The sequence below is a fragment of the Brachybacterium avium genome, assembly GCF_002216795.1.
Classification (GTDB): domain Bacteria; phylum Actinomycetota; class Actinomycetes; order Actinomycetales; family Dermabacteraceae; genus Brachybacterium; species Brachybacterium avium.
In genome coordinates, this window is sequence record NZ_CP022316.1 from 1994608 (window position 1) to 2223504 (window position 228897).

The following is a 228897-nucleotide window of genomic DNA, read 5'->3' on the forward strand; positions in this document are numbered from 1 at the left end:
CGCTCGTCAAGGACCTGCTCGCCGACGGGGTGCCGGTCCACGGCTTCTCGACCCAGGGGCACTTGTCGATCCGCTACGGATTCCCCGGGGATATCCCCGAGAACCTCCAGCGCTTCGCCGATCTGGGTCTGCAGACGGCCATCACCGAGCTCGACGTGCGCATGGATCTGCCCGAGGGCGACGAACCGACGCCGGAGCAGCTCGAGCAGCAGGCGGATTACTACCGTCGCGTGACCGAGGCGGCGCTGTCCGTCGAGGGTTGCGAGTCACTGACCCTGTGGGGCGTGCTCGACAAGTACTCGTGGGTGCCGGGCACCTTCCCCGGCGAAGGCGCGGCGACCGTGCTGTGGGACGACTTCTCCCGCAAGCCAGCCTACGATGCGATCCAGGATGCGCTCGCCGAGGCGAGCGGCCGGGCAGGGCACCCGGCGCTGCGGAGCTGACGGGCGCTCCGAAAGACTCAGCAGGGCGGGGCGGCGCCGCGGCACCGTCCCCGCCCTGCTCTGTCCCCGGTCAGAAGATCGGGCGTCCCGTCTCGTCGGGGATCCCGGAGGCGCGGAAGAAGTAGGTGCGCAGCTGATCTCGCCATTCCTCGGCGGAGCGCTCCTGCTCCCGCAGCAGTGCTGTGACCCGTGCGTGCAGGGTCGCAGGAAGCTTCTCCTCCAGCTCCTGCCAGCGTGGACGAAGTGAGAGCACACGGTCATAGCCGTCTGCCCGCGAGTCGTAGATGTGCTGGATGACGGTCTTCCCGCTGTGCAGGCGGTGCGTGTACGGCACGTGGTGGAAGAACAGCAGCAGCTCGTCGGGGCAGGTCTGCACCGACTCGTAGAGCGAGGCCCACGGTTCCGGATACAGCCCCGCGAAGCCTGTCCCGGTCGCGACGGTGCGATCCACGCCGATGCCGTCCCGGTCCGCGAAGTGATAGGTGCCCCAGGGGGTGTACTCGTAGCCATCGACGTCGGGCCCGTAGTGGTGGCCGGGCCGCACCATGAAACCCGCCCTAGCGGTGCGGTGTAGCTCTCGTACAGCAGCCACGATTCGTCCAGCAGCTCGTGCAGGACCTCGTTGACCAGTGGATCGCTCCCGAAAGTGGCCCTGATCCACTCATCCAGGATCTGGTCCGGGGAGAGGTCCGCGTCCCAGGCCAGCCGGCCCAGGGCGAACAGGTTCGCCTGCGCGAGCGGATGGCCGGTCCAGAACTCGTCGGAGCCGACGTTGGAGACCGCGACGACCCCTCCCGGTCGCGCGGCCGTTCCCGCGACGAGCTGTGCGACCGTCGGTGCGGTCGCGGGATCGTCGGAGTCGGGATCACCGAAGCGGAAGCGCAGGTTCTCGCTCCACCAGGGCGCGAGATAGCACAGGTGCTTCTGCTGCCCGGTGTACTCCTGAGTGACCTGCAGTTCGACAGCGAGGCGGGTGCGGGGCATTACCCCGATCACGGGGAGACGGCCTCGCGGACCTGGAAGTCCATCGGTCCGTGCTTGACCTGCACGATCACGTTCTCGTCGAAGCTGCCGTCAAGCGGCGCGAAGTGGTCGTGGGCGGCGCGGGCGCGGTCGGTCCGGCGGTCGCGCCAGTCCTGACGGTGGTCGTAGACGAACGCTCGCCAGAACACCTCCCCGCCGTGCGGGGACAGGGCACGGGCCAGCAGGTTCGCTCCGTCGGCATGATCTCTGCCGTAGGCGAATGGTCCGGGCTGGCCCTCGGAGTCCGCCTTGACGACGAAGCCGCCGAAGTCGGGGATCCGCGCGTAGATCGTCTCGGCCGTGGCGCGCCACCAATCCTGCACCGAGGCGTCCCACGGATCAGAGGTCTCCAGGTCTCCCAGCAGGATCGGCGAGGCGAAGGAGACGGCGAGGAGCACGGAGATGCCCTGGGCGCGAAAGATCTCCGCGAGGCGAGCCACCTGGTCCAGGCGCGTAGTCAGCAGCGTCGCCTCGCGCCTGTGGACGTTGACGTTGTTGATCGCGACCCGGTTGATGCCGATGGAGGCCAGCAGTCTCGCGTAGTGCTCCACCCGGGTCAGATCCGCACGCAGCTCTCCGTCCTCGTAGAACAGCGATCCGCCGGCATAGCCGCGCTCGACCTGCCCCATCACGGGATGGACGGTCAGGTTGTCCCAGTGGTCCACCATCCGTATGGCCTGCGCAGGGGCGCGCAAGGCCCAGACTCCGTGAGCCGTCGGAGCCTGCCCCAGGACGACCGCATAGAACCCGTGCAACAGGCCACGGCCCGCTCCGATGACGGTGAGGCGGTCGCCGTCGGCCCGCAGTGCATACGCCTCCTCGCCGGCGGCGACGAGCTCCTCGAGCAGCGGCGAGGGCGGACCGTCCATCGCTGCGGTCTCCTGCGCCGCAGCACCCGGATCCCACAGGCGCAACGAGCCCTCGGCACCGGCAGCCAGTGCGCGCAGCCGGGCGATCTCTCCGTCGACCGTGGTCGCGAGAGGACCACCCGCACGGAGCTGGATCTCGCGCGGCAGGCGAGCTGCGGCGTGCTCGCCGAGCCAGGCCAGATCGGTGAGGGCGGCGGCGGTGCCATGATCAGCGGGGGCAGCGCTCACATGTGCTCACGCAGCCACTCGAGCTGGCGACGCTGCTGGGTGGGGCCGCCGCCCTCGTGGTTGTTGTACGGGTAGATGACGATCTCCCGCTCCGGGTCAGTGCCGGTCGCGCCGCCGTAGAGGTTGTACGCCGCGAACACTGTCGACGGTGGGCAGATCATGTCCCTCAAGGCCACCGAGAACATCGCTGGAGCGGTCGCACGCCGCCCCAGGTGCAGGGCGTCGACATAGGCCAACGTGGCGAAGGTCTGCTCTTCGCGGTCCCGGTGCACCGAGAGGTAGCGCACGATCTCCTGGTACGGGTCGGCATCGGTGATGTCGATGGCGCGGCGCATGTGGGTGAGGAACGGGACGTTCGTGAGCAGGGCGTCGACGTCGGGCACCAGGCCCGCGGCACTGAGCGCGAGCCCACCGCCCTGGCTGTTGCCGGTGACCGCCACACGGCCATCGGACCCGGGGAGAGCTCGGGCGGCGTCCACGGCCCGTACCGCATCGGTGAGCAGGCGCGTGAGGTAAGAGGTGTGGGGCGACTCGATGCCCCGGGTCATCACGCCCGGCACCGCCGGACCGGAGCCGACGGGATCGACGGTGTGGCCGCCCGCTCCCCAGGCCGAGCCCTGGCCGCGCGAGTCCATCAGCAGGTGCCCGTAGCCGGCGGCCGCCCAGGCCAGGCGTTCGAGCGGCTCCCCGCGGCCACCGCCGTACCCCAGGTACTCGACGATCACCGGGAGGTCAGGCTTGGCGCCGGCAGGCCGGTTGTACCAAGCGCGCACGGGGGCGCCGTCGTGGCCTGCGAAGCTCACGTCCCAGGTGTCGACCAGCATCAAGCCGTTGTCCACTTGCTCGAGCGAGAGGATCGGGGTGGAGACGGCCCGGGAGCGACCAAGAGTCTCGGCCCAGAACGACGTGAGGTCGTCGGGCTCCGTGAGCTGCGGGCGGTACTCCCGCAGCGCTTCGAGGGACATGTCGAACAGCGCCATGCAGGAGCCTCCACGGTGAGTGCCGGGGCAGAGGATCTGAGAGCCCGGTGTGCGAAAATGACATAAAACACAACTGAAAGTTGCGCTATGATTTAGGTTAGAGGCGGCAGAGGTGCCGGTCAAGGCCTGCTCGAGCCGGGTAGTGTCCGTGGTGGAGACTCCGGGGGCGGGCCTCGGAGGCAGGGAGGGGTGAGGTCATGGCGCACAGCGATGCGCGCAGCGAGCGCGTCACGCTGAAGGCGGTGGCGGAGAAGGCGGGGGTCTCCCTGGCGACCGCCTCGAAGGTGATGAACGGACGTGCCGACGTGCGACAGTCGACGCGCGAGACCGTCGCTCAGGCCGCCCGCGATCTCGGTTATCAGCCCAAACGACGGGAGGCCGCTCGCCGGCGCTCGGCGTTGATCCATTTCGATACCCTCACCAGCCCCTACTCCCTGCAGGTGCTTGAGGGTGCGGAGCAGGCCGCGCACCGAGCGGACGTGGATCTGATCGTGGTCAGTGGGGACCAGACCCCCGCCGGCCTCTCGCGGGCCTGGATGGTCGAGGTCGCCTCCCGGGGGGTTGAGGGCGTCATCCTGGTGACCACGCCGATCGGAGCCCGGCATGCCCGCTGGAGCAGGGATCTCTCGCTTCCGCTGATCGCTATCGATCCGGTGTCCATCGATCCTGACGTCGAGGGGGTTGTCACCATCTCGGCCACCAACTGGGAGGGCGGCGGTACCGCCGTCCAACACCTGCTGGACCTCGGGCATCGCCGGATCGGCGTGCTGGCGGGTCCGGAGGACTCGGTCCCGGCGCGCCAGCGGCTCCAGGGCTACCACTCCGCGCTCGGTTCGGTCGGCGTCCAGTGGGAGCGGGACCTGATCGAGCACGGCAGCTTCTCCTACGAGGACGGTCAGCGCGGCGCCGAGCGGCTGCTGCAGCTGCCCGAGCCGCCGACGGCGATCTTCGCCATCGCCGACACCTTGGCGGTGGGGGCCCTGCGCGCGGCTCGCCAGCTCGGAGTCGAGGTGCCCGACGAGCTCAGCGTGGTCAGCTTCGACGACACGATGATCGCCCAGTGGACCCACCCGCAGCTCACCGCCGTGCGGCAGCCGCTGTTCTCGATGGGGCAGGTCGCGATCGAACGGCTGCTCGCGCTGTCCTCCGACCCCGGACTCTTCTCCCACCCCTTCAAGCTGGAGACCCAGCTCATCGAGCGGGAATCGACAGCCCCCGCCCGATCCATGCCCCCGGATCGTTGAACACCGACTGCAGCGCCGCCCGCGCCGCACCGCGCAGGGCCGGGTCGGTGAGGCCGTCGGACCTCTCGATGAGCACGGGCCCGGCCTCGATCGCCAAGGCGTGACGCTCGACGGTCTCGCGGACCACGGGCTCCAGCTCCTCCGCGATCGGGGCCAGGTATCCGGACAGGACCACGGTGGTCAGGTCCAGGATGTTCAGGGCGTTGGCGATCGCGAGCCCGAGCGAGCGTCCGATCAGGCCGATCACCTCGGAGCGGTCCCGGGTCAGGGCGAGCGCGTCGACCAGGTCCTCGATGAGGGTGTCGTCGCCGAGTCCGGCGCGCTCGCGCAGTGCGTGGTAGGAGACGTAGGCCTCGAGGCAGCCGCGACGGCCGCAGCGGCACAGGGCGCCTCCGGGCTCGATGACGGTGTGCCCGAACTCCCCGGCCCAGCCGTGGGCGCCGGTCATCAGCGCCCCGTCGATCACGACCGCGCCACCGATGCCGGTCGAACCGCGCAGATAGATGAAGGACTCGCCCGGCCGCTGGTCGATCTCGGTGAGGACCGACAGGCGGTTGTCGTTCTGGGCCCGCACCGTCAGCCCCGTGAGCTCCGGGTGGTCGAGCAGTCGGCCGACCAGCGGCACCTCGGTCCAGTCCAGGTTCGGGCCGAGAGCACCCGGCCGTCGTCCGGGGCGATGCGGCCGGGGACCGCGACGACCACCTCGACCACCGGCGGGTCGCCCGCCTCGGCGCGCACCTCGCCGACCAGCTCGGCGGCGAGGTCGATCGCTTCCTCGGCGGAGGCCGCGGTGACTTTCAGGTACTCGATGCGGTGACCGAGCACCCGGCCCGCCAGGTCGATCCCGAGGCAGGCGACATGGTCGGCCGCGATCTCCAGGCCGATCGCGAGCAGGGTTCCGCGAGCAGGGCTCAGCGGCACCATCGGCCGACCGGCGCCGGTGGACAGGGGGGAGCCCTCCTCGACGAGGTCGGCGTCCACCAGTTCCTCGATCAGCTTGGAGACCGTGGGTTTGGTGAGCCGGGTGAGCTTGGCGAGCCTGGCGCGAGAGGTGGGGGTGGAGGTCGCGGAGGCCGCGGCCAGGGCGACGAGGATCGCGGACAGGTTGTGCTCGCGCAGATGTGTGGACTGCATCCGGACCTCTTCCTCGGCTTCCTTGCGCTCGGGCGGGCGGTGCTGACGCTCAGACCCCCGCCCCGCGAGAAGCTTGGCATACCGCCGTTAGTTACGGTACCTTACTAACAGCGGCAGATGCCGATCGACGATGAAGGAGCACTCCGATGACCGCCCCCACTCCCACCCGTGACGACAAGTTCTCCTTCGGCCTGTGGACCACGGGCTGGCAGGCCCAGGACCAGTTCGGCGCCGCGACCCGCCCGCCGCTCGAGCTGAGCACCCACATCCGCAAGCTCTCCGAGCTCGGCGCCTGGGGCTTCACCTTCCACGACAACGACGTGATCCCCTTCGACGCGACCCCCGCGGAGCGCCAGAAGATCATCGACCAGCTGAAGTCCGTCACCGACGAGACCGGGCTCGTGATCGAGATGGTCACCACCGACACCTTCGCCCATCCCGTCTTCAAGGACGGCGCGTTCACCTCCAACGACCGCGATGTGCGCCGCTTCGGACTGCGCAAGGTGCTCGCGAACGTGGACCTCGCCGCCGAGCTCGGCGCGAGCACCTTCGTGATGTGGGGCGGCCGTGAGGGCTCCGAGTACGACGGCTCCAAGGACCTCTTCGCCGCGCTGGAGCGCTACCGCGAAGGCCTGGACACCGTGGCCGGGTACATCAAGGACAAGGGCTACGACCTGCGCATCGGCCTCGAGCCGAAGCCGAACGAGCCCCGCGGCAACATCTTCCTGCCCACCGTGGGCCATGCGCTGGCCTTCATCGAGCAGCTCGAGCACGGCGACATCGTGGGCATCAACCCCGAGACCGGCCACGAGCAGATGGCGACGCTGAACTACACCCACGGCCTCGCCCAGGCGCTGTGGAGCGAGAAGCTCTTCCACATCGACCTCAACGGCCAGCACGGCCCGATGTACGACCAGGACCTGGTGTTCGGTCACGGCGATCTGATCAGCGCCTTCTTCACCGTCGACCTGCTCGAGAATGGCTTCCCCTCGAAGCCCGGCGCCTACGAGGGTGCCCGTCACTTCGACTTCAAGCCCTCGCGCACCGAGCATGAGAAGGGCCAGTACGACTCCGCCGCGGCGAACATGGAGATGTACCTGATGCTCAAGGAGCGCGCCCTGGCGTTCCGTCAGGACGCCGAGGTCCAGGAGGCGCTGAAGTACTCCGGCATCGAGGAGCTCGCTGAGCCGACCCTCGCCGAGGGCGAGTCGCTCGAGGACCTGCTCGCGGACCGCTCCACCTTCGAGGACTTCGACGCGGACAAGGCCGGCGAGCGCAACTTCGGCTTCGTGCGCCTGCAGCAGCTGGCCATGCAGCACCTGCTCGGCTTCCGCGCCTGAGCCACGGGGCGGCGCGGGCCCTGACCGCGCCGACCCGACCGCGCCGCCTGATTCCCGTGGTGGCGGATTGCATCCACTGGCGCTGAGTCAGCATGCGTCCCGTCTAGGCGGGTCGTGTGCTGGCAGGGCGCCAGTGGATGCGGCAGAGTGGTTCACTCGGCGCCAGCGGATGCGGCAGAGCGGCTCACTCGACGCCACTGCATACGGTGACTGGATACGGTGACCTGCTCGACCCTCCGACCTGCAAAGGACCCCCTGATGACCACCACGGTGCTCGGTATCGACTCCTCCACCCAGGCCACCAAGGCCCTCCTCGTCGATGCGGCCTCCGGTGAGGTCCTCCAGGAGCGCCGCGCCGCCCACCCCGACGGCACCGAGGTCGATCCCCGGGCCTGGCTCGCCGCGGTCGACGAGGCGGCCGGCCCGCTGCTGGAGCGGGCCGAGGCCGTGGCCGTCGGCGGCCAGCAGCACGGCATGGTGCTGCTGGATGCGCAGGGTGAGGTGGTGCGCGACGCCCTGCTGTGGAACGACACCCGCTCCGCCCCGCAGGCCGAGACGCTGATCGAGGAGATGGGCGGGCCCGAGGCGAGCGTCGCCGAGATCGGCAGCCTGATGGTCGCCTCCTTCACCGCCTCCAAGCTGCGCTGGGTGCGGGACCACGAGCCCGAGAACGCGCAGCGGGCCGCGCGCGTGCTGCTGCCCCACGACTTTGTCTCCCTCCACCTGGCCGAGCAGGGCACCACTGCCTTCACCGATCGCGGCGACGCCTCCGGCACCGCCTACTACTCCACGGCGAGCGAGGAGTGGAAGCCCGAACTGGTCGAGCTCGCGCTGGGCCGCTCGCTCGAGCTGCCCCGCCTGCCCGGCAGCCCGCAGGAGGTCATGGCTCGCACCTCGAGCGGCGCCGCGATCGCGGCCGGCACCGGTGACAACATGGGTGCCGCGCTCGGCCTGTCCCTGAGCGAGGGCGACGTCTCCGTCTCGATCGGCACCTCCGGGGTGTGCGCGATGGTCAGTCCCACCCGCCCGAACGACTCCACCGGCGCGGTCACCGGCTTCGCCGACGCGACCGGGCGCTTCCTGCCGATGACCACGACGATCAACGCCGCCCGGATCCTGGAGGTCGGCCGGGCCCTGCTCGGGGTCTCCCACGAGGAGATGGCGCAGCTGGCGCTCGCGAGCGTGCCCGGCGCGCACGGGGTGACCCTGCTGCCCTACTTCGACGGCGAGCGCACCCCGAACCGCCCGGACGCCCGCGCCACCCTCACCGGGATGAGCACCTCCACCACCCGGGAGGACGTTGCCCGCGCCTATGTCGAGGGCCTGCTGTGCTCCCTGGCCGACGGCATCGCCGCACTCGAGGACCGCACCGGTACCGCCGCGGCCCGCATCACCCTGATCGGCGGCGCCGCGCGCAGCCAGGCCGTCCAGCAGCTGGCACCCGCGATCTTCGGCCGTGAGGTGACCATCGCCCCAGAGGGGAGTACGTGGCGCTCGGCGCCGCCCGTCAGGCCGCCTGGGCGCTCGCCGGGACACCGGAGCCGCCGGCCTGGAGCATCAGCGGCTCCCGCACCGTCGACGCTGAGCCGACGCCCGAGGTCCTGGGGGCCTACCGCGCGCTGAGGGACCGCACCGCGGACTGGAGCTGAGCCCGGACGCCTGCCCGGACATCGCGGCGGCCCGGCTCCGGACCAGGCACCGCCGGCGTCACCGAGTGATCCACTACGGCGTCGGCGCCGTCCAGGCCGCGTAGCCGCCGCCGAGGTGCCGCACCCGGCCCTCGCGCCCCGCCCATGCTGGTCGCAGGCGTTCCAGTGCGGTCGCGGAGCGTGAGCCGGCCTGGCAGTACAGCACGATCTCGCCGCCGCCTCGTCCCGTGGGAAGTGCGTGCTCGCCGTGCTCGAGGAGCTGAGTCAGCGGGAGGTGGATCGCGCCCTCGATCGCCCCGGCGGCATGCTCCCAGTCCTCGCGCACATCGATGAGCGTGACGTCGGCCCCCGAATCGAGCAGCGACCGCAGGGCGGGCACGTCGAGCGTCTCGCTCGGCTCGGGCGCACCGAGCCGGCATGAGGGGTCGGCGGCGGCCGGCACCTCCACCCGGGTGGCCCTCGTGCGGTGCGGGTCCGGGACGAGCCGCAGCGTTCGGGAGGTGCTGGTGGCCTCGTCCCACAGCAGCAGCCGGCCGACCAGCGGCTCACCAGTGCCGGTGACCAGCTGGATCACCTGCGTCCCCATGATCATCCCGAGCAGGCCCGGCAGTGTGCCGAGTACGCCGCCTTCCGCGCAGGAGGGCACCTCGCCCGGGGCCGGGGGCTCGGGGAAGACGTCGCGGTAGTGTGCGCCGCGCCCCGGCCAGAACACGCTGACCTGCCCTTGTCCTCGCAGCACGGCAGCCCAGACCACCGGCACCCCGGTGATCTCGCTGGCGTCGGCGACGGCATAGCGGGTGGCGAAGTTGTCGCTGCCGTCGAGCACCAGGTCATAGTCCTCGACGAGGCCGGTGACCGATTCGGGGGTGAGCCTCTCGGGATGTGTGCGCACCTGGACCTCGGGATTGAGGGCGCGGACGGCTGCGGCCGCGGACATTGTCTTGGGCGTACCGATGGCCGGCGTGGTGTGGATGACCTGGCGGTGCAGGTTGGAGGTGTCGACGAGGTCGTCGTCGACGATCCCGAGAGTACCGATACCGGCCCCGGCGAGGTACTGCAGCGCGGGGGAGCCGAGCCCTCCCGCGCCGACCACCAGGACCGAGGCCGCGCGCAGGCGTCGCTGCCCGAGGGTGCCGATCTGCGGCAGCGTGATCTGGCGCCGGTAGCGGTCGAGCTGCTCCGGCGTCAGCTCCGGGCCCGGGGGACCAGCGGCGGCAGGGACTGCGGGGCGGGGGAGGTCTCGCTCATGCGAAGTCCCCGCGGGGTGAGCGGTCGTGATGCGACCGTCGTGGCTCGAGGAGGCCAGCGCCAGGCTCCGGCGCGGGATCCGGCCGGCACCCGCCGCGAGATGGCCCGCCCGGACGGCGTGGGCCATCGCGCGGGCCATGGCCTCGGGGTCGCGTGCGCGGGTGATGGCGCTCGCGGCCAGCACCGCGTCGCAGCCGAGCTCCATCGCCAGCGCGGCATCGGAGGCGGTGCCGATCCCGGCATCGAGCACGACCGGCACCGTGGCGCGGGAGGTGATCATCTCGATGTTGTGGGGATTCAGCACGCCGAGGCCGGTGCCGATCGGAGCTCCCAGCGGCATCACCGCGGCCGCGCCGACGTCCTGGAGGCGCTGCGCGAGGACCGGATCGTCCGTGGTGTACGGAAGCACGGTGAATCCGCGCTCGACGAGCATGGCGGTGGCCTCGACGAGCTCGACGCCATCGGGGAGCAGGGTGTCCTCATCGGCGATGACTTCGAGCTTCACCCAGTCCGTCTCGAGGGCCTGACGGCCCAGCTCCGCCGTCAGCACGGCGTCGCGGGCGCTGAAGCAGCCGGCGGTGTTGGGCAGGGCACGGATCCCCAGGCGGCGGATCATCGTGAACACGGAGTCCCGCGTCGTCGGGGAGAAGCGGCGCAGGGCGACCGTGGTCATCGCGGTGCCGGAGGCGAGCAGGGCTCGTTCCAGGGCCGCCAGGTCCGTGATGCCTCCGGTGCCCATGATCAGGCGGGAGCTCAGGGTCTCTCCGGCGATGACGAGTTCTGTCTCGGGGGTATCGGTCATGATTCATCCTCCTTGGACGGCGGTGACGAGCTCGTACCGGGCATCGGAGGTCAGCGGGGTGTGGGCCCAGCTGCTGCGCGGCAGGACCGCATCGTCGACCGCGATGGCCACGCCGAGCGGGGTGCCGTCGCACGCGCGCCCGTCGTCGCCGACCTCGCGGCCGAGGCGGTCGGCCACCAGGTCGCGGACCGTGACGGCGTCGGACAGGTCAAGATCCTCGCCGTTGACGTGGACGACGATGCTCATGAGACCTCCTGGAGGTGGGATGTGGTGGTGAAACGGGCGGGATCGACGGCGGCGAGCTCCTCGGCCATGTCCCCGGGCGGCGGTGCCCCGGGATCGGCCTCGAGCAGATCGGCGGTGCGCGCCGCGGCCCAGGCGGAGAGCAGGATCCCGTGGCGGTGGTAACCGGTGGACACGATCACTCGCGGGTCTGTCGGCACCGGTCCCAGCAGCGGGAGGTCATCCGGGGTGCCGGGGCGGGCGCGAGCGATCACTTCACGCAGTTCGGTGTCGCGGACGGAGGGGAGGACCTCGGCCGCGTCCTGCAGCAGGGTCAGCACCGCGCCGGCCGACGCGCCGACCATGTCGTCCTCCCGGCTGGTGGCCCCGAGCACGAGGCCGCCGCCGCGCGGCACCAGGTAGAGGGGACGCCCGCGGACCAGGGCTCGGACCGTGTGGTCCAGCAGGTTGTCCTCCTCGGGCAGCAGGGCGGAGGCGGGGACGTGCAGGCGCAGGATGTCACCGTGGACCGGGCGCAGCGACAGGTCGAGCACCCGGTGCGGTCCGTCGATCTCGGTGGTGCCGAGGCCGGCCGCGAGAATGATCCGGTCGGCGTCGATCTCCTCGGTGGAGGCGACGCGGCTGCCGATGGTGAGGGAGACGGGCGGCCCGTCGCCGGGACGCCCCGGGCCGGCCAATGCGTCGACGACGGCGGCGACCAGGGTGCGGGGGTCCACCTGGTGGTCGCGGGCGACGAGCATCGCCCCGGCCACGTGCCGGGCCAGCGTCGGAGCGCGACCGCGCAGCTGCGCGGACGTGAGCTCCTCGACCTCGGCACCCTCCGCGCACTGCTCCTGTGCGAGAAGACGCAGGGCCTCGAGGTCGGACCGGTCGCGGCCGACGACGAGGGTGGGGGTGTCGCGGTAGCCCAGCGGCTCCTCGGTGCGCAGGGCGAGCTCGGCGGCCAGCGCGCGGTGGTGGCTCGCGGCCTTCCTCATCAAGGGCCTCAGCGAGTGCTGGCCGAACTGGACCTCACTGGTGGGAGCCAGCATCCCGGCCGCTGCGTGGGTGGCCTGTTCGGCCACGCCGGTGGAACGGATCTCGACCCGGTGACCGCGGCGTCTCAGCTCCAAGGCGGTGAGCAGTCCGATGATCCCGGCGCCGACGACGGCGACGTGCTGCATGAGCGGTCCTCCTGACGGCGGCATTATCCGCATCCAGTGCTGGTGGTCGGCACGAGGCCCTCTCAGCCCGACGAACGGGCTCCCACGGAACCAGGCCACCCTACCCGCAGCGGCGGGCGGGCGGCGGCGAGGGTCCATCCCGGCGGATCGGCCGACGGTCTTCCGTCCCGGGTCGGCCCGGCCCAGCAGCGCACCGTCCACTGGGACGGGTGCCCTCCTTCCGCACGGTCGCCGCAGCTCCCGCACGGGACGAACCGCCGCACGGGCGGGGCCATGGGTATAGTCGACGACCGACACGGGGTGCCCGACAGGGCTGAGAACACACCCGGTGAACCTGATCGAGTTCGTACTCGCGGAGGAATGTCGTCGATGAGCTGCTGTGCACTGGTCTCACCTGCAGTGGCGCCGTATGCGGCGCCGGCTGCCGTGACACCCCGGCCAGCAGCGCACGATGTACGGGCATCGCAGGCAGTGATGACACCGTCCGGCCCGGGCCTGAAGGGCCTGCGCCTGCCGTCCGCGAGAACGGGATCAGAGCCGACCCCCGTCGTCCCGCTCCTCCACCTGTGGAGCGTTCTCCCGCCCCTGCCCGGATGCCGGTCCTTCCGCCATCCCGGGGGCTCGCATCCCGTCTTCGAAAGGACGAACCACTCATGACCTCCTCTTCCGCTGCGCCCGCGCAGTCCCGGAGCATCCCCGCCCTCGCCGACCAGGTGGTCCTGGTCACCGGAGGCGCCCGCGGCCTCGGCCGCGCGATCACCGAAGCCCTGCTGAGTGAGGGGGCCCGCGTCGTCATCAACCACCTCACCAGCGGCGACGCCGCACGGGAGCTCGCGGCCCGCCATCCCGGCCGAGCGGTCGCGGTGCGCGCCGACGTCAGGGACCGCGGCGAGGTGGAGGCACTGTTCGAGGCGGCGCAGGCCGAGTTCGGCGCGCCCGTCAGCACCGTTGTGAACAATGCGCTCAGCGGCTTCTCGTTCAACGGGGACGCGAGGGCGAAGGCGGACGCGATCGACTACGACGCCTTCTCGGCCCAGTTCGCAAGCGCCGTGCAGGGGGCGCTGAACACGATCCAGGCAGCGCTGCCGGGCTTCGACCGGGCGGGTTCGGGCCGCGTCATCAACGTCGGGACCAACCTCTTCCAGCATCCGGTGGTGCCCTACCACGACTACACCGCGGCCAAGGCGGCGCTGCTGTCGCTGACCCGCACCTTCTCCGCCGATCTCGGCCCGCGCGGCATCACGGTGAACATGGTCAGCGGCGGCCTGCTGCGCACCACCGACGCGAGCTCCGCGACGCCCGAGGCCGTCTTCGACGCGATCGCCGAGAGCACCCCGCTGCAGTCGGTGACCACACCCGCCGAGTTCGCCGATGCCGTGCTGTTCTTCGCCTCGCCGTGGTCGCGGGCGATCACCGGCCAGAACCTGGTCGTCGACGGCGGGCTGGTGAAGGACTGATGGCCGCGACTGCTACCCGCCACGTGCGGCTGAACCTGTTCGCGCACGCGGTCGGCCACCACGGCGCCGCCTGGCGCGCGCCCGGCTCCGCAGTGTCCCGCCTGGGCGACATCACCTACTGGGAAGAGCTCGCCCAGATCGCCGAGCGCGGCCGGCTCGACGCGATCTTCCTCGCAGACGGCCAGTCGATCGCGCCCACCGGCGCCGAGCGCGGGCCCAGCTGGTTCCTGGAACCGATCACGGTGCTCACGGCGATGGCCCGCGCCACCGAACGGATCGGCCTGGTCACCACGGTCTCAAGCACCTTCTGGGATCCGTTCCATGCGGCTCGGCTGCTCGCGAGCCTGGATCACATCTCCCACGGCCGGGCCGGGATCAACGTGGTCACCTCGATGACCGATGCGGAGGCCCGCAACCACAGCATGGCCGCGCTGCCCGCCCACGAGGAGCGGTACGGCACGGCGGAGGAGTTCATCCAGGTCCTCCATGGCCTGTGGGACTCGTGGCCGCGCGAGAGCATCCTTGCCGACCCGAGGGTGTGTACGCCGACTCCTCCCTGCTCCGTCCGCTGGATCACCTTGGTGACTCCTTCGCAGTCGACGGCCCGCTGAATGTGCCGACGCCGCCGCAGGGACGCCCGGTGCTGTTCCAGGCCGGAGCCTCGGAGCCGGGACGCGACCTCGCCGCCCGCTGGGCCGAGGGGATCTACGCGGTGGCCTGGGACCGCGAATCCGCGCACGCCTACCGCACGGACCTCCGTGCCCGCGCCACGGCGCTGGGCCGTGATCCGGACCTGCTCGCGGTGGTGCCGGGACTGGTCACCTACGTCGGCTCGACCGAGGAGGAGGTCCGGCGCATGCAGGCGGACCTCCACTCCCGCCTCCCCGTCGAGGACTCCCTGCGCCAGCTCGCCTTCTTCGTCGGCCAGGACACCTCGGGCTGGGAGCTGGACGCTCCCGTCCCGCCGCTGCCACCGCTGGAGGAGTTCACCGGCCCGAAGGGGCGCTACGCGACGGTGCTGCGGATCATCCGCACCACACGCCCGACGGTGCGTGAGCTGCTGGGCTTCCTCGCCGCCGGCGGTGGCCATGCCACGTTCATCGGCACTCCGGAGTCGGTGGCCGACGAGATCGAGCGCTGGGTCGATGCGGGTGCGGCCGACGGCTTCAACCTCATGCCGCCCACCCTCCCGGGAGGGATCGAGGACTTCGTCGACCAGGTCGTGCCCGTGCTGCAGGAGCGCGGCAGGTTCCGGCGCGAGTACTCCGGGTCCACCCTGCGCGAGCACCTGGGCCTGCCGCAGCCGTAGGCGGGGGCCCGCCGGGGTCGTGAGGTGGTGCGGCTGCGGGAGGGGTGCCCGGCCGGCTCACGCCCCCGGCCCCACCCCGCTGAGCCGGTACGCCTCCTTCAGGATCTCCAGCGAGGCCATCGCCTCGCCGGGCCCGATCCAGAAGGGCTCCGGCTCGTCCAGGCGCTCATAGAAGTCGCGGATCAGCAGCTCGTGGGAGACGCCCCAGTAGGAGCGGCCCCCGGAGGTCACCGAGCGTTCGGCGAGGGTCTCCACCCGGCCGTCGGCCCAGCGGCTCGTGAGCCCGCCGTCGGTGCCGCCGCGCAGCGTCAGATAGGCCCTCTCGCAGTCCAGCTCGAGCTCGACCGGGCGGTGCTGCGGGGCGGTGAGGGTGGCATAGAACGAAGTGGTGATGCCGCCGGGATGGTGCAGCAGCAGTTCGGCGGTGTCCTCGACCTCTATGACGTCTCCGTACTTGCGGGTCGCCACGTGCCCATCGGTGCGCTCCACCCCGCCCAGCAGCCACTGCACCAGGTCCAGGGTGTGGATGGCCTGGTTGATCAGCAGCCCGCCGCCGGAGCCGGCCCAGGTGCCGCGCCAGGGCTTGGCGCGGAAGTAGTCGGCGCTGCGGGTCCAGACCACGGAGGCCCAGGCTCCGCGCACCGCGCCGAGTTCGCCCGTGCCCAGCATCTCGGCCAAGTGCCGGCTGGCCAGGTTGTAGCGGTTCTGGAAGCAGATCCCGACCTTCGGGGCGCCGGGCGAGGTGCTCGCGCTCGCCAGGGCGTCGACCAGGCGGCGGCCCTCCTCGAGGGTGTGCGCGAGCGGCTTCTCCTGCAGCACGTGCACCCCCGCCTCGAGGGCTGTCAGCGAGGGACCGATGTGCTGGTCGTGCGGCGTGGTGACGTGCACGGCGTCCGGGCCGAGGGCGTCGATCAGCTCCCGGGTGCCCGCGAAGCCGGGCACCCCGGTCGCCGCGGCGGCGCGGGATCGCGCCTGTGGGTCGGTGTCTGCCACACCGACGAGCTCCAGGCCCTCGATGTCCCGGATCGCCTCGAAGTGGACGACGGAGACATCCCCGCAGCCGATCAGCCCGATCCGCCTGGTCATCCGTGTCCTCCTGGTTCCCGGCCGCTGCGATACGGCTCTCTCGACGAGCGTCACTGTACGTGGGGCGCGAGCGCAGGTGCCATGCGTTGCCACGTGATGCAACGAGATGGCGGGGCGGGGGAGGAGGTCACCCGGGGGTGCGGGCAGTGGCGCGATTGGGCGACGAGAGCGAGCCGGAGGAGCGAGCGAAGAGACCTGGTCGAGCTGCGACACTCGGAGTGGTGCATGTTCATGCAGGTGTGGCGCAGGTCTACTCGGATTAGGTTTGTCTGACAATCGATTTGCGCGCTCTGACCTGCAATGGTTACCGGGGCGTTACCCGATAGGTGGCTATGTGGCGGGCAGTGTGCGAGTATCTATGCGGCTCCAAGTGCGACAGAGCCGCGGACCGTCCCACGAGGACGAGGAGCCGCGGCCGCAGTCCCGTCCCCGGAGCAGGTGCCAGGCGCCGCCCGGGTCGACGAAGACCGGACTGCATGCCGGGAGCTATTTGCCGGTCGGCCCGCTGCAGGGCCCCGCCCCGAGCTCAGCATGCGCTGTGCGACTCGCGGAGGACCGGACGCTTGTGATCGGTTTGTCCGCGACGAAAGGAAGTAACAGTGCCGCCCGCGCCTTCAGGGGAGATCGTCCAGCTCGGAATCATCGGAGTCGTCCTGCTCCTGCTCCTGTTCTACGGGGGCACGATGTGGATGTCGGTCTCGATCTCCCGCAAGAAGGAGAACGCCGACGACTACATGACCGCCGGCAACAAGATCGGCTTCGGCGTCTCCGCCGCCTCGATGACGGCGACCTGGATCTGGGCGTCCTCGATGTACGCCTCGGTGACCGCCGGGTACACCTACGGCGTCTCCGGCCCCATCCACTACGGGCTCTGGGGTGCGCTGATGATCCTGTTCATCTACCCCTTCGGCAAGCGGATCCGCTCCGTCGCCCCCCGCGCCCACACCCTGGCCGAGGTGATGTACGCCCGCCACGGCCGCTCCTCGCAGCTGATGCTCGCCGGCTCCAACGTGCTCGGCTCGGTCATCTCCCTGACCTCGAACTTCATCGCGGGCGGCGCGATCATCGCGATGCTCTCCCCGCTCAACTTCGGCGCCGGCATCCTGATCATCGCCGGTGGCGTGCTGCTGTACACCCTGTGGTCCGGCTTCCGCGCCTCCGTCCTCACCGACTTCGCGCAGGTCCTGGCGATGCTGGGCGCGGCCGTGATCATCATCCCCGCGGTGTTCTTCCTCGCCGGCGGGCCCTCGATGTTCGCCGAGGGCGTCGCCACCGGCAACGTCACCCCGCAGCAGGAGAGCTTCTTCTCCTCCGACGCGTTCTTCAACCAGGGCGCCCCGTACATCGCCGCGGTGCTCGCCTACGCGATCGGCAACCAGACCATCGCCCAGCGCCTGTTCGCGGTGCGCGAGGACCTCATCAAGCCCACCTTCATCACCGCCACCGTCGGCTACGGCGCGACCGTGATCGGTGTGGGCATGCTCGGCGTGATGGCGCTGTACCTGGGCATCGAGCCCGCCGGCGGCGACATCAACAACCTGATGCCGCAGATGGTGGGCAGCTACCTGCCCGTGGCCCTGGTGGCGCTCGCGTTCATCATGATCATCGGCTCGCTGTCCTCGACGGCGGACTCCGACCTCTCCGCGCTGAGCTCGATCGTCATGACCGACATCTACGGCCAGTCCGTGGGGCGCAAGAACGTCAACCCCAAGCTGATGGTGCTGATCGGCCGGATCACGATGATCGTGGCCACCGGGCTCGCCCTGTACTTCGCCACCGCGAAGTTCAACATCTTGGACCTGCTGGTGTTCGTCGGCGCGCTGTGGGGCTGCCTGGTGTTCCCGGTCATCGCCTCCTTCTACTGGAAGAAGGTCACGAACCTGGCGTTCTCCCTCTCCGTGGTCGCCGCCCTGGTCGTCTTCCTGCCGGTGCGCTTCCAGCTGATCCCGCTGACCGGCGTCTGGGCACTGGTGGTCGAGCTGCTCGCCATCATCGGCGTCGGCGTGGTGCTCGGCATCATGGCCTTCGGCTTCTTCGGGCTGCGTCCGGCCGTGATCGTCGGCATCGTCGCGACCGTCGCCGTGCTGCCCTTCGGCTTCGGCTTCCTGCGTGACTACGAGACCCTCTCCGGCTCGCTGGTCGCCTACGCGGTCTCGTTCCTGGTCTGCTACCTGCTGAGCTTCCGCTCGAAGCAGGACTTCGACTTCTCGGTGATCCGCAAGGTCACCGGTGACTTCGATGAGGAGACCCCCACGGCCGAGGAGACCGGCGCTGTGGAGGCGAGCGGTGAGGATGACGACCGCGCCTCTGTCGCCCCCGGCTCCGACCACTGATCCACTGACCTCCTGAGAGGAGACGCTCCATGACCGCTCTGCTGACCGCCTACGTGCTGATGTGGCCCGTGATCGTGTTCGGGGTGCTGTTCACGATCGTCCGAGGCTTCGCCAAGGACATCAAGAAGTCCCGCGACGAGGGCCTCCCGATCATCTGATCCGGCCCGCCCGCCGGCCTCCCCGCCGGTCGGAAGCTCCGAACGGACCCTCCCCGGGTCCCGACGCCATGCGTCGGGCCCCGGGGAGCTCTGCATCCCGCCGCCGGGAAAGCTCCGCATCGATGCGGCGCGGGCCCGCCCGGCCCGCTGTGCGGGACGCCCGGCCGGGCCCGAGGGCTCAGGGCACGATCCACCCGGCGGCCCGGAACAGCTCGTACCACTCCGCGCGCGTCAGCGGCACCTCGGAGCCGGCCGCGGAGTCGCTGACCCGCTGCGGGGTGGTGGTGCCGAGGACCACCTGCAGCTGGGCGGGATGGCGGGTGATCCACGCGGTCGCGATCCCCTCCGGCGTGACGTCGTACTTCGCGGCCAGGCGGTCGATCACCGCGTTCAGCTCGGTGAACTCGGGATGGCCCAGGAACACGCCGTCGAAGAACCTCGCCTGGAACGGGGACCAGGCCTGGACGGTGATGTCGTGCAGCCGGCAGAAGTCGAGGATCCCGCCGCCGTCGCGGACGATCGCCTGATCGGTGCCCTGCATATTGGCGCTCACGCCCTGGGCGATGAACGTCGAGTGCGTGATCGACAGCTGCAGCTGGTTCGCCACGATCGGCTGATCCGGATGCTTCTGCAGCAGCTCGATCTGGCGCGGGGTGTGGTTGGAGACCCCGAAGTGCTTCACCTTCCCGGCCGCCTGCAGCTCGTCGAAGGCGCGCGCCACCTCCGCGGGCTCCACCAGGGCATCGGGGCGATGCAGCAGCAGGATGTCGAGGTAGTCGGTGCCCAGCGCACGCAGTGACCCCTCCACCGAGCGGATCAGGTGCTCGTAGGAGTAGTCGTAGTACGGCCCGTCGGTGACGATCCCCGCCTTGGACTGGATGGTGACCTGCTCCCGCTCGGAGGAGGTCAGCTGCATCGCCTCGGCGAAGCGCTCCTCGCAGCGGTGGGTGGTGCCGCCGTAGATGTCGGCGTGGTCGAAGAAATCGATGCCCGCGTCGCGTGCGGCGCGGACCAGGGTGCGGATCTCCTCGTCGGACTTCTCCTCGATGCGCATCAGCCCGAGCACCACGTTCGGCGCGGTGATCTGCGTGTGCGGCATGGTGAACTGCTTCATGATGACCTCGGATCTCTCGGAGGGGCGGGTCCCGGGCCGAGGGGCACGGACCGCGGTCGCCGCACCGAGGGGTGCGACGCTCACCGACGAGCCTATGCCGAGGCAGGACGGCGCGTGACGAGGGCATGGCGCCTGCCTACAGTGGACCAGGTGACCTCCTGCCCGCCCAGCTCCCCGCCCGCGACACCCTCGGAGCGCCCGCGACGGGCCGGTCCGCGCCTCACCCTGACGATCGCCTCCCTGGCGATGATCGGGCCGTTCTCGATCGACTCGATCTTCCCGGCCTTCACCCGCATCGGGGCCGAGTTCGGGGCCGACGAGGCGGCTCTGCAGCAGCTGGTCTCCAGCTATCTCGCGGCCTTCGCCGTGATGTCGATCTTCCACGGACCGCTCTCGGACGCCCTGGGTCGCAAGCGGGTGATGGTCGGCGGCCTGGTCATCTACCTGCTCGGCATGTTCGGCAGCATCCTCGCGCCGAGCCTGGGCTCACTGGTGCTGCTGCGGGTGCTGCAGGGGATGAGCGCGGGGGCCGCCACCATCATCTCGCGGGTGGTGATCCGCGACCTGTTCGACGGGCCCGAGGCGCAGCGGCTGATGGCGCGGGTGATGATGATCTTCGCCGTCGCCCCGGCGATCGCCCCGATCATCGGCGGCTGGCTGCTGCTGTTGGGGGACTGGCGCTGGGCGTTCGCGGGGGTGGGCATCTACGGCACGGTGGTGCTGGCGCTGACCCTGACGTTGCCGGAGACCCTGCCTGCCGCGGACCGCACCCCGCTGCGGGTCCGCTCGCTGCTGGGGTCCCTGGTGCAGGTGGGGCGGTCCCCGGTGATGCTGCGGATCGCCTCGGCCACCGCCTTCGGCTTCGCCGCCCAGTTCCTGTTCATCGCCGGCGCCTCGCTCTTCGTGGTGCAGCTGCTGGGGCTGGGGGAGCAGGACTTCTGGGTGCTGTTCGTGCCGCTGATCGCCGGGCTGATGAGCGGGTCCTGGGTGGTGGGCCGGGTCGCGGAGAAGATGCTGCGCAGCCGGTTGATCACCATCGGATTCATCGGCATCGTCGTCTCGACGGCGGTGAACCTGCTGCTGGTCTCGTTCCTGGCGGGCCCGCCCGGGGAGCTGTCCCTCGCCCTGCTCCCGGCGATGATCGGGCCGGCACTCATCGCCTTCACGGTCGCACTGGTGTTCGCCCCCATCCAGCTCGAGGTGCTGGATCTGTTCCCGCATCAGCGCGGAGCCGCGGCCTCGTTGGGCACCTTCTTCTCCCTGGTGCTGAACGCTCTGCTGGCCGGGCTGATCGCACCGCTGGTCAGCAGCTCGCTGGTGAGCTTCGCGCTCACCGCGCTGTGCTTCGGCCTGGCGGGACTGGGGTTCTGGATGTGGCACCTGCGCAGCCGGGCCCGGGTCCTCCGCGAGGCCGCCGCCTAGCGATACCGGCAGCCATCGAGCGCGGATCACGCCGGACGGACGAACGCGGATCAACCTTTCGAAGGATCACACGGGCCGAGCGATTTTCTACCGTTGAAGACATGAAACGACTGCTCAACACCGCCCTCGCCTACATGATCCTCGGCCTCATCTCGGGCCTGTTCTACCGTGAGTACGCCAAGGCCACCGACACCGTCGGCGTCGACTCCCAGCTCAGCACCTTGCACACGCACTTCCTTGCGCTGGGGATGCTGGTGTTCCTCATCGTCCTCGCCCTGGATGCGGTCTTCTCCCTCAGCGGGCGCCGCTCCTTCAGCGTCTTCTATTGGACGTACAACATCGGGCTGCTGGTCACCGTGGTGATGCAGGCCGTGCGCGGCTTCCTCACCCTGGACGGGCAGGACCCCACCAGCACCTCGGCCGCGATCCCCGGCATCGCGGGACTGGGGCACATCATCCTCACCGTCGGCCTGGTCGCCCTGTTCGTCGCGCTGCGCGCAGCGGTCGCCGAGCGCAGCCGCGGAGACAGCGAGCGGAGCTCGGTGACCGCCTGACCCCGTGGATCCGCAGTCCCGCCCTTCATCCTCCGCGGCGGGGCGAGGTCGGGGCCGGGTACAGTCCGAGGTGTACGTCAGGCAACGATCGGCCTGTCGATTCGGCAGGTCCCGGTCCGCGACTCCATCCATGTCCACGCACCGAGGGAGCCCCTATGACCACCCCTGCCAACACCGCCCCCGACCGCAACCTCGCTCTCGAGCTGGTCCGCGTCACCGAGGCCGCCGCCATCGCCGGCGGCCGCTGGGTGGGCGCCGGAGACAAGAACCGGGCCGACGGCGCCGCGGTCGACGCGATGCGCTCCTTCATGGACACGGTCCGCATGGACGGCACCGTCGTGATCGGCGAGGGCGAGAAGGACGAGGCCCCGATGCTGTTCAACGGCGAGTCCGTGGGCGACGGCACCGGCCCCGACGTCGATGTCGCGGTGGACCCGATCGACGGCACCCGCCTCACCGCGCTGGGATACAACAATGCGCTGGCCGTCTTCGCGGTCGCGGAGAAGGGGAGCATGTACGACCCCTCCGCCGTGTTCTACATGGAGAAGATGGTGGTGGGCCCCGAGGCGGCTGAGTACGTCGACCTGCGCCTCCCGGTGGAGCAGAACATCAAGCTGGTGGCCAAGGCACTGGGCAAGCCGGTCAACCAGGTCACGGTGTGCGTGCTCGAGCGGCCGCGCCACGAGCCCTTGGTCCAGGAGATCCGGGCGGCCGGGGCCCGGGTGAAGTTCATCATGGACGGTGATGTGGCCGGAGCGATCGCCGCGGCGCGCGGCGCCGGCGTCGACATGCTGCTGGGCACCGGCGGCACCCCGGAGGGCATCATCGCCGCCTGCGCGGTCAAGGCCACCGGCGGCATGATCCAGGGCCGGCTCGCCCCGACCGACGACGCGGAGAAGCAGAAGGCCCTGGACGCCGGGCACGACCTGGATCGCGTGCTGCGCACCGACGACCTCGTGACCTCCGACAACTGCTACTTCGCCGCCACCGGCATCACCGACGGGGACCTGCTGAAGGGGGTGCGCTACCAGCATCACCGCATCTTCACAGAGTCCATCGTCATGCGCTCGACCTCCGGGACCGTGCGCATCGTCGAGGCCGAGCACCGCCCCGAGAAGTGGGGCCGCTGGCTCGAGGACTGAGCGACGTGCTGCGAGCTTGCGAGCGGTAGGAGCTCGGTGGGTCGGGCGGAGCCTGAGCGACGTGCTGCGAGCTTGCGAGCGGTAGGAGCTCGGTGGGTCGGGCGGAGCCTGAGCGACGTGCTGCGAGCTTGCGAGCGGTAGGAGCTCGGTGGGTCGGGCGGAGCCTGAGCGAGGGAGGGTTTCCTGTGAGTCGCCTTGCAGATGGAGTCACGATGACGAGAACTGTGCCTACTCTGGACACATGGCCACCTCCTCATCAGAGATCCACGTCGCTGTCGACCTCACCGTCCTGACCCTCCGGGACGGTGCGCTGAACGTGCTGCTGATCCAGCGCGAGGATGAGCCTCACCGCGGTGCCTGGGCCCTGCCCGGCGGTTTCGTCCAGCTCGGTGAGGATCTCGACGGGGCCGCCTATCGGGTGCTCTCCGACGAGGCCTCGCTGGGCAGCGGCGCCGTCCACCTCGAGCAGGTGCGCACCTTCGGCACCCCCGGCCGTGACCCGCGCGGCCATGTGGTCTCGGTGGCGTTCATGGCGCTCGGTGCTGATCTGCCCGACCCGCGCCGCGGCGAGGACGTGGCCGATGCCCGCTGGTGGTCGCTCGAGGAGCTCGCCGAGGTGAAGCTCGCCTTCGATCACGCCACCGTGCTGGAATGCGCCGTCGAACGGGCCCGCAGCAAGCTCGAGTACACCACCCTCGCCGCGACCTTCCTGCCCGAGACGTTCACCATCTCGCAGCTGCGCGGGGTCTACGAGAGCGTGTGGGGCGCCACCCTGGACGCGGGCAACTTCCATCGCAAGGCCACGCGCACCGAAGGGTTCCTGCAGGAGCTGGACCAGTATGCCGCCCCCACCGGTGGTCGCCCCGCGCGGCTGTACCGGGCCGCCGGCGGCACCTCGCTGATGCCTCCGCTGCTGCGCGCCGGCGACTGAACGGACCCGCGCCCGCCGCCGCGCACTCGCGGCTGGGCAGGGGCGGGAGCAGCGCCGTCGGGCACCGTGGCAGGATCATGCCGTGACCGATGATGCCGCCCTCCTCGCCGCCTACGCCGTCCACCGCGAGGCGGTGCATGCCCTGGCCCGCGCGATCCACGCCGACCCCGAGACCGCCTTCCAGGAGCACCGCGCCCACGATCGCTGCGCCGACCTGCTGGAGAGCGCCGGCTTCGCGCTCGAGCGCGGCATCGCCGAACTGCCCACCGCCTTCCGCGCCACCCTCGGCACCGGCTCCCTGGTCGCCTCGCTGTGCGTCGAGTACGACGCCCTGCCCGGCATCGGCCACGGCTGCGGGCACAACCTGATCGCCGGCGCCTCGCTCGGCGCGGCCCTCGCGCTCGCCGAGCAGCTCGCCGACCTCGACGTGACGCTGCAGGTCATCGGCACCCCCGGGGAGGAGCACGGCGCCGGCAAGCAGCTGTTGCTGGACCGCGGCGTCTTCGACGGCGTGCACCTGTCGCTGATGAGCCACCCCTCCCCGCACACCGATACCTACGACGTGCTCGGCTCCACCAGCCAGGCCGTCGGCCGCTGGCGCGCCACCTTCACCGGCCGCGGCGCCCACGCCGCCGCGAATCCGGCCGACGGGATCAACGCCAACGATGCCGCCGTGATCGCCCAGGTGGCCGCCGGGCTGCTGCGCCAGCGGCTCCGGGACGGCCAGCGCCTCGCGCTGGTGCCCCAGCAGTCCGGGGTCACCAACATCGTCCCCGAGACGGCGGTGATCGACTTCGAGTGCCGCGCCCTGACCATGGCGGAGTTCGACGAGCTGCGCCGGCAGCTGATCGCCTGCTTCGAGGGCGCGGCGCTCGCCACCGGAACCGCCCTCGAGATCACCAGCAGCGAGCCCGTCTACGAGCCGCTGCTCCAGGACGAGGTGCTCGGCGCCGCCTGGAATGCGGCGATGCGGCGGCGCGGCCGGCCGCTGAACGGCTCGCTCGGCATCACCTCGGCCTCGACCGATATGGGCAACGTGTCCCAGCGGGTGCCCTCGCTGCACCCCTTCGTCGGCATCACCGGTGCTGGCGGCGCCCTGCATACCCGGGAGTTCGCCGCGCACGCCGACTCCGCGGAGGGCTACCGCCTGATGGACGACGCCGCGATCGCAATGGCCGGCGTGATCCGGGACGTCGCCTCCGCGGGGGACACCCGGGCCGCGCTCATCGCCCGGGCGCAGCAGCTGGCCCGCTGACCAGTCCTCGGCGCGGCCGAGCCCGGTAGCGCCGCGCAGGTGCAGCCGGGATCGCTGTCACCGGCCCCAGCAGCGGGCCCGTCATGCGCTGGAGGCTCGTCCAGCGACGGTTCGCTCCGGGCCTGCGCCGGCGCTCATGCCTGTGCCCGCTCGCCCTGCGCCTCGTCGGCGATCTGGCGCAGCGCCTGACGGAACGCCTCCGTCGGCAGCGCGCCGGGCGCCGTGTACGTGTCGTTGAACAGGAAGAACGGCACGCCTCGCGCCCCCAGGGAGGTGGCATCGCGCACCTCGGCCTCGACCTTCTCGTCGTGTGTCTGCCCCGCGTGGGCGGACCGAGCGACCTGCTCGTCCAGGCCGGCCTCGATCGCACGGGCGACCACTGCCTCGACCTCGAAGGGGTTCGCGGTGCCGGTGAAGTAGCCACGCTGGAGCTCCATGAAGAAGGCGGTGGCGACGTCGATCCCGCGGGCTTCGCCGAGCGCCTGCATCACCCGATGCAGGGCACGAGTGTTCGCCACCGGGCGTTCGGTGACGTACTCGCGGCCCGTCTCCCGCACCGTTTCCTGGATCTTCGCCTCCATCTCCCGCACCTCAGCCTCGGGCATCCCCTGGGCCTCGACCATATGCGCGACGTTGTCCTTGTCGGAGTGGAGCGGGGAGGTGGGAGCGAGCTCGAAGGAGTGGGCGCGGAGGCGGACCTGGCCGCCGAGGCCCTCCGCCTCGATCGCGTCGTGCAGCCGGGACTCGCCGATGTAGCACCAGGGGCACACCACGTCCGTCCACACGTCGACGGTGATCAACGGCGTCGTCGAGTCGGCCTGGGGATCGGGGGTCTGGTTCATCGTGCTCCTCCGTGCTGGACCGCTACCGGCGGCACTGCTGTGGGTTCCTTGAAGACTGTACTGCGCCTGGATCTCGGTGGGACAGACCGTCTGGCCCACGGCGCAGTGGCTCCGGCACCGGATCGGATCAGGCCGGCACGGCCTCGTCTCCCAGCGGTCCGGCGGCCATGGCCCGGCGATGCGCGGACAGGGCGCCGGCCAGGCCGAGCGCGAGACCGAGCACGAGCCAGCCGAGCAGCCAGGTCAGGTCGCCGGAGGGGTCGATCCAACCGCCGCCGATCGCGCCGCGGAAGGCGTCCACGGCGTGGGTCATCGGCAGGTACGGATGGATCACCTGGAAGAACCGCGGCAGGGTCGAGACCGGGTAGGTGCCGCCGGCACCGGAGATCTGCAGGGCGATCAGCACCAGCGCGACGAACTTCCCCACCGGCCCGAACAGGGCTCCGAAGCCGTGGTTCAGGGCCACGAACACCATCGAGGTCAGGGCGGCGAGCCCCATCATCAGCGGCAGGTCGTCCATCGTCACGCCCACCAGCCAGTGCAGAGCGCCCACCGCGATGACCGTCTGGACCAGGCCCAGCAGCAGGGCGGGCGCCAGACCGCCGGCCAGCAGGCCGACGGGTCCCGCGCCGGCCGCGGCGGCCCGGGAGGAGAACGGCGGCATCATCAGGAAGATCGCCATGCCGCCCACCCACAGGCTGATGGCGAGGAACAGCGGGGCCAGGCCCTCCCCGAAGCGGCCCAGATCGTGGGCGCGCTCGAAGCTCATCTGCACCGGCTCCGCGGCGGTCTCCGAGAGCGCATCGCTCTCGTCATCGCTGTAGGCCGGCACATCGTCCTGCGACTCCGCGAGCCCGTCATGCAGCTCCTGGGAGCCGTCGGCGAGCTCGCCCGCCCCGTCATCGAGCGCGACCGCACCCTCGGCCAGCTGGTTCGCGCCGTCGTCGACCCGCCGCGCGCCGTCCTCCAGCTGCGTGGCGCCGTCCTCGAGCTGTCCGGCCCCGTCGGCGAGCCGGCGCGCACCGGCATCGGCCTCCGCGGTCCCCTCGGCCAGCTGCTGGGAGCCGTCGACGAGCTGACCGGTGCCGTTGGACAGTTCCTCGGCGCCGTCCCGGGCGGTGCCCACCCCGTCCGTATAGCGGGTGACGCCGTCGGAGAGGGTCTGCGCCCCCTCGCTCGCGGTGCCGCTCGCATCGGCGAGCTCGGAGGCGCCCGAGGACACCCGCTGGGCACCGGAGTTCAGGCGATGGATGTCCTGCGCGCCCTGCTCGAGGGTCGAGTAGGCCTCGGGGAGGGCCTCCGCCGCGGTGCGGGCCTGCTCGGCCAGGTCCGCGGCGAGATCTGAGGCGCTGGTGCCCGGCTCGGGGGAGGGAGCATCCGTGACGGCGTCGTCGCGCAGGGTGGTGAGGTCCTGCTCGAGGGTCGAGGCGCTCTCGGCGAGGTCACCGGTGCTCTCGGCGAGCGAGGAGGTCCGCTCGGCGAGGCCCGAGGTGGTCTCGGAGAGCCCCTCGAGGTAGGGGACCATCGACTCGGCGGACTCGGTCATGCCCGCGGCGGTATCGGCGATGTCGGTGGATTGCTCGGCCGCGGTGCCCGTGGCCTCCTGGGTCGCGTCCGCATCGGTGGAGGCCTGCTCGGCGTCGCCGCGCACCTGGGAGGAGGTGCTCGAGGTGGTCGCGAGCTCCTCGCAGAAGGAGGCTTCGGCGCCGGAGTCCTCGCAGCGCGCAGCGAGGTCATCGACCTGCTCGGTGTATCCGCGCACCCCTTCCTCGCTGGTGGTGGCGCTCCCGGAGGCGGTGGTGGCGGCCTGGTCCGCGGTCTGGACGTCCTCGTCCAGCTCGGTGGCGTCCTCGCCGATCGTGGAGGCGCCGTCCCGCAGGCGGCGCGCGTCCTCGGTGCGGTCGGTGGTGTCCTGGGCGAGATCCTGTGCGGCCTCGTCCACCCCGCTGACGGTCTCGTCGAGGGTCGTGGTGGTCTCGGAGACGGTGCCGGCGACGGCCACCGGGTCGGCGAGCTGACCCGGCAGGTCCGCGGCGACGCCCTCGAGCGTGTCGATCGCGGTGATCAGGTCCTCGCTGACGCGCTGGACGCCCTCGGAGCTCACCCCGAGGTCGTCGGCGCGCTGCTGCGCGGCGGTGACCGTCTCGTCGAGCTGCTGGGTGCCCTCGGCGACCTGCCCGGCACCGTCGGCCAGGGTGCCCGCCCCGGTGGCGAGCTCCGAGGTGCCGCTGGCGAGCCGGTCGGCACCGCTGCGCAGCGGGCGCCCGTTCTCGTCGAGGGTCACCAGACCCGTGCTGAGCTCCTGGGCGCCGGCATCGAGCCTCGCCGTGCCGTCCCGCAGGGTGACCGCCCCGCTGCTGAGCTGGTCCAGGCCCACCACCAGGTCGAGGCTGCCGGAGTGCAGGGTGGACGCGCCCTCGGCCAGCTCCGCGCTGCCCTTCGTCAGCTGGCCCGTGCCGTCGGTCAGCTCGGCGCTGCCGTCGACCAGATCGCCGGTGCCGTCGTGCAGCGTGGTGGCGCCGTCCGAGAGCTCGCCGGCGCCGTCGACGGCGTCGCCGATGCCGTCGTGGATGGTCGTGAAGCCCACGTAGATCTGGTCCAGGTACTGCTCCAGCACGCTCGCGCGCAGCGAATCCGTCAGCGCCGTCCCCACGGACTTGGTGAAGTTGCCGCCCACGTAGTTGACCGAGTCGTTGGTGGTCACGGTGAGCAGGGCGGGTGCGACCTCCTCGACGTCCCCGCCGAGGGAGGCGACGTTCCCGGAGAAGTCCGACGGGATCTCGACGGTCGCGCCATAGGTGCCGTCGGCGAGTCCGCGCTCGGCCTCGCCCGGGGAGACCTCCACGAAGTGGTAGGCCGAGTCCTTGTCCAGGTCCAGCAGCGTGTCGGTGAACTCGGCGCCGACGTCCAGGGTGGTCTCCTCGCCGTCCGGGGAGGTGGCGATGGCGCCCTCGTCCTCATTCACCACGGCGGCGGTGACCTGGTCGAGGTTGTTGCTCGGGTCGAGGAACGACCAGGTCATGTTGCCGGAGTAGATCAGCGGGACTAGGGCGAGGCCGGTCACGAACAGTGCCGCGATCGGCTTCTTCCACTCCCCGGGCAGCAGCGCGAGCGAACCGCGGCCGACGGCGGAGAGCCCGCGGCCCGTTGCTCCGAGGGCGCGGGAGAGCGCGCCGGCTACGGCACGGGCGGCCGACGCGGCCGCATCGCGAGCCGTCCCGAGCAGGGTGGTGAGGGCGGTGAGGAGTGCACGAAGTGAGGACATCACGCGGGACACGATACATCCGTGTATCGAGACTTGTTACTGAATGGTAATAAGTGTGGTGCGGCAGACGTGCAAGGCAGCGGTGCGCCGCGTCCGGTCCGTCCCCGGAGGCCTCAGTCCGGGAGGTCGACCGTCCACGGATGTCGCGGCAGATCTGCTGGGTCCCAGCGCTCGAGCACGTCGCTAGCGCTGCGGCAGCCGGTGAGCCCCAGCGAGCTCCCGATCCTCTCGAGGACCGCTGCCGCGCTCTCCCCGCGCTCGAGCCGGTCCCGCAGCGTCACCGCACCATCGCGCTTGGCCAGACGGGTGCCCGCAGGGTTCACCGCGAGCGGCACGTGCGCGTACCCGGGCTCGGGCAGGCCCAGCAGATGCGCCAGGTGGGCCTGCCGGGGCGCGGAGCTGAGCAGGTCGTCGGCCCGCACCACCTGATCCACCCCGGCGGCCGCATCGTCGACGACCACGGCGAGGTTGTAGGCGACCACCCCGTCCCCGCGCCGCAGCACCAGGTCATCGACGGTGCCGCTCACCTTTCCGGCCCAGCGGTCGTGGACCTGCCAGCTCGGGACCTCGGCGCGCAGCCGGAGCGCGGGCTCGCGTCCCAGCTCCCGCATCCGCTGCCGTCCCTGTTCCCGGGCGGCGGGGGAGAGGTCACGGCAGGTGCCGGGGTAGGCGCCGGGCGGGGCATGAGGGGCGCTGGGCGCGTCGAGGATCTCCCGCCGCGTGCAGCAGCACTCGTACACCCTGCCCTGTGCGCTCAGCGCCCGGATCGCGGCGGTGTAGGCGTCCCCCGCGCGGACTGGCGGACCACCTCGCCGTCCCAGTCCAGCCCCAGTGCGGTGAGATCCTCGAGCTGACGCTGCTCGGCGCCCTCGCGCACCCGGTCCAGGTCCTCGATCCGCAGGTGGAAGGCGCGTCCGCTGCGCCGGGCCAGCACCCAGGCGAGGATCGCGGTGCGCAGGTTCCCCAGGTGCAGGTCGCCGCTGGGAGAGGGGGCGTAGCGGCCGGCACCGCTGAAGGCAGTCGCAGCAGGCATGCGGCTCAGTCTAGGAACCCGCCAGCACCAGCAGCACATCGCCGCCGCGACCGCCGGGCACCGGGCGCTCCGGCGGCGCCGGGACGAAACCGAGGCGCAAGGCCAGTGCAAGCGAGGCCCGGTTGGCCAGGGCGGTCACCGCGATGATCTCGGCTCCGCCGTCACCGTCACCGTCGCCGTCGCGCCCGCCGAGCTGCGGATGCGCGAGCACCGCGCGCATCGCCTCGGTCGCCACCCCGCGCCCCGTCGCGGCGGGGGAGAGCCGCCAATAGGCGCTGAGCGCCGGGCGATCCGCGGTGGTCAGCGGGGTGAGGCCGACGACGCCGAGCAGTCCCTGCGGCAACGGTGCGGACCCGGGCGGAGGGCCATCTCCCGCAATCTCGTGAGCTGGCCGGTGCGCGCGGATCGACAGGTAGCCCAGCCCGTGCTCGGCCCAGCTCTCGCGCCACCTCCCGAGCACCCAGCGCATCTGGGCACGATCGGACAGCGGCTCGGTGAGGTCCTCGGCGAAGGCGCCCGGATCCGCATGCAGGGCCAGCAGCTCTTCGAGCTCGTGCCCGCGACCGGGGTCAGGCGCAACCGGGCGGTGGTGAGCACGGGCTGATCGGGCCTGGGCATGACGACGGCGCGGTGATCCTCGCCCGAAGGCGGGGTCACCGCGCCGTCATGCACGGAATTATCCGGCGAGCGCCGAGGCGGACGCTCAGGCGTCGCCGCGGTGGCTGCCGCGCTTGTCGTCCTCGGACGCCTCGGGATCCGAGTCGACCTTGACCTCCTTGGGCTCCACGTCGGAGGCGCGGTCCTCACCCTTCAGGGCCGAGGCCACGTCACCCGCGTCGGCCGAGCCGACGGTGTCCGAGACGGTCGAGGAGTCGGACTCGTCGGCGGCGGAGGCCGGGTAGTGAGCGCGCGCGAAGTCCGCGGGCGGGGCCCACGGATCCTCCACCGGGCGGGTCTTCTGCCAGGCGATGTAGCCGGCAGCGGCACCCGCGGCGGCCAGGCCCAGCACGAGCAGCACCTTGCCGGCGCGGCCCTTCTTCTTCGGCTTCGTCGGCTCGAGGACCGCGGAGCGGATGTCGTCCTGGCCCTTGTCGAGCTCCTGGCGAGCCGCGTCGACGGCGGCCTTCAGCACGGTGCCGGAGGTCTCCACCGTCTTGCGGGCGCGCGGGAGGTAGTCCTCCTGCACGTCATGGCGGAGCTTGTCGGCGCGGGGGCCGAGGTTGGCCGAGAGCTTGTCGGACTGCTCGCGCAGACGCTGCTGCGCCTCGGGAGCGTACTGGCCGTACAGCTCGGTCGCGCGGGTGCGGGCCTCGCGAGCGCCTTCGGAGACCACGGGGCCGACCGTGGCGGCGAGCTTCTGCAGCTCCTCGACGGCCTTCTCGGCCCTCAGCGCGGTCGCGCCGGCGGCGTCGACGGTCTTCTCGGCCTGCTTCTTGGCCTTCTTGGTCTCCCGCTTGGTGGTCAGCGCCATGGGAATCCCCTTTCGATCGAGTCCGTCGGGTCGGGCCGACGGTGGTCCCTGGGCCGTGGCAGGTGGACACTGCCATGGACCCGTGTGGCACAACTCTAACGCGAGCGGGTTCGAGGGCTCACAGCCGATGAGAAGGAACCCACGCCCGTCCGGTCGGTCAGGCCGCTCATATGCGAGGATGACGCCATGTTCGCAACTCTTCACACCAACCATGGGGACATCCGCCTCGAGCTGTTCCCGAACCACGCGCCCAAGACCGTCGAGAACTTCGTGGGTCTCGCCGAGGGCACCCGCGAGTTCTCCGATCCGGAGACCGGCGAGAAGGTCACCCGTCCGTTCTACGACGGCGTCATCTTCCACCGCATCATCGCCGGCTTCATGCTCCAGGGCGGCGACCCGCTGGGCACCGGCACCGGCGGCCCGGGCTACAACTTCGACGACGAGATCTCCGAGAAGAACTTCAACGAGCCCTACGTGCTCGCGATGGCCAACGCCGGCAAGCGCCGCAACGCGCTGACCGGCAAGCCCTCCGGCACCAACGGTTCGCAGTTCTTCATCACCGTCGGCCCCACCCCGCACCTGCAGGGCAAGCACACCGTGTTCGGCGAGGTCGCCGACGAGGACTCCAAGAAGGTCGTCGACGCGATCGAGGCCGTCAAGACCGATATGCGCGATCGCCCCCTCGAGGACGTCGTCATCACCTCGGTGACCATCGAGAAGTGACCCTCGAGCGCTCGTGAGCGCTCATCGACCTGGAGCGCCGTCGGCGCCCCTGCAGTACCGGCCTCGGCCGGCTGCGGAGGCACCGGCGGCGCTCCTGCGTCTGCCCGGGGTGCCCGTGCGTGCGGCGGCAGCTGCGTCGACGCTCGTGGCCGCAGTGCGGGCGCCTGCGGCAGCGCCCGTACCCGAGCCGGCTCAGGCGAAGGTCAGCGTGGCGGTGACCGGCTCCTCGACCTGCTCGAAGTCCCGATCCAGTACCTGGCCGAAGCGCGGCATGATCTTCACGGTCGCGGTGTCCAGATCCGCGGGGATGGTGAAGGTGGCGATGGGCTGCCTGTGCGAGCTGCCGAACATCGTCGACTGGTCCTGGGCGGGCCGCAGCTCGGTGCCGTCGGGCAGCTCCAGCATCACTTCGGTGTGCTCCTTGACGTTCGCGGAGAAGTCGCGGTCCCAGACCAGTGGGATCACCAGGTGGATCTCGTCCTCGCGGGCCCAGCCCAGGTTGCCTCCGTACCCCAGGCTCGTCTTCACGAACGGCGAGAGGTACGCCTCCTCGACCGTGCCGTGCAGGGACATGTAGTCACTGCCGAAGCCGTCCGGGACCTTCGTGTCGATGCTGCCGGCCTCGGAGACCTGCACCTCGAGGCCGCCGGAGTACATCCGCGGCGCGGGGGTGGCGACGATCGTGCCGTCGACCAGGGAGATCTCCTGCACCCCGTCACCGATCTCGGCACGGAGGGTCACGGCATCCGCGGCGGGGGAGGCGTCGACGATCGCGAGCACGGTCCCGCGGCGCTCCGCGTCCCCCTCGTCGGCGCTGTCCAGGCGGATGTCGTTGTTCCTCAGATGGGTGATGTGCATTTCGGTGAGGACGTGTCGTGGTGCTGGAGTCCAGTCCGGGTCGGTCGATTCCCAGGAGGTGAGCAGGAACTTCTTCAGCTCGCCGGGCAGCAGGGTGGTGGCGGCCGGCACCTCGTCGAAGCGGTCGGCGCCGTCGGGAAGAGGGGCCTCCTCGCCGGTCAGGGCGGTGAACTGCTCCGCGGTGAGGCTGTCGAGCAGGGTCGTGGCCGTCACGGTGACCTGGGCGTAGGGCTGGATCAGCGTCTCGGAGCCCTCCATGCGCTGCATCAGTCCACCGGCGACGACCTCGTCGGTCACCTCGACGGTGGTCAGATCGAGGGTGGCGGAGGTCGCCGGATCAGCGGCAGGCTTCTCGGAGCCGTCCTTCACGTCGTCGGAGCCGCTCTCCGCGTCACCGGCGCCGGTGTCCTGTGAGCTCTCGTCCGCGCTGCCGGTCGGGAGCAGACCGCAGCCGGCCAGCAGCAGGGCGGGCCCGGCGAGCAGCACGCCGCGGCGGGCGAGGTCGGGGGGCGGGGCGAGGGGCAGGCGTCGGGGCGTCATGGAGTGCTCTCTTCGAGGGAGGGGACGCAGGCCAGGCTAGCTTTTCGACCCCTGTCGGCAAAATTCGATCGGGCGCAGTGGCGGAGAGATCACTCCGCCACTGCGCCCGATCACCCTCGGGGCGAGCGTCTCAGCGCTGCACCGGATGGGACGGCCACCACATGCGGTCCCCGATCAGTGCGAACAGCGCCGGCACCAGCACCGTGCGCACCAGCAGGGTGTCCAGCAGCACGCCCAGGCCCACGATCAGGCCGAGCTGGCCGAGCACCACCAGGGGCAGCACCCCCAGCGCCGCGAACACCGCGGCGAGCACCACGCCCGCACTGGTGATGACCACCCCGGTGGAGCCGACGGCCCGCACCATGCCCTTGGTGGTGCCGTGGGTCGCCGCCTCGTGGCGGGCGCGGTGGACCAGGAAGATCGTGTAATCCACGCCGAGGGCGACCAGGAACAGGAAGGCCAGCAGCGGCACCGTCACGTCCAGCGCCGGGATGTCGAGCAGCAGCCGGCCGGCCCACAGCCCCAGCCCGATCGCGGCGACCGAGCTGGCGACGTTCACGGTCAGCAGCACCAGCGGGGCGACGACCGCCCGCAGCAGCACCATCAGCACGATCAGCACCACGCCGAGGATCATCGGCGCCACCACCAGCAGGTCACGGGTGGAATCGGCGCGCACATCCAGGGCGCTCGCCGTCGTGCCGCCCACCAGGGCGTCGGCCCCGGCCAGGGAGTGCAGGGCCGTACGCAGCCCCTCGGCCTCCTCGAATGCCACCGGGGACTCCGGCTCGGCGGTGCCGACGGCGGAGAGCACGGCCCAGCCGTCCGGCGTGGTGCCGGAGACGGAGGCGCGGTCGATGCCGGGCACCGATTCGGCGGTCTCGACAGCGGCGTCCGCAGCCGCCTCGCGCACCACGATCTGGTGCGGGGCGCTCTCGCCTGCGCCGTAGTGCTCGGCCATCGCGGCGAAACCGGTGGAGGATTCGTTGGCCGAGGCGAACTGCTCATCCTGCGAGAGCCCGACCCGGGTGCCGAGCAGACCGGTGGCCAGCACCGCCATCAGCAGCACCGAGACCACAGCGGCCACGAGGGGACGGCGGGTGACGGTGCGGGCGACGGCCGCGAAGGGCCCGTGCTCGGCGTCGTCGCGACGAGAGGCAGCGTTCGCAGCGGTCGCAGGCTTCGGCACGAAGGGCCAGAACACCCGGCGGCCGACCACGGCGAGCAGCGCGGTCAGGGGGAACAGCACGGCGAGCAGGGCCACCAGCAGGCCGGCTGCCGCGGCGATGCCGAGCCCGCGGGTGGCGGGCATGACCGCGGCCAGCAGTGTCATCAGCGCCAGCACCACGGTGACATTCGAGGCGATGATCGCCGGCGCCGTGCGGACCCAGGCGGTGGCCAATGCGGCGCGATGGTCTGTGCTGCGGTGCAGCTCCTCGCGGTAGCGGGAGATCAGCAGCAGGGCATAGTTCGTGCCCGCACCGAACACCAGCACGCTGATCACGCCCGCATCGAAGGCGAGGGAGAACTGTTCGCCGAGCATGGAGGTGAGCGCGCCGGCGGCGCCGTCCGCGAGGGCGACGATCGACAGCGGCACCAGCCACAGGATCGGGGAGCGGTAGGTCAGCAGCAGCAGCACGGCCACCACGGCGATGGTCACCGCGAGCAGCGTGAAGTTCGCGCCGGAGAAGGCGCCCCGGATGTCGGAGCCGACGGCGGGGCCGCCGGTGACGGACACGGTGAGGTTCTCGGGGCGGAGTCGTCGGCCGCGGCGCGCAGGTCCGTGATCATCGCGTCGATCGTGTCGTTGTCGGCCTCGGAGTCGACTGTGGTCATGACCAGGTCGGCCTCGCCGTCCTCGGCGGGCATGGGCCCGATCGCCTCGCGCCCGGAGACCTCTGCGAGATCGGAGCGCAGGGTCTCGATCGCGGCGGTGTCCTCATCGGTCAGGGCCCCGCCGTCCTCGCGCGTGATCACGGCGAACACCGGCTGGTAGCGGTTGCCCTCCATGGTGTCGGCGATGGCCGCGGCGCGGGAGGACTCGGAGGTCTCCGGCAGCGCATCCATCCCGGCGGCGGGACCGGCGCCCCGCAGGCCACCGGCCATCGCCAGGAGCAGGCCGACGCACACCGCGAGCATCACCCAGGCGGAGCGACGACCGGTGAGGGTGGCGGCGATCCGCTCGGCGACGCGGCCGACGACCCCGGTGGGGACGGCGGAGTCGGCCGGCGGCTCAGCACCGGCGGGGTCGCCGGGCCGAGGGCGGCGGGTGACGGGCGTGGGTGCAGACACTGTGGTTCCTTCGCGAGATGACCGCTGGTGGCGGGCGGATGACGGTCCCTTTGTGGGGGTGCTTCCACGCTATGGAGACCGCCGTGCGAAGGGATCAACCGTTCGATGGATCTCCGGCTCGTCCCGGTGGCGGCCAGTACGCTCTGCCCATGACTCAGCGACACCTCGCCGGCGCCCGGATCCTCGCCCAGGGCCTGGTCGGGGAGCCCCGCTTCCCCGATCCCGCCGCGGCGGCGCGGGCGTTCGGTGCACACCAGGGCCAGGATGTGGCGGGGGTGATGGCCTCCCTCGCCCTGCGCACCGGGGGCGACCTGGACGCGGTGCTCGCCGCCTTCGACCGCGGGGAGGTGGTGCGCGGCTATCCGATGCGCGGCACCGTCTTCGCGGTCGCCGCCGATTCGCTCGCCTGGCTCACCGAGCTCTGCGCCGTCGCTCCGCTGCGGGCCGCGATCTCCCGGCGCGGGCATCTCGAGCTGGAGGGCCATCACGTGCAGCGGGCCCAGGAGGTGCTCGAGGAGATCGCCGCGGAGCAGTCGGTGCCGGGGAAGGGCCGCGGAGTGCTGCGCACGGAGCTCATCGCGGCGTGGGAGACGGCAGGGATCCGCACCGACCGGGGCCGCGGCTACCACCTGCTGTCGGAGCTGATCTCCGGTGGCATCGCCGCCTACGGCCCGTGGCGCGACGGGGAGACCGCGGTGGTGCTCGCTCGGGCCTGGCTGCCCGCCGACACCGACCTCGCGGGCGCCTTCAACGGTGAACGGGCAGCGGCCGCCGCCGAGCTCGCCCGGCGGTACCTCACCAGCCACGGCCCGGCGGGGGAGCGCGACCTCGCCTGGTGGTCCAAACTGCCGCTGGGGACGATCCGGGCGGCGCTGCCGCTGATCGAGTCCCAGCTGGAGAGCGGATACGCGGACCGGGCCGGCCGGCTCCACGCCACCGCCGTGGCGGCCCGCGGAGGGGATGGCGAGCGGCTGTGGTGGCGGCCGGGACTGGCCGAGGACTATGCCGCCGCGGAGAAGGAGACGATGCGCGAGCTGCTGCTGCCCGGCTTCGACGAGCTGGTGCTCGGCTACCGCGACCGGCTCTACCTGATGGACCCCGAGCGGCACTGCGCGCTGGTGCCCGGCAACAACGGGGTGTTCAAGCGGGCGGCGCTGCGCCGCGGCGAGGTGGTGGGGCTCTGGAGCCGGAAGGGCACGGCTGGGAAGCGGAGGCTCGTGCTTCAGGAGCTGTGCACTGTGAGCCCGACGCAGCACCGCCGCTTCGAGACGCTCTTCGCGGCGTTCCCGTACACCGCCGCCTGAGGTCGCCGCTCGGGAGCGGCCCAGGCCCCCGTGATGGAATGAGGGCATGGAACGACCGAGCTACGGCTACAGCGCCGAGGACAATCCGGACCCGCAGGCCCCACCGGTGTGCCCGCGGCACCCCGACCGGGTGAGCTACGTGCGCTGCAAGCGCTGCGAGCGCCCGGCCTGTCCGGACTGCCAGCGCCCCACCTCGGTGGGGGTGCTGTGCGTGGACTGCGAGCGGGAGATCTCCCGGCAGCAGGCCTCGACCCGGCCGCGGAACGCGATGGGCGCCCGCATGGGCCAGCGCACCCCGTATGTCACCTACACCCTGATCGGCCTGTGCGTGCTGGCGTACCTCGGGCAGACGATCGCCCCGCAGCTCGTGGTGCAGCTGGGGCTGTTCGTCCCCTTCCGTGCCGTGGCGATGCCGTGGACCTTCTTCACCGCCGGTTTCCTGCACGGCGGGCTCCTGCACCTGGGGCTGAACATGTATGCGCTGTGGATCGTGGGGAGGTATCTCGAGCAGGTGCTCGGCCGCGTCCGGTTCTCCGCGGTCTACCTGGTCTCGATGCTCGGCGGGCACACCGCCGTGTACCTGATCGCGAACTCGCTGGAGCAGTCCTGGTACACCGGCACCCTCGGGGCCAGCGGCGGTGTGTTCGGCCTGTTCGCCGCCATGTTCATCGTCAACCGGCACCTGGGCGGGCAGACCATGCAGATCCTCGTCCTGATCGGCCTGAACCTCGTCATCACCTTCACCGTCCCGGGGATCTCCTGGCAGGGGCACCTGGGCGGCCTGCTGCTCGGCGCCGCCGTGACCGCGGGGATGTTCGCCCTCCGTCCCAAGGCGGTTGCCGGGGCGGACCGGCAGGCGCTGGCGCGCCGCTCCGCCCTCGTGCACTCCGCGGTGGTCGCGGCAGCGGTGGTGCTGTGCGTGGTGCTGATCGTGGTCAAGACCCTGCTGGTGATCGGGCAGTGAGCACCGCGCCCGGTGACGGGCGCGGAGGGAGCACCGGGACGGGCCGGGGCGGCGAACGGGCCGCCCCGGCCCGTCCGTCGTCGGCCCTCTATTAGCACGGATCGTCGCCGCCCCATGACGTGTTCGGGGAACTACATGGATGTGGTTTTCCCCAGCTGTGGACAGAATTGGGGATAACTCTGCGGAGGGCTGGGGATTACACGATCTTGCTGTGGATAACAGGGGATCGACTGTGGACAGACGGTGGGGACGGCGCCGGCAGGCCTCCTCGTCGTGCGCATGCTCACCGCTCCTGCGCTCGCCGTGCGGCCGGCAGGAGCGCTGCTCAGCGCGAGGGGGAGCGGCCGGCAGCCGCCACCATAAAGCTCGGTGACCTGCGACGACGCGAAGCGAGGGCGGATGGTGCCGAAGCGCTGCGGGGCAGTTGCAGGACCGTGCCCGGTCCGGAGGGCGCGGGTCGCGACACGCCCGGGTTCTCCGCTGTACCTGCGGAACTACATGTCTGTCATTCGTCCACGGCTGTGGAAAACCCTGTGGATAACTTCTCGGAAGAGGCGCACAGGAGGAGCTTCCCGGCCACTGGGTGCCCCGCTGGACCCGTTGTGCACACGCGATGGCGCCGGATCATCCCTCACCGGCCGCACCTGTGGACACTCAGTGCTCGGCGCCGCCCGCGAGCGCGGCATCGACCTCGGTGCGCAGCGCCACCTCGGCCATCCGGGTGAGGGCGCGGGCCGTGGTGGCGGTGTCGAGGACGTCGGCCGAGGGGACGTGGACGAAGCCGCCGCGGATCCCGGCGAGCTCCTCGTCCGTCGCCAGGAGATGCTGGAGCGCGTAGAAGACGTCATTGCACACGTAGGTGCCGGCCGTCTGGGACACCGAGGCAGGGATCCCGTCGGCCGTGAGCGCGGCGACCATCGCCTTGATCGGCAGGGTGCTGAAGCAGCCGACCGGGCCGTCGGCCTCGATCGGCTCGTCCACCGGGCTCGCGCCGGCGCTGTCGGGGATCCGCGCATCGCGCACGTTGATCGCGACCCGCTCCGGGGTGATCCCCGTGCGTCCCGCGGCGAGGCCGACGGCGATCACCAGCGTCGGCCGATGCTCGCGCACCGCCGCGGCGAGCAGCTGCCCGGCCCGGCCGAACTCGACCGGCAGCTCGAGGGTCCGGACCGCGAGGCCCTGGGCCCGAAGCTGCGGTGCCGCACAGCGCACCGCCTCCCAGGACTCGTTCACCGCCGCCCCGTCGAAGGGCTCGAATCCGGTCAGCAGCAGGTCGGTCGTCATGGGGACAGCCTAAGGACCCATGCGAAAGGGACGAGGCGGAGTATTCGGAGGCCCGTGGCCTCGTGAACCTCTACCCTGTGCCGATGACCGATCTCCCCGACCTCGCGACTCTCCACCCGCCCTTCGGCCTGGTGCTGCGCGCCGGTGACCTCACCCTGCGCCCCCTCGCCGATGCGGACCTGCCCGAGTACGCCGCGCTGCTGCAGCGCCCGATCTTCGCGGACCCCGAGTCGCCGTCCGTGTTCGGGTGGTACCGGGCAGAGCCCGAGGTGCGCGTGCGCAATGCACTGAGCTTCCAGTGGCACCTGCGCAGCGCGGTGTCCCCGGACGACTGGACCCTGCCGCTGGGCATCTGGGCCGGCGGCCGCCTGATCGGCTGCCAGGACATCGCAGCCGTGCGCTTCGCCGAACGACGCACCGTCACCTCCGGCTCCTGGCTCACCCTCGACGCCCACGGCCAGGGATTCGGGACGCTGATGCGCCAGGCGATGCTGGTGCTCGCCTTCGACCACCTGGGGGCGCAGCGGGCGGAGTCCGCGGCGGCCTTCGGCAACGAGGCGTCCTTCGGCGTCTCCCGTGCCTGCGGGTATGTCGAGGACGGCACCCAGATGTCCACCCTGCTCGGGCCGACGAGGCACGAGCAGCGCTTCCTGGTCACGCCCGAGACGTTCCGCCGACCGGACGTGCCGGTGCAGGTCGACGGCCTCACCCCGGAGCTGCGGGCCCTGCTCGGCGCCTGAGGACCGGGCTATCGGGGCTGTCAGGGCGGGCGAGGGCACGTGTGGCCGGGACGTCGTGCATCGACTGGCGCTGCGCCAGCATGCGCCTCCGTATACGCGGCCGCATGCTGGCTCAACGCCAGTGGATGACTTCTGCTCCCACGCGGCCGCTCGTGCTGCTGGCCGTGCCGTGCCCGTGCCGCTGCTCGCGGGACTGTCCGCAGGCGGGCCCTTTGCCGCTCCCGGGGCGTCGTGAGGCCGGGCTCGCCCTCACGCGCGGATCCGCATCACGACCCGGCCCTCGATGCCGCCCGCATCGAGCCTCTCGTGCAGGGAGCGCGCCGCGTCCAGGCCCACGGTGTCGGTGATGCGGGGCCGCCAGGGAGTCTCCTGCAGCAGGCGCACCGTCCCCCGGGCCGCGTCGGCCAGCTCCTCGACGGTGGCGCGCGAGATGACGAAGCCGTGCAGGGAGACGTCGCGGGTGTAGAGCCGGGCCAGCGGGATGCGCGGCGGGTTCGGCGGTGCGGCGATGACCACGATGCGGCCGCGCACGGCCATCAGATCTGCGAGCAGCTCCGGGTCCAGCCGTCCCGAGGTGTCCACGACGAGGTCGGCGCGGCCTCCCAGCAGCTCCCGCAGCTGGTCAGCCGCTCCGGGGTCGGTGTGGTCCACCGTGGTGACCGTTCCGGCCGCACCGAGCGCGCGGACCCGCGCGGCGTCGCGGCGGCGGGCGGTGGCCACGACGCGGGCTCCGCACCGGGCGGCCTCCGCGACCAGGGCGCTGCCCACGTTGCCCGCCCCGCCGCCCACCAGCACGGTCTCGCCCGCCACCAGGTGTCCGTGGCGGTGCAGGGCCAGGTGCGCGGTCGAGGCCGGGTGCAGGGCCGCGGCGAGGACCGCGTCCTCCACCTCCGCGGGAACGGGGTACAGGCGCTCCCGGGGCACGACGGCCGCGGGAGCCCAGGCGCCCTGGCGCCCGTCGTGGCCGAGGGAGGAGGTGGCCATCCGTCGGCCCAGCAGATCCTCGGCCCCGGCGCCGGCATCGATCACGGTGCCCACCGCGTCGCGGCCCAGCACGAAGGGGAAGGGGGTCTGCGTGGGGAAGGCGCCGCTGCGGACCAGGGCGTCGACCGGATCGAGGCTGCTGGCCCGTACGGCCAGGAGCACCTGACCGGGCCTCGGACGCGGGACGGGCAGCTCACTCACCTCGATCTGCTCCGGCCCTCCCAGCGCACGGAGGAAGGCCGCCCGCATGTGGGGCGTCGGATCTGGCGAGGAGAGGGTCACCGGATGCTCACATCGAGTCCTGCCACGCCTGGTACAGCGCGGCGAAGCGACCGCCGGCGGCGACCAGCCCGGTGGGGGAGCCGTCCTCGACGACCTCGCCGCCGTGCACCACCAGCACCCGATCCGCGATCATCACGGTGGTCAGGCGGTGGGCGATGATCAGTGAGGTGCGGTGCCCGAGCAGCTTGGTGAGCCCCTCCTGCACCATCCGCTCGCTGGGGATGTCCAGCGAGCTGGTGGCCTCGTCCAGGATCAGCACCCGCGGATCGGCGAGGAAGGCGCGGGCGAAGGAGATCAGCTGCCGCTGCCCGGCGCTGACCCGCCCGCCGCGCTTGCTCACGTCGGTGTCGTAGCCGTAGGGGAGCTTCTCGATGAACTCGTCGGCCCCGATGGCGCGGGCGGCCTCCTCGATCTCCTCGCGGCTCGCGCCCGGCTTGCCGAGGGCGATGTTGTCCGCGACGGTGCCGGAGAAGAGGTACGCCTCCTGGGTGACCATCACGATGTTGCGGGTGAGGTCCTGCATCGAGATGTCCCGCAGGTCCACGCCGTCCAGCATCACCCGTCCCTCGGTGGTGTCGTAGAAGCGTGCGATGAGCTTGGCGACCGTGGACTTCCCGGCGCCGGTCTGGCCCACCAGGGCGATCGTCTGCCCGGCGGGGATGTGCAGGTCCATCGGCTGCAGCACCAGCGGGCCGTCCTCGGTGTAGCGGAAGGCGACCTGCTCGAAGTCCACCTGGCCGTTCGAGGTGGGCAGCGCGGTCGGGCTCACCGATTCCTGGACATGCGGCTGCACCGCGAGGAGGTTCGCGATCTTCTCCAGCGCCGCGACGGCGGACTGGAAGGCGTTGTAGAAGTTCGCGATCTCGTCGACCGGCTGGAAGAACCGACGCGAGTACAGCACCAGCGCCACCAGCACCCCGACCTGCAGATCGCCGGCCAGCACCCGGAACCCGCCCACCACCAGCACGGCGGCGATGGTGATGTTGGCGAGCACGCGCAGCGCCGGCTGGTAGATGCCGAAGACGTTGATCGAGCGCATCGAGGCGTCGCGGTAGTCCTGGGCGAGACCGTCGAACTCCGCCTGGTTGCGGTCCTCCTTGCGGAAGGCCTTCACCGCGCGGATGCCCGCCATAGCCTCGACGAAGTGGACGATCAGCCGCGCCGAATGGGTGCGGATCGCTCGGTACTCGATGCTGGAGCGCTTCTGGAACCACACCGTCAGCATCACGCAGGGGATCAGCATCGCCAGCATCACCAGACCGGTCACCGGGTCCATGGCCACGATCAGCACGATCGTGAACACCATCGACAGCGAGGCGCCCACCATGACGTTCACGCCCGAGTCGAGCAGCTCTCGCAGCGCCTCCATATCGGAGGTCTGGCGGGAGACGATCCGGCCCGAGGTGTAGGATTCGTGGAACTCGAGGTCCTGCTTCTGGGTGAAGCGGAAGACCTTCCGGCGCAGCGCGAGCAGCATCCGCTGGCCCACCACCACCGACTGGCGCACGTACCCGTAGGTCAGCACGCCGCCGACGACCGCCGCGGCGGCCGCCAGCGCGGCGGCCTGGAACGCCGGGACGGAGTTCCCCTCCTGGAGGGAGGGCAGGCCGTGGTCGATGCCCCAGGCGATGATCGCCGGGCCGGCCACGACGGCCAGCTGCGCGATGATGACCATGATCGCCATCACCGCGAACTGACCCTTGACCGGGGAGATCAGCTCGCGCAGCAGGGCGAAGGAGCGCTGCCGGGAGAGCTTGTTCTCGGCTGCGTCGTGGGGCTGCTGCTCCGGATCGTTCTGGTCCGGCTGCGGGTTCTTCACCGTCGGGGCGCTCATCGGCCCTCCTCCTGGATCGCGCGGAGCTCGAGCTCGCCGGTGAGGGTCTCGATGTCCTGGTCGCGGCGCCTCTCCTCCTCCTGGTGGGCGATCACCCAGCGGTAGCGGGCGGAGCTGGCCAGCAGCTCGGTGTGGGTGCCGACGTCGACCACGCGCCCGCCGTCCAGCAGCGCGACCCGATCGGCCAGCGCCACGGTCGAGGTGCGGTGGGCGACGATCAGGGTGGTGGTGCCCTCGAGCACCTCCCGCAGACGCCCGGTGACGGTCTCCTCCGTCTTGGTGTCCAGGGCCGAGAGCGGGTCGTCCAGCAGCAGCACGGCGGGCTTGGCGGCGATGGAGCGGGCCAGGGCCAGGCGCTGACGCTGCCCACCGGACAGGCTCATGCCCTCCTCACCGATACGGGTGTCGACCCCCTCGGGCAGCTCGTAGGCGAAGGTGGCGTCGGCGGTGTGCAGTGCGACGTGCATCAGCTCCTCGGCCGCCTCCTCGGACAGGGAGCGGTCCGCGCCCAGCAGCACGTTCTCCCGCACGGAGTCGGAGAACAAGGTGGCGTCCTCGAAGGCGACTGCGGTGAGGGTGCGCAGGTCGGTGAGGTCCATGTCGCGGATGTCGACCCCGTCGATGGTGACGGTGCCGGAGGTGACGTCGTACAGCCGCGGCACCAGCTGCAGCAGCGTGGATTTGCCGCTCCCGGTCACCCCCACCAGCGCCATGGTCTCGCCGGGGCGGATCTCGAGGTTCGCCCCGTCGATCACGTCCGAGACATGATCGGGAGCATCCTCGTAGCGGAAGTGCACGTTCTCCAGCCGCACCGCGCCGGTCGCGGCCGACGGGTCGAGGCGCGCCGGTGACTCGGGTGTGGTGATGGAGTTCTCGGAGTCCATCACCTCGAAGTGACGGTCCAGCGCGGTGGTGGCGTTCACGGCCTGTCCCAGCAGCATGCCGAGCATCCGCACCGGCCCCACCACCAAGGTGGCGGTCGCGAAGTAGGAGGCGAGCTGGCCGGTGGAGATGTCGCCCGAGGCGGTCAGGTGCAGGCCCGCGAGCAGTGCGATGCCGAGCGCGAGCTCGGGCAGCATGAACATGAACATGTCGAAGCGGGCGATCGCGGTGGCCTTGCGCACCTCGGTGCGGCGCAGCTCCTCGGCCTGTTCGGTGAAGCCCTCCAGGGCCGACGGGCCGCGGCCGAAGGCCTTCAGCACCCGGATGCCCTGGACCGACTGCTCGATCGTGGTGGCCAGGTCACCGTTCTGATCCTGGGAGCGGCGGGAGAGCACCGAGAACCCGCGGTGGAAGCGGTAGGCGATGATCACCACCGGCACCGCGGCGAGGAAGAAGATCAGCGCCAGGGTCGCGGAGGAGCGGACCAGCAGCGCCATGCCCACGGTGATGGTGACGACGTTGGTGACGGCCATGATCATGCCGAAGGCGATCCAGCGGCGGATCTGGCTGATGTCGCTCATCATGCGCGAGAGCAGCTGGCCGGAGCCCCAGCCGTCGTGGAAGGTGACCGGCATGTTCTGGACCTTCGCGTAGAAGCTCACGCGGATCTGCTTCTCGACGGTGGTCGAGGGTGCGACGGCGAAGGTGCGGCGCAACCAGATCAATGAGGCCTCGACGATGCCGAGGCCCAGCACGATCGCGCCGCCGGTCCAGATGGTGGCGGCGGTCGCATCGGTGTCGAGGCGGTTGACGATGAACTCCAGGACCTGCGGAATCATCAGGGCCACGATCGACGCGGTCATGGCGCTGAGGAGACCCAGGTAGAGGCGGAAACGGATAGGGCGAACAGTCGTCCAGAGGCGGCGCATGGTGCCGAGCATGGGGAGAGAGAACCTCAGTGGGTGCGGGAGGCCCCGACGGTCGGGGTCGATGGCTTAGCGTAGTCAACTATTTCGCGCACCGATACCCGTTAAACGCATTCCCGTGACGGCCGGCGCCGATGAGCTCGCGCCCGAGCCCTGCTCCGCGCGTCTCGAGTCTGCTCCGTGCGTCTCGAGTCTGCTTCGCGCGTCTCGAGTCTGCGTGAGCTGTCGTCATGCGGACGCTGTGACGACAGCTGGGGCACGCTGGATGGTCAGGCACCGATCGAGCCTGCGTGAACTGTCGTCACGCAGGTGCTAATGCGACAGCTGGGACAGACTCAGTGCTCTGGCGACAGCTGGGTGCCCAGTCAGCGATCGAGACTGCGTGAGCTGTCGTTGCGCGGGTTCGCTGGCGACAGCTGGGGCAGGCTCGGGTGCTCGGGCGCCTGGGCGTTGCTCAGGCGTCGTCGTCGGCGGGGATCCACTCGCCGTAGGCGGCGTCGGAGAGCACGGCGGCGGCCCCGGCGGCCGCGGCGGTCACGGTGAGCACCGCGGGCCACGCGCCGATCTTCTTCGCCAGCGGGTGGGAGAGGCCGAAGCCGACCACGTAGGTCGCGCCGAGCACGGCGGTGGTGGCGGGGCCGCGACGGGCCAGCCAGGTGCGGCCCGCGTAGAGCCCGGCGGCGGCGAGCACCACGCCGCCGAGGGGGCGGATGCCGGTCTCGCGGGCGGTCAGCCAGCCGCCGACCAGCCCGAGGGCGACGACGGGGGCGGTGCTGACGGAGGTGGCGGGCTTGATCGCGGTGCTCATGCTCCGAGCCTACGTGGCCGGGGATGAGTGCGCGCTGGGGTCGATGGCGTGTGCTGTGCGTGACGTGCGGGACTCTCCCCCCCAACATTTGCGTGTCGGGAGACGGAAGTACTGGTGAGCGCTATACGGAGGTGCTCTCAGGTCGTCTCACATTTGCGCCGACTCATAGCGGCATTTGCGTCAGCGGTGGCACCCGTCGGAGCTCTCACCGGACCACAGCGATCTTCAGCGCACCACGGCGATCCCGTGCGCGGGCACTTCGCCCGGGGCGGCGGGGCCGACGCCGTCGAGCATGTCGGCGCCGCTGACCGTCTCGAGCACCTCGCCGGGGGCGGGCCGGGCCTCGTCGCCGAGGTTCAGCACCAGGGTGAGGGGAGTCGGCGCTACTCCCTCGGCGCGGAGCCCGTCGCCCGCACCGCCCGGGGTGAGCACGATCTGCGCCCAGGTGTTCTCCAGCGTGTCCTCGTCCACGCGCACCGTTGCGGTCGCGAGCCATGGCTCCCGGCGGCGCAGCGAGAACAGGCGGCGGTGCACCTCGAGGATCCGCTCGGCGGACTCGGGCTTGAGCAGGGTGAGGTGGTCGGGGCCGCCCGGGGCGCTGTCGGCGGAGGCGGCGGCGTCGACCACTTCGTCCGGGCTGCCGGGGAACCAGGGGCGGATCGCGTCATCGCCGCCGGACCGCTGCTCCTTGACCCCGGTCGCGCCGAACTCGTCCCCGGCGTAGATCGTAGTGATGCCGGGCAGCAGGGCGAGCAGGGCGATGGCAGCGGCGAGGTCGCGGCCGTCGGCGAGCTGGGAGGCGATGCGCGTGGTGTCGTGGTTGCCCACGAAGGTCTGGGGGTGCGCGCCGCCCGCGGCGTCCAGGAACTGCTGGTGGCGGCCCAGCGCGTGGGCGAGCTCGAAGAGGTTGTGCTCGGTCAGGCCCGACCAGATCGCCTTCCACAGTTCGTACTGGGTGATCGAGTCCGCGCCGGAGGCCTCCGCGAAGCCCGGGTAGTCGCCGTGGATGACCTCGCCGAGGATCCAGGCCTCGGGATGCGCGGCCCGCACGCGCTCGAGGATCGGGGCCCAGGCCTCGGCCCCGGCGGCGTACATCGCATCCAGCCGCCAGCCGTCGGCCCCGCGCTCGAGCCAGCGCCCCATGATCTCCACGACGCGGTCCTGGATGACGGTGTCGGCCAGATCGATCTCGAGGAGGTCTGCGTTGCCCTCGAAGCCGTAGGGGCTGGAGCCGGACCAGCGGATCCGGTCGCCGTCCTCGGTGCCGGGGCCCGCGGCGATGGCCTGGCGGGCGACCGGGTGGAGGTGCGAGACGTGGTTGAACACCCCGTCGAGCACGATCCGGATCCCGCGCTCGTGGCAGGCGGCGACCAGCTCATCGAAGTCCGTCTCGTCGCCGAGGCGCGGGTCCAGGCGCCGGTGGTCGAGCGTGTCGTAGCCGTGGGAGACGGAGGCGAAGACCGGGTTCAGCAGCAGCACGTTCGCGCCGAGGCTCACCAGGTGGTCGAGCCAGCCCAGCAGGCGCGGCAGGCGATGGACCACGTTCTCCCCGTCGGCCCCGCCGTAGCCCTCGCCGCCGAGGTCCTCGCGCACGCGTGGCGCGCCGCAGAAGCCCAGCGGGTAGACCTGCCAGCAGATCGCGTCGCGGATCCAGGACGGGGCGGGCGCGGAGATGCTCATGCGGTCATCGTAGGCGGGGAGTGTTCAATGGGCACGAGGCCTCGCCGCACGCCGACCCCGACCAAGACCCCAGGAGCGATCACCGATGATCCGCATGCGCACCGACTTCTTCGCCGAGTCCCTCGGCATGGGCACCTCGATGGTGGTGCTGATGCCGCAGGCCGCGGCCGGGATCGGGATGGGAGGGGTCGCCGGCGGGAGCGACCACGAGCGCGAGGAGGGTGGAGTACCGGTGCTCTACCTGCTGCACGGGCTCAGCGATGACTGCACCATCTGGGAACGGCGCACCTCGATCGAGCGGTACGCGACCGAGAAGGGCATCGCCGTGGTGATGCCCGAGGTGCGCCGCTCCTTCTACGCCGACGAGGTGGTGGGGGAGGCGTACTGGACCTTCGTCGCCGAGGAGCTGCCGCAGCTGATCGCCCGCACCTTCCGCGTCTCCACTGCTCGGGAGGACACCTTCGTCGCCGGTCTGTCGATGGGCGGCTTCGGCGCGTTCAAGCTGGCGCTGCACCATCCGGAGCGCTTCGCCGCCGCCGCGAGCCTCTCCGGGGCGCTGGATCCCTCGTCGCTGAGCCTGGAGCTGAACACCGGCCATCTCGCCGAGCGGATCTGGGCGGGACGCGATCTCACCGGTACCGAGGACGACCTGCTCGGCCTGCTGGCCGCCGCCGACCCCGCAGCGCTGCCGGCCCTGTTCCTGGACTGCGGCACCGAGGACCAGCTGCTGGGCATGAACCGGGGGTTCCTCGACGCCGCCCGGCAGCACGAGGTGGAGCTCACCTCCCGCCTGCGCGCCGGCGCGCACACCTGGGACTTCTGGGACCAGGGCATCCAGGACGTGCTGGACTGGCTACCGCTGCGCGGCTGAGCGCAGGACCGCCGCGGCGCGCCGCCGGCACCGACGATCCGCCGGCTCAGCCCGCGACCAGCGCGATCACCAGCAGTCCGAGGTAGAGGGCTACTTCGATCCCGAGGTTCAGCAGGCCGGGGGCTGTGAGGTGTGCGGCCTCCCGTCTCGTCGGCTCGGTGGGAGGGGTCCGCACCAGCAGGCGCCGGCACGCGACCACGACGCCCGCGCTCAGCGCGAGGGTGAGCAGCCACGGCAGCCACCACAGCGCAGCCGGGACGATCCCGATCACCCCGAGGATCGCGAGGATGCTCGCGCCGCCGAGGGCGCGCTGGAGGATCCGCCACGGATGCTGATGGCGTCGGAAGAGGGTCACGACGGCGCTCAGCAGCACGATCGAGAGCACCAGTGCGGACAGCAGCGGCAGCAGACCCAGCACGGTCGTCACAGGGCCACCTCCCCGGTGAGGATGTCCACCGCGAGCGCATCGACGCTGCGGGCGGTGTCGGTGAGGATCACGATCCCTCTGCCGGTCTCCGGCGTGAAGCCCACGAAGGCGGCGAAGCCGCCGGTCATCCCGTTGTGGAAGGTGTGCCAGGTGCCGTCGCCGAAGTCCTCCTGGAACCAGTTCATGCCGTGGCGCCGGGTCGCGCTGGATTCGACCAGGATCTCGGAGGCGGCGGCCGCGCCCGGGGCCGAGCCGTCGAGGGTCCCGGTCAGGTAGGTGGCGAGATCCGCGGCGGTGGAGCGGATGCCGCCCGCCGGGGCGCTGCCGTTCATGGTCCACGGGGCCTGCGGCAGGCCGCTTCTGCCCCGGCCGCGGGTGGCGGACTCCCGGAGGTTCCCGGAGGTGACCGGGGCGTAGGTTCCCTCCAGCCCTAGGGGCTCGAGGACCCGCTGGGCGAGCAGCTCGGCGTACTCGGTCCCGGCCGCACGGGCCAGCAGCTGACCCTGGAGCGCGACGCCGAGGTTCGAGTACGCGAAGCTGCCCCGCTGGGAGAGGGTGCTGTCCAGGGCGTCGCTGATCACCTGCGAGGCGTCGCGGCCCGCGTAGGGGTCCTTGCGCAAGAAGGCGGCGAGCACGGTCCCGGCGAGGCCGCTGCTGGCCAGGCGGGGGAGCCCGGAGGTGTGGGTGGCGAGTTCGGCGAGGGTGACGTCCGCGATCTCGCTGCCCTGCGCCTCCTCGCCGAGCACCTCGGCGACGGTGGTTCCCGTCGTGACCTCGCCGCGGGTGATGGCCTCGGCCAGCAGCGCGCCGGCGAAGGTCTTGGAGACCGAGCCGATCTCGAACTCGTCGGTCGGCCCGGCTCCGAAGCCGGCGAAGCGCGCCTCGCCGGTGCCGTCGAGGTGGGCGATGGCCACTCGACGGTGCCCGTCCAGATGTGGGGCGAGAGCTTCGGTCAGCTGCTGATCTCCCCGGGGGTCTCCGAGACTCGCGGGGCGGGGATTGGTCAGCGCGGACAGTCCGAGGATCCCGACGACAGCGGGGATGCCGACGGTCAGGACGGTGCGCCGACTGGTCGGTCGTGAGCCCGGTGTGCCGCTCGCAGCGGAGTTCTCGGGCGTGTCAGAGGGGGACGAGGTGCCGGTGCCCTCAGCGGGTCGTTCAGGGGGCATGGTCACCCTTTCTCCAGGGCGGTGATGATGGCGAGCAGGGGCACCACGCGCGGCGTGGCCAGGGCCCAGCTGCCGCGGCGCGGCGTGGTCACCCAGCCCCCGCCCTGCAGCGCGGAGAGGTGGTGGTAGGCGACACCCGTCGAGGCCAGCTCCAGTTCGTCCACGAGCTGGGCGACGGTGTGCTCGCCGTCCAGCAGGCGGCGCAGCATCGCCAGGCGCAGGGGGTGGCCGAGCGCCGCGACCGTCTCCGCGTGCTCGGCCCAGTCCGTCGCCAGCAGGTGCTCGGTGGGTCGGCCCCACTGGTACTCGAGGTGCCCGGCACCCACGTCCACCGCCCCGGCGAAGACCACCGCGCCGGGGGCGGGGCAGTGCTCTTTCAGGGAGGTCAGCGCCCAGAACGGATCCTCGACGGGCTCCGCGGAGGACTGCTCGGGGGCGGTCGCGGCCGCGCTCGCCGCAGCACCCGGACGCGGAGGGGACGAGGGGGTGTAGTGGCCGCTCTCGGGGTGCTGCTCCGTGGAGTCGGCCGTGGTGTCGGCGGATTCCAGCGCCGCCACCCGCGCCTCGAGCGCTGCCAATCGGGCGGGGAGGTCCGGAGGGGACGAGTCGGGGTGCGGCGCCATGACGCCAATATATCCGTAAATCCGGAATAACAGAAGACCTGCTCGAGAACTGTCTGGCCGTGCTCGGCAGCGCGTGCCGCCGCGCCCTTCCCCGGAATGCCCGACGGGAGGCGCCCTGCATGCGGCACGATGGACCTCTCAGCACCGGCCGACACCACCTCGTCGGCCTCCGACCATCTCCGGGAGAGACCGTGGCCATCTTCGCCGTCCAGTACACCTACACCGACGATGCGCAGCGCGTCGCCACCTTCCGGCCCGAGCATCGCGAGCACCTCTCCGAGCTGCGCCGGGAGGGGACCCTGCTGCTCGCCGGCGCGCTGGACGGCGATCCGGGCGCACTGCTGATCGTCGTCGCGGACTCCGCAGAGGACGCGCTCGCGAAGCTCGACGGCGACCCCTTCAAGCGCGAGCGCGTCATCGTCGACCGCGACGCGCGCGAGTGGAGCGTGGCGATCGGGGAGCTGCCGGGCGCCTGAGCGGGCACCCCGGGCTCAGGCTTCGCGCCGCTCGGCCTCCTGCAGCTCCATCAGCTCGGCCGCGGTGGCGCGGGGCCGGACCGCCTCGCCGACCAGCACCAGCGGCAGGACCTCGGCGCCGCCGTGCTCGGCCAGCAGCTGCTGGGCCTGCGCGTCGCGATGCACGTTCACCCACACCACGTCCTCGCGCGGCGAACGGAACGCGACCTGGAGCCGCGAGGAGCGCGGATCGCCCGGCGCCCACAGCACGATCGCGGTGCCCACCTCGCGCTGCGCCAAGGCGGTGGCCAGGGGCGTGTGCTCCCCGGCCCGCAGCGGACTGGTCCAGTACGCCATGAACAGCGAGAACAGGGCGACCGCCACGGCGCCTATCCACTGCTCGGCCAGGATCAGCACGACGGCCAGCAGCAGGCCGCCCACCAGCAGCAGGGCGGGTCGGAGCCAGGCTCGAGCCGGGACCCGTGCGGGTCGCGAACTCTGGCCGCCCGTGCTCGGCTCGTCGGCGCTCAGATCATCACCGCCGTGGCCAGGCGCTCGGTGGTCTCGGCCACCAGCGCATCGCGCAGGGCGCCCACGGCCGGGATGGCCAGTGCGCCGCGCCGGTTCAGCAGGCCGATCATCCGGTTGTCCAGGTCCGGGATCGCCCGCACCACCACATCGGCCGACGGCGCCGCCTCCAGGGCGGTCTCCGGCATCAGCGCCACCCCGCCGCCGTGCATGATCAGCTGCTGGACCACGATCGTGTCATCGGTGGAGTGGCGCACCTGCGGGGAGAAGCCCGCCCGACGCGCGCTGGAGAGCAGGTTCGCGCGGCAGCGCTCGCAGCCCGCGATCCAGGGATCCTTCGCGAGGTCGCCGAGGGTGAGGTCGGGGTCCTCGGCCAAGGGGTGGTCGCGCGGCAGCACCGCCATCACCCGGTCCTCCATCAGCGCGGTCCACTCCAGGGTGCCCTCGTCCCCGATGTCGGAGCAGGGGTAGCGGAACACCAGAGCGAGATCGAGTTCGCCCTCGCGCAGCGCGATCACCGCGTCCGGCGGCTCGAGCTCGGAGAAGGTGACGTCCAGCTCCGGCGCCGTCTCGGTCAGCCGGTTCAGCACGGGTGGCAGCAGCATCGCCGCGGCCGACGGGAAGGTCCCGAACTTCACCGTGCCGCGGCGCAGGGCGGTGATGTCGGCGAGCTCCTCCTCGGCGGCGTGCAGCTGCGCCGCGATCGCCTCGGCATGGGCGGCGAGCCGGCTGCCGGCCTCCGTCGGCGTGATCCCGGCGGAGGAGCGCAGCAGCAGCTGCGTGCCCACCTCCTTCTCCAGCGCCGCGAGGTGCTGGGAGACCGCAGGCTGGGTCCAGCCCAGCTCGCGGGCGCCGGCGCCGATCGAGCCGTTGCGCACCACGGTGCGGAAGATGAGCAGGCGACGAGGATCCATGCCCCCATGGTAGGCGCAGGTGGCAAGCCAGGCTTATGGGTTCGGGCACACCGCTCCGGTGCCGGGATCAGGGTGTGGTGGCGGCAGGCTCCCCCGGATAGGTGCCGATGCTCCACAGGTTCCCCTCCGGGGAGGCGATCGTGACGTCCCGGCCTCCGTGCTCCGGTGCGCGCAGCGGCTGCACGATCCGGGCCCCGGCGCCCTTCGCGCGCTCGACGAGGGCGTCGAGCTCGGCGTCATCGATCACCAGGTAGGCGCCGAGCGTGCCGGGCTCACGCCGGTACTCGCCGTCGGGCTTGTGGGTGCCGAGCATGACCGCGCCGCCGCCGGGCCAGTCCAGCTGGGCGTGCGCGATGGCCTCGCCCTCTCCAGGGACCACCAGGGTCTCGACGAATCCGAGCACCTCGCACAGGAAGCGGATCTCGCCGCGGGCGTCGAGGGCCTGGAAGGCGGGGAAGACGCCGACGTGGGGCTCGGGGCTGTTGGTGGTGTGCGGGCTGCCGGTGGTGTCCATGGCTCAATCCTGCGCCGTGCCGTGGCCGCCGGCTTGAAGGTTTCGGCGCTCCTCGCAGATCCACCGGCTCGGAGTCGTGCCCGTGAAGCGGCCGAACTCCCGGGTCAGGTGGGCGTGGTCCGCGTAACCGCACTCCGCGGCGATACCCGACAGGTCCGGGGAGCGCCCGGCGTGGACGGCGCCGGCGATCCTCCCCAGTGCGGCCTCGAACCGGGCGAGCCGGGCCGCGCTCTTGGGCCCGATCCCGAACTCGCGGGTGAACTCGGTGCGCAGCTGCCGCGGGGAGAGCAGCACCCGGCGGGCGAGGGCCTCCACCGCGATCCGGCCGCGGGAGGTGAGCAGCAGGCGCCACGCCTCGGCGAGCTCCGGGCGGAGCTGCCCGGCTCCGGCCGGCGCGGCATCGCACCGGGCGCGGAAGTCGCCGGCGATCCGCTCCAGGCGCTCCGGCCCTGCGGCCATCCCGCCGATCTGCTCCCACAGGTCCCGCCCGGCGCGGCCCAGCACCGCAGCGCCGTCGAAGCCGCCGACGAGATCGGCGGCCCGCACCCCGCACAGCAACCGAGCAGCGCACGGATCGAGCTGCAGCTGGATGCCCTCCTGGTGCGTGGGCTGCTCGATGAGCACCGGCGCGGTGTGCAGACCGGCCAGGACCAGTTCCGCCCGCGGTCCGAGGATCGCCCCGTCCTCAGGACGGATCCCGGGGGCCGCCCCGGCGGCGGCGATCTCCTGCAAGCCCACCACCGGGCCGTCCAGGCTGAAGATCGTGGTGAGAGTGGTGCTCGGCAGGCCGCGGTGCACCCCCGGCTCCAGGCCACTGGCCCGGTAGATCGAGCCGCTGCGCACGCCGGGCACCGCACCGTGCGCCACGCTGGTGAACTCGAGCGTGGCGGGCGGCGCGGCCGGGGTACTCACCCTGACAGCCTGGCCGCGATCACCGCGCCGGGCAAGAGGGGGCTCGTCGGCTCATCGCTGGCCGCTGCTCCCGCGCGGCGGGCAGACGCGTGCTGGAACCGGTGCGAGGCCCCATCATCGGTCCCCAGCGTGCACTTGTCGGCCTCGAGACCGAGCAGAGCGGCTGCTCGTCACCCCACCGGCAGCCCCAGGTTCTCCCGCAGCGTCGAGCCGGCGTACTCGGCCGGATACACGCCGCGCTCCTGCAGGCGAGGGACCAGCTCGTCCACGATGTCGTCGAGACCGGAGGGGATCAGCCAGGGGGTGATGTTCAGCCCGTCGATCGCTCCCAGCCGGGCGAACTCCACCAGACGGTCGGCGACCGTGTCGTAGCTGCCGGTGAAGGTGCCGCGGCGGGCCCCGGCCCGCGCCCGCGCGAACTCGAGGATCGACTGGCCCTTCTCCGCGGCCTCCTCGCGCCAGGTACGGGTGAGCTGCTCGGCGTCGGCGAACTGGAAGCCGGCCCCGCGGGTCACCCCCGATTCGACCACCTCCGGCGGCACATCCGGCAGCGGACCATCGGGATCGAACGCCGACAGGTCCCGGCCCCAGTACTGCTCGAGCAGCGCCAGCGCCTGCTCCGGGCCGATCTGCTGGTCCCGCACCCAGCGCACCTTCTCCGCGGCCTCCGCCTCGGTGGCGGCCAGGATGATCTCGGCCCCGGGCAGGATCTTCACGCTCCCGGGATCACGACCCGCGGCGAGGGTCCGTTCGACGATGCCGCGACGGAAATCGACCGCGGCCTCGAGCGTGCCGTGCGGGGAGAAGACGACGTCCGCGGTGCGGGCGGCGAAGTCCTGTCCCGCCGGGGAGGCCCCGGCCTGGAACAGCACCGGACGCCCCTGCGCCGAGGCAGGCAGATCGCCGTGGGCGCGCACCGCGTAGTGGGCACCGTCGTGCGCGATCTGCTCCCCGCGCCAGAACTGCTCGGCGACCCGCACGAACGCCTCGGCATGCACATACCGGTCAGCATGGTCGAGGTAGCCGCCGCGGCGGAAGTTCTCCCCGGTCCAGGCGTTGTCGGTGGTGACGACGTTCCAGCCGGCCCGGCCCCCGGAGAGCAGGTCGAGGGTCTGCAGGCGTCGGGCGAGGTCGACCGGATCGTTGAAGGTGGTGTTCTGGGTGGCGACCAGCCCGATGCGCTCCGTGACGCCGGCCAGCGCCGCGAGCAGGGTCTGCGCATCGGGACGACCGGCCACGTCCAGCTCGAAGGGGACCCCGCGGTGCTCCCGCAGCCGCAGCCCCTCCCCGAGGAAGAACGCCGCGAACCGCCCGCGCTCGGCGGTGCGCGCCAGTGCCTCGAACGATTCCCATGCCACCTGGTCCCCGCTGGCAGGCAGGCGCCAGATGGTCGAGGAGTTCACGCCCTGGAAGAACACGCCGAAGGCGAGCTGCCCGGTGGGGGCGTGGGCGGGGTGGAGCGGATGCGCGGCCGGGCCGGTGGCCAGGGCGGCGGCCTCCGGGGAGAGCGGTGCCTGCGTGTGGGCGGTGGTCATGCGGACTCCTCGCGGATCTGGCGGGCGCGGTCGCTGCGCCGCGCAGGGTCGGGGCGGAACGGCGCGGCGGGCAGGCCGAGCCGGGTGCGGAGCGTGCGCCGCGGAACAGGGGCCGGGGCCACGAGTGCCCGGGATCGCAGCGCGGCGGCGAGCTGCGCGACGGTGCCCAGTGGGTCGGCCTCCAGATCCAGACCCACCAGGCGCACCAGCCGCACCGGGCCGGCGGATTCGATCCGGGCGGCGAGCTGTCGGGTGCGGGCCCCGCCGGAGACGTCGAGGTCCAGCGCCCGCCCGTCGGCCAGCTCCGCGGCCGTGCGCTCGCCGACGGCCGCCCGGTCCGTATCCGCGACCAGCACCGGGAGCAGCCCCTGCGGGGAGCGGGGCGTGATCGCCGGACCGCGCAGCGAGAAGGTCTCGGCCTCGATGTCGGCGTACTGAAGGCGAGCGGCGTCGACGTACACGCCGCGCTCCGTGTCGCGCACCACGGCATCCGGCGCCCAGCTGTCCCACACCGCGCGCACGGCCGTGAGCACGTCGGCCGCCTCGCGTGCGGTCGCCTCCAGGCCGAGCACCTCTCGGCCGACGGCCGCGGGGACGGCCGGGTCGGTCTCCGCCTGCAGCAGCCACCCGGCCCGGCCATGGCTGAGGTGGTCCAGGCTCATCAGCTGCGTGGCCAGATGGAACGGCTCCACGTAGATCGCATCGGTGCGGGGCAGCAGGCCGAGCTCGCTGGTCAGCGGTGCCAGGTGGGCGGCGACGTGGATCGGGTGCAGGCCGCCGTCGCTGAGGGTGAGGGCGCCGGCGCCGGCCTCCTCGAGCCCTCGGGCGAGGCCGGCCAGGCCTGACAGCAGGGACGGGTCGGTGACCAGGTCCACGGCGAGGACGGGCAAGGGCTGGGTGGGACCGGCGCTGCGGGTCCCGGCCGACGGGGCAGGGCGGGCGACGGTGGTGCTCACGGGTTCTCCTTCGTGTGGGGGCGGGATTCGGTGAGGGCCTCTTCGCTCAGCTGCCAGCGCTCGAGGACCTGGGCGTAGGTGCCGTCGGCCATCAGGGCGTTCAGCGCTGCGGCGTAGGGGGCGGCGAGGCCGCTTCCGCCGGCGAAGGTTCCCGCGACCAGGGTCTCGTCGGGCCAGCCGGCGTTGATCCGGCCCTGCAGCTCGAAGTCGTCGCGGTGGGCGGCGATGAAGCTCAGGGAGGCGAAGGGGGAGATAAACCCGTCCACCCTCCCGGAGCCGAGGGCGAGCAGGGTGTCGGCGTTGGTGGAGTAGTTCTTCAGCTCGGCCGGTGCCTTGCCCGCGGCCTCCAGCTCGGCGTTCCAATCGGTGAGGATCCGCTCCTGGTTGGTGGCGGCGCCGACGGCGATGACGCGGCCGCTGAGGGAGTCGGCATCCTCCAGCCAGAAATCCGCTCCCTTCCGGACCAGGAACGACATGAAGGCCGCGCGGTAGGAGGCGAAGTCGAACTTCTCCAGCCGCTCGGCGTTGACGCCGATGTTCGCGTGGACCACGTCGAACTCCCCGGCCTCGAGCTTCAGCGGCCAGTTGTCCCAGGTGGTCAGCTTCAGCTCGAACTCGAGGCCGAGCTTGTCGGCCACGATCCGGGCGATGTCGATCTCCGAGCCGATGTAGGTCTGGTTGTCATCGGCCAGGAAGGACAGCGGCGCGCTGGAGGTGCCGTTGATGCCCACCCGCAGCACGCCGGATTCGGCGATCTCCGACGGCAGCAGCGCGGCGACCTCCTCGTCGGCGGTGGCACGGATCAGCTCCTGCGTGCCGGAGGTGTCGATGCCGCCCGCGCTCGCGCCGCCGCCGTCGGACGCCGTGGAGCCGTCGGCCCCGCCGGATCCGACGGAGGCTGCGGGCGCGGGGTCCGAGCAGGCGGCCAGCAGTGAGGCGGGCAGCAGCAGTCCGGAGGCCGCGAGGGCGCGGCGGGAGAGCAGATGACGGGTCATGTTTGGTCCTCGAGATGGTGGTGGGGCGGCAGGTGGGCGGGCGCGGGCCGGGCGGGGCCTCGACAGCCGGCCGCGGCGAGTGGATGGGTCGGGTGCTGGCGTGTGCGCGACCTGTACGGGGACACCGGCATGCTCATCGCTCAGCCGCCGGTACCTGACCCTCGGCCGACGAGGACTGCTCGCCGGTGCGGACCGTGGCCAGGAACGATCGGGTGCGCTCGTGGCGCGGCGCGTCCAGGACCTCCGCCGGAGGGCCCTGCTCGATGATCCGGCCGTGGTCCATGAAGACCACGGTGTCGGCGACGTCGCGGGCGAAGGGGATCTCGTGGGTGACGATGACGAGGGTGGTGCCCGCCCGGGCGAGGGAACGGATCACCGCCAGCACCTCCTCCACCAGCTCGGGATCCAGGGCGCTGGTGGGCTCGTCGAACAGCAGCACCTTCGGCTCCAGGGCGAGGGCGCGGGCGATCGCGACCCGTTGCTGCTGGCCGCCGGAGAGCTGGCGCGGATAGACCTGCTCCTTGTCGGAGAGGCCCACCAGGTCCAGCAGCTCCCGGGCCCGGGCCTCGGCCTCCCGCCGGGGTACGCCGAGGGCGCGTCGCGGCGCCTCGGTGATGTTGCCCAGCGCCGTCATGTGGGCGAAGAGGTTGAAGCCCTGGAACACCATGCCGATCGCGGTGCGCTGGCGCAGCACCTCCCGCTCGTGCAGCTCGTGCAGCAGGTCCCCGTCCCGGCGGTAGCCGATCACGTCGCCGTCCACGCTGATCAGCCCCCGGGTGACGGGCTCCAGGTGATTGATCGTGCGCAGCAGCGTGGACTTCCCCGAGCCCGAGGGGCCCAGGATCACGGTCACGGAGCCGGGCGTGATCCTCAGGTCGATGCCGCGCAGCACCTCGAGCTCCCCGAAGGATTTGTGGACGCCGCGGATCTCGACCAACCCGCCGTGCGGGGCCGCGGCCAGGGTGTCGACGGCAGATTCGGCGGGGACGGAACGCTCCCCGGGCGGGGTGGGGTGATCGGGACGGTGCGGGCTGGTCAGCGTGCTCATGCGGCGGCTCCTCTCGGAGCGGGGCGGAGGCGGTCCAGACGGGCGCGCAGCGCCTGCAGCGGGGTGGGCGGCAGGGTGCGCACCGCCCCCTTGGAGTAGTGGCGCTCGATGTAGTACTGGCCGATGGACAGCGCCGAGGTGATCACCACGTACCAGAGCGTCGCCACCAGCAGCATCGGCAGCACCTGCTGGGTGCGTCCGTAGATCAGCTGGATGGTGAAGAACAGCTCCGCATGGGCGAGCACGTAGACGATCGAGGTGCCCTTGACCAGGCCGATGATCTCGTTGAAGGCGGGCGGGAGGATCGCCCGCATCGCCTGGGGCAGCACGATCCGCAGGGAGCGGTCCCGGGCGGGGATGCCGAGGGCGCTGGCGGCCTCGAGCTGGCCCTGGTCGACCGAGAGGATGCCGCCGCGGATCATCTCCGCCGCGTACGCCGCCTGGTGCAGGCCGAGCCCGAGCACGGCCGCGAGCAGCGGGGTCATCAGATCGCTGGTGCGGGCCTCGAAGAGGGCCTGCCCGGTGAAGGGGATCCCCAGCCGCACCTGCTCGTAGAGGTAGCCGAGGTTGTACCACAGCAGCAGCTGCACCAGCAGCGGGGTGGAGCGGAAGATCCAGGAGAACGTCCAGCTCACCGATGAGATCAGAGCGGACTTCGACAGTCGCATGAGGGCCAGGGTGAGCCCCAGGCCGAAGCCGACGGTGCCCGCCAGGACGGTGAGCTTCAGGGTCTCGACCAGCCCGCGGAGGATCGACTCCGCGAAGAACCACTGGGCGACCACGCCCCACTCCCAGCGCGGGTTGGTGACGAAGGAGTACAGCACCGCGGTGACGACCAGGGCCACCCCGATCGCGAGCACCACCCGGCCCGGATGTCGGGCAGGCACCACCCGCAGGTGCGAGAGGTCCTCCGGCGGGGCCTGCCGCGGCGGGCACGGCATCTCCCGGTCTCCCGTCGCCGGGGCATGGCCGGCGGCCGGCGTGGCCTCGGGCATGCGGCGGGTGGTCTCGGGAGAGACGACGGAGGAGGTCATGAGGTGCCTTCCGTGACGGGGGATGAACCGAGGATCGGTCCACGCTTGCAGTCACCGAGGTTATAAGTGAATCTAATGGGGATGCAAGGCGAGCGCTATGACTCGTCATGGTTCGACACAGAAGCACCCAGAAGGGATCCCGACGGATGAACTCCTCGATCACGGCAGTGAGCACCCGCCTCGTCCTCGTCGGCGGCGGTCCGCGGGCGATCGGCGTGCTCGAGCGGCTCAGCGCGAATGCCCGCTCGTCCGCGCAGGCCGACGCCCTGCGGCAGCTGCCCCTGCATGTGGACATCGTGGATCCGCATCTGCCTGGAGCCGGGCGCATCTGGCGGGCCGACGAGAGCCCCCTGCTGCTGATGAACTCCCGCGCCGCCGACGTCTCGATCTTCCCCGACGAGACCGTCCGCTGCGAGGGTCCGATCACGGCTGGTCCCTCCCTCGCCGAGTGGGCCGACGGGATCCGCCGCGGCCGGATCACCGCCCCCACCGCCGGCACCGCGCGCCTGGCCGAGATCGAAGCACTGCAGGCCACGGACTTCGCGAGCCGCCGGGTGCAGGCGCTCTACCTCGAATGGTTCTTCGGGCAAGTGCTCGCCGCGCTGCCGGAGGCCGTCAGCGTCACCATCCACCGCACCACGGCGACCGCTGTGCACCCCGCCGCGCGCGCTGCTGTGCACCCCGCTGCGGATCCGGCCGTCGGCGACCGCAGTCCCCAGGGCTGGGTCGTCGAGCTCGAGGACCGCGCACCGCTGAGCGCGGATCTGCTGCTGCTGGCGGCCGGGCACACGGATTCCCGTCCCGCGGCGAGCAGCCACGAGCTGGCCGCCTTCGCCCGCCGCCACAGCGGCACCTATCTCCCGCCCGCGCAGGCCGGCGATACTGCGCTGGAGCTCCTGGCCCCCGGCGAGGACGTGATCGTGCGCGGCATGGGACTGGCCTTCATCGACCTGATGGCGCTGCTCACCGAAGGGCGCGGCGGCCGCTTCGTGTCGGCTCCGCTGCCGGGGGAGCCCGGGCGGCTCCGCTACCACCGGTCCGGGCGTGAACCCCGGCTGTGGGTGGGCTCGCGCCGCGGCGTGCCCTACCACTCGAAGGTCCGCGACGAGGGGGAGCCGGCCGGCCCGGGCGACCTCGTGCACGTCACCGCCGCGGCCCTCGCCGCCCGGGAGGACGCCGAGGGCCGGCTCGACTTCCGCACCGACGTGGTCCCGCTGATCGCCGCCGAGATCCGCCGCTGGGGAGTGGACGCCCCCGCCGCCGCGCCGGGCGATGCCCCCCTGGCCTGGCTCGACGACCCGCTGTCAGAGCTCCACGGCGACGCGCACCCGCAGGTCACCCGCGACGCGGTGGTGCACCACATCGAGCAGGACCTGCGCGCCCGCACCCAGGGGGACACCTCCTCGGCCCGCGCCCTGTTCCAGCTGCTGCTGCGCCTGCACGGCGTGCTGGTGGACCAGCTGCCCGCCTCCCGGCTGCGGGGCGGCGCGGAGGGCGGCTACCCGCGCTGGTGGCACTCGCTGTTCAGCTTCGTCGACTCCGGACCGCCCCCGCACCGCCTGCACCAGCTGCTCGCCCTGGAACGGGCCGGGGTGGTGCGCTTCCTCGGCCCGCGCATCGCGGTGACCGCCGACGAGTCCAGCGGCCGCTTCACCGCCCGCGGCGCCGCCGGAGCGCAGGTGAGGGCCGATGCCCTGGTCGATGCGTTCCTGCCGACGGCGACGCTGAGGCACTCCACGAACCCGCTGCTGCGCGACCTGGTCGAGGGGAGCAGCGCGGTGGGTCGGGAGGCGGCGGCCTTCCCGGGCACCCTCGAGGTGGACCAGCGGCACCGCGTCCTCGGCCCCGACGGCAGCGCTCAGGAGAACCTCTGGGCCCTGGGGCCCTGGACCTCCGAGCTGCCGCTGGGCGCGTTCGCCCGCCCCGGCACCGACGCGGCCTGCCACCGGCGCAACGACGCCCTGGCCCGAGAGCTGCTCGGCGCCGCGCAGCGCCGCGCGATCACCCCGCCCACCCACCTCGCCGTATCCGTCGCCGATGCCGCGTCCCGCGCCCGGGTGCCCGGTCCGAGCAGGGCCCTTCTCCCGCGCCGCCCTCGACTGGGGGTGCTGGGGCCGGGGAAGATCGGCAGCGCCCTGGCCCGCACCGCCCTGCGCAGCGGCCTCGAGGTGCAGGTGGCGGGCCGTTCGTCGGCGCCGGCGCTCGCCGCGAGACTGCCCGGCGCTCGGCCCGTCGGCCTCACCGATCTGGCGGCGAGCAGTGATGTCGTGGCGCTCACGGTGCCGCTGCACGTGGCGCTCGGCCTCGACCCGGGCGCGTTGCAGGACGTGATCGTCATCGACGCGACCAACCCCTGGGGAGAGACCGATGCGGCGGCCGTCGCCTCCGCCCGGGCCGCGCTCGGCGACCTGGATGCCACCCTCTCCACCAGCGAGCTGCTCGCGGCCCGGCTGCCCCAGTCGCAGGTGGTCAAGACCCTGAACCACATCGGCTACCACGACCTCGAGGACCACGGCCGCCAGGACGGCCACCCGCGCCGTCGGGCGCTCGCGGTGGCGGCCGACGACCCCCGCGCCGCCGACGAGGTCTCCGGGCTGCTGCAGCGCCTGGGCTACGACTCGGTGATCGTGGGGACCCTCGCCGACGGCCGCGACCTCGAGCCCGGCGCAGCGCTGTTCGGCACCTGGAGCACCGCGGAGGAGCTGAGCCGGCGCCGCCTTGAACTGCTCTCGGCGCTCTGAGGAGACTGCTCCGCGGCGTCGGCGCCCCGCCGCCGCGGACTCAGCGGGGTGCGCTCGCCTCCGGGGCCGGCCCCACCCCCGGTGGGGCCGGAGCCGCTGTCGGCGGGCCGACGGGCCGCGCCGCCCGCTCCCGCTCCACGTGCGAGCGGGCGTGTTCCAGCGCGCTGTCGAAGTCGACGAAGAGGTGCTTGTGGTGACGCAGCGCGGCCAGCACCCCGACCCGGTGGAACAGGCCGCTGTGGCTGTCCTGCACCCCCTTGATCAGCACTGTGATGCCGCGCCGCTCGAGAGCGCGCACGATCTGGGCGAGCACCTGGGCGCCGGTGGCATCGACCCGCTCCAGCCGGGATAGCCGCAGGATCACCACGTTCACCGAGCCCACCCCCATCACCGTCTCCAGCACCCGCTCGGCGGAGACGAAGAACAGCGGGCCCTGGAAACGGACCGCGACGACCGACTCGTCCAGCGGGCTGGGGTCCTCGACCCGGATCGGCTCGAGGCTCACCCCGGTGGTGCGGGCCGCGCCGCGCAGGGCGACGACCGCCGCCAGCGCCACCCCGATCAGCACCGCCACGATCAGGTCGAAGGACACCGTCACCAAAGCGGTGATCGCGAAGATCCAGGCGTCCGAGCGGGTCGAGGTCATGATCGAGCGCACGGTCGTGATTCGCACCATCCGGATCGCGGTCATGAACAGCACCCCGGCCAGCGCCGCCAGCGGGATCATCCCCACCGGACCGGCCGCGACATAGACCACCGCCAGCAGCACCAGGGCGTGGACGATCGACGCCGCGCGGGTGCGGGCCCCTGCCCGCAGCGAGACGGAGGTCCGGGCGATCGCGCCGGTGGCGGGCATACCGCCGAACAGGGAGGCGCCGATAGAGGCGATGCCCTGGCCCACCAGCTCGCGGTCCGGGTCGAAGGCGCCGGTATCCGACATCGAGCCGGCCACCCGCGCCGAGAGCAGCGACTCGATCGCGGCCAGCGCCGCGACGGTCGCGGCCGCAGGCAGCAGCACCCCTAGCAGCGCCGGATCTATCGTCGGCATCGACGGTGCGGGGAGCGAGGCGGGGATCGCCCCGATCGTGGCCAGCGGCGTGGGCAGCAGGGCGGCGAGCACCGCGACCACGGCGATCCCGATCAGCGAGCCCGGGACCGAGGGGTGGATCCGCGGGGCGAGCAGCATGCAGGCCGCGACGATCGCGACCGCGCCCAGTGCCCAGGCCAGGTGTGCGAGATCCGCCATCGCCAGCGACTGCCCGGCGGCGACGACCGCGTTCGAGCTCAGCTCGCCCGGCGCGGCCGGATCAGCGGAGGTGATCAGCGGGACCTGCTGCATGAAGATGATGCAGGCGATGCCGAGGGTGAACCCCTCGATCACCGGCCAGGGGATGATCGAGACCACCTTCCCCAGCCGCAGCAGACCGGTCGCCATCACCATCAGCCCGGCCAGCAGGGTCACGGCGGCGATCGCGCCCACGCCGTAGCTGGCGACGATGGGGACCAGCACCACCACCATAGCGCCCGTCGGCCCGGAGACCTGGATGTTCGATCCGCCGAACACGGCGGCGAGGAGCCCGGCGACGATCGCCGTGATCAGTCCCTGCTCCGCGGTCAGGCCCGAGCTGACGCCGAAGCCGAGCGCGAGCGGGAGCGCGACGATGCCCACCGTCACGCCGGCCAGGAGATCCTTCCGCCAGGTCTTCGGCAGCAGACGGTAGTCCTCGCGCGCCGGCCACAGATCGCGTGAGCGCCCGGCGGCGGCGCGTAGGCGCTGGGAGACGGTGAAGGCGGCCAACGGGGAGGCGCGGGGCGCAGAGGGAGTGGTCACAGGCTCTCCGCCGTGATCGCGGGGAGGTTCTGCGCCGCATCGAGGCGGTCACGGTCCTCGCTGAGGATGTTCAGCAGCAGGGCGCGGGCGACGGCCAGCAGCTCGCGGATGCGCGGATCCGCCAGGCGGTAGTAGACGTGGCTCGCCCGACGCTCGGAGGCCACCAGGTGATGGCGGCGCAGCACGGACAGGTGCTGGGAGAGGTGAGAGGCCTCCAGCTCCGTCTCAGCCTGGAGGGAGGCGACGGAGACCTCCTCGGCATCGGCGAGCAGTTCGAGGATCCGGATCCGATAGGGGTGGGCGAGGCCCTTGAAGAGATTGGCCTTGACCTCGTAGAGGGGACGCTGACTGCGGGATAGTGGCATGATGAAAACATCATATCGCGAGTTACGATCGCGCGCACGGGATGGTGAGCACGGCGATGGCACCATGTCCACATGAGCGCTGCCCTCGTCGATCGACTTCTGCCCGCGCTCGGCGAGAACGGGGTGCTGGGACTGGGAGAGCCCACCCATGGCAGCGCGAACGCCTTCGCCTGGAAGCTCGAGCTGATCCACGAGCTCGCCCGCCGCGGTCTGCTTGCGGCGATCGCGGTCGAGGAGTCCTTCGCCGTCGGCCTCGAGGTCGATGCGGCACTGCGAGACGGGGGAGATCTCGATGCCGCTTGGGACCAGGGCAGCTCGATCTGGGACACCGGCACGATCCGCGAGGGTCTGCGCGCACTGCAGGAGACCATCGCAACGCTGCCGGCCCCGCGCCGGCCCCGATTCCTCGGCGTCGACATATCCAAGCCCTATCGCACCGCCCGTGCCCTGCAGGAACGGAGCGTCCAGGCACCGGTGCTGCGAGCAGTGGCCAGACGCGATCCTCTCAACAGCGCGGAGGTCGCCGAGCTCGTGACGCTGTGCCGCACCGTCGAGGCCGAGCGGGAGCCTACGGTCGCGGCGCTGGCGCGGAACCTGCGCCGTCACGCCGACGTCCACCTCGCGGCCCCGGACCTCTCCCGGTTGCATCGCCGAGACACCCACATGGCGAACACCCTGCTCGAAGGGCTGCCCGCACAGGGGATCACTGTGCTCTGGGCCCACAACGAGCACCTGGCCCGGAACCCCGAGGGATGGGGCGGCCCGACGATGGGGCACGTGCTGGACGGGATGCTCGGGCAGCGCTACTACCCGGTCGGGGTGCTGTGCGGTGCGGGGGAGTGCCGGGCGGTGGATCCTTCGAGCGGCAGCGACGAGTACGCGGCAGTCCCGCTGCCGCCGATGCACGGCGACACCACCGACGAGGCACTGCGCCTGCTCGGCCGTACCTTCGTGACCAGCGAGGAGTTCGTCCACCCCGGCCCGCGCCGCTTCATCGGCTGGCAGGTGGATACGTCCCTGTTCGCCGACGCGCAGGCCGTGCGCGACACCTTCGAAGTACGCCGCCCCTCGACCGACTTCGCGGCCCTCGCCCACCTCCCGCGCAGCATCGCCGACGGCACCTCGGCCACCGGACGCAGCGGCTCCCCGACCGGCTGACGGGATGCTCCCGTCCGCCGCGGGCGCTCAGGCGGGCAGGTCGTCCCAGAGGAGCGGGGTCGTCCGCCCGGTCTCCCAGTCGCGCCGGAGGATGCCGTAGGCCACCGAGGCGAGCGGGGCGCCGCCGTCCACCGGCCAGGCCTCCCGGTAGTGCGCTTCCTTGAGCCAGCCGCAGCGGACGAAGGTCCGGCGCATGGCGAGGTTGTCCTCGCGGGTCTGGCCCTCGAAGCGCTGGACGTCCGCCAGGGTGCGGAACACGTGGTCGGTGGCCGCCTTCAGCACGTCGGCCCCGAGGCCGCGGCCCCTGAACGGGGCGTCGAGACGGAGGTCGAACAGCGGCGCGTCGTCGCTCAGGTCCTCCAGGCGGAGGAAGCCGATGCGTCCGAGCTCGCGGTGATCGATCCAGAACGAGTCGTTGTCCTCGTCGCGATAGGCGCCGTCGCGGATCGCAGTCTCGACATCCGCGGCGCGGGGGTGCGGGCGTCCATGGAACGGGAACTCATTGCGGGTCATGAACTCGACGAGGGCGTCGTGGTCCTCGCCGACGGGGTCCAGGCGCGTGAAGGAGACGGTCATGGGGAGAAGTCTATGAAGGGCGTCGACCGCATTTCTCCCGCGCCGCCCCGATGCCCTGGCCCCGGTGCGCCTTCAGCACGCCGACGTTGCAGACCTCCGGGACCTCGCCGTGGAGGAGCTGCGCCACCCCGACGGGGGCGGCACCGCGCAGGGCGACCAGCACCGTGCTGCGGCCGGTGCGCATGGACTCGAGCCAGGCCGGGACGGCGGCGGCCCATCCCGGCGCCGCCTCGGCGAGCAGGCCGGTCATCCCCTGCTCGAGAGGACGGATCCTCACCTCGTCGGCCGCTGTGCTGTTCATGCGCCGACCGCCCGGGCGACCACGTCGGCCAGGACCAGGTCGTTGAGCCCCGAGCCGAGGTTCTGCACCACCAGCAACCCCTCGGGACGGCCGCCGCGCACCTGGTCATCGTCGAGATGGATCATCCGGCGACGGTATCGCGCAGGCGGGGCGGCCAGCGCCCATGGCCACGGCGCTCCTCGGCGGCGGTGCGCCTATCATGGCCTTATGAGGGATCGATGGGGGAGCGATGATCACGGGCCGGGCGGGGACCCGTCCTGGCTGGGCGGTGCGGACCGCGGCGGCGCGGAGCAGCACGGGGCCGATGGCTCCGGCGGTTGGTCCTCCGACTTCGCCGCCGACGCCCAGGGGGCCGACTCCGACTTCGGCGGCAGCAGCGATCCGCTGGCGGCGGAGCGGATGGCGCCCCGCTTCGGCGAGGTCACCGGGGACGCGGCGCGCAGCCCGGGCGGTGAGCCGGAGTCGCCCTGGCTGACGGGATTCGCCGGCCTGGACACCGAAGACGCGGAGAACATCCAGTCGAGCCTCCGCAGAGCGGTCCGGGGGATCGTCCCGGTCCTCTTGGTGGTGGTGTTCGGGGTCATCGTCATGAAACTGTTCGATTTCGGATTCATCGGGATGTGGCTCTTCGTGTTCCTCATCCCGTTCCTCGGCCGGATCTTCCGCACGATCCGCAAGCGGCTCGGCGACTGACCCCGGTCAGCTGGCGGCCAGGCGGTAGGCCGCGCCGTCCGCAGACCGCGTCAGCGCCCCGGCATCCACGGCGTCGCGCCGGACCAGCGCGACATCCTGGGCGAACATCGCGATCGCGACGTTCAGCTCGGCCTCGGAGAGCGTGCGCTCCGCCCCCACCCGCGCGAACACGATCCGTGCGATCCGAGCGCTGACCTGACGCGACTCCTCGGTCTTCACCGGGATGCTGTCGAGCCTGTCCACCTCGAGGATCGCCGCGTCGGAGCGCATCAGGGCGAGCGCCTCGGCGATCTCGCGCAGCCCGGCGACGTCGACCTCGCCGTCGCTGCCCAGCCAGTCCAGCTGCGACAGCGGACCGCGCACTTCCGGGGCCTCGGGAGCCCCTTCGCCGGCGAGAATCCGACCGATCCCCGCCCTCAGCTTTGGCGCGGACAGCATCGAAAACAGCATCCGGGCACGACCCAGCGGGGTCGCGAGGTCACGGGTGGAGGGCATGGTGCTGCCTGCTTTCATCGTCGGGAGCGGCAACCAGGATGGCACGGCCGAGGTGCGGGATCGACCGAGGGGCAGCCGCGCACGCCGCCCCGCCCGCGCACCTCAGCCGCCCAGCTCGAGCACCCGGATCGCCAGCTGTACCCGATTGGTGACCTGCAGCTTGTGATAGAGCCTGCCCAGGTGGGTCTTCACCGTTGCGACCGACATGAACAGCGTCTCGCCGATCTCCTGGTTGGGGAGCCCGCGAGCCACCAGACGGGCCACCTCCCACTCGCGTTCGGTGATGCCTGCGGGCGTGGGGGCGTCCGCCGGAGCCGGCTCGGGCGTCACCCCGTCGGCCCGCCCGTCGGCCGCCCCGCTGACCGCGCCACCGTCGGAGCCGCCGCCGGAGTCGGCGGAGGCCAGTCGCACCAGCCGCGAGAGCACCTCGGGGGAGAAGCGGGGTCGCTCGGCGGCGGCATCGAGCACCGCCTGCACCACCTCCTCGGGAGGGGAATCCTTCAGCAGGAAGGACACCGCGCCGGCCCGCAGCGCCTCCAGCAGGAAGTCATCGGTGTCGAAGGCGGTCAGCATGACCACCCTCGTCTCGTCGCCCTCCTCCTGCAGCGCCCGCAGGGCCTCGAGGCCGGTCATGCGGGGCATGCGGATGTCCATCAGCACCACGTCGGGCGCCAGGGAGCGGACCTGCTCGAGCGCCGCGGCGCCGTCGGCCGCCTCACCGACCACTGCGATGCCGTGCGCGCCGTCGATCATCAGGCGGAGACCGGTGCGCATCAGCGCCTCGTCGTCCACCAGGAGCACCCGCACGGCGGGGCTCCCGGCACTGTTCTCGCCGGCTGCGCTGTTCACCATGGCATCCATGCTTCCACCTCGAAGGCCCCGTCGACCTCACCGTGGCGCGCGTCCCCGCCCAGCAGCCTCGCCCGCTCCTGCACCCCGAGCAGGCCATGTCCCGCCGAGAGGGTGGACACCGGCTCCGACGGCAGCGGGTTCCGGGCCCGCAGTCGCACCTGCTCACCCTGCCGGGAAAGAGTCACCTGCAGCGGCAGGCCCGGGGCATGCTTGGCGGCGTTCACGGTCACCTCGGAGAGGACCCGGGCCAGGGCCACCACAGTGCCGCGACCACGGGAGGTGAGATCCTCGGCGGCCAGGCCCTCCCAGGCCAGCTCCACCTCCTGTCCCTCTTCCCGGCAGCGCTCGACGATGCCTGCCAGGGTCGGGGCGGTGGCCAGCGGTGCATCGCCGTCAGCGGTGCGCAGCCCCGACAGCACCGTGCGCAGTTCCCGGTTCGCCTGCTGTGCGGCATCCCGCACCGTGTCCGCGGTGCGGCGCAGCTCCGCCGGCGAGAGATCCTCGCGGTAAGCCATGGCGCCGGCGTGCATCGCGATCGCGGCCAGGTGGTGGGAGATGCTGTCGTGCATGTCCCGGGCCAGCGCCGCGCGCTCCTCGGCGCGCACCCGAGCGGTCTCCGCCTCGCGCTCGCGCACCAGGGCAGCCGCCTCCCGCTCCGCGGCGGCGCGCTCCCGCTGGGCGGTCTCCCGCTCGCGCTCTGCGGAGGCCGCCCGCTCCCGCAGCGAGGCGAGCAGCTCGTGACGGGTGCCCACCACATGGCCGAGCAGCAGCGGGATCAGCGCGAACACCACCATGACCCCCATCGCGACGAGCACCAGGGCCTCCGGGGTCTCCCCCCGGATTCGGGCATCGACGCTCAACGACGCCATCGAGGTGCCTGCGACCAGCAGGATCACCGCGACGTCGAGCAGCGCTCGCCGCCGCACCCCGATCCGGTACAGCGCGAGCGCCGCCGCCGACAGCGACCACGAGCTGAGCCCGACGGACGCCGCCAGCAGCAGATGCGCCGCGGTGTGCAGCCGACCCGGCGGCAGGAACCGCAGCGGACCGATGACCAGGGTCGCGACCGCACCCACCAGCGCGTCCAGGGCGAACAATCCCACCAGACCCTCGGGCGGATGGTCGGAGAACTCTGTCAGCAGCACGCCGAAGCCGATGAGGAACACCAGCAGGCCCAGCGCCGTGCCCACGAGGCTCTGAGCGATCGCGATCGCCCACTGGCGCGGGCTGCGCACGGAGGGCGGCGCCGGTGAGCGGGGCGAGATGAGGGTCATGTGACCAGGGTAGGGAGCAGGGAGCGGCCGACGGATCAGCCGCTCGGCCGATTCCCCGAACTGCGGGGTCAGCCGATCGGAGGTGGGGAAGAGGAGACGAAGAGCGGACGCCGCAGCGCCCGGGCGACCGGCAGGATCGGAGCATGATCGAACACGACCTGCGCCCTCCTCCGCAGCCGCCGGTGACGAGCAGCCCCGGCAGTATCGGCGCGGCGCTGCCTGCGACTCTCCCGGAGCCCCAGGCCTACCATCGCGCCGCTCGCGTCCTCTGGCACCGTCGCTACTGGTGGCGGCCGCTGGTCACGCTGGTGGTCACCGCCGCCGTGTTCGTGGTGATGAACTTCCAGGTCATGGTGCCGCTGCTGATCGCCGGCGAGATCTGGCCGGCCGCGGCGACCAGTTCCTCCCTGACCGATCCGCTGAATCCGGCTGATCAGTTCCTGGGCCTGGGGATGCTGGCGCTGCTGGTTCCCGCGGTGCTGGTGGGGACGCTGGCCGGCTACGGCCGCGCTGGTATCGCCCTGTCGGTGCTGGGCCGGTTCCGCTGGGGTCTGCTGGGCCGTGCGGCGCTCGTGGTCGTCCCGGTGTTCGTGCTGCTGAACCTGGTGCTGAACCTGATCCTGGAGCGCGAGGCGATCGTGGTGCCGCAGCTGAGCGCCGGCGTGGTCCTCGCCTGGCTGCTGGCGCTGGTGCTCTCGCCGCTGCAGTGCGCGGGTGAGGAGTTCGCGTTCCGGGCGCTGCCGATGCAGATGCTGGGCACCTGGCTGCGCCGGCCGGTGCTGGGGATCCTGCTCCCGGTGCCGCTGTTCGTGCTGGGCCACGGCTACAGCTGGATGGGCCAGATCGACATCGCGCTCTTCGCGATCGTGATGGGCCTGCTGGCATGGAAGACCGGCGGCCTGGAGATCCCGATCCTGGTGCACACCGCCAACAACTGGACCCTGTTCGCGATCGCCCCGCTGATCCCCGGCTTCACCGAGCAGGGCGAGGTGGAGCTGCTGGGACTGCTGCTCGCGCTGATTCCGATGCTGCTGCTCTCGGCCGGGATCTGGTGGTGGTACTCGCGGCGTGCGGGCCTGGGCCTGTGGGAGCCGCAGCGGGGGAGGGGCGTCCCGCTCGCTGATCGGTGAGCAGACTCGCTCGTCGGCTCGTCGGCTCGTCGGCTCGTCGGCTCGTCGGCTCGTCGGCCCGTCGGCGGCGGGCGCGGAGCCGCGGATATCGTCCGCCCGCGCCCACCGCCGATCCGGAGCTCAGGCCCCGGAGACGTTCACCTGCCACAGCACGCCGAAGCGGTCGGTGACCTGGCCGTAGTGGTCACCCCAGGGGGCCTGCTCGAAGGGCATCCCGAGGGTGCCGCCGTCGGTGGTGAGCCGCTCGATCAGCGCTTTCGCCTCCTCGACCGTGCCGGGCATGACCAGCAGCGAGTAGGCGGAGCCGCTCAGCGGCCGCGAGTCCTCGCCGAGGTCGTCACCGCCGGCGAGGGTGACCAGGCCGCCATGCAGCTGAGCATGGGCGACGGCCCCGGGCGGCGGGGTGAAGCCCATGTCCGGCATGCCCTCGTAGGTCATCAGATCGAGGGTGCCGCCGAACACCTCCCGGTAGTACTCCAGGACGTCACGCGCATTACCGGGAAATGCGATGTAGGGCGTGGAGCTGAACATGTGACCTCCAGGGGTAGGGGCCTGGTGAGAGACCCGCGGGAGGCCATCCTGGCACCACCGGCCGACGGAGGGAACAGCCGGTGGCCGGGAGCAGGGCCCCCTCGCCGTCGTCGCTGGTCGCACCCACCGTGCTCCCGGTCGAGCGTCCTACAGTGGGGGCGACATGACTCCAGACCACTCCCTCCCCGCCACCCCGTTCCACCGCATGGCAACGCTGCGCCCCGCCTGGGCGGGCTGGCTCAGGCCGCTGCTGACCCTCGCCGCCGCCTTCATCGCCTACGTGGTGCTGATCTCGGTGGTGCTGGTCCTGACGATCCTGGTGCTCGCCCTCGCCCCGGGCGTGAACGTGGCCCTCGGCGTCACCAGCGGCGACCCCACCAGTGCGCTGGATGTCGCGCTCGCCCTGGCGATCGGCGTAATGTGGCTGCCCGCCGGGATCATCGGCGTGCGCTTCGGAGGCTGGCGGCCGCTGGGCACCGCCTGCTCGGTCGCCGCCCGGCCGCGCCGCGACCTGCTGCGATCGCTCGGCCCGTGGGGGATCGCGATGGGCGTGGTGGTCGTCGCCGCCGCCGGGATCGCCGGTGCGGTCGCCACCGCGATCACCGGGGGCAATGATGGTGGAGCCGGGGCCACCGCAGGTGCGGCCGGTGCCACCGGCTCCGTGCCGCAGCTGCTGCTGGTCACCCTGATCGTGCTGGTCCTCGCCCCGTTGCAGGCCGCGGGCCTGGAGCTGACGCTGCGAGGGATCGTGATGCAGGCGCTCGGCACCTGGCTGCGTGGCCCGCTGCTGCCGCTGCTCGCTGCCAGCGCCGTGATGCTCATCGGCCGCGAGCTCAGCGCCGCGGTGCTCCTGCCCGCCCTGGCCCTGGGGCTGGCCTCGGCGACGCTGGCCTGGAAGAGCGGCGGGCTGGAGCTGTCGATCCTGCTCGTCGCGACGGTCACCGCCGCCTCCCAGCTGGTCTCCGCCGTGGGTGCGGGCACCGGTGTCGGGGCGGGAGCAGCGGCGGTGAACGCCGCTGCCGCCGCACCGGGCAGCTCCTCGGCCGCACTCGCCACGACCGCATCCGACTCCGCCGCCCTGGCCGGCGGCATCACCGCGGCGGCAGCGCTGCTGCTGCTCACCGCAGTGTCGGTGGCCCGGATCAGTGCCCGCGAGGGAGTGCGCCTGCTGGAGCCGGTCAGCCGCCCCGCCGGTGAGCCCGCCCCTGCACCGGTGCCCTACTGAGCCACCCGCCACCCGCCACCCGCTACCCGCCACCCGCCACCCGCTACCCGCCACCTGCCGCATGCCGCGTGGCGCCTGGCGCTTGCCGCCGGCTGATCTCGGCCACCACTTTCCTGACATATATGAGGGTTGAACGTCTGTAGGGCGTTCAACCGTCATATAGCCCAGAAATCTGGTGACGCTGCCCGCTGCCCGCTGCCCGCTGCCCGCTGCCGGCTGCCCGCTGCCGGCTGCCGGCTGCCCGCTGCCGGCTGCCCGGGCCCGGTGGTGGTTGCAGCTGCCTGCACTCAGCTCCGGATCGCGTCGATCACCTTGATCCGGGTGGCGATCAGGGCGGGCAGCGCCCCCGCGAGGACGCCCACCGCGGTCGCGGCGCCGAGGCCCACCAGCACTGCCTCGACCGGGAAGGGTGGCAGCTCCACCAGGCCGGCGTCCCGGAAGAGGTCGCTGACGAACGGCGCCTTCACCAGGGCTACGGCAGCGGTCACCCCCACCGCTCCGGCCAGCACCGTGGCGACCACGGATTCCATCAGCACGCCCACGAAGATCCGGCCCCGGTGGCTCCGTAGGAGCGGCGGATCCCGATCTCCCGCACCCGGTACCGCACGGTGACCAGGGAGATGTTGACCAGTCCCAGCGCGCCGAGCAGCAGGATCACCAGGGCCACGCCGATCACCGCGTAGGCGAGCACGTCGAAGCCGAGGTCGTCGGGGGACATCGAGCTGCGGCTCACGTCGAACGTCCCCGCCGGGGTGTCCCGCAGCGAGGTGGACAGCCGCTCCCAGATCTCATCGCCCTGTTCGGATGGCACCCAGAGGATGTACTCGGAGGTCGCCGGGGCCCCGGCCCGGCCGGGCAGCGCGGCCATGCCACCGGCGGCGATGAATGCCGAGGGACCCCAGTCGGTGTTCGGGCGCTCGGGCAGCACCCCCACCACGATCGCCTGATCGACGTCGGAGGCGCCCGTGGCGCCGTAGACCGTCACCGGCTCGGTGCCGAGATCCGGCCGCCCGAGCATCTCGTACAGCGGTGCGTTGACCACCAGCGCGGGGGCGAGCCGGTGGGCGTCGGAATCCGCGATCCAGCGGCCGTGCTCGACGGTGGTGCGGAAGATATCGGCGAACGCCGGATCCACACCGATCAGCTCGGAGGTGCGCACCCCCTGCGGGGTCTGCACCCGCAGCGAGTCGTAGACGCGGCGGCTGCGCTGGTCGATGCCGAGCCGGTCCACCTGCTCGAGCACGGCGGCGTCCTGCTCGGCCGGGGTGGCCTGCGCGGACCCGCCCATCGACTGGATCGTCAGGGTCATGCTGCGGCCTGACCAGGTCTCGGTGGACTGGGTCAGGGCGCTGGTGAGCATGCCCCCGCCGCCCATCACCGCGGTCAGCGCGAAGACGGAGAACGCCACCCCGATGAGGGACAGCAGGATGCGTCCCTTGTTCACGCGCAGCTCCCCGTAGGCCTCGACGATCGAGGCGAGCAGCCCGGTCATGACACCGCCTCCCGTCCGGCACGCAGTCCCGCGGTCGCCGTCAGCGCGTCCCGGGCGCCGTCGGTGTCGATGTCGTGCAGCGTGCCCTCGTCCAGCAGGAACGCGCGGCGGGACAATGCCGCGACCTGCAGGTCATGGGTGATGGTGACCAGGGCGGCGTCGGAGTCGCGGGCGATCTCGTCCAGCAGCGCCATCACCGCCTCCCCGGTGGAGACGTCGAGGGCTCCGGTCGGTTCGTCGGCCAGGATCAGCCGGGGCCGACGCACCAGGGCGCGGGCGACCGCCACCCGCTGCTGCTCACCGCCGGAGAGACGGGAGGGCTGCTGCTGGGCGCGGTCCGCCAACCCCACCCGGTCGAGCATCTCCAGGGCGAGCCTCTCGCGCCGCCAGAACTGACCGGCGCTGCCGTACATCAGCGGCATCATCACGTTCTCCAGCGCGGTGCGACCGTCCAGCAGGTTGAACTGCTGGAACACGAAGCCGATGGAAGCGCCGCGCAGACGGGCCCGACGGCGCTCCCCGAGCCGGGAGACGTCGACCCCGTCGAACAGCAGCTCCCCACCGCTCTGGTGGTCGATCAGCCCCAGCAGGTTCAGCAGGGTGGTCTTGCCCGATCCGGAACGGCCGACGACGGCGACATGATCGCCACCGTGCACCGTCAGGTCGATGCCGCGCAGGATGTGCAGCTGCTCCCGGCTGGGCAGGCGCACACTGCGACGCAGATCGCGCAGCTCGAGCAGGGGAGCGCTCACCACATCCCGCCCTCGACCGTCATGTCCTCCGCGTCGACGCCGGGTGCGAACTCGAGGATCTCCTGGCCCTCCTCGAGGCCCTCGGTGACCTCCACCGCGCCGTCCCCGCGCATGCCCAGGGTGACGTCGACGGGGATGGTCTCGCCGGTGGCCTCGTCCAGGGTGAAGACGGTGCCGGCGGTGCCCTCGCCCACCACGGCGGTGGTGGGGACGGTCAGCACTCCGGTGCGGGTGCCGAGGTCCACGGTCACCTCCACGCCCAGTCCCGGCACCACACGGGCCTCGGCGGGGACCGGGCACACCAGCTGCGCCGCGGAGACGCCCCCGCTGTCGGGGGTGAGCATCTCTCCGGAGTAGGGGTCGACCTCCGGGGCCTGTGGGGCGGCCGGTTCCTCGATCTCGGCATCCTCGGTGATGGCGGGGGTCGTGCAGGCCACCGGGTCTGCGGTGGTGGGCAGCTCGGTGGTCGCGTCCAGCTCCACGTCCAGCAGCGACAGCTGCTGTTCGGGGGTGAGATCGGCGATGATCGAGTATGTGTCCGGCGAGATGGTCGCGACACCGTCGCCCTCGGCGAGATCGCCCCATTCGACGACCTCCATGCCGCTGATCGTGCCGGCTGCGGTGGCGATCAGGTTCACGTAGCGGTACTCGGTCGCAGCAGGCTGCGGGGCGGGCACCGGCGCGGCGTCCTCCGGGCTCTCCTCCCCGTCGGGGACGGCGGGCATCTCGACCGGCTCGGGCTCGACCGGATACCGCACCTGCAGGATCCGCTGCCCGAGGTCGACCTGGTCACCGTTGCCCAGCCAGATCTTCGTGATCTCGCCGGTGGTGGTGGCCTTCAGCGCCGTGCCGGCATCGGGCTGGACCATCGCCGGGAGCACGAGCTCGGAGGACAGGTCCGTGGGCTCGACGGTGACCAGGGCGTGCTGGTCGAAGTCGGCGCCGGGGGTGAGCGGGTCCTCGCCCGCCGTCTCGTCTCCGGCGGGGAAGAACGCCATCTTCACCAGCGCCAGAGCGATCAGGCCGAGGATCAGCATCCAGATCACGGGGAAGACATAGCGTCGCAGGGTGTCCACGGGCGCCTTTCGGTCAGGTCGACGGCAGTGCCGACGGGGAAGGGCTGGGGTGTCGCGAGCGTCCTGAGGAGATACGGCACCGGCAGTGCCCTCATTCTTCCCTGGGCAGGGCCCGCCGACCACCGACTTCGGTCGGCAACCGCCGATCTTCACCACTCCGCCCCAGCTTCCGCCCGCCCCGCCGCATGCCGCCCCCTCCCTGGCTCCCAGGCCGTCCTGTATGCCGGGCTCTCACGGCGTTTCGGCTGATCTCGGCCACCAGTTCCCTGACGTATGCGTGAGTTGAACGGCTCCTGCGCGTTCAACCCACATATGCGTCAGATCCCCGGTGGCCGCAGCTGCAGGTCCCCGGTGGCCGGAACTTCAGATCCTCGGTGGCCGCAGCTGCAGATCCTCGGTGGCCGGAACTTCAGATCCCCGGTGGCCGGAACTGCAGGTCCCCGGTGGCCGGAGGGACGGGGCGCGATACGGTCTCGCCATGCACCCCGCCGACCCCACCAGCATCGATCCCGCCCAGACCGCGATCCCCGACCAGCTCCTGCTTCTTCCCCTGCGCCAGCGGATCCTCGAGCAGCGCCTCGGCGTGCGGGCGGTGCACCTGCATCGCGCCGGCCGCACCGAGCTCAGCTGCCGCTTCGCCGAGGACACCGCAGAGAACATCTACTCCGTCTCCAAGACGGTGACCGCGCTCGCCGTGGGCATCGCGGCCGACGAGGGGCTGCTGGATCCGCAGGACCTGCTGAGCGATCACCTGGCCGCACCGAGCGGCGGGTACGGCGCCGGGGTCGAACAGGTGCGACTGCGTCACCTGCTCACGATGACCTCCGGCTCGCCGGTGCTGGGCTTCCTCGATGAGCAGCGCGACCACCCGGACCTCACCTCCCTGCTGCTGGGCACCGACCTGCTCGCCGAGCCCGGGCAGCTCTGGGAGTACTCCAACGGCTCGATCTTCCTGCTCTCCCGGGTGATCGGTGAGCGCACCGGGCAGAGCCTGCGGGACTGGCTGATGCCGCGCCTGTTCGAGCCGCTGGGGATCCTCAACCCGCAATGGCACACCACCCGTGACGGGCACAGCTGGGGTGCGACGGGGCTGCATCTGAGGAGCGGTCAGCTGGCGCGGATCGGCCGCCTGCTGCTGCAGCGCGGAGAGCACGAAGGTGCGCAGCTCGTGCCCGCCACCTGGATCGACGCGCTGCACGCCGAGGATGCGTGGGTACCCACCGGTGATCCCGAGCCCGAGAGCGCCCATTACGGCCTCGGCGTCTGGCGGTGCACGCCCGAGGGTGCGTGGCGGGCCGACGGCGCACTGGGACAGCTGCTGGTCGTGCTGCCTGCGCAGGATGCCGTCATCACCGTCACCGCGCGTCTGGAAGGCCGGGGCGCGGCGGAGATCCTGCGCGCCGTGTGGGAGGAGCTGCTGCCGCTGCTGTGAGCGGCGGGCCGGAAAACCGCCAGCGCGTCCCCAGGTCGCCGTCATCGTGGCGGGTAGCGTTGCCTCATGGACCTCTCCGTTCTCCTGAACATCGCCCTGGTGCTCCTCTTCGTGCTCATCGGCGGCGTGTTCGCAGGTACCGAGATGGCGATCGTCAATCTCCGCGAGACGCAGATCAAGCAGCTCGAGGAGAGCGGCCCCCGCGGCGAGCGCACCGCGACGCTGGTGCGGGACCCCAACCAGTTCCTCTCCGCCGTGCAGATCGGCGTGACCGTCGCCGGCTTCTTCTCCTCCGCCTACGGCGCCTCCACCATCGCCCCCTCCCTGGTGCCGCTGTTCACCGATCTCGGGCTCTCGCAGACGACCGCCGGAACGGTGGCGCTGATCGGGATGACCCTGGTCATCGCCTATCTCTCGCTGGTGCTCGGCGAGCTCGCCCCCAAACGGCTGGCCATGCAGAACGCGATGGCGATGACCAAGATCGTCGGCACTCCGCTGAGCATCTTCGGGCAGCTGATGCGACCGGTGATCTGGCTGCTGTCCACCTCCACCAACATCGTCGTGCGCCTGCTGGGAGGGGACCCGGATGCCGACCGCGAGGCCGTCTCCGCCGAGGAGATCAAGTCGATGGTGCGCAGCTCCGATGCCCTGGACCAGGCCGAGTCGCGCGTGCTCGCCGATGTCTTCGACGCCTCCGAGCGCACCGTCGTCGAGGTGATGCAGCCCCGCCACCAGGTGCACTTCCTCGACGGCGACCAGACCGTCGCCCAGGTCAGGATGGAGATCCGCAACACCGGCTTCTCCCGCTATCCGGTGATCGGGGAGGACGTCGACGATGTGCTCGGCTTCGTGCATGTGCGGGACATGCTGCTGGTCGATGATCCGGCCACCACCCGCATGTCCGAGCTGGTGCGCCCCATCGAGCACATCCCGGGCACCGTCCAGGTGCTGATGGCGCTGAACCGGATGCGCGCGCACGCCGATCAGATCGCCGTCGTGGTCGATGAGTACGGCGGCACCGACGGCATCGTCACCCTCGAGGACCTGCTCGAGGAGCTGGTGGGGGAGATCTATGACGAGTTCGACCGTGAGTCGTGGCCTGCACCCGGCGGGCTCGACAGCATCCTCGAGGCCGACGGCACCTTCGAGGGCGGGCTGATCCTCCAGGAGTTCGAGGCCGCCACCGACATCGGCCTGCCTGACACGGGCGGGTACGAGACCGTCGGCGGGTTCCTCATGGCCCAGCTGGGCCGGATCCCCGTGGCCGGGGACAGCGTCGCGGTCGAGGGCGGGCTGCTGGAGGTGGTCGAGGTCGACGAGCGCCGGGTGCAGACGGTGCGCTTCACGCCCGTCGAGCCCGAGCCCTCTGCCGACGAGGACGAGGATCCCGAGCAGACCTGAGGCCCCGACGGGGTGCTGCGCCCGCACGGCCTGCCGAGCGGTCGGCCCCCTGCCCGGCAGCAGGGCCGGTGCACGACTAGGGTGAGGGCAACGGGCACCGCGCCTGGGGCCGGTGCCCATCTCGACGCACTCACCCCCGGAGGCACCATCATGGCCCGCAGCACCTTCGCCCAGCTCCTCGTCACCCAGCTCCGCGACCTCGGCGTCCAGCGGATCTACGGGGTGGTCGGCGACTCGCTGAACCCCGTGGTCGATGCCGTGCGCACCACTGAGGGCATCGAGTGGGTCCATGTGCGCAACGAGGAGGCGGGAGCCTTCGCCGCGGGCGCCGAGGCCCGGCTGACCGGGAAGCTCGCCGTCTGCGCCGGTTCCTGCGGACCGGGCAACACCCACCTGATCCAAGGCCTGTTCGACGCCCACCGCGACGGCGCCCCGGTGCTCGCGATCGCCTCCCACATCCCCTCCGGCAAGATCGGCACCGGCTTCTTCCAGGAGACGCACCCCGAGACCCTCTTCCGCGAGTGCTCCCACTTCTGCGAGATGGTCAACTCCGGCACGCACGGCACGACCATGCTCCACATCGCCGTGCAGACGGCGATCGCGAAGCAGGGCGTCTCGGTGCTGGTGCTGCCCGGTGATGTGGCCGATGAGGAGGTCGACGGGCCGCTGACCCGCGATCTCGCCACGGACCTCGGCCGCATCCAGCCCGCCGCGGCGCCCGTCGGCCGCCTCGCGGAGCTGATCGACGAGGCCGACACCGTCACCCTGTTCACCGGTGCCGGGGTGCGGGATGCGCGCGAGGAGGTGCTCGAGCTCGCCGAACGGGTCAAGTCCCCGATCGGTCACGCCTTCGGCGGCAAGGAGTTCATGCAGTACGACAACCCGTTCGACGTGGGGATGAGCGGTCTGCTGGGCTACGGCGCCTGCTACGAGGCGATGCACGAGGCGGATCTGGTGATCCTGCTGGGCACCGATTTCCCGTACAGCGAGTTCCTGCCGGGGCCGGAGGGGAAGAACCCTCCGCGGGTCGTGCAGATCGATGCTGAGGCCGCCCGACTGGGCCGCCGGGCGCCGCTGGACCTCGCGATCCACGGCGACGTGGGCCTGACCCTGCAGGCCCTGATGCCGCTGCTGACCCGCGAGAAGAGCGCCCGCTTCCTGCACCGCCAGCTGAAGGCCCACCACAAGGCGCTGTCCGGCGCGGTCGCCGCCTACACGAAGAACGTCGAGAAGATGACGCCGATCCATCCGGAGTTCGTCGCCGCGACCCTCGACGCCCTCGCCGACGAGGACGCCGTGTTCACCGTGGACACCGGCATGTGCAACGTCTGGGGTGCCCGCTACATCACCCCCAACGGGAAGCGTCGGCTGTTCGGCTCCTGGCACCACGGCAGCATGGCCAACGCCCTCCCGCAGGCGATCGGTGCCTCGAAGGCGTTCCCGGAGCGGCAGGTGATCTCGATGAGCGGCGACGGAGGCCTGGGCATGCTGATGGGGGAGCTGCTCACCGTGAAGCTGCATGACCTGAACACCAAGATCGTGGTCTTCAACAATTCCAGCCTCGGCATGGTCAAGCTCGAGATGCTGGTGGAGGGCCTGCCCGACTACGGCACCGACCACGAGGACGTGAACTATGCGGCGATCGCGCAGGGGGTGGGCATCGGCGCGGTGCGCATCACCGATCCGAAGAAGCTGAAGAAGCAGTTGGCCGAGGCGCTCGCCACCCCAGGTCCGATGCTGATCGACGTGGTCACGGATCCTGATGCCCTGTCGATGCCGCCGAAGATCTCCGCCCAGCAGATCCGTGGATTCGCGACCGCCTCGACCAAGATCGTGCTCGGCGGCGGGGTAGGGAAGATGCTCGACATGGCGTCGACGAACCTGCGCAACATGCCCCGCTGACCCGGGGCCCGCGCCCCCGATCTGCCCGTCACCGGGGCTTCCGTGTGGAATGCTGGGCATTCCGGAGTCGATGCATGTCCAAGGAGGGGTACCGTCCATGGCCCTGATCCATCCGCGCAGCCTCGAACGCTGGCAGGAGTGGCGGGGGTCCCGCCGTCGGGCCCGCGGCATCCATCGTGCCCGCCCCTCGGAGAGCGCCCCCGGCTACGTGCTCCATCTGCGGGAGGGGGAGGGCTCCGCCCGCATCCTGCTCGGCATCGACACCGCCGACGGCGCCGCTCATGGCGGTCTGCCCGCGGTGCTGCCCTACGTGCACGGCAGCGCCGTCGTGGTCACCCCCGCAGGGCTGGCCCTGGACGAGCTGGAGGGCCCCGAATGGCAGCACCGGCGCATCGCCCGTCCGTCGGACGCCCTTGATGAGCTGGGCATCACCTCGGTGCTCACCCTCGGCTGGCATCTGGAGGTGGGGCGCAGCCTCCACGAATGGGCGCGGGAGAGGGATGTTCCCGGCGCCGTCGTCCAGCACGACGTGCTCACCCCCTTCGCCCCGCCGCTGCCGCCGGACACCACCGTGCTGTCCTGGACCGCCGAGGACGGCGAGTTCCACCGCGCCGGCCGTGATGACATCGCGGTGCGGGTGGTCGGCTCGCAGCGGCTGTGGCAGGCACGGCACGAGGCCGCGGGGGAAGCGCCGGTGCTCGAGGAGCAGCCGGTGTTCCTGGGCCAGTTCTCCTCGATCGAGCTGCCGCGCCGGGTGAGCCTGCGGGCGGCGGAGTCGTACTGCCGCTTCGCCGGTGCGCTCTACCAGCCCGGCCCGGCGGAGACCGAGCGCCTTGCCCGTGCCGCGCACCTGCTGCTGCGACGTCGCGGCATCGGATTCCAGGACCCCTCGATCACCGTGGCCGAGCAGGCCCGCCCCCTCGCCTCGGTGTTCTCCGCCGACATCCTCGAGGCCGCCATGCGCGGCATCCCCGCCTGGGTGCATGCGCCCGGTGCGCCCTCTTGGGTCGGCGAGCACTGGGAGCGCTACGGCATGCGGCGGGTCGGCGCGGAGCCGACGCCGCCGCCGGGACTCGGCACCGACGAGCCGGCACGCCTGATCGCCCAGATCCTCGAGGGCGGTGCGTGAGCCTGTTCGAGCTCGCCAGCCATCTCCAGCACTACGCCTGGGGCTCGACCACCGCGATCCCGGAGTTCCTGGGATGCGAACCCGACGGCAGGCCCTGGGCCGAGGCCTGGTTCGGGGCGCATCCGCTGGCCCCGGCGACGGTGCCGGGCGGCACCGGGCTGGACGCGGTGATCGCGAAGGAGCGGGACCGGATGCTGGGTCCCGATGTCGCCCGAGCCTTCGGCGGGCAGCTGCCGTTCCTGCTCAAGGTGATCGCGGCGGAGAGCCCGCTGTCGCTGCAGGTCCATCCCAGTCGGGAGCATGCCGCGGAGTCCTTCGCCGCCGAGAGCGCCGCCGGCATCGCCCTGGACTCGCCGCGGCGGATCTACCGCGATGCGAACCACAAGCCGGAGATGCTGATCGCCCTGACCCGCTTCACTGCGCTGTGCGGCTTCCGCACCCCCCGCCGGGCGGCGGTGATCCTCGACGGGCTCGGCACCGCCCTCACCGACCGGCTGCACCGCCTGCTGGTCGACAACCCCACCGCGCACGGCATGCGGGCCGCGTTCCGCACGCTGGTCTCCGCCTCGCTGCGGCCTGCGCCGGAGGCGGTCGATGCGGTGGTCGAGGCCTGTCGGGCCCGTGCCGCCGCCGGCATCTCCCCCTCGCCGCGCATCGACCGCTTCGTCTCCCTGCTGGCGGACCACCACCCCGGCGACCCGGGCGTGGTCGCGGCGCTGCTGCTGAACCCGGTCACCCTGCAGAGTGGCGAGGCGATGTACGTGCCCGCCGGCGCGCTGCACGCCTACCTCCACGGCACCGGCCTGGAGATCATGGCGACCAGCGACAATGTGCTGCGGGCCGGACTGACCGCGAAGCGGGTCGATGCCGACGAGGTGCTCCAGTGCGTCAGCGTCACTGCCGCGCCGCCGCTGAGGGTCGCCCCGGAACGGCAGAACCCCACCTCGATCGCCTACTACGCCCCGGTCGATGACTTCGAGCTCGCCGTCACCGAGCTCAGCGACCCGGACGATCCGATGGCCGGGACGCACCCGATCCCGGGCTCCGGGCCCCGGATCGTGCTCGGCCTGGAGGGCTCGGCCACCCTGGAGACCACCACCGGCAGCCATGCGCTGCGGGCCGGGCAGGCGGTCTTCGTCCCGGCGGCCGACGGTCCGCTGCGGGCCCGGGGCCACGGCAGCTTCGCGCAGGCCAGCGTGCCCTGAACCGGCCTCAGAGACGACCCGGGCCCGAGGTCACGGCGCGGACGAGCGAGACTGGTCCTGGTCCTGGTCCTGGTCCTGGTCCTGGTCCTGCACGCTGCGCAGCTGGGTGCGGATCTCCTCGACGAACTCGATCACCGTCGAGCCGCCGTCCACCGGACCACCGGCGAGCAGGCCGTCGGCCCCGAGCAGCACGGCCGAGGGCGCCGTCCGCCCGCCGAGCGTGGAGCGGGCGGTGAACTGCAGATCGTGCATCGCCAGCGTCCCCACCCGCTGCGTGGTGCGCTCTCGCAGCTGATCCACGGGACGCGAGAACACGAACCGGACCTGGAGGAAGGGCGAGAGCGACTCGATCCACTCCGGGGCCCGGTCCAGCACCCGCTCGCAGGGCCCGCATCCCTCGGAGGTGAAGATCAGCAGGGCGGCCTGCTGTGCGGTGAGCTGGGTCAGGGTGATCAGTCGGCCGTCCGGCTGCTGCAGCACCGCTGCGGGAGTCGCCGCGCGCTCGTAGTCCAGCAGCTCCGCCTCGGCGCTCTCATCGTCCGCTGCGCCCCCGGTGCGCGGCGCAGCGGGCGCCGGCGCGACAGCAGGGTCCGTGGCGCCGACGGTGAGGAGGGTCAGCGCGATCGTCAGCAGCACGGTGATCCCGAGACCGATCAGCGACAGCGGGGCCTGTACCAGCACGATCGTCATCGAGCCGCCCGCGGCCGCCACCACGGTCAGCAGGCCGAGACCGAGAAGCAGGAGGTTCCGCCCCAGTGTGAGCCGCGAGACGGTGGGCGAGGCGAGGGTGCCGAAGCACGAGCACTGAACCGGCTCGTCGAAGCTCAGCGCCCGGGCGATGATCACCAGGTAGGCGCACATCAGCAGCGCGATCGCCACGGAGACCGCCGTCTGCAGCGGCACCGAGGGGATCCACAGCACCAGGGCGAGCACGATCTCCGTCACCGGCAGGAGGGACGCGGCCGTGCGGTGCAGGCCTCGCAGCGGCAGTCGCAGCGAGGTCATCGCCTCCTCGGTGCCCTGGCGCGCCCCGAGCTTCGCGAGCCCGGAGACCAGCAGCGTGAGCGTCACCAGCAGCGGTGCGGCCATCAGCACGGTCATCGCGCGACCTCTCCTCCCCGGCCCCGGATCGGGCTCCTCGACCCCCATTCTCCGCGATCCGAGCGGCTGGGTGGGCGGTGTCCATCCCCGTGCGGCGCCCATCCTTCGAGAACGGGACCTACCCTGGCTCCATGTCGACAGATGCTCACCAGATCAGCAGCTCCACCGGACCGTCGGCCGACGAAGGCGCGGAACGGACCCGGATCCGCGCCGACGTCGACGCGCTGCGTGCCTCCTTCGACGCCGGCACCACCCAGCCCCTCGCCGCCCGCCTCGCCCAGCTCGAGGCGCTGCGCCGCGGCCTGCGCCGTGAGGAGCCGAGGCTGGCCCGGGCGCTCGCCGAGGACCTCGGCAAGTCCCGCACCGAGAGCGCCCTGACCGAGATCGGGGTGGTCGCCCAGGAGATCACCCACACCATGAAGCATCTGCGCTCCTGGCTGCGGCCCGAGCGGCTCTCGCTGGGCCCGCTGCTGGCCCCGGCCTCCGGGGAGCTGCAGCGGCAGCCTCTGGGCACCACGCTGATCATCTCCCCGTGGAACTATCCGGTGAACCTCACCCTTGCGCCGCTGGTCGCCGCGATCGCCGGCGGCAACACCGCGGTCGTGAAGCCCAGCGAGGTGGCGCCGGCGACCTCCGCCGCCCTCACCCACCTGCTGCGCACCCATCTCGATCCCGCCTGGGTGCGGGTGGTCGAGGGCGCGGTGGAGGAGACCACGATCCTGCTCGAGCAGCGCTTCGATCTGATCTTCTACACGGGCAACGGCGCCGTCGGCCGGATCGTGGCGCGCGCCGCCGCCGAGCACCTCACCCCCACCGTGCTCGAACTGGGCGGGAAGTCCCCGGTGTTCGTCGACGAGGGCACGGACCTGGCCGTCACCGCCCGACGGATCATCTGGGGCAAGTTCACCAATGCGGGGCAGACCTGCATCGCCCCCGACTACCTGATGGCCACCCCGCGCACCCTCGAGCGCCTGCGACCCCACCTGCGCAAGGCGGTGCGCCAGCTGTACAGCGCCCGTCCCGAGCGCAGCCTGGACTTCGGCCGGATGGTCAGCGACAAGCACTTCGAGCGGGTGCTCGCGCTCATCGACGACGAGCAGGCGATCCTCGGCGGCACCGCCGAGGCGGATACCGCCACCCGCTACCTGCCGCCCACGATCATGATGGGTGTGGAGTGGGACGACGCGGTGATGGGGGAGGAGATCTTCGGCCCCGTCCTGCCGCTGCTCGCGGTCTCCGGCCCCGACGAGGCGATCGCCCGGATCCGGAAGGGCGAGAAACCGCTGACCGCTTATGTGTTCTCCCCCGCCGCGAGGTCGAGGAGCGGTTCGCGACCGAGACCTCCTCCGGCTCCCTCGCCCTGGGCCTGACCCTCGCCCATGTGGGCAGCACCGGGATGCCCTTCGGCGGGGTGGGGGCCTCCGGCATGGGCGCCTACCACGGCCGTGCCGGGATCGAGGTGTTCACCCATGCCAAGCCGGTGGTGAAGAAGCCGCTCACGCCCGACACCCTGAAGCTGGTCTACCCGCCGTACCGCGGCCTGAAGCGCCGGGTGCTGCGCCGCCTGATGCGCTGAGCCGCTCCCGCCGTCCTGTATCCCGGGCTGGCGCAGGACGCTTCTGCCCGCTCCAGCGGCCCGACCCCTGCAGGTGGGTGTCCACAGCGTGGCGTCCCCGTGCCTCGCAGCGCTCCGTCGGGGTTATCGTCGGCCGTGAGGCCGAGCGAATCGTCGGTCGAAAGGAGCACTGACGATGACCCAGCAACCCCCCGGTCCGCCACCCATGCCCGCCGCTGGCTTCGGCGGCTCCGCGCCCGACGGCCCAGCGCCCCACGGCCCCGCGCCCGGCGGGAGCATGCGCCCCGGGGACCCGAACCTGATCAACGGTGCCACCTCGCACGGCGTCCTCGGCCCGAAGAGGATCCGCCATCCCTGGGAGCTGCCGCTGCTCGGGGTGGGCATCGCCCTGACGCTGCTGAGCTATATCGCGTGGTGGACCCTCATCGTCTCGACCCTGGTGCTGCAGGTGACCGAGGGCGAGGCGAGCGTCGCCAACCTCTGGCAGTACGTCGGGATCCTGCCGTTCCTGCTCCAGCTCGTCGCCGTCCTGCCGCTGGCGCCGGTACTGATCTGGTGGGCCCGCGCGATCATGTACGCACGGATGCGCACCCGGTCCGTGCGCATGAGCCCCACCCAGTTCCCCGAGGGCTACCGGATGGTGGCGGAGGCCGCCCAGCAGTTCGGGATGCGGCGCGTCCCGGATGCCTATGTGCAGCTGGGCAACGGCGTGATCAACGCCTTCGCCTCCGGTCACGGGTTCCGTCGCTTCGTCGTCGTCCACTCCGACCTGTTCGAGGTGGGCGGGCGCACCCGCGACCCGGAGGCGCTGCGCTTCGTGATCGGGCACGAGGTGGGCCATCTCGCTGCGGGCCACGTCTCCTACTTCCGCCTCGTCTTCACCACCGTGATCCGGATGATCCCGATCCTGGGCCCGGCGCTGTCGCGCGCCCAGGAGTACACCGCCGACAACTTCGGGTACGCCCACTGCCCCGCCGGTGCCCCCGGCGTGATGGGGGTGCTCTCGGGCGGGAAGTATCTGGGGGCCGAGGTCAACGTCAACGAGCTCGCCGACCGTGCCGCGACCGACCCGAGCCTCTTCGTGCACTGGGTCAACTGGGGCTCCTCCCACCCGGTGACCACGTGGCGGGCCCACGCTCTGCGCGACCGCTCCGTGCCGGGCTCGCTGTGGATCCGCCCCGGCGGGTCGCTGTTCACCTCTCCGCTGCCGCCGGGGCACGTGTGGTCCTCCCGCTATCCGACCCCGGCAGACGCGCTGGCGATGCTCGCCGCGGCCGATGTGCGCCGGCCCGCCGGCGCCGACGGCCAGTTCGGGCGCTTCTCCGGCATCGACTACTCGGATCGGCCCGCGATGCGCACGATCCAGACCGCCGCTCCGCTGCTCTCGGGTCGCACTGCATACACGATCCCGCCCGGCCCCTATCGTGACGATGCCCGGGGCCCGCTCGTCGACACCGCGCAGAACCCCTTCGGGCCGCCGCCGGAGGGGCGGGGACCGCAGATGCCGTCCTGACCGCACGCGTCCGTGCTGTCCTACCGGTCACCACACCCTCCTCAAACGTGCATGGAGTGCATAAGGTGAGCCGGTGATCCCCGACCCCAGCGCGCTGACCCCGGCGGTGCGCCGCAAGCCGTTGCTCGCCGTCCTCCTCGCCCCGCTGTTCATGGCCCTGATCGCCGTGAGCGTCATCAACGTGGGGCTCACCGCGATCGCTGAGGGCCTCGAGGCGGATACCGGCGAGCTGCAGTGGGTGATCTCCGGCTATGCGCTGGCCTTCGGCATGCTGCTGGTCCCGGCGGGGCGAGCGGGCGATGCGACCGGGCGCCGGCGCATGTTCATCATCGGGGTCGGGGTCTTCACCGCCGGCTCCCTGCTGTCCGGCTTCGCACCGAGCGCCGACATGCTCAACCTCGCTCGCATCCTGCAGGGCCTGGGCTCGGGGCTGCTGAACCCGCAGACCGTCGCGTTGATCCAGCAGCACTTCCGCGGCCATGACCGGGCGCGGGCGTTCGCACTGCTGGCCACCACGGCCGCCGTCGCCACCGCCGCTGGTCCCGTCTTCGGCGGGCTGCTGATCCAGATCCTCGGGCCCGAGTGGGGCTGGCGCTGGATGTTCCTGATGAACGCCCCGATCGGGGTGATCGCGATCCTCGGGGCCCTGAAGTACATCCCCGACGACAGGGCGCGGGGGAAGGGTCGGCCGGATCTCGATCCGGTCGGCGCGGTCCTGCTGTGCCTGGCGATCCTGTGCATCATGCTGCCCTTCCTCGAGCGCGGCGTGAGTGTGCTGGTGTGGTTGTCCTTCCCCGTCGGGCTGCTGATCCTCGGTGTGTGGTGGGTGTGGGAGCGGCGCTACAAGCGCCGCGGCCGCAGCCCGATGGTCGACACCGCGATCTTCGCCAACCAGGCTTTCCGCAACGGCATCCTCATCGTCGCGGTCTACTTCCTGGGTGCCACCAGCGTGTGGATCATCGTGCCGCTGTACCTGCAGATGCATCTGGGGCACACCGCCTTCGAGGCCTCCCTGATGGGTGTGCCCTCCTCGTTCGCCGCCGCGATCAGCTCCCAGGCCCTGGGCAAACGGGTGCTCACCTACGGGCGGCGCATGGTGATCGTCGGCTTCGGCGTCGCCTTCGTGGGACTGGCCGCCACCGCAGTGATGACCGGGTTCGTGGAGAACGGCGCAGTCGCCTTCTGGTGGCTGGCGGTGCCGCTGACCCTGATGGGCCTCAGCCAGGGCATGACCATCTCCCCGAACCAGACCCTCACCCTGAACTCCGTGGATCCGCGCTTCGGCGGTGTCGCCGGCGGCATCCTGCAGCTGGGCCAGCGCACCGGCGCCGCGATCGGGACCGCGATGATCCCCGGCATCATCTTCTCCCTCACCGAGGGGGCACCGCCTGGCTCGAGGCGTTCATCATCGCGCTGACCATCATCATGGCGCTCACCCTGGCAGCGATGGGTGTCAGCTTCGCCGACCGCGCCCGGGAGAAGGCGGGCAAGGGCGCACTCTGAGCCGTGCCGTGCCGTGCCGTGCCCTGCCGTGCGGGGCGAGGTCGGTCGTCCGGAGCTCGACCCCCGAGAACCGCTGGACAGTAGCCTGGACTACTGCGAGAGGACCGACCAGCGGACGCCGCGCACGGCGACCGGGGAGAGGAACGCATGGGGGAGCGAGGCCGCGACCGCAGCCGGGGGAGGCCCCTGCCGCTGGGCTGGGACGAGGAGGCCGTGCCCGCCGATCTGGGCGCCTCCACCTCGCGACCCGTTCCCGGACCCGGCGGCGACGGGGAGGCGGCCTCCGCGCCCGCCTCGCACGGCTGGTCGCGCCTGTCCCGCAGGAGCCGACGGCTGATCGCCCTGGGTGCGGTGCTGGTGCTGGTGGGGGGATTGCTCATCGCCCTCCCGCGTCTGCTCGGCGCCGCCACCGGCCCCGAGCAGGTCACCCGTGAGTTCCTGCAGGCCGTGGTCGACGGCGACCTCGAGACGGTGCGCGCCCACACCCAGGATGCCCGCGGCGTCAGCACCGCCGCGCTGACCGCGGAGGTCCTCACCGGGGCGGAGGACCGGCTGGACTCCTTCGAGATCCGGCACGTCGCGGTCGAGGCGGGCACCGCGACGGTCACCGCCGCACTGCGCACCGGGACCGAGAGCCGCGAGGGCACCTTCACCCTGACCTCGAGCGAGGTCGGTGCCTTCTCGCCGACGGTGTGGGAGCTGGCACCGGTGGCGCTGCCGGAGCTCCAGATCGACCTGACTCCGGGCGTGCAGGAGATCGAGATCGAGGGCGTCACCCTCCCCGTCGAGGACCTCCTGATGAACAGGGAGGAACACGCGCCGCGGATCGCGGTGCAGCTGCTCCCCGGCACCTACGACATCAGCGTGCCTCAGGTGACGCCTTGGACCGAGGTGCCGCAGCGCGCCCTGGAGGTGCCGGCCGCCTTCGAGAAGTCGGAGATCTCCGTCCACGACCTGCAGCTCGTCCTCGCCGACGACGCACGGGCCGAGGTGCAGCGCCAGGCCGATGCGATGCTGGAGGACTGCGCGGCCAGCACCTCGAGCATCCCCGAGGGATGCCCTTTCGCGGCGTGGGGCACGCAGGAGGACACGCCGGGCACGTGGACGCTCACCAGCTCACCCCGCATCGAATCGTTGCCGATCGCCGCCTTCCTCTGGACGCTGCAGGGCGCGGGGACCGCGGAGTTCACCCCGGCCGGCGATGCGGAACCGATCGAGGTGCCCTTCACGGTCAGCGGGACCGCGGCCATCAGCGGCCAGGGCGCACTGCAGGTGAGCGTGCCCGCCGAGGACAGCGAGCACTACGGCTACTGCACCGATGCGGAGAACGGGTACATCACCGGGGTGGTCGTCCTCGAGGAGCCCGGGCAGGACTTCAGCTCCGAGTGCGCCTGAGCGTCACGGCTATCGCGCACGCGCAACGGGCGCAGTATCCTCGACACAGGCGAAGACGCTGACCTGGGAGCGCTGTGGTCCGTGGACAGGAGCAGAGCACCGGCCGGACCATCCGCACGGGATGGACCGAGACCGACGACCCCCGCACGGCCCTGACGACGCCCGACGCCCCCGCCCGTCACCGCGGCCCGGGTGCGCGCCGCATCGCAGGCGCGTTGACGGTGCTCGCCCTGGTCGCGGTCGCGATGCCATGGCTGCTGCTGCGCGGGCAGGACCCCGAGGAGGTCGCGCGCGCCTATCTCGACGCCCTGATCGCCGGTGACCTCTCGACCGTGCGCGAGCATCTCGTCCCGATCGAGAGCGCAGTGGATGAGGCGCTGACCGAGCCGCTGCGCGAGGCCACCCCCGGCCGGATCGCCGGATACACCATCGAGGAGGTCGTGGTGCGCGGGGTCGTCGCGACCGTCCGCGTCACGCTGCGCAACGCTCGGGAGGAGCACGCCGCGGTGCTCACGCTGAGCGCCGTCCCCGACGGTCCGCTGCGCGCGCTGCGCTGGGAGCTGGAGCCGGTCCCGCTGCCGCTGCTGACCCTGGGGCCGCGGGCCAGCACCGGCGTGGTGCTCCTGAACGGCCAGCGGATCGAGATCCCGGCGGTGCACTGGACCGGCCGACGCACCGACCGGCCCAGCGTGGCGCTGCACGTGCTGCCGGGCCGGTACACGGTGGAGCTGCCGGCCACCGGCCCGCACCTGGTGCCCCGGACCGCGGAGGTCTATGTGCCCCCGGTGCTCGGGCACTGGCAGACCGGGCTGATCACCGTGGACTACCGGCCCAGCCGGGACGGGCTGAGCCGGGCACGGACGGTGATCCTCGAGGAGCTCGCGCAGTGTCTGCTCAGCGGCGTGGCCAGGCCCCCGGGTTGCCCCCTGGGCGCGGATCTCCCGGCGGACACCCCCGGCAGCTGGCTGCTGCTGGAGCTGCCGGAGATCAGCTACGGCGAGATGGTGGGCGACTCCTTCGACTACCGCGGTGAGGGTCTGGTCGCCGAGTTCATCACCGCGCAGGGCGGTGACGCACACGGCGGTGCACAGAGCGGCGAGCTCCCCGCGCCGGGACCCCGCGTGCACCGGATGAGCGTCGACTTCGGAGTGACCCTGCGCCAGGACGGGACCGGCCTCGAGGTCCAGCACTGGGCCTTCACCACGCTGCGCCCCTGGCCGCGGTGAGCAGCGCCGCCCGGCTCCCGCCCTCGCCGTCGGGCCGACGGACGGCGAGGCGGTCCTCCGGCCTGTCAGGAGGACCGGCGCACCCGCTGCCGCGGGAGGCGCAGCCGCTCCAGCGGCAGGAACGCCGCCCAGCACAGCGCGGTGGGCAGGAAGTGGATGCCCAGCAGCACCAGGGTGGAGACATGGAAGCCGAGGTACAGCGCGACCGCCGCGTACAGGGCCTTCCCGCGCAGGAACAGCACCACGGGGGAGAGGGTCTCCAGCGCGATCCCCGCCCACTGCGCAGGAATGAACACCCAGGGCGTGTACTCCACCAACCAGTGCGCGAGGCCGGTGCCGCGGCGTATCGAGGCCCAGGTGAGGATCGCGCTGTTGCCCCAGTTCGCGAGCGATCCCGAGTACAGGATCTTGGGGACGATGGAGAAGAAGTAGGTGGCCACCACCGCGATCTGGATCGCGCGCAGCGCCCAGCCGGCGGCCTCGCTGCGGGCGGGACCGCTGGTCATGGACCGGTCGTGCACGGCGACTGTGCCGTCGGGTCCGGGACCCGGCGCGCCTGCCACCGTGGGCAGCACGGCGACCGCCACCATCAGCGCCATGTGATCGTGGGCGATATAGCCGTAGGAGTTGCTGTAGAGCATCCACAGCCAGAACGCGATCGCGACCACCGTCCCGGTCAGCCGCGGCCGCCACCCCGCGATCCCCGCCGCGCAGCCGGCCAGGATCAGGACCAGCAGGGTGTACGCGATCGGTGCGGTCGCCGGCGGCAGGTGCAGCAGGCGGGCCAGCGCGACCGGCGTGAAGAACCCGGCGTTCCCGGCGTGGGCGAGCACGTCCCGCGAGAAGGTCAGCACGTCGATCGCCACGAAAGCGAAGATCAGCACCCGCAGCACCCGTACGCGGGCCAGCGGCAGCGCCGGGAACAGCACCGATCGGAGCCGGCCCGCAGGGCTCGTGCTGCTCACGGCGCCTCCCACCGGGTGACCTCGACCAGCTCGTCCTCGCCGTGTGCGGTGCCGTCCTGCAGCTGCGTGATCCGCTGGCACAGCACCAGCGCGTTCAGCGGCTCCCGATCGGCGTGACGCCGGTCGTACTCCGCCGCCAGCGGCGCCAGCAGCTGCGGGTCCGCTTCGATCGCGGCGAGGTTGTTCTCGACGTCGGCCCGCTCGATGCCCACGCTGCGCTGCCCGAACTGGATGTCGAAGGGTTCCTCGCCCTCCCGGATCCCCAGCAGGCAGGTGTTGACCACCTCGCCGTCGGGATCGGTGCCGCGGGAGAACTGGTCCAGCACCCCGAAGGGGAACAGGTCGTTGGACCGGGTCAGCCCACCCACGGCCAGCACCCCCACGCACGCCAGCACCACCAGCACCCGCCAGGTCATCGAGACCGCGGAGAGGCGAGAGGGGGAGGAGGGCACGGAAGGAGCGTATCGGGATCCCGTCGGTACCGGGGCCTGCGCTCGCCAGCCCGGCGCCCCATCCGTCGGGGCCTGGCGCCCCACCCGGCAGGCCCGGCACCCCATCCGTCGGGGCGCGGATGAAGGGGCCCGAGGGGCCGATGGCGCCGCCGACGGGGCAGGATCGCGGAGGCGCCGCTTGTACTCAATAATTCCGTCACTGTCATTCTTCTTTGTGGCAAATAGAGTAAAAGTTCCCCCAAGGATTGGCGCGGACTTGGCATCGGGAGTATTGAATGCCCTGGTGGGACGGGCATCGTGGGGTTGTGGGCCGACGTCTCGACGTCGGCCGTCCTCCACAGTTCTCTCCCGCATGTTTCCCCCGCGCCCCCTCCCAGGAGTTCCCGATGTCCGCACCCGCACGAGTCCCCACCCATCGCGCCGACGGCTCCGCGGTCTACTTCCGCGGCGCACGTGTCGCCCCGAAGATGGCCGCGGCCACCGGCGGCGCCGTGATCGCTGCGGGCCTGGGTGTCACCGGGGCCGGGGTCGCCTCGGCGGACACCGCCGTCTGGGATCGGGTCGCCCAGTGCGAGTCCACCGGCAACTGGTCGATCAACAACGGCAACGGCTACTACGGCGGCCTGCAGTTCTATCAGCCCACCTGGAAGTCCTTCGGCGGCCAGGAGTTCGCCACCTACGCGCATCAGGCCACCAAGTCCGAGCAGATCGCCGTCGCCCAGCGGGTGCTGGATCGCCAGGGCCCCGGCGCCTGGCCCGTCTGCGGCAAGCGCGCGGGCCTGACCCGCGCCAATGGTGGTGCGGACGCGAATGCACAGCCCGGCGAGCGCGGATCCGCCCCCTCCCGTGACAACGATCGTGTCTCTCCCGGTGCCCTCGCGGTCGACGGCAAGTTCGGCCCGGCCACCACCCGGGCCCTGCAGGGCTGGGTGGGCGTGAGCCAGGACGGCTCGCTCTCGCGAGGAGACATCAAGGCGCTGCAGGGCAAGGTCGGTGCCGTCCAGGACGGCAAGATCGGCTCGGAGACCACCCGCAAGCTGCGCGCCCAGATGGGTCTGGGCAGCAACGGGGTGTGGGACTTCCGCTCCAACTACTCCACCGTGAAGGCGCTGCAGGTCTTCCTCAACGACGGTGCTGTGTCGAGCGCGCCGTCGGCACCCTCCGCGCCGTCGGCCCCGAGCTCTGCCGACCTGGTCGTGGACGGGAAGTTCGGCCCGGCCACCACCCGGGCCCTGCAGGGCTGGGTGGGTGTGAGCCAGGACGGTTCGCTCTCCAGCAGCGACATCAAGGCGCTGCAGGGCAAGGTCGGCGCCGCCCAGGACGGCAAGATCGGCTCGGAGACCACCCGCAAGCTGCGCGCCGCGATCGGTCACGGCAACAACGGCGTCTGGGACTTCCGCACCAACTACTCCACCGTGAAGGCGCTGCAGCAGTACCTCAACGCCCACTGATCCACGGCGGGCAGCGCCCGCAGGAAGCATCACCGACGACGCGTCGGCCCCGTTCGGGGTCGGCGCGTCGTCGTCGTTGTGCGCCAGGTCTCCCCTTTGCGGTCCGGGAGAGGTATAGTCACATTCCAGGCAATAGGGACAAGTAAGGCAAAACGGACATCACGCCACGATCGACCGCGGCGAAGCGGGCGGGCCGGGCTCGATCCGATCGCCCGTCCCCTCCCTCGGCACTGAGAGGCACACGTGGCATTACCGCAGGCAGTGAACGCAGCTGGACCATCGATCCCGCTCTTCGGCGACCGGCATCCGCTGCGGGTCCCCGTCCGTCCGGCGAAGTCCCGCCGCACGGATCGCCGCGATGACCGTCTGCTGGTCTCGGCGATCGTCGCGGCAGATCTGCTGGCCCTCGCCCTGGCCTGCGTGGTCGCCCTCGTGATCCGCCAGAATCTTGCGTTCCTGGACTCCGCCCCGAACCTGCCCGAGTCCGTGCTGCGCAGCGCGGCAGTGATCGCGCTCGCCTGGATGTTCGCGCTGCGGTTCTCGGGGGCGACCAACCCCCGCCTGGTCTCGGCCGGGCCCGAGATCTACCGCAACGTGCTGATGGGGAGCCTCGGCGCCGTGGGCATCATCGGGGCCGTCCTCTTCCTGACCGACTACCCGCTCTCGCGCCCCTTCTTCGTCACCCTGTTCCTGGCGGGCCCGCTCTTCCTGCTGCTGGTGCGGGTCATCACCCGGCGCTGTGTGAATCTCGCCCGGACCCGCGGGCACCTGCGCTCGCAGGTGCTGGTGGTCGGCTCCACGGGGCATGTGCGCGGCATCGTGCGCACCCTGACCCGCGAGGTCTGGCTGGGCTACGACGTGGTCGGGGCGATCGCCCCGATCAGCGACGAGCGGCGCGAGGAGGATGCCGGGGTGCCGATCCTCGGCGACGAATCGCAGCTGCTGGATCTGGTGCGTGCCGAATCGCCCGACATCGTGCTGTTCACCGCAGGATCCTCCGCGAGCGCCGAGGAGTTCCGGCGTGTGGCCTGGGAGCTCGAGGGCCTCGAGGTCGGGGTGATCGTGGTGCCGGCCGTCAGTGAGATCTCCGGGGATCGGATCCGGATGCGGCCCGTGGCCGGACTGCCGCTGGTGCACATGGACCTTCCCCGTTCCCGCAAGGCCCTGAAGAAGGGCAAGCGCCTCTTCGACATCGCGGCCAGCGCCCTGCTGCTGCTGATGCTGTCCCCGATCCTCGCGGTCGTGGCGCTCTGCGTGCACCTCGGGGACGGGGGAGGTGTCGTGTTCCGCCAGCAGCGCGTGGGGCGCACCGGGCAGCCCTTCGAGTTCCTGAAGTTCCGCTCGATGGTGATGGACGCGGAGGCCCGCCGGGCGGAGCTCGAGCAGCTCGCCCGCGACCGCGGGAACGACGTGCTGTTCAAGATGTCCGACGATCCCCGCATCACCCGGGTCGGGAAGTTCCTGCGACGCTACTCGCTCGATGAGCTGCCACAGCTGTGGAACGTGCTGCGCGGGGATATGAGCCTGGTCGGGCCGCGGCCCGCCCTGCCCCAGGAGGTCAGCGGCTATGACGGCGACGCCCACCGGCGCCTGGCCGTGCGGCCCGGCATCACTGGCCTGTGGCAGGTCTCCGGGCGCAGCGACCTCTCCTGGGACGACACCGTGCGACTGGACCTGTTCTATGTCGACAACTGGTCCTTCATGCAGGACCTCCTGATCCTGGTGCGCACCGCGCGCGCCGTGCTGGCCTCCCGGGGCGCGTACTGAGCGACGCTTCCCCCGGGGCGGGGTGACACCTCCGCAGGAGAGACGTGCTGAGCTCTCCGGCGGGGGTGTTCCGCTGTCCGGGGTCAAGGGGTGGGTCGACGTCCCGGGCTCGACCTCCGGGGCCACGGCTGAGACGCCGCGCGCGCAGCGTGGAGCCGGCGCGCGCCGCTCGCGAAGGACCCCGGAGAGGATCTGCTCCTCTCCGGGGTCCGTTCATCCTGCGAAGTGCGGGCGCGGCCCGCTCAGCGCGCCGTCCGCGTGCTCCGGCTGGTCAATGCACTCCGGACGACTGGAGGCTCGCCGGTGCGGTCGCCTCCGAGGTCGCGGTGATCGCGGCGAGCGCTCGCCGCAGGGCGGTGCTGGAGGTGTGCATGGTGTAGGGGAGGTAGGTGATCTCGACCCCCACCTCGGCGAACTGCTCCTCGAGCAGAAGACCCTTGGGGGTGCCGCGCCAGTCGTCGCCCTTGAAGAAATGGGTGAAGCGGACCTCGCGCCAGGCGTCGAGCTTCGAGGGGCTGGTCTCGATGTGGACCTGATCGACGAAGCGCAGGCTCCTCACGATCGCGGCGCGCTCCTCGGTGGGGATGACGGGCTCGATGCCCTTGACCTCGCGGAGCATCTCGTCGCTCACCACCCCGGCGATCAGGACGTCGCACTGCTGCCTGGCCCGGCGCAGGAGGTTCAGATGGCCGACGTGGAAGAGGTCGAACGCCCCTGCTGCGTAACCGATCCGCATGGTCTGCTCCTGCTCATCGCGCCGACAGTGCTGACCTGCCGAACTCACCCCAGAAGACTACCTGGCAATTGCCGCAAAAGGTAGAAAACGGACATTCCTATCTTCTGGCGAGTCCGCTGGCGGGGTCGTGGCGGCGCCGACCTGCCGTGAATGGCCGATGCTAGGGATGACGGCGCATGACCTCCCGCGACCCTGTGCGAACGGCGCCGTCCCCCAGGTTCATACGGCCACACGATTCTTTTCGCCCGCCGGTCCGGGCCCGTAGTTTTCCGGCCATGACCGCCACCACCACGCTGCCCGAGCTCGAGCGCACCGCCCCTGTGCGCCACCGCCCCGCGCTCAGCTACGAGCTGTTCCCTGCGCGGTCCGACCACTCCTTCGAGCGGCTGCGCGAGACCGTCGTCCAGCTCGAGGCGACCGCCCCCGACTACGTCTCGGTCACCAGCCGCGCCGGGCACGGCAACCTCGGCCGCGTCCTCGAGCTCACCGAGCACGTGCTCGCCGAGACCAACCTGCGCCCCCTGGTGCACCTGACCTCGATCGGTTCGACCCGCGACCAGCTGGCTACGATCATCCATGCCCTGCTGGACCGGGGAGTGCGAGGGATCCTCGCCCTGCGCGGCGATCAGCCCGCCGGGCACCGCCTCGAGGACGACGAGATCCCCTTCGCCCGCCCGCTGATCGAGCTGATCCGTGAGAGCGAGCGCGAGCGCACCGCCGGGCTCGCCGGCGGGCGCGTCAGCATCGGCGTGGCCGCCTACCCGCACCGTCACCCGGAGTCACCTACCACCAGCCACGACACCGAGGTGCTGGTCGCCAAGGAGCGGGCCGGTGCTGACTTCGCCATCACCCAGGTGTTCTTCGACGCCGCCACCTACTGCGGTCTGCTCGAGCGCTCCCGCGCCGCCGGGATCCGGATGCCGCTGGTGCCCGGCTTCGTGCCCGCCACGAACCCCCGGCGCCTCGAACGGCTGGCCGTCCTGAGCGGCGTCGAGCCCCCACGCGATCTGCTCCACCAGCTGGAGCTCGCCGCCTCCGACGCCGAACGCCGCCGGATCGGAGTGCGCTTCACCGTCGACCTCGCTACCCGGGTGCTCGATGCCGGCGCCCCCGGACTGCACCTGTTCACCTTCAACCAGCACACCGACGCCCTCGACGTGCTCGACCACCTCGACCTGGACCGCTGGTCCGCCCCCTCGCTAGGAGATACCCGATGACCCTCGATCACACCCCACTGCCCGCCGCCACCCCGGTCGGCTACCCCCGCATCGGCCCCGACCGTGAGCTGAAGAGAGCCGAGGAGGCCTACTGGGCCGGCCGCATCGACCGCACCGAGTTCGCCCGCCGCACCCGCGAGCTGCGCCGCGCCACACGAGCCCGCCTCGCAGCGCTCGGCCTGGATGCCGCCGCCGCCGCCCCGGAGTCCTTCTCCCTCTACGACCAGGTGCTGGACGCCGCGCTCACCGTCGGCATCATCCCGGACCGCCTCGCCCCCGTGGTGGGGGCGGACGGCACGATCGACGACGACGGGCTCTTCGCCCTCGCCCGCGGCACCGCCGAGCAGCAGCCGCTGGAGATGACCAAGTGGTTCGACACCAACTACCACTACCTGGTCCCCGAGATCGGGCCCGGCACCGACCTCCACCTCGCCTCGACCCGCGTGGTGGACCTGTTCACCGAGTCCCTCGAGGACGGTGCTGGCACCCGTCCGGTCCTGGTCGGCCCCCTGACCCTGCTGCTGCTGGCCAAGCCGCAGGACGGCGCCCCCGCTGGCTTCGACCCCCTGGACCGCCTCGATGAGGTCGTGGAGATTTACGCGGAGCTCCTCGCGGCGCTGCGCGCGGCCGGTACCCCCTGGGTGCAGCTGGATGAACCCGCACTGGCCGCGGACCAGCGCGTCGATGCAGCCGAGCTCGCCGAACTCCTGCAGCGCTCGACCGGCCGCCTCGCCGCGCACCCGGACCGCCCCCAGCTGCTGGTGACCACACCGTACGGCGGCATCGGTGACCTGCTGCCGGCGCTGCTGGCCACCGGCGCGGAGGCCGTGCACCTGGATCTCACCCGAGGCGAGCTGCCCACTACCGCGCAGCTGGCCGGCGTGGACACGGTGCAGCTGGTCGCCGGGCTCGTCGAGGGCCGCTCCGTGTGGCGCACCGATCTGCCGACGGCCGCCGCGCGCCTGGCCGAACTCCGCGCCCGGGTCACCGCAGCCGGGGGAGAGGCCGACGCAGTCGTCGTCTCCACCTCCGTCTCCCTGCAGCACGTCCCCCACACCCTGGAGGCGGAGACGTCGCTGCCCGCAGAGCTGAGGGCCACCCTCGCCTTCGCGGACGAGAAGCTCACGGAGCTGGTCACCCTGGCCACCGGTGGCGTCGAGGAGGGGTCCGTCGACGGCCCTCGCTCCGTGCCCCGCACCTTCGAGGGAGTCCGCGTGGACGCCGTCCGTGAGCGCGCCGCGGCGGTGGCGCCCGCCGACACCGAGCGTGCCGCGTACGCCGAGCGGGCCGAGGAGCAGCGCCGGGCCCTGGGCCTGCCCGACCTGCCCACCACCACCATCGGCTCGTTCCCGCAGGTCGCCGAGGTGCGGGCGGCCCGCGCCGCCCACCGACGCGGCACGCTCGACGCCGCGGGGTACGAGCAGGCGATGAAGGACGAGATCGCCCGGGTGATCACCCTGCAGGAGGAGCTCGGGCTGGATGTCCTGGTCCATGGTGAGCCCGAGCGCAACGACATGGTCCAGTACTTCGCCGAGCACTTCGAGGGCTTCGCGACCACCGAGCACGGCTGGGTGCAGTCCTACGGCTCCCGCTGCACCCGCCCCTCGATCCTGTTCGGCGATGTGCACCGCCCCGCCCCGATCACCGTGGACTGGTCGACCTACGCCCAGTCGCTGACCCCGCATCCCGTCAAGGGCATGCTCACCGGGCCGGTCACCATCCTCGCCTGGTCCTTCGTGCGCGACGACCAGCCGCTTGGGGACACCGCCGCCCAGGTGGGCCTGGCACTGCGCGACGAGGTCACCGACCTCGAGGCCGCCGGGATCCGCATCGTGCAGGTCGACGAGCCGGCCCTGCGGGAGCTGCTGCCCCTGCGTGAGGCCGAGCAGGCGGACTACCTGGACTGGTCTGTGCGCTCCTTCCGCCTGGCCACCTCCGGAGCGGCCGCGGCCACGCAGATCCATACCCACCTCTGCTACAGCGAGTTCAATGTGGTCCTCGGCGCGATCGACGCCCTGGACGCGGATGTCACCTCGATCGAGTCCGCCCGCTCCCGCGGCGAGATCCTCGAGGCCCTCGAGCCCGGCGCGTTCCTCCGCGGCATCGGCCCTGGCGTGTGGGACATCCACTCCCCGCGCGTGCCCGGCCCGACGGAGATCGCCGAGCAGCTGCGCCGCGCCCGCGCGGTGGTCGACCCCGGCCGGCTGTGGGTGAACCCCGACTGCGGTCTGAAGACCCGCGGCTACGTCGAGACCGAGGCGAGCCTGCGCCATCTCGTGCAGGCGGCCCGCGAGGTGCGTGCCGAGGCGACGGCGACGGCGAGCGTCTGAGGCGCGGCGGCCCGGGCACGGTTCGGGCCGCCCCTCCCTTTCATTTTCCGGGCAAATCGGACATACTGGTCCCATGAGAGGGATCATTCTTGCCGGTGGCACGGGGTCACGACTGCACCCGTTGACGATCGGCGTTTCCAAACAGCTGATGCCGGTGCACGACAAGCCGATGATCTACTACCCGCTGAGCACCTTGCTGCTCGCAGGGATCCGGGAAGTCCTGATCATCACGACACCGGAGGATCAGGCGGCCTTCCGTCGGGTGCTGGGTGACGGCGAGCGCTTCGGCATCGATCTGCAGTACGCGGTGCAGCCGTCACCGGACGGGCTGGCACAGGCGTTCACCATCGGCGAGGAGTTCCTCGATGGGGGCTCGGCCGCGCTGGTCCTCGGCGACAACCTGTTCTACGGGCAGGGGATGGGGGCGCAGCTGCGCCGCCATCAGGAGCTGGAGGGTGCGGCCGTGTTCGGCTACTGGGTCAACGATCCCCGGGCCTATGGCGTGGTGGAGATGGGTCAGGACGGCCGGGCCCTCTCCCTGGAGGAGAAGCCGACCCATCCCCGCTCGAACCTGGCGGTGCCGGGACTGTACTTCTATGACGAGACGGTGGTGGAGCGGGCCAGGGCCCTGACCCCGTCGGCACGAGGGGAGCTGGAGATCACCGATCTGAACCGCACGTATCTCGAGGACGGGTCCCTGCAGGTCGAGGTGCTCACCCGGGGAACGGCGTGGCTGGACACCGGGACCTTCGAGGACCTCGCTGCGGCGGGGGAGTTCATCCGCACCGTCCAGCAGCGGCAGGGGCTGTCCATCGGCGCACCCGAGGAGGTGGCCTGGAGGATGGGCTACCTCAGCGATGAAGAGCTGCGCGAGCGGGCGCTGCCGCTGGTGAAATCCGGCTACGGCCGCTACCTGCTCGACGCCCTCGAGCGCGAGCTCGCCGACCGTCCCCTCCAGCTCAGCCCGTCGGCGGCGGCACTGCGAGCGTCGGCATGAGCGCCCGTCATCTCCTGGTCACCGGTGGTGCGGGGTTCATCGGCTCCGCTTTCGTCCATCACGTCATCGAGCGCACCGAGGACACGGTCACGGTGCTGGACAAGCTCACCTATGCCGGTCATCGCGCCTCGCTCGAGGATCTGCCGGCGTCCCGAGTCCGCCTGGTGGTGGGCGATGTGGCCGACGCCGCCGTGGTGGACCCGCTGGTCGCGAGCGCCGATGCGGTGGTGCACTTCGCGGCGGAGTCCCATAACGACAACTCGCTGCACGATCCGGGCCCGTTCCTGCAGTCCAACCTCATCGGCACCTTCACGCTGCTGGAGGCGGTGCGGCGGCACGGGACGAGGTTCCACCACATCTCGACCGACGAGGTCTACGGCGATCTCGCGCTCGATACGCCGGAGCGGTTCACCGAGTTCACCCCGTACAACCCCTCCAGTCCCTACTCGGCCACGAAGGCAGGCAGTGATCTGCTGGTGCGGGCGTGGGTGCGGTCCTTCGGGGTGGCGGCGACGATCTCGAACTGCTCGAACAACTACGGTCCGCGCCAGCATGTGGAGAAGTTCATCCCGCGGCAGATCACGAACCTGATCGACGGGATCCGTCCCCGGCTGTACGGGGCGGGGTTGAACGTGCGCGACTGGATCCATGCCGAGGACCACTCCAGCGCCGTGCTGCGGATCCTGGAGGCCGGGGAGATCGGGCGGACGTATCTGATCGGGGCCGACGGGGAGAAGAACAACAAGCAGGTCGTGGAGCTGATCCTGACCATGATGGGCCGCGACAGCGACGACTACGACCACGTCGCCGACCGGCCCGGGCACGATCTGCGCTACGCGATCGACGCCGCGCCCCTGCGCGATGAGCTGCAGTGGTCCCCGCGGTTCCGGGACTTCGAGGCCGGTCTGGCTGCGACGATCCTGTGGTATCGGGAGAATGAGGACTGGTGGCGTCCGCAGAAGGCCGCCACCGAGGCGAAGTACCAGGCCGTCGGGCAGTGACCGCGCAGGCGGTCCGCTGCCGCCGCGCGATCGAGAGGACCCTATGACCGAGCTCGCCGTCCATCCCACGCCGATCCCGGGCCTGCTGGTGATCGATCTGCCCGTGCACGGTGATGCGCGCGGCTGGTTCAAGGAGAACTGGCAGCGGGAGAAGATGGTCGCTGCAGGGCTGCCGGACTTCGGCCCGGTGCAGAACAACATCTCCTTCAACCACGCCGTGGGCGTGACCCGCGGGATCCATGCCGAGCCCTGGGACAAGTTCATCTCCGTCGCCACCGGGCGCGTGTTCGGTGCCTGGGTGGATCTGCGTGAGGGGCCCAGCTTCGGCGCGGCCTACTGGCACGAGATCGGCCCGGACGTGGCGATCTTCGTCCCCCGCGGCGTGGGCAACGCCTTCCAGACCCTCGAGGCGCCGGCCGCCTACACCTACCTCGTCACCGATCACTGGTCCGAGGCGGCGCAGGCGCAGTACACCTTCCTGCACCTGGCCGATGAATCCGCCGCGATCCCCTGGCCGATCCCGCTGACGGACGCGGAGCTCTCGGTCAAGGACCAGAACCATCCACGCCTGGCGGACGTCGTGCCCGTCCCGCCGCAGCGCACCCTGGTGATCGGTGGGAACGGCCAGCTCGGCCGTGCCTTATCGGCGCTCTGGAAGGACCGCACCGACGTCGACGTCGTCGGCCGTGACCGGCTGGACCTCGCCGATCCCGCGAGCCTGGACGCCTTCGACTTCTCGCCCTACGCCGTGATCGTCAACGCCGCCGCCTTCACCGCGGTCGACGCGGCGGAGACCACCGACGGACGGCGAGAGGCATGGGCCGTGAACGTCACCGGCCTCGGCCGCCTGGTCGAGGCCGCCCGCTCCCACCATGCCGCCCTCGTGCACGTCTCCAGCGACTACGTCTTCGATGGCTCGCAGGACGTGCACGGTGAGGACGAACCGCCCAGCCCCCTCGGCGTCTACGGGCAGACCAAGGCCGCCGGCGATCAGCTCGTGGCCACCCTGCCGGAGCACTACATCGTCCGCACCAGCTGGGTCATCGGCGAGGGCGGGAACTTCGTCGCCACCATGGCGGGCCTCGCCCAGCGCGGCATCGACCCGGCCGTGGTCGATGACCAGATCGGCCGCCTCGCCTTCACCGACGATCTCGCCGCTGCGATCGATCACCTGCTCACGCATCGCCCCGCGGCCGGGGTCTTCAACGTCACCTGCGACGGTGAGCCGGCCAGCTGGGCACGCCTCGCCTCCGAAGTGTTCGCTCTGACCGGCCATGACCCGGCTCGCGTGAGCCCCGTCAGCACTGCGGAGTATTACGCCGACAAGGACGGCATCGCCCCCCGCCCGGCCCACTCGACCCTGGACCTGTCCAAGATCCGCGCCACCGGCTTCACCCCGCGCGAGCAGCTCGCCGCGCTGCGCGAGCATCTGCGAACGGGTGCGCCGTCCTGACCCTGCGCTCGCGCACCAGGGCGAACAGCGGGCACGGGCCGCCCACCCTCTGTGCCACCCTGAGCCCATGACCCTCCCCGCCGACAGTCACGTGCACAGCGAGTTCTCCTGGGACACCGGGGGCCCCGACAGCGCCGCCCGCGGCACCATGGAGGCCACCTGCGCCCGCGCCGTGCGCATCGGGCTGCCGGCGCTGTTCTTCACCGAGCACCTCGACCTCGAGACCGCCTGGTTCACCGATCCCGAGGACTTCGGCGACCACGAACGGCACCTGGTGGGGGAGGACGGGATCGTCGCCGTGCCCCGCTTCGACGTCGAGGGCTACTTCGAGAGCATCGAGCGCTGCCGGGCCGCGTTCCCGCTCCTGCGGATCGGCACCGGGCTCGAGGTGGGCCAGCCCCATCTCCGTCTCGAAGCCGCCGCGACCGATCTGGACCTGACCCGCTTCGACCGGATCCTCGGCTCGCTGCACACCCTCGAGTTCGAAGGCCGACGGGTCGAGCCCAACACCCTGTACCGCCGGCTACCCGCAGAAGAAGTGGTGCGCCGCTACCTCGCCGAGATCCCCGACCTGGTGGCCGGGGACGAGCCCTTCGAGATCGTCACCCACCTGGACTATGCGCTGCGCTACTGGCCCGAGGACGAAGAGGGACCGTTCGACCCGCGCAGCGTCGAACAGGAGCTGCGCGGTGCGATGGCCGTGATCGCCCACAGCGGCCGCGCTCTCGAGATGAACACCCGCCGACTCTGGCCCTGGATGCCGCAGTGGTGGGCCGAGGAGGGCGGTCGCGCGATCAGCCTGGGCAGCGATGCCCACACCCCCGCGGCGCTCGCCCACGGCTTCCCCGAGGCGGCGGCGATGGTCGAGGCGGTCGGCTTCAAGCCCGGTCGCGATCCGCGCGAGCTCTGGCAGCGCTGACCGGGCGCTGACCTGGGAGCGCTCCTCCACCCGCTGCTTCGGGCCGCGCCGAACCCGGGACGTGCCCGCGGTGCACTCCGACCCGTATCCTCGTCGGGGCGGTACCCACCCGGAAACCGCCGCCCCGCGACGGCACGATGCCCACCCCCGCATCGTGCATCAGCAGCGGGAGCACAGCGCTCCGGTGAGGAGCACGGACGAGGAGGTCTGATGCGCGCACTGCGCAAGGTCGCGCCCGGAGCCGGGCTGGAATGGACAGACGTCGAAGAGCCCGGCTGCGGTCCCTGGGACGTGAAGGTGCGGGTGCTGCGTGCCGGGATCTGCGGCACCGACCTGCACATCCTCGACTGGGACGCCTCCGCCGAAGCGATGTGTGACGCGGTGCCCTTCACCCCGGGCCACGAGTTCTACGGCGAGGTGGTCGAGGTCGGTGAGGAGGTCGCCGACGTGCGCATCGGCGACCGCATCTCCGGCGAGGGCCACGTGGTGTGCGGGGTGTGCCGCAACTGTCGCGCCGGCCGCCGCCAGATGTGCATCCGCACCCGTTCCATCGGCGTGCAGCGCGACGGTGCCTTCGCCGAATACGTGACCCTCCCGCACCAGAACGTGTGGGTGCACGAGCACGACGGCGGCGAGGAGCTGATCAGCCCCGAGCTCGGTGCTGTCTTCGACCCGCTCGGCAACGCCGTCCACACCGCGCTGAAGTTCCCGGTGGTGGGGGAGGACGTGCTGATCACCGGCGCCGGCCCGATCGGACAGATGGCCGCCGCCGTCGCCCGCCACGCCGGGGCCCGCTACATCACCATCACCGACATCTCCCCGCAGCGCCTGGTCATGGCCGAGGACTGCGGCGCCGACGTGGTGCTCGACGTCGCCGACTCCCGTGTGCGTGATGCCCAGCGGCGCCTGGGGATGCGGGAAGGCTTCGACGTGGGATTGGAGATCTCCGGGCAGGCCCGAGCCCTGCAGGAGATGATCGAGAACATGAACCACGGCGGTCGGATCGCGCTGCTGGGCCTGCCCTCGAAGCAGTTCGAGATCGACTGGACCATGGTCGTCACGCGGATGATCACCCTGCAGGGCATCTACGGCCGCGAGATGTTCGAGACCTGGAACGCGATGTCCGCGATGCTCAGCACCTCGGAGACGCTCCGCGCCGCCATCACCCGCACCATCACCGACGTGCTGCCCGCCAGCCAGTGGGAGCGCGGCTTCGAGGTCGCCAAGGCCGGCACCGCAGGGAAGGTCGTGCTGGACTGGAGCACACTGGACGACTGACCCGCCGCCCCTCACCCCGTCCGCACCCCGCGCCGCCCGCCTTTCACCCCGGGCGTCCCTCATCCCGACCACCCCGCACCCCGCGACGCACACCGCCCCGCACGCCGCGCACCCCGACCGCTGCGCACCCCGACCGCATCGCGAAAGGTTCCACCCGGACGGTACTTTTCCCGACGTCGCGTCTCCCGACCGGACCCGCGTCGTGAAAAGTTCCGCCTCAGCGGTACTTCTCTCGCCGCTGCTGTAGATCGCTCATCGCCACCGACCCCGCCCCACCCCTGGAAGGACTCCCATGTACACCGCCCTCAAGGACCAGCTGACCGCCGAGCTCGCCGAGATCGAGCAGGCCGGAACCTTCAAGCACGAGCGCGTCATCTCCACCGCGCAGGGGAACCGGATCACCGCGGGCCCGATCGGCCGTGACGGCGCGGAGGTGCTGAACTTCTGCGCCAACAACTACCTCGGCCTGGCGGATGACCCCCGACTGCTCGAGGCCGCGAAGAAGGCCCTGGACGAGCGCGGCTTCGGCATGGCCTCGGTGCGGTTCATCTGCGGCACCCAGGACCTCCACCTGCAGCTCGAGCGCGCCGTCTCCGACTTCCTGGGCACCGAGGACACGATCCTGTTCTCCTCCTGCTTCGACGCCAACGGGGCTGTGTTCGAGCCGCTGTTCGGCACGGAGGACGCGATCATCTCCGATGCGCTGAATCACGCCTCCCTGATCGACGGCATCCGCCTGTCCAAGGCCGCCCGCTTCCGCTACCGCAATGCGGACCTCGACGACCTGCGCACTCAGCTCGAGGCGGCCGCGGCCCTGCGCGACGGGCAGGGCGCCCGCCGCACCATCATCGTCACCGACGGCGTCTTCTCCATGGATGGCTACCTCGCCCCGTTGCCGGGCATCTGCGACCTCGCCGAGGAGTTCGGTGCGCTGGTGATGGTCGATGACTCCCACGCCACGGGCTTCATGGGCGCCACCGGCGCCGGCACCCCCGAGCACTTCGGGGTCTCGGATCGCATCGACCTCTTCACCGGCACCTTCGGCAAGGCGCTCGGCGGTGCCAGCGGAGGCTACGTCTCCGGTCGCGGCGAGATCGTGGCGATGCTGCGCCAGAAGGGGCGCCCCTATCTCTTCTCCAACTCGCTGGCCCCGTCGATCGTGGCCGCCACCCTCACCGCGCTCGAGCTGGTCGAGGGCAGCGGCGAGCTGCGCGAGACCCTGTTCCGCAACGCCGAGCTGTTCCGTCGGCGGATGAGCGAGGAGGGCTTCGAGCTGCTGCCCGGCGAGCACGCGATCGTCCCGGTCATGTTCGGGGATGCGTCCCTCGCGGCGAAGGTCGCCGACGCGATGCTCGAGAACGGCGTGTTCGTCACCGCCTTCTCCTACCCGGTGGTCCCGCAGGGCAAGGCCCGGATCCGGGTGCAGCTCTCCGCCGCACACACCGAGGCCGATATCGAGACCGCGGTCCAGGCCTTCGTCGCCTCCCGCGCCGCGGTCCAGGGGGAGTGACCCCCGGCGGGCCCGATCTCGCCGCACCCCGGCCGTGTGCCGGCCCGGCCTGGTCCGACTCGCTCCGGTCGGCTGCATCCAGTGGCGCTCACCCAGCATGCGCGCCCCGTCTGCGCGGTGGTGTGCTGGCAGAGCGCCGGTGGATGCATCGGAGCGGTAGGGCTGACTACCGCTGCTCGTGCTGACCGCCTCTGCCCGCCCCGCCTCTGCCCGCCCCGGCTCTGCCCGCCCCGGCTCCGCCCGCCCCGGCTCAGCCGCCCAGCCGCATCCAGTCGTCGGTGCGGACCCGCAGGCCGAGGCTGATCGCCCGCAGCACCATGAACAGGAAGTTGCAGGCCAGCCAGAGCATCGCCAGGCCCAGCGGCCCCTCCGGCGACCACCACGCCACCGCGATGGCGCCCGGCATGATGGCGACTGCGATCAGAGCCCCGACCTTCGCGAGGTACGGAGCGTCGCCCGCCCCCATCAGCACGCCGTCCAGCACGAATACGTATCCGGCCACCGGCTGGGCGAGCACCAGCACCCAGAGCGCGGCACGCAGGTTCTCCTGCACCGCGAGGTCGGGGGTGAACCAGCCGGGGACCACGTAGCTGGCTCCCAGCAGGATCACCGACACTGCCGCGCCGCCGCCCACCCCCCAGCTCATCAGGCGCCGGGTCACCGCATGCACGGTGGCCGGGTCCGAGGCGCCCAGGTAGCGACCGGTCAGGGCCTGGCCCGCGATCGCCAGGGAGTCCAGCGCGAGGGAGAGCGCCGTGAACACGGTCGTGGCGAGCTGGTGGGCGGCGAGCTGCACATCACCCAGGCGGGTGGCGACCACGGTCGCGGCGATCACGACCACGCGGAGCCCGAGCGTGCGCACGAACATCGGCACCGCATCTCGGCCCACGGCCACCAGGTTCCCCAGGTGCGGGGTCAGCGAGATGGCTTCCCGGCGGGCGCGGTGGACGATCACCCCCAGCAGCACGGCCACCATGCCCCACTGGCACACGACGGTGCCGAGCGCGGAGCCGGCGATCCCCAGGTCCAGGCCGAAGATCAGCACGGCGTTCAGCGGGATGTTCACCAGCGCCCCGCCGACGGCCACCACCAGCGGCAGCTTCGCATCCTGCAGGCCGCGCACCAGACCGGTCGCGGCTTGGACGGCGAGCATCGCCGGCAGCCCGAACGCGCTGATGCGCAGATAGATCAGCGCCTCGGTGAGGACGTCGGGGGAGGGCCCGAAGGCGGCCAGCAACGGCTCCCCGGCCACCACCAGCAATGCGGTGGCCAGCGCGCCGACCACCAGCGCGAGCCAGCAGGCGTCGATCCCGCGGGAGATCGCCTCTCGGGTGCGGCCGGCGCCGAAGGAGCGGGCCACCGCCGCGGTCGTGGAGTAGGCCAGGAAGATCGCCAGGCCCACGATCGTGGTGAGCACGGTCGAGGCCAGGCCCAGGCCGGCCAGCGAGGTGGTCGAGACCCGCGCGATGAAAGCCGAGTCGGTGAGGAGGAACAGTGGCTCCGCCACCAATGCACCGAGGCTCGGGATCGCCAGCAGCAGGATTTCCCGGTCCACCGTCCGCCGAGCGCGCTCCTCACGGGGGGAGTGATCGGGGAAGAAGAGGCAGACACTCCTCTATTGTGCGGCCCGGTCACCGACGATCGTCGGATCCGAATTCGCAGACAGTCGTGAGAGAGTTCCCGCGGAGGACTCGACGCCGCCCTGAGGGTATGGCGACGGGCCGGACCGCCACCCGTCGCGCACGATCCCAGAGGAGCAGGATGAATCGCCTCGCCACGCTGAGCCTGAACAACAGGTCCTTCATCGCCCTGGTGTGCATCGCCGTGTCGATCATCGGCATGCTGATCATGACCACGATGCGCCAGGAGCTCATCCCCTCGGTCTCGCTGCCGCAGATCCAGGTGATGACCACCGCTCCCGGCTCCTCCTCCGAGCAGGTGCAGGATCGGATCACCGGTCCTGTCGAGCAGTCCGTCAGCGGGCTGGAGAACGTCGAGGGCACCTCGTCGAGCTCACAGGCGGGCATGTCGATGGTCACCGTCGAGCTCACCTACGGCTCCGACGTGGCTCGTGCCTCCAACCAGGTCGACGCCGCGCTGAGCCGCATCGAGGACCAGCTGCCGGAGTCCGCGGACCCGCAGGTGATCGCCGGCGGCACCAGTGATCTGCCGGCCGTGGTGCTGTCCGTCTCCTCGGATCTGGACCCCTCCGACCTCGCCTCCCGGCTGGATGCCTCGGTCACCTCCGAGCTCGAACGCGTCGACGGCGTCTCCTCGGTGGCCGTGATCGGTGCCCCTGAACAGATCGTGCGCATCACCCCGGACGAGGATGCCCTCGCGGAGAACGGCCTCACCGAGGACGACATCTCCACCGCTCTGGACGCCAGCGGGCTCTCCCTGCCCGGCGGGTCCGTCGTGGACGGGGACCGCACGCTGGACGTGGTGCTCGGCCAGGGCGTCGGCAGCATCGAGAGCCTCGAGCAGATCGTGCTGATGCCAGCAGACAGCGGCGGCCAGGACACGGAGGGCCCGGACGCGGCGCAGGGGCAGCAGCCCGCGCAGCCGGTCACCCTCGACGAGGTCGCCTCCGTCGAGCGCACCATCCAGGACCCCACCTCGATCTCCCGCACCAACGGCCGTGAATCGCTCGTGGTGATGGTGACCGCGACGGTCGACGGCAATGTCGTGGACGTCTCCGAGGGCGTCGAAGGGGTGCTCGCAGACACGCTGCCGGGCGTCGGCGGCAACGCGAAGGCGGACGTCGTCTTCGACCAGGCCCCCTTCATCCAGGAGTCGATCCTCGCGCTCGCCGAGGAGGGCCTGCTGGGCCTGCTCTTCGCCGTCGGCGTGATCCTGCTGTTCCTGCGTCGGGTGCGGCCGACGGTCGTCACCGCGATCTCGATCCCCACCTCGCTGCTGATCGCCTTCATCGGCATGTACGTCACCGGGTACACGCTGAACATGCTGACCCTGGCGGCGCTGACCATCTCCATCGGCCGGGTGGTCGACGACTCGATCGTGGTGATCGAGAACATCATGCGCCACCTCGCCTACGGCAAGACCAAACGCAGAGCGATCCTCGACGCGGTCGGGGAGGTCGCCGGCGCCATCACCGCCTCGACCCTCGCCACCGTGGTGGTGTTCCTGCCGATCGCGGTGGTCGCCGGGATGGCCGGGGAGCTGTTCCGGCCCTTCGCGCTGACCGTCGGCATCGCGATGCTCTCCTCGCTGCTGGTGGCGCTGACCATCGTCCCCGTGCTCGCCTACTGGTTCCTCAAGGCGCCCAGGGGCCAGGAGTCCGTCGATCCCGACGACGCCGCCCAGGTCGCACGGATCCGCGAGCAGGCGGAGGAGAAGGAGGAGAGCAGCTGGCTGCACCGGATGTACGCACCGCTGCTGCACCTGGTCACGGATTCGCTGCCCCGCCGCCTGCTCACCGTCGGCGCATCGATCCTGGTGCTGGTGGGCACGGTGTTCCTGATCCCGCTGGTGAACATCAGCTTCCTCGGCGACACCGGCCAGAACATCGCCTCCCTCACCCAGACCCTCCCCGCCGGCAGCAGCCTCGAGCAGTCCTCCGACAAGGCCGCTGAGAGCGAGGAGGCGCTGTTGGATCTCGACGGTGTCCAGACCGTCCAGACCACCATCGGCGGCGGCGGCTTCGGCTTCGGCGGTGCCAGCTCGAACGAGGTCAGCTTCTCGATCACCACTGATCCCGATGCCGACCAGGAAACTCTGCTCGACACGATGGTGACGACCCTCGAGGCCCTGCCCGAGCCCGGCACCATCGAGGCAGCGGACATCGCCTCACCCACCGGCTCCAGCTCCGTGGACATCCTCATCACCGGGCCCACCACCGAAGCCCGCCAGGAGGCGAACGATGCGATCCTCGCCGAGCTCGATCCGCTGCCCAGCGGCGTCTCCGAGGTCAGCAGCGATCTCCAGGCGGACCAGCCCACCGCGGTGGTCACCGTGGACCGGGAGGCCGCCGCCCAGCGCGGACTCACCGAGGAGGCCGTGATCGGGATGGTCGCCCAGCAGATGTACCCCGGCGCGATCGGGACCATCACCCTGGACGACAACGAGCTGGACATCTACGTCGCAGGCGGCGAGAACATCGACACCTTCACTCAGCTGAAGGACCTGACGCTGATGGGCTCGATCCCGCTGCAGGACGTCGCGACGGTCGAGGAGGAGCTCTCGCGCCCCTCGATCTCCACCCAGGACTCCCTGGAGACCGTCACCGTCTCCCTCACCCCGGCGAGCGAGGACGTCGGAGTGGCGACCGATGCGGCGAACGACGCGATCGAGGAGGCGGAGCTGCCCGAGGGCGTCGAGGCCACGCTCGGCGGCACCGCCGCGGACATCGACGAGACCTTCGGCCAGCTCGGCATCGCCATGCTCGCCGCGATCCTGCTGGTGTACGTGCTGCTGGTGTGGATCTTCAAGTCCCTGATCCAGCCGCTGATCCTGCTGGTCTCGATCCCCTTCGCCGCCACCGGTGCGCTGGGGCTGCTGGCCCTCACCGGCGTGCCGCTGGGGCTGCCCTCGATGATCGGCCTGCTGATGCTGGTCGGCATCGTGGTCACCAACGCGATCGTGCTGATCGACCTGGTCAACCAGTACAGACGTCACGGGATGACCCTTGACGAGGCTCTCCATGTGGGTGCCGCCAAGCGTCTGCGGCCGATCCTGATGACCGCCGCCGCGACCATCTTCGCGCTGGTCCCGATGGCGCTGGGCATCACCGGCAACGGCGGCTTCATCGCCCAGCCGCTGGCCGTGGTGGTCATCGGCGGCCTGGTCTCCTCGACCCTGCTGACCCTGGTCATCGTGCCGGTGCTCTACCGCATCGCCGAGGGCCCGGGGGAGCGCAAGCGGGTGAAGGAGGAGGCGCAGCTCGCCCAGCTGCGGGAGACCCGCGAGCGGGCCGAGGCGGAGAAGCGCCGGTCACGGGAACATGCCGCGACGGTGCCCGACGAGGGCTCAGCGGGCAGGGGCCACGTGGACACCGCAGACGACGAGCAGGGCAAGGGCCGTCGCGGCTCCCTCAAGGAACGTGGTGGGCTGCTGCGGATCCTGCGCGAGCGCCGCCGCCGCTGACCCCTCTGCGGATCGTTCCACAGCTCGTGCCGACCCCGCTGGCTTCACCACGGTCAACGGGGCCGCGCACGCCGAGGGAAGCACGTTGCTGCCGTCACCGGCGCATCGTAGTCTTCACAGACATGAGCCCACCGGGCGGAGGCGCCCTCGGACCTCTCGTCCGTCCGGGCCGGCGAAAGGGGCGATGATGCGGTCACCGATGGATGTCGTGGTGGGGATGGCGACCTTCCGTCGGCCCGAACTGCTGGCCGCACTGCTGCCGAAGGTCCTCGAACAGATCGAGGACTGCGCCTCGACCCCGGCGATGCCCTCCCGGTACCGGGTCGTCGTCGTCGACAACGATCCCGAGGAGAGCGCGCGGGAGGCCGTGGAGTCGGTGGGCGACCAGCGGATCAGCTATTGCCCTGAACCGCGCCCGGGGATCAGCGCCGCGCGCAACCGCATCCTGGACGAGGCCCATGACGCCGACGTGCTCGTCCTCCTTGACGACGATGAGACTCCCCACGCCGGATGGCTCGCGAGGATGCTGACCACGTACCTCGAGCACGACGCCGATGCGGTGAGCGGCCCGGTGCACGCGGTGTTCGAGGGCGAGGAGGATCCGTGGGTGGCCGCCGGCGGGTACTACCTCGGCCAGCGTCGCGAGGGAGTACGGACAGGCACGGTGCTGCAGCGGGCCGCGACGAACAATCTGCTGCTCGACATGGGTCAGGTGCGCCTGCTCGGCCTGCGGTTCGATGAGCGCTTCGGGCTGACCGGGGGAGAGGACTCCCTGTTCACCGGGCAGCTGACCGCAGCGGGAGGACGGATCATCTTCTGCGCCGAGGCGGTCGTGGACGATCTGGTACCCCGGGCGCGCAACACCCGTGCTTTCAACCTGGCCAGGCGCCGGGCCCAGGCGGCTACCCATGTGCGGGTCGAGCAGAACCTCGCCGTCTCACGGCGGGCCAGGGCGGCCAATGGTGCGCGCTGGTTCGTGATCGGATCCGGGCAGCTCGTCAAGGGTTCGGCCCTTGCGGTCATCGGCCGAATCACCGGCGATCTGCATCGGCAGGCGCAGGGAGAGGGGCGGGTTTCGAGCGGGATCGGTGTGCTGGGAGGGTGCGTGGGGATCGTGTCCGCGCCCTATGCGCGGCAGCGGAACGATCGGCGGCGGTGACGACGGGCTCCGCAGGCCCGGGGCCGCACGAAGTCGGGCGGCGTCAGGGTCGTGCGTATTCTTCGTAGAGGTGACCTCGAGCGCCGGCGAGCATCCCGCGCCCGCGATGGAACGTGCGCATACCGCGGGCATCGTGCCCCAGATGTCGCCGCGCCCGACCGTAGTGATGCCGTGCCAGGCCGGCGGTGACCCGAGCGGTCCCGCCGAGGAGGTATCGGCCCCGCAGGGCCAGACGATGCGTCGAGGTAGGGGCCAGGCGGAGATTGACGTTCACCAGGCCGTTGCCGGCGCTGAACGCGCGCTGCGTGGCCCATTCGCGGGTGAGGCGGCTGGGGACGACGGTGTCCTCGACCTCCGACTCGTTGCACCACAGGAGGGTGCCACCGCGCTGCACGAGCTGTTTCGTGAACATCGTGTCCTCGCCACCGCTGAGCCCGAGCGACCCCTCGAAGCGGAGCCCCAGATCCTGAACCTGGGCCAGGTCCAGCAGCAGGTTCGCAGTGGAGGCGGCCGGGAGCGAAGTACCGGTGGGGCGCTGACGTCGATAGAAGGTCCCCGAAGCGATCATCCAGGGATCCGTGCCTTCCTCGAAGACGGAGACGAGACGGCCGGCCACCGCGGCGGCGCGACGGTGACGCCAGACGTCCACCAGCGAGGAAAGCCACCCGGTCCGGGGGATCTCGTCGTCATCGAGGAAGGCGAGGAGATCACTCGTGCGGCTCTCGTCCAGCGCCCGGTTCCGCGCTGCGGAGATGCCGGGCGTGGTCTCGTGGACGTATCGCGGCTCCAGCGGCGAACTCGTGACGGTGTCACGAGCGGAACCGGCGGGGTCGTTGTCGATGACGAGCACATCGACGACGACGTCCGGGGTCTCCGCGATTCGTTCTGGCAGAGCTGCGAGCAGGGCGGCGAGTCGTGCTGGTCGCCGGTACGACGGGATCGCGACGGTGATCCTGAGGGGTCTCACCTCCTCAGGTCCCGAGGCCCGCGCCCCGTGCATCGGCGCTGTCCCCCGCGGGGTGGTGGCCGGTGGGCGGCGGAGCAGCTGGGCGGTCCCCGCGAGCAGCCCGCGGGCCGCAGCCAGGAGCCCCTTCGGCTCGGTGAGAGCTTGTTTCCGACCCCCTCGCATCCAGATCCTGGCGGACTGACGCGGAGACGCCGCCACCCAGCTCGCCCACTGCCTGCCCCGAAGATGCCGACGTCCGAACAGCATCCGATTGCGAATGTTGTAGAAGTAGTAGGTCGGCGACTTGGTCCGAGAGCTCCCGGCCTCCTGAGTGCCGCCCTCGTCATGGATGACGAGCAGATCGGGACGAATCTCGAGGCGCATCCCCTGCTCCGCAGCGCGCCGGGAAATGTCGACGTCCTCCCAGTAGAGGAAGTAGTCCTCATCGAAGCCCCCAGCAGGTCGAATGCTCGGGCGCTGAAAGCCAGGCAGGCTCCGCTGAGCCAGTTCGCCCACTCGGGGTCCTCGTCGAGCTCGGACCAGCCGGAGCGCATCTGGCCTGTGCGACGGTGCATCCTCGCACCTCGGAAGTGCGGCTCGCCGTTCCCGGTATCCATGAAGGGCGAGACGAGGGCCAGCGGGTCGGCGGTGACGTGTCGGGCGAGCTCGCGCAGCACAGCCATCGAGGCGATCGCATCGGGATTCAATGTGATGAATGCGTGGAGTCCCCGCCGGCGGGCCGCGGCGACCCCGAGGTTGACACCGGCTCCGAAACCATCGTTCGCGGCGGCGATGAAGAGCCAGCCGCGCTCTGCGGACAGGGCTGCGGCGCTTGCGCGGGCTTCCTGGCTGTGGAAGTTGTCGACCAGTACGACGAGGGCGCGGTCATCCGCATCGACCTCGGGTCCGATGTTCCCCGCGACCAATGTGGGATCTCCGTAGTTCACGATGATCACCGCGTAACCGTTGGTGCGCTGTGCGGCCACGTTGCTCCTCAGCTCCGGTGTCGACGGCAACGACGACACAACTGTTCCTCAGGCCTTCAATTATGATTCATTTGCCCGATTTACACCAGATGTCCGTCATGGCAGGATGGGGAGAGCTGTACCCCATGGCGGGCTACCCCGCCGTGCTGCTTCATGCCGGGGAGGCATCGTGATCGCTCTAACGCACCACCAGTCCGCCCGCATCGGTCGTGACCGTGCCGATCGCGGGCGGACGGGTGTGCTCGAGGTGGAGAAGTGAGTTCCGAGCTGCTTCTGGTGGTCTGCGCCGCGAACATCTGTCGCTCGCCGTTGGCGGAGTTTCTCCTGCGTCGCGGGCTCGCGGGACTTCCCGACCTCTGGGTGGCGAGTGCCGGCACTCTGGCGCAGAGCGATCGCGAGATCTGCTTGCGGGTGGCGACGTGGTGCGACGACGAGAGTTGGATGGCAGAAGCGAGCGCGCATCGCTCACGGCGCATCGATCCCGATCTGCTGGAAGCGGCCGCCCTGATCCTGGTCTCCTCTCGCGACGTCCGGGCGGACGTGGTCCTCGCCGCACCCGAGGTGCGTGGGCGCACCTACACCCTCCGCGAGGCGGCGCACCTGGGAGACGGATTCGATGCGGCTGCGCAGACCAGGCACCTCGGTGAGGTCGCTCGGTATGCCACGCACCTGGACCGGGCGCGCGTGGTGCGCGGGACGATCCAGGGCAGGCGTCCGCGCTGGGGCCTCACGCGGCGCGCGGACGGGCCGGACATCGCGGACGGCCATGGGCGGAACAGGTGGGTGCATCGAGCCGCTCTGGAGGAGGTCTCCGAGGCTACGGCGGCCGTTGTGCGGCAGCTCGGCGGCCGTCGCGCATGACAGCGGGCGAGAGGAGCAAAGTTGCGAATGTCCGAATTGCCGGTTGCGCGTAGTATGTGGTGAGTTTACGATGGCGGGGAGACGCAACCTCGCGGATCTGCCGCAATGACGCGGTATGGAGTCGCGGGAGTCAGGAGCGCGGGATGAAAAGTCCGTCCGAAGCACGCAGTGCGGGATCGCGAATGCGCTCGAAGGCTTCCGCCCTCGCCGCTGCAACCGGACTGTTGCTCTGCCTCGGGCTCGCAGGATGCGCGCCCGAGCCGCCCGAACAGGGAGCCCCGACCGTCTCCACCGAGGAGCAGTCGCCGGCGCCGGGCACCGCAGCCCCCTCGGCTCCAGAGGATGACGAACCGACCACTGATGACGGCACGGCGCCCGGAACTCCCGAGGAGGAGGGCGTGCCCGCGGGGGACGACGTCGGAGACGGCGCCGGGAGCGGGGACGACGGCGAGACCGACCCGGATGCGGACTCTGATATCAATGCCACGGACGACTGGCGGGAGCCCGAGGACCCGACCGCCGAAGGGCCGACTGCGGCGCCGGTGCTGCCGGAGGTGGAGGGACGGATCGGCGATGGCGTGGCTCTCCCGACCGAGGTCGTCGTCTCGATCACCTCGGTCACCACGACCACCCTCACCGCCGAGACCCCCGGCGAGTACACGGGGCCCGCGATCATCGTCGGGGTGCAGATCGCGAACGAGTCGGACGTGCCGCAGCCGGTGGGGTCAGCCGTCGTCGCGCTCACCGGGGAGGGCGGCGAGGTCGGCGTCCCCACCTGGGCCTCTCCGAATGATCCGCTGCACGGTGAGGTGCAGGCGGGCGGCACCGTCGATGGCACGTACGTATTCATGATGGATCCGGCGGGCGAACGCTCCGTGACGGTGCGCGTGAACTATTCAGCGGGCGAACCGGTGGCGACGTTCACCGGTACGACCCCGTGATCTTCCACCAGGCTTGCTCCTCAAGAATCGCTGACAGGAACTGATGATGACGACTTCACCTCGACGTGACGCACTGGCATTGCGGCAGGTCTTCGGGCTCCTGGTGGCGATGGTGCTGCTCGTCGGAGGAATGGCGGCGGTGTTCTCCCTGTCCTTCGGCGCCACGGCGGATGCGGCGGAGCCCTCACCGCCGCCGCTCCTGCAGCGCAACGATGATGTCGTCACCGCGGATCCGTTGCCGACGGTCCAGATCGACAACGGGTACGTGTGGGCGCAGACGACCATCGGCACCACCGTGTATGCGGTCGGCGATTTCGACAACGCGAGGGCGCCGTTGGCGGCTCCCGGTACTCAGCTCACCCCGCGTTCGAACATCCTCGCGTACGACATCACCACCGGCGACCTGCTTCCCTTCGCGCCGCAGGTCAACGGGGTCATCAAGGCCGTTGCCGCGTCACCGGACGGCAGCCGGATCTACATCGGCGGGTCGTTCAACTCAGTCAATGGGCAGACCCGTTACAGCATCGCCGCCCTGGACGCGGCAACCGGACAGCTGGTCTCCGGCTTCACCCCGTCCGTCGGAGGCACGGGTGTCTTCGCGCTCGTCGCGCACGGTTCCATGGTCTACGCCGGAGGCCTCTTCACACAGGCGAACGGGACCTCTCGACAGAACACCGCTGCGTTCTCCGCGAGCAATGGCGCACTCATGCCGTGGGCGCCCCAGACGGACCGGCAGGTCGACGCCATGGTCGCGGATCCGGGCGGCGAGAAGATCATCCTCGGCGGACGCTTCTCCGAGGTGAACGGCAACACCACCATGCGTGGACTTGCTGCCATCGATGACCAGTCGGGTGCAGTCGATGCGGCGTGGGCACTTCCTCAGACCGTCAAGAACGGGAAGGGGACCGGAAGCACCCGCGGAAAGGCGGGCATCTTCGCGCTCGCCACGGACGACGACGCCGTCTATGGGACCGGGTGGGTCTTCGCCGACCTCGCCACAGGAAACCTCGAGGGCACCTTCGCGGCGGAAGCCGACACCGGCGAGGTGCGCTGGATCTCCGACTGCCTCGGGGATCACTACGGTGTCTATTCCACCGGGACGACGGTCTACACGACGAGCCACACCCACGCCTGCTCGACCATGGGGCTCCATCCTGAGCAGAGCCCCCGGACCTATCGATACGTCGAGGCGTATACGACTGATGCCCGGGGACTTCTCGGCCGTAATCCCCATGCGGGGAGGACGTACCAGGACTGGGCGGGAACTCCCGGACCGTCCGCATATGCGTGGTATCCCGACTTCTACACCGGTACGACCTCCGGGCTGGGCCAAGCGGGGCTCTCGATCACCGGCGTCGGGGACATCATCTCGGTCGCCGGCGAGTTCCCCGGAGTGAACAATCAGCGTTTCGAGGGGATCGTCAGGTTCTCGACGAACCCACCGCAGGGGGCGAAGGACGGGCCACGCCTCTCCGGCTCGGACTGGCAGCCCGCGGCGAACTCTCTCATCCCCGGCCGCGTGCGGGTCTCGGTGCCGGGCAACTGGGACCGTGACGACCTGGACCTCACCTACGAACTGCGACGTGCCGGTACGGGTGCGCCCGTCGACACCGTGACCGTGCCCTCGACCTGGTGGGAGCAGCCGAGCATCGTTCTCGAGGACACGACGGCGACTCCCGGATCGTCGGTGTCGTACACCGTCGTGGTCCGCGATGGCGACGGGAACTCCGTGACGAGCCAACCGGTGACGACGACCGTGGCTACAGGAGTAGCCTCCGACTACGTCTCCGCAGTCCTGGACGACGGACCCCAGCTCTACTACCCGCTCGGCGACACGATGCAGGACTGGGCAGGGGGCAACTCACCTGTCGCCGGCAGCGGCGTCACCCCGGGTGCGCCTGGCATCGAGAACTCGTCGACCGGGTACTCGGACTTCAACGGATCGAATTCCGGGCGCGTCGTGAGCAGCTCGACCATGGCGGCATCCGCAGAGTTCTCCACCGAGCTCTGGTTCCGCACCACCAGCTCGCAGGGCGGGAAGCTGATCGGGTACGGCAACTCGCCGTCCGGAGACTCCAGCAGTTACGACCGTCATGTGTACATGTCGAATTCCGGGCAGCTCGTCTTCGGTGTTTACCCGGGCTCGGCCCAGACCATCCAGAGCGCTGCCGGCTACAACGATGGGGAATGGCATCACGTCGTCGCCTCACAGGGCGCTGGCGGTACAGCGCTCTATCTCGACGGGGCCCTCGTGGCGGCGAACAGCGCGGTGACGACTGCACAGAGCTATACGGGATATTGGCGGATCGGGGGAGACAACCTCAGCGGATGGCCGAACGGCCCCGGCTCAAACTACTTCGATGGTGACATCGACGAAGTCGCCGTGTATGCCCGGGCCCTCGAGCCGGGCCAGGTGGCGACGCACTACGGCATCGGCAAGGGCTTCGGGGCCCCGACGTCGTCGTTCACCGCGACCACCGAGGACCTCGATGTCACGGTCGATGCCTCCGCTTCCTCCGCGAAAGGCGGAGCCACGCTCGAGCAGTACCGATGGGACTTTGGCGACGGCAGCCCTGAGGCGACCGGGGAGACAACGGCGCACACCTACGCAGGGACTGGCACCTTCACCGTCACCCTCACCGTGGTCGACAGCAACAGGCTCACCGCGACGAGCGACCAGACGGTGACCGTGACCGGGCCGAATATTGCGCCGAACGCAGAGATGGGGACCAGCGTCGCGGGCCTCACCGTGACGGCAGACGGTGCGGGATCCACGGACCCTGATGGACAGATCGTCTCCTACGACTGGGATTGGGGAGACGGTGATTCCTCGACCGGCCAGGTCGCTTCCCACTCCTATGGCGCGGCCGGCTTCTACACGGTGACCCTGACGGTCACTGACGACCAAGGCGGAACAGCGCAGACGACTGAGCAGGTCACGGTCACGCATGCTGATCCGACAGCGCAGTTCTCCGCATCGGTCTCCGGCCTGAGCGCGAACGTGGACGCCGAGGGCTCGGCCGCCTCCGACGGTGCGACGCTCACATACTCCTGGAACTGGGGTGACGGCACGCCCGACTCCCAGGGGAGGACTGCCTCGCACTCCTACGCCGCCGGCGGAGACTATGAGATCACCCTGACCGTCACCGATAGCCTCGGCTCCTCCGCTGCGAGCGCGCAGTCGGTGTCGGTGACCGCTGAGGTGTTCGCGGCGTCGGATTCGTTCGAGCGGACTGTGGCCAGTGGTTGGGGTTCGGCGGATGTTGGTGGTGCGTGGGCGTCGACGGGCTGGGACTCGGCGGCGATGTCGGTCGGTGATGGGGTCGGGTCGATGGTGCTGGCTCCGGGTGCCGGGCGAGACATGCTGCTGACCGAGACATCGTTGACGGATTCCGGTGCGGCGATGAGCTACACGTTGGAGGGCGGACCGTCCACTGGTTCCCTATATGTCGGGATGAAGACGCGTTATGGCGCGGACGGGCATGCGTATCGTTCTCTGGTCTGGCATCGCGATAACGGGACGATGTGGTTGGTGATCCAGCGTGATGGCACGGTGCTGGATACGCAGCGGCTGTCGGGTCAGCAGTGGGCGGCCGGGGATACGTTCCAGGTGCGGACCGAGGTGGTCGGTGATGATGCTGCGACGATTCGGATGAAGATGTGGGCCGATGGTGCGATGGAGCCGGCTGGTTGGCAGTTGGAGACCACGGATTCCGGTGCTGCGGCGCTGACGGGTCCCGGGTCATCGTCGGTGTATCTGTATCGTTCGGGCAGTTCATCTGGTGACGCGCCGGTTCATTTCGACGACTACCGGCTCTCGAACCTCGGCGACGGCGCCGGGGAGCCTGTCGAGAATGTGGCACCGGTGGCGGTGTTCACGTCGTCGGCCTCCGGGCTGGTGCTCGGAGTGGATGGTTCGTCGTCCACCGATGAGGACGGATCGATCGCGTCATATGCCTGGGACTTCGGTGACGGTGCTGCGGAGACCGGATCGACGGCTTCGCATGAATATGCCGAGGCCGGGACCTATGACGTCAGCTTGACGGTGACCGACGATGAGGGCGCGACACACACCGTCACGCAGTCGGTGTCGGTGACCGCTGAGGTGTTCGCGGCGTCGGATTCGTTCGAGCGGACTGTGGCCAGTGGTTGGGGTTCGGCGGATGTTGGTGGTGCGTGGGCGTCGACGGGCTGGGACTCGGCGGCGATGTCGGTCGGTGATGGGGTCGGGTCGATGGTGCTGGCTCCGGGTGCCGGGCGAGACATGCTGCTGACCGAGACATCGTTGACGGATTCCGGTGCGGCGATGAGCTACACGTTGGAGGGCGGACCGTCCACTGGTTCCCTATATGTCGGGATGAAGACGCGTTATGGCGCGGACGGGCATGCGTATCGTTCTCTGGTCTGGCATCGCGATAACGGGACGATGTGGTTGGTGATCCAGCGTGATGGCACGGTGCTGGATACGCAGCGGCTGTCGGGTCAGCAGTGGGCGGCCGGGGATACGTTCCAGGTGCGGACCGAGGTGGTCGGTGATGATGCTGCGACGATTCGGATGAAGATGTGGGCCGATGGTGCGATGGAGCCGGCTGGTTGGCAGTTGGAGACCACGGATTCCGGTGCTGCGGCGCTGACGGGTCCCGGGTCATCGTCGGTGTATCTGTATCGTTCGGGCAGTTCATCTGGTGACGCGCCGGTTCATTTCGACGACTACCGGCTCAAGAGCCTTGACGACGGAGCGCCGAAGGCGCAGCGAGCAGCCGTAGTCCCGGATGAGGGTGCGGCCCTCACGGAGGAGAAGCATTCTCCTGCGGAGCCTGAGGAGGCCGACGCGCACGAGGCCCCCGCCCCGGACGGGGACGTGGACGTTCCTGCTGAGGCAGAGGATGAGGGTGCTGAAGCCGAGGCTGCGGCTCCTGAGGACGTGGACGTTCCTGCTGAGGCAGAGGATGAGGGTGCTGAAGCCGAGGCTGCGGCTCCTGAGGACGTGGACGTTCCTGCTGAGGCAGAGGATGAGGGTGCTGAAGCCGAGGCTGCGGCTCCTGAGGACGTGGACGTTCCTGCTGAGGCAGAGGATGAGGGTGCCGAACCCGCAGCTGCGGATCCCGTGCCCGCGGACGAGCCCGACCCGGACTCACCACAGGCCCCGGAAGGGGCGACGGCCGACGACTCGCAGGAGTCCGAGGAGGAGGCGCCGGTCGAGGACGAGGCACCCACGGTGGAATCCCGCGTCGAGGACCGCTTCGACCGGACCATCGAATCGGGATGGGGAGAGGCGGACCACGGAGGCGCGTGGGTTCTGGCCGGCGACTCCGACGGGGTGCTCAGCGTCGCGGACGGCAACGGCCGTATGCAGCTCGCCCCGGGACCACGGCGGACGTCGTCCTGGACGGACCGTCCCTCGCGGTGGCGACTGCCGAGCTCACCTTCCGCATCGAGGAGGGTGCGGAACCTGACGGCACCGAGGTCGGGATTATCTTCGGCCAGAGCGGTGACTCGCCGTATCGCCTGGAAGCGTCGATGCGCCCGGATGGAACACTCTGGCTGATGGTGCATCGGGGCGAGGTCCTGGTTGCCGAACAGCAGCTCGACGACATGACGCTCGAGCCCAGCGCGACATACACGCTCGCAGTCTCCACATCCGAGGACGACGGCTCGGCGCTCACGGCCAAGCTCTGGGAGACCGCAGGCAAGGAACCCTCTGACTGGCAGCTCACCGTCACCCCGGACGAGATCCCGTCCGACCCGGGCAGCGGGGCGGTCGGCCTGACCGCCACGCGAGCGGACGGTGCAGGAGAGCTTGTCGGGATCGTCATCGAGGAGATCATCGCGTCACCGCGGGGCTAGGATCGCTAAGCATGATCACTGCCGCACCGACCGCGCTGCTCGCCCTCGGCGCGCTCGCGGCACTGGTGATCGCAGTGATCGTGCTGCGCGCCGTCCCCAAGGGGGCAGTCGTCGCCTGGGCAGTGGTGCTCTTCCTCGTCCCCGTGTGGGTGGGGGTCAGCATCGGCTTCTTCTGGTACGGCATCACGGTGCTGACCGCGGTCCTGCTGATCGTCTTGTGGGCGAAGGTTCCGCTGCATCCCGCCGACGGATGGATAGCCGCGTTCCTCGTCGTGCTGAGCGCCATGTTCGTTCTGAAGGGTGTGACTCTGTCGGTGACCGTCACGGCAGTGCTCGAATGGGTGGTCCCGTACGTCTGGGGGCGCATCATCATCGCGCGGGTCGACGAGCGCTGGGTGATGCGGACGATCGCCGGCGTCGCGGTGGCCGCCGCATTGCTCGGCATCATCGAATTCTCGACGTCCTTCAACCCGTGGGTGCTGATTCCCGGCCCGGAGCCCCTCTACTCGACCTGGAGCGAACTGCAGCCCCGGGGCGGGGTGCTCCGGGTCGAGGGGGCTTTCGGACACTCGATCGCCCTCGGGACGACCCTCGCGATGTCGTCGGCCTTCGTCATCGCGGCGCGTTGGAGGCCCGCCCTCACGATGCTTGCTCTCAGCACGCTCACGGCCGCCGTCGTGCTGACATTCAGCCGCACGGGGCTGGTCTCGCTGGTGCTCACCGTCGTGTTGTCGGTCCTGCTTCTGCCCGGCCTCTCCCGGCGGCTGCGTGCGGGGGTCGTCGGCCTCGGCGTCGTCGCCGTCGCAGTGGTCGTCCCGGTGCTGGACTCCGTGCTCGGGGCCGCCGGTGAGGAGGCGGACGGGAGCGCCGGGTATCGCGCGGACCTTCTGGTCCTGCTCCGGCAGGTGGATCTCTTCGGAAACGCAGGGGACTGGACGTCGCTGGTCTCCGGTGACCAGTACCTCGGGTATTTTGCGCGGTCGACGGACAATGCGCTCCTGTCGATCATGCTCAAGATCGGCGCCGTCCCGACGCTCCTCCTCGTCGCCGCGATCATCGGCGCGGTCCTGATGGTGTTCCGTCGGCGGGGGCGGAGCCCGGCGGCGATCGCAGTCGTGGGGCAGCTGCCGAGCCTGGTCGTGGTCGCGATGATCACCCAGTACGGGACCTTCTTCTGGTTCTGCGTGGGCCTCGCCATTGCGTCGGGCACCCGGACGGGCGACCGGTCCGAAGACGACCTCGGTCCAGTGCGAGCGGGGCGAGAGCCGGAGAACCGGTCCCGCTTCGGTCCCGGAGTAAGCCACGACCGATAGGATCGGCGTACTAGGGGGTGTGATGTCTGATTCGTCTGCGGGCCTGCCGGTGCTTCTCGCCGCACTGCGCAAGCTCTGGTGGGTGGTCGTGATCGGTGGCGTGCTCGGTGCCGCGGGGAGCCTCGGATATTCATCCCTCCAGACGCCGCTGTACACGGCCACCAGCTCGCTCCACTTCTCGATCACCCAGGGCAGCAGTGCGACAGACCTGAACCAGGGGGCCAGCTACACGCAGAGCCAGATGCTCTCGTACGCCCAGCTGGTCGAAGGCTCGCTCGTCCTCCAGCCGGTGATCGACGAGCTCGACCTTGGGACGACGCCGAGCGAGCTGTCCCGGTCGATCTCGGTATCGATCCCCCGGGACACCTCGACGATGAAAATCACCGCGACCGCGACGGACCCTCAGCGTGCGGCAGATCTCGCCGCAGCGAGCTCCGAGCACCTCATCGAGGTGCTTGATGAGGAGGGGTCGAAGACTGCAGACGGTTCCCCGTCGGTAACCGTCGCGATCTACGACGAGGCGGTTCCGCCCCGCTATCAGTCCTCGCCCGACAAGACCCGTGATGCGTTCCTCGGCGGCGTCATCGGAGGCATGGTCGGGATTGCGACGGCCCTGCTCATCGCGCTGCTCGACACTCGAGTCCGCAATGAGGAGATCCTGGTCGAGGCCGGCGGCGACCCCGTGCTCGGCGTCGTCTCGAAGGCCCCGCTGCTCCAGGCCCGCACTCTTGCGGTCGCACTGGAGCCGCTGAGCCGGACCGCGGAGGACTTCCACCGGATCCGGTCGGCGCTGACTTACGCGAACGTCAGCTCCAGAGTGCGCGTCCTGCTGGTGACCGCGGGGATGCCCGGGGAGGGGAAGTCGACGATCTCCGTCAACCTCGCGATGACTCTGGCTGGCCTGCGTCACTCGGTGCTGCTCATCGATGCGGATCTGCGGCGTCCCCGGGTCCACTTCCATGCAGGGATCGACGGTTCCGTCGGTCTGACGAACGTGCTGCTCGAGCAGGTCTCGCTGGATGTCGCGACGCATTCCGTGAGCGGAACGACGCTCGACGTGCTCCCTTCCGGAGAGATCCCTCCGAACCCGGCGGAGATACTCACCTCCCATCGGATGGAGGAGCTGATCGCTGCAGTGTCGAGCAAGTACGACTACGTCATCATCGACACCCCGCCCACCCTCAGCGTTGCGGATGCCAATCTGCTCGCACCGATCGCCGATGGCGTCCTGCTCGTCGTGGATGCGACCAAGACCCGACGTGCCGCCCTGGCCGAAAGCATGAAGACCTTGGAGATGGGCGGCGCCCGCATCCTCGGAACGGTGCTGAACCGTGCACGACCGGTCCGCCGACGCGACAGCTACTACGCCGAGAGCTGACGAAGATGAGGTGGGCGAGTGCGGGGCCGGTGGACGCCGTCGCCCGCCATGGAGGACGACGGGACAGGGTGGGCGGAAGCCCTCGGGCATGTCGCGCCGGAGCTGTCCGCTCTCCCATGACCGATGAGATAATCGGACATACCCTGATAAGCTCGGACCTTCCCGACATTTAAGGCGGGGTTGATGTGTCAAAGGCACGGAGCGCGAGTCGGACTGGGGTGATCGAAGTGACGCACTCGCTCGATGCTGCGGTTGCGCGCGTGGTGGCCGATGGGAACTGCAGCGGTTGTGGGGCATGCACCCTGCTCGACCCGGGGCTCTCGATGCAGCTCTCGCCCGAGGGGTTCATGAGGCCGGTCCGCGTTTCGAGAGGAGGCTCGGCGAGGGCGGATCCGGTGACGGAGTTCGCCGAGATCTGCCCGGGGCGCATCGTATCCTCCCCGCATCCTGATTCCGCTGAGCGGCATCCGCAGCTCGGCTCCTACCTGGAGGCATGGTCCGTGTGGGCGACGGATCCTGATGCTCGCTTCCGAGGGGCGAGCGGTGGGGTGCTGACGTCCTTGTCGGCCTGGCTCACGCAGACGGGACGGGCGGACAGGGTGTTCGGCGCAGGACCGGATGTGAACCCGCGCCGTACGGTGAGCGTGACGATCACGGATCGGAAGACGGCGCTGGCCGCCGCGGGGTCCCGCTACGCACCCGTCGCCGCTCTTGTGTCGCAGCACGTGCTGGACCCGCGCAGCGCAGTGATCACGAAACCGTGTGAAGCCAGTGCTCTGCATCGGCTGCTGGACGGTCGGGAACCGGAGGAGCGCCCCTTGATCCTGTCGTTCTTCTGCGCCGGGGTCCCCAGTCAGCACGCGACGGACGCACTGGTGAGGGAGCTCGGTGTACCCGACGAGGAAGATCTGACCGCGCTGCGCTACCGCGGCTCCGGCTGGCCGGGACGCTTCACGGCCTCGACCGCGTCTCGTGACGTCTCGATGGACTACCGGACCTCCTGGGGCAAGCGCCTGGGGCCGACGATGCAGTGGCGATGCAAGATCTGTCCGGACGGTGTCGGAGAGTCCGCAGACCTTGCGGTGTGCGACTTCTGGGAGGTCGACGAGCGCGGGTACCCGCGGTTCGACGAGGACGATGGGAAGAGCGGACTGCTCGTGCGCACGGAGCGCGGTCGCCGGTTGCTGCATGACGCTCTGGCGGAGGGAGTGCTCGACGGGGCGCCCGTCCGCGCCGAGGGGATCGCCGCGGTCCAGCCGGGGCAGACCGGTCGACGTGAAACGCTCTTCGGTCGCCTGATGGGTGCGCGGCTGGGCGGCGTCAGGGTCCCGAGATACCGGGGCTTCCCGCTGGCGCGACTCGCTCTGATCGATGTGCGCCTCAGCATCCGGCACGCGCGTGGCGCTTTCAAGCGAGTTCGGGCCGGGCGAGTGGGTAGGTGATTACCAGGTGAGCAGTGATCGCACGGAGCCGATGGCGGACTCAGGAGGCTGCCCGAAGCATGCCGGTGATCGTCGAAGTCCGGTGCGCGCGTGCGGAGCCGGCAGTCAGTGCGATGGAACGTCGAGCGGAGCCATGGGATGACACGACGAGGAAAGCGTACGACCTCCCCGATGGTGCGGATTCGAGAATCTCTCACCGCGTGGCGGAGGATCGCGACGTTCTTCACCGGCTCGACGCGGCAGATGGTTCTGATCGCCTTGGTCTCCGTGGCGACCGGCCTCGCGGAGGCGCTCCTGCTCACCCTCATCGCCTCGATCGCGATGGCGATCGCGGACGGCGCGAGTGACGTTCAGGTGGCGCTCTTCGGCGCGAGCGTGACCGGGAGCCGCATGGAGATGATCGTCGTGAGCCTGATCGTGGCGATCGTTCGGGGGGCTCTCCAGCTCCTCGTCGCCTACCTTCCCGCGCGGATGAGCGCGCAGGCGATGGCACGCCTGCGCCAACGGCTGTTCGATGGATTCGTCGGCTCTACGTGGAGCGTGAAGGGCAGTGAGCGCGAGGGCGGATTCCAGTCCCTCATGATCAACCAGGTCAATGCGACGGCGCAGACGATCATCGTGATGAGCGTGGCAATCTCATCGATGCTGATGTTCTTGACGCTGCTGGTCTCCGCCGTGGCGCTGAGCCCCGCCGCGGCGGCCGTCATCACCGTGGCGTCCCTCGCGCTGTTCGTCGCACTGCGGCCGATGGCGAAGAATCTCCGGAAGAGTTCGACGAACCTCAGCTCGGAGGGCATCGAGTACGCCAAGACCACGCAGGACGTCGCGTCGATCGCCGAGGAGATCCAGGTGTTCGGAGCCAGCCCCACGTACCGCGGCATCTTCTACGATCAGCTCCGCGCCGTCCAGAAGCCGTTCCAGCACACCCGCTTCATGAGCCAGGCAGTGCCGGCGCTCTACCAGAGCACCGCGCTCCTGATCCTGGTCATCGCGCTGCTCGTCGTCTCCCTCGCCGGTGCACAGTCGGTCACGACGCTGGGAGCTGTCGTCCTGATGCTGGTGCGAGCCGTCACCTACGGGCAGCGAGTCCAGACTTCCCTGACGACGATCGACGAGAAGGTCCCGTTCATGCTCCACCTCGCCGACGCCATCGAGCAGTACGAGGACAACGCCGAAGTCCCGGGAGAGACCTCGCTGGAGTCCATCGAACATCTCCAGTTCCGCGACGTGTCCTATGAATACACACCCGGGAAGAGCGCACTTGAAGAGGTCTCCTTCTCGGTGAAGATGGGAGAGGTCGTCGGCATCGTCGGCCCCTCCGGGTCCGGCAAATCCACCCTGGTCCAGCTCTTGCTTCGGCTGCGGGAGCCCGCCGAGGGCACATACCTCGTCAACGGGCTGGCAGCGCAGGAGCTGCGTCGCTCCGATTGGCGGAAGCTGGTCGCGTATGTGCCGCAGATGCCACAGCTGGTCTTCGGGACCGTGCGGGAGAACATCCGCTTCTATCGCGAAGAGCTCACGGACGATGACATCGTCCTGGCCGCACAGCGCGCCCACGTCCACGAGGACATCTTGCGTCTGTCCGATGGCTACGACACGGTTGTCGGCCTGCGGTCGGCCAGCATCTCCGGCGGCCAGGCGCAGCGGATCTGTCTCGCGCGCGCCTTCGCAGCGAATCCCAAGGTGGTCATTCTGGACGAGCCGACGAGCGCGCTGGACGTGAAGTCCGAGGGTCTGGTGCAGAAATCCCTCGAAGCGCTCGGGGGCGAGGCGATCGTCTTCCTCGTCGCGCACCGGCTGACGACGCTCACCGTCTGCGACCGTGTCATGGTCATCAAGGATGGTCGCCTCGAAGGGTTCGAGACGACCGAGGAACTCTTCAGATCGAACGACTTCTTCCATGAGGTCACGACCATCACCCGATCCGGGAACGGTGAAGCGCCCGGTAGTGGTCCAGGGATCGAGGAGCAGCGGTGAGACCTGCGCGGAAGCTCCGCAGCTCGTGGCGCAGAGCCGGCTCGCTGTGGAGGGGCCTGCAGAACGGGCGGCGAACTGCGACCACGGCGAGGGGGCTGCTTCGCCCGGGCATCTATCGTCCGGTCTCGGAGACGCTCTGGGCCCGAAGGGGTGCCCGCATCCCGGTGCATCTCCTGCGGACCAAGGGTGGGAGCCCGTCGAGATCCGCGGAAGTATCGATGCCGTACAGGCTGCTCCGGCTGGTGGCGGGCACCTTCCCAGTACTAGGCCCACGGCGCGGCAGGGCGGCCGAACTCGTGGTCGTCTCGTTCGACGGGGGGATCGTCGTCCTCGATCTAGCGGGTGGAAAGGTCCATCGGACCTATGGGACCGGCCCGCTGACCCCGGCGGACGAGGACCGGCGGAGACAGTTCATCGAACACGTCTCTGCGCCGCAGTTCCGGTTCCACCGCGAGGGCGCGGTGATCGAGGAGGAGCTGGTCGACGGTGACTACCTCGGGGACCTGGCACACGGGGAGCGGGCCGAGCTCATCACGACGCTCGTCGAACAGTTCGCGACGCTGACGGCGACGTACAGCAGCGATGCCCCGTCGGTCACGGACCGAGATCTCGAAGCCGTCCTCCAGGAGGTCGATGTCCCGCTGGGGTTCGCCCGGGCCTGGGGGAGATCGTCGACGCACTGGTTCTCCGCCCGGACACCGTGGATCCCCACACCGCGGGAGGCCAATGCGAAGAACATCGTCGTACGACCGGACGGGAGACCGGCTCCCATCGATCTCGGCGATCTCCAGGTGGATCCCTACTTCATCTACCCCGTGGGCATCCTCATCGCTGCGGGGGACACGGTGATGCGCCGCTTCCTCTCGGGAGAGTTGGACAGCTCCTTCGCGCCGCTCTTCGAGGCCGCCGGCCGGAGCTGGCGTGGCACTCCGGAAGAACGCCAGGGCCTGCTGCTCGCACGGATCGCTTACGCGGCACACAAGGACTCTCTCGTCCAGGGGAACGCCGACCGTGCGATCTTCTCCGCATCTCTGCTCAGGAGGTGGGAAGAAGTTCGGGACGTCTTCGACGGTATCCCTCAGCATCGTGCGCAGGCACTCTAGCCGCGCCATCGCATGCTATGACACGGCGCGAGGAGCCTCCGGGCACCGTGCGTGGTGCAGAGACGTGGGCGCCGACGCCCACACTCATCACTGCTGCCGCAGCAGGTCGACCAGAGAGTCCAGGCTCGCACTCCCCCGAGCCGCCGCTGCGCCTGCCTCGGCGGTGGAGATCCCGGCAACTTGGCTGACGACCTTCGCAGGCAGGGTCTCCAGGTCATCGGTGCGCAGGTCGAATCCTGCCGTCCAGCCGACCGATTCCAGGAGCGGGGCGAATTTTCGAGAGTACGCCAGGGGAACGGAGGGCACTCCGACGGAGAGCGCATTCAGGCATGCGTGCATCCGTGAGCCGATCAGCGCCTCGGCACCGGAGATCACCGAGCGGGTTTCGTCGAGATCGGCGGGCACGATGACCTCTGTGTCGCCACCGACCTCGTCGGCCAGAGCACGCACCGCCGGTACATCGTTGTCCGGGCTGGGGGTATCCAGGACATGGGCCAGCAGAGCGATCTCACGTCCTTCGGCGCGGAGCGCCTCGAACGTCTCACGGATCATGCGCCGGTACCCGGGCGCCGAGACGTGGGGGTTCTCGTTCCACAGCAGCCCGCTCACGTTGAGCAGGACGTCTCGGCGCCTGCCGAGCGCCGGTCGGTCGATGGCGAATACCAGGTCTGTGGTGGTCAGTTCCGGCCTCCTGCCCAGCTGTGCAGCGGCCTGCGCACTGTGAGGATCCCGGGCGATGACCAGCCCCGAGCGGCTGAGGGTGCGCCGTGCCAGCAGACGGCCGCGCCGGGTCGTGAAGGGGCCGATCGTCTGCGGCGCCATCATCGCGGTCGCGCCGGCCTGGCACGCCATCTCGTGGACCATGGACATGGTCATGTGCCGCCCCAGGCCGTAGATGTCCGAGAAGCTGTCACCCGAACGCGTATCCCAGACGAGGTCGAAGCCGCCCAGATATTCCTGCATCCCGTAGCGGGGCAGGACACGCTCGCGCAGGAGCGAGCGCGGGCGTCCCCACGGCACCTCGGGCGGACGTGCACCGTAGTTCGTGAATGTGAGCTCTGCGTGGGGAAATGCGCGTCGGAGGAGGTCTCTGGAGCCCCTCGCGAGCGCTGCGACGCCGAGGTTGGGGGAAGACTCCTCTGCCCAGAGGATGAGAATCTTCGACGGGTCGGATGATTTGGCGGTCACGACTCACCTTTCTGGTCGGGTACAGGAAGTATTTAGGAAGAGGATTCGAGAGCGAGAAATCGGAGTCGCAGTCCGAGTGTCGGTGGACCCAAGGAACTCGAATACCCATCAGTGGCGGATATGAAGGAGGGCGTTCTGAATGCACGACAAGCACCGGGAATGAATGCCTGGCGTTTTTGATATGGGCACGCGCAAATGTTGCCACCCGGAGATCCTCGAGTATTATTGAGGATCGGACGCAGAACGGTTCGCGTGCACGTCCGAACCGCTGTGATCGTTCGCGCTGCCGTCGGCGGCGGGGTCACTGTCGACGTCACCGAGACCCCCCGAGATCTGGAGATCGACCTATGACCGTCCTCGAGTCCTACCGCAGTCTCGCTCAGGCGCAGAAGGGCCGCGCCCGCGGGGCGCCGGCGTACTCGCTGTACGTGAACCGTCCGCTGGGTCGGATCCTGGCGTCGGTGGCGCATGCCGCCGGGCTGACGCCGAACCAGGTCACCCTGCTCAGTGCGCTCTTCACGTTCACTGGCATCGTTCTTGTGATGGCTGTGCCGCCGTCGTTGCCGCTGGGGATCGCCGTCTGGCTCCTGTTGGCCATCGGCTATGCCTGGGACAGCGCCGATGGTCAGGTCGCGCGGCTGCGCGGCGGCGGCTCCTTGGTGGGGGAGTGGCTCGACCACATCGTCGACTCGGCGAAGCTCGTGAGCCTGCACATCGCCGTCGCGATCGGGGCCTTCCGCTTCTTCGATCCGCTCGAGATCACGTGGCTGCTGGTGCCCCTCGCCTTCACGGTCGTCGCCACGGTGACGTTCTTCGGGATGATCCTGAACGATCTGCTCAGAGCCCGGATCGGCGCTCCGCAGGCGGCCCAGGCAGGGGGCTCGTCCCCGCTCCGCGCGGTGCTCGGAATCCCGACGGACTACGGCACCTGGTGCTTCATGTTCGTGCTGTGGGGATGGGCCACCGGATTCATGATCGTCTACTTGCTGCTCGCCGTTGCGGCGGTCCTGTACCTGGCGGCCGCGCTCATCATCTGGTTCCGCAAGATGAAGGCACTCGACATCGCGTAGTGGGCTCATCGGCCGAGCTCGACGACGGCTCGGACGAACTCCCCTTGGAATAGCTCGGTGCCGAGCCTGGCCCGGGCGGTCACCGCGTCGGCGACGGCGGCCGCGCGAGATCCGTTCCAGTCCCGCAGCAGGTCCCGGGCCGCTTCCGCGATCGCCTCGGCGTCGTCCGGGATGACTCGGACCGCGCCCGCGAATCCTGAGGCGGCTTCCCGGAGACCGGTGTGATCAGCGACGATCACCGGGCGTGCGCTGAGCAGGGACTCGATCACGACATTGCCGAAGGACTCGTCCCCTCGGGAGGGGACGACCATCAGATCCGCATCGCCGATGGCGTTCCAGACCGGGGACCGGAACCCGCGGAAGCGAACCTTCTCCTCGAGACCGAGATCGCGGACACGTGCTCGGAGCTGGTCCTCGTACCACTCGTATCCAGGGAAGACATCGCCGACCAGGTCCACGGTGGCCTCGACACCCATGCCGTGCAGCAGGGATGCTGCGTCGATGAGGAGGTCGGGACCCTTCCGCGGAGAGAGCCGCCCGATGAAGAGCAGCCGGGCCGGCCCTTCGATGCGGCCCCGCGGGGGGCGGGTGACAGGCGGCCCCGCTACCCCGTTGAGGACCACGCGGACCCTCCCCCGTCGTTCCAGCGTTCGCGGCATGCACACGGCACGGCTCGTCTCGGAGTTGAACACGACCCCGTGCGCCAGTGCCAGGGGTGCGGTCAGCAGCGTGCGCGCCGCCCGGGACAGGGAGGATTCCGCCTCGTGGACGTAGACGATGACCGGGCGGCGGCAGCTCCGTGCGGCGAGAGTCCAGAACGGCAGGGTCAGCGTGTTCGCGATGACGATGTCCGCACAGACGTCTCTGATCAGTCGCCGCATGCGAGGCAGTGCTGATCCGACGGTCCCGGCCAGGTGCACCATCCCCCGTGGCGAGAGCATGCTCTTGCGGATGATCGGGACCCCTATGACGCGCACATCGACACCGAGCTCCTCGAGCTGATCCACGAGTGGGCCGTTCTGGGAACAGGTGGCGATGACGCGGGCGTCCTGCGCGAGCAGCCCCTTGATCGCCTCGAGCATCATCCGGTCCGACCCGTAGAGATCGGCGGCGGGATTCGCCACCAGCACGGTGCGATCAGCGAGTGGGCCGGCCGGGGGTGTCGTCACCGCGAGTCGTCCTCGCGTGGCCAGAGCTCGTCGACGAGCTGAGCAGTGGAGGCGATATTCGCCCGGCTCGAGGCGCCGAAGACTATCGATTCGAGATTCGGCAGGCCGCACACCCACTCGAGCGCCTCCCGGGGTTGCAGCGCACCGCTGGCGAAGACGGACATGGCGACGGCACGGAAAGGACGCTTCTCGATCGCGTCCAGGTAGCCGTCCACTCCACCGGACATGCGGAATCCGAGCTTGTTGATGTTCGAGCACACGATCGGGTTCTGGATCCCCACTGCGTCGAGATCGTCCAGCAGCCGCGGGAGATTCATGGTGATGAAGCCGGGCTCGGCGTCGTAGTGCGTCCGGACGTGGTCGGCGAAGATGCGGAACGCTTCGGTGAAGCCGAGGCCGGAGAGCAGGTCGACCACGACGTTCTGCATCCAGATCACGGGAGTGGGAAGCCCGCTGAACATCTTGAGCTCGGCATCGATGAGGAGCGTCGAGATGCCCTCGATGTCCTTCCGCGCGAAGGAGGAGGTCCCTCGGGCGACGCTGTCCATGAGACCGGTGTCGGGAAGGAACTTCCGGACCGCGCCGAGGAAGCCCTCCTCGGTGATCGCGTTGGCGTACTTGTGGGCGTAGGGCATACACGGATAGAACGTCATGCCCGCGTAGTGGGCCGGGTCGGCACGGACGAGGTCGCAGACCTCCTGCATCCTGTCGTGGGTGGTGCACATGAAGGTCGACACGCCCTCGTCGCGTGCGGCGTCGAGCACCTCCATGATCGCGTCGGTGTCCTGGAAGCGCATCTGCTGGCTGCGAGCCTTCTCCTCCGACATGTGATTGATGCCGAAGAACTGGTTGTCCCCGAAGAGCAGGCGGTCCATGGTCCGCGTCGTCGTGGCGGTCATCGCACGGCCTCCCCTCGGAGCACGCGCCATGCGCTGCGCGCTCGGGTAGGGAGCGAGGTCGGTGGCGGGGCGGCGGAGGCAGAGCGCAGCGGTCCATCGACCCGGGCGGCATCCTCGATGATCATCGCGAGGCACTCATCGGTGATCGCAGCGGAGGTGAAGTCGTTCTGTCCCTCGGATGCGGAGGCCATGACCCGGTGGACGAAGGCGTCCAACTGGTTGCTGTACTCCTCGCCGCGAAGATAGAACCAGGGAGCCTCCATGAGCTCGGTCGTGTACTTCACGTTCCATCCAGGGCGGTAGCCCTCGGGAACCGGAGCGCTGTCGCGCAGATACACCTGTATCTCCTGTCGGTCTGCATGGATCCTGCCATGGGTCCCCCACAGCGTGATCTGGGTCGTCATCTTCCGCTGGGACTCATCCGACCAGTTCGCGATGAGCTGCGCGGTGGCCCCGGGATAGTGCAGGGTGGTGGCGACGGCATCATCGATGTTCGCAGAGAAGATGCTGGTCAAGCGACTGCCGCTGACTCCGGTCGGTGCGCCGAGATACCAGGTCAGCAGGTTCAGAGGATGAGCTGCGTAGTCGTACAGGCACCCGCCTCCGGTCGCACGGCGGCTTCGCCAGGTGGTGCCGGCCTCCTTGAGCACGACGGGCCCGTAGGCCTCCGCCAGAGCGGTGGTCACCGTGCCCAGGACGCCGAGCTCGAGCAGGCGATGCACCTCGGCGAAGGTGCCGACGAAGCGATTGTGGTACCCGACCTGGGTGACCAGCCCGGATCGGCGGGCAAGATCGGCGAGCTCCTCGCTCTCGGCGGGATCGATCATGAAGGGCTTCTCGCAGAAGACGTGGATGTTCCTGCGGAGCGCCTCGCGCACCATTCCCGAGTGGAGGTGGGTGGGGGTGGCGACGATCAGGGCATCCGGCCGGGCCTCGTCCAGCATCCGGGTGAGGTCCTTGAACGTCGGCAGACCGGTGTATTTGGTCAGTACGTCCAGCATGTAGCCGGTGGCGTCACAGATGCCGACCACGCGGACATCAGGATGCGCGTTGATCATCGACAGGTGCGACAGGCCCATCTTGCCGAGTCCGACAACGGCGACGTCGATCATCGCAGGGCTCCTTTCGTCTCGGGGGCGTCAGCGTGCGAGGACGCGGGCACCCTCCCCCGGAGGGCCTTCAGCAGTGCCGTCTCATATTGGTCACCGATCTTCGACCAGGTGAACTCGCTGCGGAATCGTGCTCGGTTCGCGGCGCCCATGCGGCGTCGGCGTGGAGCGTCGTCCAGCAGCTCGTCGAGGATCCCTGCCAGCTCGGTGGAGTCGGAGAAGTGCTCGTTGTCGTCACCGACGACCCAGGAGTTGTAGACGTTCCGGTGGGCGACGACGGCATTGCCGGCCGCCATGGCCTCGACCAGGGACGGGTTGGTGCCGCCGACGGTGTGGCCGTGGAGGTAGAGACCGGCATGGTGGCGCAGCGCCGAGAGCCGTTCGGGATCGAAGATCGCGCCGGGGAACAGCACCTCGTCGGAGGCGGCCGCCCTCACCGCCGCGACGTACGGCTCGTGGCCCTCGTAGGGGCCGACGACGACGAGCGGCATACCGCGATGCCGTCGCGACCAGGCAGAGACGATCTCGAGCACCGAGTTCTCCGGAATCGGACGGCAGACCACGATCCCATAGCGCCCGGGGTGCAGGCCCTCGGCCTCGACGGGCCCGGTCGGAGCATCGAGAACCTCATGCGCCCCGTAGGTGATGGTGGTGACGCGCCGCCGGCCGAAATGCCGGCCCAAATATTGCGCGATCACGGGATGATCCGCGATCAGCACGTCGCCGACGAGGCCTGCCAGCCGCTCGTTGGCCAACAGGATCGCCTGTTTGGCGAGGCCCCAGCGCTTCCGGGTCCATTCCATGCCATCCATGTTGATGACATTGGGAACCCGGCGCAGTCGCGGCACGATGTCGAAGACCCCGGTGTTGTACCCGAAGGTCAGCCACACCTCTCCCGACCGGTGGGCGCGCAGAGCATGGCGCACAGAGGTGAGATCGAATGCGGATGTCCCCCGCCACCCCTCCCGCGGCTCACGTATCAGAACCCGTTCGAGGCCGTTCCACTCGTCGGTGGTCGTGGCCCCGTGGCCCGGGAGCTGGCAGTAGACGACGACCCGCCATCCCCGATCCCGGAGGTACAGACCGACGTTCTCGGCGGCCGTCTCGAACCCCCCGTAGGCCGCTGGGACCCCATGGGTCCCGAGAATACGAACTGTGGGCTGCATGCTGAGTCCCCTCGCTTGCTGATTGCGATTGGTGGCGTGTCCGGTACCCGCCCTCGTATGCGTGGACCCGGCTGCTGAACGGCTCAGCGGTGGCTACGACCCTCTCCGGCCGCAGAATGTCCGTATTGTGACGCATTGCCCAAATATAGTCGGCGCAGCTCACCACGTCCAGCAGAGCCTCCGTGACTCGAGTTCTCGACCAGCGGTGCGTCCGTCCCTGCGCGAGCGTGGCCCGATTTCGGTCGGGGGCCCGGGTCATGACGGGGTGCTCTCCCAGCTTCCCCTGCTCTCTGCCCCGCAGGCGCGGTTGATCGTCGCCCGGTAGCCCTCGGGGTCGTGGCGCCGCAGCGCCTCGTTCCGGCTGTCTCTCAATGAGCGCACGATGCTGGACCAGGAGTCGGTGACGTCCACGAGGGCGTCGGCGATCGCGCGCGCATCCCCGGCGGGCACCAGGCGGGTGGTGCGATAGCCTCCTGCCGCTTCCCGCAGCCCGCTCGAGTCGCTCGCGATGACGGGACGCAGTGCGAGGACGGCTTCGACCGCCGAGTTCCCGAAGGGTTCGTCGAAGCGCGACGGGGCCAGCAGGATGTCTGCGCGGGCCAGGTGCGGCCAGATGTCCCTCTGGAGCCCGGCGAAGTCGACGTCCACTCCGCTCCCGGCCGCCTGGCTGCGCAACTGGTCCTCGAACCATTCGTCGCCTGCTTCGGCGGTGCCCAGCATGGTGAGCTGCACGCGCTTCCCCTCCTGCTGGATCAGGGACGCGGCCTCGAGGGCGAGGTCCGGACCCTTGCGCGGTGAGAGCCTCCCCATGTGCAGGATCCGCAGTGGGGGCTCGAGCGGTTCGCGCGGTGGCGCCGGGTGCGGGGGAGAAGCGATCCCGTTGCGGACGATCTCGGAGCGTCGGGCGAGGGCGGGGAGTGCGCGACGCATCGTCTCCAGTGAGGCCCGGCTGCTCACGAGCGTTCGCTGCGACGCGAGGTGAGGGAGGTACAGGAGGCGATCCAGCCAGCGGTTGCCGGAGCCGGCGACCTCATGGATGTGACTGATCGACCGGATTCCCTGATGGCGGGCGAGGAGGGGCCACTGCGGGATCGCCGTCGTCGAGACGTAGATGACTTCTGGCCGAATCCGCCGGATCAGCCGCCTGATGCTTCGCAGGCCCAGCAGTGCCCGACGAGCCGTGGCCGGCCATCGCCGTGGTCGCAGCAGGTGTTTGCCGGTCACGAGCATCGTGATGATCTCGATCTCTGCGCCGGCGCGCTCCAGCTCGACGACCAGCGGGCCCGTCGACGGGAGGGCGACCACCACCCGGCATCCGACCTCCCGCAGGCCGCGCACGCTCTCCAGGAGCATCCGGTCCGAGGTGAAGAGCCCGGCCCCGGAATGGGCGGCCAGGACGGTCGGGGCGTCGCGTCTGCTCACGGTCACCCGGGGCCTCGTCGTGGTGCGTGTCGGCTCATGGCGACGACCGCGGCCGCGCCCCGCCGGCGCGGCGCTCGATGGCGGAGGGGCTGCTTCCCTGAATGCTCACGACTGTTGGCCTCGCGCTTTCCGTGGGCGTACCCACCTCCCGCCGATTGGACGAAATGTCGGATATGTACGCTTTGGACCCAATGTATGCCCGAACGCGTCCCGAGTCCAGACCGCCCGGCGACCTTGCCTCGCCCCCATCACCTACGATGCGCCTCATGCCCCCGACCGTCCCCGCGAGCGCGCCGCCGCAGCGCCGGGGCGCGGATGGACGGTCAGGATCCGGGTGCTGACCACGATGATCGCCTTCGTGATGGTGGGGCTGGCCCTGACCGGGGTGCTCACCTACGCCGCACAGTTCCGTGCCCTGGACCAGCGGGTCACCCGCGAGCTCTGGCAGGAGTACGACGAGCTCGCGCTGATCGCCGCGAACACGGAGGAGAGCGGCGCGCCGGTCCACGCCACCGTCGACAGCGTGCTGCTGCATGCCACCGACTCGGCGGCTCCGTCGGACGGCGAATCGGTGCTCACCTTCCTCGACGGCGAGCCGCGCTACGAGCCGCGCGCGCAGGAGTACGCGCTGCTGCAGGCGGACTCCCCCGAGCACCAGCAGGTCCAGCAGGCGATCCTGGACGCCTACGAGCCGGGCGGGGCCGTCATCGTCCCGCTGGAGGCCTATGGCCGGGATCTGCGGGTGCTGATCGCCTCGGTGCGGGTCGCCGGCGACGAGTCCGAGGGCATCTTCGTGGTCGCGAGCGATATCGGCGCCCAGCGCCGCAGCCTGTGGCAGAGCGTCCTGACCTTCTCGGTCCTCTCGGTGATCACGCTGCTGATCGCCGGTTGGGTGGGGTATGTGGTCACCGGGCGTCTGCTGCGGCCGCTGGAGGACCTCCGCGCGGCCACCGGGCAGATCACCGTGGACGACCTCGAATACCGGGTGCCGGTGCCCGAGGTGCGGGACGACATCAGTGCGCTCGCCCAGAACTTCAACCGCATGCTGGGCCGCATCCAGGAGGGCTTCGCCGCGCAGCGCCGCTTCATGAGCGACGTCGGCCACGAGCTGCGCACCCCGCTGACGATCGTGCGCGGCACCCTGGAGACCACCGATACGGAGGATCCCGGCGATGTGCGGGAGTCCCACGAGATCGCGCTCGACGAGCTGGACCGGATGGGTCGCGTCGTCGGGGACCTCTCCGAGCTGGCGGCCTCGGCACGACCCGACTACGTGCGTCCCAGGCCCCTGGACCTGACCGCGTTCGCGCGCTCCGCCTTCGCCCGGATCGAGCACATCGCCGAGCGGGAGTGGATCCTGGAGCGCACGGTGGACGCGATGGCCGACGCCGACGAGCAGCGCCTGGTCCAGGCGGTCGTGCAGCTCGCCGCCAACGCCGTGCGCTACAGCGATCAGGGCAGCCGGATCCGTCTCGGAGTGGACCGGGTGCCGGGTGCGGAGGGGCCCGAGATCCACGTGAGCGTGCAGGATGAGGGCATCGGCATCCGCCCCGAGGATCAGCGGAGCATCTTCGAGCGCTTCACGCGGGTGGACGGCAGCCGGGGCTCCGGGACGGGGCTCGGCCTGCCGATCGTGAGGTCGATCGCCGAGGGCCACGGCGGCGAGGTGCGGCTGAGGTCCGCGCCCGGTCAGGGCTCGACCTTCACGATCGTGTTCCCGCAGTCCGCACGCGTTCCGCCGGCCGACGCCGAGCGGCCGGCGGCCGCCGGCTCCGCAGGCCCTGGCTCCGCACGCGATACTGGGTCGCGGGAACCGACCCCCGCTGACGACGATGACCCAGCTGACCGCAGGAGGAACGACGGATGAGGATCCTCATCGCCGAGGACGAGGCGCGCATCGCCCGCTTCGTGGAGCGCGGCCTGACAGCGAACGGCTTCGCCTGCACCGTGGTGGAGAACGGCATCTCCGCGCTCGATCTCGCCTCCAGCGGGGACTTCGATCTGCTGATCCTCGACGTGGGCCTGCCGCGGATGGACGGCTTCCAGGTGCTGAACGCGCTGCGCGGGATGGACGTGCAGATCCCGATCCTCATGGTCACCGCCCGCACCGGGGTGGAGGACACCGTGCAGGGCCTCGAGGGAGGCGCGAACGACTACATCGCCAAGCCCTTCCGCTTCGAGGAGCTGCTGGCCCGGGTGAAGCTGCGCGCCCGGGAGGCCGCCGCCGGAGCGGGCAGCGTCAGCGCCGACGTGCTCGAGCTGGGTGATCTCGCGCTGGATCTGCGCACCCGCGTCGCCACCTGCTCCGCAGACGGGCGGCCGCGCTCGGTGGAGCTGTCCTCCCGCGAGTTCACCATGGCCCGCGTGTTCCTGGAGAACCCGCACCAGGTGCTCACCCGCGACCTGCTGCTGTCCAAGGTGTGGGGCTACGACTACGACGGCGCCTCGAACGTGGTCGACGTGTACGTGGGCTACCTGCGCACCAAGCTCGGTGCTCCGCGCCTGGTGACCGTGCGCGGCGCCGGATACAAGCTCGTCGACCCGGCGGCCTGAGCCGTGCCGGCACTGCGCGCACCGGGGCATGAGAGTCCTCTCATGGCGCGTTCACCTGCGTCTCATCGCCGTCGGGCACGATGCGCGACATGAAGACCCTGCGGAACTACGGGATCATCGTGGCCGTCGCGCTCGTCGCGATCGGTCTCGCGCTGCTGCCGTCGGCGGACGAGACGCCCCAGGCCCGTCCCGGGATCACCGTCGGGGGGACCGCTCCGGCCTCTCCCGCCTCCCGCAGTGCGGGAGCCCCTTCGGCGGACGAGCAGTCGGCCGACGGGGCGGCGGTGGCGCTGCCGACCGCCTCCCGGTCCTCGGCGCACGGCCCCGACGATGCCGGCGTCGGCACGATGGAGCCCGCGGCCTCCCCGAGCCCTGCCCCTGCTCCGCAGCGGCCCCGCCCGTCGAGCGGCTCCTCCGACAGCTCCTCCTCAGGAGGCGACGAGCGCTCGAGCGGGCGCCCGTCGGGGGTCTGTGAGTGGGACGACGGCGAGCTCGAGTGCGACGATGATGACGACCACGACCACCATCACGACGATGACGATGACGATGACGATGACGACGACGATGAGGACGACGACTGAGGGCTGCGCTGTGGAGGGCCAGGCGACCGGGTTCCGGCGACCGAGGCTGCGGTGACTGAGCCTCAGGCAGGGACGCCGAGGCGCGCGAAGGCGTTGCGGAAGATGGTCAGCCCCTCCAGCCCCGGCAGCTTCTGGACCCGCTTGTCGAGCTTGTCCAGCTCGGTGGACCGGCCCGCGAAGAGATGGTTCATCACATGCAGCACCTCGGATTCGTCCATCATCCCGCTGCCCACCGGCTTCCAGACCCGGGACATGATCATCCGGACGATCTTCTGGGCGTTCGTGGAGGCCAGCAGCCGTTCCCGGGCCTGGGTGGTGTAGAAGGCGACGTGGCGAGTCTCCTGCTGGGCGATGCGCTTCAGCAGCGGGGACAGCGCCGGGTGGTCGATCATCCCGGAGAGCTGACGGTAGGCCGCCACGGCGGAGAGCTCGTTGGCCGCCCCCCACACCATGTGCACGGCCACGAAATCCGTGCCCGCGAGGTTCGACAGCACCGACTGCTTCAGCGGGCCCAGCGCCCCCGTCCAGCCGAGCTTGACCCGCTTGGCCTTGATCTCGTCGTAGTCGACGATGATCCCGTGGCGTGCCAGCACCATCGACAGCGCTTCGCCGTGCCAGAACTCCTCCCGGTTCCACATCGTCATGAACCCGCCGGCGCCCTCCTCGCGGTGCGAAGGGGTGACCAGCATGTCCCGCAGGAAGCATGAGGTGTGGAACTCGACGTCGCACATATAGCGCAGCGAGCGCAGGGTCTGCGCGTCCAGGGGCTGGGTCTCGAAGGCGTCGAAATCCAGGTCCTCGTACTTCACGGGGACAGAGGTCTCGGCGAACTGGTCGAGGTCGAAGGCCATGTCACACTCCGATCCGGGGCAGTGAGCTGAGATAGGGGTCGGGGAGATCAGGACCGGGCAGCAGCCGGGTGATCTCGAAGCGGGCGCGGTGCAGCGCGGCGCGGTCCGCGGCGGTGCTCCCGATGACGGCCAGTGCCGGCCGCAGGTCGGGGTCGGGAAGGCCACCGCCCGCGAGCGGGGAGCTGAGCGAGAGCAGCACCCGAGCGGTGCGCGCCTCGCGCTGGGAGCGGGTGAGGCGGCCGATCGCCTCGGCGGTGAAGAAGTCGACCGCTGCCTGGTGGCGGTCCACGACCTCCTCGACGATCCGACGGGCCTCGCCGGTGAGCCGGTGCGAGATCGCGGTCAGGGCCGCCTGCAGCGAGGCCTCCTGCACTGCCATGCGCGCCATGTGGCCGGCCGCCACGGCCTCACCCGCCAGCCCTGTCCACACCGGGGACAGCAGCGGCTGGACCCGATCCAGCTGGAGCCGGCGCAGGGTGTGCAGGAGGCCCGGACGCCGCCGGTGCCGCGGCCGCTCGGTGGGATGGTCGCCGGTGAGCAGGTCGCGGAGGGCGCGGGACTGCCAGAAGCGGTCCACCATCCAGGTGGCGAGGAAGGCGGTGATGCGGGCCTCGTTCCCGGTCGCGGTGGCGAGCATGGCGCGGGATTCCGCGAGCGCTGAGGACTCGAGCCGCTGGAGCACCTCCAGCGCGAGGCGGAGATCCCCGTCCACCGGACCCTCGGAATCCAGCCGGGCCGCGTCGACCAGGAGCCGGGATGAGCCGCGGCGGATATAGGCGGCGACATCGACATCCGTGCGCAGCACCGGGGTGATGCTCGCATCGAAATGGAGGTGACCGGCGTAGGGCCCGTCCACCGGGATCGCGGCATGCGGATCCGGAGCGTTCAGCGCGGGCACGGTCGGAGTCGCGCCTCCGGCCAGATCGACCGACAACTGCTACCTCTTCTCCTGGGAATGGGGCCGCGGACCGTTCAGGACATGCGGTTCTCGCTCATGGGCCGGGATCATTGTACGGAGAGGATCTGCCTGTGGGCCGCGAGCACAGCGCTTGGTAGGTTTCGACTGTGACCAACACCGGCGCCGCCTCCCTCCCGGCCTCGGCCGGCGAGCCGGGCGGGGCGAGCCTGCCGGACCTCGATCGGCTCCGGGCCGCGCTGCGACCCGCGGAGCTGCCCCTGCCGACCCCGCGCGAGACCCGTGAGGCCGCCGGGCGGGTCAACGATCTCCTGCACGCGGAGCGCTACCGGGAGGCGCGAGCGCTGGTGGAGCGGTTCCGGGACGCCCCCGCCGCCCCCGAGGACCGGCTCGCGCTGCTGCGCGCCGCCCTCCACGGAGCGGTCCTGGCCGGGGTGGGGGAGCAGGTCGCCCGCGACGCGGCGGACCTGGTCACCCTGCTGCGCCGCAGCGGGAACGCCGGACAGGCGGCGGCAGTGCTGGCGGTGCTGCTCGAGCGCGGACCGTTCGCGCAGCTCGCGTCGGCCGGCACCCGCGCAGCGACCGAGGAGATACCGACCGGTAGGGGACGCCACCGGGGGGAGGCGCCGCAGGCCTCTGCCGAGATGCTGGTCGTGGTGCGCGCGCTGGAACGCTCGGCCGTCCCCGGCCCGCGCGGCACGACGGCGGATCCGCGCCGCGACGCGGCCCGGCTGCGGGCAGCGCTCGCGGCGCTGCCGGCCGTGCGGGCGCAGCTGCTGACCGACCCGGAGCACGAGCTCCGGCTGCGCCTCGCCCAGTCGCTCGAAGGAGCCGGGGAAGCGGCGGCGGCGACCACCGCCGCGCTGGACCTGCTCGAGCTGCTCGCGGACGGAGCCGATGACGCCGCCGACCCGCGCACGGATCCCGAGCGGCTGGCCACCGCCGCCCATGCGGTGCTCGCACGCACCCTCGGCGTGAGCCATCCCCTGCAGGCCGTGCACCACGCCCTCGAGGCGCTCGATGCGATGCCGGAGATCGAGGATCCGCCGCTGCGGATCGGACTGATCACTGCACTGCTGCAGGCGCTGATGGCCGCGGGTGCCACCCGGGAGGCCTCCTTCACGGCCGGGCGCCTGGCCTCTCTGCAGCGCACCCTGGGCCGAGAGGTGCTGCGCACCGCTCCGCTGCTCGCCGTAGCGGCGCAGCGGGTCCAGGCCGAACGGTACGACGCCGCCTGGGTGCCGCTGGAGCAGGCCCGCGCCATCGCCCGGGAGCACCGTGACCGCCACGGCCTGCTGGAGGTCACCCGGCTCGCCGCGAGCGTCCACGAGCGCACGGGCGAGCACGGCTCCTCGCTGCGCGAGCTGCAGCAGATGGCGGAGCAGGCCCGCTGGCTCGCCGACGACCTCGCCACCCCCACCTCCGCCCAGGGGGAGCTGATCCGCACCGAGCTGCAGGCCAATGCGCTGGCGATGCGCCGGGCACTGGATCTTGGCCGGCACGGCGCGGTGGAGGGCGCGGTGTGCGCGATTCAGCGGCGCACCCGCCCCGGCGGCGGGCGCCCGGTGCTGCCTGCCGAGCTGCTCTGGGATCACCGGGTCGATGCGCTGATGGGGCGGTTCCTCGCCGCCGGCGCCGCGCTCGCCCGCGGCGCTGCCGGGGCCGACGAGGAGACCTGCGCACATCTCCTGAGTGAGGTGCGGGACGCCATCGACGAGGTTCCGCCGGGGCACGAGGGCCGCGCCCGCTACTGGCGCGTCTACCTCGAGGACCGCCACGCCCACCTGCTCGCCGAGCGGGGACGACGGGAGCCCGCGCACGAGGCCGCCCACCGGGCCCGAGAGGGCTGGCAGCGGCTCGGGAGCGATGCGGATGTCGCACGGCTGGACGGGCTGCTGCGGTCGCTGGCGGGGGAGGGGGCCGGCGCCGGCTGAGGTGCATGGGGTGACCGACCCCGTGCGCGGTCCCCTGCCCGGCCCCGTCCGCGAGGCCCGGCCCTGCGCCGGCTCAGCTCCCGTCGGCCACCAGCATCGTGGTGCGCAGCACCTCGATCACGGCCTGCGGATCCGTCGAGGGGTTCACGAAGGCGAGCCGCAGCGCGATCTCACCGCCGACGGCGGTGGGCACACACAGGATCGTCCCGTCCTTCGCCAGCCGCTGCGACCAGCGCCGATAGGCGGCCGGCGACCACCCCGGCCGACGGAACACCACCACCGACAGCTCGGGCTCGAGCAGCAGCTCCAGGTGCTCGGTCTCCGCGATCGCCCGGGCGACGGCCCGTGAGGTCGCCAGGCAGGCCTCGACCGCAGCGGTGTAGGCGGCAGTGCCGTGCGTGGCCAGCGAATACCACAGCGGCAGCCCGCGGGCGCGGCGGGAGAGATGCGCGGCGAGATCGGCGGGGTTGGACTCCCCGCGATCGATCGAGTCGAGATAGGCGGCGTGCTGGGAGTGCGCGGCCGCGGCCGGGCGCGGGTCCCGGTACAGCAGCGCGCAGCAGTCGTAGGGCGCGAACAGCCACTTGTGCGGGTCCACCACGAAGGAGTCCGCCTGCTCGATGCCCGTGAAGCGCTCCCGGGCGCTGGGCGCGACCAGGGCCGCCCCGCCGTAGGCACCGTCCACATGGACCCAGGCGCCGTGGCGATGGGCGACCTCGACCACCGAGGCGAGGTCGTCGACGATCCCGGCGTTGGTGGTCCCCGCCGAGGCCACCACCGCGCAGATCCGCGGGTCCGACTCCAGCGCATGGGCGAGTGCCTGCCCGGTGAGATGGCCGCGGTCGTCGACGGGCACGCTGATCAGATCCATGTCCAGCAGCCGGGCCGCCGAGGCGATCGAGGAGTGCGCCGTCGAGGCGCAGGCCAGGGCCCAGCCGCCCTCGGGGCGCCGCCCCCGCTCGCGCAGCGCGTGGTCCCGGGCGGTGGCCAGCGCCGAGAGGTTCCCGTGGGTGCCGCCGGCGACGAACACCCCGGCGGAGTCCGCGGGCCAGCCCAGCAGGTCCGACAGCCACCGCAGCACCTGGTTCTCCGCGAAGATCGCCCCCGCCCCGTACTCCCACACCCCGCCGAACACGTTCGCGGCGGAGACCACGGTGTCGAAGGCGACCGCCGCGCGGGTGGGGGCGGCCGGGATATGGGCGAGGTTCATCGGATCCTCGATGGACCGGGTGGCCGGCAGCAGCACCTCGTCGAAGAGGGCCATCGCGCGGGTGGCCCCGATGCCGTCCTCGGTGATGGTGTCCCCGACCTCGGCCTGCAGGTCGGCAGCGCTGCGGGCGGTGGTCTTGGGGTCGGTGGCCACCGCGGTGTGGGAGGCCGCCCAGTGCAGGGCGATGCTCACCGCCTCCCGCTCATCACCCCAGATCTGCGAGGGCTCCCGGTGGCTCTGCAGGGCATCGGCGGCGTCGGAGAAGGCGCTGTGCTCGGCAGATGTCGCCGCTCCCGCGGTGGCCCCGTGCCCTGCGGAACCGTCTCCGGCGGCGCGGTGGTGGGCGGCGGACGGCGCAGGCTCAGGTATCACGTCGAGCATGGTGTCATGCGTCCGGCCGAGGAGGGAGCGGAACCCTCGACCTCGCCCCGACGCCGCCGAGACGCCGCCGAGACGCTGACAGGCCCGCCTCCCGGACGTACCGTGGAGGCGGCGGCCGGGAGGGGGTCTGGAGGGTGAGCACCGACATCGAGGACCACGCACATGGCCCGGACGAGCCGATCGCCGTGCGCGACAACCCGCGCGCCGAGCGCTATGAGGCGGTGCGCGGCGGCGAGATCGTCGGGATCGTGATCTACACCCGCACCCGGCGGCGCGTCGAGCTGATCCACACGGTCACCGACCCCGCGCATCGCGGCGAAGGCGTGGCCTCCCTCCTCGTGCGCACCGTCCTCGCGGAGGCCCGGGTGGCGGCCCTCCCGGTGCTGGTGATCTGTCCCTTCGTCGAGAGCTGGCTGCAGCGCCATCCGGAGCAGGCCCGCGGTGTCATCGTCGACGACTGAGCGCGGGCGGGGTAGCGTCGCTTCATGGACGCCGTAGACATTCTCCGTGACCTCGCCTCCCGCCCCCGCGTGGCGGCCGCCGCCCTGGGGGACCAGCTGAACCCGGTGAGCCTCAACGCCCGCCCCGGCGGGCATGACAACTCCGTGGCCTGGCTGCTCTGGCACACCGGTCGCGAGATCGATGCGCAGCTGGCGGAGCTCACCGGCGATGAGCAGCTGTGGATGGCGCAGGGATTCGACGCCCGCTTCGCCCTCGGCCAGGTGGGGGACATCGTGGGCTACGGACACTCCTCGGCCGAGGCGCGCCGCATCCTGATCGACGACGGGGCGGGGCTGCTGGAGTACGTCGATGCCACGTTCGCCGCGATGGAGCGGTACCTCGAGATGGTCACCGCCGCGGACCTCGAGGACGTGATCGATGCGCAGTGGGATCCGCCGGTCACTCGCGGCGCGCGTCTGGTGAGCATCATCGACGACGCAGTCCAGCACATCGCCCAGGCCGCCTACGTGCTCGGGATGCCGCTGCGCGACTGAGCACTGTTGCCCGGCCGAGCACTGTTGCTCGGCCGAGCGCCGTGAATCGCGGCTCAGACCAGCTCGCGCTCGATCCGCTGCAGATAGGCGAGCCCGACGGGGGTGAGCGCGAAATCCTGCCGCTTCGCTCCGGTGCGGGCCACATCGACCTTCTCGAGGTGGAGCACCCCGGAATCGGCGAGCCGTCGCAGGGTGCGGTAGAGGCCGCGGTCGGTGAGCGTCCATCCGGTCGTCTCCGCGAAGCGGGGGGCGATGCCGGCGGCCGGGATCGGTCCGTGCTCCTGCACGATCCGCAGCAGCGCGAGCGTGGTCGCCGACTTCTTGTAGACCTCGACCCAGGAGCGGGCCAGCTCCTCCACCCACTCGGCGTCCTCCGGGGCGGGGGGATCTGGGGCCGTCACGGGCGCGGTCCCTCGAAGCCGCGCTCGCCGAGGGCCGCGATGCCGTGGGCGATCAGCCCGATCCCCCAGAAGCCGGCCATGCCGAAGGTGGCGCCGAACCAGCCCGCGTCCAGGGCGAGATGGCCGTCGCCCTGGATGGCGGGCGATGCCGTCGCGATCAGGATGTAGGCGTGCAGCAGGTAGCCGGTGTTGACCATCGCGTAGGTGAGGGCATGGGCCACCAGGCGCCCATAGCGGACCCGACCCAGCGCCCGGCCGAAGAGGAGCAGGTAGACCGCGTATCCGATCGCGATCACGACCAGGGGGAGCGTGGTCAGCACCGTGATGCGGTTGTCGGCGAGCACGATGAGCAGATGCACCACCGCGGTCGCCCCGAGCAGGCAGAGGGCGTAGGGGAGCAGGGTGGCGTGCGCCCGCACGGTCCGGGACGCGGCGCCGGGCGGAGGCGAGGCGGGGGTGGTGGTCATGGCGGCCCTCCTGCAGGGCTGAGGATGTGTACCAGTGGAATACTGCGTATTGGTACTGTACCTGTGGTGCGGTGCATGGTGTAAAGGGGTGCGGGCCCGTGCGGCGGAGGCGGGAGAGCAGGCGCCGGGCTCGCCGCGCAGTGTGCATGACCGGTCCTCCACAGCGGCCGCCCAATGGCGTCCCAGCGGCCTCGCTGCCTGCGCTCCATGACCCTTGTCCCCCTCGACGCCGGGCGGGTATCCCTCCCGCGGCGGACTTCCTACACTGGCCCGGTGACATCCACCGAAGCCTTCGAAGCCGGGCCCGATCGCGGCCTGGAGCGCACCCCGCCACAGGACCTCCCCGCCGAGCGCGGCGTGCTGGGCGGCATGATGCTGTCCAAGGACGCGATCGCCGACGTCGTCGAGACCGTCCGCGGCAACGACTTCTACCGCCCCGCGCACGAGATGATCTTCGAGGCGATCATCGACCTGTACGGCCGTGGGGAACCGGCGGACCTGGTCACCGTCTCGGACGAGCTCTCCAAGCGCGGCGAGCTGGCGCGGGTGGGCGGCGGCGCCTACCTCGCGGATCTCATCGACATGGTCCCCACCGCCGCGAACGCCGGCTTCTACGCCGAGATCGTGGTCGAGCGCGCCACCCTGCGTCGCTTGGTCGAGGCCGGCACCCGCATCGTCCAGCTGGGATACGCCTCTGACGGCGGCGAGGTCGACGAGGTCATCAACGAGGCGCAGGCGCAGATCTATGCCGTCACCGAGCGCGGCCAGAGCGAGGACTTCCTCCCGCTGGGCGAGGTGATCGACGAGACCCTCAACACGATCGAGGCCACTCAGAACCGGGGCGGCCAGGTCACCGGCGTGCCCACCGGCTTCGCCGAGCTCGACGACCTCACCCAGGGCCTGCACGGCGGCCAGATGATCATCTTCGCCGGCCGCCCCGCCATGGGTAAGACGACCCTCGGCATGGACGTGCTGCGCTCCGCGTCGATCCACAACGGCAAGACCTCGGTGATCTTCTCGCTGGAGATGGACAAGACCGAGATCACGATGCGCCTGCTCTCGGCCGAGGCGCAGGTGCCGATGAACCGGATGCGCGACGGCTCCATGGACGACCGTGACTGGCAGGCGATGGCGCGGGCGATGAGCCGCATCGCCGATGCGCCGCTGTTCATGGATGACAGCGCGAACATGTCCCTGATGGAGATCCGGGCGAAGTGCCGTCGGCTCAAGCAGAAGCACGATCTGAGTCTCGTGGTGATCGACTACCTGCAGCTGATGAGCTCGGGCAAGAAGGTCGAGTCCCGACAGCAGGAGGTCTCGGAGTTCTCCCGCGCCCTGAAGCTGCTGGCCAAGGAGATCGACTGCCCCGTCATCGCGATCTCGCAGCTGAACCGTGGCAGCGAGCAGCGCACCGACAAGACCCCGATGATGAGCGACCTGCGCGAATCCGGCTCGATCGAGCAGGACGCCGACGTCATCCTGCTGATCCACCGCGAGGACTACTACGAGAAGGAGTCCGCCCGCGCCGGCGAGGCGGATCTCATCATCGCCAAGCACCGCAACGGCGCCACCAAGACCATTCCGGTGGCCTTCGAGGGCCACTACTCACGGTTCAAGGACATGGCGGGCAGCGGCGGCTTCAGCAGCTGAACGGGCGCCGCCCGCAGCACCCGACGCGGCGAGCACGGCGGTTGCGGGCGGTTGACGGGGCGCCGGTTCACGCAGCGAGTTCCATGGCGCTGCGGCAGAGCGCATCCACGCAGTCCGCGAGACGGAAGCCCGCTCCGCCCGTGCTCGCCGCGATGCGCTCCGGGTCAGCGCCGTCCTCATCGGTCGCGGAAGTGAGGGTCCGGATCGAGAGGTGCTCGAGCATGGCGGGCCAGCGGGCCTGGACAGGCCGTCCCTCGGCGTCGACCACGGCGAAGCGTCGTCCCCGCGGCGTCGTGGTCGGGGCCTCGGGAACCAGCCGCAGGCCGCCCTCATGGACCGTCACATGGTGCCGGCGGCACAGCAGCGCGAGACCGTCGATGTCGGTGGGCCCGCCCTCTGACCAGGGGACCACGTGGTGCGCATCGAGATGCTGGGACTGATGGCAGCCCGGGAAGCTGCACGTCATATCGCGCAGGCGCAGAGCGCGCCGCTGAGCCCGGGAGGCGAGGCGCCGTGATCTGCCCAGATGGAGGATCTCGCCGCCGGCATCCGTGATCGTGATCGCGACCTCGCCGGTGCAGGCCAGGCGTTCGGCGGTGCGTGCCTCCAGCGGGCCCGCCCCGAGTGCGCCGCAGATCTGCGGCGTTCCCGCGGGAACGTCGAGCGGGACCGGCTCGGCAGTGATCTCGGTGGCGGTCGGCGGCGCGGCGGGCGGCGTTCCCGCGGGAACGTTCTGTGTGAGCGCTTCGGCGCTGACCTGGACGATCACCAGGTGGCGATCCTCGCCGGAGCGATCGGCGGGCTCCGAGTCGAGGAACGTGCGCGCGATATCCAGCAAGGCATCGGCCTTGCGCTGCTCCAGGGTGGGCGCCGTGGTGATCTCGGCGGCGCTCTCAGCAGCTTCCCCCGTCGAGAGCTGATCCGCAGCAGGGATCGTGTGTGCGGGGCCGCTGTTCGCGAAGCCGCCGCTCGTCGGTCCGTCGGCGTCCGGATCGCTCTGCGGCGGCTCGGTCCCATCACGGTCCAGGGCGAGGTCGAGGGCGGTGATCACCTCCGCGCCCATCTCGGCGGGGAGCAGGGCACGGATCTCCACCATCCCGTCATCGCGGATCTGCCAGCGGGCCTGCCGCACCGAGTCCTGGCGGAGCCGGCTGCCGTCCACTGCGCGGAAAGTGGAGATGGTGCGGGCGAGCTGCGAGGCCGTCATGGAACGGGCGAGGTCCACGAGGAGTGCCTCCTCTGCGCGGCCGACGACGCGGGTGATCTCACGGACCTTGGAGTAGGACAGCCGCCCGGCGCGGAACTCGGCGACGGTCAGCGGCATCCCCGGCAGTGCGCGGGCCACCCGGACATGCTCCCGAGCGGTGCCGGGTGACATCGAGCAGGACCAGGACAGCCAGTGCGCTGTGGACTTCAGGCCCCCGAACCAGCCGAGCCCTTCGCCGGCGTCGAACTCCCCGACCATCAGCAGCAGTTCACACGTGGCCTCGGCGATCATCGCCGCCTGCTGCTGGATCCGTGCACCGAGCTCCTCGGCCGCGGGCCGGGTGAGCCGGGCGCGAGCCTCGGGCTCGGGACGGGGCGAGGGGATCTCGGGCGGTGGGGTGCGGGTCATGATGGCCTCCGACGGACGTCGACTCTGATCGTCGATCTCAGTCCATCAGAGGGGTGTGACAGCCGAAGCGGCGGGCCGGGTCAGTCGTGCGCGGGGCGGGCGACCTTCCGCAGCTCGCTCCCGGTCACGCTGGCGCCCGCCGCGAGGATCTGTGCAGGAGTGCCCTGGGCGACGATCTTCCCGCCCTTGTCACCGGCGCCCGGGCCCATGTCGATCACGTGGTCGCTCTGGGCGATCACGCGCTGATCGTGCTCGACCACGACCACGGTCTGGCCGGCGTCCACCAGCCGGTTCAGCTCGCCGACCAGCAGATCCACGTCCGCCGGATGCAGGCCCGAGGTGGGCTCGTCCAGCAGGTAGACGCTGTGCCCGCGCACGGTGCGCTGCAGCTCGGTGGCGAGCTTGATCCGTTGCGCCTCACCGCCGGAGAGCTCGGTGGCGGGCTGGCCGAGGGCGAGGTAGCCGAGCCCGATCGCGGCCAGCGCATCCAGTGCCCGGGAGATCCGCGGATCCTCCGCGAACACGTCCCGGGCGCGCGCGACCGACAGCGACAGCACCTCGGCGATGCTCAGCCCCTGCCAGGTCACCTCGAGCGTCTCGGGACTGTACCGGGTGCCGTGGCAGCGTGGGCAGGTCGCGTACGAGCCGGGCAGGAACACCAGCTCGACCTCGATGTGGCCGGTGCCGCTGCATTCGGGGCAGCGGCCCTCGGCGACGTTGTAGGAGAAGCGGCCGACGCCCCAGCCGCGCGCCCGGGCCTCGGCGGTGTCCGCGAACAGGCGCCGCACCCGGTCGAACAGGCCGGTGTAGGTGGCGAGGCACGAGCGCGGGGTGCGCCCGATCGGCTTCTGGGTGATGTGCACGAGCCGATCGATGCCGCCGCTTCCCCGCACCTCACCGTGGCGCACCCGGTCGTCCGCAAGGTCGGTGCTGGTCCCGGTCCCGGTGCCGGTCCCGATGCCGATCTCGGAGCCGGCGGCCCCGCCCGGCTCGGCCACCGGATCGGGATCATCGGCCACCGTGGTGCGCACGCGCTCGCCGAGCACGGTGCCGAGCGCATGGGTGACCAGGGTGCTCTTGCCGGCCCCGGAGACGCCGGTGACAGCGGTGAACGATCGCAGCGGCAGTCGCAGGTCGAGGCCCTGCAGCGTGCGGGTGTGCACGGCGTCGATCTCGAACCAGCCGCGAGGGCTCCTCACCTCGGCGGCCCCGCGCAGGGCGAGCGGGCCGGGCTGCAGATAGCGGGCGGTCACCGAGTCCGCCGCCTGGTCGAGGCCCTCGACCACGCCCGAGTAGAGCACCTCGCCGCCGTCGGCCCCGGCGCCCGGGCCCACGTCCACGATCCAGTCGGCGTCGGCGACCAGAGTCATGTCGTGCTCGACCAGCAGCACCGAGTTCCCCTCGGAGAGGAAGGAGTCCAGCAGGTGCTGGAGCACGCCCTTCTCGCTGGGGTGCAACCCCGCCGAGGGCTCGTCGAGCACGTAGGCCACGCCGAACAGTCCCGAACGCAGCTGTGCGGCCAGCCGCAGCCGCTGCAGCTCGCCGGTGGAGAGGGTCCCTGCTGGGCGATCCAGGGCCAGATGCCCCAGGCCGAGGCCGACGATGGTGCGCAGCACCGGCAGCACGGTGGGCAGCAGGATCCGTTCCGCCTCCTGTTCGGGGGTGCCCTCACCCTCGGGCAGCGCCTCGTGGCGGGAGGTCAGCGCGGCCAGGAGGTCATCCAGCGGCATCGCGGCGAGCTGCCAGATCGGCCGTCCGGCGTAGGTCACGCGCAGGGCGTCCGGCCCCAGGCGATGCCCCTCGCACAGCGGGCAGGATGCCACCGAGAAGTGGGTGAGGGCGCGCCGCCGGGAAGATTCCGCCTTCGAGGTCGCCACGGTGTCGCGCAGGTACCGCTCGACGCTGCGCCACTGCCCCCGGTAGGTGCCGTGGGTCTGGCCCGGTTCGCGCACCGGATGGACGGTCACCACCGGCTGCTCCTCGGTGTGCAGGACCCACTGGCGGGTCTGCTCCGGCAGATCGCGCCAGGGGCGATGGACGTCGACGCCGAGGGTGTCGAGGATGTCGCGGAAGTTCTTGCCCAGCCACGCCCCGGGCCAGGCGGCGATCGCGCCCTCGGTGATCGAGAGAGAGGGATCCGGGACCATCGAGGATTCCGTCGGCTCGCGCAGCACACCCGCCCCGTGACAGCGGGGACAGGCTCCGTCCGGGGTGTTCGGGGAGAAGAAATCCGAGGTCAGGCGACCGCTGTGGAGGGCAGAGCCCTTCTCGAGCACATCGGCGGGATGGTCCCCGGCGCGCGAGTACAGCAGGCGGATCGCGTTGGAGAGGTTGGTGGTGGTGCCGACGGTGGAGCGGGCCCCGCCCGCGGAGGTGCGCTGCTCGAGGGCGACGGTGGGCGGCATCCCGGTCACCGCCTCGACCTGAGGGTCCACGGCGCTGCCGATCAGCCGCCGGGCGAACGGGGCGACCGATTCGAGATAGCGGCGCTGGGACTCGCCGTGGATCGTGCCGAAGGCGAGGGAGGATTTCCCGGATCCGGAGACGCCGGTGAAGGCGACCAGTCGACCGCGCGGAAGATCCACCTCCACGTCGCGGAGGTTGTGCAGACGTGCCCCGCGCACGTGCACGAAGCCGTCATCGCCACCGGTCAGGGAGAGGTCGGGGAGGTCCATCCGTCCAACGTAGCAAGCGCTGCCGGGGCGACAGCGGCGAGCGGGCGAGCAGGTGGGGGAGAATGGGTCCCATGACCTTCTTCCAGGAGCTCTGGTTCCAGATCGGGGCGTCGCCCGCCGGTGCGCTGGGTGTGCTCATCGCGAGCATCGTGCTGTACCTGGTCTTCACGCTGATCCTCCAGGTCGCCGGGCCGCGGTTGAGTGCGAACCCGTCGATGCTGAGCTTCGCGGTGATGGCGCTGCTGGGATCCCTGGTCGCCCGAGCCATCCTCGGCGAGACCCCGACGCTGGTGGGCGGCCTGATCGCCGTGTCCACCCTGCTGGTGCTGGAATACCTCCTGGGCAGTCTCCGGCCCGGCTTCGATCGCGTCTTCGCCCGGCGCGGTCCCCGTCCGACGGTGGTGATGGTCCACGGCCACGTGCTCACCTGGCAGCTGCATCATCTGGGACTGCGCGAGGCGCAGCTGCACACGCTGCTGCGGCGCGGCGGCGTGCGCCGCGTGATCGACACCGACCTGGTGATCCTCGAGCCGCGCGGAGGCCTGACCATCGTGCATCGGGGCGAGAAGATCGATGAGCGCCTGGTGCGCGGTGTGCGCGGTGTGGGGCTGATCCCCCGCTCGCTGACGTACTGATCCCCGACCTCGCCCCGGGGACGCGGCGCGACGCGCTCCGGCCCTGCACCGCAGCGGGTGCAGGGCCGGAGGTCGGTGAGGGAGCGAGGAGTCAGGCGAGCGAGGCCGTCAGCGTGATGTCCACGCCGGCCAGGGCCTTCGAGACCGGGCAGCTGTTCTTGGCCTCTGCGGCCAGGCGCTGGAAGTCGGCGTCCTCGATCCCGTCGATCTTCGCGGTGACGCTCAGCGCGATCCCGGTGATCCCGCCTTCGGCGATGTTGAAGGTGACTGCGGCAGAGGTGTCCACCGAGGTGGGCGGGGTGTCGTTCTCGGCGAGCATGTTCGAGAACTGCATCGAGTAGCAGGCGGCGTGCGCGGCGCCCAGCAGCTCCTCGGGGGAGGTGGTGCCCTGGGCGGCCTCCTCCGAGCGGGCCTTCCAGTTCAGATCGAAGGTGCCGAGCTTCGAGGTCTCCAGGGTGGTGGTCCCAGAGCCCGAGAGCAGGTCGCCCTTCCAGGCGGTGGATCCGGTGCTGACGACAGGACGGGGCATGGTGACTCCTTCGATCGGCGGTCGCCCCCGCGCAGCCGCGAAGGGCGCTTGCTCCCCACCGTAGTCCCGGCACGGGGATCGGGGGAGGGGTCCTTCGTCCCGGACGCGGGGGAGGCGTCCCGCCCGCGAGCGCCGGCGGCGGCCTCCCGGGCACCGGCCGGCTCTCGGCAGATCAGAGCAGACCGAGGCGCTGAACCGCGTCACGCTCCTCGACCAGCTCGGCCACGGAGGCGTCGATCCGGCCCCGGGAGAAGGCATCGATCTCCAGGCCCTGGACGATCTCCCACCGCCCTCCGGAGGAGCGCACCGGGAACGAGGAGATCAGCCCCTCCGGCACCCCGTAGGAGCCGTCGGAAACGACTCCGGCGGAGGTCCAGCTGCCCGCGGGGGTGCCGTGCGTCCAGTCGTGGAGGTGATCGATCGCGGCATTCGCGGCCGAGGCGGCCGAGGACGACCCGCGCGCCTCGATGACCGCCGCGCCGCGCTCGGCCACGGTGGGGATGAACGTGTCGGTGATCCAGCTCGGATCGTCCACCACCTCGGGGGCCGGTCGGCCGGCGACCGAGGCGTGGGAGATGTCCGGGAACTGGGTCGCGGAGTGGTTGCCCCAGATGGTCAGGTTCTCGATGTCGGTGACCGCGGTGCCCGTCCTGGTGGCGAGCTGGCTGAGCGCGCGGTTGTGATCCAGACGGGTCATCGCGGTGAACCGGTCGTCCGGCACGTCGGGGGCGTGCGCGGCGGCGATCAGCGCATTGGTGTTGGCCGGATTGCCGACCACCAGGACTCTGATGTCGTCCGCGGCGCCGGCATTGATCGCTGCGCCCTGGGGGGCGAAGATCCCGCCGTTGGCCTCGAGCAGGTCGCTGCGCTCCATGCCTGGTCCTCGGGGCGTGCGCCGACGAGCAGGGCGACGTTCGTGCCCTCGAAACCGGCCGTCGGGTCGTCGAAGACATCGACGCTCTTGAGCAGCCCGAAGGCGCAGTCATCGAGCTCCATCGCGGTCCCCTCCGCGGCCTTGACCCCTTGCGGGATCTCCAGCAGCCGCAGCGAGACGGGGGTGTGCGGGCCCAGCAGCTGGCCGGAGGCGATGCGGAACAGCAGGGCGTAGCCGATCTGTCCGGCGGCACCGGTGACGGTCACGGTGACGGGCGATGTCATGTCGATCTCCTCGATCGTCGTCGATCTGGATGTCCCGACAGATTACTCGACCTCAGGAGTCGTCGTCGGTGGGGAGGGTCTCGGCCGTCGACGGGGTGCTGCTGCGCATCCGCTGATACTTCCACCGCTCGGCGAGGCTGGACTTCGACGATGCCCGGTTGCGGGGCGAGAGCGGGTCCTTCCCGAGGACGGGATCATCACCGGTCTGGTAGGTGTCGGTCCAGACCTGGACCACCGACCAGGCCACAGCGGTCAACGGCACGGCGAGGATCGCGCCGAAGAACCCGCTCACGATCGTGCCGACCGCGAGCGCCAGCAGCACGACGAGGGGGTGCAGGCTGAGCGCGTGGCCCATCACCAGCGGCTGGAGCAGATGGCTCTCGAGCTGGTTGACCAGGACGACGATTCCGATCACCACCAGCGCGATGAGGGGGCCGTGCGTCACGAGCGCCACCAGGGCGGCCAGGGCTCCGGCGACCGTGGCACCGACGATGGGCACGAAGGCGCCGACGAACACGATGACGGCCAGGGGCAGCGCGAGCGGTACCCGAGGATCGCCAGCGGCACCCCGATGAACACGGCATCGGCCGCTGCGATGATGGCGGTTCCGCGCACGTACCCGCCGAGCAGCTGGACGGTCCGGTCCCCGGATTCCGCCAGCTTCGCGCGGGTCCCGTCGTGGAACCAGCGCAGCGTGAAGCTCCACAGCAGCTGGCCGTCCTTGAGGAAGAAGAACAGGATGACGATTGTGAGAACCGCACCGGTGACGACCCCGGTGGCTGCACCGATGCCGCTCAGCGCACCGCCCAGGAAGGCCCCGCTGGTGACGAACCCCGTGACCTTCTGCAGAACGGAGTCGATGGATGCGGTGTCGACGGGGACCGGACCGGTCCGCAGAAAGCGCTGGAGCTCCTCCCAGCCGCCGACCGCAGAGGCCGACAGCTCATCCCACTCGCCGCGGACGGCGAAGACGATCCCGGTCACCACTCCACCCAGCACCAGCAGCGTTCCCAGGAACACCGTGAGGGTGGCCAGGACGCGGGACCAGTGCTTGCGGACCAGCCACGCCACCATCGGAGCGACGGCCGAGGCGAGGATGAGTGCCACCAGCGCGGCGACCACCACGATCCCGACCCGCACCAGGATCCACAGCAGACCTCCGACCACGGCGGTGATCAGCAGCAACTGCCCGCAACGCGTGCTCACCCGTCCCAGGGAATCGGACCAGAGGGCGGGGGCGTCCTCGTCGCCCGCGCAGGGTCGCGGGTGACGGCCCGCCGGTTCGGGGAACGAGGGGGTGGACATGCTCAGGAGGATACGCTCCGAGCATGTCGTCCGAGGCGCGCACAGCGGATCACGCAGCGATCATCTACAACCCGGTCACGGTCCCCCTCGACCGGATGCGGGACGCCGTCGAGGAGCAGGAGGAACGCCGCGCATGGAGCCCGTCCCGATGGATTCCGACCGATCGGTACGACTCGGGGCGAAGCGCGGCCTGCCGCGCACTGGCGACATCCCCCTCGGTCATCATCGTGGCAGGAGGCGACGGGACGGTCCGTGCCGTCGCCGGGGTGGTCCTGGACAGCGGCACACCGCTCGCCCTGCTGCCCTCCGGCACCGGCAACCTTCTGGCCCGCAACCTGGGGCTGCCCCTGGGGAACGTCACCGCGGCTGTCGAGGCGGCGTTCGGCGGGCTGACGCGACCTGTCGATGTCGGGGTCGTCGAGTTCGAGGATGAGAAGGCTGCGCGGAGCGCAGAGATCTTCCTGGTGATGGCCGGCATCGGTCTGGACGCGGAGATGGCGCGCACCACGAGGCCCCGGGCGAAGCGATTCCTCGGTTGGCTGGCGTATGTGCCGGCGATCGCTCGATCGGTGCTCGCGAACCGGCCGCTCGACCTGACGTACCGGGTCGACGACGGACCCACCAGGACGGCGCGTGCGCATACCGTGATCATCGGGAACTGCGGAACTCTCACCGGAGGCATGCTCCTGCTCCCCGCGGCCAGCGTCGACGACGGGCTCCTCGACGTGGTGATGCTGCGGCCCGCCCGCAGGATCGGGTGGGCGCGGATCGGGACGCGCCTGACGGTCCAGGGGGTCGCCCACCGTTCCCGGTTCGGTCGCGGCATGCTGCGCCGCGCGCCCGGACTGAGGACTCTGGCGTATGCCCAGGGGCGACGGTTCGAGGTCCGCTTCGCGAACCCCCACGTCGTGCAGCTCGACGGCGACAGCATGGGGCTCGCGCGCACGGCCCGCATCAGCCTCGATCACCGTGCCCTGCACGTGTGCGTCGAGGACGACTGTGGACGGGACGCCGGGCGGGAGGGTCGTGCTCCTGCGGACGCTCCTCGGGTCGATGGCTGACTGCTCCCGGTGCGAGAGCCGGGTCAGGTGCCCGCGTCGGCCCTCACTGCAGCGACTCGAACTTGCGGATCCAGGCGGAGCCGATGGGGTTGGCATCGGCCACCATGATGCCGAAGCGGTCCCCGGCGATCTCGGCGACCTGGGTCAGCGCGACGCGCCGCTCGTGCCCGCGGGAGTGGTCCAGGCGCCGCACGCCGTTCTCGATGATCGCGTCGAAGGAGTCGGTGCGGCCCAGGTAGGCCACGAAGGGCATGTCGAAGCGCTCGGCGTAGCGGGCGGAGAGGTCGCGGACCGCCTCGACGTCCTCTTCGGCGAGGTTCTCCAGCGCGAAGGAGCCCACGTCCTGGCTGATGGCGCCGGCCTGCTCCTCGTCGGCGGTGATCAGGGTGGCCATGTCCGGGTAGGTGCGCACCAGGGCGTCCTGCTCGGAGTGCTCCGCGGTCAGCACCGCGTCCTCGATCGCGGCGCGCAGAGTCGTGGCGTCGTCGAAGGGGCGCGCCTCCCAGGCCCGCTCGAGCGGCCAGGTGGCACCGTTGAACAGCGACCCGAAGGTGGCCACGAAGGTCTCGCGGTCCATCGCGTCCACCTCGGCGATCCCGATCCGCTCGCCCTCGGTGGTGGTGGCGATGTGCGCACCGCTCTGGCGACCGATGTGGAAGAACACCAGGTTCAGCACGATCGCGGTGATCGCGCCGACGGTCACCCCCGAGGAGACGAACACCTGCGCCCAGGAGGGGAACACCCCGGCGATGTCGGGCTTGAAGCTGACCAGCATCGCCAGCCCTAGCGAGGTGCCGACGATGACGGAGTTGCGGTTGTCGGTGAGGTCCACCGTGGACAGAGTCTGGATGCCCACCAGCGCCACCGAGGCGAACAGCGCGAGCGAGGCGCCGCCGAGCACGGGGGAGGGGATCGCGGCGACCACGGCCCCGGCCTTGGGCAGCACGCCGAGCACGATCATCAGCACACCCGCCCCGGCGACCACCCAGCGGGACTTCACCCGGGTCAGGCGCACCAGGCCGATGTTCTGCGCGAAGCAGGTGTAGGGGAAGGAGTTCAGCACCCCGCCCAGCAGGGTCGAGAGGCCATCCGCACGGATCGCCTCGGAGATGTTCTGGGGCCGGATCCGCTTGCCGACGATCTCCCCGGCGGCGAAGACGTCACCGGTGGTCTCCACCATCGTGATCAGCATGACGATGATCATCGAGACGATCGCGGTCAGCGAGAAGGTGGGCACCCCGAAGTAGAACGGCGTGGTCACGCCGAAGGCCGAGGCCTCGGTGACACCGCTGAAGGAGGTGTCGCCCAGCAGCACCGCGACCACGGTGCCGATCACCAGGCCCAGCAGCACCGCGATGGTGCCCAGGAAGCCGCGGAAGAACCGCTGGACCAGCACGATGATCCCGAGCGTGCCCAGGGCGTAGACGATGTCGCGGGTGGCGGGAGTGCCCTCGGCGTAGTTGGTGATGTCCCCCGCGGAGACGCCCAGCAGGGTGATGCCCATGGTGGTCAGCACGGTGCCGATCACCACCGGGGGAAGAACCGCAGGATCTTCGCAAAATAGGGGGCGACCAGGAAGGTGAACAGGCCTGCGACGATGATCGAGCCGTAGATCATCGGCAGACCCTGGGCACCGCCCTCGCCGCCGGTCGCGGCCAGACCGATCGCGATGATCGGGCTCACCGCAGTGGTGGTCACGCCCTGGATGATCGGCAGGCGCACGCCCACCTTCCAGAAGCCGACGGACTGGATCAGCGTCGCGATGCCGCAGGTGAACAGGTCGGCGTTGATCAGGTGGATCGTCTGCGCGGCCGTCAGGTTCAGACCCGAGGCGATCAGCAGCGGCACGATCACCGCACCGGCGTAGAAGGCCAGCACGTGCTGTATCGAGAGCACCGTGAGGCGGCCCGCCGGCGGGACCTGGTCGACGGGATGACGGCGCGGGGCGGTGGTGCCGGGCAGGGGCGCGGGAGCTGCGGCGGTGGTCATCGAAGTCCTAGGGGGTCCGTCGAGCGCAGGGCTCGACGTGGGGAGCGGGAGCGGGACCGGAGTGCGGGCCGCGCACCAGCGTAGGCCTCTGCCCGTGCGCCGCTGCCGGATCCGCCGCGCAGTGGACGTGAGATCCCCGTCATCCTGTGGCCGCGATGCGGGATGGCGGGTAGAAGAGAACGGTGACGACCCCTACTCCCCGCCGACCCCGGCTCCTCGGCCCCCTGCTCGTGGTGCTCGCCGTCTTCACCGTCGGCGTGAACCTGCGCCCGGGCGCGACCAGCGTCGGGCCGCTGATGACGGATATCGTCGACGCCTTCGGTCAGGGAGCGTTCGCCTCCGGCCTGCTCACCGCGCTGCCGCCGCTGATCTTCGGCGGCTTCGGACTGCTGGCGGTCCCGCTGTCGCGGCGGCTGGGGCTGACCGGCACGATCGTCGCCTCCTTCGTGGTGGCCGCCCTGGGACTGATGCTGCGACCCGCGAGCGAGGTCTTCGCCGTGTTCGTGGTGCTCTCAGCGCTCGCGCTGCTGGGCCCGGCGCTGGGCAATGTGCTGGTGCCGGCCTGGATCAAACTGCACGGCGGGACCCGGACCGTCGGCCTGATGACGCTGTACAGCGCGACCCTCGCCCTGGGCGGATCGGCCGCCTCGGCGCTCGCGGTGCCGCTGGCCGGCTCGGAGGCCGGCGGCTGGCGGGACTCCCTGCTGCTGTGGGGGATGGTGCTCGCGGTGCCGGTGGTGGTCTGGACGGTGGTGCTGACCCGCACCGGGCATGACTTCCCGCCCCCACCGGCGCGGGGCGAGATCGGCGGCTCGCTGCTGCGCTCGCCCACCGCGATCGCGCTGACGCTGATGTTCGCGCTGCAGTCGCTGAACGCCTACACCCAGTTCGGCATGCTCCCGCAGGTCCTCACCGATCTCGGGGTCACCCCCGCACGGGCCGGGGTGCTGGTCGCGGTGGTCGCCGGCTGGGGCCTGGTGGGCGGGATCGTGATGCCGACGGTGATCGCGAAGGTCCCTGGCCTGCCCTGGATCGTGGGCGGCTTCGGCCTGCTCAACGCCATCGGCTACCTCGGCCTGATCCTGTTCCCGACGGTCAGCCCGATGCTGTGGGCGTGCGTGCTCGGCATCGGCGGCTTCGCGTTCCCCACCGCGATCGCACTGCTGCCCGCCCGCACCCGCTCCCCGCTGGTCACCGCCCGGCTCTCGGGCATGGTGCAGCCGATCGGCTATCTGCTGGCGGCGCTCGGTCCGATCATCGTCGGCGTGCTGCTGGAGGCGACCGGGTCCTCCGCGGTGGTGCTGTGGTTCCTGGCCGGCACCGGACTGCTGCTGGCGGTCGCCGGCTTCCGGGTGGGGCTGCCGCGCCTGGTCGACCACGAGATCAGGGCCTGACCTCCACGCGCGAGGGCCGCAGCGGTCCCGGCCGGCGAGGAATTCCCGGGGAGGCGCAGCCTGATCCATGGGAGGATGCCCCCATGAGCCTCGTCCGCACACTGCGCATCCTGGCCTCGCAGCGGCCGTCCCTGCCCCCGCATGCCTGCGCCGCCCCGGAGCGGGTCCAGCGGCGCCGGCACGGCCATGTGCCGGTCACCTGGATCGACCCGGATCTCGCGAGCACCGCGACCATCGTCCACCTGCACGGCGGCGCCTACGTGGCCGGCGAGAGCTCGCAGACCTGGAACTTCCTCGAGGAGGTCGCCCGTCGCAGCGGCGCGGCCGGCGCGATGATCCACTACCGACTCGCCCCGCGCTACGGCTTCCCCACCGCGCTCAAGGACGTGCTGCACGCACTCGAGGACCTGTCTGTGCAGGCCATGCTGCGGCCCGGACGCTGGGTGCTCTCCGGGGACGAGGCCGGTGCCGGGCTCGCGCTCGCCGTCGCGCAGGTCCTCGCGGAATCGGAGGTGGGCTCCCCGGCGGCGCTGCTGCTCTCCTCCCCCTGGGCGGATCTCACCCGCGAGGAGCACCCCGATGAGCTGCGGGGGACGGCCGCCCGGCTCTACGCCGGTGCCGTGCCGCGCACCGACCCGCGGCTCAGCCCGCTGTACGGCCAGCTGTCGGATCTGCCGCCGGTGCACCTGGTCACGGGGGCGAAAGGGGTGCTGGCCGAGGACGGCAGGCGGCTGGAGGCCGCCCTCACCGCGGCCGGTGCGCCGCATGAGCACCTCGAGATCCGCAGCGGTGGCGAGCAGGTCGCGGTCGACGGGCCCGGCCCGCAGTCCCAGCAGGCGCGCCGCTTCCTCATCGAAGCCGCCCGCCGCGCGATGGGCATGGACGAGGTCGCAGGCGCAGCGCACTGACCGCAGCGCACCGACTGCAGCGTTCACGCAGGACGCCGCCGACGCAGCCCGGTCACCGCGTCATCGCGGTGGGATCACCGCAGCTCGGGCTCGGCCGCATCCGCTCGGCCGGTGTCCGCATCGAGCCGTCGGCGGATCGTCGCGGCCGTCCGGCGGTCCTGCCGCGTGGCCTTGTCGACCAGCGCGGTGGTGTCGTGCTCGGGCTCATCCGGCTGCAGCACCGTCCACACCATGAAGCCGATGGTCAGCAGGAGGCAGAGCCCGGCCAGGATCAGCAGCACCGGCCAGGAGAAGGGGACGGGATCCCAGAAGGGATCGCCCGCGATGGGCGCGATGACTCCCGCGGCGATGCCCATCGCTGCCCCCTGAGGTCGTGACGAGAGGACCCCGGCCCGATGATGGCGGAACTCCCGGGGTGCACAGATCAGCTCCAGCATAACGCCGCTGGGCACCCTGAGGTTATGCTGGAAATATTATGGCTGACGTTATTGTCGGGCGCTTCGCGCTCATCGACCTGATCGCGAAGGGCGGTTCCGGGTCCGTCTGGCGCGCATGGGACTCCAAGTCCGAGCAGCTCTGCGCTGCCAAGGTCCTGCGTCAGCGCGATTCCGCGGATCTCATGCGCTTCGTGCGGGAGAAGGGCGTCAGCTTCGACCACCCGCATCTGCTCACCCCCTACGGCTGGGGGCGGAGGACGAGCACGTGGTGATCGCGATGCCGCTGGTCTCCGGCGGGACGCTCGAATCCGTCGTGAAGAAGCAGGGCAAGCTCGCCGAGCCCGCCGTGGTCGTGATCCTCGACCAGCTGCTGAACGGGCTCTCCCACGTCCACGCCGAGGGTTGGATCCATCGCGACGTGAAGCCTGCGAACATCATGTTCGAGCCGCGCGGCACGGCCTTCCCCGTCTCCCGGCTGGCAGATTTCGGCATCGCCGTGCACGAGACCGATGTGCGGTTCACCCATGTGGGCATGGTCAACGGCACCCCCGGCTATATGGCCCCGGAGCTGTTCTCCATGGCCGAGCCGGCCCCCTCGCACGACCTGTACGCGGCCGGGGTGGTGGCGATGGTCGCGCTCAACGGCCCGATCAAGCTGCACGACGGCTCCTTCCGGCCCGACGAGCTGAACCAGTACCTGCAGGGGGTCACCCCGAAGCTCTCCGCGGTGATCCGCCGTCTGGTGGCGGCGCAGCCCGAGGACCGCTACCAGGATGCCGACACGGTGCGGCGCGACCTTCCCGGGTGCCGCAGGGCTATCCGTTGACCCACGCCGACGGCGCTGTGCTGAACCTCCAGGACACCCTGGACCCGTTGCCGCCGGACGCGCCCGGCGCCGTTCGTCCGGAGCGCCCGGTGCCCTCGTCGGCCGGTCCGTCGATGGAGGCGATCCGGTCCGGTCGGGTCCAGCAAGGCTTCAGCTCCGGCTCCCCCTCGCCGCAGACCGGCCCGCAGTGGGCGCAGCAGACGCCCCCGCAGGGCGCCCCGTCACCGCAGAGCGCACAGCTGAACCCTCATCCCTACACCGCGACCCAGACCTCGACCGGCCCCACCGGGCAGAGCGGCTCGACCCGGGGCAGCACCCTGATCGCGGTGGCGCTGGGGACGGTCTCGGCCCTGGTGCTCGGCGCGATCGTGGCGATCGTGCTGCTGCTGGTCTTCGACAGCTCCTCGGCCGCCGGAGAGCTCGACGGTGCGGTGGTCAGCAGCATCGGCGTCTCGAGCACCGCGGCCCCGGACGGCGAGGGGCACCCCTTCGCCTGACCCTGCCCCGGCGCCGAAGCGTCAGCGGGCGGGGGCCGCGAATGTGTCCAGGGACTGCACGAAGGACTCGCGACGCGGGTCCATCAGCAGCTCGATCAGCAGCGAGGGCGCGCCCTCCCCGTCACCGGGCACCGTCCAGCGGAGCCGAGCAGGGCTGAGCACCTGGGCCGCATCGACCCGCAGTCCCTCCAGCGCCGCCGCGTCGAGGCCCGCGCTCGCCAGCGCCGCGGCCAGGCGTCGCCGCCGCTCCGGGCGCGGCACGTCGAGGTCCATGTTGTCCGCGAACCAGGCATCGGCGACGGCGTCCTCGTTCCGGCTCAGCCAGGTCAGGGCCGCCGAGGCGGCCTCCAGGGTGCGGGGCGCGGCCTGCGGCCGGCGCGGGGCGAGCAGGGCGGGCAGCTCCCGCTGCAGCAGGCGCAGGGTCTGCATCGACAGCGGGGTGGCCGGGGCGTACTTCGAGTTCGCCAATGCCACCACGCCCACCCCGGAGTCGCGATGCCAGACCATGAAGGAGCCGTAGCCCGGGTAGCCGCCGGAATGGGAGATGACCTCGCCGAGATCGGGGAAGTGCTCCACGACCAGCCCGAAGCCGTAGCCGCGCACCCGGTCGAAGCCGGGGGACGTGCGGGCGGGATCCTCGGGGTCCGTCGGCAGAGCGCCCAGCGCCTGGTGGCGGTGCAGCTGCTGCATCTCGCGACGGGATGCGGTCGCCAGCGGGCCGGCCGCCCGCGAGGGGGCGTCGGGGGCGTCGGCCGCGGCGAGGAAGCGGACCCAGGCCGCGACATCATCGACGGTGGAGAACAGCCCGGCCATCGCGCCGTACACGCCGGGGGAGTCCAGCGGCACCGGCTCGAAGCGGGTGGCGTCGGTGCGGTCGGCGAGGCGGTGGCCGGTCGCGAGCTGGGAGCCGTCGATCTCCTCGCCGGACCAGCCGGTGGCCGCCAGCCCCAGCGGGGTGAGGAAGCGTCGCCGGATCTCGCTCGCGTAGTCACTGCCGGTGACCTCGTCGATCACGCGCCCCAGCAGGGCGTAGCCGGTGTTGGAGTACTCGAAGCCGGTGCCCAGGCGGTGGGCATGGCCGAGGCCGCCCCGCAGCGTCGCGGCGAACTCCTCGCGGGTCATCGCCTCCTGCCGATCGCCCCAGGGGTTGTCGGTCACCAGACCGGCGCTCATGGTCAGCAGCTGGCGCAGGGTGGGCTCGCGCTCGTCCGCGGCGAGGTCGAAGGCCCCAGCGGCCTCGGGGACGTGGGCGGAGACCGGATCGTCCAGGTGCAGGCGGCCCTCGTCCCGCAGCGCGAGGATCGTCGCGGCGGTGAACGACTTGGTCATCGAGGCGATGCGGGAGACGGTGGCGCGGTCCATCGGCCCGGTGCCCTCCGCGGGAAGGCCGCCGGTCAGCTCTCGGTGGCCGGCGGCACCCTGGGCCAGCACGGCCTGATCATGAGCGTGCCCGCCGATGATCGCCCAGGTCACCCCCGAGGTGCGGTGCTCGGCGACGGCGGTGTCGAACAGCTCGGCGACCGCATCGACAGCGGTGGAGGGGATCACAGGGGAGAGCAGGCTGGTCTCAGGCATGACTGTCACTGTAGAGCCTGCGACGGGCTCAGGAGGACCGGGTGAAGAAGCTGTGGATCACTGCGGCGACCTCCTCGCCGACCACCTCGACGAGCCGCGCCGGATCGGTGCGGGCAGGGTCGAAGGCGGTGGGCGGGGCGGGAGCCGCCGCTGGGTCCTCGGTCCCGTCGGCCCCGTCGGCCCCGAGCGGTGCCGGCTCCCGGCTGGAGGGTGCCGCAGGCGCGACCAGGTCCTCCAGCGTGAGCCCGCGCAGGGTCAGCAGCAGCAGCGGGTGGTCATCGACGGCCTCGACCAGCACGTACAGCAATGCGGAGACGTGCCGGCAGGGCCCGGGCCAGTCCAGGCAGGAGCAGTCATGGGACAGCTCGGAGGCGTCCCGCGGCAGCAGCGACACCAGCGATGCGGCCAGCTCCTGCTCGATCTGCTGCGGGTACTCACCGGCGGCCAGGCGTGCCGGCAGCTCCGGATGCGACTGCGCCACCTGGATGAACGCCTGCCGGTCGTCCTCCCGGAAGGCCGGCAGCTCGAGCCGGGCCTGGTACAGCTCGCCGTCCGCGTCCAGCACATCGCCGCGCGCCGCCCCGGCATCGACGTCCAGCCACTGCACCCGTCCGGCGCGGGCGTCGGCCTTGCCCCGACCCACCCGGGCCTGGCCCAGCAGGCGCTCGGCCCCGTCGCGCAGTGCGACCGCATGCCAGCTCGTGCCCACCGCGCCGCGGCGAGAGCGCAGTTCGATGCTCATGAGCCGTCCTCCTCCTCGAGCGAGAGCAGATCCAGCAGCCGGTCGTCGTCCAGCGAGGTCAGCCAGTCCTCGCCGGGGCCGACAGTCAGCTCGGCCAGCGCCTGCTTGTCCTCGAGCACGGTGTCGATCTTCTCCTCGACGGTACCGGCGCTGACCAGCTTGTTCACCATCACGTCGCGACGCTGGCCGATGCGGAAGGCACGGTCGGTGGCCTGGTTCTCCACCGCCGGGTTCCACCAGCGGTCCAGGTGCACCACATGGTTCGCGGCGGTCAGGGTGAGCCCGGTGCCGCCGGCGCGCAGGCTCAGCAGCATCAGCCCGGGCCGGTCCCGGTGCTGCTGGAACTCGGCCACCATCTGGTCGCGGTCGTGCTTGGAGACCCCGCCGTGCAGGAAGGGGACGTCGATCCCGAACTCGGAGAACTTCTCCTGCCAGTAGGGGACAAGCAGGTGCCCGAAGGTGGTGAACTGCGTGAACAGCAGCGCCTTCTGGCCCTCCTCGAAGGCCGTCTGCAGCAGATCATCGACCAGCTCGAGCTTGCCCGAGCGGTGCTCACCGTCGCGCACCAGCGCCGAACCGTCGCCGAGGTAGTGGGCGGGGTGGTTGCACACCTGCTTCAGCCGGGTGATGGCGGAGACCACCAGGGTGCGGCGCTGCGCCTGCTCGGCGCCGTCGATCTGCACCCTCAGCTCGTCCACGATCGCCTCGTACAGCCCCGCCTGCTCGGCGGTCAGGTTCACCACCCGGCTGAGCTCGATCTTCTCCGGCAGGTCCTGGATGATCGCGCGGTCCGTCTTCAGCCGCCGCAGGATGAACGCAGCGGTGACCAGCTTGAGGCGGCTGATCGCCGTGCCGTCGCCCTCCTCCTCGATGGGGGTCGCCACCCGTTCCTGGAAGCTCTTCGCGCTGCCCAGCAGCCCGGGGTTGACCACCTCCATCAGGGAGTGGAGGTCCGCGAGCCGGTTCTCCACCGGAGTACCGGTCAGGGCGAGCCGATGCGGGGCCTGCAGCGCGCGGGCGGCGCGGGTGACCTGGGTGGCGGGAGTCTTCACGTGCTGGGCCTCGTCGAACACCAGCCGATGCCAGGGCACCGCCGAGAGCAGCGCCAGGTCACGGGCCAGCAGCGAATAGGTGGTGATCACCAGGTCCGTCTCTGCGGCGGTGCTCACGAAGGAGGCGTCCCGTCGCCGGGCACCGCCGTGGTGGACGTGCACCCGCAGCTGCGGGGCGAAGGCCGTGGCCTCGCGCTGCCAGGCCCCCACCACCGACATGGGGCACACCAGCAGGGTGGGGCCGACGACATCGGCCGGAGGCTCGCCCTCCTCCGTGCCCACCCCCACGGTGCCCTCTCGCTCCCGGCACAGCAGGGCGAGCACCTGCATCGTCTTGCCGAGCCCCATGTCATCGGCGAGGATCCCGCCCAGGCGCTGGCGGTCCAGGGCCCACAGCCAATCCAGGCCGTCGAGCTGGTAGGGCCGCAGCGTGGCCTGCAGGCTGCGCGGCTGGGGGTGCGGGGCGGGGCCCGCCGCGCCCGGCATCAGGCGGGCCAGGCCGTGGTCGCCGCCCGCGAGCAGGGCCGTGACCCCGAAGTCGACGTCCGCCGCCTCGGGGGAGAGGATCAGCGAGAACATCTCCATCCAGGGCGCCCGGCCCTCGATCTCGGCCGGCACCGGCGCGGGGGCCAGGGGGGCCGGGCCGGGAGCGGCCGACGACGGCGGACGTGTCTCGAGCAGACGGCCGGGGGCGACCGCTCCGCCTGCCGAAGCCTCTGCCTGCCGCAGGTCCTTCCGCTCTCCCCGCGTCCGCGCCCCGAAGGCGTCCAGGAACTTCTCCGCGGCGCGCAGCGTGGAGGCATCCAGCCGCACCCATTGCCCGCGCAGCCGCACCAGCTCGGACTGCGCCTCGCGGATCTCCTCCATCTCCTCCTCGGTGAGCTCCGTCTCGCCCACGGCGACCCGCCAGCGGAAGGAGACCATCGCCCCGAGACCCACGCCGGAGCCCTTCCTCTCGCCGGGCTCCTCCTCGACCTCCTGCGGGCGGACGGAGGTCTTCTGCTTGGTCCAGTCGCGGGGCAGCAGCACGGTCACCCCCGCCTCTTCGAGGGTGGGGGTGTCGTGGGACAGGAAGGCGGAGGCCTCCGCGGTGGTCAGCAGCCAGTCCACCCCGGTCTCGTCCACGGCGGCGCCGCGCACGGTCGGCGCGAGGCGCATCACGGAGGCGGAGGCCTCGGCGGCGCCGGCGGTGGTGAGGTCGCCGACGGCGCGCAGATCGGCCACCGGGTGGACGGTCCCGTCCTTCTCGCGCAGGCAGGTCTGCAAGGGCCAGGCGGTCCCGATCGCCGGCTGGAACAGCCGCACCACCAGCTCGCTGTCCCGCGAGCCGAGGGTCACTGCGGGCCGGCCGGAGTCCACGAGGGCGTCGAAGGCGGCGGTGAGGCGGCGCTGGGTGGGCAGATCCGCGCGCAGCTCGCCCTCATCGGCCAGTGCCCACAGCACTCCGTGAGGGTCCTCGCGCGGCGCTTCGGCGCGGCGCAGGTGCGCGGCGAACGCGCTGCGGGCGTGCCCGTCCACCAGGGCGTGCAGCATCGGTGGCGCGTCCTTCTCGGGGGCGCGCCACTGCATGATCGGCCGCCCGTACCGCTCCGTCGCCCGCGCCCGCAGATGACGCTCCTGGACGAGCGACTGCGCGCGCAGGTCCAGCACCATCGCCGCCACCAGGTCCGGCATCGCGATCAGCTCGTCCTGCAGCCGCGCCGCGGCGCCATCGCTGATCAGCGCGGCCAGATGATCGGGCAGCTGCTCGCCGAAGCGCTCCTCGAGCAGGGCGGTCCCGGCGCCGACCAGGCCGGTGAGCGCGGCACCGGACAGGGGCAGGGCAGGCACTCGGCGATCGCCGTCGCGCCCGGGGATCCGCACCCGGTGCCGCAGCTGATCCGGCGCAGTTGCGAGGGCTTCGGCGATCCGGGCGGGAGCCTCACGGCGCAGTGCGGCGACGTCCTCGAGTGCACGCGAGCGCCCCGGCCCGGTCTGCTCGCGCACCCACAGGGCAGGGCCGAGGTCCTCGTCCAGGACGAGGTGGAGGCGGCGGACGGGCATGGGCTCAGACTAGGCGCCGCGCCCGACGGACGTCGGCGCGCTGTGGACAGATCTGCGGCAGGCGCGGCCCCGAGCAGTTCACAGCCCGTCGATGATCAGTGCCGTCGCGTCGAGCCAGGCCTCCTTGGTCTTCTGGGAGACCCGCTCCCACTCCAGGTGGGAGCCGTCGACGAACTGGTGCTCGTAGGGCACCTCGGTGACCGCGCGGGTATGCGCCCCGAAATGCGCCCGCAGCCGGTCGCGCAGCGTCGAGTCGAGCTTCCCCTTGGAGGAGTGGGACAGGATCGTCACCGCATGATCGACCTGTTCGGCCAGCCCCGTCGCCCGCAGCTCATCGATCATCCAGGCTGCGGCGTTGAAGGTGTCCTCGCGCACGGTGGAGACGATGATCAGCTGGTCCGCGCTCTTGACGGCCGCCAGCCAGTTCGAGGCCCGCACGTTGTTTCCGGTGTCGATCACCTTGATCCGGTAGAAGCGCGAGAGCGCATCGTTGAGCTCACCGAAGGCGGCGGCGTCGATCGAGGCGGCCGATCCCGGATCCTCATCGGAGGCCAGGATGTCGAAGCGCATCCCGCCCTGCGGGCGCACGTACGGGTCGAGATCCGCATTGCTGGCCTCGGGGGAGCGCAGGCGGTCGATGTCGTGCAGCAGGTCCACTGCGGTGCGGGGATGATCGGTGGGGATACCGCGCCATCCGAGCGTGCCCCGGGTCTCGTTGTTGTCCCAGGCCAGCACGTTGCCGCCGCGGGTGACGCCGAGGGTCGCGGCGATCATCAGGGAGGCCGTGGTCTTGTGCGCCCCACCCTTGAGGTTGACGACCGCGATGTTGCGGGGACCGTCCAACGGCCGCCGGATCCGCTCCAGGCGCTCCGTCTCGTTCCGCTCACGACGAGTGGGCCGGGGCGAGATCGCTCCGCGGGTGAGCCGGGTGATGAACCCGGGAACACCGCGCGTGGCCTTGACCCGCGCAGGCTTCGCGGTCGAGGACTGCAGATCCTTGAGGGTGGGACGCGAGCTGTCCGTCTCCGGGGCCGTGCGCGCGGGCAGCGGCCGCTTCGATGTGGCCGGCTGCTCGGCGGGAGCGGCGGGAGCGACCGGAGCGAAGGGTGCAGGCGAGGCCGACGGTGCGGAGGGCGCCGACGAGGCGATGGCCGGTGAGCCTGCGGAGGCAGCTGACGCAGCTGACTGGGCCGAGTGCGCTGATGCGGCAGACTGCGCTGACTGGGCCGAGTGCGTCGACGGGGTCGAGCTGAGAGACCCCGCCGGGCTCTCGGCCGAGGCGGGACCGGTCGAGGGCGGCATCGCGGCGGCCCGGCGCCGCCTCCCGCCGTGCGGGCGCACGGTGGGCAGCTGACCGGTGGCGGGAGAGCCGATCACGGGATGCTCGCCGGTGGCGGGTGAACCGATCGCGACATGCTCGCCGGAGGTGATCGCGGCGTGCTCCCCGGTGCGGGGCCGCAGCGAGGTCCGATCGATCCCGCTGAGGTCGGCGGTGTCGTCCGTGGGCGGGGCGATCAGCGGATCATCGATCTGGGGACCGTGGACCGGCCGCTGGTCCGCCTCGCGGCCGGCGATCCGCCCCGAGGGCTCGACCCGCAGGTGGTGGCGCACGTCCGGTTCGACGATGACCACGTCGAGGTCCTGGTCGGCGGCCTTGGCCGCAGCAATGAAGGCCTGCTTCACGCGGTCCCGGATCTCCGGCAGGTCGGCACCGGAGACCTCGACGGTCTCCTCGGCGAGGTGCACGGTGGCAGTCGTGTCGGAGGTGATCCGCGCCTGCGCGATCATCTGGGTTCCTTCCGCGTCCTGGGTGCCGCGGCGCCCGGAGCGGGCGGGCGGCATGGTTCGGGTCCACTCTACGGGCGCAGCGGCCCCGCCTCCCGCCGGATACTGCCTACAGTGGCGGCGTGCACACCACATTGCTCACCGATCCTGCGATCCCGGGGGCGAACGAGGACGCCGGGGGAGTGCTCGGCTCCGTCGCCGTCGTGCTCGACGGCGCGGGGGTGCCCTCCCGATTCCGGGCCGGCTGCCACCACAGCGTCGCCTGGTTCTCGCACAGCCTGGCAGCGCGACTGCTGGGCCGCGCCCAGGACCCGTCCGTCCCGCTGCGACAGGCGCTGGCCGGCGCGATCGAGGAGGTGCGCTCCCTCCACGAGGGGGAGTGCGCTCTGGACCGCGGCAGCCCCTCGGCCACGGTGGTCGCCTTGCGATGGGGCACCGATCATCTCGAGCACCTGGTGCTGTGCGATGCCGCGCTCCTGCTCGAGGGCACCGACGGGACGGCCATGCGGGTCACCGACCGCAGGCTCGAGGAGGTGATGCGCGCCGAGACCGAGGCTGAGGTGATCGAGGCCCGCCGCAACGCACCCGGCGGATTCTGGGTGGCCCGCCACGAGCCGGAGGCGGCTGAGCAGGCCGTGGTCGGCCGCACTGCACTCTCCGCTCTGCGGGGAGCCCATCTGGTCTCCGACGGCATCACCCGGGCGGTCGATCTCCTGGGGATGCATGACGACTCCTCGCTCGCGCACTCCCTGCGCCAGGACCCGGTCGCTCTGTTGGGGCAGCTGCGGCAGGCGGAGGAGCGACTGCCCACCGGCCGCCGGCCCCGCAAGCTCCACGACGATGCGACAGTGCTCACAATTCACCTGGATGGCTCCTGAGTGGAGTGCGGGAGGACCCCGGGAAGACGGGACGAACCACCCCCTGTACACTCGGACATCTCGGGTGTATCGCCCATCCGGAAACGCCTCCCCGCCTCGCGGTTTGGTGCGCGCATGACGAAGTGTTGAGGCGATCTGCACCGAGTTCCAGATGTCCAGAATTTGCATGCCACCAGCGAAGATACGATGGGCTCCCGCGTTTACAGCACCGCCTCCGAGGCCTAGACTCGGTGCCATGGGGAGGTCGCCGACGGCGTGTGAGGTCGGAGGCGATCAGCGGGACGAACCCCCGGTTCCCCTGGTAGGGTTCCGAATGTCGGAAGACGTTGAAAACTTTATAGATGTGCCGTTCCTCAAGACCCCCCTCCTGGGGAGCGGCCGGACGGGCAACATGTCAGGTTCCCCCACCTTTGGCAGCCCGTCCAGCCTGTTCGCCCGCACCCACCCCTGACGGACGACAGGCATGACGAGCGGTCCGTGAGCCCCCGACACTGTCGGTTGAGTGCTCCGGGCCGCTCGTCGCTTTTTATCGCTCGCAGGCTCGCAATACGTCGATCAGCTGTGCTTGTGGGCTGATCTCCTATCGCTCGCAGGCTCGCAATACGTCGATCAGCTGTGCCTGCGGGCTGGTCTCCTATCGCTCGCAGGCTCGCAAGACGTCGATCAGCCGAGGATCGCGACGTCGCTGCCCGGGTCCAGGCGGTAGCCCGCCCCGCGCACCGTCGAGATCAGGCGGCGGTAGCGGCCCAGCTTGGTGCGGACCCGGCGCACGTGCACATCGACCGTGCGCTCGCCGGTGTCCTCGGGGGCCTCGGCCCAGACCGTCTCCATGAGCTCGAGGCGGGAGATGGTGCGCCGCGCATTGCCAGCCAGCTGCGAGAGCAGCTCGAACTCCTTGAAGGTGAAGTCCACGTCCTGCCCATCGATCCGCACTCGGCGGCCGAACAGGTCGATGACCAGGCTGTCCTCCGGGGCGACGGAAGGGCTCGAGACGCTGACCGCCGTCGCCTGCAGCGCACGGCGCCGAGCGGCCTCCGCATCCCTGCGGGCGGGAGAGTTCGGGGAGACCACGCCGGTGCGACGCGGGCGCAGCGGAGTCACCGCAGGGGTTCCCTGGCCACGGGGAGGCAGCGTGCGGGAGGTGGTGCGGCCGGCAGCGGCGAAGGAGTTCGGGCTGTTCACCGCCACCGTGGTGCGTCCGTTGCGGGCGCCGACCAGGCGCTGCGCCCCGGTGCGCAGCTCATCGGCGACCACGGCGGTCTCGACATCGCCAGTGCCGGCGGGGAGGGTGACCGTCACGGTGATGGTGACGGCGTCGGTCGCGGGCCGCGGACGCGGCGCCGTGCCCCCGACCCGGTACAGCGGGCGCGAGGCGGGACGACGATCGGTGTGGGTGGTGGGGCGATCCAAGGTGATGGTCATGATGCGAGTTCTCCGAGGTGCGGCGCGAGATGCGCGGCTGCTGGTGGACCCGGGATCCCTGGGATCGACGCCCGCAGGCGGATCACTCAGGGGTGTGCTCCCGGTAGCACCTGGAGCCCGCGCCTTCCGGCCGGCTCCTGTCAGCCGACCCTGGAGGTGTCTTGAGCTCTAGAGGCTCGGCTGACGATGCATCATCGGCATCATCATCATGGACATCATCGAGCGCATCGCGGAGCGGACCACCCGGTGGGTGGTCTCGCGGAATGCGGCGCTCGTGGTCATGGCTAAGAGCATGCCCGGTCCCGTCCCGAGGGGCAAGAGGCTGTTCACATGGCGGGACGGGACGGAGGTTGTCGCGTCGAGGAACTGCTCAGTCGACGACGCCGAAGAGGCGATCTCCCGCATCTCCGAGGCCGGGCACGATGTAGCCCCGCTCGTCGAGCTTCTCGTCGATCGCCGCGGTGACGACGGTGAGGTCGATCGCCGGGTCGAGGGCCTCCTCCAGGTTCCGCAGGCCCTCCGGCGCGCACAGCAGCGTCACGCAGGTGATGTCGCGGGCGCCGCGCTCGTGCATGTACTCGCAGGCGGCGATCAGGGTGTGGCCGGTGGCCAGCATCGGGTCCAGCACGAAGCACTGGCGGCCGGAGAGATCCTCCGGCAGACGGTTCGCGTAGGTGCTGACCTCGAGGGTCTCGTCATTGCGCACCATGCCCAGGAAGCCCACCTCGGCGGTGGGCAGCAGGCGCGTGAGGCCATCGAGCATCCCCAGCCCGGCGCGCAGGATCGGCACCACCATCGGCTTGGGGTTGGTCAGGCGGGTGCCGGTCATCGTGGTCACCGGAGTCTCGATCTCCACGGGGGCGACGGCGACGTTGCGGGTGGCCTCGTAGGCCAGCAGGGTCACCAGCTCATCGGCGAGCTGGCGGAACACCGAGGAGTGGGTGGCGCGATTGCGCAGCACCGACAGCTTGTGGGCGACGAGGGGGTGGTCGATCTGGAGTACGCGCATGGGGCGAATCTACCGGAGGGGGAGGCGCCCCGCCCCGGGTTCGGCCGCGGGAGAGCGAGGCCGAGGGGGTTCTCACGCCGAGCCCGGCAGGGACGCTGCCGGGCGGGGGCAGGTGTGCCCGGGGCACGCGACAATAGGGCCATGACCGATGACGAACTGATGGGCCTGGCGATCGAGGAGGCCCGCGCCGCCGCCGACCGCGAGCCGGCCGACGTCCCGATCGGCGCGGTCGTCACGGGCCCGGGCGGCGAGGTGCTCGCCACGGCCGGCAACCGCCGCGAGGCCGATGAGGACCCCACCGCCCACGCCGAGATCCTCGCGCTGCGCCGCGCGGCCGCGGTCACCGGTCGCTGGAACCTCACCGGCTGCACGCTCGTGGTCACCCTCGAGCCGTGCACCATGTGCGCCGGTGCGATCGTCCTGGCCCGCACGCAGCGCCTCGTCGTCGGCGCCATGGACCCCAAGGCCGGGGCCGCCGGATCGCTCTACGACCTGGTGCGCGAGCCGCGGCTGAACCACCGCGTGGAGCTCACCACCGGGGTGCGGGGCCAGGAGTGCGGCGAGCTGCTGCGGAGCTTCTTCCGCGCTCGGCGACGGCGCTGAGCGGGCCGACGATCGGGCGGCCCCGGCAGTCGTCCGTGCGCCGTCCGAACGGCGAGATCATAATTCCGAGATCCGAGACGCTCTCGTACAGTGGGCCGCGATCTTCCCTGTCGACCCCCAGCAGAACACCGCCTCCGCCACGACGACGTCGCCCGGGCGGGGACGAGGAGCCCCGATGGACACCGCCACTCCGCCCCCGGCGACAGATGCGCAGGCGAGCGTCGTCGCCGAGAACGTCTCGAAGGTCTTCTTCTCCGGCCGTGACCCGGTGTGGGCCCTCGAGGACTTCTCCCTGACGCTCGAACCCGGCTCCTTCACCTGCATCGTCGGACCCTCCGGCTGCGGCAAGTCCACCTTCCTGCGGATCCTCGGCGGGCTCGAGGAGCGCACCGTCGGCAAGGTGACCACGACCGGTATCGAGCATCCGGTGCCCGCGGCCTTCATCTTCCAGGAGCACGGGGTCTTCCCCTGGATGACCGTCGAGGACAACGTCGCCTTCGGCCTGCGGATGACCGGGGTCCCCGCCCGCACGCGCCGCGCCGTCGCCCGCGACTGGCTGCAGCGGGTGCGGCTGGACTCCTTCGCCGGCTCCTATCCCCATCAGCTCTCCGGCGGCATGCGGCAGCGGGTGGCGATCGCCCGCGCCTTCGCGACCGGGTCCCCCGTGCTGCTGATGGATGAGCCGCTCGGGGCGCTGGACGCCCAGACCCGCATGCTCATGCAGGAGGAGCTGGTGGCCCTGTGGGAGGCCGAGCGCAAGACGGTCCTGATGGTCACCCACGACATCGACGAGGCGATCCTGCTGGGCGACCGCATCATCGTCATGTCCGGCCGGCCCGGCACCCTGCGCGAGGACATCACCGTCCCCTTCGATCGCCCGCGCTCGGTCGACGTGGAGCGCACCGCCGAGTTCGGGGAGCTGCGCTCACGCATCTGGAACCTGCTGCGCGACGACGTCCGCACCGCCGAGGAGACCGCATGAGCACTCGCCCCCTCGCCGCCGCCCCCACCGAGGCTCCTGGCTCTCCGGATCGGGACCGGCGCACCCTCGAGGCCGCCCGCGCGCACCGGGCCCGGGAGAACCGGCTCCGCACCCGCGATCTCGTGCTGTCGATCACCGCGCCGATCCTGCTGATCGTGCTGTGGGAGCTGAGCGCGAGGGCGCTGATCATCGACCCGCGGTTCTTCCCGCCGCCCACCCATATCGTCGCGGCGGGAGCGGAGATGCTGCGCAGCGGCGAGCTGTGGGAGCACACCGGCCCCACGCTCCTGCGCCTGCTGGTCGGCGGCGGTCTCGGAGCGCTCGCCGGCATCGTGGTGGGTCTGGTGATGGGCTCCTCGCGCGCACTGAACGCGGCGCTCGGCCCGCTGTTCTCGGCGCTCTACCCGCTGCCGAAGATCGCGATCTTCCCGATCCTGCTGATGATCTTCGGCCCCACCGAGCTGCCCAAGATCATCGCCGTGTTCATCACGACGTTCTTCATCATGCAGATCAACACCGTCTCCGGGGTGTGGGCGATCGACCGCAAGCTGCTCGAGGCGGGGACTGCCTACGGCGCGACCGGCTTCTCCCGGTTCCGCTTCGTGGTGCTGCCCGGAGCGATGCCCTTCGTGTTCTCGGGACTGCGCACCGCCACCGGCACCGCCGTGGTCGTGGTCACCGCCGTGGAGTTCACCGGCGCGACCTCCACCGGGCTCGGCTATCTGATCTGGAACTCGTGGCAGCTGTTCATCCCCGAGAAGCTCTACGTGGGCCTGCTGGTGATCGGCATCATCGGCGCCCTCCTCACCACTCTCATCAGCCGCTCCGAGAAGCTGCTGCTGCCCTGGCGCCGAGAGCGCTGAGACCCCCTCCACCCCTGCACACCAAGGAAACCGCCATGCGTCGTCGTACCCTCCTGTCCCTCGCCTCTGCCACCGCGCTCGGTGGGGCCCTCGCCGCCTGCGGCCCTGCCGTCACCGGTGAGGACGCCGATGCCGACGGCGGCTCCGCCTCCGGCACTGTCCGGGTGGGCCACGTGCCCTCCTCCCTCTTCGCCCCGCTGTACGTCGCCGACGCGATGGGCTTCTTCGAGGACGCCGGCATCACCGTCGAGCTCACCCCGCTGAAGTCCGGGCAGGACGGCATCCCGATGCTCGCCAACGACCAGCTCGACGTGATGATCGCGGGCTTCAGCGCCGGGATGTTCAATGCCCTCGACCAGGGACTGGCCTTCAAGGTCGTCGGCTCCATGGGCATCTCCCCGGGCGATCCCGAGAACTCGCCCACCGCCCTCGAGGTCAGCCAGGCGCTGATCGACGACGGCTCCGTCTCCTCCGTCGAGGATCTCGCGGGCCGCACCATCGGCGTCGCCGGGGGCGCCGGCGCGACCGGCGGCTACCTGCTCGCCGCGATGCTCGAGGAGGGCGGCCTGTCCCTGAGCGATGTCGAGATCTCCAACCTCTCCACCCCCGACCAGGAGCCGGCCCTGACCAACGGCTCGATCGACGCGGCGACCCCGTCGGCCCCGTTCTCCACCGCGATGGAGGAGGCCGGCGTCGCCTCCCCGCTCGCCGTCCCGGCGAAGGGGACCACCGGCACCGGTGTGCTCTACTCCGAGACGTTCCTGGGGGCCGAGCTCGCCCAGGCCTTCTTCACCGCGCTCGCGCAGGGCTCCCAGGAGCTCTCCGACGACGGCACGCAGACCGACGAGGTCTACCAGATCCTCGCCGACACCCTCGGTCAGGAGATCGAGGTGCTGAAGTCCGCCCCGATGTACTCCTACCTGCCGGACCTCGCCCCGCAGCCCGAGCAGCTCACGAACATGCAGGCCGTGTGGATCGAGGCGGGGCAGATCACCTACACCGAGCCGATCGATGTGGCCGGGGTGGTCGACGCGAGCTTCGCCGAGGGGGCGAACGCCTGATCGCCGCCCCCGCGCCGTCGACCGACGCGACGGACCGGCAGACCGCGGCGCCCGGAGCGCGTCCGTGGCCTGAGCGGCCGACTCGTCAGCGCGTCCGGTCCTGAGCGGTCGCCCCGAGCGCGCACCCGGGGCCGAGCGGCCCGGTCGGTGTGCGTCCACTGGCGCTGTGCGTGCAGACAGGCCCGTATAGGCCGGAGCATGCGCGTATACCGCCAGTGGATGCACTGACGGCCCCGCGAAGCGCCCGGACAGCCCGGTGGATGCCCCGATGGCCCCGTGGATGCACCCGACGGCCCGGTGGGGTGCCCCGGCGGCACGGCGGAGCAGCGCGCACTGCGCCACGGGCGAGCGATGCAGAGGCGCTGACGGCGGTGCCGAGGGCTCCGCTCCGTCGGCGCGACCCCTCGAAGTGACCCCCTGCACACCCGGAACCGCAGGTCTGTGAGGTTTGTTGCGGCAGATGAACCAATCCTCCGGACCGGGTGCTCGGCGATGCTTGAATCCTCTGGTGATCACTCTCGACCGCCTCACGAAGGTCTTCCCCGCACCCGGCGGAGGAGACCCTGTCGTCGCGCTCGACGGGATCGACCTCCACCTCGAGCCGGGCCGCGTGCACGGCATCGTCGGCCGCTCCGGCGCCGGGAAGTCCACCCTCATCCGCTGCCTGACCGGGCTGGAGAAGCCCACCACCGGGCGCGTCGAGGTGGACGGCACCGACATCGCAGCCCTGGACGGCGCCGCCCTGCGCGCCGCCCGTCGCAACATCGGCATGGTCTTCCAGCACGCGAATCTGCTGGATTCCCGCACCGCCGCCCAGAACATCGCCCACCCGCTCGAGATCGCGGGCGTCCCCCGCGCCCGTCGCCAGCAGCGGGTGGCCGAGCTGGTGGAGCTGGTGGGGCTCACCGGGCGCGAGCACAACCATCCCGCCCAGCTCTCCGGGGGGCAGATCCAGCGCGTCGGCATCGCCCGCGGGCTGGCCGCGGAGCCGAAGGTGCTGCTGTGCGATGAACCGACCAGCGCGCTGGACGGCTCCACCACCCGCCAGATCCTGCGGCTGATCGCCGACCTGCGCGAGCGCCTCGGCATCACGGTCGTGATCATCACCCACGAGATGGGCGTGGTGCGCGAGGTCTGCGACACCGTCACTCTGCTGCAGGACGGCCGGATCACCCAGACCGGTGATCTGCTGGACGTCGCCGCGGACCCGCACGGCCCGCTGAGCGCCGAGCTGATCCCGCTGCCCCCGGTCCCCACCGGCATCAACGCGCTCATCGTCAACTGCGACTACGGCAACTCCGCACGCTTCCGCACCACCGATGACCTGATCCGCCTGGCCGAGACCTACGAGGCCGAGGCGACGCTCGTCGCCGGCACCATCGAGACCATCGGTGGGCGCCAGGTGGGCCGCGTGCAGCTCGCCCTGCGCAACCGCTCCGACCAGCCCATCTCCCGAGAGGGCCTGACCGCCTTCCTCACCGAGCTCGAGGCGGCCGGAGTGGTCGCGACGGAGGTGACCGCATGATCGAGACCCTGCAGGAATGGCTGTCGAACCCGCTGCTGGTGCGCTGGGACGGCGGGCCCTGGCAGGCCACGCTCGTCACCCTCTACATGACCGCCGTGACCATGGCGCTCACCGTGCTGCTGGGCCTGCCGCTGGGCGTGGCACTGTTCGAGACCGACGACTCCGCCTCCCCGCTGGTGCGGAAGATCAACCAGGTCACCGGGTTCGTGGTCAATGTGCTGCGCTCCTTCCCCTTCTTCATCCTGATCATCGCGCTGATCCCGATCACCTCGGCGATCACCGGCCGCTCCACCGGCCCCAACGCGGCGATGATCGCGCTGACCATCGCAGCGGTGCCCTTCGCCGCCCGGCTGTTCGAGCTGAACCTGCGGGAGATCCCCGCCGGGAAGATCGAGGCGGTGCGGATGATGGGCGCGAGCCGCTGGCAGGTGATCCGCCAGGTGCTGATCCCCGAGGCGCTGCCCGGCCTGATCGGCTCGATCACCACCACGACGATCGCCGTGATCGGCTACACCGCCATGGCCGGCTCCGTGAACTCCGGCGGGCTGGGCCAGCTGGCCTACAACCGCGGCTACACCGGCTACCAGACCGAGATCATCGTCGTCACCGTCATCCTGCTGATCGCCATTGTGATCCTCGTGCAGCTGATCGGGGACCGACTCTCCCGCGCGGTCGACCACCGCGCCCGCACCGCCTGAACCCTCCACCGCCTGAACCCCTCACCTCGAAGGAACCACTGATGAGCACCGTCTCCCGCCGCACCCTGTTCGCCTCCGGCGCCGGCCTCGCCGCCCTCACCCTCGCCGCCTGCGGTGGGGACGAGGCGCCGCTCGCCGAGGAAGGTGGGGTCACCACCATCCGCATCGCCGCGACCCCGCTGCCGCACATGCAGATCCTCACCTTCATCAAGGACAACCTCGCCGCCGACGCCGGTCTCGAGCTCGACCTGCAGGAGCAGACCGAGTACCCGATCCCGAACCGTCTGCTCAGCGAGGGGGAGGTCGATGCGAACTACTTCCAGCACCTGCCCTACCTCGAGACCGAGGTGGCGGAGAACGGCTACGAGCTGACCGCCTTCGAGGGCGTGCACATCGAGCCGCTGGGCATCTTCTCGGAGTCCCTCAACAGCCTCGACGAGATCGAGGAGGGTGCCGCAGTCGGCGTCCCGAACGATCCCACCAACCGCGGCCGGGCGCTCGCGCTGCTCGCCGCCGAGGGCCTGCTGGCGCTGCGGGACGGCATCGAGCCCACCGAGGCCACGATCGACGACATCGCCGAGAACCCGCAGCACCTCGATTTCCAGGAGATCGACGCGGCGCTGCTGCCCCGCACCCTGAGCGACTACGCGATCGCCGTGATCAACGGCAACTACGCCCTCGAGGCGGATCTCAGCCCCGCCGAGGACGCGCTCGCCCTCGAGACCGGCGAGGACAACCCTTACGCGAACATGCTCGTGGTCCGCACCGAGGACAAGGACAACGCGGCCCTGGTGGCCCTCGATGAGCTGCTGCACTCCGAGGACGTCCGCAGCTTCATCGAGGAGACCTACTCCGGCGCGGTGATCCCCGCCTTCTGAGCAGCCCGCCCGGACCGGCTCCCGCCAACCGGGCGGCAGGCCGGCCGCCGCGGGGCGGCTCCGGCGGGCCGGCCGGCTCAGACCAGCTCAGGCCAGCTCGGTCGCCCCGAGCTGGTCCAGCAGCCAAGCCAGCTCATCCGCGCGCTGCTCCCACTTGCGGTAGCGGCCCGAGCGTCCGCCGTGCCCGGCGACCATCTCGCAGCGGAACAGGATCGGCCGCTCGACCTGGTCGGAGGTGACCGTCTCGCGCAGGCGGGCGACCCACTTCGCCGGCTCGTTGAAGAACACGCGGGTGTCGTTCAGCGAGGTGGAGGCGAAGATCGCCGGGTACTCCACGGCCGTGATGTTCTCGTACGGGGTGTATCCGCGCATGTACTCGTAGACCGCCGGATCGTGCAGCGGGTCGCCCCACTCCTCCCACTCGCCGACGGTCAGCGGCAGGCTCGGATCCAGGATCGTGGTCAGCGCGTCCACGAACGGCACCCCGGCGATGATCGCCCGGAACCGCTCCGGGGCGAGGTTCGCGATGCCGCCCATCAGCAGCCCACCCGCACTGCGCCCCTCCGCGGAGAGCCGGTCCGCGGCGACCTGGCCGGAGTCCGTCAGGTGCGCCGCGGCGGCCACGAAGTCGCTGAAGGAGTTCTTCTTCTCCAGCAGCTTGCCGTGCTCGTACCAGTTGCGGCCCATCTCCCCGCCGCCGCGCACATGTGCGATCGCGATCACCACGCCGCGGTCCAGCAGCGACAGCCGGGTGGGCACGAACGACGGATCGATCGACATCTCGTAGGAGCCGTAGCCGTACAGGTAGCCCGGCGCGGTGCCATCGGCCGGGACGTCGCGCCGTGCGACCACGCTCAGCGGGATGGCGGTGCCGTCGGCCGCGGTAGCCCATTCGCGCCGCTCGACGTAGAGCGAGGGATCGAAGTGCGGCACCGGGGTGACGCGCAGGATCTCGGTGGCTCCGGAGGCGACCTCACGCTCGGCGATGGTGGGCGGGGTGAGCATGCTGGTGAGCTGGTAGCGCACCGTGGTCTGGTCCCAGTTGGGGTTGGCGTCGATCTCGACGGTGTCCAGCTCGCCGCCGTGGCTGATATCCGAGGCCTGCTCGATCAGCAGCGTCCCGTCAGCCGCCCGCGGGATCAGCCGCACGCTCGCCAGCCCGCCGCTGCGCAGCTCGAGCGCGACGAAGCCGGCGAAGGCCTCGATCGAGAGCAGCCGTTCGCCCTCGGCCGCGGCCAGCAGCTCCTCCCGGCGCTCCGGCGACTCCAGCGCCGCCTGCGCCAGTGCGAAGCCGCGATGGCCGTCGTTGTGCACGATCAGCAGGCGGTCCCCGGCATGCTCGACCGTGTAGTCCACGCCCTCGCGGCGCCCGCCCGCAGGGACAGGGGTCGAGGTCGGCCGCGCGAGGTCCAGCAGCCACGCCTCGGTAGTGGAGGTCGAGCCCGCCTGGATCACCAGGGTCGAGCCGTCGCGGGAGCGGTCGAAGCCGATCATGAACCGCTCATCGGGCTCCTCGATGACCAGCATGTCCTCGCCGGCCGGGCCGCCGATGCGGTGCCGCCAGATCTGGTGCTGGCGCCAGGCGTCGTCGACCCGGGCGTAGAACAGCCACTGCTGGTCGGTGGAGAAGGCGAGTCCGTAGCCGGCGCCGGTCACCGCCTCGTCCAGGACCTCCCCGGAGGCGATGTCCGTGATGCGCAGGGTGAAGCGCTCATCGCCCGCGGTGTCCACCGCGGTGGCGAGGAGGGTGTGGTCCGGGGAGGGGGCGAGCCCGCCGAGGGAGTAGAACTCGGCGCCTGCGGCCTCGGCCTGCGCGTCCAGCAGCACATGCTCACCCTCGAGCATCACGCCCGGTTCGACCTGCGGCATCGTGCCGGTGTCAGCGACGCGGGTGAACTTCGGGTAGTCGTCCCCGGCGGTGGTGCGGGTGATGTACCACCAGTCGCCGCGACGCACCGGCACGCTGAGATCGGTCTCCTGCGTGTGCCCGATGAACTCCTGGACCAACGTGGCCCGGAGCTGCTCGAGATGTGCGGTGCGGGCGTCGGCGTAGGCGTTCTCCGCCTCGAGGTGGGCGATCACCTCGGGGTCGGTCTTGTCGCGCATCCACTCGAACGGGTCGACCACGGTGTCGCCGTGGAAGACCCGCTCGGTGGGGCGGTGCGCAGGGGTCGGGGCAGCGGAGAGCTCGTCGGTCATTCCCCGAGGGTAACTGCGCCCAGCTGCTCGAGGAGCCAGGCGACGCCCTCCACCCAGGGATCGCCGGCGGAGCCCAGCGTGGGGGTCGTACGCAGCAGGATCGGACGCTCCTCGAGATCCGAGGTGACCCGGGCACGCAGCTGCGCCACCCAGATCGCCGCACAGGCAGGGGGCACATCCGTGCCTTCGAGCGCGGTCCAGGTGAAGACCGCAGGATATTCAGCATCCCGGATGTTCTCCGCGGGGCTGTACCCGCGCTGGCTGCGGTAGGTCGCCTCATCGGCCGCGGGGTCACCCCATTCGGCCCATTCCTCGAGGGTGAGCATCACGTTGGGGTCCAGGAGGGTCTCCAGCGGATCCACCAGCGGCATGCCCGCGAGGATCGCGCGGAACCGGTCCGGGGCGAGGTTCATCGTCCCCGCGACCAGCAACGCTCCGGCGCCGTCGCCGAAGGCGCCGATCCTGTCCGCGGCGGCCCATCCGGTGTCCACGAGATGGTCGGCGCAGGCCAGGAAATCGGCGAAAGAGTTCGGCTTCCGCACCCCGCGTCCCTGCAGGTGCCAGTTCGGGCCCATCTCGCCGCCGCCGCGCACATGCGCGATGGCGAGCACGACCCCGCGATCGGCGACCGCTCGCAGCTCGGGACGCAGCTTCGGTTCGTTCGAGACGCCGAAGGCCCCGTGGCCGTAGAGCAGCGCGGGGGCGGTGCCGTCGCGCGGCGTGTCCCGCCGGGCGAGCAGCGAGATCGGCACCCGGGTGCCGTCGGCCGAGGTCGCCCACAGCCGACGCTCCACGTACTGCGCGGGATCGAATCCGGTGCTGTCCTCGCGGAGCAGCTCGATGCTCTCCCCGGTGTCCAGGTCGTGCTCCAGGAGCATGCCGGAGTTGAGGAAGCTGTCCAGACGGTAGCGGATCCGTCGGGTGCCCCAGGCCGGGACGGGCTCGAGGCGCACCGAGTCGAGCCCCCCGCCACGACCCACGGTGTGCGCCGCCTGCGTGTCCAGGGAGCCGTCCGCCCGACGAGGGATGAGCCGCAGCTGCGGGACGCCGTCGCCTCGCAGCTGGAGGGCGATGACGTGGGCGAAGGCCTCCACGGATTCGAAGTGCTCGCCGTCCTCGGCGGTGAGCAGAGCCGACATGGCCGGCAGGCCGCCGGTCGTGTCCAGCGGGGTCTCGCTGAGCACGGTCCGCTGAGCGGCGCCGTCCTCATGGATCACCAGCAGCCGATCCCCGGCGTGCTCCAGGAGCGCGGGTCGCGCGCCGATGAGCCGCCCGGTCACCGGCCGCAGCGTTATCTCGGCGGCGCGGAGGTCGGCGAGCCAGACCTCGCCTCCCTGCGGGGAGAGGGAGCGGACCATCAGCGCAGAGCCGTCCCGGGAGCGGGAGAGCTCCAGCTGCGCCCAGTGGTCGGATTCCTCGAGCAGGAGGAGGTCGTCCTCCGCGGGGGTGCCCAGGCGGTGACTGCGGACCTGGTGGCGGCGGCCGAGGTCATCGAGCCGGGTATGCAGCAGGGACCGGGAATCGGCGGAGAAGACGAGATCGGGTCCGGCTCCGCCGACGGTGCTGTCGACGACCTCGCCGGTGTCGGCGTCGGTGACGATCAGCTGGCATCCGCCGAGCGATGCCTCGGCGCGGGCGAGCAGCCGATGGTCGGCGGAGACCGCGAAGCTGATCATCGACAGGCAGTCGGCCACCAGGATCTCCTCGCCGTCCAGGAGCCGGCCGGGGATGATCTGCGGGATCCCGGCCGGTCCGCGCAGCCCGTCCCGGTCGCGGACCCGGGACAGGGTGGCGGTGCCGTCGGGCTCGAATCGGTCGATGTACCACCAGCCGTCGAGGAGCACGGGCGCGGACAGCTCGAGCGGCGACTGCGGGTCGTCGACAGCGGCATGCAGCGCATCGCGCAGCGGTGCGAGATGCGCGGTCCGTGCATCGGTGTGCGCGTTCTCCGCAGCGAAGTGCTCGCTCACCTCGGTCGAGCGGGTATCGCGCAACCAGCGGTACGGGACCGGGACCGTGTCCCCGAACAGGCTCCGTTCGGCATGGCGGGGAGCAGGCCGGGGGGCGGAGCGGAGGGCTCCTTCGGCGGCTCCTCGGAGCGAGCTCGTCGAGGAGACGGTGTGCTGAGACATGGGTGCAGCTTTCCTCTCGTGGTGGCCGATGCGGGATGCGATGGGTTCCGCAGTGGTCCTGTGTCGTGCCGGGCGGGCCGGGGGATGTCTGCCGCTCGGGAACTGGAGCTGCGTCGGCGTCATCGCCGACCGCTGTGCGTCACAGATCGACCGGGGTGGTGCAACGGGGACTGGCGGGAAATGACGGGAACTGAAAGAACTCGGGGAACGGGGTGGGACAGCGGCAGGGGATGACGCAGGGGTGCCGTCCTGGGACGGTCACATCGAGCAGATGGCCTCCAAATCCTCTCGCCTCCAACCTCACGTGTGAGATCTGCCATACAGGCTACTGTTGGCTTTTCAGAGGTATGGCAGAAATAGTGAACGGCAGTGCGGACCGTCGGGATCGGTCGATGGTCCGGTGGCCGGGAGCAGGAGTGCAGAGCCGATGGCAGCAGGTGAGGACGAGAAATTCGCGGGCGAGCTGCGCAGGGCCATCGAGCAGAGCGGCCTGACCCTGACGGCGATCTCCCAGCGTCTGCGGACCCGTCAACGGCCGGTCAGCGTCGCCACGCTGAGCAATTGGCAGTCGGGGCGGAGCCTGCCGGGGGGAGAGCAGTCGCTCGGCGTCGTCGCGGCGATCGAGGAGCTGCTGGGGAGGCCGCCGGAGTCGCTTGCGGAGCTGGTGGGGGCCCCCGGCTGCGGGGGCGGGCGGTGCGCACGACGAGCTTCCTCGGTCATCGCTCCCAGAAAGAGGTGTTCAGTGAGGCGCTCCAGGCGCTCGGCTTCACCTCTGCGGTGACGTACGCCCATGAACGGGTGTTCCATCAGCTCGCCACCATCGACTCCTCCAGAAACGTGCAGCAGTTCGAATTCCGACTGCTCGTGCGGGCTCTCGAATCAGGGGACTGCCGTCTGCCCGCGGTGTACGTGCTGGATCCCACGGAGCCGAACATCGCGCCGCGCTTCACCCCTCTCGAGGGGTGCTCGATCGGCCGACGGGTGATCTGGCCCGAACGTCGTGCCTATGGCGTCGAGCTGGTGGTGGACGGACACCTTGATGCCGGCCAGGTCGCGGCCTTCGCCTATCGGGTCGAGCTGACCGCCCGGGCCACAGACATGTCGGCGGTGGTGTACAGCCTCCCGCGGCGGGCCAATGACGTGCTGCTCGAGGTCGAGTTCCGTGGGGGCCTGCGACCCATGGAGTGCGAACGGTACCAGCGCACCGATTCGGGGGAGTCGACCTCCGCAGTGCGTCTGGACCGGCGGGACCGGCTCCAGGTCAGCGAGGCCCGTTTCGGGCCCGGGACGCTGGGGCTGCGCTGGGAGTGGGAGAACGACTGCGACGACGAGTACGACGATGACGAGGACGACCACCGCGCCGCAGCCGGCGTGGGGTGACGCGGCCGAGGTGCTCCTCGGGGTCCTCGCCGAGGAGTGGGACCGCGGCGTATCCTGGGGATCTGTGCCCGGCCGTACGGGGAGGTGTGGATGATGGGCTTCACCGGTCAGAACATCGTGGTGGGCTATGACGACACCACCGCGGCGATGGCGGCTGTCCGCTGGGCGGCGGACCTCGCCCGCAGCACGGGATCCAGGCTGCATCTCGTCCATGCCTGGACCTGGCCGCTGCTCGGCCAGGGCGTGACCGGGATCCCGGTGCTCGATCCGACGGGCCCGCGCAATCAGGCGATGCGGCTCCTCGATGACGCCGCCGAGCGGGTCGCGGCCCGGTTCCCCGAGGTGGAGGTCACGGCGGAGCTGCTCACAGGGATGCCGCGGGAGGCGCTGGAGGAGATCTCCGACCGCACGGACCTGCTGGTCGTCGGCACCCGCGGGCTCGGCGCCGTGATGGGGGCGCTGCTGGGATCCGTGAGCCGGGGCATCCTCCACGACGCCGGCTGTCCCGTCGCGGTGATCCGCTCGGACCAGCATCGAGCAGGGCCGGTGCTCGCGGCGTACGACGGCTCCGAGGCCGCCGGCGAGGCGGTCGAGGAGGCGGCGGATCTCGCTGCAGCCTGGGGAGCAGTGCTGCGCGTGATCCACGTGCAGGCGGGATCGGAGGGCTCCGCCGCGGGCGGGGCAGTAAAGCAGAGAGACGACAGCCGCACCTGCGGGGTGCTCGAGGAGGGCCTCGCCCGGGCGGTCGCCCGGCATGCGGGGCTTGAGGTCGAGACGAAGCTGGTCGCGGACCGCACCGTCGCCGAGGGGCTGCTGGACGCGGCGACGGGGGCGCGCCTGCTGGTGATCGGCCATCGCGGCCGCAGCCGGAGCCCCTTCGGCTCGACCGCGCAGGCGGCCGTCCTCCACGCCACGGGGAACGTGGCGGTGGTCCGGCCGGCATCTCGTGAGTGATGTGACTCGCGTCGACGGTCGACGAGTTTGAACGCGCGAGGCCGCGGCGGTTAAGCTGTTCGACGGTAGCGTGTCCGAGCGGCCGAAGGTGCATCACTCGAAATGATGTGTGGTTCATAGCCACCGCGGGTTCAAATCCCGCCGCTACCGCTCTGTGGTGTCTCAGGACATCGTTCGCGGATGTCTTGGGACATCGTTCGCGAGGAGAAGGCCCCGGTGAGTGTTCACCGGGGTCTTTTTCGTTGTGGTTGGTACCCGCGGTCGGGGTCGATGGTGTGTTCGGCGAGTAGTTCTCCGGTGGCGAGGTCGATGACCATCGTGTCGGGACCCTCGCGGATGACGCGGACTCTCAGTCCGGCGTGGGCGCGGCCGATGCCGAGGTGGCGCATCGTGCCGGCGTAGCGCAGGGACACTTTGCCGTGGGTGTCGACTCTGTCGGTGCGCACGGAGTAGTCCCTCTGGCGGGTTCCTCCCACGGAGGCCTTCGGCGTGAGTCGGGGTCGAGGGCCTCGACGCCACCTTTGCGGTAGCGGGCCACGAGGATCTGTACCCAGCGCGGGGAGACGTGGAACTTCTGTGCGGCTTCGCTGGTGCTCATGCCCGCCTCGATGACGCTGAGCACTATCGCTGTGTTCTTCGACATGCTCCATCGTGCGAATGATGACGCGAGACACCAGCCCTCTACTACGGCCGATCATGACGACGCCGAGGTGCGAACGATGACGCGAGACAGGGGCGAACTATGTCTTGAGATCACACACCGCCGCTACCGCTCCTGACCTGGAGAGATACCAGGACCACGAAGGCCCCCACCGGATCGGTGGGGGCCTTCGCGCATGGAGCGGGCCGAGATTCCCGGCACCGGGTTCAGCTGTCCTGGAACTCCTCGTCGAGGTTCCTCTCCAGCAGCGCGGCGAGCAGCGCGAGGGAGTCCTCGGCGCCGTCGCCCTCGGCGCGCAGCGTCACCTCGTCGCCGTGGCCCACGTCCAGGGTCAGCAGCAGCAGGATGCTGGAGGCCTTCACCGGGCCCGACTCCGTCGTCTCGATCGTCACGGCGACGGGCTGCTCGCTGGCCGCCTGGGAGAAGATCGCGGCAGGGCGGGCATGGAGCCCGCTGAGGCTCGCGACCCTCACGGTACGTGCTGGCATCTCGATCGCCTTTCTCGACGTGGTCCCCACAGGGTATCCGCGCATGGGCAGTGGTGGACACCGGCCCGGCACCGGGGGACCCGCTGCTCCCGGCCGATGTCGCTCACCAGCAGGCGTCAGCGGAACCCCCCGACCACGCCGGGGGAGTCGTACCCGGACATCCCCGGCGCCATCGCCCGGGCGCTGCGGGAGCCGACAGCCGCCCGCCCCTGGTCGGTCAGCTCGAACCAGGCGATCATGTCCGGGCCCGGAGTGCGCCCGCCGATCGCCGTCCAGGTGGTGCCGATGTGCTCGATGACCTCCGCCAGCGGCAGGTCCCAGGCGGTGAACCGGCAGGCGGTCACGAACCCGGCACGGACTTCGCCGCGTGCGAGCAGCCGTGCCAGCAGCAGCGGCCCGCGCCGCTCGAACTCCGCATCGTCCAGCGCCCCTGCGTTCGCGAGCACGGTCACGACATGCCCCGGATGCAGCCACTGCTCCCGCCCCAGGGCCAGCAGGCGCTCCTCGATGCCGCTGCGGGAGGAGGCGGCGTGCTCGGCCAGTGCTTCCGGGGTCGCGTACAGCGGTGCTCCGGGCGGACGGTCGCTGACCTCTCCCTCCGCGTCGACCTGCAGCAGGGCGCCGCGGGGACCCTCCAGACGCCAGCGCGGGACGGTGCTAAGCCGCAGCGGCCCCCGCCCGCTGCCCAGGGTGAGGGTGAGGAGGCCGTCGAGCATCTCGGCGTGATGGATCGCTGCACCGACCACGCGCGGATCGCGCAGCCCGACGGCGGTCGCCCGATCCGAGGTGATCGACGGGTCCTCCAGCTCCTGGATCCGGGAGTTCAGCACCCATCCGCGCGCGGTCACGGTCCAGGTGCCGCGCGAGGCGACCCGGGTGTGGACGATGGTCTGTCCCGCGAGACCAGCGAGCAGTGGGTGGCCCTGCGGGCGGCCGCGGCCGGAAACTCCGGACAGAAGAGAAGCCATAACCCCATCGTGCCGCACCCGGCCGTGAACGGTCCGGGCTTCGCGGGAGCTGCGCGGCTAGGATGACGAGATGCCCAGCACGAATGAGCGCGCCCCGGATCCCCGACCCGCCCGGACCAGGGCGGCGATCTTCGCCGCTGCCCGCGACCTCACCGCCGCCGACGGGGAGGTGACGGTCAACGCGCTGGCCCAGCGGGCCGGTGTCAGCAGAGCCGCGTTCTACAGCCATTTCTCGGGGCTGGACGATCTGATGGCGGCGATGCTGTCGCACATGTTCGACAGCTCCCGGGAGCGTGGCATCGCCTACGCGCGGCAGGGCCGGAGCCTCCATGATGCGGTGCGGTTCGGCTTCGGGATGCTGACGGCATACGTCGAGCTCCACCACACCTTCCTGCGCGGCGCGCTGGACTGGAAGTTCTCCCATCGCACCTACACGATCCTGGTGGACACCATGGTCGGGCTGTACGGCGAGGCGCTGCGGCTGCTCGGTGACGAGGTCCCCGCGCACCTGCGGACCGAGGATGCCTGTCGCAGCATCGTCGGCGGGTGCCTCACCCTGGTCGTGCACTGGCTGCTGGCGACCGAGCAGCAGGCGCAGGACGGCGTCGCGCTGGATGCCACGGCGCTGCTCGACTCGATCCTGACCACGGCCCCCAGCTGGTACACCGGGCTGGAGCCCGGAGGACCCACCGGCGCGGCGGAGCTGATGGGGATCTGCCGTCAGGTCAAGGCCGACGAGGAGAGCTGAGCAGGCTCAGCACTCGCCCATCAGCCGCAGCAGCACCCGAGCGCCGAAGCGCACGGCATCCACCGGCACCCGCTCATCGACGCCGTGGAACAGCGGAGCGAAGTCGAGATCGGCCGGCAGCTGCAGCGGCGCGAAGCCGTAGCCGGTGATGCCCAGGCCGCTCAGCGCCTTGTTGTCGGTGCCGGCGCTGAGGCAGTAGGGGAGGATCCGTGAGCCCGGATCCTCCGCCTGGACCGCCGAGGTCATCGCGTCGATCAGCGGCGACTCGCGCGGTGAGTCGACCGAGACGCCGACGTGGTCGATGATCAGCTCGACGTGCTCACCGCTGAGCTCGTCCAGCAGCGCGAGCACCTCCTCCTGGTGGCCGGGGAGGAAGCGGCAGTCGAAGCCGGCCTCGGCGGTCTGCGGGATGACGTTCACCTTGTAGCCGCTGGAGAGCATGGTGAGGTTCGCCGAGTCGCGCAGCGTCCCGGAGACGAACTGGTGGGCTCCGCCCGTCAGCGGCAGGAACGACTCGATGTCCTGCTCGTCCCAACCGGTGCCGGTGATCTCGGTGATCCCGTCGAACAGTGCCCGCACACTGGCGATGTACTCGATCGGGAAGTCGTGGTCGTCAATCGCGGCGATCGCCCGGGCCAGGCGCACGATCGCGTTCTCGTCGTTGGGGACCGAGCCGTGGCCGGCGCGACCATGGGCGCGCAGACGGCCCCAGGCCATGCCCTTCTCTGCGGTCTGGACCAGGTAGGCGCGCACCTCCTCGCCGGTCTCCTCCTCCGGCAGGGTGATCGAGTAGCCGCCTACCTCGCTGATCGCCTCGGTCATGCCCGCGAAGACCTCGGGATGATTCTGAACCAGCCACTGGGACCCCCAGACGCCGCCGTTCTCCTCATCGGCGAAGAAGGCGAACAGCAGGTCGCGCGGCGGGACCTGCCCGGTGCGCGCGAGATGGCGGGCCACCGCCAGGATCATCCCGACCATGTCCTTCATGTCCACGGCGCCGCGGCCGTGGATCATGCCGTCGATGATCTCGGCGCCGAAGGGATCGACCGACCAGTCCTCGGCACGGGCGGGGACCACGTCCAGGTGGCCGTGGAGGATCAGCCCGCCGCGGGAGCGGTCCTCGCCGGGGATCGTGACCATCACGCTGGGTCGCCCGGGCGCGGATTCGATCACCGTCGGCTCCAGTCCCACCTCGCGCAGCGCGGCGAGGACGTGCTCAGCCGCTTCGGCCTCGCCGCTGCCCCAGGTGGCGGGGTCGTTCCCGCCGAAGTTGGTGGTGTCGATGCGGATCAGCTCACGGGTGAAGCGGACGGCCTCGTCCTGGAGCAGGGCCAGCTCGTCGTCGGTGGGGGCGGCGATCGGCATGCGAGATCCTCCTCGGGGTCGGGATCTCACCGTACTCGGGGTGCTCGCCGCCGGTCCCGGCTGTCCGCCCGCCCGGTCCCTCCGTACGATGGGAGGCCCAGCCCGCTCCCGCAGGAGGTGCACCCATGGTGCAGATCTTCACGCTCCGAGAGCGGCTCGCCGCGCTCCCGTCCACGGTGCGCCGGCGCGCCGAGACCTCGACCCATCGCGCGTCGGTGATCGCCGACGCCCGGGCCGTGGCGCCCGAGATCCCGCGGGATGCGGACGCCGGCCACCTGGAGCGCGCCGCCCGCCGCCTGCTGCGCCGCGCCGCGCAGGACGAGTTCGCGCGAGAAGGGGTGGCGCGGGTGCCGCTGCCGCCCGAGGACACCGGCCGGGCCGATCTGCGCCGCGCCGATGTCCCCGGCGAGGCGAGCTTCCACGCCTTCGTCGAGGATGTGCTCAGCGCGGTCGACATCGCCCCCAGCCCGCTCGAGCGCGACGATGCGGTCGAGCTGCGGGATGCGCGGGGCTCCTCGGACGCCTATGGGCTCTCTCCCGAGGTGGCCTCCGACCTCGCGTCCTACCTGCTGTGCAGGGCGTATGCGCTCGGCGACGGGGACGGGGAGCTCGAGGAGCACCTCGCAGCGCAGGCCGAGCTCATCCGGGAGGAGGTGCGCACGGCGCTGGTGCGACAGGTGCGGGTGCCGCTCGAGCTGAAGGTGGCCCGGGACCGGCACGCCCGGATGGGGCACGGCGAGTTCGATGAAGGCTTCGCCTCGCCCACCGGCGGTCCCGGGGATGAGCACGCCACCGCCGAGGAGCGCGCCGATTTCGGGCGACGGGCCAGGTCGGCCTTCGCGTTCGCGCAGTCCGAGGCCGGCCGGGCAGCCTTCGGCGCGCTGCGCACCGGGGCGGAGAGGGCGTACGAGCGGTACAACGCTCCCCGCACCCCACCGCGGAGCTGAGCCCGAGGGCGAACCGGGCCGCAGCGCGGCGGGGGCAGGGCAGGGTGCCCTCAGGCCGCGGACTTCACCGCGAGCTGTCGCTTGATCCGGGCCAGCATCCCGGCCATGCCGTTCAGCCGCAGCGGGCTGACCACCTCGGCCAGGCCCAGCGCGCCGGTGACCGATTCGGGGGTGTCCAGCACCTCGCCGACGGTGCGGCCATCGAGCGCCTCGGCGAGGATCGAGGCGAAGCCTCGCGTGGTCGGCGCCTCCGCCGGGGCGGAGAAGAACAGCCGCGCGGTGGCCTCCCGGCCCGTGCCCTCCACCTCGGTGATCAGGAAGATCGGGGACTGGCATTCGGGCACCGGCTCGAGCAGCTCGGGATGATCGGCGTAGCGTGCGGGCAGAGCCGGCAGATCATTCGAGAAGTCCAGCAGCAGCTGCAGCCGGTCCCGCCCGCTCAGGGCGTGGAAATCCTCGGCGATCTCGGCGAAGGCGCTGGGCAGTGCGGTGCTGTCGGTCATCGAGCGGGGACCTCGCCCGGTTCGGTGCCCTGCGCGATCGGCAGGCGCACGCCGTTGCCCCATTCGGTCCAGGAGCCGTCGTAGTTGCGCACGTTCTCGAAGCCCAGCAGATAGGTGAGCACGAACCAGCTGTGGGCGGAGCGCTCGCCGATGCGGCAGTACACGACCGTCGGGGTCGCGGTGTCGAAGCCGAGCTCGCCCTGGTAGATCTGCTCCAGCTCGGCGCGTGAGCGGAAGCGCCCGTCCTCGGCGGCGGCGCGGGCCCACGGCACGGACCGGGCGGTGGGGATGTGCCCGCCGCGCACGGTGCCCTCCTGCGGGTAGTCCGGCATGTGGGTGCGCTCGCCGGTGTACTCCTGCGGGGAGCGCACATCGATCAGCGGCCCGCCGAGGAAGTCCAGCACGTCCTCACGGTAGGCGCGGATCGGGGCGTCCTGCCGCTCCACGACCGGGTAGCCGGTGGTGGGGGCGGGCTTGCCCTGCTCGGAGGTGGTGAGCTCGCGGCCCTCGGCCTGCCAGGCGGCGCGGCCGCCGTCCAGCAGGCGCACGTCCTGGTGCCCGAACAGCTCGAAGACCCACAGCGCGTAGGCGGCCCACCAGTTCGACTTGTCGCCGTAGATCACCACGGTGGTCTCGCGGGTGATGCCGGAGGCGTCCATGAGCTTCGCGAAGCCGGTGCCGTCGACGTAGTCGCGGGTGACCGGGTCGTTGAGATCCAGATGCCAGTCGATCTTCACCGCGCCGGGGATGTGGCCGGTCTCGTAGAGCAGCACGTCCTCATCGGACTCGACGACGACCAGGCTCTCGGGGCGGCCGGCGGCGAGCTGATCGGCGAGCCACTGCGTGCTCACCAGCTTCTCGGGGCGGGCGTAGTCCTGCAGGGCAGGAGTCGGATCAGCAGGAACGGTCATCAGGTCACCTTTCGACGGTCGATGGCGCGCGGGGTGTACCTCCAGTCTGTCACTGCACACCGCGCAGTGGTGTCCCGGAGGGTCCGCCGTGGGCGGACATCACCCCCGCGCCGGCACGGCGGGCCGCCGGCGGGTCTCAGCTGGCATAAACGGAGAACGCCTCGCGGATCTGCTCCGGACCCGCCTCGGCGGCCAGCAGCGACTGCAGCAGCAGGCGCGCCTTCGCCGCCGGCAGGAGCCCGGCCATCAGCGCGCCCGCCTCCAGCAGGTCCACCTCGGAGCCGGGATAGGCGTAGTGGTGGGTGGAGGTGCCGCCGGACCAGGTGCGGGAGGCGACGACCACGGGGATCTCGGCCCCGAGCAGGCGGCGCAGCCGGGGCATCGCGGCGGGGGAGACGTGCCCCATCCCGACCCCGGCGATCACGAGGCCCTTGAGCTGCTCAGGAGGCAGATGATCCAGGAGCGCGAGGTCCTCGTCGAGCCCCGCAGCCAGCACGGGCACGGCCGGGAAGCGGTCCGGCGGAGCGCCGGGGAACCGGGCCGCGCGGGGCAGCGGGTGGTGCAGCAGGCGCAGATCGTCCTGCTCGATGATCGCCAGCGGTCCCGACGGATCGGAGACGAAGGCGGAGAGCGACCGGGAGGACGCCTTGGTCACCCGGTCCGCGAGATGGGCGTGGCCGTCGAAGGCGATCAGCACGCCGAGCCCACGGGCCGAGGGCGCCGTCGCCACGCGCACGGCGTCCCGCAGGTTCGCCGGTCCGTCGGCCCCGAGATCGCTGGCCGGGCGCATCGCGCCGGTGACCGCCAGCGGCGCCTCCCGGTCCCAGTAGCGCTCCAGCAGGAACGCCGTCTCCTCGAGGGTGTCCGTGCCGTGGGTGAGGACCACCCCGTCGGCGCCCGCGTCGACCGCGGTGCGGGCCTGCGCGAGCACCGCGGCGAGATGGTGGGGGCGCACATCCGAGGAGGAGACGTTCGCCAGCGGATGCGAGTCGATCTCGACCCCGCCGCCGACGGTGGCCAGCAGCCGCTGGCCGGCACCGTCGTCGGGGCGCGCCCTGCCGCCCGCGGGGTCCTGCGACATGAAGATGGTGCCGCCGAGCGAGAGCAGCGTGACCTTCGCGCTCACGATAGCTCCGGCTCCTCGCCCAGGTAGACCGCCGCGGTGCGCACCGACGCCTTGCGGGCCGGCTTCTTATCCGCACCGGAGGCGACATGCGCCTCGAACCAGGCATGCGCGGTGGCGTGGGTGAACTCGGCGCCCTCGGGGGAGGCCGCGAAGCTGCTCAGTCGTGGCATCTGATCGGCCGAGGGGTCCTCGAGGTGCAGGGCCAGCGCGTACAGCGCCGCATCCCAGCCGCAGCCGGTCGCGGCCGGTCCGAAGGTCTGCCAGTGGGCGTCGGCCGGGACGGTGTGGCGCAGGGTGAAGCGGGTGGCGGTCAGCGTCGCGGCCGCACCCGCCTCCTCGGCAGCATCCGGCCGCTCCGGCTCGACGGGCTCCACGAGCAGCTCCATCTCGCTGCCGCTCTTGCCGACCTGCCAGGTCAGCAACAGCCGACGGGGCTCCTCGGCGGCGAGCACGGTCCCGCGGGCCTCCATGTCGGGCAGTTCGTAGCGGCCGCCCTCGACCGCCTCGCCGCTCGCCCGACCGAACCAGACCTCCAGGTGGGAACCGATGGTCAGCGCGGACCACAGTTCCTCGGGATGGACCTCGAAGGTCTGGGCGAGGGAGACGACATGACCCTCCTTCACCGCGGTGACGGTGCGGGTGACGTCGGTCAGCTGGCTCTGCGGGGTGGCGGTCATGGAGCTCCTTCAGAAGGTGGGGTCGGGACCCACTGTGCCAGGTCGGTGCGGGGCGGGTCCGGGTGGGGTCGGGCGGCGCGAGCTCAGCGGCGGCGCAGGCGCACGATCACCTCGGCGTGCGCTGTGTGCGGGAACATGTCCACGTAGCGGCCGGCGACGATGCGCAGCGAGGGCATCGCCGCGAGGTCGGCGGCGAGGGTGGCGGGATGGCAGCTGGAGTAGACCACGTCCTGCACGCCGGAGCGCTCCAGCCAGCCGGCGAGCTCGCCGCCCAGGCCGCGCCGGGGCGGGTTGACCACGACCAGCTCGGGTGGACCCTCGGGGCCGGCGGCCGTCCGCGCCGCCCAGTCGGTGGCGTCGGCGGTGAGGAAGGTCGCGGAGGCGATCCCGGCGGCGCGGGCGGCCTCGCGAGCACCCTCGATCGCCTGCGCGGAGACCTCGACCCCGGTGATCCGGGCGCCGGGGACGGCGAGCGCCGTGTGCAGGGCGAAGCCGCCGAGACCGCAGTACAGGTCCCAGATCCGTGGCGCGTCCCCCGGCGGTGCGGACCGCTCGGCGAGGATCTCGCGCACCCAGGCCGCGGCCTGGCGGTAGAGCTGCCCGGCGACCTCGGTGTTCGTCTGCAGGAACGACTGCGGGCGGGAGAACAGGGTGACATCGCCGGTGCGGATCGCGATCGAGGCGGCGCCGGCGAGGTGGATCTCCTGGGCGCCCTCGACCGCGGTGGTGTGGTCGGGGTGGATGTTCGCGGTGACCGCGACGACCGAGGGGTGCGCAGCCAGGAGGGCGGGCAGGTGCTCGCGGATCCGCTCCAGCGCCTGCTCGCTCCGCAGCACCAGGCGCAGCAGATGCTCGCCCTCGGGTGACGCTGTGACCAGGACGTTCTTGATCTCGCCCCGGCGCCGGGCGACATCGTAGGGAGGCACCTGTGCGCGCCGGATCAGGGCCTTGGCACCGTCGAGCACCTCTTCGACCCCCGCTGGGTACAGCGGGCAGTCGCAGAGATCCGTGCCGGCCGACTGGCCGGGCAGGGTCAGCACCGGGGCCTGCGCAGTGCCGCCCACCGCCATCTTCCCGCGGGCGCGGAAGCCCGCCTCCGGGCCGACGATCGGCGGCTCCCACCGCATCGCAGGGGCGAGGTGAGGGGCCAGCAGCTGCTCGACCCGGGCCCGGCCCTCGGCGAGCTGCCGGGGGCGGGGGAGGTCCAGCAGCGTGCAGGATCTGCACGCGCCGGAGTCGAAATGAGGGCAGCGCACGGAAGGAGTCTACGGGGGCGGGATCGACGGCGGCCTGGAGTGTCGGACCCCTCCGTTACCGTCGCAGACGGGTCACGAGACGCGGCTGCACTTCTTCGACAGAGGCCGCGCGGCAACCGGAACCGAACCCGGTGCCCGTCGAGGAAGACCCGGCCGGAGGGCGACCGCCCGTCCGGTCAGGAGACCCGGGAGGGTCCATGTCGGAAGGTCATCACGATGTCCCTGGAGAGCGATCCCCTCACGGCGACCTGGCGCGACCAGCTGATCGAGCTGGACCTGCCGGGCGTCGGCCCGATCACCGCCTGCGCGGACCCGCTGCTGTGCGCGGAGGCCCCCTCGGCCCGGGCCGACGAGGACGATGCGCAGGAGCTCGCCCCTCGACGGTGCCGTCCCACCACGGCTCCCGAGCAGGCCACGGTCCGTGCCGCCCTGCGTGAGCGGTCGCCGCTCCTGCTCGAGCACAGCTGGCTGGTGGTCCCCGCGCTCGGGCCGGTCCTGCCCACCCTCGCCCCGCAGGGGACGGTCCTCGCGGACCTCGGCGGTGACCGGGCCCCGTGCGAGGTGCGCCCGGAACTGACGGAGCCTCCCGCCCGGCCCAGCCGCGAGGGGGTCCGGGCCGGCGCCGCGGTCGAGGGTGGGCAGCGCGGTATGCGCCCACCCGCGCTGAGCTGGTTCCGCCGGCCCGTGGTGGCCGGGGCCCTGCGTCGTCGCGGAGGACCGGTGGCGCTGGGAGCACTCGTCGGCCCGCGGAGAGAGTGGTTCGAACCGGCCGCCGCGGCGCGGGAGGATCTGCTCGCGGACCATCCGGACCAGGCGCTCGAGAGCGCTCTGGTGATCGCGATGGACCAGGGTCAATCGGCGGTGCTGCGGATCGGTCCGGGCGGCCTCGACGTGATCCCCACCGGCTCCGATCCGCGGGTGCCCGCGCTCGAGGGCCTCGACCTGACGGTCACGGCCCGACCCGCGCAGTGCCCGCTGCAGGGCAGCGACGGAGCAGGACCGTGCCGGCCCCAGGGAGGGCCGTGGATCGCGCGGGCGCAGGCGGCGCAGGTGGACTGGGAGGCGAGGCGCTCGCAGGCGCTCGCGGTGCAGGCCTGCGGGGTGTGCTTCGGGGAGGCGCTGCCGCCGGAGCCCGATCAGCCGCCGGTGCCCCGGCTGTCCCACCGGGCAGCGGTCCCGGCGATCGACCGGCTCCACCTGCGCAGCGGCGCGGTGGTGAGGATCGACCCGATCGCGCCGCCCCGCTGAAGGGCGGCGGCGGGGAGCCGCGCAGGAAGAACCCGACTCAGTCGAACCACTCGGTGGGCGGGCCCAGCGAGAGCAGCACCGAGAACACGATCGCGACGCCGACGATCGCGATCAGCGCCGCCGGCAGCGGGTGGCGCAGGGCGAGGGACACCAGGCGCTGCGGGGCCGTGCGGCCCTGCTCCTCGCGCAGGCGCCAGTTCTCGCCGAGCAGGCCGCGGCGGTGCGCCGAGCGCTCGAAGGGCACCGTGAGGTACGGGATCACCGCAGAGCCGATCCCGAGCAGCAGGTCCTTCAGCCGCCAGTGCTGGTCGACCGCGACCAGCACCGTGACCACCACGTAGGAGAGGAAGGTGAAGCCGTGCAGCCCGCCGCCGATCCGCACCAGCAGCTCGGTGGAGTGCAGCACGTACTTCACGAACATGCCGCCCAGCAGGAGGGTCCAGGTCACCACTTCCGCGAGAGCCAGCACGCGATACAGACGGGACGGGGTGGAGAGCAGATGCATGCTCCGATCATCGCAGGTGCACCGCGTCGACCGCCGCCGACGAAAGACGGAGCCGCCGGTGGACGATCAGCGGTGCCGCGCCGCCGTGGCCGTCTTCACACTTGAGGGATGATGACTGACACGATCCCCGCGGAGCTGTTCCTGCTCCTGACCGATGACGCCGGTCGCCAGGACTCGACCTCGTCCCGCAAGCAGGCGCTCGCCGCCGCCGCGCTCGCCGAGCTCGCGCTGCGGGAGCGGATCGCCATCGGCGAGGAGCGCACCCCGCGGGTGACCGTCCTGGATCCCGGGCCGCTGGACCTCCCCGTGCTCGACCGGGCGCTCGCAGCGCTCGCGAAGCTTGACGGGAAGCCGATCGGGTCCGTGATCGAGCATCGCTCGATGGACCTCACCGAGGCGATCGGGGAGGGCTTCGCGGCGGCCGGCGCGGTGCAGCGCAAGGACGGGTGGTTCTCCACCAAGTGGCCGACCCATGACGACTCCCTCGAGACCGCACTGCGGGCCCGCATCGCCGGCGCAGTGGACGACCCCCGGACCGCGAGCCTGCAGGACGGCATCCTGCTGGAGATCCTGCGCGCTCTCGGCATCGCCCACCGCATCCTCAAGACGGACCTGCCGGGCCTCTCCCGCCGCGAGCTCGACCAGCGGATCAAGGACCTGCACATCGACCATCCGGCGGCGACGGCCGTCAAGAAGGTCATGGACGACATGACCGCGGTGATGATCGCGACCTCCGCAGCCGTCACCATCTCGACCTGAGCCTCAGCGGCCCCTGGGCCGCGTGGTGCGGGCGGTGGCCGGGGCGGTCCACGGATCCTCCGGCCAGGGGTGACGGGGGTAGCGGCCCCGCATCTCCTTGCGCACCTCCTGGTACGGACCGTTCCAGAAGGAGCGCAGATCGTCGGTGATCGCGAGCGGCCGACGGGCCGGGGAGAGCAGGTGGAACAGCACCGGCACCCGGCCACGCACCAGGCGCGGGGTCTCGGCGAGGCCGAACAGCTCCTGCAGCTTCACCGACACCACGGGTCGGCCGTCCTCCGCCTCCGGCTCCGGATAGTCGATCCGGGCGGTTCCGCCCGAGGGCACGGCGAGCCTCTCCGGGGCCAGAGAGGCCAGCTCGGACGCCTCCGGCCAGGGCAGCAGCTGGCGCAGGGCGCCGACGAGGTCGATCGCGGAGAGCTTCGTGGTGCGGGCCGACAGCTGGGGGGCCAGCCAGGTCTCCAGGCCCTCGAGCAGCGACTGCTCGTCCATCGCGGGCCAGGGATCGCCGAGCTCGCGATGGATCAGGGCCAGTCGGGCCCGCAGGGCGATCGCCGCCGGATCATCTGGCAGCGTGGACAGGCCCTGCGCCCGCACCGCGCCGAGCACCGCCGGGACCGCGTCCCGGGCGGTCGCGGCCACCGGCGTCGAGGACAGCTCGATCGCGCCGAGGGCGCGGCGCTCCCGGGCCCGCACCGTGCCGGATCCGAGGATCGCGATGCGCTCCGTCTCCAGCAGCCCGGCGCCGAGGAGCAGGGCGTCCGCCTCGGTCAGCGGGGCGGCGGCGCGGATCACCGCCCCGGTGCCGTCGGCCGCGTGTCCCTCCGCCCGCTGCACCTCCCACACCACCAGCCAGGGCGCCGAGTCCAGTCCGCTGCCCTCGGGCAGGGCGGCGCGGGTGCCGGAGGCGAGCAGGTAGGAGCGGGACCCGGCCCCGGTGCGGCGGGCGATCCGTTCGGGCCGGGCGAGGGAGAGCACGATGCCGGCCTGGTGCGCCGCATCCGGGGCCAGCAGCGGGGGCAGCGGCGAGGCCTGCCCCGCACCCGGCCGGGAGGGCGCGGGCGCATCCCGGGCGATGCGGGTGAGTCGGTCGCGCTCGCGCCGCCAGCGCTCCGCCCCCGGGGCGCGGCCCGAGCGCAGATCCTGCAGCAGCCGGGGGAGGTCGGCGCCGGCCGGGCGGTGGTCGTCGGAGACGGCGGCGACGACCTCGGCGGCCGTCCGGGCCGCCTCTCGGCCGGGGAGGCGCCGCGCCCCGTCCAGCAGGGCGCGGGCCTCCCGCACCCCCACCGGCAGGCGGGCCACCCGGGTGCCGGACGAGGTAGGTCGGCCCTCCTCGTCGACCAGGCCCAGCGCCTGCAGGGTCTGCTCGGCGGTGGTGATCTCGGCGCGCGGCGGCGGGGTCAGCAGCGGCAGACCCTCACCGCGCGGGGTGCCCCAGCAGGCCAGCCACAGGGCGGCATCGGTGAGGTCCGTGGAGGTGATCTCCGGGGGGACTGCGCCGGCATCCCCGCCAGCTCCGCCTCCGAGAACACCCGCACCGCCCGGCCGGGGCCCTGACGGGCGGCACGACCGGCCCGCTGCTCGACCGCGGCCCGGGAGGCGCTGACCGTGACCAGGCCCGACATGTCCCTGCCCCGGTCGCGGCGCACCTCGCGGGAGAGCCCCGCATCGATGACTAGACGCACCCCGGGCACGGTCAGCGAGCTCTCCGCCAGCGCGGTGGAGACCACGATCCGCGGCAGCTCCCCGGGGCGTCGGCCGCCGGTGGCGCGGTCCTGCTGGGCGGCGGGCAGTCGGCCGTGCAGCGCGAGCACCTCCACGTCCTCGCCGACCAGCCCCCGCAGGCGCGAGACCACCTCGTCGACCTCACGGGCCCCCGGCACGAACACCAGCGCATCGCTGCCCTGGGCGCGCTGCGTCCGGGCGGCCGTGCGGGCCAGGTGGTCGAGGTAGTCACGGGTGACGCCGCGGACATCCAGCCGCGGGCCGGAGGAGGGGGCGTGCTCGATGCTCAGCGGGTGCAGGGCGCTGGGGACCTCGACGATCGCGGCCCCGTCCAGCACCGCGGCCACCGCCGCCGCATCGAGCGTCGCGGACATCGCTCCGACCAGCAGGTCCTCTCGCAGCTGGCGGGCCTCGGCGAGCATCCCCAGCAGCAGATCCGTCTCCAGGGACCGCTCATGGACCTCGTCCAGCACCACCGCGGCGACGCCGGGCAGCTCCGGATCGGCGAGCAGGCGCCGCAGCAGCACGCCGGGGGTGAGCATCTCCAACCGGGTCCCGGCTCCCACCTCCCGCTGCCCGCGCACGGTGAAGCCGACCGGTCCGCCGAGCGGGGTACCGTCCAGCTGGGCGAGGCGGCGGGCAGCGGCGCGGACCGCGACCCGGCGCGGCTGGGTGACCAGGGTGAGGCCGTCGGCGAGGTTCGCCACCAGCGGCGGCACCAGGGTGGTCTTGCCGGTGCCGGGCGGTGCGGTGACCACCAGCGCACCGCTGCGTGCGGCCGCCTCCAGCTCGGCCCGGGCCGCACCGACGGGCAGGCCCGCACCGATGACGTCGAGGTCGAAGCGGTGCGGAGCGGACTGCGGGACGGACTGCGGGGCGGGCATCCACCCATCATGCCGCGCCGGCACCGTTGGCCGCAGACCCGTGGATGCGGCACCGCTCCCGCCTGACCCGAGCGGCCCGCCGTCAGTCGATGAGATCGAACTCCACCTGCTGGGTGTCCTCGCAGACGCTGGTGACCGAGATCGTCCACAGATCGATGGTCACGCTCTCCCCGAGGGTGATGTCCTGGATCGGGCGGGAGCTGCCGTCACCGATAGTGGCGGTCAGCTGTGCGTCCGCTCCGTCGATGCCCTCGGCCGTGATGGTGAGGGTCTCCCCGGCACGTTCGGGCAGCTCCGGGGTGGCCGTGCCGCCGACCTCCGCGAAGTAGGCGCCCTCGCCGGAGCACGGTTCCGGCGGGGTGAAGCCCTCGGGAGCCGGGGTGACGGAGTACTTCTCCTGCGGCACCGCGGCGGCCGTCTGCCCACCGTCGTCCGAGGCGCCGGGCTCCGAGCCGCCGGCGTCGGACGCCGCAGGGCTGGAGGGCGGCTGCTCCGGGCCGGGCGCGCTCTCCCCGCAGCCGGCGGCGACCAGCATCAGGGCGAGCAGGGCCCCGGCGAGGCGGGCGGCGGAGGGACGGACGGGGGAGATGCGAGTTGACACGGGGATCCTCACGGCGGGGGTTGACCAGCGACACGCTAGCGGACCGTTCCGGCATGCCACCATCTCAGGGGAGAACCAGTTCGTGGAGAGGGGCGAGGACATGGCGCATGACAGCGACGGCGCACGCCGAGCGACCCCGCCCCGACCGACCCCGAACGCGCTGGGCGGGAGCACCGACCCCGCCCGCCGGGTGCGGCCCGTCGACTGGAGCGCGAGCGGACGACCGCCCAGCGCTGAACCGACCTCATCGGCAGGGAGGGCGCCCGCGCAGGGCGGTGATGGAGCATCCCGCCCGTCCCGGTCCCCCTCGGCCCGCCTGCCGCGGCAGCGGGCGCGCACCGTCGAGCTGCCGCGCCCCGTCCCGGCGCCGCCGGGGGAGGCCGTGCACTCCCTGAGCGCCGAGGACCCCCGCCCGCTCCCGCGCCCGCTGCGGATCGCCGACGAGGACATCCGCTCCGTCGGCGTGCCCGGCCTGCCCACCGAACAGATCGTGCAGACCGTCGCCGACCCGGCGGACGCCTGGACCGCGGACGCCGGGGCCAGTGACCACTTCCTGCGCGCGGAGCTGGTGGTGCAGGTGCGCCGGGCGGACAACACCGTGATCGGCCTGTTCTCCACGCGCTACGCGCTCTCGGTGCGGCCGGCGGAGTACGAGCCCGCTGCGGACATCGCCGAGGAGGCCGCGGGGCCGAGCGCCCGCGGTGGTCAGGGGACCCGTCACCCCACCTCGCGCCGGGAGCTGCTGCGCCGCATGGAGTCCGTGGGATTCGTGGTCACCTCCGGGGCCACGCACGGCCGGGTCACCCATCCCGACCATCCGGGCCTGGTGCTGCCCTTCGCCTCGACGCCCTCGGACCGGCGCTTCACCCGCCACGCGGTGGCGCAGATCCGGCGGGTGTTCGGGATCGACCTGCGGCGCTGAGCCGAGAGGTCGGCACGGGCTCGGCCGGTCCCTGGTGCGAGCCGAGACAGAAAAGTGCCCCGGCTCGTCCCCACGAGCCGGGGCCATCCCTTTCCCCCGCGCCCCCGGATCTGTGGATCCCGCTTCCTCCTCAGTCGGCGGGTCCTCCGGTGACGCGTTGGCTCCAGTAGACGACAGCTCCCGGAAAGACCCCTGTGGTGACGCTGGTCTTTCCCTGGGCGTCGGGCCGCCCGCACCCGGAGCACCTCGTCGACCAGCACGGACATCGGGGCCGACCGGACGGTCGATCAATCGACCGGGATCTCGATCTTCTTCCCGCTGGTGCCGACCGCGTCGGTGTAGGTGATCGACTCCAGCTCCATGTCCTCCGGGACATCCGCGTACAGCAGCGCGTCCGCCTCCTCGTCCGGCGCGATCTGCGGCCCAGCGGTGGAGAAGGAGCCGTAGATCAGGGCGTGCTCCTCCCCGTCCGCGTCGACGAAGGTGAAGTTGTCGAGATCCAGGCCGATCTCCTTGCCGCCGTCGTTCGTGATGGTCACCGCCACTCCGATGAACTTGCCGTTCTCGGTGGTCAGCGTCTCCGTGGAGGTCTCCAGCGTGGTGCCCTCCTCGGGAGAGGAGACCTTGATCGTGAACGAGGCACCGGCCTCCGAGGTCGGCTCCTCCGAGGGGTCCTCGCTCGGCGTCTCGAGAGGGTCATCGGACTCCTCCTCGGTCACCTCGTCCGTCGGCTCGTCGGTGGGGTCCTCGGTCGAGGACTCGCTGGTGGAGGGCGCGGCAGTGGGACCGTCCTCGCCGCCGTCGCGGGAGAACATCCACAGCCCCACACCGCCCACCGCGGCCACGACGGCGATCAGAAGCAGGCACCCGCACGCGATCCCGATGTACAGCCCGGTGCGGCTCTTCTGAGGGGCCGCAGGAGGCTGGGGATCCGCAGGGGGCATTCCGTAGGGGGTGCTCATGGTCTCTTCCGCGTCGACGCCAAGTTCGTCCGAATCACGGTATCGGGCAGGTGTCCATGAGGCGATGGGGAGGAGTCCCCACCGGCGCGAAGCGGCCGATGAGGGAGGGATTCTCCCGGCTGGGAAAGCGGAGAACTTGTGAATTCCGGCCGGTGTCGGAATTATGCTCGGTCACAGGGACCAGTTCGGACCCGCCCTTCGGACGACGACGTGCTTGCCTCTTGAGCACACGAGGAGTCGAGAAACTTGCTGAACAGACTGCACGACGCATTGCGATTGCGCACCTCACCGGTGATCTTCTTCGGCTCGGCGGCGATCATCATCGCCTTCGTGGTCGGGACGATCGCCTTCACCGAGCCCATGGGCAAGGCGACGGAGGTGGCCTCGGACTGGCTGCTGACGAACCTGGGATGGTTCTACATCCTCGGCGTCACCGTATTCCTGGCCTTCCTGATCTTCATCGCGATGGGTCGGTTCGGCCGCGTGAAGCTGGGACCGGACGACGAGCCGCCGGAGCACTCCGGCGGTGCCTGGTTCGCGATGCTCTTCGCCGCCGGCATCGGCTCGATCCTGATGTTCTGGGGCGTCGCGGAGCCGGTCAGCCACTTCGGCAACCCGCCGCGCGCCGCCGAGCTGGGCATCGAGGGCGGCACCATGGATGCCGCGCGCGACGCCATGAACTTCACGTACTACCACTTCACGCTGCACACCTGGACGATCTTCACCCTGCCGGCGCTGTGCTTCGCCTACTTCATCCACAAGCGGAACCTGCCGCCGCGCGTCAGCTCGATCTTCCAGCCGCTGCTGGGGGAGGGGATCCACGGGCCGATCGGCAAGACGATCGACATCATCGCCATCATCGGCACCGTCTTCGGCGTCGCGGTCTCGGTGGGCCTGGGGACGCTGCAGATCAACGGCGGGCTCAACCAGCTGTTCGGCGTCCCCGAGAACGCCGGCTGGAACCTCATCATCATCGGCGTGGTCTGCGGGCTCGCGCTGATCTCGGTCTCGATGGGCCTGGACAAGGGCATCAAGGTGCTCTCGAACTTCAACATCGTCGTGGCGGTGCTGATGCTGATCTTCGTGCTGCTCGCCAGCGGTGCGACCCTGTTCATCATCAAGGGGACCGTCGAGTCGTTCGGCAGCTACATCGTCAACCTGCCTGAGCTCGCACTGTGGAACGACACCTTCGCGAACACCGGCTGGCAGAACACCTGGACCGTCTTCTACTGGGCCTGGACGATCACCTGGTCGCCGTTCGTGGGCATCTTCATCGCCCGCATCTCCAAGGGCCGCAGCATCCGCCAGTTCGTCACGGGCGTGCTCGCCGTGCCCTCGGCCTTCTCCGTGATCTGGTTCGGCATCTTCGGCTACTCGAGCTTCAACATCGAGCTCAACGGCGAGGGCGGCCTCGTGGACCGGGTGGTCGGCGATGGGGACATCCCCGGAGCGCTGTTCGCCTTCCTCGACAACTACCCGGGGGCGTTCGTCATCTCGGTGATCGCGATCATCCTGGTGATCATCTTCTTCGTCACCTCGGTGGACTCTGCCGCGCTGGTCACGGACTCGATGGCCAACGGCCACGAGGACTACAACCCGCTCGGGCAGCGCATCTTCTGGGGCGTGGCGATCGCGCTGGTCACCGCCGCGCTGCTGGTCTTCTCCGGCGCAGACGGGCTGACGGCGCTGCAATCCACGATCATCCTGGTGGGGTTGCCGTTCTTCGTCATGGGCTGGTTCCAGATGTACGCCCTGCTGCGGGCGCTGAAGGAGGACGCCGGTGAGCTGCCTCCGATCCGCACCCGCGAATGGGCCCAGGTGCTGCCGCCGGAGGAGTACGAGCGGCGCGAGGAGGACGGGGAGTACGACACCGACGACTACGTCGTCGAGCCGACCTTCACCTCCGAGGTGCCGGTGCTCACCGATCCCTACGAGGAGATCGCGGACATCGACCTGGACTACCAGCCGGAGCAGGGCACCCTGCCCTCGCGCACGGGCAGCGCACGTGCCGAGCTGCCGGAGGACGGACGGGTCGAGGGGAGCTGACTCGTCAGGTCGTCCCATGAGGAGGGGCCGACGGCCGCGACAGCGGTGCGTCGGCCCCTCCTGGATCCGGCACCGGCCGACTCCGGCCGCTCGACCCGGGGCGGCTCCCGAGGAGCCGTTCTCCTCTCGAAAGGAACCCGATGACCGACGTCCCCGCCACCACCGACCTGCATGACGAGCACGGTGAGGCGCTGATGACCTGCGACACCCAGTTCCGCCAGTTCGGCGCCCGCCACCGCTTCCGCGGCGAGATCGTCACCGTCCGCAGCCATGAGGACAACTCCCTGCTCAAGGAGATCGTCCGAGAGCCCGGTCGCGGTCGGGTGATCGTGGTGGACGCGAGCGGCTCGCTGCACTGCGCGATGCTCGGCGACCGCATGGCGGCGACTGCGCAGGAGAACGGCTGGGCAGGCCTGGTGGTCCATGGAGCGGTCCGTGACAGCGCAGCCCTGGCGGAGCTGGACCTCGGCCTCAAGGCGCTCGGCACGAACCCGCGCCGCTCCCACAAGCACGGGCTGGGCGAGCGCGACGTCCCGGTCGGCTTCGGTGGCGCCGTCTTCACTCCGGGGGCGATCCTCGTCAGCGACGAGGACGGCATCGTCGTCCTCCCGTCGGCCGGCTGAACCACCGACTCGCGTCGGCCGGCTGAACCACCGACCGGCCGAGCTCCGAGGGAAGCGGAACGGGCCGATGCCCGCAGCTGCGGGGCGTCGGCCCGTCCTCGGAGCGCGGAGCCGGCTCAGGCGGCGTCGCTCCGGTGCTTCTCGGCGCTGCGACGGTAGTACGTCGCCAGCATGGCGCCGGAGAGGTTGTGCCAGATCGAGAAGATCGCCGCAGGCAGGGCGGCAGCGGGGGCGAAGGCGCTCGCGGCGAGGGTCGCGGCCAGGCCCGAGTTCTGCATCCCGACCTCGATCGAGGTGGTGCGGGCGGCGCGCTCACCCTGGCGCAGCAGGCGGGCGGCCCAGTAGCCGAGCAGATAGCCCAGACCGTTGTGGAGCACCACGGCCAGCAGCACGATCGCTCCGGCGGAGACGATCGCCTCGGTGGAGCCGCTGACCACGGCGACGATCACCAGCGAGATGCCGGCGACGCTGACCCACGGCAGCGCCGGCAGCACCTTGTCGACGAGCCTGCTCAGCAGCAGCCGCACCACGAGACCGCCGACGACCGGGATGAGCACCATCTTCACGATCGACATCGCCATGGCGCCCGCATCCACCGGCAGATAGGAGCCGGCCAGCCACAGCGTCAGCAGCGGCGTCAGCAGCGGGGCGAGCAGGGTGGAGATCGACGTCATCGTCACCGACAGGGCGGTATCCGCCTTGGAGAGGTAGGCGATGACGTTGGAGCTGGTGCCGCCCGGGGCGCTGCCCACCAGGATGACGCCGACGGCGAGCTCCGGCGGGAGCTGCAGCAGCAGGGCGATGCCGAGGCCGAGCAGCGGCATGAGCAGGTACTGGGCGACGATGCCGATCAGCACCGGCAGCGGGCGCCGGACGACCAGGGCGAAGTCCGGGATCGTGAGGGTCAGGCCCATCGCGAACATGATGATGCCGAGGAAGATCGCCGTGAACGGGGCGAGGGCCTGGCCCGCGGAGGGGACGAAGAAGGCGAAGACGGCCGCGGCGAGGATCAGGACCGGGAAGACGGTCACCGCGATACGGGCCGAACGATCCTCCGGGGACCGGGAGGGGGACGACGTGCCGGGGGCGACAGCGGGGTCCTTCGTCGTGGGGGACGGGGATGAAGGAGTCATGCGCCGCATCGTACTGCGCTATGAGACGACATCCCATCATGTGGACCACTTGTTGCCGTGTGATCCGAGACTCGGCAGCTCCGGGCTCCGCCGAGGCGCTCAGCCGCGCTGCCGTGCGGGGACGGGCCAGGCGTGGACCGGCGCGCCCGAGTCCACCGCACAGCGGTAGAGCCGGGTCATCTCCGCCAGCGCCTCGGGGCGGCTCGCACCGCGCACCTCGAGCGAGGTGACGGTGTCGATCTGCCAGCGGGCACCGTTGCGACCGGTGCGGGCGCGCTCGGAGAGGATCCCGCTGTAGTGCTCGACCACGACGGCGTCCGCCCCGAGGCTCCGCAGCCCGTCCATGGCCTGCGGGATCAGCTGCTCGAGCAGCAGGTCCGCGACCCGCACCCGGCCCACCCGGGGCCAGCGCACCCGAGCCTCCAGGCCCCAGCGGGCGCACTGCTGGAAGGCCTCTGCGGCCTGCTCGAAGCTCATCCGCGACCACAGCGGGCGTCGCTCATGGACCAGCGCATGGAGGATCCCGTAGAAGAAGGCGGCATTGGCGGCCATGTCCGCGGGGGTCGGGCCCGCCGGCAGCAGGCGGTTCTCCAGTCGCAGGTGCGGGACATCGACGCCGGGATCGTAGATCGGTCGGTTCCAGCGCCACACGGTGCCGTTGTGGAGCATCAGCTCGTGCAGGCGGGGGAGGAGCCCTCGGTCAGCAGCGGTTCCTCCGCCATCTCCCGCAGCTCAGGGATCAGTGCCGGGAACAGGCGCACGTTCTCCTCGAAGAGGTCGAACATCGAGGTGATCCAGCGCTCGCCGAACCACACCCGGGGGCGCACGCCCTGGGCCTCGTACTCCGGGGGCCGGGTGTCCAGCGCCTGCACGAAGGTGGGGATGCGGGTCTCGTGCCACAGCCGCTTGCCCAGCAGGAACGGCGAGTTCGCGGCCAGCGCCACCTGGGGCCCGGCGATCGCCTGGGCGGCGTTCCAGGCATCGGCGAACTGCTCGGGCGGGACCTGCAGATGCAGCTGCATCGAGGTGCAGGCGGATTCCGGTGCGATGGAGTCGAAGGTGACGTCCAGGCCGCGCCCCTTCCCCTCGCCCTCGATCCGCAGCGCGATCTCCTCCCCGCGCGCTTCCAGGACAGTGCGCTCGAGGGCCTCGTACCGGGCGCCGGGAGCGCGCCACTCGTCGGTGGCGAAGAGCTCCTCGGTGATCGTGGGCAGATGGCCGACGGGGATGACCCGCGCGCCCCGGGCCTGAGCGGCGACGTCGGCGCGGTCGATCTTCTCTGCCAGCTCCTGCTCGAGCTCCCGCAGGCCGCTGCCCTCGGGGTGGGTGACCGGCAGGTTCGCCTCGAGGTTGAAGCGACCGATCTCGTGGACATAGGCCTCGTCGTCCAGGTCCTCGAGCACCAGGTCGGAGATCAGCGCCGGAGCCATCGTGTCCGTGCGGGCGAGGTTCATCTCGAGCTCGACGCCCACGGTCCCCTCGTCCACGAACTCGGCCGTGTCCAGGAAGGACTCGAAGAGGTCGAGGTTGCGACGCAGCTCCCGGCGGTAGCGCGTGCGCTGGGAGCGGGTGTACTCGGTGCTGCCGATCTCGCGTCCCATGGGGACCTCCGGGGCTGGCGGGGCGGGGAACGCTCATCCAAGCACGCCGAGCGCGCCGACGGGCAGCGGGGGCCGCTGACCGGACTGCACGGCGCTGCGGGCGGCGGCCGACGCACCGATCCCGGCCTGCCCACGGCGGAGAGATTGCCGCGATGACTGCTCCAGAATACTGTGGAGGAACCACCCGGTCGGCGAAGGAGCCTGCGATGACGAATCTGGAAGCCCATTACGACCACGTGATCATCGGTGGCGGTATGGCCGCCGATTCCGCCGCCCGAGCGATCCGCACCGCGTCTCCGGAAGCCACCATCGCGATCCTCTCGGCCGATCCGCACAGCCCGGTCTACCGGCCCGCTCTGTCCAAGGACCTCTGGACCGGGGAGGACGCGGACCCCGCCAGTCAGGAGCTGCACACCGCGGAGGAGACCGGCGCGTCGCTGTTCACCTCGACCCTGGTCACCGAGCTGTGGCCCAACTCGCACCGCGTGGGCACCGCGCGCGGGCAGTCCATCCACTACGGGAAGGCACTGCTGGCCACGGGGTCCTCCGCCCGTCACTTCCCGGGCGTCGAGGACGACCGGGTCGTCTGCCTGCGGACCGTCGGCGACTACCGCCACCTGCGCGGGCTCGCGCAGGACGGCGCCCGGATGGTGGTGGTCGGCGGCGGCTACATCGGCTCCGAGGTCGCCGCCGCACTGACCCGCACCGGTGCCCAGGTGACGCTGGCCCATGCCGGCCGCCACCTGCTCGAGCATCTCTTCCCCGCCTCGATCACCGGCCATCTCGAGCAGACCTTCGCCGAGCACAGCGTCACTCTGGTGCCGGGGTTCCGGCTGATGGGCATCGATACCGAGGATGAGCTGGTGCTCCACTCCGGGCAGGCGGAGTCCCTGCATGCCGACGTCGCCGTGCTCGGCCTCGGCGCCGTGCTGAACACGAACCTGGCCGAGCACGGGGGCCTGGACCTCGACAGCGGCGCCGTGGTCGTGGACCCCTACCTGCGCACGAGCGCGCGGGATGTGTACGCGGCCGGGGACATCGCCCTGTTCGACGACCCGCTGCTGGGCCTGCGCCATGTCGAGCACGTCGACCACGCCCAGGCCTCCGGCACCGCGGCCGGGAAGAACATGGCCGGCGCCGAAGAGGCGTACGACTACACGCCGCTGTTCTTCTCCGACCTCTTCGACGACGGGTACGAGGCCGTGGGCCGCCTGGACGCCTCGCTGGAGATGCGCGAGGTGTGGAACCAGGACCGCACCGCCGCCGTCGTCCACTATCTCGAGGACGGGAAGGTCGAGGGCGTGCTGCTGTGGAACACCTGGGACTCGGTGGACCGCGCGCGGGAGGTCATCGCCGCCTCCCAGAACGATCAGCTCGCCCCCGAGGAGCTGGACGGGCAGATCACCCCGGGCTGAGTGTGCGGCCCCGTCCCGGGCGGGCAGCTGCCGGGCGGGCGGCGTGGCCCCGGCCCGGGCAGGCGCCGCAGCCCGTGACAGACTGGGCCCGTGAGCACGCCGATGAACAACTCCCTGCCCTGGCCCACCGAGGCCCAGGTGCTGCCGCTGGCCTCCGTGCGACCGGTCCTGGACCGTCTCGCCTCGCTGGTGAACACCCACGAGGAGGACGCCGCGCTGATCCCCGGCCTCGCCGTCACCGAGGAGGAGGTGGCGGCCGATCCGCCGCCCGCCCTCGAGCAGATCGGCGACGAGCTCGGTGGCATCGAGGTGCGGGGGCTGACCATGCTGACGCTCCAGATCGAGGACCGCACCGATGTCGGGCCGTACACCCTGCTCGGTGCCGCCACCAGCTTCTACCCGCTGTACGAGACGCCCGAGGCGGCAGTGGTGCTGGCATTGGACGAGGACGGCGCCCCCGGGGCCGTGTACGGCATCGGCGAGGACCTCGCCCTGCAGCTGGCCGCCGACGACCTCGCCGCCTACCTCGAGCGGTTCGCGGACGCCCTGGAGGCCACCCTGGATGCGCTCGCGGCCCGGGGGCCGGCCGCCGAGGACTCCGAGAGCGCACGCACCGATGCGGCGGAGCAGCTGATGGATGAGCATCTCTTCGCCGCGCTCCTGGGCATGACCGATTCCGCCCCGGCCCTCGAGGTGCCGCTGCAGGACCCTGCCGTCGCCGGCATCGACGGTCTGCCCGCCGGGACGCTCGCCGTCGCCGATCTGCGCACAGCACCCGCCGGTGCTCGGGTGGACCTGATGGAGATCGAGGTGCCCGGCGACCCGCTCGAGACGCATATCGCCTGGAGCGAGCGCGGCCGCGTCATCGCCGTGCTCGGCGGCTGACCGCCGCCCCGTCGTGGAACCGACGGGGTGACGGGTCTACCCTGGTCGGACCGCCTCCCAACCCGTGAGGCCCCACGATCAGGAGCCGTGACATGACCACGACCAGCCCCGCAGCCCCCGCTCCGGTCCTCCTCCTCGTCCCCGGTGCCACCGGCGCCCCGGCCGACGGCGGCGCCCCGTTCCACCTGGCCGACGCGACCGTCCCGCAGCTGTCGGTCACCGATCTGGTCGCCACCCGCGGCGACGGCGTCTTCGAGACCATCGGGGCCTTCGACGGGGAGCCCGTCAACGTCGGCCCCCATCTGGCGCGGCTCTCCCGCAGCGCCGCCCAGATCGAGCTGCCCGCGCCCGACCAGGCGGTCCTCGCCGAGGCCGTCGACGCCGCGATCGCAGCCCACCAGCCGGTCGCCGAGCTCAGCGTGCGCGTCATGCTCACCCGCGGCATCGAGGGCTCCGGCGTCCCCACCTGCTGGATCCACGCCCGGGTCTCTGATGACTGGAGCCCGTTCCGGGCCGGCATGCGCGTCGCGGTGCTCGATCGCGGCCTGTCCACCACCGTCACCGGGACCAGCCCCTGGCTGCTGCCCGGAGCGAAGACCCTCAGCTACGCGGTGAACATGGCAGCCGTGCGCGAGGCGAAGCGGCGCGGCGCCGCCGACGTGCTGTTCCTGTCGAGCGACGGCTTCGTGCTCGAGGGGCCGACGTCCACCCTGCTGGTGCGCCGCGGCGAAGAGTTCCTCACCACCCCGGTCAGCGCCGGGGTGCTGCCCGGCACCAGTGTGAAGAGCCTGTTCACGTGGCTGCAGCAGGACGGCGTCACGGCGCGGGACGAGCTGATGACGGCGGCGGACGTGGCCGGCTCCGACGGCGCCTGGCTGCTCTCCTCGACCCGGCTCGCCGCACCGATCACCCATCTCGACGAGGCGGAGCTGCCGGTGGACCCCGAGCTCACCGCCCGCTTCCAGACGGTCCTCAAGGGCCAGGCCTGAGCTGCCGGGCGCAGGGTGCAGCACCCGCGAGCTGCTGAGCTTGAGCTGCCGGGCGCGCAGGCTGCGGGGCCCGAGCTGCGTCGGTGTGGTCATCGCTCCTCGAGCTGCCTCAGCTGTCGCCACGCCCCCTGCTCAGCGACAGCTGAGGCAGGGTGCTCAGGTGCTCGGGTGCTCGTTGGGCGCAGTCAGGCGCGCGCGAGGATCTCCCGGGCGAGGTCGACATCGAGCACCACGGTGTCGATCGCGCCGCTGCGCAGCACCCCGAGCACGCCCGGCGCCTTCTCCGCTCCGGCCGCGACCCCCACCACCTCCGGGATCCGCAGCAGCTCCGAGAAGGTCACGGCCAGCACCCGCTGATCCGTCGGTGCACCCAGCGGTATCCCGTGGGCGTCGATGAAGCGCCCGCACACATCCCCCACCGGATGCTGCGCGGCGAACGCGGCGCGCTCGGAGGCGTCCAGCCCCATCAGCTCGAGCACATGCGGTGAGGAGTGCACTCCCAGCGAGCCGATGCCCACCAGCGCCAGCTCCACGCGAGCCGCCGCGGCCAGCACCTCCCTGATGCTCGACTCGCCGCGCAGCGTCGCCGCTGCCGTGGACGATTCCAGCACCGCCGGTGCGTAGAGCGTGCGCGGCGTCGCCCCCAGGCGGGAGCCGAGGACCCGCAGCACGGACTCGCCCGAGTCGAACTGGTCCAGCGCGCTGTGCCCGCCCACCAGCGGCAGCACCGCGGGCGTCGGTCGGGGGCGCAGCGTCTCCAGCTGTGCGACGACGCTCTGGACCGTCTCCCCCCAGGAGACCCCGATGCTGCGCACCGAGGCGACCCGCCGGCTGAGCACCGCCGCTCCCGCACGGGCCACCGACTCCATCGCCGTCGTGCGCGGAGCGGAGACCACGTGCGCCTCGCGCAGGGTGAAGGCGGTGCGCAGGGCGGCCTCGAGCGCCTCGTCGCGCTGCGGGGGCCCGTCGGGGTCATGGATCGTGACCTCCACGATGCCCCGCTCCCGGGCCTGGGCGAGGATCCTGGAGACGTTCGAGCGGGAGAGTGCCAGCTCCTGCGCCACCTCCGTCTGCGAGCGGCCCCGTTCGTAGTACAGGCGCGCCGCACGCACGACGAGGGCGGTGTCACGAGGGGCGGGCATGGGTGCTCCTGGGCAGGTTCCTGCCGGTCGCGAGACGATGACCGGATGAATCCGCCCAGCGTACGCAGGCGAGCGGTGAGAGGTGCCAGAATCAGGGGTGACCGACCCGGGAGGAACCATGAGCACAGAACCGCGACCCTCCGCCGACGAGCCCCGCGCGCCCCTGGCGCTGACGGTGGTCCTCGCGCACCTGGACGTCTCCGATGCCGAGGACGTGCTGCGCTCCCTCGCCGGCAGGCTGCTCGACGCCGGCGCTGTCACCGTCGACTTCCCCGAGGCGCTGCAGGCGCGCGAGCGGACCTACCCCACCGGCCTGCCCACCCCGATCCCCACCGCGATCCCGCATGCGGATCCGCAGCACGTGGTGGTCCCGGGACTGGTCCTCGCGACCCTCGCTCGCCCCGTCCCCTTCGGAGAGATGGGAGCGAAGGGGAGCACGGTCCAGACGCGCCTGGTGGCGATGCCGCTGCTGACCGACGCCAGGGAGCACCTCGCCGCACTGCAGCGCCTGATGGGTCTGCTGCGGGACGAGGCCGCCGTCGCGGAGCTGCTGCAGGCAGAGGGGGACGATGAGCTGCGGGAGCTCGCCGCTGTGCTCCTCGCCGAGGCGCTGCCGGCCCCCGAGCGGGATGGGGCCGGCAGCAGCGACCCGGGAGGCAGCGGCACTGAGCGCGCTGCCACCGACACCGCGACCTCCGACCCCGACGTCGTCGGCTGCGGGGCCGCCGATCCCGGCGCCGCTGATCCCGGCGCCGCCGACGGTGAAGAGCCCGACGACGACCCGGGAGCCGAGGCGTGAAGGGCCCGCGCGTGGCCGTGAAGGCCCTCATCATCCGCAACCGGCAGGTGCTCATGAACCGGTACGTCCACCCCACCGGCCGAGAGCTGTTCGAGTTGCCCGGCGGCGGCCAGGAGCACGGCGAGGACCAGCCTGCCGCCCTGATCCGCGAGTGCCGGGAGGAGATCGGTGCGCAGGTCGAGGTCCACCAGGTGGCATGCCTGTTCGAGTTCATGACCGAGCGGAGCGTCCGCGATGACTCCTCGATCGCACCCTTCCACCAGGTCAACGTGGCGTACTGGTGCGGTCTGGCCGAGGGGGAGGAGCCGGGGGAGGGCATCGATCCCGACCGCCGGCAGGCCGGCACGGCGTGGTTGCCGCTGGGCCGGCTCGCTGAGTACGACATCCAGCCGCCGGCGCTCGCGCGCTGGCTCGAGTCCGATCCCAGCGACCGCCCGCTCTCCCTCGGCGTGAGCCGGGGATGAGGCGGCAGCGGGTCGGTGCCGAGCCGCTGGCGAGCCGATAGATTGGCGGGACCGCCCCTCGCGGCGGCCCACCGCGACCCGAGAGCCAGGAGCACCATGACCACCTCGCCCCGCCTCCCCTTCCGTGACGGCCACTCGATCCCGCAGCTCGGCTACGGGGTCTGGCAGGTCGAGAACGACGTCGCCGCCGAGGTGGTGGTCGCGGCGCTCGAGGCCGGCTACCGCCACGTCGACACCGCCCGCGGCTACAACAACGAGGCCGGCGTGGGCCAGGCGCTGCGCACCGCGGGCCTGCCGCGCGACGACGTCTTCGTGACCTCCAAGGTCCCCAACCAGGACCAGGGCTACGACGCGACCCACGCCTCCTTCGACGCCACCATGGCCGATCTCGGCCTCGACGAGCTCGACCTCTACCTGATCCACTGGCCCGCCCCGTCGGCCGGGCTGTCGGTCGGGACCTGGAAGGCCCTCATCGAGCTGCAGAAGCAGGGCCGCATCCGCTCGATCGGCACCTCGAACTTCCGCATGGAGGACCTCATCGAGCTCGAGTCCAAGACCGGCGTGGTGCCGGTGCTGAACCAGATCGAGCTGCATCCGTACTTCAACCAGCCCGAGCTGCGTCGCTTCCATGCGGCCAAGGGGATCGTCACCGAGTCCTGGTCGCCGTTGGGGCAGAACGGCGGGGAGCTCGAGGATCCCGTCATCACGCAGATCGCCGATGCCCACGACGTCAGCCCGGCCCAGGTGATGATCGGCTGGAACCTCGCGCTCGGCAACGTGGTGATCCCCAAGTCCGTCACGCCCGAGCGGATCGTGGCGAACTTCGCCTCCCTCGAGCTGACCCTCACCGAGGACGAGGTCGCCCGGATCAGCGCCCTGCACAAGGGTGAGGACGGCCGCCGCGGCCTGCATCCGGCCGAGTTCGCCGGGCACCAGGGCGCCTGAGCCGGGAGGACCCGTGACCGGGAAATGTGCGCGGAAGCAGCCGACCGCGCCGCGGCGCGCGAAGGAGCCGGAGCATGAGTGAGGACAGCGCCGAGACGCCCGGCACGAGCATCCTGCCCGGGGCGGCGATCGTCGGACTGGAGGTGGACGACGCCTCGGCCGCGCTGCGGGCCCTCTCGGCCCGACTGCGGGAGATCGGCGCGGTCACCGGGTCCTTCGAGGACGCAGTGCTGCGGCGCGAGCAGAAGCAGCCCACCGGCCTGCCCACGCTCGTGCCCGCAGCGATCCCGCACACCGATCCGGAGCATGTGATCACCCCGGGCATCGCGATCGCTGTCCCGAAGCATCCGGTGGCCTTCGGTGCGATCGGCTCCTCCGGGGAGCGCACCATCTGGGCGGAGCTGGTGGTCATGCTGGTGCTCGATGACGCTCAGAGCCAGCAGGCCGCGCTGCAGACCCTGGTGGCTCGGCTGCAGGAGCCCGAGTCCGTGCGCGGGATGCTCGAGGCGACGGATGAGGTCGATCTCGAGCGTCATGCCCGCGAGTGGTTCGCGGGGTGAGCCGTGAGTTCCGTGCGCTCTGACCACCCTGGTGGCACGGAACCCACGACTCGCCGCAGATCAGACCCCGGCAGGCACCGTCGCCAGCGTCGCGGCGAAGGGGTCGAAGTCGGCCGGCATCGGTTCGACCTCGGTGAAGCGCGAGTCGATCTGGACGATCGAGTCCTCGGCGATCGCGGTCTCGATGCCCACCATGATGTCCAGGACGTGCGCGGCGATCTCGCCCTGGGCACGGTGGGGCACCCCGGCGCGGAGCGCCCGGGCCATCTCCAGCACGCCCAGGCCGCGGCCGGTGGTCGCGCCGGTGGCGGGCACTGCGGTCGGCTCCTCGCCGCGGTAGGCGGTCAGGGCCGAGTCGCCGTCGAAGACGTTGGGATCGGGGAAGGCGAGCGTCGCCTCGGTGCCGTACACCTCGACGAAGCCGGTGCGCGTGTGCGGGGAGTCGAAGCTCAGCAGCACGGTCGCGTTCTGGCCCGAGGTGAAGCGCAGCAGCGCTGCGACCTGCGTGGGCACGGTGACGTCGAAGACCTCCCCGGCCTTGGGGCCCGAGCCGATGGTGCGCTGCTCACGCGCCTTCGAGCCGACGGCGCTGACCGAGGCCACGGGCCCCAGGGCGAGCACCAGGGTGGTCGTGTAGTAGGGGGCGATGTCGTACAGCGGGCCGGCGCCCTCCTGGAACAGGAACGCGGGATTGGGATGCCAGGACTCCGGGCCCGGGGACTGGAACAGGGTCAGGGCGCTGGCCGGGGCGCCGACCCCGCCGTCGCGCAGGGTGCGCAGTGCGGTCTGGATGCCGGCGCCGAGCACGGTGTCGGGCGCGCCGCCCACCCGCACCCCGGCCTCCGCGGCGGCAGCGAGCAGGGCCTTCGCGTCGGCCGGGTCGGTGGTGATCGGCTTCTCGGTCCACACGTGCTTGCCGGCCGCGACGATCGCTCGGGAGACCTCGGCATGGGCGGTGGGGATGGTCAGGTTGACCACGATCTCCACCTCGGGGTGGTCCAGCACGTCCTGGGCGGTGCCGGAGGCGGGGATGCCGAACTCCTCCGCGCGGGCCGCGGCGGCCTCGGGGACCAGGTCGCCGACGATGTGCACGACGAGGTCCGGGAAGGAGGTGAGGTGGGTGAGGTACTGGGAGGAGATGGTGCCGGCGCCGATGAGGCCGACGCCGACGGGGCCGGTCGGGGTCTGAGAGGTCATAGGGGTGTCCTTCGAGGAGTGGGTGCGGGTTCGCGGTGGTGGCAGCGGGTCAGGTCAGAGGACGGAGCGCAGGTGGGCGACCGACGCCGCGATGCCCTCGAACATGTCGCCTGCGTAGTCGTCGAACTCGATCACGCCGTAGGCGGCGCCGGAGGCGGCCTGCAGCGTCTCCGCCAGGGGCATCGCCCCGGTGCCGAGGGGGAGCTGGGCGGCGGGATCCGTGGAGAGGTCGCCGTCCTTGAGGTGGACCAGCTGCACGCGCTCGCCGAGGCGACCCAGCAGTGCGGGCACATCGGCGCCGCCGACGGCCGCCCAGTAGGTGTCGACCTCGAGGACCACCTGCGGGTCCAGCGCCTCGGCGAAGACCTCGAGCGCGGAGCGCCCGCCCAGCTGCGAGGCGAGCTCGAAGTGGTGGTTGTGGTAGCCGACGCGGATGCCCGCCTCGGCGGCGGCGACGGCCCGCTGGTTCAGTGTGTCGGCCAGGGCGCGGACCTTCTCGGCGTCGGTCCAGTCCTCCGGGTTCCAGAACGGATCCACGAGGTACTGCACGCCGACGGCTTGGGCGGCCTCGAGCACGGCTGGGAAGTCCACCTCGCCGAGGAACGACTGGTGGGCGCTGGGGAAGTCGATCGGGAACTGCTCACGGGCACGGACCAGCTCGTCGCGGTATTCCAGCAGGTGGTACGGCTCGGCGTGGGTGAGCTCGAGTTCGACCAGGCGCTGCACGGTGCCCTGGACGTCGGTCGCGAGCGCTTCGCGCACGCTGTACATCTGGACGGAGATCTCCATCGGGGTCCTTTCGCGGTGGGTGAGAAGTGGTGGGATCATTTCACGGCTCCGGCGGTGAGGCCGGCGACGAAGTTCTTCTGCATCATCAAGAAGCCGACCACCACCGGGATCGACACCGCGATCGAGGCGGCGAGGACCTGGTTCCAGTAGACGTTGGTCTGGGTGGCGTACTGGCGCAGGCCCACGGCCAGGGTGCGGGTGTCCTCCGTGGTGAGCACGGAGGCGAACAGCACCTCGCCCCAGGCTGTCATGAATGCGTAGATCGCGACCGCCACGATGCCGGGGCGGGCGGCGGGCAGGATGATGCGCAGCAGGATGGTGAGGTTTCCGGCGCCGTCGACCTTGCCCGCCTGGTCCAGCTCCCGGGGGATGCCGTCGAAATAGCCGGCGAGCATCCAGATGGAGAACGGCAGGGAGAAGGTCAGGTAGGTGATGATCAGGCCGATGCGGGTGCCCACCAGCGGGATCCCGAAGGTGGTGTCGATGTTGACGAAGATCAGGTACAGCGGCAGCAGGAACAGCACGCCGGGGAACATCTGGGTGGACAGCACGGTGGTCATGAACGGGGTGCGACCGCGGAACCGCCAGCGGGAGACGGCATAGGCGGCGAAGATCGCCACCACCACGCTGCACAGCGTCGCCACCGAGGTGACCACGAGCGAGTTCATGAAGTAGCGCGCCAGCGGCACCGTGGACCACATCTCGATGAACGGCCCGAAGGTGACGCGACTGGGCAGCCAGGAGAACCCGGCCTGGACGTCCCCGAGCGGTTTGAGGCTCGTGGTGATCATGACGTACAGCGGCAGCAGCACGAACAGGCCGAGGCCGACGAGCACGACGGTGCGGAAGATCTTCTCGCCGAGGGTCTCACGCATGGGAGGACTCCTTCCTCCACTGGGTGAAGTACAGGTAGAGCAGGGACACCACCAGCAGGAACAGCAGCAGCAGGACGCTCATCGCGCTGCCCACGCCGAAGTCCCAGGACAGGAACGAGGCGTTGTAGATGTGGAAGCTGATGAGGTCACCGGCCGGGGGCTGGGCGGTGCCGAACAGGATGTACGGGGTGTTGAAGTCGTTGAACACCCACAGGAACATCACCAGCAGCATCGTCTGGTTGACCGGGGCGAGCATCGGCAGGGTGACGGCGCGCCACTGCCGCAGCGGGGTGGCGCCGTCCATGGCGCTGGCCTCGTAGAGCTCGCCGGGGATGGACTGCAGCCCGGCCATGAACATCAGGAACGCGAAGGGCCACATGCGCCAGACGGCGACCACCACCACGGAGATGAAGGCGTTGTCGCCGATCAGCCAGAACGGCGCATCCTCGAACAGTCCCAGCTGTTCGACCAGGATGTGGTTGATGACTCCGGTGTCGCGCTGGAGCAGGAAGTTCCAGGTGATCACGGCGGCGTACAGCGGCAGGGCGTAGGGGATCAGGAACAGGGTGCGGAACACGCCGCGCCCGCGGAAGGGACGCTGCAGGGCGACGGCCGCCGCCATGCCCAGCCCCCAGCTCAGACCCACCACCAGGATGGTGAAGCCGAGGGTGACCAGGAAGGAGCTGAGCAGCTCCTGACCGACGGGGGTGTTCAGGTCGACGGCGATCCGGTAGTTCTCCAGCCCCGCGAAGGGGGCCTCCGTCCAGCGACGGATGAAGAACTTGGTGAGCTCGACGAAGCTCATCCAGAAACCGGTCACCATCGGGATGATGTGGATCAGCACCTCCAGCACCACGGCGGGCAGCAGGATCAGGTACGGGAACCAGGTGCGGCGCGGGCGGCGGCGCGGTGCCGGGGGGTCCGGGCGCGAGGCGGGCGCCGCGGTCCCGGGACGGGTGGAGAGGGTCATGGGGGTCCTTCGGGCGGGGGAGGCACGGATCGGAGCGGCCGACGGGCCGGATAGGGCGAGCGACGGGCCGGATCGGGGCGACCGAGGGGCGGAAGCGGCGTGCTCCCGCCCCTCGGCCGTCGTGCGCTCAGGCGCGGATCGAGTCCTGGGCCGTCTGCATGGCGGTGACGACGTCCTCGCGGGTGACGGTGCCGCCGGTGGCGATCTTGGCGAACATGCTGTTCATCGCCTGGCCGACGGTGGTCTCGAACTGGTCCTCCCACGGCACCAGCGGCAGCGGGGCGGAGCGCTCGGCGTAGATCTCCATGAACATCTCCGCCTGCTCGGTGTCATCGGTGAAGGTGGGCTCGCCGTCCACCAGCACCGGCAGGGAGGCGAAGGGCTTGCCGAGCTCGGCCTGGGTCTCCGGCGAGGTCATGAACTTCATGAACGCGAGGGCACCGTCGCGGTTGTCGGTGTCCGCCATGGCGGCGAGGTTGATCCCGGCCAGGTGCGAGGCGCAGTCGTCCACCGCATCGGCGGGTGCCGGGAAGGGGACCGCCTTGAACTCCTCGGGCGTCATGCCCTGGGACTCGATGGTGGCGTTGGCGTTGTTCTGGTTGATGATCATCGCCGCCTGCTTGTTGGCGAAGGCGGTGACGGACTTGGTGCCGTTGTCGAACTGCGCGTTGGAGGGGTTGACCACCTTGTGCTCCTGCATCAGGTCCAGGTAGCGCAGGATGCCGTCGACCACGCCGTCCTCGGTGAAGGTGGGCTTCCCGTCGGGACTGTTGAGGGAGGCGCCGTTCTGGGTGGCGTTGATGAAGGCGAAGTGGTTGTTCTCGGTGTAGGAGCCCGCCGCCAGCGACATCCCGTAGACATCCTTGTCGGGATCCGTCAGGGCCTTGGCGGCCTCGACCATCTCCTCCCAGGTGGTGGGCGGCTCGATGCCGGCGTCCTCGAACATCTGCACGTTGTAGTACATGCCATAGGCCAGGCCGTACAGCGGGATCGAGGTGGGGTCGGTGTCGACCGCACCGCCGGTGGCCAGAGCGGCCGGGACGTAGCGGTCGCGCCCGCCGAGCGCCTCGAACTCGGCATCGCCCAGCTCGAGCAGCCCGCCGGTGGCCTGCAGGCTCACGCCCCAGGTGTTGCCGATGTTGAGCACGTCCGGGCCCTGCCCGGAGGTGATCGCGGTCTGGATACGGGTCTGGAGATCGGACCAGCCGATGACCTCGAGCGACACCTCGATGCCGGTCTCCTCGGTGAACTTCTCCAGGACCGGGGTGAGCACCTCCTTGTCGTTCTCGAGGCTGGTGCCCTGGTTCGAGGCCCAGTAGGTGAGGGAATCGGGCGAGTCGTTGGACCCGCCACCGCCGGAGCCGGAGCCGCAGGCGGCGAGGCCGGCCGCGGTCACGGCGGCGAGAGGGGCAGCGGACAGAAGTGTGCGTCGTCGCATCGGGGGACTCCTTGGTGCGCCGTCATCGGTGAGCGGTCGCAGAGGGGACAGCGAAGGGGGACTGCCGCTCCGGTCGTCGGGGACACCGAAGCTTAATCGATTCGAACTTAATCGATTCGGTAAGTATGGCCGGAGCCCGACGCGAATGTCAACGGAGCTGGGTCACAGAGCGGTCACGGGCTGCAATGGGCCCTGGGGGATGCCATCCGTGACGGTGTGCGGAACCGTCTGCGGCTCGGTTCCACGTGACCGGGGCTGGTCAGGGGCGGGCGGTCGAGCCGCGCGGGATCAGTGCCGCGGGGGAGTTCTCGATGGTGCTGCCGCCGGGGATCCGGCCGTCGATCTTCTGCGCCAGCAGGTCGCCGGCGGCGCGGCCCATGTCGAAGGGGCGACGGCTGAGGGCGGTGATGCTCGGAGAGGTCACCTCAGCGATCAGCGAGTCGTCCCAGCTCACCAGGCCGAGGTCGCGCGGGATGGCGACGCCCTGTGCGGCGGCCGCGCGCAGGGCCCCGACGGCGATCAGGTCGCTCGAGGTGACCACGGCGGGGCGGGCGCTGAGCGACGTGTCCGCCGCCTGGAAGGCGCGGTAGCCGGAGTCGACCGTGTAGGTGCCGGGGACATGCAGGTGCGGGATGCCGCGCTCCGCGCACAGCCTCGCGAGCAGCTCACGGCGCCGCCCCTCGTGCGCGTACTCGAAGGGGCCGGTGAGCTGGAGACATCCGTCGTAGCCACGCTCGAGGAGGTGGTCGATCACGGTGGCGGCGTCAGCGGGCTCCGCGGTCGTCACCTTGACGAAGTCCTCGGGGCCCGAGTAGTGGCCGAGCACCGCGAAGTCCAGGGACAGGGCCTCCAGCACCGGTGGGCGGTGGTCGTCCTTGGCCAGGTCCAGCAGTACCACTCCGTCGACGCGACGCTGATGCGACCAGGCACGGAAGACGTCGACCTCGTCGTCGGCACCGCCGCGCACGAAACGGATCAGCAGCTCGAAGCCATGGGCGCTGGTCGCCGCCTCGATGCCCGCGGTGACGGCCGAGTAGAAGGGCTCGCGGGAGAGCTCCTCCGGATCTCGTACCAGCACCAGCCCGATGTTCCCGCTGCGGCCGCGGCGCAGGGCCTGCGCCCCGGAGTGCGGGGTCCAGCCGATGGCGGAGGCATGCTCGAGCACCCGTGCGCGCATCGCCGCGCTCACCCCGGGCTTGTCGTTCAGGGCGTAGCTCACGGTCGCGGGGGAGATGCCGAGGTCGCGCGCGATGGTGGCGACGGTCGGGCGGGAGGACTTCCGCGGCATGAGGCGACTCCAGGTCGGGGGCGGTGGCCGGGACAGTGCGCTCGGCGCTCGACGCAGCGGTGCTGCGGGCCGTGCGTCGGGCGAGGGCCACGGAGCCGGCTGCGGTCATGATAGTTCTCGGCTCGGCAAGGGGACCGCAGTCGCGGTCCGCCGGGTGGCTTCGGGGAGAGGGTGTCACCACCGGTGGAGCGGAGTCCGGGCACCCGCCCGAGAAGCCGCCCGCCGGGCGCGCCGGTCACCGGGGCCGGAACTGCTCACGAGTCATGTGCTTCGTCTGCTCGTACTTCGCCCGGATATCGGCTCGGGTGTCCCCGTCGCGCCAGGGACGCTCCAGAGTGAGAAGAGCGGCCCAGTAGACGACGGCGACGGCGATCATCACGACCGCAGCCGTGATGATCGCCGTGCCAGCAGGAACGCCCTTGGTCACCCCGGTGAGGCCCAGCACCCATAGCAGCAGTGCGATCGCTGCGGCCTTGACCACCCCGGTCGCGAGGTGCCCCATGAGGGCGAGGGAGAACGTCGGGGGGACGAAGTCCGGGGTGTCGCCGTGCTCTGCCATCGACGTGGAGTCCTCCGGGTGGACGATCGGGTCGCAGAGGCCTGTCGGCCCGCCGCCGCGGGGATCAGCGCAGGTTCGCCGGGCCCGCGTGCTCGGCGGCCTTCTCGGCGGCGGCGCGACGCTCGGCGCGCTGGGTGTCGAGCTGCTCGGCGTGGTCCTCGGTCGCCGAGGCCGACATCGTCCGCATCGCCGGGGCGAGGTCGGTGAACTGCCCGCCCACCTCACCGCGCACGCGGTTGTCGCTGCCGGTCGGCGCGGGCTGGTTGGCCTCGCCGGTGAGGGCGCCCCGGATGATGTTGCCGCTGACGTCCGTCCCGTCGGTGTTCTCGGAGACGGTCACGTCGGAGCCGAAGTAGTTGCCGTCCTCGCAGTTCACGATCCCGTCGCCGATGCCGAGCTGCACGCCGGCGTTGCCGGTGGCGGTGACCGCGCCGTCGACCTCCGAGGCGCACACCGCGGTGCCCTCGGCGTTGCCGGTGACGGTGAGGTCGCGGGCGAGGGTCGAGTCGATGATGTCGGTGTACACCGTGTTCTCGGTGGTCACGTTGCCGCCGACGGTGACGGTCTCGAGGTGGACGGCGCCCTGGGCGACGTTCACGCGGCCTTCGATGGAGGAGTCGTAGGAGTACAGGAACGGATCGGCGCCGTCCGCGGCCTGGCCCCGGTAGGCGCCGGCCACGGAGGACTGGTCGAGGTAGACGCCGTAGCCGCCGTGGGAGATGACGTTCCCGCCGATCGTGGTGCCGACGGAGTCGACGTACCCGTCGGCCCGGACGACCACGCGGTCGGCGATCGTGGAGTCGGTGAGCAGGAGATCGGCATCGGCCCGCACGCGCACCTCGCCCTCCACGGTGACGTTGGTGAGGACGCAGGAGTCGCCCTTGGCGACCACCAGGTCCCCGGGGACGGTGACGTCAGCCGCGGAACCGTCGCAGTGGGTGGTCAGCGCGGCGGAGGCGGAACCGGCGCCGAGCGCGAGACCGGTGGAGGCGAGGGCGATGGTGGACAGCACGACGACGGAACGGGGGAGGGGGCGCATGGCAGGCTCCTGGTGTCACCGCGTCCGGCTGCGGGCCGCGGCGAAGGTGGGGAATGGGGGACGTTCGGTCACCGACCGTACCGATTCCCCGTGGCCCCCGCAGGCGTTTGCGAAGATTTCCCGAGGAGGCCTCCGGGGCCCGGGCGGAACGGCGCCTTCGCTGCCGGCGACGTCGCCGATCTCAGAGGTACTCGAGGTTGATCTCGTTCTCGGGGTGGAAGAACACGCAAGAGCCGGGCTTGGGCCGCACGTGGATCGTGGAGTCCGGGGCGATGTCCTTGAAGCCGTGGTCCAGGCGCAGCACCAGCTGATGGCCGCGCACGGTGGCGGTCATCGACTCGGTCTCCCGCGTGTGGCAGTGCAGGAACGCCTCCCCGCCCAGCTTCTCGACCAGCCGCACGGTCAGCGGCAGGCTGTCCTGCCCGTCGGGCGCACCGTCGGAGCCGCCGACGATCTCCCAGCTCTCGGGGCGCACGCCGACGATCACCTGGTCGGTGGTCTTCGCGACGTGCTCCCGGGGCAGTCCGAGATCCATGCCGTGCCCCGGGCCCAGCAGCGCCAGGCCGTCGGAGGTGACGGTGGCGCCGTCGATCAGGGTCATCGCGGGGGAGCCGATGAACCCGGCGACGAAGGTGTTGCCGGGGTGCTCGTACAGGTGGGTCGGTTCGTCGACCTGCTGCAGGATGCCGTCCTTGAGCACCGCGACCCGGTCACCCATGGTCATCGCCTCGGTCTGGTCGTGGGTCACGTACACCGTGGTCACGCCCAGCTCACGCTGGAGAGAGCCGATCTGCGCGCGGGTGGAGACGCGCAGCTTCGCATCCAGGTTCGACAGCGGCTCGTCCATGCAGAACACCTTGGGGTTGCGCACGATCGAGCGGCCCATGGCCACCCGCTGGCGCTGCCCGCCGGACATCTGCGAGGGCTTCTTGTCCATCAGCGGCTCGAGCTCGAGCATCGCGGCGGCCCGGTCGACCTGCTGGGCGATCTCCGCCTTCGGCAGCTTGAGGTTCTGCAGGGCGAAGGCCATGTTCTGCCGCGCGGTCATGTTCGGGTAGAGGGCGTAGGACTGGAACACCATGGCCACGTCGCGGTCCCGGGCGCGCATCTCGCTGACATCGACATCGTCGATGAGGACGGAGCCCTCGTCGATCGGCTCGAGACCGGCCAGCATCCGCATCGCCGTGGATTTCCCGCTGCCGGAGGGCCCCACCAGGACCAGGAACTCGCCGTCGGCGACGGTGAGGGAGACCCGGTTGACCGCGGGCGGGCGGGAGGGATCGTAGAT

195 protein-coding genes, 1 tRNA gene, 9 pseudogenes and 2 riboswitches (2 of these 207 cut by a window edge) are annotated in these 228897 nt (G+C 71.1%); of the genes and pseudogenes, 96 read left to right on the forward strand and 109 right to left on the reverse strand.

The features are described 5' to 3' along the window. Positions 1-443: the final stretch of an endo-1,4-beta-xylanase gene (locus tag CFK39_RS09015; RefSeq protein ID WP_089065183.1), read on the forward strand. It extends 739 nt beyond the left edge of the window; only the last 443 of its 1182 coding nucleotides appear in the window; the start codon falls outside the window, past its left edge; it ends in the stop codon at positions 441-443. A 70-nt stretch (positions 444-513) separates the two neighbouring features. Here CFK39_RS09015 and CFK39_RS17485 read toward each other — a convergent pair. Both CFK39_RS17485 and CFK39_RS09025 read right to left on the reverse strand, forming a co-directional pair. Continuing rightward, positions 514-2335: pseudogene (locus CFK39_RS17485) on the reverse strand (alpha-glucuronidase). Between the two features lie 224 nt (positions 2336-2559). Then, positions 2560-3543, reverse strand: coding sequence for an acetylxylan esterase (locus CFK39_RS09025; protein ID WP_089065184.1), 984 nt, complete (start codon positions 3541-3543; stop codon positions 2560-2562). A gap of 197 nt (positions 3544-3740) precedes the next feature. Between CFK39_RS09025 and CFK39_RS09030 the strand changes: the two genes are divergently transcribed. After that, a complete protein-coding gene (locus CFK39_RS09030; RefSeq protein WP_089065185.1) occupies positions 3741-4787 on the forward strand; it encodes a LacI family DNA-binding transcriptional regulator in 1047 nt (348 codons plus the stop codon). Here the strand turns inward: CFK39_RS09030 and CFK39_RS16835 are convergent. Both CFK39_RS16835 and CFK39_RS16840 read right to left on the reverse strand, forming a co-directional pair. After that, the gene (locus CFK39_RS16835; RefSeq protein WP_245822395.1) at positions 4735-5412 is read right to left on the reverse strand and encodes an ROK family protein; all 678 of its coding nucleotides are present in this window, start codon (positions 5410-5412) and stop codon (positions 4735-4737) included. The genes CFK39_RS09030 and CFK39_RS16835 overlap by 53 nt on opposite strands. Next, on the reverse strand, positions 5364-5921 hold the full coding sequence (locus tag CFK39_RS16840) for a hypothetical protein (RefSeq protein WP_245822397.1): 558 nt from the start codon (positions 5919-5921) through the stop codon (positions 5364-5366). Before CFK39_RS16840 ends, CFK39_RS16835 begins: the two co-directional genes overlap by 49 nt. 146 nt (positions 5922-6067) lie before the next feature. Here CFK39_RS16840 and xylA point away from each other — a divergent pair, with 146 nt between their 5' ends. Further along, the gene (xylA, locus tag CFK39_RS09040; protein ID WP_089065186.1) at positions 6068-7261 is read left to right on the forward strand and encodes a xylose isomerase; all 1194 of its coding nucleotides are present in this window, start codon (positions 6068-6070) and stop codon (positions 7259-7261) included. Positions 7262-7519: 258 nt separating this feature from the next. Beyond that, positions 7520-8910 (forward strand): annotated as a pseudogene (gene xylB, locus CFK39_RS09045) (xylulokinase). Between the two features lie 73 nt (positions 8911-8983). Here xylB and CFK39_RS09050 read toward each other — a convergent pair. From CFK39_RS09050 to thiO, 4 genes and pseudogenes are all read right to left on the reverse strand, one after another. After that, complete coding sequence (locus CFK39_RS09050; protein WP_338027721.1) at positions 8984-10189, reverse strand: ThiF family adenylyltransferase; 1206 nt, start codon at positions 10187-10189, stop codon at positions 8984-8986. After that, positions 10187-10960 (reverse strand): annotated as a pseudogene (locus CFK39_RS09055) (thiazole synthase); the annotation flags it as partial. The pseudogene CFK39_RS09055 and the gene CFK39_RS09050, both read right to left, overlap by 3 nt. A gap of 3 nt (positions 10961-10963) precedes the next feature. Continuing rightward, positions 10964-11206, reverse strand: coding sequence for a sulfur carrier protein ThiS (gene thiS, locus CFK39_RS09060; RefSeq protein ID WP_089065187.1), 243 nt, complete (start codon positions 11204-11206; stop codon positions 10964-10966). After that, positions 11203-12366 (reverse strand): glycine oxidase ThiO, encoded by a 1164-nt coding sequence (gene thiO / locus CFK39_RS09065; RefSeq protein WP_089065188.1) that lies wholly within the window; start codon positions 12364-12366, stop codon positions 11203-11205. The genes thiS and thiO overlap by 4 nt, the downstream gene beginning before the upstream one ends. Continuing rightward, a riboswitch (TPP riboswitch) is annotated at positions 12359-12462 on the reverse strand. Its footprint overlaps the gene before it by 8 nt. Before the next feature lie 190 nt (positions 12463-12652). Continuing rightward, positions 12653-12744, forward strand: a riboswitch (TPP riboswitch). A gap of 275 nt (positions 12745-13019) precedes the next feature. Here thiO and CFK39_RS09070 point away from each other — a divergent pair. Then, a complete protein-coding gene (locus tag CFK39_RS09070) occupies positions 13020-13823 on the forward strand; it encodes a 3-oxoacyl-ACP reductase (RefSeq protein ID WP_089065189.1) in 804 nt (267 codons plus the stop codon). Next, positions 13823-15132 (forward strand): annotated as a pseudogene (locus tag CFK39_RS09075) (LLM class flavin-dependent oxidoreductase). The gene CFK39_RS09070 and the pseudogene CFK39_RS09075 overlap by 1 nt, the downstream one beginning before the upstream one ends. Before the next feature lie 57 nt (positions 15133-15189). Here CFK39_RS09075 and CFK39_RS09080 read toward each other — a convergent pair. Continuing rightward, positions 15190-16218 (reverse strand): Gfo/Idh/MocA family protein, encoded by a 1029-nt coding sequence (locus CFK39_RS09080; RefSeq protein WP_089065190.1) that lies wholly within the window; start codon positions 16216-16218, stop codon positions 15190-15192. 599 nt (positions 16219-16817) lie between these two features. On the opposite strand from CFK39_RS09080, the gene CFK39_RS09090 reads away from it, so the two are divergent. Beyond that, a complete protein-coding gene (locus tag CFK39_RS09090; protein ID WP_245822399.1) occupies positions 16818-18551 on the forward strand; it encodes a sodium:solute symporter family protein in 1734 nt (577 codons plus the stop codon). A 29-nt stretch (positions 18552-18580) separates the two neighbouring features. Then, on the forward strand, positions 18581-18709 hold the full coding sequence (locus CFK39_RS16555; RefSeq protein ID WP_089065192.1) for a putative transporter small subunit: 129 nt from the start codon (positions 18581-18583) through the stop codon (positions 18707-18709). A 178-nt stretch (positions 18710-18887) separates the two neighbouring features. On the opposite strand, the gene CFK39_RS09100 is transcribed toward CFK39_RS16555, so the two are convergent. After that, positions 18888-19823, reverse strand: a complete 936-nt coding sequence (locus CFK39_RS09100; RefSeq protein ID WP_089065193.1) for an aldo/keto reductase — start codon at positions 19821-19823, stop codon at positions 18888-18890. Between the two features lie 150 nt (positions 19824-19973). On the opposite strand from CFK39_RS09100, the gene CFK39_RS09105 reads away from it, so the two are divergent. The 5 genes from CFK39_RS09105 (at position 19974) to CFK39_RS09125 (ending at position 25127) form a co-directional block, all read left to right on the forward strand. Next, complete coding sequence (locus tag CFK39_RS09105; RefSeq protein ID WP_245822401.1) at positions 19974-21245, forward strand: multidrug effflux MFS transporter; 1272 nt, start codon at positions 19974-19976, stop codon at positions 21243-21245. Positions 21246-21346: 101 nt separating this feature from the next. Next, positions 21347-21799, forward strand: coding sequence for a DUF2871 domain-containing protein (locus CFK39_RS09110; protein WP_089065195.1), 453 nt, complete (start codon positions 21347-21349; stop codon positions 21797-21799). Between the two features lie 155 nt (positions 21800-21954). Next, positions 21955-22941, forward strand: coding sequence for a class II fructose-bisphosphatase (glpX, locus tag CFK39_RS09115; protein ID WP_089065196.1), 987 nt, complete (start codon positions 21955-21957; stop codon positions 22939-22941). A 241-nt stretch (positions 22942-23182) separates the two neighbouring features. Continuing rightward, positions 23183-23872, forward strand: a complete 690-nt coding sequence (locus CFK39_RS09120) for an NUDIX hydrolase (RefSeq protein ID WP_089065197.1) — start codon at positions 23183-23185, stop codon at positions 23870-23872. Positions 23873-23954: 82 nt separating this feature from the next. Beyond that, positions 23955-25127, forward strand: coding sequence for an amidohydrolase (locus tag CFK39_RS09125; protein WP_089065198.1), 1173 nt, complete (start codon positions 23955-23957; stop codon positions 25125-25127). Positions 25128-25261: 134 nt separating this feature from the next. Here the strand turns inward: CFK39_RS09125 and CFK39_RS09130 are convergent, their stop codons facing one another. From CFK39_RS09130 to CFK39_RS09150, 5 genes and pseudogenes are all read right to left on the reverse strand, one after another. Then, the gene (locus CFK39_RS09130; protein ID WP_089065199.1) at positions 25262-25969 is read right to left on the reverse strand and encodes a DsbA family oxidoreductase; all 708 of its coding nucleotides are present in this window, start codon (positions 25967-25969) and stop codon (positions 25262-25264) included. 127 nt (positions 25970-26096) lie between these two features. After that, positions 26097-29234 carry a YhgE/Pip domain-containing protein gene (locus tag CFK39_RS09135; protein WP_089066362.1) on the reverse strand — a complete coding sequence of 1046 codons (3138 nt, stop codon included), beginning with the start codon at positions 29232-29234 and terminating at the stop codon, positions 26097-26099. Positions 29235-29347: 113 nt separating this feature from the next. After that, positions 29348-30267, reverse strand: a pseudogene (gluQRS, locus tag CFK39_RS09140) (tRNA glutamyl-Q(34) synthetase GluQRS). 10 nt (positions 30268-30277) lie between these two features. Further along, entirely contained in the window at positions 30278-30808 is a 531-nt protein-coding gene (locus CFK39_RS09145; RefSeq protein WP_157697244.1) for a GNAT family N-acetyltransferase, read from the reverse strand. A gap of 162 nt (positions 30809-30970) precedes the next feature. Then, positions 30971-31738: a hypothetical protein gene (locus tag CFK39_RS09150; RefSeq protein WP_089065200.1), complete on the reverse strand. Its 768-nt coding sequence runs from the start codon at positions 31736-31738 to the stop codon at positions 30971-30973. A 186-nt stretch (positions 31739-31924) separates the two neighbouring features. Here CFK39_RS09150 and CFK39_RS09155 point away from each other — a divergent pair, with 186 nt between their 5' ends. Beyond that, positions 31925-32461 (forward strand): peptidylprolyl isomerase, encoded by a 537-nt coding sequence (locus CFK39_RS09155; protein ID WP_157697124.1) that lies wholly within the window; start codon positions 31925-31927, stop codon positions 32459-32461. A 192-nt stretch (positions 32462-32653) separates the two neighbouring features. Here CFK39_RS09155 and CFK39_RS09160 read toward each other — a convergent pair whose 3' ends face one another. From CFK39_RS09160 to CFK39_RS16845, 3 genes are all read right to left on the reverse strand, one after another. Continuing rightward, positions 32654-33859 carry a hypothetical protein gene (locus tag CFK39_RS09160; RefSeq protein WP_089065202.1) on the reverse strand — a complete coding sequence of 402 codons (1206 nt, stop codon included), beginning with the start codon at positions 33857-33859 and terminating at the stop codon, positions 32654-32656. Positions 33860-33989: 130 nt separating this feature from the next. After that, positions 33990-35594: an MMPL family transporter gene (locus CFK39_RS09165; protein WP_245822403.1), complete on the reverse strand. Its 1605-nt coding sequence runs from the start codon at positions 35592-35594 to the stop codon at positions 33990-33992. Beyond that, on the reverse strand, positions 35513-36148 hold the full coding sequence (locus tag CFK39_RS16845) for a hypothetical protein (RefSeq protein ID WP_245822405.1): 636 nt from the start codon (positions 36146-36148) through the stop codon (positions 35513-35515). The genes CFK39_RS09165 and CFK39_RS16845 overlap by 82 nt, the downstream gene beginning before the upstream one ends. A 149-nt stretch (positions 36149-36297) precedes the next feature. Here CFK39_RS16845 and CFK39_RS09170 point away from each other — a divergent pair, with 149 nt between their 5' ends. Continuing rightward, positions 36298-37452 carry a DNA glycosylase AlkZ-like family protein gene (locus CFK39_RS09170; protein WP_089065203.1) on the forward strand — a complete coding sequence of 385 codons (1155 nt, stop codon included), beginning with the start codon at positions 36298-36300 and terminating at the stop codon, positions 37450-37452. 46 nt (positions 37453-37498) lie between these two features. After that, on the forward strand, positions 37499-38416 hold the full coding sequence (locus CFK39_RS09175) for a rhomboid family intramembrane serine protease (RefSeq protein WP_089065204.1): 918 nt from the start codon (positions 37499-37501) through the stop codon (positions 38414-38416). Positions 38417-39070: 654 nt separating this feature from the next. Here the strand turns inward: CFK39_RS09175 and CFK39_RS09180 are convergent. Beyond that, on the reverse strand, positions 39071-39700 hold the full coding sequence (locus CFK39_RS09180; protein WP_089065205.1) for a pyroglutamyl-peptidase I: 630 nt from the start codon (positions 39698-39700) through the stop codon (positions 39071-39073). Positions 39701-39783: 83 nt separating this feature from the next. On the opposite strand from CFK39_RS09180, the gene CFK39_RS09185 reads away from it, so the two are divergent. Continuing rightward, positions 39784-40440: a GNAT family N-acetyltransferase gene (locus CFK39_RS09185; protein ID WP_089066363.1), complete on the forward strand. Its 657-nt coding sequence runs from the start codon at positions 39784-39786 to the stop codon at positions 40438-40440. 249 nt (positions 40441-40689) lie between these two features. On the opposite strand, the gene CFK39_RS09190 is transcribed toward CFK39_RS09185, so the two are convergent. The 5 genes from CFK39_RS09190 to CFK39_RS09210 form a co-directional block, all read right to left on the reverse strand. Further along, positions 40690-41625 carry a zinc-binding dehydrogenase gene (locus tag CFK39_RS09190; protein WP_218192249.1) on the reverse strand — a complete coding sequence of 312 codons (936 nt, stop codon included), beginning with the start codon at positions 41623-41625 and terminating at the stop codon, positions 40690-40692. 88 nt (positions 41626-41713) lie between these two features. Further along, positions 41714-43540, reverse strand: coding sequence for an ABC transporter ATP-binding protein (locus CFK39_RS09195; protein WP_089065206.1), 1827 nt, complete (start codon positions 43538-43540; stop codon positions 41714-41716). Continuing rightward, complete coding sequence (locus tag CFK39_RS09200) at positions 43537-45363, reverse strand: ABC transporter ATP-binding protein (protein WP_089065207.1); 1827 nt, start codon at positions 45361-45363, stop codon at positions 43537-43539. The genes CFK39_RS09195 and CFK39_RS09200 overlap by 4 nt, the downstream gene beginning before the upstream one ends. Positions 45364-45802: 439 nt before the next feature. Next, positions 45803-46156 (reverse strand): hypothetical protein, encoded by a 354-nt coding sequence (locus CFK39_RS09205; protein WP_089065208.1) that lies wholly within the window; start codon positions 46154-46156, stop codon positions 45803-45805. Positions 46157-46381: 225 nt separating this feature from the next. Further along, entirely contained in the window at positions 46382-47836 is a 1455-nt protein-coding gene (locus CFK39_RS09210; RefSeq protein WP_089065209.1) for an alpha-amylase family glycosyl hydrolase, read from the reverse strand. Between the two features lie 85 nt (positions 47837-47921). Between CFK39_RS09210 and CFK39_RS09215 the strand changes: the two genes are divergently transcribed. Continuing rightward, entirely contained in the window at positions 47922-48707 is a 786-nt protein-coding gene (locus CFK39_RS09215; RefSeq protein WP_089065210.1) for an alpha/beta hydrolase, read from the forward strand. A gap of 46 nt (positions 48708-48753) precedes the next feature. Here the strand turns inward: CFK39_RS09215 and CFK39_RS09220 are convergent, their stop codons facing one another. The 3 genes from CFK39_RS09220 to CFK39_RS09230 are packed head-to-tail and all read right to left on the reverse strand — an operon-like array spanning position 48754 to position 50926. Continuing rightward, a complete protein-coding gene (locus CFK39_RS09220; protein ID WP_089065211.1) occupies positions 48754-49134 on the reverse strand; it encodes a hypothetical protein in 381 nt (126 codons plus the stop codon). Further along, entirely contained in the window at positions 49131-50303 is a 1173-nt protein-coding gene (locus CFK39_RS09225; protein ID WP_089065212.1) for a serine hydrolase domain-containing protein, read from the reverse strand. The genes CFK39_RS09220 and CFK39_RS09225 overlap by 4 nt, the downstream gene beginning before the upstream one ends. A gap of 2 nt (positions 50304-50305) precedes the next feature. Next, positions 50306-50926, reverse strand: coding sequence for an ArsR/SmtB family transcription factor (locus tag CFK39_RS09230; protein ID WP_089065213.1), 621 nt, complete (start codon positions 50924-50926; stop codon positions 50306-50308). Positions 50927-51117: 191 nt separating this feature from the next. Between CFK39_RS09230 and CFK39_RS09235 the strand changes: the two genes are divergently transcribed. Continuing rightward, positions 51118-51402 (forward strand): YciI family protein, encoded by a 285-nt coding sequence (locus CFK39_RS09235; RefSeq protein WP_089065214.1) that lies wholly within the window; start codon positions 51118-51120, stop codon positions 51400-51402. A gap of 15 nt (positions 51403-51417) precedes the next feature. Here the strand turns inward: CFK39_RS09235 and CFK39_RS09240 are convergent, their stop codons facing one another. The 9 genes from CFK39_RS09240 to CFK39_RS09280 form a co-directional block, all read right to left on the reverse strand. Further along, entirely contained in the window at positions 51418-51822 is a 405-nt protein-coding gene (locus CFK39_RS09240) for a hypothetical protein (RefSeq protein WP_089065215.1), read from the reverse strand. 86 nt (positions 51823-51908) lie between these two features. Next, positions 51909-52823, reverse strand: a complete 915-nt coding sequence (locus tag CFK39_RS09245; protein ID WP_089065216.1) for a LysR family transcriptional regulator — start codon at positions 52821-52823, stop codon at positions 51909-51911. Between the two features lie 67 nt (positions 52824-52890). Continuing rightward, positions 52891-53337, reverse strand: a complete 447-nt coding sequence (locus CFK39_RS09250; protein ID WP_089065217.1) for a VOC family protein — start codon at positions 53335-53337, stop codon at positions 52891-52893. 3 nt (positions 53338-53340) lie between these two features. Beyond that, the gene (locus CFK39_RS09255; RefSeq protein WP_157697125.1) at positions 53341-54249 is read right to left on the reverse strand and encodes a helix-turn-helix domain-containing protein; all 909 of its coding nucleotides are present in this window, start codon (positions 54247-54249) and stop codon (positions 53341-53343) included. Between the two features lie 170 nt (positions 54250-54419). Beyond that, a complete protein-coding gene (locus CFK39_RS09260; protein ID WP_089065219.1) occupies positions 54420-55784 on the reverse strand; it encodes an LLM class flavin-dependent oxidoreductase in 1365 nt (454 codons plus the stop codon). Continuing rightward, positions 55781-56740, reverse strand: coding sequence for an LLM class flavin-dependent oxidoreductase (locus CFK39_RS09265; RefSeq protein WP_089065220.1), 960 nt, complete (start codon positions 56738-56740; stop codon positions 55781-55783). Before CFK39_RS09265 ends, CFK39_RS09260 begins: the two co-directional genes overlap by 4 nt. Then, positions 56737-57735, reverse strand: a complete 999-nt coding sequence (locus CFK39_RS09270; RefSeq protein ID WP_089065221.1) for a transporter substrate-binding domain-containing protein — start codon at positions 57733-57735, stop codon at positions 56737-56739. The genes CFK39_RS09265 and CFK39_RS09270 overlap by 4 nt, the downstream gene beginning before the upstream one ends. A 133-nt stretch (positions 57736-57868) precedes the next feature. Then, positions 57869-58783, reverse strand: a complete 915-nt coding sequence (locus tag CFK39_RS09275) for an amino acid ABC transporter ATP-binding protein (RefSeq protein WP_275094091.1) — start codon at positions 58781-58783, stop codon at positions 57869-57871. Beyond that, the gene (locus CFK39_RS09280) at positions 58780-59817 is read right to left on the reverse strand and encodes an amino acid ABC transporter permease (RefSeq protein WP_089065222.1); all 1038 of its coding nucleotides are present in this window, start codon (positions 59815-59817) and stop codon (positions 58780-58782) included. The genes CFK39_RS09275 and CFK39_RS09280 overlap by 4 nt, the downstream gene beginning before the upstream one ends. A 146-nt stretch (positions 59818-59963) precedes the next feature. On the opposite strand from CFK39_RS09280, the gene CFK39_RS09285 reads away from it, so the two are divergent. Then, positions 59964-62558 carry an FAD/NAD(P)-binding protein gene (locus CFK39_RS09285; RefSeq protein ID WP_089065223.1) on the forward strand — a complete coding sequence of 865 codons (2595 nt, stop codon included), beginning with the start codon at positions 59964-59966 and terminating at the stop codon, positions 62556-62558. 40 nt (positions 62559-62598) lie between these two features. Here the strand turns inward: CFK39_RS09285 and CFK39_RS09290 are convergent, their stop codons facing one another. Together CFK39_RS09290 and CFK39_RS09295 are read right to left on the reverse strand one after the other, a co-directional pair. After that, complete coding sequence (locus CFK39_RS09290; protein ID WP_245822407.1) at positions 62599-64389, reverse strand: SulP family inorganic anion transporter; 1791 nt, start codon at positions 64387-64389, stop codon at positions 62599-62601. Next, positions 64386-64754: an ArsR/SmtB family transcription factor gene (locus tag CFK39_RS09295; protein WP_089065224.1), complete on the reverse strand. Its 369-nt coding sequence runs from the start codon at positions 64752-64754 to the stop codon at positions 64386-64388. The genes CFK39_RS09290 and CFK39_RS09295 overlap by 4 nt, the downstream gene beginning before the upstream one ends. A 72-nt stretch (positions 64755-64826) precedes the next feature. Here CFK39_RS09295 and CFK39_RS09300 point away from each other — a divergent pair, with 72 nt between their 5' ends. Continuing rightward, the gene (locus CFK39_RS09300; RefSeq protein WP_089065225.1) at positions 64827-65912 is read left to right on the forward strand and encodes an erythromycin esterase family protein; all 1086 of its coding nucleotides are present in this window, start codon (positions 64827-64829) and stop codon (positions 65910-65912) included. Positions 65913-65939: 27 nt separating this feature from the next. Here CFK39_RS09300 and CFK39_RS09305 read toward each other — a convergent pair whose 3' ends face one another. The 3 genes from CFK39_RS09305 to CFK39_RS17175 are packed head-to-tail and all read right to left on the reverse strand — an operon-like array spanning position 65940 to position 66914. Further along, positions 65940-66488, reverse strand: a complete 549-nt coding sequence (locus CFK39_RS09305) for a GNAT family N-acetyltransferase (RefSeq protein WP_089065226.1) — start codon at positions 66486-66488, stop codon at positions 65940-65942. A gap of 10 nt (positions 66489-66498) precedes the next feature. Continuing rightward, positions 66499-66789, reverse strand: coding sequence for a GNAT family N-acetyltransferase (locus CFK39_RS09310; protein WP_089065227.1), 291 nt, complete (start codon positions 66787-66789; stop codon positions 66499-66501). Further along, a complete protein-coding gene (locus CFK39_RS17175; RefSeq protein ID WP_275094094.1) occupies positions 66786-66914 on the reverse strand; it encodes a hypothetical protein in 129 nt (42 codons plus the stop codon). The genes CFK39_RS09310 and CFK39_RS17175 overlap by 4 nt, the downstream gene beginning before the upstream one ends. An 82-nt stretch (positions 66915-66996) precedes the next feature. On the opposite strand from CFK39_RS17175, the gene CFK39_RS09315 reads away from it, so the two are divergent. After that, positions 66997-67482 carry a hypothetical protein gene (locus CFK39_RS09315; RefSeq protein ID WP_089065228.1) on the forward strand — a complete coding sequence of 162 codons (486 nt, stop codon included), beginning with the start codon at positions 66997-66999 and terminating at the stop codon, positions 67480-67482. Between the two features lie 6 nt (positions 67483-67488). Here CFK39_RS09315 and CFK39_RS09320 read toward each other — a convergent pair whose 3' ends face one another. The 3 genes from CFK39_RS09320 to CFK39_RS09330 all read right to left on the reverse strand — a co-directional run bounded on the left by CFK39_RS09320 (position 67489) and on the right by CFK39_RS09330 (position 70103). Continuing rightward, complete coding sequence (locus CFK39_RS09320; protein ID WP_089065229.1) at positions 67489-67977, reverse strand: DUF2087 domain-containing protein; 489 nt, start codon at positions 67975-67977, stop codon at positions 67489-67491. 102 nt (positions 67978-68079) lie between these two features. After that, a complete protein-coding gene (locus tag CFK39_RS09325; RefSeq protein WP_338027662.1) occupies positions 68080-68829 on the reverse strand; it encodes a response regulator transcription factor in 750 nt (249 codons plus the stop codon). Then, complete coding sequence (locus tag CFK39_RS09330; protein WP_089065231.1) at positions 68823-70103, reverse strand: sensor histidine kinase; 1281 nt, start codon at positions 70101-70103, stop codon at positions 68823-68825. The genes CFK39_RS09325 and CFK39_RS09330 overlap by 7 nt, the downstream gene beginning before the upstream one ends. A gap of 143 nt (positions 70104-70246) precedes the next feature. Between CFK39_RS09330 and CFK39_RS09335 the strand changes: the two genes are divergently transcribed. Beyond that, a complete protein-coding gene (locus CFK39_RS09335) occupies positions 70247-71233 on the forward strand; it encodes a CPBP family intramembrane glutamic endopeptidase (protein WP_089065232.1) in 987 nt (328 codons plus the stop codon). Positions 71234-71353: 120 nt separating this feature from the next. On the opposite strand, the gene CFK39_RS09345 is transcribed toward CFK39_RS09335, so the two are convergent. Next, positions 71354-71764 (reverse strand): VOC family protein, encoded by a 411-nt coding sequence (locus CFK39_RS09345; RefSeq protein ID WP_089065233.1) that lies wholly within the window; start codon positions 71762-71764, stop codon positions 71354-71356. A 163-nt stretch (positions 71765-71927) separates the two neighbouring features. Between CFK39_RS09345 and CFK39_RS09350 the strand changes: the two genes are divergently transcribed. Beyond that, the gene (locus tag CFK39_RS09350) at positions 71928-72989 is read left to right on the forward strand and encodes a CAAX protease (RefSeq protein WP_089065234.1); all 1062 of its coding nucleotides are present in this window, start codon (positions 71928-71930) and stop codon (positions 72987-72989) included. A gap of 287 nt (positions 72990-73276) precedes the next feature. Here CFK39_RS09350 and CFK39_RS16850 read toward each other — a convergent pair whose 3' ends face one another. From CFK39_RS16850 to CFK39_RS09365, 4 genes are read right to left on the reverse strand one after another with little or no spacing between them, the layout of a single operon-like run. Beyond that, positions 73277-73525 (reverse strand): ADOP family protein, encoded by a 249-nt coding sequence (locus CFK39_RS16850; RefSeq protein ID WP_245822409.1) that lies wholly within the window; start codon positions 73523-73525, stop codon positions 73277-73279. Then, the gene (locus tag CFK39_RS09355) at positions 73519-74481 is read right to left on the reverse strand and encodes an ABC transporter permease (protein ID WP_245822412.1); all 963 of its coding nucleotides are present in this window, start codon (positions 74479-74481) and stop codon (positions 73519-73521) included. The genes CFK39_RS16850 and CFK39_RS09355 overlap by 7 nt, the downstream gene beginning before the upstream one ends. Beyond that, the gene (locus tag CFK39_RS09360; RefSeq protein ID WP_338027663.1) at positions 74478-75233 is read right to left on the reverse strand and encodes an ABC transporter ATP-binding protein; all 756 of its coding nucleotides are present in this window, start codon (positions 75231-75233) and stop codon (positions 74478-74480) included. Before CFK39_RS09360 ends, CFK39_RS09355 begins: the two co-directional genes overlap by 4 nt. Beyond that, positions 75230-76309 (reverse strand): efflux RND transporter periplasmic adaptor subunit, encoded by a 1080-nt coding sequence (locus CFK39_RS09365; RefSeq protein WP_089065235.1) that lies wholly within the window; start codon positions 76307-76309, stop codon positions 75230-75232. Before CFK39_RS09365 ends, CFK39_RS09360 begins: the two co-directional genes overlap by 4 nt. Positions 76310-76787: 478 nt before the next feature. Here CFK39_RS09365 and CFK39_RS09370 point away from each other — a divergent pair, with 478 nt between their 5' ends. The 5 genes from CFK39_RS09370 (at position 76788) to manA (ending at position 83378) form a co-directional block, all read left to right on the forward strand. Continuing rightward, the gene (locus CFK39_RS09370) at positions 76788-77741 is read left to right on the forward strand and encodes a serine hydrolase domain-containing protein (protein WP_089065236.1); all 954 of its coding nucleotides are present in this window, start codon (positions 76788-76790) and stop codon (positions 77739-77741) included. A gap of 66 nt (positions 77742-77807) precedes the next feature. Further along, positions 77808-79142: a hemolysin family protein gene (locus CFK39_RS09375; protein ID WP_089065237.1), complete on the forward strand. Its 1335-nt coding sequence runs from the start codon at positions 77808-77810 to the stop codon at positions 79140-79142. Positions 79143-79292: 150 nt separating this feature from the next. Further along, positions 79293-81044: a pyruvate dehydrogenase gene (locus tag CFK39_RS09380; protein ID WP_089065238.1), complete on the forward strand. Its 1752-nt coding sequence runs from the start codon at positions 79293-79295 to the stop codon at positions 81042-81044. A gap of 97 nt (positions 81045-81141) precedes the next feature. Then, complete coding sequence (locus CFK39_RS09385) at positions 81142-82173, forward strand: hypothetical protein (RefSeq protein ID WP_089065239.1); 1032 nt, start codon at positions 81142-81144, stop codon at positions 82171-82173. 2 nt (positions 82174-82175) lie between these two features. Next, positions 82176-83378: a mannose-6-phosphate isomerase, class I gene (gene manA / locus CFK39_RS09390; protein ID WP_089066367.1), complete on the forward strand. Its 1203-nt coding sequence runs from the start codon at positions 82176-82178 to the stop codon at positions 83376-83378. A 30-nt stretch (positions 83379-83408) separates the two neighbouring features. Here manA and CFK39_RS09395 read toward each other — a convergent pair whose 3' ends face one another. Continuing rightward, positions 83409-84479, reverse strand: a complete 1071-nt coding sequence (locus tag CFK39_RS09395; protein WP_245822414.1) for a MauE/DoxX family redox-associated membrane protein — start codon at positions 84477-84479, stop codon at positions 83409-83411. Between the two features lie 131 nt (positions 84480-84610). Here CFK39_RS09395 and CFK39_RS09400 point away from each other — a divergent pair, with 131 nt between their 5' ends. The 6 genes from CFK39_RS09400 to CFK39_RS09420 all read left to right on the forward strand — a co-directional run bounded on the left by CFK39_RS09400 (position 84611) and on the right by CFK39_RS09420 (position 91692). Then, positions 84611-85849: an aldehyde dehydrogenase family protein gene (locus CFK39_RS09400; RefSeq protein WP_338027664.1), complete on the forward strand. Its 1239-nt coding sequence runs from the start codon at positions 84611-84613 to the stop codon at positions 85847-85849. Positions 85850-85860: 11 nt separating this feature from the next. Then, positions 85861-86055, forward strand: coding sequence for a hypothetical protein (locus tag CFK39_RS17355; RefSeq protein WP_338027665.1), 195 nt, complete (start codon positions 85861-85863; stop codon positions 86053-86055). Between the two features lie 175 nt (positions 86056-86230). Continuing rightward, complete coding sequence (locus CFK39_RS09405; protein ID WP_089065240.1) at positions 86231-87568, forward strand: M48 family metallopeptidase; 1338 nt, start codon at positions 86231-86233, stop codon at positions 87566-87568. Between the two features lie 73 nt (positions 87569-87641). Beyond that, complete coding sequence (locus CFK39_RS09410; RefSeq protein ID WP_245822416.1) at positions 87642-88985, forward strand: MFS transporter; 1344 nt, start codon at positions 87642-87644, stop codon at positions 88983-88985. Positions 88986-89218: 233 nt separating this feature from the next. Then, a complete protein-coding gene (locus CFK39_RS09415) occupies positions 89219-90466 on the forward strand; it encodes a hypothetical protein (protein ID WP_089065241.1) in 1248 nt (415 codons plus the stop codon). A gap of 74 nt (positions 90467-90540) precedes the next feature. Further along, on the forward strand, positions 90541-91692 hold the full coding sequence (locus tag CFK39_RS09420) for a hypothetical protein (RefSeq protein WP_089065242.1): 1152 nt from the start codon (positions 90541-90543) through the stop codon (positions 91690-91692). A gap of 65 nt (positions 91693-91757) precedes the next feature. On the opposite strand, the gene CFK39_RS09425 is transcribed toward CFK39_RS09420, so the two are convergent. Further along, entirely contained in the window at positions 91758-92657 is a 900-nt protein-coding gene (locus CFK39_RS09425) for a hypothetical protein (RefSeq protein ID WP_245822418.1), read from the reverse strand. After that, positions 92654-93109 carry a hypothetical protein gene (locus tag CFK39_RS09430; RefSeq protein WP_245822420.1) on the reverse strand — a complete coding sequence of 152 codons (456 nt, stop codon included), beginning with the start codon at positions 93107-93109 and terminating at the stop codon, positions 92654-92656. Before CFK39_RS09430 ends, CFK39_RS09425 begins: the two co-directional genes overlap by 4 nt. 386 nt (positions 93110-93495) lie before the next feature. Here CFK39_RS09430 and CFK39_RS09435 point away from each other — a divergent pair, with 386 nt between their 5' ends. Together CFK39_RS09435 and CFK39_RS09440 are read left to right on the forward strand one after the other, a co-directional pair. Then, positions 93496-94560: a transglycosylase family protein gene (locus CFK39_RS09435; RefSeq protein ID WP_089065244.1), complete on the forward strand. Its 1065-nt coding sequence runs from the start codon at positions 93496-93498 to the stop codon at positions 94558-94560. 261 nt (positions 94561-94821) lie between these two features. Next, positions 94822-96327, forward strand: a complete 1506-nt coding sequence (locus CFK39_RS09440; RefSeq protein WP_245822422.1) for a sugar transferase — start codon at positions 94822-94824, stop codon at positions 96325-96327. A 271-nt stretch (positions 96328-96598) separates the two neighbouring features. Here CFK39_RS09440 and CFK39_RS09445 read toward each other — a convergent pair whose 3' ends face one another. Further along, the gene (locus CFK39_RS09445) at positions 96599-97063 is read right to left on the reverse strand and encodes an FAD synthase family protein (RefSeq protein WP_089065245.1); all 465 of its coding nucleotides are present in this window, start codon (positions 97061-97063) and stop codon (positions 96599-96601) included. Positions 97064-97338: 275 nt separating this feature from the next. On the opposite strand from CFK39_RS09445, the gene CFK39_RS09450 reads away from it, so the two are divergent. The 8 genes from CFK39_RS09450 to CFK39_RS09485 all read left to right on the forward strand — a co-directional run bounded on the left by CFK39_RS09450 (position 97339) and on the right by CFK39_RS09485 (position 107768). Further along, the gene (locus CFK39_RS09450) at positions 97339-98280 is read left to right on the forward strand and encodes a methylenetetrahydrofolate reductase (RefSeq protein WP_089065246.1); all 942 of its coding nucleotides are present in this window, start codon (positions 97339-97341) and stop codon (positions 98278-98280) included. Continuing rightward, entirely contained in the window at positions 98277-100610 is a 2334-nt protein-coding gene (metE, locus tag CFK39_RS09455; protein ID WP_089065247.1) for a 5-methyltetrahydropteroyltriglutamate--homocysteine S-methyltransferase, read from the forward strand. Before CFK39_RS09450 ends, metE begins: the two co-directional genes overlap by 4 nt. Positions 100611-100683: 73 nt before the next feature. Next, positions 100684-101607 (forward strand): glucose-1-phosphate thymidylyltransferase RfbA, encoded by a 924-nt coding sequence (gene rfbA, locus CFK39_RS09460; protein ID WP_089065248.1) that lies wholly within the window; start codon positions 100684-100686, stop codon positions 101605-101607. Further along, complete coding sequence (gene rfbB, locus CFK39_RS09465) at positions 101604-102608, forward strand: dTDP-glucose 4,6-dehydratase (RefSeq protein WP_089065249.1); 1005 nt, start codon at positions 101604-101606, stop codon at positions 102606-102608. Before rfbA ends, rfbB begins: the two co-directional genes overlap by 4 nt. A gap of 43 nt (positions 102609-102651) precedes the next feature. After that, positions 102652-104061 (forward strand): sugar nucleotide-binding protein, encoded by a 1410-nt coding sequence (locus tag CFK39_RS09470; protein ID WP_089065250.1) that lies wholly within the window; start codon positions 102652-102654, stop codon positions 104059-104061. A 67-nt stretch (positions 104062-104128) separates the two neighbouring features. After that, on the forward strand, positions 104129-104980 hold the full coding sequence (locus tag CFK39_RS09475; protein WP_089065251.1) for a PHP domain-containing protein: 852 nt from the start codon (positions 104129-104131) through the stop codon (positions 104978-104980). 210 nt (positions 104981-105190) lie between these two features. Next, complete coding sequence (gene tdh / locus CFK39_RS09480) at positions 105191-106258, forward strand: L-threonine 3-dehydrogenase (protein ID WP_089065252.1); 1068 nt, start codon at positions 105191-105193, stop codon at positions 106256-106258. Positions 106259-106550: 292 nt separating this feature from the next. Further along, positions 106551-107768: a glycine C-acetyltransferase gene (locus tag CFK39_RS09485; RefSeq protein WP_089065253.1), complete on the forward strand. Its 1218-nt coding sequence runs from the start codon at positions 106551-106553 to the stop codon at positions 107766-107768. Between the two features lie 250 nt (positions 107769-108018). Here the strand turns inward: CFK39_RS09485 and CFK39_RS09490 are convergent, their stop codons facing one another. Then, positions 108019-109323 carry an MATE family efflux transporter gene (locus CFK39_RS09490; protein ID WP_089065254.1) on the reverse strand — a complete coding sequence of 435 codons (1305 nt, stop codon included), beginning with the start codon at positions 109321-109323 and terminating at the stop codon, positions 108019-108021. Positions 109324-109529: 206 nt separating this feature from the next. On the opposite strand from CFK39_RS09490, the gene CFK39_RS09495 reads away from it, so the two are divergent. Both CFK39_RS09495 and CFK39_RS09500 read left to right on the forward strand, forming a co-directional pair. Next, positions 109530-112871, forward strand: coding sequence for an efflux RND transporter permease subunit (locus tag CFK39_RS09495; protein WP_089065255.1), 3342 nt, complete (start codon positions 109530-109532; stop codon positions 112869-112871). A 184-nt stretch (positions 112872-113055) separates the two neighbouring features. Next, the gene (locus CFK39_RS09500) at positions 113056-114030 is read left to right on the forward strand and encodes a glycosyltransferase family 2 protein (RefSeq protein WP_157697126.1); all 975 of its coding nucleotides are present in this window, start codon (positions 113056-113058) and stop codon (positions 114028-114030) included. Positions 114031-114073: 43 nt separating this feature from the next. On the opposite strand, the gene CFK39_RS16250 is transcribed toward CFK39_RS09500, so the two are convergent. Then, positions 114074-114997 (reverse strand): glycosyltransferase, encoded by a 924-nt coding sequence (locus CFK39_RS16250; RefSeq protein WP_157697127.1) that lies wholly within the window; start codon positions 114995-114997, stop codon positions 114074-114076. Positions 114998-116238: 1241 nt separating this feature from the next. Between CFK39_RS16250 and CFK39_RS09510 the strand changes: the two genes are divergently transcribed. The 9 genes from CFK39_RS09510 to CFK39_RS09550 all read left to right on the forward strand — a co-directional run bounded on the left by CFK39_RS09510 (position 116239) and on the right by CFK39_RS09550 (position 130824). Continuing rightward, positions 116239-116823: an arsenate reductase/protein-tyrosine-phosphatase family protein gene (locus CFK39_RS09510; protein WP_245823015.1), complete on the forward strand. Its 585-nt coding sequence runs from the start codon at positions 116239-116241 to the stop codon at positions 116821-116823. Positions 116824-117005: 182 nt separating this feature from the next. After that, positions 117006-117764: a hypothetical protein gene (locus tag CFK39_RS09515; RefSeq protein WP_245822424.1), complete on the forward strand. Its 759-nt coding sequence runs from the start codon at positions 117006-117008 to the stop codon at positions 117762-117764. Between the two features lie 46 nt (positions 117765-117810). Beyond that, positions 117811-123312: a PKD domain-containing protein gene (locus tag CFK39_RS09520; protein WP_245822426.1), complete on the forward strand. Its 5502-nt coding sequence runs from the start codon at positions 117811-117813 to the stop codon at positions 123310-123312. Then, positions 123312-123611, forward strand: a complete 300-nt coding sequence (locus tag CFK39_RS09525) for a hypothetical protein (protein ID WP_089065258.1) — start codon at positions 123312-123314, stop codon at positions 123609-123611. Before CFK39_RS09520 ends, CFK39_RS09525 begins: the two co-directional genes overlap by 1 nt. An 11-nt stretch (positions 123612-123622) precedes the next feature. Further along, positions 123623-124924 (forward strand): hypothetical protein, encoded by a 1302-nt coding sequence (locus CFK39_RS09530; RefSeq protein WP_089065259.1) that lies wholly within the window; start codon positions 123623-123625, stop codon positions 124922-124924. A 22-nt stretch (positions 124925-124946) separates the two neighbouring features. Beyond that, a complete protein-coding gene (locus CFK39_RS09535) occupies positions 124947-126302 on the forward strand; it encodes a tyrosine-protein kinase domain-containing protein (protein WP_089065260.1) in 1356 nt (451 codons plus the stop codon). 218 nt (positions 126303-126520) lie between these two features. Further along, positions 126521-127744, forward strand: coding sequence for a Coenzyme F420 hydrogenase/dehydrogenase, beta subunit C-terminal domain (locus tag CFK39_RS09540; RefSeq protein ID WP_218192251.1), 1224 nt, complete (start codon positions 126521-126523; stop codon positions 127742-127744). Between the two features lie 243 nt (positions 127745-127987). Beyond that, the gene (locus tag CFK39_RS09545; protein WP_245822428.1) at positions 127988-129721 is read left to right on the forward strand and encodes an ABC transporter ATP-binding protein; all 1734 of its coding nucleotides are present in this window, start codon (positions 127988-127990) and stop codon (positions 129719-129721) included. Positions 129722-129939: 218 nt separating this feature from the next. Next, positions 129940-130824: a hypothetical protein gene (locus tag CFK39_RS09550; RefSeq protein ID WP_089065262.1), complete on the forward strand. Its 885-nt coding sequence runs from the start codon at positions 129940-129942 to the stop codon at positions 130822-130824. 87 nt (positions 130825-130911) lie between these two features. Here the strand turns inward: CFK39_RS09550 and CFK39_RS09555 are convergent, their stop codons facing one another. Beyond that, a complete protein-coding gene (locus CFK39_RS09555; protein WP_245822430.1) occupies positions 130912-132012 on the reverse strand; it encodes a polysaccharide pyruvyl transferase family protein in 1101 nt (366 codons plus the stop codon). Positions 132013-132359: 347 nt separating this feature from the next. On the opposite strand from CFK39_RS09555, the gene CFK39_RS09560 reads away from it, so the two are divergent. After that, complete coding sequence (locus CFK39_RS09560; RefSeq protein ID WP_089065263.1) at positions 132360-133082, forward strand: CDP-alcohol phosphatidyltransferase family protein; 723 nt, start codon at positions 132360-132362, stop codon at positions 133080-133082. Between the two features lie 5 nt (positions 133083-133087). Here CFK39_RS09560 and CFK39_RS09565 read toward each other — a convergent pair whose 3' ends face one another. The 5 genes from CFK39_RS09565 to CFK39_RS09585 form a co-directional block, all read right to left on the reverse strand. Beyond that, the gene (locus tag CFK39_RS09565; protein WP_089065264.1) at positions 133088-134251 is read right to left on the reverse strand and encodes a glycosyltransferase family 4 protein; all 1164 of its coding nucleotides are present in this window, start codon (positions 134249-134251) and stop codon (positions 133088-133090) included. After that, complete coding sequence (locus tag CFK39_RS09570) at positions 134248-135150, reverse strand: hypothetical protein (protein WP_218192252.1); 903 nt, start codon at positions 135148-135150, stop codon at positions 134248-134250. The genes CFK39_RS09565 and CFK39_RS09570 overlap by 4 nt, the downstream gene beginning before the upstream one ends. After that, positions 135147-136262, reverse strand: coding sequence for a Gfo/Idh/MocA family protein (locus tag CFK39_RS09575; protein ID WP_089065265.1), 1116 nt, complete (start codon positions 136260-136262; stop codon positions 135147-135149). The genes CFK39_RS09570 and CFK39_RS09575 overlap by 4 nt, the downstream gene beginning before the upstream one ends. After that, the gene (locus tag CFK39_RS09580; protein WP_089065266.1) at positions 136259-137425 is read right to left on the reverse strand and encodes a DUF1972 domain-containing protein; all 1167 of its coding nucleotides are present in this window, start codon (positions 137423-137425) and stop codon (positions 136259-136261) included. Before CFK39_RS09580 ends, CFK39_RS09575 begins: the two co-directional genes overlap by 4 nt. A gap of 255 nt (positions 137426-137680) precedes the next feature. Continuing rightward, positions 137681-138853, reverse strand: a complete 1173-nt coding sequence (locus CFK39_RS09585; RefSeq protein ID WP_245822432.1) for a glycosyltransferase family 4 protein — start codon at positions 138851-138853, stop codon at positions 137681-137683. 328 nt (positions 138854-139181) lie between these two features. Between CFK39_RS09585 and CFK39_RS09590 the strand changes: the two genes are divergently transcribed. From CFK39_RS09590 to CFK39_RS09600, 3 genes are all read left to right on the forward strand, one after another. Beyond that, positions 139182-140714 (forward strand): sensor histidine kinase, encoded by a 1533-nt coding sequence (locus CFK39_RS09590; RefSeq protein ID WP_245822434.1) that lies wholly within the window; start codon positions 139182-139184, stop codon positions 140712-140714. Then, entirely contained in the window at positions 140711-141400 is a 690-nt protein-coding gene (locus CFK39_RS09595) for a response regulator transcription factor (RefSeq protein WP_089065267.1), read from the forward strand. The genes CFK39_RS09590 and CFK39_RS09595 overlap by 4 nt, the downstream gene beginning before the upstream one ends. Positions 141401-141489: 89 nt before the next feature. Next, entirely contained in the window at positions 141490-141981 is a 492-nt protein-coding gene (locus CFK39_RS09600; protein WP_089065268.1) for a hypothetical protein, read from the forward strand. Positions 141982-142043: 62 nt separating this feature from the next. Here CFK39_RS09600 and CFK39_RS09605 read toward each other — a convergent pair whose 3' ends face one another. Together CFK39_RS09605 and CFK39_RS09610 are read right to left on the reverse strand one after the other, a co-directional pair. Continuing rightward, complete coding sequence (locus CFK39_RS09605; RefSeq protein ID WP_089065269.1) at positions 142044-142832, reverse strand: ferritin-like domain-containing protein; 789 nt, start codon at positions 142830-142832, stop codon at positions 142044-142046. Between the two features lies 1 nt (position 142833). Beyond that, on the reverse strand, positions 142834-143730 hold the full coding sequence (locus CFK39_RS09610; protein WP_245822436.1) for a hypothetical protein: 897 nt from the start codon (positions 143728-143730) through the stop codon (positions 142834-142836). A 167-nt stretch (positions 143731-143897) separates the two neighbouring features. Here CFK39_RS09610 and CFK39_RS09615 point away from each other — a divergent pair, with 167 nt between their 5' ends. After that, positions 143898-145682, forward strand: a complete 1785-nt coding sequence (locus CFK39_RS09615; RefSeq protein WP_089065270.1) for a hypothetical protein — start codon at positions 143898-143900, stop codon at positions 145680-145682. Between the two features lie 73 nt (positions 145683-145755). Here the strand turns inward: CFK39_RS09615 and CFK39_RS09620 are convergent, their stop codons facing one another. Beyond that, positions 145756-147264 (reverse strand): pyridoxal phosphate-dependent decarboxylase family protein, encoded by a 1509-nt coding sequence (locus tag CFK39_RS09620; protein ID WP_245822438.1) that lies wholly within the window; start codon positions 147262-147264, stop codon positions 145756-145758. Positions 147265-147407: 143 nt separating this feature from the next. Here CFK39_RS09620 and CFK39_RS09625 point away from each other — a divergent pair, with 143 nt between their 5' ends. Next, on the forward strand, positions 147408-147734 hold the full coding sequence (locus CFK39_RS09625; protein WP_089065271.1) for a GNAT family N-acetyltransferase: 327 nt from the start codon (positions 147408-147410) through the stop codon (positions 147732-147734). A 24-nt stretch (positions 147735-147758) separates the two neighbouring features. Further along, positions 147759-148268, forward strand: coding sequence for a mycothiol transferase (locus tag CFK39_RS09630; RefSeq protein ID WP_089065272.1), 510 nt, complete (start codon positions 147759-147761; stop codon positions 148266-148268). A gap of 53 nt (positions 148269-148321) precedes the next feature. Here the strand turns inward: CFK39_RS09630 and CFK39_RS16855 are convergent, their stop codons facing one another. Then, on the reverse strand, positions 148322-148669 hold the full coding sequence (locus CFK39_RS16855; RefSeq protein WP_089065273.1) for a helix-turn-helix transcriptional regulator: 348 nt from the start codon (positions 148667-148669) through the stop codon (positions 148322-148324). Beyond that, on the reverse strand, positions 148666-149136 hold the full coding sequence (locus CFK39_RS16860) for a 2TM domain-containing protein (RefSeq protein ID WP_089065274.1): 471 nt from the start codon (positions 149134-149136) through the stop codon (positions 148666-148668). The genes CFK39_RS16855 and CFK39_RS16860 overlap by 4 nt, the downstream gene beginning before the upstream one ends. A gap of 273 nt (positions 149137-149409) precedes the next feature. On the opposite strand from CFK39_RS16860, the gene dnaB reads away from it, so the two are divergent. Then, complete coding sequence (gene dnaB / locus CFK39_RS09645) at positions 149410-150786, forward strand: replicative DNA helicase (protein WP_157697128.1); 1377 nt, start codon at positions 149410-149412, stop codon at positions 150784-150786. Positions 150787-150853: 67 nt separating this feature from the next. On the opposite strand, the gene CFK39_RS09650 is transcribed toward dnaB, so the two are convergent. Both CFK39_RS09650 and CFK39_RS09655 read right to left on the reverse strand, forming a co-directional pair. Then, entirely contained in the window at positions 150854-152401 is a 1548-nt protein-coding gene (locus CFK39_RS09650) for an HNH endonuclease signature motif containing protein (RefSeq protein WP_089065275.1), read from the reverse strand. 80 nt (positions 152402-152481) lie between these two features. Next, the gene (locus CFK39_RS09655; RefSeq protein ID WP_089065276.1) at positions 152482-155076 is read right to left on the reverse strand and encodes an excinuclease ABC subunit UvrA; all 2595 of its coding nucleotides are present in this window, start codon (positions 155074-155076) and stop codon (positions 152482-152484) included. A 71-nt stretch (positions 155077-155147) separates the two neighbouring features. On the opposite strand from CFK39_RS09655, the gene CFK39_RS09660 reads away from it, so the two are divergent. Beyond that, entirely contained in the window at positions 155148-155711 is a 564-nt protein-coding gene (locus CFK39_RS09660; RefSeq protein WP_089065277.1) for a DUF421 domain-containing protein, read from the forward strand. A 91-nt stretch (positions 155712-155802) separates the two neighbouring features. Here CFK39_RS09660 and CFK39_RS09665 read toward each other — a convergent pair whose 3' ends face one another. The 3 genes and pseudogenes from CFK39_RS09665 to CFK39_RS09675 form a co-directional block, all read right to left on the reverse strand. Next, the gene (locus CFK39_RS09665) at positions 155803-156240 is read right to left on the reverse strand and encodes an OsmC family peroxiredoxin (protein WP_089065278.1); all 438 of its coding nucleotides are present in this window, start codon (positions 156238-156240) and stop codon (positions 155803-155805) included. Between the two features lie 172 nt (positions 156241-156412). Further along, positions 156413-157398 (reverse strand): annotated as a pseudogene (locus CFK39_RS09670) (malate dehydrogenase). Positions 157399-157450: 52 nt separating this feature from the next. After that, positions 157451-158703: pseudogene (locus CFK39_RS09675) on the reverse strand (AI-2E family transporter). A gap of 23 nt (positions 158704-158726) precedes the next feature. Between CFK39_RS09675 and CFK39_RS09680 the strand changes: the two are divergent. After that, entirely contained in the window at positions 158727-159764 is a 1038-nt protein-coding gene (locus CFK39_RS09680; RefSeq protein ID WP_089065279.1) for a diacylglycerol/lipid kinase family protein, read from the forward strand. A gap of 43 nt (positions 159765-159807) precedes the next feature. Here CFK39_RS09680 and CFK39_RS17490 read toward each other — a convergent pair whose 3' ends face one another. Beyond that, complete coding sequence (locus CFK39_RS17490; protein WP_420836219.1) at positions 159808-160341, reverse strand: 2-oxo-4-hydroxy-4-carboxy-5-ureidoimidazoline decarboxylase; 534 nt, start codon at positions 160339-160341, stop codon at positions 159808-159810. 153 nt (positions 160342-160494) lie between these two features. Beyond that, positions 160495-161753, reverse strand: a pseudogene (locus CFK39_RS17495) (nucleobase:cation symporter-2 family protein); the annotation flags it as partial. A 182-nt stretch (positions 161754-161935) separates the two neighbouring features. Here CFK39_RS17495 and CFK39_RS09690 point away from each other — a divergent pair. Together CFK39_RS09690 and CFK39_RS09695 are read left to right on the forward strand one after the other, a co-directional pair. Continuing rightward, a complete protein-coding gene (locus CFK39_RS09690; RefSeq protein WP_089065280.1) occupies positions 161936-163147 on the forward strand; it encodes an MFS transporter in 1212 nt (403 codons plus the stop codon). A gap of 83 nt (positions 163148-163230) precedes the next feature. Continuing rightward, positions 163231-164055, forward strand: a complete 825-nt coding sequence (locus tag CFK39_RS09695; protein WP_089065281.1) for an alpha/beta hydrolase — start codon at positions 163231-163233, stop codon at positions 164053-164055. Positions 164056-164129: 74 nt separating this feature from the next. On the opposite strand, the gene CFK39_RS09700 is transcribed toward CFK39_RS09695, so the two are convergent. Next, a complete protein-coding gene (locus tag CFK39_RS09700; RefSeq protein WP_089065282.1) occupies positions 164130-164411 on the reverse strand; it encodes a hypothetical protein in 282 nt (93 codons plus the stop codon). A gap of 119 nt (positions 164412-164530) precedes the next feature. On the opposite strand from CFK39_RS09700, the gene CFK39_RS16875 reads away from it, so the two are divergent. The 3 genes from CFK39_RS16875 to CFK39_RS16885 are packed head-to-tail and all read left to right on the forward strand — an operon-like array spanning position 164531 to position 165815. Then, positions 164531-164764 carry a hypothetical protein gene (locus tag CFK39_RS16875; RefSeq protein ID WP_245822446.1) on the forward strand — a complete coding sequence of 78 codons (234 nt, stop codon included), beginning with the start codon at positions 164531-164533 and terminating at the stop codon, positions 164762-164764. Then, entirely contained in the window at positions 164758-165318 is a 561-nt protein-coding gene (locus tag CFK39_RS16880; protein WP_245822448.1) for a serine/threonine-protein kinase, read from the forward strand. Before CFK39_RS16875 ends, CFK39_RS16880 begins: the two co-directional genes overlap by 7 nt. Further along, complete coding sequence (locus CFK39_RS16885) at positions 165315-165815, forward strand: hypothetical protein (RefSeq protein WP_245822449.1); 501 nt, start codon at positions 165315-165317, stop codon at positions 165813-165815. Before CFK39_RS16880 ends, CFK39_RS16885 begins: the two co-directional genes overlap by 4 nt. A 21-nt stretch (positions 165816-165836) precedes the next feature. Here the strand turns inward: CFK39_RS16885 and CFK39_RS09710 are convergent, their stop codons facing one another. From CFK39_RS09710 to CFK39_RS09725, 4 genes are all read right to left on the reverse strand, one after another. Continuing rightward, the gene (locus tag CFK39_RS09710) at positions 165837-167390 is read right to left on the reverse strand and encodes a serine hydrolase domain-containing protein (RefSeq protein WP_089065283.1); all 1554 of its coding nucleotides are present in this window, start codon (positions 167388-167390) and stop codon (positions 165837-165839) included. 28 nt (positions 167391-167418) lie between these two features. Beyond that, entirely contained in the window at positions 167419-168132 is a 714-nt protein-coding gene (locus CFK39_RS09715; protein ID WP_089065284.1) for an SWIM zinc finger family protein, read from the reverse strand. Beyond that, a complete protein-coding gene (locus tag CFK39_RS09720) occupies positions 168129-171227 on the reverse strand; it encodes a DEAD/DEAH box helicase (protein WP_089065285.1) in 3099 nt (1032 codons plus the stop codon). The genes CFK39_RS09715 and CFK39_RS09720 overlap by 4 nt, the downstream gene beginning before the upstream one ends. A 78-nt stretch (positions 171228-171305) precedes the next feature. Next, positions 171306-173069, reverse strand: coding sequence for a MinD/ParA family ATP-binding protein (locus CFK39_RS09725; protein ID WP_245822451.1), 1764 nt, complete (start codon positions 173067-173069; stop codon positions 171306-171308). Positions 173070-173134: 65 nt separating this feature from the next. On the opposite strand from CFK39_RS09725, the gene CFK39_RS09730 reads away from it, so the two are divergent. Next, positions 173135-173890 carry a protein phosphatase 2C domain-containing protein gene (locus tag CFK39_RS09730; protein WP_089065286.1) on the forward strand — a complete coding sequence of 252 codons (756 nt, stop codon included), beginning with the start codon at positions 173135-173137 and terminating at the stop codon, positions 173888-173890. A 663-nt stretch (positions 173891-174553) separates the two neighbouring features. Here CFK39_RS09730 and CFK39_RS09735 read toward each other — a convergent pair. Both CFK39_RS09735 and upp read right to left on the reverse strand, forming a co-directional pair. Beyond that, entirely contained in the window at positions 174554-175312 is a 759-nt protein-coding gene (locus CFK39_RS09735) for a winged helix-turn-helix domain-containing protein (protein WP_089065287.1), read from the reverse strand. Positions 175313-175682: 370 nt separating this feature from the next. Then, the gene (gene upp, locus CFK39_RS09745; RefSeq protein ID WP_089065289.1) at positions 175683-176321 is read right to left on the reverse strand and encodes a uracil phosphoribosyltransferase; all 639 of its coding nucleotides are present in this window, start codon (positions 176319-176321) and stop codon (positions 175683-175685) included. Positions 176322-176462: 141 nt separating this feature from the next. Between upp and CFK39_RS09750 the strand changes: the two genes are divergently transcribed. From CFK39_RS09750 to CFK39_RS09780, 7 genes are all read left to right on the forward strand, one after another. After that, complete coding sequence (locus tag CFK39_RS09750; protein WP_089065290.1) at positions 176463-176924, forward strand: nucleoside deaminase; 462 nt, start codon at positions 176463-176465, stop codon at positions 176922-176924. A gap of 175 nt (positions 176925-177099) precedes the next feature. Next, positions 177100-177906, forward strand: a complete 807-nt coding sequence (locus CFK39_RS09755) for an ABC transporter ATP-binding protein (RefSeq protein ID WP_089065291.1) — start codon at positions 177100-177102, stop codon at positions 177904-177906. Beyond that, entirely contained in the window at positions 177903-178769 is an 867-nt protein-coding gene (locus CFK39_RS09760; protein ID WP_089065292.1) for an ABC transporter permease, read from the forward strand. Before CFK39_RS09755 ends, CFK39_RS09760 begins: the two co-directional genes overlap by 4 nt. A 35-nt stretch (positions 178770-178804) precedes the next feature. Continuing rightward, on the forward strand, positions 178805-179830 hold the full coding sequence (locus CFK39_RS09765; protein WP_089065293.1) for an ABC transporter substrate-binding protein: 1026 nt from the start codon (positions 178805-178807) through the stop codon (positions 179828-179830). 508 nt (positions 179831-180338) lie between these two features. Further along, a complete protein-coding gene (locus CFK39_RS09770; protein WP_157697129.1) occupies positions 180339-181355 on the forward strand; it encodes a methionine ABC transporter ATP-binding protein in 1017 nt (338 codons plus the stop codon). Continuing rightward, a complete protein-coding gene (locus CFK39_RS09775) occupies positions 181352-182053 on the forward strand; it encodes a methionine ABC transporter permease (protein WP_089065295.1) in 702 nt (233 codons plus the stop codon). Before CFK39_RS09770 ends, CFK39_RS09775 begins: the two co-directional genes overlap by 4 nt. A 41-nt stretch (positions 182054-182094) precedes the next feature. Continuing rightward, positions 182095-182931, forward strand: coding sequence for a MetQ/NlpA family ABC transporter substrate-binding protein (locus CFK39_RS09780; protein WP_089065296.1), 837 nt, complete (start codon positions 182095-182097; stop codon positions 182929-182931). Positions 182932-183018: 87 nt separating this feature from the next. Here CFK39_RS09780 and CFK39_RS09785 read toward each other — a convergent pair whose 3' ends face one another. Together CFK39_RS09785 and CFK39_RS09790 are read right to left on the reverse strand one after the other, a co-directional pair. After that, entirely contained in the window at positions 183019-185130 is a 2112-nt protein-coding gene (locus CFK39_RS09785) for a S9 family peptidase (protein ID WP_089065297.1), read from the reverse strand. Next, positions 185127-187262 carry a prolyl oligopeptidase family serine peptidase gene (locus CFK39_RS09790; protein WP_089065298.1) on the reverse strand — a complete coding sequence of 712 codons (2136 nt, stop codon included), beginning with the start codon at positions 187260-187262 and terminating at the stop codon, positions 185127-185129. The genes CFK39_RS09785 and CFK39_RS09790 overlap by 4 nt, the downstream gene beginning before the upstream one ends. A 693-nt stretch (positions 187263-187955) precedes the next feature. Here CFK39_RS09790 and CFK39_RS09795 point away from each other — a divergent pair. The 3 genes from CFK39_RS09795 to CFK39_RS09805 all read left to right on the forward strand — a co-directional run bounded on the left by CFK39_RS09795 (position 187956) and on the right by CFK39_RS09805 (position 189746). Further along, a complete protein-coding gene (locus tag CFK39_RS09795; protein WP_245823030.1) occupies positions 187956-188642 on the forward strand; it encodes an XRE family transcriptional regulator in 687 nt (228 codons plus the stop codon). A 90-nt stretch (positions 188643-188732) separates the two neighbouring features. After that, complete coding sequence (locus tag CFK39_RS09800; RefSeq protein WP_089065299.1) at positions 188733-189596, forward strand: universal stress protein; 864 nt, start codon at positions 188733-188735, stop codon at positions 189594-189596. A 64-nt stretch (positions 189597-189660) separates the two neighbouring features. Then, positions 189661-189746: transfer RNA gene (locus CFK39_RS09805), tRNA-Ser, on the forward strand. Positions 189747-189820: 74 nt separating this feature from the next. Here CFK39_RS09805 and CFK39_RS16425 read toward each other — a convergent pair. From CFK39_RS16425 to CFK39_RS09820, 4 genes are all read right to left on the reverse strand, one after another. After that, a complete protein-coding gene (locus CFK39_RS16425) occupies positions 189821-190042 on the reverse strand; it encodes a hypothetical protein (protein ID WP_172805627.1) in 222 nt (73 codons plus the stop codon). Continuing rightward, positions 189946-190239: a helix-turn-helix domain-containing protein gene (locus tag CFK39_RS17500; RefSeq protein ID WP_089065300.1), complete on the reverse strand. Its 294-nt coding sequence runs from the start codon at positions 190237-190239 to the stop codon at positions 189946-189948. Before CFK39_RS17500 ends, CFK39_RS16425 begins: the two co-directional genes overlap by 97 nt. Before the next feature lie 224 nt (positions 190240-190463). After that, positions 190464-190745, reverse strand: a complete 282-nt coding sequence (locus CFK39_RS09815; protein ID WP_089066381.1) for an HPr family phosphocarrier protein — start codon at positions 190743-190745, stop codon at positions 190464-190466. A 116-nt stretch (positions 190746-190861) separates the two neighbouring features. Next, positions 190862-191713 (reverse strand): hypothetical protein, encoded by an 852-nt coding sequence (locus tag CFK39_RS09820; protein ID WP_089065301.1) that lies wholly within the window; start codon positions 191711-191713, stop codon positions 190862-190864. A gap of 70 nt (positions 191714-191783) precedes the next feature. Between CFK39_RS09820 and CFK39_RS09825 the strand changes: the two genes are divergently transcribed. Then, positions 191784-192461 carry a TetR/AcrR family transcriptional regulator gene (locus tag CFK39_RS09825; RefSeq protein ID WP_089065302.1) on the forward strand — a complete coding sequence of 226 codons (678 nt, stop codon included), beginning with the start codon at positions 191784-191786 and terminating at the stop codon, positions 192459-192461. 6 nt (positions 192462-192467) lie between these two features. Here the strand turns inward: CFK39_RS09825 and CFK39_RS09830 are convergent, their stop codons facing one another. After that, complete coding sequence (locus tag CFK39_RS09830) at positions 192468-193826, reverse strand: M20/M25/M40 family metallo-hydrolase (RefSeq protein WP_089065303.1); 1359 nt, start codon at positions 193824-193826, stop codon at positions 192468-192470. Between the two features lie 125 nt (positions 193827-193951). Between CFK39_RS09830 and CFK39_RS09835 the strand changes: the two genes are divergently transcribed. After that, the gene (locus CFK39_RS09835) at positions 193952-194773 is read left to right on the forward strand and encodes a hypothetical protein (RefSeq protein WP_089065304.1); all 822 of its coding nucleotides are present in this window, start codon (positions 193952-193954) and stop codon (positions 194771-194773) included. A gap of 50 nt (positions 194774-194823) precedes the next feature. Here the strand turns inward: CFK39_RS09835 and CFK39_RS09840 are convergent, their stop codons facing one another. From CFK39_RS09840 to rlmC, 5 genes are all read right to left on the reverse strand, one after another. After that, the gene (locus CFK39_RS09840; protein WP_089065305.1) at positions 194824-195276 is read right to left on the reverse strand and encodes a SufE family protein; all 453 of its coding nucleotides are present in this window, start codon (positions 195274-195276) and stop codon (positions 194824-194826) included. Next, positions 195273-196187 (reverse strand): sulfurtransferase, encoded by a 915-nt coding sequence (locus tag CFK39_RS09845; RefSeq protein ID WP_089065306.1) that lies wholly within the window; start codon positions 196185-196187, stop codon positions 195273-195275. The genes CFK39_RS09840 and CFK39_RS09845 overlap by 4 nt, the downstream gene beginning before the upstream one ends. A gap of 136 nt (positions 196188-196323) precedes the next feature. Then, entirely contained in the window at positions 196324-197313 is a 990-nt protein-coding gene (locus CFK39_RS09850; RefSeq protein WP_089065307.1) for an asparaginase, read from the reverse strand. Beyond that, positions 197310-197990, reverse strand: a complete 681-nt coding sequence (locus CFK39_RS09855) for an SRPBCC domain-containing protein (protein ID WP_089065308.1) — start codon at positions 197988-197990, stop codon at positions 197310-197312. The genes CFK39_RS09850 and CFK39_RS09855 overlap by 4 nt, the downstream gene beginning before the upstream one ends. An 83-nt stretch (positions 197991-198073) precedes the next feature. Further along, positions 198074-199246, reverse strand: coding sequence for a 23S rRNA (uracil(747)-C(5))-methyltransferase RlmC (rlmC, locus tag CFK39_RS09860; RefSeq protein ID WP_089065309.1), 1173 nt, complete (start codon positions 199244-199246; stop codon positions 198074-198076). A 216-nt stretch (positions 199247-199462) separates the two neighbouring features. Between rlmC and CFK39_RS09865 the strand changes: the two genes are divergently transcribed. Continuing rightward, on the forward strand, positions 199463-200494 hold the full coding sequence (locus CFK39_RS09865) for a hypothetical protein (protein ID WP_089065310.1): 1032 nt from the start codon (positions 199463-199465) through the stop codon (positions 200492-200494). A gap of 37 nt (positions 200495-200531) precedes the next feature. Here CFK39_RS09865 and CFK39_RS09870 read toward each other — a convergent pair whose 3' ends face one another. Next, positions 200532-200999 carry a DUF3817 domain-containing protein gene (locus CFK39_RS09870; RefSeq protein WP_089065311.1) on the reverse strand — a complete coding sequence of 156 codons (468 nt, stop codon included), beginning with the start codon at positions 200997-200999 and terminating at the stop codon, positions 200532-200534. Between the two features lie 108 nt (positions 201000-201107). Here CFK39_RS09870 and CFK39_RS09875 point away from each other — a divergent pair, with 108 nt between their 5' ends. Next, positions 201108-201758: a GOLPH3/VPS74 family protein gene (locus CFK39_RS09875; RefSeq protein ID WP_089065312.1), complete on the forward strand. Its 651-nt coding sequence runs from the start codon at positions 201108-201110 to the stop codon at positions 201756-201758. Between the two features lie 3 nt (positions 201759-201761). Here the strand turns inward: CFK39_RS09875 and hrpB are convergent. Continuing rightward, positions 201762-204367, reverse strand: a pseudogene (hrpB, locus tag CFK39_RS09880) (ATP-dependent helicase HrpB). An 82-nt stretch (positions 204368-204449) separates the two neighbouring features. Next, the gene (locus CFK39_RS09885; protein ID WP_089065313.1) at positions 204450-204968 is read right to left on the reverse strand and encodes a hypothetical protein; all 519 of its coding nucleotides are present in this window, start codon (positions 204966-204968) and stop codon (positions 204450-204452) included. Between the two features lie 100 nt (positions 204969-205068). Here CFK39_RS09885 and CFK39_RS09890 point away from each other — a divergent pair, with 100 nt between their 5' ends. Beyond that, the gene (locus CFK39_RS09890) at positions 205069-205890 is read left to right on the forward strand and encodes a hypothetical protein (RefSeq protein ID WP_089065314.1); all 822 of its coding nucleotides are present in this window, start codon (positions 205069-205071) and stop codon (positions 205888-205890) included. Positions 205891-206177: 287 nt separating this feature from the next. On the opposite strand, the gene CFK39_RS09895 is transcribed toward CFK39_RS09890, so the two are convergent. Next, the gene (locus CFK39_RS09895; protein ID WP_089065315.1) at positions 206178-206852 is read right to left on the reverse strand and encodes a DUF4352 domain-containing protein; all 675 of its coding nucleotides are present in this window, start codon (positions 206850-206852) and stop codon (positions 206178-206180) included. 246 nt (positions 206853-207098) lie between these two features. Between CFK39_RS09895 and CFK39_RS09900 the strand changes: the two genes are divergently transcribed. Together CFK39_RS09900 and rraA are read left to right on the forward strand one after the other, a co-directional pair. After that, positions 207099-208898 (forward strand): BCCT family transporter, encoded by a 1800-nt coding sequence (locus tag CFK39_RS09900; protein ID WP_089065316.1) that lies wholly within the window; start codon positions 207099-207101, stop codon positions 208896-208898. 140 nt (positions 208899-209038) lie between these two features. Continuing rightward, positions 209039-209521 (forward strand): ribonuclease E activity regulator RraA, encoded by a 483-nt coding sequence (gene rraA / locus CFK39_RS09905; RefSeq protein ID WP_089065317.1) that lies wholly within the window; start codon positions 209039-209041, stop codon positions 209519-209521. A 116-nt stretch (positions 209522-209637) separates the two neighbouring features. Here rraA and CFK39_RS09910 read toward each other — a convergent pair whose 3' ends face one another. The 3 genes from CFK39_RS09910 to CFK39_RS16900 all read right to left on the reverse strand — a co-directional run bounded on the left by CFK39_RS09910 (position 209638) and on the right by CFK39_RS16900 (position 212255). Next, complete coding sequence (locus tag CFK39_RS09910; protein ID WP_089065318.1) at positions 209638-210654, reverse strand: bile acid:sodium symporter family protein; 1017 nt, start codon at positions 210652-210654, stop codon at positions 209638-209640. Between the two features lie 99 nt (positions 210655-210753). Next, positions 210754-211323: a hypothetical protein gene (locus CFK39_RS16895; RefSeq protein ID WP_245822455.1), complete on the reverse strand. Its 570-nt coding sequence runs from the start codon at positions 211321-211323 to the stop codon at positions 210754-210756. Beyond that, entirely contained in the window at positions 211323-212255 is a 933-nt protein-coding gene (locus CFK39_RS16900; protein ID WP_245822457.1) for a glutamate-cysteine ligase family protein, read from the reverse strand. Before CFK39_RS16900 ends, CFK39_RS16895 begins: the two co-directional genes overlap by 1 nt. A gap of 206 nt (positions 212256-212461) precedes the next feature. Between CFK39_RS16900 and CFK39_RS09920 the strand changes: the two genes are divergently transcribed. The 3 genes from CFK39_RS09920 (at position 212462) to CFK39_RS09930 (ending at position 215544) form a co-directional block, all read left to right on the forward strand. Continuing rightward, positions 212462-213670, forward strand: a complete 1209-nt coding sequence (locus CFK39_RS09920) for an NAD(P)/FAD-dependent oxidoreductase (protein ID WP_089065319.1) — start codon at positions 212462-212464, stop codon at positions 213668-213670. 90 nt (positions 213671-213760) lie between these two features. Continuing rightward, on the forward strand, positions 213761-214555 hold the full coding sequence (locus tag CFK39_RS09925; RefSeq protein WP_245822459.1) for a hypothetical protein: 795 nt from the start codon (positions 213761-213763) through the stop codon (positions 214553-214555). Positions 214556-214647: 92 nt separating this feature from the next. Next, positions 214648-215544: an aminotransferase class IV gene (locus tag CFK39_RS09930; protein ID WP_089065321.1), complete on the forward strand. Its 897-nt coding sequence runs from the start codon at positions 214648-214650 to the stop codon at positions 215542-215544. A 185-nt stretch (positions 215545-215729) separates the two neighbouring features. Here the strand turns inward: CFK39_RS09930 and CFK39_RS09935 are convergent, their stop codons facing one another. Continuing rightward, a complete protein-coding gene (locus CFK39_RS09935; protein WP_089065322.1) occupies positions 215730-216686 on the reverse strand; it encodes a sugar-binding transcriptional regulator in 957 nt (318 codons plus the stop codon). Positions 216687-216804: 118 nt separating this feature from the next. Between CFK39_RS09935 and CFK39_RS09940 the strand changes: the two genes are divergently transcribed. The 4 genes from CFK39_RS09940 (at position 216805) to CFK39_RS09955 (ending at position 219454) form a co-directional block, all read left to right on the forward strand. Beyond that, positions 216805-217485 carry a PTS sugar transporter subunit IIA gene (locus tag CFK39_RS09940; protein ID WP_089065323.1) on the forward strand — a complete coding sequence of 227 codons (681 nt, stop codon included), beginning with the start codon at positions 216805-216807 and terminating at the stop codon, positions 217483-217485. After that, complete coding sequence (locus CFK39_RS09945) at positions 217482-217949, forward strand: NUDIX domain-containing protein (RefSeq protein WP_089065324.1); 468 nt, start codon at positions 217482-217484, stop codon at positions 217947-217949. Before CFK39_RS09940 ends, CFK39_RS09945 begins: the two co-directional genes overlap by 4 nt. Positions 217950-218045: 96 nt before the next feature. Next, positions 218046-218894 carry an aldo/keto reductase gene (locus tag CFK39_RS09950; RefSeq protein WP_089065325.1) on the forward strand — a complete coding sequence of 283 codons (849 nt, stop codon included), beginning with the start codon at positions 218046-218048 and terminating at the stop codon, positions 218892-218894. Between the two features lie 74 nt (positions 218895-218968). After that, positions 218969-219454: a PTS sugar transporter subunit IIA gene (locus tag CFK39_RS09955; protein ID WP_089065326.1), complete on the forward strand. Its 486-nt coding sequence runs from the start codon at positions 218969-218971 to the stop codon at positions 219452-219454. A gap of 60 nt (positions 219455-219514) precedes the next feature. Here CFK39_RS09955 and CFK39_RS09960 read toward each other — a convergent pair whose 3' ends face one another. From CFK39_RS09960 to CFK39_RS10000, 9 genes are all read right to left on the reverse strand, one after another. Next, complete coding sequence (locus tag CFK39_RS09960; protein WP_089065327.1) at positions 219515-220651, reverse strand: Gfo/Idh/MocA family protein; 1137 nt, start codon at positions 220649-220651, stop codon at positions 219515-219517. Positions 220652-220705: 54 nt separating this feature from the next. Next, positions 220706-221440 (reverse strand): sugar phosphate isomerase/epimerase family protein, encoded by a 735-nt coding sequence (locus CFK39_RS09965; protein ID WP_089065328.1) that lies wholly within the window; start codon positions 221438-221440, stop codon positions 220706-220708. 35 nt (positions 221441-221475) lie between these two features. Beyond that, positions 221476-222315 (reverse strand): carbohydrate ABC transporter permease, encoded by an 840-nt coding sequence (locus tag CFK39_RS09970; RefSeq protein WP_089065329.1) that lies wholly within the window; start codon positions 222313-222315, stop codon positions 221476-221478. Continuing rightward, a complete protein-coding gene (locus CFK39_RS09975; protein ID WP_089065330.1) occupies positions 222308-223285 on the reverse strand; it encodes a carbohydrate ABC transporter permease in 978 nt (325 codons plus the stop codon). Before CFK39_RS09975 ends, CFK39_RS09970 begins: the two co-directional genes overlap by 8 nt. Positions 223286-223412: 127 nt before the next feature. Then, positions 223413-224723: an ABC transporter substrate-binding protein gene (locus CFK39_RS09980; RefSeq protein WP_089065331.1), complete on the reverse strand. Its 1311-nt coding sequence runs from the start codon at positions 224721-224723 to the stop codon at positions 223413-223415. A 259-nt stretch (positions 224724-224982) separates the two neighbouring features. After that, the gene (locus CFK39_RS09985; protein ID WP_089065332.1) at positions 224983-226011 is read right to left on the reverse strand and encodes a LacI family DNA-binding transcriptional regulator; all 1029 of its coding nucleotides are present in this window, start codon (positions 226009-226011) and stop codon (positions 224983-224985) included. A gap of 235 nt (positions 226012-226246) precedes the next feature. Continuing rightward, positions 226247-226570, reverse strand: coding sequence for a hypothetical protein (locus tag CFK39_RS09990; protein ID WP_089065333.1), 324 nt, complete (start codon positions 226568-226570; stop codon positions 226247-226249). Positions 226571-226634: 64 nt separating this feature from the next. Beyond that, positions 226635-227609 carry a hypothetical protein gene (locus CFK39_RS09995; protein WP_089065334.1) on the reverse strand — a complete coding sequence of 325 codons (975 nt, stop codon included), beginning with the start codon at positions 227607-227609 and terminating at the stop codon, positions 226635-226637. Positions 227610-227790: 181 nt separating this feature from the next. Further along, positions 227791-228897, reverse strand: partial view of an ABC transporter ATP-binding protein gene (locus CFK39_RS10000; RefSeq protein WP_089065335.1) — the 3' portion only. The gene runs 33 nt beyond the window's last position; the window shows 1107 of its 1140 coding nt (coding positions 34-1140); the start codon falls outside the window, past its right edge; the stop codon is at positions 227791-227793.

Bases quoted from the DNA above. Each gene is read 5' to 3' on its own strand.
- CFK39_RS09025 (WP_089065184.1), bottom strand. From the start codon at position 3,543: ATGGCGCTGTTCGACATGTCCCTCGAAGCGCTGCGGGAGTACCGCCCG.
- CFK39_RS09030 (WP_089065185.1), top strand. From the start codon at position 3,741: ATGGCGCACAGCGATGCGCGCAGCGAGCGCGTCACGCTGAAGGCGGTG.
- CFK39_RS16840 (WP_245822397.1), bottom strand. From the start codon at position 5,921: ATGCAGTCCACACATCTGCGCGAGCACAACCTGTCCGCGATCCTCGTC.
- xylA (WP_089065186.1), top strand. From the start codon at position 6,068: ATGACCGCCCCCACTCCCACCCGTGACGACAAGTTCTCCTTCGGCCTG.
- thiS (WP_089065187.1), bottom strand. From the start codon at position 11,206: ATGAGCATCGTCGTCCACGTCAACGGCGAGGATCTTGACCTGTCCGAC.
- thiO (WP_089065188.1), bottom strand. From the start codon at position 12,366: ATGCAGCACGTCGCCGTCGTCGGCGCCGGGATCATCGGACTGCTCACC.
- CFK39_RS09070 (WP_089065189.1), top strand. From the start codon at position 13,020: ATGACCTCCTCTTCCGCTGCGCCCGCGCAGTCCCGGAGCATCCCCGCC.
- CFK39_RS09080 (WP_089065190.1), bottom strand. From the start codon at position 16,218: ATGACCAGGCGGATCGGGCTGATCGGCTGCGGGGATGTCTCCGTCGTC.
- CFK39_RS16555 (WP_089065192.1), top strand. From the start codon at position 18,581: ATGACCGCTCTGCTGACCGCCTACGTGCTGATGTGGCCCGTGATCGTG.
- CFK39_RS09100 (WP_089065193.1), bottom strand. From the start codon at position 19,823: ATGAAGCAGTTCACCATGCCGCACACGCAGATCACCGCGCCGAACGTG.
- CFK39_RS09110 (WP_089065195.1), top strand. From the start codon at position 21,347: ATGAAACGACTGCTCAACACCGCCCTCGCCTACATGATCCTCGGCCTC.
- glpX (WP_089065196.1), top strand. From the start codon at position 21,955: ATGACCACCCCTGCCAACACCGCCCCCGACCGCAACCTCGCTCTCGAG.
- CFK39_RS09120 (WP_089065197.1), top strand. From the start codon at position 23,183: ATGGCCACCTCCTCATCAGAGATCCACGTCGCTGTCGACCTCACCGTC.
- CFK39_RS09130 (WP_089065199.1), bottom strand. From the start codon at position 25,969: ATGAACCAGACCCCCGATCCCCAGGCCGACTCGACGACGCCGTTGATC.
- CFK39_RS09135 (WP_089066362.1), bottom strand. From the start codon at position 29,234: ATGTCCTCACTTCGTGCACTCCTCACCGCCCTCACCACCCTGCTCGGG.
- CFK39_RS09150 (WP_089065200.1), bottom strand. From the start codon at position 31,738: ATGGCGCTGACCACCAAGCGGGAGACCAAGAAGGCCAAGAAGCAGGCC.
- CFK39_RS09155 (WP_157697124.1), top strand. From the start codon at position 31,925: ATGTTCGCAACTCTTCACACCAACCATGGGGACATCCGCCTCGAGCTG.
- CFK39_RS09160 (WP_089065202.1), bottom strand. From the start codon at position 33,859: ATGACGCCCCGACGCCTGCCCCTCGCCCCGCCCCCCGACCTCGCCCGC.
- CFK39_RS09170 (WP_089065203.1), top strand. From the start codon at position 36,298: ATGACTCAGCGACACCTCGCCGGCGCCCGGATCCTCGCCCAGGGCCTG.
- CFK39_RS09175 (WP_089065204.1), top strand. From the start codon at position 37,499: ATGGAACGACCGAGCTACGGCTACAGCGCCGAGGACAATCCGGACCCG.
- CFK39_RS09180 (WP_089065205.1), bottom strand. From the start codon at position 39,700: ATGACGACCGACCTGCTGCTGACCGGATTCGAGCCCTTCGACGGGGCG.
- CFK39_RS09185 (WP_089066363.1), top strand. From the start codon at position 39,784: ATGACCGATCTCCCCGACCTCGCGACTCTCCACCCGCCCTTCGGCCTG.
- CFK39_RS09195 (WP_089065206.1), bottom strand. From the start codon at position 43,540: ATGAGCGCCCCGACGGTGAAGAACCCGCAGCCGGACCAGAACGATCCG.
- CFK39_RS09200 (WP_089065207.1), bottom strand. From the start codon at position 45,363: ATGCTCGGCACCATGCGCCGCCTCTGGACGACTGTTCGCCCTATCCGT.
- CFK39_RS09205 (WP_089065208.1), bottom strand. From the start codon at position 46,156: ATGAGCACCGCGATCAAGCCCGCCACCTCCGTCAGCACCGCCCCCGTC.
- CFK39_RS09210 (WP_089065209.1), bottom strand. From the start codon at position 47,836: ATGAGCATCTCCGCGCCCGCCCCGTCCTGGATCCGCGACGCGATCTGC.
- CFK39_RS09215 (WP_089065210.1), top strand. From the start codon at position 47,922: ATGATCCGCATGCGCACCGACTTCTTCGCCGAGTCCCTCGGCATGGGC.
- CFK39_RS09225 (WP_089065212.1), bottom strand. From the start codon at position 50,303: ATGCCCCCTGAACGACCCGCTGAGGGCACCGGCACCTCGTCCCCCTCT.
- CFK39_RS09230 (WP_089065213.1), bottom strand. From the start codon at position 50,926: ATGGCGCCGCACCCCGACTCGTCCCCTCCGGACCTCCCCGCCCGATTG.
- CFK39_RS09245 (WP_089065216.1), bottom strand. From the start codon at position 52,823: ATGGATCCTCGTCGCCTGCTCATCTTCCGCACCGTGGTGCGCAACGGC.
- CFK39_RS09250 (WP_089065217.1), bottom strand. From the start codon at position 53,337: ATGGACACCACCGGCAGCCCGCACACCACCAACAGCCCCGAGCCCCAC.
- CFK39_RS09260 (WP_089065219.1), bottom strand. From the start codon at position 55,784: ATGACCACCGCCCACACGCAGGCACCGCTCTCCCCGGAGGCCGCCGCC.
- CFK39_RS09270 (WP_089065221.1), bottom strand. From the start codon at position 57,735: ATGACCCGTCATCTGCTCTCCCGCCGCGCCCTCGCGGCCTCCGGACTG.
- CFK39_RS09275 (WP_275094091.1), bottom strand. From the start codon at position 58,783: ATGAGCACGCTGACCAGCCCGCACCGTCCCGATCACCCCACCCCGCCC.
- CFK39_RS09280 (WP_089065222.1), bottom strand. From the start codon at position 59,817: ATGACCTCCTCCGTCGTCTCTCCCGAGACCACCCGCCGCATGCCCGAG.
- CFK39_RS09285 (WP_089065223.1), top strand. From the start codon at position 59,964: ATGAACTCCTCGATCACGGCAGTGAGCACCCGCCTCGTCCTCGTCGGC.
- CFK39_RS09295 (WP_089065224.1), bottom strand. From the start codon at position 64,754: ATGCCACTATCCCGCAGTCAGCGTCCCCTCTACGAGGTCAAGGCCAAT.
- CFK39_RS09300 (WP_089065225.1), top strand. From the start codon at position 64,827: ATGAGCGCTGCCCTCGTCGATCGACTTCTGCCCGCGCTCGGCGAGAAC.
- CFK39_RS09305 (WP_089065226.1), bottom strand. From the start codon at position 66,488: ATGACCGTCTCCTTCACGCGCCTGGACCCCGTCGGCGAGGACCACGAC.
- CFK39_RS09310 (WP_089065227.1), bottom strand. From the start codon at position 66,789: ATGAACAGCACAGCGGCCGACGAGGTGAGGATCCGTCCTCTCGAGCAG.
- CFK39_RS17175 (WP_275094094.1), bottom strand. From the start codon at position 66,914: ATGATCCATCTCGACGATGACCAGGTGCGCGGCGGCCGTCCCGAGGGG.
- CFK39_RS09315 (WP_089065228.1), top strand. From the start codon at position 66,997: ATGAGGGATCGATGGGGGAGCGATGATCACGGGCCGGGCGGGGACCCG.
- CFK39_RS09320 (WP_089065229.1), bottom strand. From the start codon at position 67,977: ATGCCCTCCACCCGTGACCTCGCGACCCCGCTGGGTCGTGCCCGGATG.
- CFK39_RS09325 (WP_338027662.1), bottom strand. From the start codon at position 68,829: ATGGTGAACAGCGCAGCCGGCGAGAACAGTGCCGGGAGCCCCGCCGTG.
- CFK39_RS09330 (WP_089065231.1), bottom strand. From the start codon at position 70,103: ATGACCCTCATCTCGCCCCGCTCACCGGCGCCGCCCTCCGTGCGCAGC.
- CFK39_RS09335 (WP_089065232.1), top strand. From the start codon at position 70,247: ATGATCGAACACGACCTGCGCCCTCCTCCGCAGCCGCCGGTGACGAGC.
- CFK39_RS09345 (WP_089065233.1), bottom strand. From the start codon at position 71,764: ATGTTCAGCTCCACGCCCTACATCGCATTTCCCGGTAATGCGCGTGAC.
- CFK39_RS09350 (WP_089065234.1), top strand. From the start codon at position 71,928: ATGACTCCAGACCACTCCCTCCCCGCCACCCCGTTCCACCGCATGGCA.
- CFK39_RS09355 (WP_245822412.1), bottom strand. From the start codon at position 74,481: ATGACCGGGCTGCTCGCCTCGATCGTCGAGGCCTACGGGGAGCTGCGC.
- CFK39_RS09370 (WP_089065236.1), top strand. From the start codon at position 76,788: ATGCACCCCGCCGACCCCACCAGCATCGATCCCGCCCAGACCGCGATC.
- CFK39_RS09375 (WP_089065237.1), top strand. From the start codon at position 77,808: ATGGACCTCTCCGTTCTCCTGAACATCGCCCTGGTGCTCCTCTTCGTG.
- CFK39_RS09380 (WP_089065238.1), top strand. From the start codon at position 79,293: ATGGCCCGCAGCACCTTCGCCCAGCTCCTCGTCACCCAGCTCCGCGAC.
- CFK39_RS09385 (WP_089065239.1), top strand. From the start codon at position 81,142: ATGGCCCTGATCCATCCGCGCAGCCTCGAACGCTGGCAGGAGTGGCGG.
- CFK39_RS09395 (WP_245822414.1), bottom strand. From the start codon at position 84,479: ATGACCGTGCTGATGGCCGCACCGCTGCTGGTGACGCTCACGCTGCTG.
- CFK39_RS09400 (WP_338027664.1), top strand. From the start codon at position 84,611: ATGTCGACAGATGCTCACCAGATCAGCAGCTCCACCGGACCGTCGGCC.
- CFK39_RS09405 (WP_089065240.1), top strand. From the start codon at position 86,231: ATGACCCAGCAACCCCCCGGTCCGCCACCCATGCCCGCCGCTGGCTTC.
- CFK39_RS09415 (WP_089065241.1), top strand. From the start codon at position 89,219: ATGGGGGAGCGAGGCCGCGACCGCAGCCGGGGGAGGCCCCTGCCGCTG.
- CFK39_RS09435 (WP_089065244.1), top strand. From the start codon at position 93,496: ATGTCCGCACCCGCACGAGTCCCCACCCATCGCGCCGACGGCTCCGCG.
- CFK39_RS09445 (WP_089065245.1), bottom strand. From the start codon at position 97,063: ATGCGGATCGGTTACGCAGCAGGGGCGTTCGACCTCTTCCACGTCGGC.
- CFK39_RS09450 (WP_089065246.1), top strand. From the start codon at position 97,339: ATGACCGCCACCACCACGCTGCCCGAGCTCGAGCGCACCGCCCCTGTG.
- metE (WP_089065247.1), top strand. From the start codon at position 98,277: ATGACCCTCGATCACACCCCACTGCCCGCCGCCACCCCGGTCGGCTAC.
- rfbA (WP_089065248.1), top strand. From the start codon at position 100,684: ATGAGAGGGATCATTCTTGCCGGTGGCACGGGGTCACGACTGCACCCG.
- rfbB (WP_089065249.1), top strand. From the start codon at position 101,604: ATGAGCGCCCGTCATCTCCTGGTCACCGGTGGTGCGGGGTTCATCGGC.
- CFK39_RS09470 (WP_089065250.1), top strand. From the start codon at position 102,652: ATGACCGAGCTCGCCGTCCATCCCACGCCGATCCCGGGCCTGCTGGTG.
- CFK39_RS09475 (WP_089065251.1), top strand. From the start codon at position 104,129: ATGACCCTCCCCGCCGACAGTCACGTGCACAGCGAGTTCTCCTGGGAC.
- tdh (WP_089065252.1), top strand. From the start codon at position 105,191: ATGCGCGCACTGCGCAAGGTCGCGCCCGGAGCCGGGCTGGAATGGACA.
- CFK39_RS09485 (WP_089065253.1), top strand. From the start codon at position 106,551: ATGTACACCGCCCTCAAGGACCAGCTGACCGCCGAGCTCGCCGAGATC.
- CFK39_RS09495 (WP_089065255.1), top strand. From the start codon at position 109,530: ATGAATCGCCTCGCCACGCTGAGCCTGAACAACAGGTCCTTCATCGCC.
- CFK39_RS09500 (WP_157697126.1), top strand. From the start codon at position 113,056: ATGATGCGGTCACCGATGGATGTCGTGGTGGGGATGGCGACCTTCCGT.
- CFK39_RS09515 (WP_245822424.1), top strand. From the start codon at position 117,006: ATGCGCTCGAAGGCTTCCGCCCTCGCCGCTGCAACCGGACTGTTGCTC.
- CFK39_RS09520 (WP_245822426.1), top strand. From the start codon at position 117,811: ATGACGACTTCACCTCGACGTGACGCACTGGCATTGCGGCAGGTCTTC.
- CFK39_RS09525 (WP_089065258.1), top strand. From the start codon at position 123,312: ATGGTGCATCGGGGCGAGGTCCTGGTTGCCGAACAGCAGCTCGACGAC.
- CFK39_RS09530 (WP_089065259.1), top strand. From the start codon at position 123,623: ATGATCACTGCCGCACCGACCGCGCTGCTCGCCCTCGGCGCGCTCGCG.
- CFK39_RS09535 (WP_089065260.1), top strand. From the start codon at position 124,947: ATGTCTGATTCGTCTGCGGGCCTGCCGGTGCTTCTCGCCGCACTGCGC.
- CFK39_RS09545 (WP_245822428.1), top strand. From the start codon at position 127,988: ATGGTTCTGATCGCCTTGGTCTCCGTGGCGACCGGCCTCGCGGAGGCG.
- CFK39_RS09550 (WP_089065262.1), top strand. From the start codon at position 129,940: ATGCCGTACAGGCTGCTCCGGCTGGTGGCGGGCACCTTCCCAGTACTA.
- CFK39_RS09560 (WP_089065263.1), top strand. From the start codon at position 132,360: ATGACCGTCCTCGAGTCCTACCGCAGTCTCGCTCAGGCGCAGAAGGGC.
- CFK39_RS09570 (WP_218192252.1), bottom strand. From the start codon at position 135,150: ATGACCGCCACGACGACGCGGACCATGGACCGCCTGCTCTTCGGGGAC.
- CFK39_RS09575 (WP_089065265.1), bottom strand. From the start codon at position 136,262: ATGATCGACGTCGCCGTTGTCGGACTCGGCAAGATGGGCCTGTCGCAC.
- CFK39_RS09580 (WP_089065266.1), bottom strand. From the start codon at position 137,425: ATGCAGCCCACAGTTCGTATTCTCGGGACCCATGGGGTCCCAGCGGCC.
- CFK39_RS09595 (WP_089065267.1), top strand. From the start codon at position 140,711: ATGAGGATCCTCATCGCCGAGGACGAGGCGCGCATCGCCCGCTTCGTG.
- CFK39_RS09600 (WP_089065268.1), top strand. From the start codon at position 141,490: ATGAAGACCCTGCGGAACTACGGGATCATCGTGGCCGTCGCGCTCGTC.
- CFK39_RS09605 (WP_089065269.1), bottom strand. From the start codon at position 142,832: ATGGCCTTCGACCTCGACCAGTTCGCCGAGACCTCTGTCCCCGTGAAG.
- CFK39_RS09630 (WP_089065272.1), top strand. From the start codon at position 147,759: ATGGACGCCGTAGACATTCTCCGTGACCTCGCCTCCCGCCCCCGCGTG.
- CFK39_RS16860 (WP_089065274.1), bottom strand. From the start codon at position 149,136: ATGACCACCACCCCCGCCTCGCCTCCGCCCGGCGCCGCGTCCCGGACC.
- CFK39_RS09650 (WP_089065275.1), bottom strand. From the start codon at position 152,401: ATGACCCGCACCCCACCGCCCGAGATCCCCTCGCCCCGTCCCGAGCCC.
- CFK39_RS09655 (WP_089065276.1), bottom strand. From the start codon at position 155,076: ATGGACCTCCCCGACCTCTCCCTGACCGGTGGCGATGACGGCTTCGTG.
- CFK39_RS09660 (WP_089065277.1), top strand. From the start codon at position 155,148: ATGACCTTCTTCCAGGAGCTCTGGTTCCAGATCGGGGCGTCGCCCGCC.
- CFK39_RS09665 (WP_089065278.1), bottom strand. From the start codon at position 156,240: ATGCCCCGTCCTGTCGTCAGCACCGGATCCACCGCCTGGAAGGGCGAC.
- CFK39_RS09680 (WP_089065279.1), top strand. From the start codon at position 158,727: ATGTCGTCCGAGGCGCGCACAGCGGATCACGCAGCGATCATCTACAAC.
- CFK39_RS17490 (WP_420836219.1), bottom strand. From the start codon at position 160,341: ATGGACCGCGAGACCTTCGTGGCCACCTTCGGGTCGCTGTTCAACGGT.
- CFK39_RS09695 (WP_089065281.1), top strand. From the start codon at position 163,231: ATGAGCCTCGTCCGCACACTGCGCATCCTGGCCTCGCAGCGGCCGTCC.
- CFK39_RS09700 (WP_089065282.1), bottom strand. From the start codon at position 164,411: ATGGGCATCGCCGCGGGAGTCATCGCGCCCATCGCGGGCGATCCCTTC.
- CFK39_RS16875 (WP_245822446.1), top strand. From the start codon at position 164,531: ATGGCTGACGTTATTGTCGGGCGCTTCGCGCTCATCGACCTGATCGCG.
- CFK39_RS09710 (WP_089065283.1), bottom strand. From the start codon at position 167,390: ATGCCTGAGACCAGCCTGCTCTCCCCTGTGATCCCCTCCACCGCTGTC.
- CFK39_RS09715 (WP_089065284.1), bottom strand. From the start codon at position 168,132: ATGAGCATCGAACTGCGCTCTCGCCGCGGCGCGGTGGGCACGAGCTGG.
- CFK39_RS09720 (WP_089065285.1), bottom strand. From the start codon at position 171,227: ATGCCCGTCCGCCGCCTCCACCTCGTCCTGGACGAGGACCTCGGCCCT.
- CFK39_RS09725 (WP_245822451.1), bottom strand. From the start codon at position 173,069: ATGCCGCCCGCCCGCTCCGGGCGCCGCGGCACCCAGGACGCGGAAGGA.
- CFK39_RS09735 (WP_089065287.1), bottom strand. From the start codon at position 175,312: ATGACCATCACCTTGGATCGCCCCACCACCCACACCGATCGTCGTCCC.
- upp (WP_089065289.1), bottom strand. From the start codon at position 176,321: ATGCGCGTACTCCAGATCGACCACCCCCTCGTCGCCCACAAGCTGTCG.
- CFK39_RS09750 (WP_089065290.1), top strand. From the start codon at position 176,463: ATGACCGATGACGAACTGATGGGCCTGGCGATCGAGGAGGCCCGCGCC.
- CFK39_RS09755 (WP_089065291.1), top strand. From the start codon at position 177,100: ATGGACACCGCCACTCCGCCCCCGGCGACAGATGCGCAGGCGAGCGTC.
- CFK39_RS09760 (WP_089065292.1), top strand. From the start codon at position 177,903: ATGAGCACTCGCCCCCTCGCCGCCGCCCCCACCGAGGCTCCTGGCTCT.
- CFK39_RS09765 (WP_089065293.1), top strand. From the start codon at position 178,805: ATGCGTCGTCGTACCCTCCTGTCCCTCGCCTCTGCCACCGCGCTCGGT.
- CFK39_RS09775 (WP_089065295.1), top strand. From the start codon at position 181,352: ATGATCGAGACCCTGCAGGAATGGCTGTCGAACCCGCTGCTGGTGCGC.
- CFK39_RS09780 (WP_089065296.1), top strand. From the start codon at position 182,095: ATGAGCACCGTCTCCCGCCGCACCCTGTTCGCCTCCGGCGCCGGCCTC.
- CFK39_RS09785 (WP_089065297.1), bottom strand. From the start codon at position 185,130: ATGACCGACGAGCTCTCCGCTGCCCCGACCCCTGCGCACCGCCCCACC.
- CFK39_RS09790 (WP_089065298.1), bottom strand. From the start codon at position 187,262: ATGTCTCAGCACACCGTCTCCTCGACGAGCTCGCTCCGAGGAGCCGCC.
- CFK39_RS09800 (WP_089065299.1), top strand. From the start codon at position 188,733: ATGATGGGCTTCACCGGTCAGAACATCGTGGTGGGCTATGACGACACC.
- CFK39_RS17500 (WP_089065300.1), bottom strand. From the start codon at position 190,239: ATGTCGAAGAACACAGCGATAGTGCTCAGCGTCATCGAGGCGGGCATG.
- CFK39_RS09815 (WP_089066381.1), bottom strand. From the start codon at position 190,745: ATGCCAGCACGTACCGTGAGGGTCGCGAGCCTCAGCGGGCTCCATGCC.
- CFK39_RS09820 (WP_089065301.1), bottom strand. From the start codon at position 191,713: ATGGCTTCTCTTCTGTCCGGAGTTTCCGGCCGCGGCCGCCCGCAGGGC.
- CFK39_RS09825 (WP_089065302.1), top strand. From the start codon at position 191,784: ATGCCCAGCACGAATGAGCGCGCCCCGGATCCCCGACCCGCCCGGACC.
- CFK39_RS09830 (WP_089065303.1), bottom strand. From the start codon at position 193,826: ATGCCGATCGCCGCCCCCACCGACGACGAGCTGGCCCTGCTCCAGGAC.
- CFK39_RS09835 (WP_089065304.1), top strand. From the start codon at position 193,952: ATGGTGCAGATCTTCACGCTCCGAGAGCGGCTCGCCGCGCTCCCGTCC.
- CFK39_RS09840 (WP_089065305.1), bottom strand. From the start codon at position 195,276: ATGACCGACAGCACCGCACTGCCCAGCGCCTTCGCCGAGATCGCCGAG.
- CFK39_RS09845 (WP_089065306.1), bottom strand. From the start codon at position 196,187: ATGACCGTTCCTGCTGATCCGACTCCTGCCCTGCAGGACTACGCCCGC.
- CFK39_RS09855 (WP_089065308.1), bottom strand. From the start codon at position 197,990: ATGACCGCCACCCCGCAGAGCCAGCTGACCGACGTCACCCGCACCGTC.
- CFK39_RS09865 (WP_089065310.1), top strand. From the start codon at position 199,463: ATGTCCCTGGAGAGCGATCCCCTCACGGCGACCTGGCGCGACCAGCTG.
- CFK39_RS09870 (WP_089065311.1), bottom strand. From the start codon at position 200,999: ATGCATCTGCTCTCCACCCCGTCCCGTCTGTATCGCGTGCTGGCTCTC.
- CFK39_RS09875 (WP_089065312.1), top strand. From the start codon at position 201,108: ATGATGACTGACACGATCCCCGCGGAGCTGTTCCTGCTCCTGACCGAT.
- CFK39_RS09890 (WP_089065314.1), top strand. From the start codon at position 205,069: ATGGCGCATGACAGCGACGGCGCACGCCGAGCGACCCCGCCCCGACCG.
- CFK39_RS09895 (WP_089065315.1), bottom strand. From the start codon at position 206,852: ATGAGCACCCCCTACGGAATGCCCCCTGCGGATCCCCAGCCTCCTGCG.
- rraA (WP_089065317.1), top strand. From the start codon at position 209,039: ATGACCGACGTCCCCGCCACCACCGACCTGCATGACGAGCACGGTGAG.
- CFK39_RS09910 (WP_089065318.1), bottom strand. From the start codon at position 210,654: ATGACTCCTTCATCCCCGTCCCCCACGACGAAGGACCCCGCTGTCGCC.
- CFK39_RS16895 (WP_245822455.1), bottom strand. From the start codon at position 211,323: ATGCTCCACAACGGCACCGTGTGGCGCTGGAACCGACCGATCTACGAT.
- CFK39_RS16900 (WP_245822457.1), bottom strand. From the start codon at position 212,255: ATGGGACGCGAGATCGGCAGCACCGAGTACACCCGCTCCCAGCGCACG.
- CFK39_RS09920 (WP_089065319.1), top strand. From the start codon at position 212,462: ATGACGAATCTGGAAGCCCATTACGACCACGTGATCATCGGTGGCGGT.
- CFK39_RS09930 (WP_089065321.1), top strand. From the start codon at position 214,648: ATGACCACGACCAGCCCCGCAGCCCCCGCTCCGGTCCTCCTCCTCGTC.
- CFK39_RS09935 (WP_089065322.1), bottom strand. From the start codon at position 216,686: ATGCCCGCCCCTCGTGACACCGCCCTCGTCGTGCGTGCGGCGCGCCTG.
- CFK39_RS09940 (WP_089065323.1), top strand. From the start codon at position 216,805: ATGAGCACAGAACCGCGACCCTCCGCCGACGAGCCCCGCGCGCCCCTG.
- CFK39_RS09950 (WP_089065325.1), top strand. From the start codon at position 218,046: ATGACCACCTCGCCCCGCCTCCCCTTCCGTGACGGCCACTCGATCCCG.
- CFK39_RS09955 (WP_089065326.1), top strand. From the start codon at position 218,969: ATGAGTGAGGACAGCGCCGAGACGCCCGGCACGAGCATCCTGCCCGGG.
- CFK39_RS09960 (WP_089065327.1), bottom strand. From the start codon at position 220,651: ATGACCTCTCAGACCCCGACCGGCCCCGTCGGCGTCGGCCTCATCGGC.
- CFK39_RS09965 (WP_089065328.1), bottom strand. From the start codon at position 221,440: ATGGAGATCTCCGTCCAGATGTACAGCGTGCGCGAAGCGCTCGCGACC.
- CFK39_RS09970 (WP_089065329.1), bottom strand. From the start codon at position 222,315: ATGCGTGAGACCCTCGGCGAGAAGATCTTCCGCACCGTCGTGCTCGTC.
- CFK39_RS09975 (WP_089065330.1), bottom strand. From the start codon at position 223,285: ATGACCCTCTCCACCCGTCCCGGGACCGCGGCGCCCGCCTCGCGCCCG.
- CFK39_RS09980 (WP_089065331.1), bottom strand. From the start codon at position 224,723: ATGCGACGACGCACACTTCTGTCCGCTGCCCCTCTCGCCGCCGTGACC.
- CFK39_RS09985 (WP_089065332.1), bottom strand. From the start codon at position 226,011: ATGCCGCGGAAGTCCTCCCGCCCGACCGTCGCCACCATCGCGCGCGAC.
- CFK39_RS09990 (WP_089065333.1), bottom strand. From the start codon at position 226,570: ATGGCAGAGCACGGCGACACCCCGGACTTCGTCCCCCCGACGTTCTCC.
- CFK39_RS09995 (WP_089065334.1), bottom strand. From the start codon at position 227,609: ATGCGCCCCCTCCCCCGTTCCGTCGTCGTGCTGTCCACCATCGCCCTC.